We start from the raw sequence: 186,996 nt of genomic DNA on the forward strand, positions 1-186,996 counted from the left end.
GTGGCGGAAGCCCCTCGTGGTCCTCACGCCCAAGAGCCTCCTGCGGCACCCGGAGGCGACGAGCCCCCTCGAGGCCTTCACCCAGGGGCGGTTCCGCCGCGTGATCCCGGACGCCGCCGCGAACCCCGAGAAGGTCAAGAAGATCCTGCTCGTCTCGGGCAAGCTCTACTACGAGCTCGAGGCCAAGCGCCGCGCCGAGGGGATCGAGCACGTGGCGATCGTGCGCCTCGAGCAGCTCTACCCCTTCCCCGAGGCGGAGCTCGAGGCGGCCCTCGCGCCCTACAAGGACGGCACGCCGGTGGTGTGGGTGCAGGAGGAGCCGGTGAACATGGGGGCGTGGCCGTACCTGCGGATGCGGTTCTGCCAGGAGATCTTGGGGCGGTTCCCGCTCTCGGGCGTGAGCCGTCCGGAGTCCGCATCGCCCGCGACCGGCTCGAGCCGCATCCATAAGCTCGAGCAGGAGCGGTTGTTGACCGAGGCCCTGAAGGCGGAGTAAAACGAGTCGTTGGAGGATTTGGGATGGCTATCGAGATCCGGGTACCCGAAGCGGGTGAGTCGATCGTTGAGGTCGAGGTCGGCGAGTGGTTGAAGGCCGAGGGCGAGCGGGTGGAGAAGGACGAGCCGATCGTGGAGCTCGTCACGGACAAGGCCACGATGGAGCTGCCGGCTCCGGCCGCGGGGGTGCTGGGCAAGGTGCTCAAGCCCAGCGGCGCGCTGGTCAAGGTGGGCGAGGTGATCGCGTACCTGGAGACCGAGGGGGCGGCCGCGGCCCCGAAGGCGCCCGTTCAGGAGCCGGCCGCCGCGCAGCCGCAACCGGAGGCCGCGCGGGAGGAGGTGCCCGTCGCGCCGGCGGCGCGCCGCTTGATGGCCGAGCACGGCCTTTCGCCGCGGGACGTTAAGGGGAGCGGGCCTGGCGGGCGCATCCTGAAGGAGGACGTGCTGCGCGCCATCGAGGCGAAGAAGGCCCGGCCTTCGGCCCCTGAGCCGGCCCCGGCGCCCGCGCCGACCCCCCAGCCGGCCCCCGCGCCGCGCCAAGCCCCGCCCCCACCGCCCGCCCCGGCGGCCCCCGCGGGGTACGACGCGCCTTGGCGGTACGAGGAGGCCGTGCCGATGAGCCCGCTCCGCCGCCGCATCGCGCAGCGCCTCGTGGAGGCCCAGCAGACCATGGCGATGCTCACGACCTTCAACGAGGCGGACATGTCCGCGGTGCTGGCGCTCAGGCGCGAGCTCGGGGAGCGCTTCAAGGAGAAGTACGGCGTGAAGCTCGGGATCATGAGCTTCTTCGTGAAGGCCGTGATCCAGGCGCTCAAGGAGATCCCCGAGCTGAACGCGGAGATCCGCGACAACCACATCATCTACAAGCGCTACTACGATATCGGCATCGCGATCGGCGTGGGGGAGGCGCTCGTGGTGCCGGTATTGCGGGACGCGGACCGCATGAGCTTCGCGGACATCGAGCGAGCGATCGCGGACTTCGCGGAGCGCGCGCGGGCGAAGAAGCTCCGCCCGGAGGAGTTGCAGGGCGGCACCTTCTCCATCACGAACGGCGGGGTGTTCGGCTCGCTGAACTCCACCCCGATCATCAATCCCCCGCAGGTGGGGATCCTGGGCATGCACGCGATCCAGGAGCGGCCGGTCGGCCGGAACGGGGAGATCGTGCTGCGCCCCATGATGAACCTCGCGCTCTCCTACGACCACCGCATCGTGGACGGCCGCGAGGCGGTCACCTTCCTGCGGCGCGTGAAGGAGTGCATCGAGAACCCGGCGCGTCTCCTCATCGAGGTGTAACCCGAGCGTGCACGCGGGGCCCGGACGGGGCCCCGCGGTCCTTGTTTTAGGGTTTTAGATAGGGGGTACGTATGAAACGACACGATCTGGTCATCATCGGTGGCGGCCCCGGCGGGTACGTGGCCGCGATCCGCGCGGCGCAACTGGGGTTCGACGTGGCGGTCGTGGACGAGAACGACCGCCTGGGCGGCACCTGCCTGCGCGTGGGGTGCATCCCCTCCAAGGCGCTTTTGGAAGCGAGTTACCGGTACTACGAGGCCAAACACCACCTCAAAGCCTTCGGCGTCAAGCCCGGCCGCGTCACCCTGGACCTCGCGGCCATGATGAAGCACAAGGACGCGGTGGTCGAGGCCAACACCGCCGGGATCGCGTACCTGTTCAAGAAGAACAAGATCACCTGGTACCAGGGCCGGGGCCGCCTCCTCGAGCCGGGCCGCCTCGAGGTCCAGGGCCCCGAGGGCACCGAGACCCTCGCCGCGGACGATATCGTGATCGCTACCGGCTCGGTCCCCGCCCGCCTCAAGGGCGTCGAGTACGACGGGGAGGTGATCGGGACCAGCACCGAGGCCCTCGCGTACGAGAAGGTTCCGGAGCACCTCGTGGTGATCGGCGCGGGGTACATCGGCCTCGAGCTCGGCTCGGTCTGGGCGCGGCTCGGCGCGCGGGTCACGGTCCTGGAGTACCTGGACCGCGTGCTGCCCGGGATGGACAGCGAGCTCGGCCGGAAGGCCCAGCGCCTGTTTGAGAAGCAGGGTCTGGAGTTCCGGCTGGGCACGAAGGTGCTGGGCGCGCGGGTGGAGAAGGGCCGGGCCGTGGTGGAGGTCGAGGGGGCGGACCCCATCACCGCGGACCGGGTGCTGGTCGCGGTGGGCCGCGCCCCGAACACCCAGGGCCTGGGGCTGGAGGCGGTCGGCGTCGAGACGGACGCGCGCGGCTTTGTCGTGGTGGACGAGCACTTCCAGACGAGCGTGCCCGGCATCCACGCGATCGGGGACGTGATCGGCGGGGCGATGCTCGCGCACAAGGCCTCGGCCGAGGGCGTCGCGCTCGTGGAGTACCTCGCGAACGGGTACGGCGCGGTGAACTACGACGTGATCCCCGCCGCGGTCTTCACCCACCCGGAGATCGCCTCGGTGGGCCAGACGGAGGACGCGCTCAAGGAAGCCGGGGTGCCGTACACCAAGGGCGTCTTCCCCTTCCAGGCCTCGGGCCGCGCCCGCGCGATGAACGACACCGAAGGGTTCGTGAAGATCCTGGCGCACAAGGAGACCGACCGCATCCTGGGCGTGCACGCGATGGGGCCGGCGGCCGGCGAGCTGATCCACGAGGCGGCGGTCGCGATGGAGTTCGGCGCGTCCGCGGAGGACCTCGCGCGCATCATTCACGTGCACCCCACGCTCTCCGAGGCCGTCAAGGAAGCCGCGGAGGTCGCGGGGGGCCACCCGATCCACATCTAATCCCAGCCCGACTGGGCACCGCCGCGCCCCTTGGGGGCGCGGTTGGGTTTACTCGAGCCGCGCCCCAACCCGCAGGCCGTACCCGCGCGCCCAGTCGGCCGCGGGCATGCGGCGCTTGCCTTCGGGCTGCACCTCCACGAGGCGCACCGCGCCCTCCCCCACCGCGACGCGCACCCCCTCGGGCTCCACCGCCAGGACCTCCCCCGGCGCGCCCTGGCCTTCCGCGGGGAAGAGGGCGTGCACCTTGACGCGCACGCGGCCGCCCCCGTCCCGGGCGTGCATGAACCACGAGCCCGGCCACGGCTGCACCCCACGGTGCCGGTCGTAGACCGCCCGGGCGGGGTCCGTCCAGCGGATCCGGCCGTCCTCCTTGGTGAGGAGGGGCGCGTACGTGCCGTCCGCGGGTTGTGGGCGGGGCTCGAGGTCCTCGAGGCGCTCCAGGGCCTCCAGGAGGAGCTGAATGCCCTTGTCCCGGAGGCGCTCGGCGAGCTCCAGGGCGGTCTCGTCCGGGTGGATCGGGGTGCGCCACTGGAGGAGGATCGGGCCGGTGTCGAGCCCCGCGTCGGTCCGCATGATCGTCACGCCGGTCTCGCGCTCCCCGCGGATCAAGGCCCACTGCACGGGCGCCGCGCCGCGGTACTTGGGGAGGAGGGAGGGGTGCAGGTTCAAAAACCCGTGGCGGGGCACCTCGAGCAGCTCGGGGGGCAGGAGCTTCCCGTACGCCGCGGTGACCGCGGCGTCCAGGCCCAGGGTCTTGAAGCGCTCCAGGAAGGCCGCGTTGCCCTTTAAGCGCGCGGGTTTCTCCACGGGGAGGCCGAGCCGCGCCGCGGCCTCGGCGACCGGGGCGGGCGTGAGGGCCAGGCCGCGCCCGGCGGGCTTGTCCGGCTGGGTGACGACCAGGACGACCTCGTGGTGCGCGGCGAGGGCCTCGAGGACCGGCACGGCCCAGGCGGGGGAGCCGAAGAAGGCCAGGCGGCGGCGCACGCTAGGCCTCCTTGAGTTCCTTGATCAGGGCCCGCGCCCGCCGCTGCATCTCGGCGAGCTCGGCGCGGTGCTCGTTGATGAAGGCCCGGCGCGCCTCGGGCGGGAGCCGGTCGATGAAGAGCTTGCCCTCGAGGTGGTCCAGCTCGTGCTGGATCACCCGCGCGAGGTACCCTTCGGCCTCGAGGACCTTGGGCTCCCCGTACTCGTCCTGGTACTGGACCCGCACCCGGAGGTCGCGCGGCACCTCGTCGGAGTACAGGCCGGGCAGGGAGAGGCAGCCCTCGGTGCCGACCTGGTGCCCCTCGCGGTAGGTGATCACGGGGTTCACCATGACGTAGAGCTGCTTGACCCGGCTTTTCAAGGGGGTGTCCTCGGCCTCCTCCTCCTCGTCCAGGTACTCGGCCGCGACAAAAAGGCGCCGGGAGATCCCCACCTGGGGCGCGGCGAGGCCCACGCCGCCCGCCTCGAACATGGTCTCGAACAGGTTCTCCGCCAGTTCGGGGATGCCGTCAAACGCCTCCACGGGCAACGCGCGGCGGCGCAGGATGGGGTCCCCGTACAGCCGGATGGGGTAGATCGTCGCCATCGCGTTCATTCTACGGGCTCGGCCCGCTCCACGCGAAACCGTCCCCAAACCTCGCCGCCCGCGCGCACCCCGTCCGGCAGCTCCAGCGCCAACGGCGCGACGTAACTCCCCTCGCGCCACTCGGCCCGAGCCGGGATGAACTCGAGGCCGTCCAGGGCCTCGGGCGGCCCGACGACCGTGACCTCCGTGGGGACGCGCGCCTCCACCAGGCGCAGCCCCGCCGGGGGCGGCTCGAGGCGCAGGGGCACCGCGCGCTCGATGAGGAGGGGCGCGCGGGCCTCCACCCGGGCCGTGTTGGGCTCGAGGGCCAGGCCCGTCACCGGGCGGCCCGCGGCGTCCACCGCGTACAGCGCGACCTCGTCCTCCCCCTGGAGTTCCAGGCCGACGGCGGCCACGGCGCGCTGCACCTCGCGGTCGGGCCCGCGGGCGCGCACTTGGTTGGGGCTAAAGCGCAGGCCGACCCCGGGGCTGAAGACCTCGACCGGCAGCAGGGCCTCGCCCAGCGGTTCGATGCGCCCGATTAGGCGGTCGGGCACGATGTCCACGACCTGGATCCCGGGGGGCAGCTGGATCTGGATGCGTTGGTCGAAGGTCTCGCCTTCCACGCGGGAGAGGTCGACGAAGGGCACGACCGCGTTCGGGGAGAGGGTCTCCACGCGGCGGGCGGTGCCGCGCACCCGGACCTGGACGACCTCGGGCAGCCCCACCGCGACGCGGTCCTCCCCCAGGCCGATGACCTGCAGCTCGCGCACGAAGGTGCGGTCCACCACGGGCTCGTTCTCGCGCAGCTGGTACCAGAGCATGAAGGCGATGAGGAAGGTCAGGAGCTTCGCGGGCCAGTTGTGCATGAGGCGCGCCCACACCTCACGTGGACTCACGGAACACCTCCTCCAAGCGCCCGCGCAGCTCGGACGGGGTGAGGTTCGCGCTCAGCACCCCGCGCTCCGCCACGCGGATCGTGCCGCGTTCCTCGCTCACCACGATCACGATCGCGTCCGAGACCTCGCTGAGGCCCAGCGCCGCGCGGTGGCGCGTGCCGAGGTAGCGCAGGTCCTCGCGCTCCGACAAGGGGAAGACGCACCCCGCGGCCACCACCCGCGGGCCGCGGAGGATCGTGCCGCCGTCGTGCAGGGGCGTGCCGACCGTGAAGATCGTTTCCAACAGCCGCGCGGAGACCCGGGCGTCCACCACCTCGCCGGTCACCGCGTACTCCCCGAGCGGCGTGCGGCGCTCGATCGCGATCAGGGCCCCCAGCCGCCGGGCGGCCATGCGTTCCACGGCGCGTACCAGTTCGTGCACGCCCTTCTCGTCGATCCCATTCTCCCGGAGCCGGCCCCGACCCAAGCGCTCGAGGAAGCCCCGCAGCTCGGGCTGAAACACCACGATCAGCGCGAACACCCCGAGGGTCGCGGCGTTGCCCAAGAGCCACGCGAGGGCCCTAAACTCGAGCTGGTCCGCGAGGAACCAGACGCTGAGGTAGACCAAAAGCCCGCGCACCAGGTTCAGGGCGCGGGTCTCGGCGACGAGCCTGTACAGGTAGTACAGGACGGTGCTGACCGCCAGGATGTCGAGGACGTCACGCCACGTCATGGTTCGCGCCTAGGCTGTGCTCCTTCACACTACTGGCGTTCCCGGTCCTTCCCACGCCACCCCGAAGATCCGCGCCCAGCTCGCGCCCAGGTCCGCGAAGGTCGCGCGCGTGCCCAGGTCCCGCCCGGCGAGGCCCGGCCCGACCGCGAGGAGCAGGCCGTACTCGCGCGTGTGGTCGGTCCCGCGGTAGGTGGGGTCGTTCCCGTGGTCGCTCACGATAAACAGGTAATCCTCCGGCCCGAGCGCCGCTAAGAACTCGGGCAGCGCCGCGTCGAAGGCCTTAAGGGCCTCCGCGTACCCCTCGGGGTTCCGGCGGTGGCCGTACTTGGCGTCGAAATCCACCAGGTTCGTGAAGATCAGGCCTTCCACATCCTCCCGCATCAGCTCGAGGGTCTTCCGGATGCCGTCGGCGTTGTCCTTGGTCTTCACCTCGCGGGTGAACCCGCGGTGCGCGTAGATGTCCGGGATCTTCCCCACCCCCACCACGTCGAGCCCCGCGCCCACCAGCGCGTCCAGCACGTTCGCGGGCGGCTCGAGGGCGAAGTCCTTGCGCAGGTCGTTGCGCCGGTAAAACCCGCCGGGCTCGCCTTCGAAGGGCCGGGCGATGACCCGCGCGACCGCGTAGGGCCCTTGCAGGATCTCCCGCGCGGCCTGGCACCAGGCGTAGAGCGTCTCCAGGGGCACCACCTCGAGGTGCGCCGCGATCTGGAAGACCGAGTCCGCGGAGGTGTACACGATGGGCTGGCCGGTCCGGAGGTGCGCCGCCCCGTAGTCCCGGATGACCTCGGTCCCGGAGTAGGGGCGGTTCACGAGCCAGCCGCGCCCGATCCGCTGGGCGAAGGCCTCCATGACCTCCGGGGGAAACCCTTCGGGAAAGACGCGGAAGGGGTGCTCGAGGATGATCCCCACGAACTCCCAGTGCCCGGTGGAGGTGTCCTTCCCGGGGCTTTGCGCGCGCATGCGGCCGAACGCGCCTTGGGGCCGGTCCACGCGGGGCAGGGTGTGCACGCCCGGAACGTGCCCCAGCCCCAGCTCGGCTAAATGCGGGAGTTGAATGCCGGTGGCGAGCACCGTGTGGTCCAGGGTGTCCGCCCCCTCATCATTAAACTCGGCGGCGTCGGGAAGGTACCCGAGCCCCACCGAGTCGAGGACGACGGTCGTGACCTTCATACCCCCAGCATACCCCTAAACGCGGGGTTTACCGGTGCCGCCGCGCGTGCTCGAGGAGGGCCTCGGCCGTCCAGGTGTTCACCACGCGTTCGGGGGCGAGCCCGGCCTTGGCCGCCATCCACAGGCCGTAGGTCACGTCGTCCATCCCCTCGACCGCGTGCGCGTCCGGCCCCAGGGAGAACCAGAGCCGGTCCCGCCAGGCGAGGGCGACGCGCCAGTCCAGGTCGAGCCGCCAGGGGTTGGCGTTGATCTCGAGGATCACGCCGCGCATAGCGGCGCGCTCCAGCACGCGTTCCCAGTCGGCCACGGCCCCCTTGCGGCGCAGCAAGAGCCGCCCCGTGGCGTGCCCCAGGATGGTGAGGTAGGGGTTGTCCAGGGCGCGCAACAGCCGCGCGGTCTGCGCCTCGGGGTCCAGGCCCAGCTGGCTGTGGAGGCTCCCGATCACCACGTCGAAGCGCGCCAGGACCGCCTCGGGGTAGTCGAGCCGGCCGTCCGGGAGGATGTCGGCCTCGATCCCCTTGAGGATGCGGAAGGGGGCGAGCTCGGCGTTCAGGCGGTCGATCTCCGCCCACTGGGCCTCGAGGGCCTCGAGGTCCAGGCCGCCCGCGTACGCCGCGGCCTGGGAGTGGTCGCTGACCACCAGGTACCGGTACCCGCGCGCCCGGGCGGCCTCGGCCATCTCCCGCAGGGAGGCGGCCCCGTCGGAGTAGGTGGTGTGGGCGTGGATCAGGCCCACGAGGTCCGCGCGCGCCACCACGCGCGCGGGAGGAGGTAGGCCCAGGTGCTCCGGCTCGCGCCAGAACGGCGGCACGAACGTCCGCTCGAGCGCGGCGAAGACCGCGGCCTCCTCCGGCAGCTCCGGGAGCGGCCCCAAAGCCTCGACGAAGGCGCGGGACCCGGTGGCCTGGAGGAGGACGGTGCCGAACGCCTCCGGGCGGGCCGTGAAGACCTTGAGGGGCAGGCCCTCCACCCGGCCGTGCACCACCCGGCCCTCGACGCGCTGGGCGTGCACGCCCAAGGCCGCCGCGACCCGCTCCGGCGGGGCCAGCGCGACGAGGTCCACGCTCCCCACGGTCTCCAACCCCCGCCGGAGGCTGCCGGCCAGCTCGGCGCGAATCCCGGCCCCCTCGAGGTCCGCCAGTAACAGCCGCGCTGCCTCGAGGCCGGTGGGCAGGTGGACGCGCCGCGCGTTCGCGAGGGCGAACCGGGCGGCCTCGAGCAGCGCGGCCTCGCTCCGGGCTCCGAACCCGGGAAGGGCCCGGATGCGGCCGGCCTCCGCCCAGGCCACGAGCGCCCCGAGCGAGTCCACGCCCGCCTCCCACAGGGCGCGCACGCGCTTGGGGCCGAGCCCCTGCACCTCCAAAAGCTCCAGCACGCCCGGGGGGACGCGCGCGAGGAGCTCCTCCAGGTACGGAAACTCGCCCGTGCGGTACACCTCCTCGAGCAACGCGGCCAGGCTCCGCCCCACGCCGGGCACGCCCTGGAAGCCGCGCGCGGCCAGGGCCTCCAGGTCCTCCTCGTGGCGCTCGAGGGCCCGCGCGGCGCGGCGGTACGCCCAGGCGCGGGGCCCGCCCTCCCCCAGGACCTCCATCAGGTCGGCGGCGCGCGCGAGGAGGCGCGCGAGTTCCTTGCGGTTCATCAAGGGAATGATACCGCCTTACGAACCGCTCGGCGCGCCCTGCGGGGGTTTTTCGGAGGAGTGGCCGGGGTTGACCTTGAGCTCGGGGTGGGCGTAGACCGCGGCGTGGTTCGCGGCGATCGCGGCCTCCCCGAACCCCAAGGCGATCAAGGGGAGCTTCCCGGGGTAGGTCACGATATCCCCCGCGGCGAACACCCCCGGGCGGCTGGTCTCCATGCGCGAGTTCACCTTGATCTTGTTCCGCTCGAGCTCCAGCCCCCAGTTCGCCAAGGGGCCCAGCCGGGTCACGTACCCGGTCAGGACCAGGACCGCGTCCACCTCGAGGGTCCGTTCCTCCCCGGTCTGGTTGTGGAAGATCACCGCGCGGCGCACCTGGGTGTCCCCCGTGACCTCGCGAACCTCGTAGGGGGTGAGGACCTCGAGCTCCTGGGCCTCGGCCGCTCGGAGGAGTTGCTGGACGGTCGCAGCGTGGGCGCGGAACTGCGCGCGGCGGTGGATCAGGGTGACCTGAGCGACGTCCTTGAGGCCCAGCGCCCAGTCCACGGCGCTGTCCCCGCCGCCCACGATCAGCACCCGGCGGCCCGCGTACTCCTGGACGCGGCGCACCGCGTAGGCCACGCCGCGCCCCTCGAACTCCCGGATGCCCGGGGCCTCGAGGCCCCGGGGCTGGAAGGCCCCGACCCCCGCGGTGACGATGACCGCGCGGGCGCGGTAGGCGCGGCCCTGGGAGGTGGTGACCCTGAAGAGGCCGTCCGCTTCCTCCAGGGTCTCGGCGCGCTCGCCGAGGGCGTAGGCCGGCTGGAAGGGGGCGAGCTGCTCCACGAGCCGGTCCACGAGGTCCTTGGCGCGCACCTTGGGGAAACCGGCGACGTCGTAGATGTACTTCTCCGGGTAGAGGGCGCTGAGCTGCCCGCCGGGCTCGGGCAGGGGGTCGATGAGGCGCACGCTGAGGCCCCGCAGCCCCACGTAGAACCCCGCGAACAGCCCGCTCGGGCCCGCGCCGACGATGAGCACGTCGCTGTACGGTTCGGCGGCTTCCGTCGTCTTGGGGGGGATGGGTTCGGGTTGGCTCATACCGACTCCTTTCGTAGTAGTTTAAGGCCTTGGGTCCGGGGGCGGCACCCGCAGCACCTCGGCCACCTCGGGCCGCACGAGCTCCGGGGGTGGCCGCCGGCCCTCGCGGAGCAAACGCCTTACGGTGGTCATGCTAATCGGGGTGCGCGCCCGGGGATCGTGGCCGCAGGTACGCTCGGAAGCGATTCCGCCGCAGGCCGCGCAGTGAAACACCGCGCCGACCTTGAGGATCCGGATCCCCAAAGGCTCCGGGAGCTCATCGAAGATGCGGTGCGCCGCGAACGGGTCGTAGTAATCCCCGACCCCCGCGTGGTCGCGCCCCACGATGAAGTGCGTCGCCCCGAAGTTCTGCCGCACGATCGCGTGGAAGACCGCCTCGCGCGGCCCCGCGTACCGCATGGCCGTGGCCAGCCCCGCGAGCACCACCCGCCCCGGCGGGTAGACCCGCTCCACCAGGACCCGGTAGGCCTCGAGGATCGTCCGGGTGTCGAAATCCCCGGGTTTTTTCCGTCCCAGGATGGGGTGGATCAAAAGGCCGTCCGCGAGCTCCAGGCCGAGCCGGTGCAGGTACTCGTGCGCCCGGTGCGGCGCGTTCCGCGTCTGGAAGGCCACCACCGTAGCGAACCCGCGGCGGGCGAACTCGGCGCGCACCTCGGCCGGGGAGCGGCTCCAGGCCCGGTAGGCGTGCGGCACGGGCTCGAGCAGGGTCACGCGCCCCGCGACCGCCCAGGGCCCCTTCCGGTACAAGAGGGCCACGCCGGGGTGCCGGGGCGCATCCGTCCCCCAGACCCGCCGGGCGAGGCGCTCGAGGTCCAGCCGGTAGACCTCCGTGACCTCGAGGAGGCCCAGCACGCGCCCCGACGCATCCCGGATCGCGGCCGCCTCCCCCACCGCGACGCGCGGCCGCTGGCGGCGCTGGAACAGCACGGGGAGCGGCCAGACGGGCCCGCCGGGCAGCCGGAGGGTCTCGGCGACCGCCCAGAGGGCCTCCCGGTCCATGAACCCCTCGAGGGGGGAGAAGGCCCCGGTCGCGAGGTTCTCGAGGTCGAGCAGGGTGTCCAGGTCGGCCGTGAGGGCGGGGAGGGCCCGGGCCTCGGCCCGCAGCCGCTCCCGCTCGGCGCCCTCCGCCACGCGCTGCACCAGGGTGTTGCCGTGCGGGGGGATCAGCACGCGTTCACCTCCGTTTCCTCGCGCATCAGTTGATCCCGCAGGGCCACGACCGGCCCCACCACGAAGACGGCGGGGGGCGCGACCGCCACCCGGTGCGCGGCCACCGCGGCCAGCGTCGTGATCACCACGCGCGCCTCGGGGGTGCTGCCGCGCTCCACGAAGGCCACCGGTTCCGCGGGCGCGCGGCCCGCCGCGATCAAGGCCCGGGCGATCTCCGCGCGGCGGCGCACCCCCATCAGGATCACCAGGGTCTCCACCCCCGCGTACCGCCGCGCGTCGAAGGGCGCGCCGCCCGCGCCGTGCCCGGTCACCACCACGAACCCCCGGGACACCCCCCGGAAGGTCAGGGGAATCCCCGCAAGGCCCGGGACCGCGAGGGCCGAGGTCACCCCCGGCACGACCTCGACCGTCACGCCATGCGCGGCGAGGTAACGCCACTCCTCCCCCCCGCGCCCGAAGACGAAGGGGTCCCCGCCCTTGAGCCGCACCACCGCGCGCCCCGCCCGGGCGTGCTCGAGCATGAGCCGATAGATCTCGCGCTGCACGCGCTCCTGCTCGCCGTAGCGTTTACCCACGGGGACCCGCTCGGCCGTGGGGGGAGCCCACTCGAGGACCGCCGGCGCGACCAGCCGGTCGTAGAGGACCACGTCGGCCTGCTGCAGGACGCGCACCGCCTTGAGCGTGAGGAGCTCGGGGTCCCCGGGCCCCGCGCCCACGATGTACACCTTGCTCATCCCATCCCTCCCTTCGCGAGGGCCAACCCCCGGTACACGAGGGACGCCCCGACCAGCACCAGCCACGCCAACAGCCCCAGCCGCAAGGGTCGCGCGGGAATCCGGCCGGCGAGGAACGCCCCGGCCACAGCCCCCACGCTTCCCCCGAGGGCCAGCTCGGCGAGGAGGGGTAGGTTCACGTTGCCCATCCCGAGGTGGAGGCCCCCACCCACGGTGGCGGCGACCAAACCGAAGGCCAGGTCCGTCCCCACGACCCGCGCGGGCGCGAGGCGGGTCGTACCGAGGAGGAGCAGGGTGCCCAAAGCTCCCGCTCCCGCCGAGGCGAACCCCATCTCGAGCCCGATCCCAAACGCCCCTAAGGGGATCAGGTGGGGCCGCGCCTTGGGGACCGCTCGGCCGCTGAGGGCCCGCCCGAGCCCCCAAAGCGCGGAGAAGGCCACCGTCCCCCCGAGGACCGCCAGCACCACCCCGCCCTGGGCCTTCAGCCTATCCAGGAAAAGCGAGCCCAGCACCACCCCGGGCACCCCCCCGAGGAGCATCCGGCCGAGGACCCCGGCGTCCACCTGGCCCCGCGCCAGGTACACGCCCCCCGCGAGGAGCTTCGCCAAAGCGCCGTACACGAGCGCCGTCCCGACCGCCTCCGCCGGCGGCACCCCCAGGGCGAGGATCAGCAGCGGGGCGGTGAGCGTGCCCGCACCGACCCCGCTCAGGCCGACCCCCAGCGCGATCAACAGCCCCAGCCCCACCGCCATTCGCGCCCTCACCCCTCCCGGTCAAAGGTGTGGATGCCGCACTCGAGCTTTCGCCCTCCCCAACGCCCCGAGCGGGGGTTGGTGGGGTCAGTAGGCAGGCTGGTGCACGGCGCGCACCCGATGGAGCGGTACCCCTGGTCGTACAGGGGCAGGTGCGGGATCTCGTGGACCTCGAGGTAGGCCCACACCGTCTTCCAGTCCCAGTCCGCCAAGGGGCTCAGCTTCGCGATCCGCTTGCCGCTCGGCAGGGTGTGGGTCTCGAGCTTTTTCAGGCCCGCCCGTGTGGGCGACTGCTCCCGCCGGAGGCCGGTGAGCCAGAGGTCGTACGGCTCGAGGCCCGCCACGAGCGGCTCGACCTTGCGCAAGCGGCAGCACCGGTCGGGGTCGGTCCGGTAGAGCTGACCGAAGCGCGCCTCTTGCTCCGCCACGCTCAGGGGGGGCGTCAGGTTGATGAGGTTCAGGTTCCACGCCGCGGCGAGCCGGTCGCGGTAGGCGTAGGTCTCGGGGAAGTGGTACCCGGTGTCCAGGAACAAGACCGGAAGGTCCGGCCGGTGTTGGCGCGCCATGTGGAGGACCACGACGTCCTCGGCCTGGAAGCTGCAGGTCAGGCAGGCCGCGGGGTAGGCCTCGAGCGCCGCGCGCACCAGGGCCTCGGCCGACAAGCGTTCGGCGGTCTCGGGCGTTAAGCTCATGCGATCCCCTCCTTCGCGTACGCTTCGATCACGGCCCGAAGCTGCGCCTGGGCCCGCTGCGGCTGGCCCGTGCGCAGCCACTCCAAAGCCTTCGAGTCCACGAGGGCGTACCAGAGGCGGCGGCGCGCGGCAAACCCGGGCACGCGCCGGGCCACCTCCTCCCGGAGGCCGCCTAGTAGCTCGAGGAAGGCCGCGTACTCCGGGCCGAGCTCGCGGGCGAACCGTTCCTTGAGCCGCACCGCGAGGGCCGGGGCCTTGCCGCTCGTGGAGACCGCGACCACCAGATCCCCCTGGCGGTGGACGGCGGGCAGGATGAACGAGGCGTGCCGCGGGGCGTCCACCGCGTTGAGGAACACCCCCCGCCGCTCGGCCTCCGCGAAGACCCGCCCGGTCACGGCGGGGTCCTTGGGGTGCGCGAAGGCCAGCACGGCCCCCGCGAGGTCCCCCTCGCGGTAGGCGCGCCGCTCCCAGCGGATCCGGCCGGCGGCCGCGAGGGGCTCGAGGGCGGGGTGCGCCTCGGGGCTGATGAGGGTCACCCGCGCCCCGGCCTCCACGAGCCGCTGCACCTTGGCCTCGGTCTCCCCGCCGCCCCCGACGAAGACCACGGGACGGCCCTTAAGGTCGAGCATCACCGGGAAGTACCGCATGCGTGCACCTCCTCGTAGTACCGCGCCAGCGCCATGATCATCGCGCCCATGCGCTCCTCCTCGGGCATCACGACGCGCGTGACCCCCGCTTCGGTGAGGGCCTCGCGGGTCACGCGCCCGACGCTCACCGCGACCACGGGGCCGGAGAAGGCCTCGAGGACGGGGCCCAACCGCCCCAGCGCCCGGACGCCTTCGAAGAAGTGGTGCACCTGGACGGCGCTGGTGAAGGCCACCGCGTCCACCGCGCCTTCCAGGACCTCGCGGGCCAGGGTCTCCACCACCGCCGGGTCCGGGGGCAGGTGCCGGTAGGGCCACACCTCCACCACGCGCGCGCCGCGCGCCACGAGCCAGCCCGCGAGCCCCGGGGCCGGCACCCCAAACAGCTGCAGCGCGACGCGCCGGCCCTCGAAGGCCTGTGCGGCCAAAGCGCGCCGCAGCCCGGCGGTGGTGCCGTCCGCGGCCACGACCGCGGGCCAGAGGCCGAGCGCCTTGAGGGCCTTCACCGTCTTGTACCCCCGCGCGGCGAGGCGGGCCCGGGCCAACAGGTCGAGAAACGCCTCGCCCAGCCCCACCGCCGCTGCCGCGCGCGCCAGGGCCTCGGTGCCCATCCCGGTGGTGAGGAGGACCCAGTCCACCCCCTCGCGCACCAGGCGCGCGAGGAGGGGCTCGAGCCGGGCCGGGTCGAGGAAGGCGGTGCCCTGGGTGGGCCGCACGAGGGGGGTGCCGCCGAGCTTCTCCACGATCCGGGCGAGCTCCGCGGCGCGGCGGGGGCCGGTGAGGGCCACGCGTTTTCCCTTCAGACTCAGCATGCCCGTCCCCCCCGGCTAGACCCCGCACTCGCCCTCGCCGACCTGCACCCGGAACGCGCCCTCGCCCCCCAGGTCCGTGTAGAACTCGGGGGCTTCGGCGTAGGGGGGCACCTGGGTGAAGGGCTCCAAGAGGGGCTTGAAGGAGGCGGGGCCCACGCGGTCCACGAACGCGGTGAAACCCTCGCCCTCCTGGCGCTCGGCGAGGTAGCGCTCGAGCACGGCCCGCACCGCCTCGGGCACCCGCCGGGCGGGGATGCGGGCCACGGGCTTCCCGAACCGCGCGCCCTCGAGGGTGGTTCCGCCCCCGAGGAGCAGCACGTAGTGGGGCACCTCCCGCCCGTCCACGGTGCGCGCCGCGCCGTAAAACCCGATGTCGGCGATGTGGTGCTGGCCGCAGGAGTTGGGGCAGCCCGAGATCTTGAGGGTCAGGTCCTTGAGGGCCGGGTGGGCCCGAAGCTCGGTCTCGAGGAGGCCTTGGAGGGCCTGGGCGAGCCCGCGCGAGCGGGTGATCGCCAGGTTGCAGGTGTCCGCGCCCGGGCAGCGGGTCACGTCGGCCAGGGTGTGCCCTCCGGCCGCGGCGAGGCCCGCGGCGTGCAGCGCGGCGTACACCTGGGGCAGCGCGGCCTCGGGCACCCAGCGCAGCAGGAGGTTCTGGGTGATCGCGCTGCGCACCCGCCCCCCGTTGTACCGGCGGGCGATCCGCGCGAGGGCGCGGAGCTGGTCCGAGGTGACGTCCCCCAGCGGGCAGCGCACGATCACCGTCGCCCAGCCCGCCTGCCGCTGCGGCACCACGTTGGTCGCGGCCCACTCGGCGAACCCCGGGGGGACGGCCCCCACGGCGGGGAGCGGCTCGAGCTCAGGCGGCCCTTCCTCCTCGAGCGTGGGCTGCGCTGTGAGGGCGCGGCCGGAGCGCGTGGCCTTCACCACCCGGCGCTCGGCGAGGACCGCTTCGCGCAGGGCGTCCGCGCCCCATTGCTTCACCAGGAACTTGAGGCGGGCCTGGGTGCGCACCTTGCGGTTGCCGTGGCGGTCGAAGACCCGGAGGACCGCCTCGATCGTGGGGATCAGGTCCTCCGCGGGGGTGAAGGGCTCGAGGAGCACCGCGGCGCGGGGGGCCGCGCCGAGCCCGCCGCCGACGTGGATCCTGAACCCCGGCCGGCCCTCGGCGTCTCGGACCGCGACCGCGCCGATATCGTGGATGGCCACGCGGGCGTGGTCGGTCCGGCACCCTTCGAAGGCGATCTTGAACTTCCGCGGCAGGTTCTGCGCGACGGGGTGGCGTAGGAAGTAGCGGAAGGTGGCCTCGGCGTAGGGCGTGACGTCGAACGGCTCGTCGGGCGCGATCCCCGCGTAGGGGCAGGCCGTGACGTTCCGTACGGTGTTGCCGCAGGCCTCGCGGGTGGTGAGGCCCGCGCGCGCGAGGTGGCGCAGGAGTTCGGGCAGGTCGCGCCGCTGGACGTGGTGGAGCTGCACCGCCTGCCGGGTGGTGAGGTGCGCCTTACGGTGGGGGGTGAAGCGGTCCGCGGCCTCGGCGAGGGCCTCGAGCTGCTCGGGCGTCACGCGGCCGAAGGGCAGCTTGACGCGCACCATGTGCCGGTCCGAAGCGCCCCGGATCCCGTAGATCCCGTTTTCCAGTCGGTAGCGCTGGAAGTCCAGCGGGTCCTCCAGGCCGGCCTCGAGCCGGGCGATCATGCGCTCGAGGTGCGCGATCTCAGCGGCTTGGGCGGGGTCTTCAAGCAGGTTCACGTTCCTTCACCTCCTCGGGGTTGGTGGCCGGCGGGCCAGGCCCCCTATACCCCTGATACAAATAGGCTCAGGGGTAGGGTAACACAACAACCCGCGCGCGCCTCCTCGGGGGCGGGGTAGGGCAACCCCCCTTCTCCCGGGGGATCGGAGAAGGGGGGCGGTCTGGTTTGGCTGGCGTCTCCCCTCTCTTATCTCCCCCGCTTGCGCAGGCCGGAGTTGGCACCGGACGTGGGCACGCGCCCACCGGTTGCCGCGGCTTCACAGGGCCGGGTCCCTCCACCGCTCTGGATAAGAGACGGGCCGGGTTGTGGCCGCGCATCCCGCGCGGTTACCCGCGAGTGTATACCCTTAATACTAGCTTTGTCAAGGGTATCTCCGACCCGGTCCGCGGTAGATTAAGGATATGCGCCTCCTCCTGTTCTCCGACGTGCACGGAAACCTCACCGCCCTCGAAGCGGTCCTCGAGGCCGCCCGGGCGTACGGCCCCTACGACGGCGCGTACTGCCTCGGCGACCTCGCCCTGTTCGGCCCCCACCCCGAGGAGTGCCTCGACCGCCTCACCGAGGCCGGCGTCCAGGCCCTGGCGGGCAACACCGACGAGTGGCTCGCCCAGGACCTCGAGGCCCCCACCCCCACCGCCCAAGCCCACCTCGCCTGGTGCCGCGCCCGCCTCTCCCCCGAGGCCCTGGCCTTCCTCCGCGGCCTGCCGCGCGCCCTCCAGGCCGCGGACCTCCGGATGGTGCACGCCACGCCGCGCACCCCGCACGACGACCCCGAGCGGTGCGGCCCGGACCTCCCCCCGGACGAGGCCCGCGCGGTCTTCGGCGAGGGCCTCGTCGCCTTCGGGCACCGGCACGGCGCCTTCCTCGCCATCTCCCCGGGCCTGGTGCGGGTCAACGTCTCCTCGGTCTCGATCCCCCCCGAGCCGCGCCCCCTCGCGCGCTTCACCGTCGCCACCCGCCACGCCGGCCACTGGAGCTTCGCGCAGCACGAGGTGCCCTACGACCCCACCCCCGCCCTCCGCGCCGCCCGCGCGCGCGGCCTGCCCCCCTTCCCCTGGTGGCAGGCCCTGGTGGGCTAGAGCGGGTAACGCTGGGGCCGCCCCTCGCGGTACACCACCGCCTCGGCGTACCCCGCGGCCTTCAAGAGCCGCACCGCGTCCTCAAAGCGGTACCCCACCTCCTCCGGCCGGTGCGCGTCCGAACCCAGCACCACCGGGATCCCCAGCGCCCGCGCCCGCTCCAAAAGCGCCGGGGCCGGGTAGACCTCCCCCACCGGCTTGCGCCACCCCGCGGTGTTCACGTCCAAAGCCAGCCCCTCCCCCGCGATGACCTCGAGGGCCGGCTCCGCCAGCTCCAGGTACCCCTCCTCCGGCACGTGCCCGAACTTCTTGGGGAGGTCCAGGTGCCCGATCGCGTGGAACAACCCACTGCGAGCCGCCTCGACCACGAGCGCGAAATACGCCCGGTAGACCTCCTTCAGGTCGCGCCACGCGAACTCCTCCACGTAATCCGGGTGGTCGAAGGGCCACGCGCCGATAAAATGCACCGAACCGATCACGTAATCGAACGGGTACCGGCCCAACACGTGCCGCACGAACCCCTCGGTCCCCGGGTGGTAATCCGCCTCGAGGCCGATCCCCAGGTAAAACCCCGTCGCCTCCTCCCGCAAGGCCTCCAGGGCCCCGAGGTAAAACGGCAGCTCGTCGAGCTCCATGCGGCTTTGCGGGTCGAACCAGGGGGGCATGGGGCTGTGGTCCGTAAAGACCAGTCCCGCAAGCCCCGCCCGGCGCGCCGCGGCCACGTACTCCGCCGGCGCGCCTCGAGCGTGCTTGCACAAAGGGGTGTGCACGTGCGCGTCGTACATGCCCGCAGTCTACCCCCAACCCTCGGGTAGACTGGGGCCACCCCCAAGGAGGACCGCATGGAAACCCTACTGCGCCAGCACCTCACCGAGCTCCTGGTCGGCGAAAGCGCCCACGTGAACGCCCGAACCGCCTTCGCGCGCCTCCCCGCCGCCCTCCGGTACCAAGCCCCCCCGGGCTTCCCGCACACCGCGTGGGAACTCCTCGAGCACCTGCGCCTCGCCCAGCGGGACATCCTCGAGTACCTCCAGAACCCGCGCTACACCGCCCCGCCCTTCCCCGAAGGGTACTGGCCCCCCACCCCCGCCCCGCCCACGCCCGAAGCCTGGGACGCGAGCCTAACGGCCTTCCTGGAGGACCTCGAGACCCTCCAGCACCTCGTGAACGACCCCAGCGTCGACCTGTTCGCCCACCCGCCCCACGCCCCCGCCGCGCACACCCTGGTGCGCGAAGTCCTCGTGGTGGCCGACCACAACGCCTACCACCTGGGCCAGGTCGTGGCCCTCCGCCGCGCTCAGGGCGCGTGGCCCCCCTAGCGGACGTGCACCACCCGTCCCGCGCTCGCCCAGACCTCGACCGGCTCCCCCAGGACCTCCGCCGCCCGGCGGGAGAGGTCCGCATCCGGCCGCGGCAGGGCCTCCACCCGCTGCACCAGGCTCGGCCGGTCGGGCGGCGCGAGGCGCGGCGCGCGCGCCAGCACCGCGTCCACCTCCCAGACCGAGGCCCACAGCCGCTTCAGGTGCCACAGGACCTCCTGCCGCCCCGTCGCGATCCCCACCGGGGCCCCGCCCGCGTACCGCACCACGAACCGCCCCTCGCCCACCACGGCGCCCAGCGCGTCCGCCCGCTCGGGCAACAAATAACTCTCGCGCACCAAACGCTGCGCCTCGCGGCAGGCGGCCTCGAGGCGGTCCTCGTCGATCCGCACGCCGAACACCCCCTCGAAGGCCCGCCGCACCCGCTCCGGAAGGTTATTCAGAGCGTAGAACTCGGCCTCGAGCTCCACCACCCAGGTCGGCACGACCGGCACCCCCGCGGCCTCGAGGCGCGCCAGCCGCGCGACCTCGCCGCCCGCCTCCGCCTGATCCAAGGGACGTATCATGGCCCCAGTCTACTCAAGCCTTCCCGTCCGCCTCCGCCCACAGGTACCAGGCCGCCGCGCTGCGGTAGGGCTGGAACCGCTCCCCGAGCCGCACCAGGCCCGCGCGGTCCGCGACCCCGTACAGCGCCCGGGCCTGCCGCGCCAGACCCAGGTCCGCCACCGGCCAGACGTTCATGCGCCCCAACCCGAAGATCAACAGCATCTCCACCGTCCACGGCCCCACCCCCTTAAGCGCCCCAAGCTGGCGGGCCACCTCCGCGTCGGGCAAGGCCTCCAAGCCCTCGAGGCCGCCCTCGAGGGCGAAACGGGCCAGGCCCCGCAGGTACCCGATCTTCACGCGGGACAGCCCTACCGCCCGGAGCGAGGCCTCCGAAGCGGCGAGGAGCGCGGCGGGATCCAGGCCCACGCGCGCCTTGAGGCGCGCGTAGATCGTGCGCGCGGCGGCGTTGGAGAGCTGCTGCCCCACGATCGCGCGCACCAGCGTCGCGTACGGGGGGTGCAGCCCCCAGCGGTACGGGCCGTGCCGCGCGACGAGCGCGGCCATGACGGGGTCCGTTTGGAGCGCGGCGAGCACCTCGGGCCGGGCCGTGACCTCGGCGAGGTGCGCTTCGCTAGACAAACGCCACCCCTTCCGCGGTGGTGATCCGCCCCTGGTACAGGAAGGCCACCTGGCGCAGCGCGGCCGCGTGATCGAAGGGGGTGAGGGCGCTGGTCGCGTCCTCGGGCAAAACCACGCGGTACCAGCGGAGCGCGGCCGAGCCCGCGGTGTGCAGGACGCAGATGTTCGCGACGGTGCCGCACACCACCACGTGCCGCACCCCCCACAGCCGGAGCAGGTGGTCGAGGGCGGTGCCGTAGAACGCGTCGTACCGGAGCTTCTTCACCGTCACCTCCCCCTCCCGGGGCTGGAGGTCCTCGAGGATCTGGGCCCCCCAGGTGCCCGCGACCGCGTGCCGCGGCCAGATCGCGAACTCGGGGTCGTCCTCGGCGTGCCAGTCCTGGGTGAAGACCACGCGCGCCCCGGCGGTGCGCGCCTTCTCAAGGAGGCGCTGGATCCGGGGCACGGTCTTCGGCGCCTCCGGGACGAAGAGCGCCCCGTCCGGGTGCGCGAAGTCGTTCTGCATGTCCACCACGATCAAGGCGGTCTCCCGAGCAGGGAGCTCCACCACCGCCTCGCGGGGAATCTCCGGGACTTCCACAGGCATGGGGATCACCTCTCACCCCTCATTATGCGCCGAGTGCGGCATAACGCGCCAGAAAGGGCTCGAGCGTTCCGCCCGCGGCCACCGCAGCCGCGGCCTCCGCCGCGGAAACGATCCGGGATCGCCTCGGCACAAGGCCCAGCACCGGCACCCCGCACATCTCCTCGATCATTTGGGGATTGGTGCGCTCTGCGACCCCCGGGGCGGCGGGGTACCCCGAGACCACCACGCCCAAGACCCGAAGCCCCTTCGTCCGCGCGTAGTGCACGGTGAGGAAGGTGTGGTTAAGGGTCCCCAAGTTCGGCCGGGCCACAACGAGCACCGCCAAGCCCCAACGTTGGGCGAGCGCCGCGTAGTCCAGCCCCTCCGCGATGGGCACCGCAAGGCCACCGGCCCCCTCCACGAGCACCCAGTCCGCGCCCGCCCATCCCCGCCAGGCCGCCTCGACGGCCTCCCAGTCCACCGGCCGCCCCGCCCGGCGGGCCGCCACCAGCGGGGCCAACGGCTCGGCGTACACACAAGGCACCACCCGCGCCCGCGGCCCCGTTACCCCTGCGGCCTCGGCCAGCATCCGGCCATCGGGCGGCCACTCACCCCGACCATCCCACCCGGTCTCCACCGGCTTCAGCACGCCCACGCGGTACCCGGCCTCGCGCAAGAGCCGCGCGAGGCCAGCGGCCACCACGGTCTTCCCCACCCCGGTGTCCGTCCCGGTCACGAGCACGCCCCTCACCGCACCGCCCCCCGCGCCAAGGCCTCGAGCTCGGGCAGCGCGTCGGTGAACGCGGCCCTCAAAATGGCGGTCATCTCCTCGAGCTCCACCTCGCTAGCGGCGAGCGGCGGCATGAAGATCATCACCCCCCCGATCGGCCGGACCAACAACCCCCGCGCCCGGGCGTGCCGGGCCACGACGTACCCGACCTCCGCCCCGTACGGGAAGGACCGCTTCGTAGCCTTGTCCGCCACGATCTCGATGCCCACCATGAACCCGGCCTGGCGCACCTCCCCCACGAACGGGTGCTGCGCCAGGGGATCGAGCCACTCCTTAAGCCGTGCGGCCTTCGCCGGCAGCTTGGGGAGCAGCCGTTTCAACAGCTCGAGGCTCGCAAGCGCCGCGGCGCACCCCAAGGGGTTCCCGGTGTAGGAGTGGCCGTGGAAGAAGGTCTTGCGCTCCTCCACCTCCCCCAAAAAGGCCTCGAAGACCCGTTCGGTCGTGAGCGTCGCCGCGAGGGGCAGATACCCCCCGGTGATCCCCTTGCCGAGGCAGAGCAGGTCCGGGGTCACGCCCTCGGCCTCGCAGGCGAACATCCGGCCGGTGCGGCCGAACCCGGTGGCCACCTCATCCACGATCAAAAGAACCTCGTACCGGTCGCACAAGGCGCGCAACCCCCGGAGGAACCCCTCGGGCGCCGGGATGATCCCCCCCGCCCCCTCGACCGGCTCCACGATGACCGCGGCGATCTCGTGGCCGCGCTCCCGAAGCACCGCCTCCACCGCCTCGAGGCTCGCCTGCATGCAGCGTTCGGGATCGGAGTACGGGCTGCGGTACGGGTAAGGGTAGGGCACGCGGGGGTGCTCGGGCAGCAGGTCCAAAAAGGGCCAGTGAAAAAGCGGGTCGGGGGCCACGGAAACCGCGCCGAGCGTGTCCCCGTGGTAGTTATTGGTAAAGCCGAGGATGTACCGCTTCTCCCGCCGGCCCTGGTTGGCCCAGAACTGGATGGCCATCTTTAGGGCGATCTCCACCGCGGTCGCCCCACTATCCGAGTAGAAAACGCGGGACAACCCCTCCGGCGCGACCTCCACCAGCCGCCGCGCCAGCACGATGGAGGAAACGTTGGCCTGTCCTAAAAGCGTGGTGTGCGCCACCTGCTCGAGCTGCGCACGTACCGCAGCGTCGATCTCCGGCACGGCGTGGCCGTGCACGTTCAACCAGATGGAGGAGGTGCCGTCGTAGTACCAGTTGCCGTGGATATCCTCCAGCTTCACCCCCCGACCCCGCCGGATCACCACCGGCTCGGAGGCGATGTACTGCTTCATCGGAGTGAAGGGGTGCCAGACGTGCGCCTTGTCCCAAGCGATCAGCTCCTCGTGGGTTACGGTCTCCATCCTGAACCTCCCTACCAGCGCAGCACCGCCCCCGCGACGAGCACCCCCGCCCCCACCGCGGTCAGGAGCACCACATCACCGGGACGAAACCGATCGGCCACCGCCGCGAGTGCGATCGGGATCGTGGCTGCCGAGCTGTTCCCCATGCGCGCGATCACGTCCACCGTCCGTTCGGGGGGAATCCCGAGCAGCCGGCCGGCCTCGTGGACGAGGCGGCGGTTGGCCTGGTGGGGCACCCACCAGTCCACCGCGCCGGCCTCGAGGCCCGCGCGCGCCAGGGCTTTTCGTCCCGCCTCGGCCATGCCGCGGGCCGCCCGGCGGAAGAGGGTGGGGCCGCTCTTCATGCGCATGCGGTGCTCTCCACGGGCCAAAGCCTCCGGACTCAGGGGCACCCGGCTCCCCCCCGCAGGGATGTAGATCGTGTCCCAGCGGGAGCCGTCCGCCCCCAAATGCGACGCGAGCAGCCCCCGCCCCTCCCCGCCCGGCCCCAGAATCACCGCCCCCGCTCCGTCCGCGAACAGCGGCGCGGTGTTCGGGTCGCGCGGGTTCACCCGCCGGCTCAGGACGTTGGCCGCCACCACCAGCACGTACCCGCCCCAAGCGCGCACCTGCGCATCGGCCAGAGCCAGGGCGTACACGAACCCCGCGCACGCCCCCGCGAGATCCACCGCCCCGGCGTTCACGAGCCCCAGCCGGTGGGCCACCACCGGTGCGGTGGGGGGCAGCGGGTGGTCGGGGGTGCTCGTCGCGAGGAGCAACAGGTCCACCGCCTCCGACTCCAGCCCCGCGTCCACGAGCGCGGCCTGCGCAGCCCGCACCGCGAGGTCGCTGGTCGCCTCGTCTAAAGCCGCGACGGGGCGCTCGAGCACTCCGGTTCGCTGCACGATCCACCCCGGAGGCAGGCCCAGCGCACGCTCGGTCGCGGCGCTGGCCACGCGCCTCCGGGGCAGGGCCGCACCCACCCCCAATATGGCAGCGCCTGCCGTGCTCACACCCCCACCTCCTCTGCCGGGGGGAACGCCTGAATCACGCGCTCGATCTCCACCTCGGTGTGGGTGGCCATCGGGGCCAACCGCAACCGGCTCGTGCCCTCCGGTACGGTAGGGGGTCGGATCGCCGGGGCGAGGACCCCCCGGGCCTCGAGGTGCGCCGCGAGGCGGAGCGCAGGCCCCGGCGCCCCCACCCACACGAGAAGCATCGGGGCTGGGTCCTCGTGCAGCACCCGGTACCCCTTGGCCCTAAGCTCGGCCTTCAGCCGGGCCAGGTGCTGCCTGAGGCGCGCCCGGCGGGCCTCCCCCTCCGGACCACGAACGAGGCGCACCGCCTCGAGCGCAGCCGCAGCTAGGGCCGGGGCGATTCCCGTGCTGTAGATGAACGCCCGGGCCCGGTGCAACAGCACCTCCACCAACGCCCGTGCACCCGCCACCACCCCCCCTTGCCCCCCAAGGGCCTTGGAGAGGGTGGCCACCTGGACCGGGACCCGCCCGGCGAGGCCGAAGTGGTGCACCGTCCCGCGCCCCTCGGGGCCCACCACGCCACTCCCGTGCGCGTCGTCCACGACGAGGAGCGCTTCGTAGCGCTCCGCGAGCTCCACAAGCGCCGGCAAAGGGGCTAGGTCGGCGTCCATGCTGAAGACCGCGTCGGTCACGATGAAGCGCCGCCCTCCACGTCGGGGCCCCGGCCCCTTGAGCAAGTCCTCGAGGTGATCGAGGTCCCGGTGGCGGTAGTAGCGGAGCCGCGCCCGGCTGAGGCGCGCCCCGTCGTTCAGGCTCGCGTGGTTCAGCGCGTCGGCGAAGATCTGGTCGCGCGGCCCGGCGAGCGCGGCGAGCACCCCCACGTTGGCCGCGTACCCGCTGGTGAAGACCAGCGCGGCTTCCGTGCCTTTGAAGTCCGCGAGGGCCGCCTCGAGGGCTGCGTGTACCCTCCGGTCCCCCGAAACCAGCCGGGAGGCCCCGGCCCCCACCCCCCACCGCGCCAACGCCTCCTGGGCGGCCCGCACCAGCCGGGGATCGGTGGACAAGCCCAGGTAGTCGTTCGAGGCCAGGTTGATCAGGTACCGGCCTTCGCGTTCGACCCGCGGTCCCGCAGCTGCAAGGGGCCGTAAGGTGCGCCGCAGGCCGCGGGCCGCCCACAGCTCGAGCTGCCGCTCCCAGTCCGTCATGGCGTGCAACTCAGGAGGGGATCCCCGCCCCCTCCGGCACGAACCCCAGGTCCTCGATCATCCGCCAATCGGCCTCGGCCGCCTGGCCTTTTTCGGTGAGGTAGTCGCCGAGGAAGAGGCTGTTCGCGATCATCAGCGCCAGGGGCTGGAGGCTGCGCAGGTACAGTTCCCGTCCCGCCGAGGCCCGCAGCTCGGCCGTGGGGTTCACGAAGCGGAAGACGGCCAGGTAGCGCAAACACGCCCAGGGCGTGAGGTGGCGCACGGTCCGCCCGTCGCCGAGCGGGGTGCCCTCGATGGGGATCAGGAAGTTCACGGGGATCGAGGCCGCCCCCATCGCGCGCAGGGCGTAGGCCAGCTCGACGACCTCCTCGTCGGTCTCGCCCATCCCGAGGATCACCCCGCTGCACGGCGCGAGCCCCGCCGCCTGCGCGGCCTGGACGGTCCGCACCCGGTCCGCGTAGGTGTGGGTGGTGCAGATCTCGCCGTAGCGGGCGGCGCTGGTGTTGAGGTTGTGGTTGTACGCGTCCACCCCGGCCGCTTTAAGGGCCCGGGCCTTGGCCTCGTCGATGAGGCCCAAGCAGGCGCAGACCTCGAGGGGCAGCTCCGCCTTGATGCGGCGGGCGGCCTCGGCCACGGCCTCAACCTCGCGCCAGGAGGCCCCGCGCCCCGAGGTCACGATGCAAAACCGGTCCGCTCCGGCGGCGTGGGCCGCGCGGGCGCGGGCGACCATCTCCTCCACGCTCAGGAGGCGGTACCGGGGGATCGCGGCCTGGGAGGCGCGGGACTGCGAGCAATAGTGGCAGTCCTCGGGGCACAGCCCGCTCTGGGCGTTCAGGAGCACGTTGACCTTTACCCGGTTGCCGAAGAAGTGCCGGCGCACCCGCCAGGCTGCCTCCACCAGGCGCAGGGTCTCCGCGTCGGGCAGCCGCAATAGGGCCAGGGCCACCTCCCGGGGGGGAGGGTGGCCCTGGAGCGCGTCGGCCACAAGCCGGTCCCAGGGGATCTCCACGGCCGCACCTCCGCGCTAGCGCCGGCCTACGAACCGCCAGGCCGTGGGCAGCACGAGCGCGGCCAGCACAGCCTTCACGAGATCACCGGGGATGAAGGGGAGAAACCCCATCGCGAGCAGGGCCCCCAGCCCCCCGAACTTGCCCGCGCCGGCCAGCCACGCGCCGAGCCAGGCGAGGCCCAGAGCGTAGATGATCAGGTTGCCGAGGAGCATAGCCAGGAAGGTCAGGCCCCAGCCGCGGTCCGCGCCGAAGCGCTCCACCAAATACCCCACCACGAAAGCCGCGACGGGGAAGGCGATCAGGTACCCGCCGGTCGGGCCGAAGAGCTTCGCGACCCCCGCGCTGCCCCCCGCAAAGAAGGGCAGGCCCGCCGCGCCCTCCGCGAGGTAGGCGAGGAGGGCGAGGAGGCCCAAGCGGCTGCCGAGCGCCGCGCCGACGAGCAGCACGCCGAAGGTCTGGCCCGTCACGGGCACCGGCGTGAAGGGGAGCGGCACGCTGACCTGCGCGCTCAAGGCCACGAGCAGGCTGCCCGCGAGGACCAGCGCCACGTCCCGGGTAAGGCTGCGGGTCGGGAAGAACACCTTGGCCAACGGTAGGTACGGTAACGCCTGGGTCTGGTTCATCGGATACCTCCCACGAGTTCCACGTCCCCCGCCGAGATGCGGGTGCGTTTGCCGGATGCGACCTCCACCACCAGCGCGCCGTCCGCCTCGAGGTCCACGGCCACGCCCTCCACCACGCCGCCCACCCAGCGCACGCGCACCGGCCGCCCCAGGGTGTACGAGCGCGCCCGCCAGGCCGCCAGGATCGCCTCGGGCTCCCCGAGCCGCGCGTACCAGTGCTCGAGCCGCTCGAGGAGGTGGGCGAGCACCTCCACCCGGCGGGCCGGGCGGTAGGCTTCCAGGTACGCCGCGCCTTCCGGGAGGGGGCTTTGGTGCACGTTCAGGCCGATGCCGAGCAGGACGTAACGGACCTCCTCGCCCAGCAGGTCGGCCTCGAGGAGGACCCCCGCGAGCTTGTTGCCGTCCGGGGCGAGGAGGTCGTTGGGCCACTTGAGCCCCCCGACCCCCGCGGCCTCGGCGAGGGCGACGCCCGCGGCGAGGGTGAGGCGGGGCAGGGCGGTGAGGGGCAGGGCGGGGCGCAGCAGAAGCGAGAAGTACAGGCCCGCGCCGGCCGGGCTGGCCCAGCCGCGCCCCCGGCGCCCCCGGCCTTGGGTCTGCTGCTCCGCGAGGACCAGCGCCCCTTCCGGCGCGCCGGCCTCGGCCCACTTCCGGAGCGCGTCCTGGGTGCTGGCGACGCGCCCCAGGTACCGGTAGGGCCGGCCGAAACGGCCCTTGAGGCGGGGGGCGAGGCGGGCGGGGGTGGGGGTGCCGGGCGCGAGGCGGTAGCCCCGGCCCCGCGCGACCTCGATGGGGTAGCCGGCCTCCCGCAGGGCCTGGGCCTGCTTCCAGACCGCGACCCGGCTCACGCCCAGCCGCCGCGCGAGCGCCTCGCCGCTCTGGTAGGTCTCGCTCAGGTGGTCGAGGAGGGGGGGCGGCGCATCCAGCACGTTAACCAAGTTACGGGCCTGGGGTTAACGGCTCAAGCCCCAGCCGCGAGTCTGAACCCAGCCCAAAAAGCGTGGCGTTCCCCCTAACGTAGGCCAGCCTCCGCCGCCCCCCGCCGCACCGCCGTATGCTAAAGGCATGCGTGCTCTCCTGATCGCACTGGCCCTCGGCAGCCTGGCCCTGGCCCAGGGGCTCGTCCTGCCCTTCGAGGGGCCGCAGGGCGCCAGCACCGCCCGGGCGGTGGCCCAGAGCCTGGACGCCCCGCCACCCACCCTGGCGGGACTGTTGCTGCCCGAACCCCCGTGGCAAGGCGGGTGGCGCGTCCTCACCCCGAGCCTCGCGAGCCCCGCCGGCGCCCGGCTCATCTGGGAAGCCACCGGCGCGGACTGGGTCCTGACCGGCCGCCTCACGAACGGCCAGATCGAGGTGTTCCTGTTCGACGGCGAGAAAAGCGAAAGCGCCCGCTTCGCGAACGCCCTCCTCCTCGAGCGCTGGGCGGCCCAGCGGCTCGACCGCCCGGCGCAGGCCGTGCCGCCCGAACCGGACCTCGAGCCCGTCCTGCGAAGCCTCCTGCAAGGGCAGCGCCCCTCCTCCCTGCCCGAGGCCCTCGCGGGGGAGGCCGAGCAGCTCGAGGCCGCGCGCGCGCGGAACGTGGACGCTTTAGCCGGCGTGCTGCCCGAACCCATGCTCGCCTTCTGGCGGGGGCTCCGCGACCCTAGCGCATTCCCCGAGAACGGGGTCGGGCCCGTCTGGCGCGCCTTCCTGCCCCTGCAAAACGACGACCGCGCGACCGCCCTCGAGCGGGCCGCCCAGCTCGCCCAAAGCCCGCGGGCCCTGGACCAAGCCGCGGCCCTCATCCTGTTCCGGGGGTTGGAGGACGACCGGTGGCGCGAGGTGGCGCGCTCCCTCACCGAGGTCGCGCCGGAGCTGGTGTTCGGGTGGGAGATGCGGAGCTTCGCCGCGTTCGATGAGAACAACGGCGCGGAGGCCCGCGAAGCCCTGGAGCGCGCGGTTCAGCTGAACCCGGAGGAGGTCCTGTACTGGACGAACCTGGGCTGGGCCCGGTACCTGACGGGAGACGTGACCGGCGCGATCCGCGCCTCCGTGAAGGCGATGCGCCTCGAGCCGAACTCCACCGCGGCCTACAACCTGGGCCTCTTCCACGCCCTCGCTGGGAACCACCTGGACGCTCAGCGGTTCTACCTGCAGGCCCTGCGCCTCGACGACGAGAACGAGGTGGAAATCGCTCGGGAGGACCTGGAGAACACCGGACGCAGCGACCTCCTCTACTACCAAGGCTTCCTCCTCGAGCGGGCAGGGCGCGTCGCGGAGGCTCTCGAGGCGTACCGCGCCTTCCTGGAAGCGCACCCGGAGCACGTGCTCGCCCCCGAGGCCCGGCGCGCGGTCGCGCGCCTTGGGCAGGCCCGCCGCGAGGTACGCATCCAACGGCTGGCCCTCCAACCGGACGGGGTGGACGCGCGGCCGTTCGGCGCGGGGGAGCAGGTCTGGCCGGTGGTGGAGCTGGTGGGCGAACCGGCCCTGGCCCGCGGGGAGGTCCGGACCCTGCTCCTTAAGGACGGCCGGGTGGTGGATGAAGCGAGCTTCGAGCTGGACGTACCGCCCATCACCGCGGACTGGCGGGGGAACGCGTCGCCCGTCACGCCGCCCGAGCCGGGCCGGTACCAGCTCGTGGTGCGTTACCTCGACGCCGAGGCCCGGCTCACCCTCCAGGTGGGGCCGCCCAACCTCGCCCGGCGTTTGTTCGCGCTGGGGTTGGAGGTGCGCGGGCTCAACGGCACCCCCCTCCTCACCCCGGCGGTGGCCCTCTCCCCCAGCGGGGAGGCGCGGCTTTTGGCCGCGGTCGCGGAGGAGCTGCGCCAGGCCGCGCCGCGCGCGCGGGAGGTCGCGCGGTTCAACCAGATCCTCGAGAACGGGCCCTTCCCCGGGCGGACCGTGGCGGAGGTGATGGAGGCCGCCACCCCGGAGACCGCGCGGGTGTTCTTGGAAGCGGTGGTGCAGCGCCCCGAGCTCCTGGGGGGGCGGGACGTGGTGAACGCCTTCGCGGAGTGGGCGTCCGGGGCCGGGCGCTAGGTCCCGGACGCCCCTCGGATGCTATACTCCCTTAGATGGACCGTATCATCGTCAGAGGGGCCCGGGAGCACAACCTAAAGAACATCACCGTCGAACTGCCCCGCGGCAAGTTCATCGTGATCACTGGGGTTTCCGGCTCGGGGAAGTCCACCCTAGCCTTCGACACCATCTACGCCGAGGGGCAGCGGCGCTACGTGGAGAGCCTCTCCGCCTACGCCCGCCAGTTCCTGGGGGTGATGGACAAGCCGGACGTGGAGGCCATCGAGGGCCTCAGTCCGGCCATCTCCATCGACCAGAAGACCACCTCGCACAACCCCCGTTCCACGGTCGGGACCGTCACCGAGATCCACGATTACCTGCGCCTGCTCTTCGCGCGCGCGGGCGAGGCGCACTGCCCCGAGTGCGGCCGTAAGATCGAGAAGCAGTCCGCCTCGGAGATCACCGACCGGCTCCTCGCGCGCCCCGAAGGCACCCGCGCGATCCTGCTCGCCCCGATGGTGCGCGGCCGCAAGGGGGAGTACCGCAAGCTCTTCCAGCAGCTCATCAAGGAAGGGTACGCGCGCGTCCGCGTGGACGGCGTGATCTACCGCCTCGAGGAAGCCCTCGAGCTGAAGCTGGAGCGGTACGAACGGCACGACATCGACCTGGTGGTGGACCGGGTGGTCCTCAAGCCCGAGGAACGCACCCGCATCGCCGAGTCCGTCGAGCTCGCCCTGCTCCGCGGGGACGGGCTCGTGCGCGTCCTCTACCCCGACACGGGGGAGGAGGCGCTGTACTCGGAAAAGTTCGCCTGCCCCGAGCACGGCTCGGTCCTCGAGGAGCTCGAGCCGCGCATCTTCTCCTTCAACTCGCCGTACGGCGCGTGCCCCGAGTGCTCGGGCCTCGGGCACCGGCTCGAGTTCGACCCGTCCCTGGTCGTGAACCCCGAGCTTTCCCTCGCCGAGGGGGCGATCCTCCCCTGGTCCAAGGGGCGCGACACGGGCCGGAGCTACCTCTGGGACCGGCTGAAGGCCCTGGCGGAACACCTGGAGTTCGACCTCAAGACCCCCTTCCGGGACCTCACCCCCGAGCAGCAGCACGCGGTCCTGTACGGCCTTCCGGAGCCCTTCGAGGTCGTGTTCCGCCGTGGGGGCAAGGAGACGATGCGCTTCCCCGTGCACTACGAGGGGGTCATCCCCTGGCTCTCCAAGCGCTACCAGGAGACCGACTCGGACGCGTTGCGCGAGAGCCTCGAGGGGTACATGTCCCTCAAGGCCTGCCCCGCCTGCCAGGGCACGCGCTACAAGCGCGCGGTGCTCGCCGTCACGATCGGGGGGAAGAACATCGCCGAGGTCTCCGCGATGAGCGTGAAGGACGCGCTCGAGTTCTTCCAGGGCCTGGAGGCGCACCTCTCGAGCTTCCAGCGCTCCGTGGCTCGCCCGATCCTGCAGGAGGTCGTCACGCGGCTGGGCTTTTTGGTGGACGTGGGGCTGGATTATCTCTCGCTGGACCGCGCGGCGAACACCCTCTCGGGCGGCGAGGCCCAGCGCATCCGGCTCGCGACCCAGGTCGGCTCGGGCCTCACCGGCGTGCTGTACGTCCTGGACGAGCCCTCGATCGGGCTGCACCCCCGGGACAACCAGCGCCTGATCCGCACGCTCAAGAAGCTCCGCGACCTCGGAAACACCCTGATCGTCGTCGAGCACGATGAGGAGACGATGCGCGAGGCCGACTGGATCGTGGACATGGGGCCGGGCGCGGGCGTGCACGGCGGCGAGGTCGTGGCGGAAGGCCCCCCGGAGGCGGTCGCCGCGAACCCCAAGAGCCTGACCGGCGCGTACCTCCGGGGCGAACGCCGCATCCCGGTTCCCCAGGAGCGGCGGCGGGGCAACGGCAAGAAGCTCGTGGTGCGCGGCGCGCGGGAGCACAACCTTAAGAACCTCGACGTCACGATCCCCTTAGGGAAGTTCGTCTGCATCACCGGGCCCAGCGGCTCCGGCAAGTCCACGCTGATGCACGACGTGCTGTACGCCGCCCTCGCGCGCGAGCTGATGCGCGCCAAGACCCGGCCTGGCCGGTTCGACGCCCTCGAGGGCCTCGAGCACATCGACAAGGTCATCGAGATCGACCAGTCCCCCATCGGGCGCACCCCGCGCTCCAACCCCGCCACGTACGTCGGGGTCTTCGACGAGATCCGCGACCTCTTCGCGAAAAGCCCCGAGGCCCGCAAGCGGGGGTACGCCCCAGGCCGGTTCTCCTTCAACGTCAAGGGCGGACGGTGCGAAGCCTGCCGCGGCGACGGCACCGTCAAGATCGAGATGCTCTTCCTGCCCGACATCTACGTGCCGTGCGAGGTGTGCAAGGGCCGGCGCTACAACAAGGAGACCCTCGAGGTCAAGGTGCGGGGCAAGACGATCGCGGACGTGCTGGAGATGACGGTGGAGGAGGCGCTCGAGTTCTTCCAGAACGTCCCGGCGATCACCCGGAAGCTGCAGCTCATGGTGGACGTGGGCCTGGGGTACATGCGGCTCGGCCAGCCCTCCCCCACGCTCTCGGGCGGCGAGGCCCAGCGCATCAAGCTCGCGACCGAGCTGGGGCGCAAGTCCACCGGGAAGACGCTGTACATCCTGGACGAGCCCACCACCGGACTGCACTTCGAGGACGTCGCGAAACTCCTCCGGGTGCTGCACCGGTTGGTGGACGCGGGGAACACGGTCCTCGTGATCGAGCACAACCTGGACGTGATCAAGACCGCGGACTGGATCATCGACCTGGGGCCCGAGGGCGGCGCGCAGGGCGGCCGCATCGTGGCCGAAGGCACCCCGGAGGCGGTCGCGATGTGCGAGGAGAGCGCCACCGGCCGGTTCCTCGCGCGGATCCCGGAGATCGCCGAGCGGATCGGGGTGGCCGCGGACTGACCCGGGAGGAGCCATGGCGACCGCTCCGCTCGACCCTCAAGCCCGCCACGCCCTCTTCACCCAGGCCCGGCGCGTCGTGGTGAAGGTCGGCAGCGCCGCGCTGGCGGGGGAGGCGGGGCTGAACCCGGAACGCATCGACCGGCTCGCCGCCGAGCTCGCCGCCCTCGGCCAAGCCGGGCGCGAGGTGATCCTGGTCTCCTCCGGCGCGATCGCCGCCGGCACCCGGAAGATCGGCCTGCCCCGGCGGCCCGCCTCCATCCCCGAAAAGCAGGCCGCGGCCGCGGTGGGGCAAAGCGCTCTGGTCCAGGCCTGGGAGGACGCGTTCCGTAAGCACGGCCGCTCCGTGGCGCAACTCCTCCTCACCGCCGACGACCTCGCCCACCGCCACCGCTACCTGAACGCGCGCAACACGCTCAACACCCTCCTCGCCTGGGGGGTGGTGCCCCTCATCAACGAGAACGACACCGTGATGGTGGACGAGATCCAGTTCGGCGACAACGACCACCTCGCCACCCTCATCGCGGGCCTCGTGGGCGCGGACCTCCTCGTCATCCTCTCCGACGTGGACGCGCTCTACGACGCGGACCCGCGCCAAAACCCCGCGGCCCGCCCCATCCGCTGGGTGCCCCGGGTGGACGGCCGGCTGCTGCGCGCCGCGGGTGAGGCCCCGAGCGCGGTGGGGCGGGGCGGGATGCGCAGCAAGCTCCTCGCGGCCAAGAAGTGCCTCGACGCGGGGATCCCCCTCCTCCTGGCCTCCGGTCGCCAGCCGGGGGTCCTCGAGGCGGCCTTCGCCGGCCTCGAGGTCGGCACCCTGTTCTGGAGCGGCGAACGCCGGTACAGTGGGAAGAAGCTCTGGCTCGCCCAGCTCCCCCGCCCCCAAGGTGAGGTGGTGGTGGACGCGGGCGCGGCGCGGGCCCTGCGCACCGCGGGCACCTCCCTCCTGCCGGTGGGGGTGCGGGCGGTGCGCGGCGTGTTCGGGGTGGGCGCCCCGGTCCGGGTGGTGGACGAGGACGGCCGGCTCGTGGGGATCGGGCTCACCCAGTACGCCGCGGCCGACCTGGAGCGGATCAAGGGCCGCCGCACCCACGAGATCGCGGCGGTCCTCGGGCACAACCCCTCGGACGAGGTGATCCACCGCGACAACTTCGCCCTCGCCGAGGAGCTGGTGGACGCGGAGTAACGCTGGAGGCAAGCATGGCGACCCAGAACCTCACGCACGAGATGCGGGCCCTGGCCCAACGCGCCCGGGCCGCGGCCCAAGGCATGAGCCGCGCCGGAACCGCCGCGAAGAACCAGGCGCTCCTCCGCGCGGCGGAACTGTTGGAGCAGGAACGCGCCGCCCTTTTAGCGGCGAACGCCCAGGACCTCGAGGCCGCCCAAGCCGCGGGCACGACCGGGGCGAAGCTCGAGCGGCTGCGCCTCACCGACCGCGTCCTCGCCGACCTCGCCGCGGGACTGCGGCAGCTCGCGGCCCAACCGGACCCCGTCGGGGAGATCAGCGAGATGCGCCGCCTCGAGAACGGCCTTTTGGTGGGGCGTATGCGCGTCCCGCTCGGGGTGATCGGCATGATCTACGAGTCCCGCCCCAACGTGACGATCGAGGCGGGGGCCTTGACGCTCAAGGCCGGGAACGCCGTGATCCTAAGGGGCGGCTCGGAGGCCTTCCGCTCCAACACGGCGCTCGCTGGCCTGCTGCGCCAAGCCCTCCGCGAGGCCGGCCTGCCCGAGGACGCCGTGCAGCTCGTGCCCACCCCGGACCGCGCGGCGGTTCTCGAGCTCCTCAAGCTCGACGAGTGGATCGACCTGATGATCCCCCGGGGCGGGGAGGGCCTGATCCGGTTCGTGACCGAGCACGCCCGCATGCCGGTCCTCAAGCACTACAAGGGCGTGTGCCACGTGTACGTGGACCGCGACGCCGACCTCGAGATGGCCCGGCGGATCGTGCTGAACGCCAAGACCCAGCGCCCCGGCGTGTGCAACGCCCTCGAGACGCTTCTGGTGGACCAGGCGGTCGCCGCGGATTTCCTGCCCCAAGTGGCGCGGGACCTCGAGGCGGCCGGGGTGGAGCTTAGGGGGTGTCCCGAGACGCGGGCGGTCCTCCCCGAAGCGCGGCCGGCTACCGAGGCGGACTGGGCGGCGGAGTACCTGGACCTCATCCTCGCGGTGCGGGTCGTGCGGGACATGGAGGCGGCCCTCGAGCACATCGCGCGCTACGGCTCGAACCACACCGAGGCGATCGTGACCCAGAACCACGCGCGCGCCATGCGGTTCCTGCGCGAGGTGGACGCCTCGCTCGTCCTGGTGAACGCCTCCACCCGCTTCAACGACGGGTTCCAGCTGGGCCTGGGCGCGGAGATCGGGATCTCCACCTCCAAGCTGCACGCGTACGGCCCCATGGGGGTGCGCGAGCTCACCACGACGAAGTTCGTGGCGCTCGGGGACGGGCAGGTGCGCGGGTAGGATGCGCCTTCGGGTCCCCCGGTTTGTAAAGCGGTTCCTCCGGATCTACACCCGGGTGCACGTGCCGTTCTTCGCGGCGGCCTTGGCGTACTACGCGTTGTTCAGCCTGCTGCCCCTCCTCTTCTTCCTGGTAGGGTTGTTCGGGTTCGCGCTGCGGCGCAGCCCCGCGCTTTTGGCGGACTTCGAGGCGCAGCTCGTGGCCTTCACCCGCGCGGCCCTCCCGGCCTCCGCCGACCTCGCCCAGGAGGTGCTCGGCCTGCTCACCCAGGGCGCGCCCTCGTTCACGCTGGGGGCGCTCGCGCTCTTGGCGTGGCTCGCGAGCCACTTCTTCGCGGCCCTTTCCTACGCGCTCTCGGTGATCTTCGGGGGCCGAGCGTCCGGCGTGCGGGGCCGGCTCGTGGGGCTGTTCGCGCCCCTGGCGCTCGGCATGGGCCTCCTCCTGTTGATCCTCCTGAACCTGGGGCTGGGCCTCGCGCAGCGCTTTTTGCCCCAGGGCGCGCTGCAGGCGGTGGCGGGCGGCGTGCTGCCGTACGCGAGCACCGCCGGGGCGTTCTTCCTCATCTACCGCTTCCTGCCCCGCCGCCCTCCGCCCACCGGCCCCGCCCTCCTCGCGGCGCTCGGCGTGGCCCTCGCGTGGGAGGGACTGCGGCGGGGATTGCCCCTGCTCATCCCCCGCTCGCAGTACGAGGTGTGGTACGGGCCGCTCGCGGGGCTGGTGCTCGCTCTGTTCGGGTTTTACCTCGCGATGCTCCTCCTCCTCGCCGGCGCGGTGCTGTTACGCAGCCTGCTCCCAGATCAAGCGCAGCCCCTTGAGGGTTAGGTCGGGGTCCACCACGTCCACCGTACGGCACAAGGCCTTCAGGGTCTGCGCGAACCCGCCGGTCGCGATCACCAAGGCGTCCCCGCTCGCCTCCTTAAACCGCGCGACCATCCCGTCCACCAAGGCGGCGTACCCCAGCACCAGCCCCGACTGCAGGGCCTCCACGGTGTTCTTCCCGACGGGGCCGCGCGGCGGGGGCACCAGGTCCACGCGGGGTAGCTTCGCGGTCTTCAAGGCCAGCGCGTCCGCCGCGGTCTGCGGCCCCGGCGCGATCGCCCCGCCCAGGTACCGGTCGGGGGCCTCCACCAGATCGAAGGTCGTCGCGGTCCCGAAGTCCACCACCACGTACCGGCCCCGGGGATCCCCGTACCCCAGGGCCCCCACCGCGTTCACCAAACGGTCCGCCCCCACCTCGCTGGGGGTGTCGGTCTCCACCCGCAGCCGCGCCGAGTCCGCGGTCACCAGGTACGCCTCGACCCCGTAATACCGGCGCAGGGCCTCCTCGAGCTCGTGCTCCACGGGCGGCACCACGCTCGAGACCACCGCCGCGTCCGGCGGGGGCAGCCCCTCCAGCGCGAACAGGTCCCGCAGCAGCACCGCGTACTCCGAGACCATGCGGCGGCGCTCCGTGCCCACGCGCCAGCGCGCCCGCAGCACGTCCCCGTCCCAGACCCCGAGCACGGTAGAGGTGTTCCCCACGTCCACGGTCAGCAGCATACCTCCAGCATACCGACCTTGGATACACTAAGCGCATGGACCCCTGGACCGCCCTCCTCCACGAACCCCCCCTCACCCCGCACCGGGAGGTCGTGCCGCCGATCTACCAGAACTCCCTCTTCACCTTCGAGTCGGTCGAGGCCTTCGAAACCGCGATCCAGACGGGGGACCGGCACGTGTACACGCGCGGCACCAACCCCACGGTGCGCCTTTTTGAGGAGAAGATCGCCGCCCTCGAGGGCGCGGAGGACGCGGTGGCGTTTGCGAGCGGCATGGGCGCGATCGCCGCTGCGGTCCTCTCGGTCCTCGAGGCGGGGGACACCCTGGTGGTGGCGACCCCGGTGTACACGAACGCGCACAACTTCTTCACGCGCATCCTCTCCCGCTTCGGGGTGCGGGTCGTGTTCGTGCCCGGCCGCGACACCCCGGCCGTCCTCGAGGCCCTCAAGGGGGCGCGGGCGCTTTATATGGAGTCCCCGGCCTTCTTCACGCTGGAGGTGCTGGATTTGGAGCCGCTGGTGGCCGCGGCGCGCGAAGCCGGCGCGGTTACGCTGCTGGACTCCACCTGGAACGCGGGGTACGCCCTGAACCCGCACGCGTGGGGGGTGGACCTCGTGGTGCACTCGGCCACCAAGTACTTCTCGGGGCACGCCGACGTGGTGGCCGGCGTGGTGACGGGCGCGAAAGCCCCCATCGCGCGGATCCGGCGGCGGGAGTACGCCCTGCTCGGCGCGACCCTCTCCCCGATGCACGCCTGGCTGCTGCTGCGCGGGCTGCGCACGCTCCGGGTGCGCCTCAAGGCGCACGAGGAAGGCGCCCTAAAAGTAGCCCGGTTCCTCGAGGCCCACCCCAAGGTGCGGCGCGTCCACCACCCGCTCCTCCCCTCCCACCCGCAGCACGCCTTGGCCAAGAAGTACCTGAAGGGCGCGTCGGGCCTCTTCACGATCGAGCTCGAGAGCGAGGCTGCGGCGCGCGCGTTCTGCAACGCGCTGGAGCTGTTCAAGATCGGGGTGAGCTGGGGCGGGTTCGAAAGCCTGGTCTTCCCCGCGTGCTGCACCCCGCTCCTCACCCAGACGTACGGGATCTCCCCGGGCGCGGTGCGGCTACACGTGGGCCTGGAGCCCCCGGAAGCGCTGATCGCGGACCTGGAGCAGGCCCTGGCGCGCCTGTAACCCCTTACGCGCCGCTCGCTTTGGGGACGGGATCCGCCTCGAGAAACCCTTCCCGGTAGAGCCAACCGAGGAACTCCGCCACGTCCCGGCGCAACGCGTCCCGCGGCGCGTCGTACTCGCGCGCGAGCGCTTCCACGAGCGCCTCGAGGGTGCGGGGCGCCGCGAGGAGCTCCCACACGCGCGCGCCGACCTCGTTCAGGGCGTAGCACGCCCCTCGAGGGTGTTGGAGGAGGACCATCCCGTACAAGCGCTCGACCGTCACCCCGTCCGCGGCTCGAACGCTCCGGGCGGGGTCAAACCTCCGCACGGTCCTGCCCCCGAACGAACCCGATCCGGCAGACGACCCGCCGCGCCCGGGGTTTCTTGTAGGGTTTCTTCCGTTTCACGATCCACCTCATCCCACCAACCGCCACAAGAACTCGGACAGTCCCTCGAGGCTCGTGCCCACCTCGAATCGGTAGGCGGCGCTCGTCTCCACCAGCTCCGAGAGGATGTCGAGGTGCGCTTGCGTCGCGACGGGTTCGGTCACGAGGACGTTCGGCAACAGCTCGAGGAGGGCGTCGTCGCGGCTCATGGGGCGCACCCGGTTGCGGGGGCTCGAGCCGCGCGTGGGGAAGAGCAAAAAGGCCGGCTCCACCTCGAGCCGGGTGGGTTCCGGCGGGGCGTCCTCCGCCCAGGTGGAGGGGGGGGCTTCGCCAGCGGTGCGGGGGTGGCCTTGCAATAGCGCGCCTGGCGAGAAGGGCGTCACCTCGGAGATGTCGCGCTCCTTGGGGAAGGCCAGCACGCGCAGGCCTTCCGGGCGCCGCACCAGGAAGACGGGGCCGGGCCCTAGGACCTTGAACCCCGCCCGCTCCAAAGCCCGCATGATCCCGGCCTGCAGGACCTCCTCGACCGCGGGGAAGAGCACGCCGACCCCGTTCACCCGCACCCCCACCGCGTTGATGCCGAAGCGCCCCCAGCGCTTGAGGACCTCGAGGAAGGGCAGGGTGAAGAGGGGGTGGGTGGCCACCCAGATCGCGTCCGGGGCGTCCTCGGCGAGCGCGATCCGGACCCGGCCCCGCGCGGCTTCGCACAGGACGCGCACGCGTCCCGTGTGGTTGATGAAGAGCTCGTCGGAGGCCGTGTAGTACAGCACCTCCCCGAGGGGCGGCTCGTACATCCTGCGGGCCTCGCCTTCCGGCGGGGTGAGCCATCGCCGCCGGGGGTCCCCGTGCACCCGGTACTCGAAGGTGCACTGCGGGTGGCCGTACCCGCCGCCCGCGAAGCCCCCGATTCGGGCGTGGAGGGCCGCGAGCACCCGGGGATTGTCGGCACGGACCGCGATCTCCAATCCGTGCACCAGGTACCGGCTCGTCAAGCGTGTACGCCCCATCCCTCCAACGCCCCCCCTAACGCTCCCGTGCCGCCGTAGGCCCTTGCCTCACCTCGAGGCCCTGGGGGCACCGGTGGCTTGCTCTGCCTGTAGGGTTGTGCGTTTTTACGGTACCCAAGCCGACGTGACCCCCGCGTTATCGGGGGCCGGATAGCCCGGTACGGAACGGGATCTGGGGGCGTTACCCCCCCTGGGGTAACCGGCCGGAGCGGCAACGCGGGGGTAACAGGGGGGATAACGCCCCATAATCTTGACCAAAGCACTAGACTTTCTGCGGATCCCCCCGTATACTCTTAATGACAATCGGTCGCAATAAGCGGCCGGCTTAACGGAGGAAGACAGCATGGCGAACCAGCTCGAAATCCGCGACCTCTGGGTATCCATCGAAGGTCAACCCATTCTCAAAGGCGTGAACCTCACCGTCCCCAAAGGCGAAGTCCACGCGCTCATGGGGCCTAACGGCGCGGGCAAGTCCACCCTCGGCAAGGTCATCGCCGGAGACCCCGAGTACACCGTTGAACAAGGCGAGATCCTCCTCGACGGCGAAAACATCCTCGAGCTCGAACCCGACGAACGCGCCCGCAAAGGGCTCTTCCTCGCCTTCCAGTACCCCGTGGAGGTCCCCGGCGTCACCATCGCCAACTTCCTCCGCCTGGCCCTCTCCGCCCACAAAGGCGGCGACGTCTCCGTCACCGAGTTCTACAGCCGCCTGCAGCACGCCCTCGAGACCCTCGAGTGGGACGAGTCCGTCGTGAGCCGCTACCTGAACGAGGGCTTCTCCGGCGGGGAGAAGAAGCGCAACGAGATCCTCCAGCTCATGGTGCTCCAGCCCAAGTACGCCATCCTCGACGAGACCGACTCCGGGCTGGACATCGACGCCCTGAAGATCGTGGCGAAGGGCGTGAACGCCATGCGCGGCCCCGAGTTCGGCGCCCTGGTCATCACGCACTACCAGCGCCTCCTCAACTACATCGTGCCCGACGTGGTGCACGTCATGGTGGACGGGCGCGTCGTCAAGAGCGGCGACAAGAACCTCGCCCTCGAGCTCGAGCAAAAAGGGTACGACTGGATCAAGGAGCTCGCGGCCCAGTCCTAGGAAAGGGAGGAGCGCATGGAGTTCGACATCAACACGATCGGCAGCGAGTACAAGTGGGGGTTCGCCGACCCGGAGAAATACGTCTTCAAGGCGGAAAAGGGCCTGAACCGCCGCGTGGTGGAGGCCATCTCCTACCACAAGAACGAGCCCGAGTGGATGCTCAAGTACCGCCTGAAGGCCCTCGAGATCTTCCAGAAAAAACCCATGCCCACCTGGGGCGCGGACCTCTCCCAGCTCGACCTGGACAACATCTACTACTACGTCAAGCCCACCGACCAGCGCGACGCCCGCAGCTGGGACGACGTGCCCGAGGAGATCAAGCGCACCTTCGACCGGCTCGGCATCCCCGAGGCCGAGCGCAAGGTCCTCGCGGGGGTGGGCGCCCAGTACGACTCGGAGATGGTCTACCACCGGGTCAAGGAGGAGCTCGAGCGCCAGGGCGTGATCTTCGTCTCGATCGAGGACGGCCTCAAGAACTACGAGGACCTCTTCAAGGAGTACTTCGGCACGGTCGTGCCCCCGGAGGACAACAAGTTCGCCGCGCTGAACGCCGCGGTCTGGTCCGGCGGGTCGTTCGTGTACATCCCGCCGGGCGTGGAGGTCGAGCTGCCCCTCCAGGCTTACTTCCGCGTGAACACCGCGGAGCTCGGCCAGTTCGAGCGCACCCTGATCATCGTGGATGAGGGCGCGAAGGTGCACTACATCGAGGGCTGCACCGCCCCCACCTACTCCACGGACTCCTTCCACTCCGGCGTGATCGAGATCGTGGTCAAGAAAGGCGCGACGAGCCGCTACACCACGATCCAGAACTGGTCGCACAACATGTACAACCTGGTGACCCAGCGCGCGGTGGTGCACCAGGACGCGTACCACATGTGGCTGGACGGGAACCTGGGCTCCAAGGTCACCATGAAGTACCCGAGCAGCTACCTGATCGAGCCCGGCGCCCGCTCCGACATCCTCTCCATCGCTTTCGCCAGCACCGGGCAGCACCAGGACACCGGCGGCAAACTCATCTTCGCCGCGCCGCACACCTCCGGCTCGATCGTCTCCAAGTCCATCTCCCGCGGCAGCGGCCGGGCCTCCTACCGCGGCCTCATCAAGGTGCACGAGGGCGCCACCCACGCCAAGGTCAACGTCGAGTGCGACGCCCTCCTCATCAACGAGGAGTCCCGCACCGACACCTACCCCTACATGGAGATCGAGGAGGAGACCGCCTCCGTCGGGCACGAAGCGACCGTCAGCCGCCTCAACGACGAGCAGATCTTCTACCTCCAGTCCCGCGGCCTGGAGGAGGACGAGGCCGCCGCCCTGATCGTGCGCGGCTTCATCGAACCGGTCGCGAAGGAACTCCCCCTGGAGTACGCCGTCGAGCTGAACCGCCTGATCGAGCTCGAGATGGAGGGCTCGGTCGGGTAACCCCGGGCCCCGCCCCGTCAGGAGTCCCTCCCTTGGCTCCTGGCGTCTTGATGGAGGAAGCATGGAAGCCGTAACCGCACTCTCGCGCGAACGCGTCGAAACCCTCTCCCAAACGCTCGGCGAGCCCGCCTGGCTCACCCAGGCCCGCCTCGCCGCTTGGGAAGCCTACAAGGACCTGCCCTTCCCCACCCCGAAGACCGAGGAGTGGAAGTACACCGACATCCGCAACCTCCCCTTCGAGGACCTCCCCCTCGAGACCCCCACGGGCCGCACCCTCACCCGGGAGGCCCTCCCCCAAGCGGTCCAGGCGCGCCTCGAGCGGACCGACGCCGCCGCCATCGCGGTCTTCGTGGGGCCGGACCTCGCGTACGTCGAGCTGCCCGAGGAGCTCCGGGAAAAAGGCGTGATCGTCACGGACCTGCGCACCGCGCTCGCCGAGCACCCCGAAAAGGTCCGGCCGGCCCTCTACCGCGCGGTGCCCGCCACGAGCCCCACCCCCGGCGCGCCCGACAAGCTCACCGCGCTCAACGCGGCCTTCTGGACGTACGGGATCTTCATCTACCTCCCCAAAGGCGTCACCCTCGAGGCGCCCATCGGGATCTTCAAGTACCTCGAGACGGGCGGCGCCCTCTCCGTGGGCCGCACCCTGATCGTCGCGGAGGAGACCGCTCAAGGCGCGTACCTCGAGGAGTACCTCTCCCCCGCGCTCGACGCGCCCGCCATCCACGTCTCCGTCAGCGAGCTCCTCCTGCACCCCGGCGCGATCCTGCGCCACGCGAACGTGCAGAGCTGGGGGCGGGGCGTGCACCACTTCCACCGGCAGCGCGCCCTCCTCGAGAAAGACGCGCGCCTTAACGACCTCGTCGCCACCTTCGGCGGCACCCTCTCCCGCGCCGAGGTGCAGTCCGAACTCGTCGGGCCCGGCGCGGACTCGGAGATGCTCGGAATCTACTTCGCGCACGCCGACCAGCACTTCGACCACTACACCCTCCAGCACCACGTCGCGGACCACGCGCGCAGCGACGTGCTCTACAAAGGCGCGGCCAAGGACCGGGCGCGCACCGTGTACTCCGGCCTGATCCGGCTCGAGCCCGGCGCGCAGAAGACCGACGCGTACCAAACCAACCGCAACCTGCTCCTCTCTCCCGAGGCGCGCAGCGACTCCGTGCCGCAGCTCGAGATCGCCGCGAACGACGTGCGGTGCAGCCACGGCTCCTCCACCGCGCCGGTGGACGAGACCCAGGTCCTGTACCTGATGAGCCGCGGCCTGCCGCGCACCCTGGCCGAACAGCTTTTGGTGAAGGCCTTCCTGGCCGACGTTCTCACCCGCATCCCCCTCCCGGCCCTGCGCCAACACCTCGAGACGGTCATCGAGGAGAAGGTCACGCTGTAGGGGGTTGGCCATGAACTGGGTCCAGGTCACCACCCTCGAGGCCCTCAAGGCCCAAGGGCGCACGCGGCTCGAGCTCGACGGCCGCAGCGTGCTGGTCCTGTGGTACGAGGGCCAGGTCTACGCCATCGAGGACCGGTGCACGCACGACGACGGCCCCCTCGCCGAGGGCGAGGTCGAGGCCGGCAAGATCATCTGCCCGCGCCACGGCGCGCGCTTCGACCTCGCCACCGGGCGCGGCACCCTGCCCGCCCCGAAACCGGTGCGGGTGTACCAGACCAAGGTCGAGGACGGCCAGGTCTTCGTCGGTTACGAGGAGCGCACCCTGCGCTAACCGCGCCCGCCCCGGCGGGGCGGTAGACTGGTGAAGGAGGCTGTATGATCGCGCCGCTCGAACTGCGCAAGGACTTTCCACTCATCGCGGGGAAGCCCGACCTGGTCTACCTGGATTCCGCCGCCACCAGCCAGAAACCCCGCCGGGTCATCCAAGCCCTCACCCGGTACTACGAGGAACTCAACGCCAACGTGCACCGCGGCGCCTACGCGCTCTCGGTCCAGGCCACCGAGGCGTACGAGGAAGCCCGCCGGCGCATGGCCCGCTTCCTGAACGCCGCCCGGCCCGAGGAGATCATCTTCGTGCGGAACACCACCGAGGCCATGAACCTCGTGGCGCACGCCTGGGGCCTCAAGCACCTCCGGGAAGGCGACGAGATCCTCGTCACCGAGATGGAGCACCACGCGAACCTCGTGCCCTGGCACCTCGTCGGCCGGTACACCGGGGCTAAGGTCAAGGCCATCCCCATCACCCCGGACGGACGGCTGGACCTCGACGCCTTCGAAACCCTCCTCACCGACCGCGTCAAGGTCGTGAGCCTCACGCACATGTCCAACGTCCTCGGCACCGTGAACCCCGTCGCCGAGATCGCCCGTGCCGCCAAAGCAAAAGGCGCGCTGGTCGTGGTGGACGGCGCCCAGTCCGCCCCGCACCTTCCCGTCGACGTCCAAGCCCTCGGCGCGGACTTCTTCGCCCTGAGCGGCCACAAGATGATGGGCCCCACCGGCGCGGGCGTCCTCTGGGGCCGGTACGAGGTTCTCGAGGCGCTCGATCCCTTCCTCGGGGGCGGCGAGATGATCCTCGAGGTCCACATCGACCGCTCCACCTACGCCGCGCCCCCCCAGCGCTTCGAGGCCGGCACCCCCCCCATCGCCGAGGCCATCGCGCTCGGCGAGGCCGCCGAGTACCTGATGGGGCTCGGCATGGACGCGGTCTGGCGGCACGACCGCGAGCTCGTCACGTACTGCCTCGAGCGCATCCGCGAGATCCCCGACGTGCGCGTCCTGGGCCCCGAAGGCGAGGACCGCGGCGGCGTCGTGGCCTTCACCCTCGGCCGCGTGCACGCGCACGACGTGGCCACCGTCCTCGAGCAGCACGGGATCGCGGTGCGCGCCGGGCACCACTGCGCCCAGCCCCTGCACCGCAAGCTCGGCCTGGCCTCCACCACCCGCGCGAGCTTTTACGTGTACAACACCCGGGACGAGGTGGACCGCTTCATCGAAGCGCTCCAGAAAACCCGCGATTTCTTCAAGGACTGGCTGTAAAGCACGCGCCGCGCGGCGGGGGCCCCACCGCCCCCGCCTCCCATACAATGGAGGTGCCATGTCCCTGCTCGACGAACTCTACAAGGAGATCATCCTCACGCACTACAAGAACCCCAAGAACTACGGCCCGCTGCCCGACGCGACCCTCACCCTCTCCGGCCACAACCCCTCCTGCGGCGACCAGCTCGAGCTGCACCTCAAACTCGAGGACGGCCGCATCACCAACGTCACCTTCTCCGGCCAAGGCTGCGCGATCAGTCAGGCCAGCGCCTCCATGATGACCGAACTCATCAAGGGCAAACCCCTCGCCGAGGCCCTCGAGCTCTCCCGCAAATTCAAGGCCATGGTGGTGGAGGGCGCGCCGCCCGCCCCGGAGCTCGGGGACCTCAAGGCCCTCTCCGGGGTCTCCAAGCTCCACGCGCGCGTCAAGTGCGCCACCCTCGCCTGGACGACCCTCGAGGAAGCCGCGCGGCAGCTCGAGAAGTAACTACTCCGGCTTCAGCTCCCGCCCCATCAAGGCCGAAAGCGCCCGGATGGGGTCTTCCTTCTCGTACACCACGCGGTAGACCGCCTCCGTAATCGGCAGCTCCACCCCCCGCGCGCGGCTCCAGTCGTACAGGGCCCGCACCGTGTACACCCCCTCCACGACCTGGCGCTCCCGCTCGAGCGCCTCGAGGGTCAACCCCCGAACGAGCCGCTCGCCCGCGCTGCGGTTGCGGGAGTGCAGGCTCGTCGCGGTCGCGATCAGGTCCCCCACCCCCGAAAGGCCGTAAAAGGTCTGTTCGCGCGCGCCCTGCGTTACCCCGAACCGCACGATCTCCCGAAGCCCCCGCGTGATCAGGGCCGCGCGCGCGTTGTCCCCGAGGCGCAGCCCGTCCACCATGCCCGCCGCGAGCGCGATCACGTTCTTCAAGGCCCCCCCCAGCTCCACCCCTACGAGGTCCCGGCTGGTGTACACCCGGAACCACGGGGTGGTGAACGCGGCCTGCACCTCCCGCGCGAACCCCTCGTCGCTCGAGGCGACCACCGTCGCCGCGGGCAGGAAACGCGCCACCTCCTCCGCGTGGTTCGGCCCGGAAAGCACCGCGACCCGTCGCGCGCCCGTAACCTCCCGGATCACCTCGCTCACCCGGCGCAACGCCCCACCCTCCGCCACAAGGCCCTTCGTGGCGGAGACGTACGCGGGCGCCGCCGGCAGGTCCGCGAGCACCGCGCGTAGCGCCTTGGAGGGCACCGCCACCACCGCGAACGCCGCGCCCTCCAGGGCCTCCCCCGCGTCCGCGGTGGGCTGGATGTACGGCGGCAACGCCACGCCCGGCAGGTAGTCCCGGTTCTCGCGCGCGGCGAGCATCGCCTCCGCGAGTGCCTCCCGGCGCGCCCAAAGCCCGACCGGCACGCCCTTCGACGCGAGCACCACCGCCAACGCCGTGCCCCACGCGCCCGCGCCCAGCACCGCGACCTTCATCTCATCCCCCCAGAAGGTACAGGAGCTCGAACGCCTCGTACCACGCGCCCACGAGCAGGAAGACCGTCGCGAGGACCAGGCTCAACCCCAAGGCCCGCAGGCCCGCCCGTCCCCCCGCGCTCTGAACCACCCGGTTAAACACGTACACGAACACGCCCAGGAAGAGGACCAGCTGCAGCAGCGCGTTCGGCACGAACATCGCCAGGAACGTCCCCCCAAAGACCCAGGCGAGGAGCCGCACCCCCCGACCCACGCCCTCGCTTCGCATGAAGGACGCGAGCAAGGCCAACCCACCGAAGGTCACCAGGATGTACGCCTGCAGCTCGATCACCAGGGTCGGCACGTGCCACACGAACGTCCCCGCGGGGAACAACGCGGGGCTGAGCGCGAACCCGAAAAAGTAGTACCGCAGCGCGTTGATGAGAAAAGCCGGAACCCCCAACAGCAACGCCGGCGCGAAACTCGTGAGGAGCACCCCCTGCGTGAAGTTCCAGTAAAAAATCACCAGGGCGAGCTGCAGCACCCCCCGTCCCTCGGTACCCTCAAACCCGATCTGCGCCAGGGCCCCGCCCACCAGCTCCTGCACCGCGCGCGCCAGCTCCGGCGCAGCGTACGCCCCCAAGGCCCCCAGCACGAACAGGCCGTACAGGACCGCGTTCACCCAAAGGTACAACCGCCAGTGCCGCCGCACCACGCTCCAACCCTCGCGCCACCAGCGGCCCAACACCCCCCGCCGCAAGCCCGACACGAAGAGCAGCGAGGCCAGCGCGAACCCCCACGCCGCGGCGGGGCTCCACACCCAACCGGGCAAGAGCCCCCCCTCCGGCACCCACGCGACGCGGGTCACCTCACCATCCCGCACCAGCACGCGCACGTCCCCGCCGCGGCTCCCCACCACCGCGGGAAAACGCACCAGCGTCCCCACCGGCGTGGTCTCCACCTCCGGGGCCTCGAGGTTCACCTCCAGCCCCACGGGCGGCGGGGAGAACGCCGCGAGTTCCCGCACGACGCGCGCCCACTCCTCCGGGCCCGCCTCGAGGACCCGGGCGGGGTCCAGCTCCCGCGCGAGCTCCCCCGCCTGCCACGCCGCGACCGCCTCGCGGGCCAGCGCGACCGCGTCCCCGGCCTGCGCGAACCCCAAACCCAGCAGCACCCCTAAGCACACGAGTACGCCCCGCATCACACCTCCTCCAGCGGCACGCCCGCCGCGCACAAGGGACAGGCTTCCGGCGCGTACGTAGGGAACTCCAGCGTCGCCAGCGCCCTGAACGGCACCCCAAAGGCCGCCTGCCCCCCGCTCCGGTCGATGATCGCGCCGACCCCCACGAGCCGTGCGCCCTTCGCTTCGGCCGCGGCGATCGCGCGCCGCACCGAACCGCCGGTCGTCACCACGTCCTCCACTGCAAGAAACCGGTCCCCCGGCCGTACGGTCAAGCCCTCGCGGATGAACATGCCGCCCGCGCCGTCCTTCTCCGAGAACAGCGCCCGCGCGCCCAACGCCCGCGCGGTCACAAAAGCGAGGACCACACCCCCCATGGCCGGGCCCACCACGAAATCCACGCGTTCCCCCGCGAATAACCGCGCGATCGCCTCCCCGATCGCTTCCGCGTGCGCGGGGTGTTGCAGCACCGTCGTGGACTGCAAAAACCTCGGCGAATGCCGTCCGCTCCTCAGGAGGAAATGCCCCTCCAGCAAGGCTCCCGTTTCCCGGTACACCGCCAGTACGTCCACGGCCTTATGCTACACGACCGGCCCGCCCCCCCAGCACGTAACGCCGCTGACCGTCTCCCCCCCTCCCCCCGGCACCATGGACACATGGCCCGACTCACCCCAGGCGCCCCCGCCCCCACCTTCCACGCCCCCGACCTCACCGGTCGCCCCGTCCGCCTCGAGGCCTACCGCGGCCGGCCCCTCCTCCTCTCCTTCTATCGCGGAGCCTCCTGCCCCCTGTGTAACCTCCGGGTCCGCGAACTCATCCGGCACCACGCCGTCCTCGCCGCGCGCGGCCTCCAGCTCCTCGCCTTCTTCGAGTCCCCCCGGGAAGCCCTCCTCGAGCACGTCGCCCGGCAACACCCGCCCTTCCCCCTCGTCCCGGACCCCGAGCGCCGCGTGTACGCCCTCTTCGGGGTGGAGGCCTCCCTGTGGGGGCACGTGCGGAGCCTACTCTCCCCCGCCCCCTCCAGGCCCTGGCCGCCGGGTTCTACCCGCAGCGCGAGGACTGGGGAAGCCACACCCTCCCCGCGGACTTCCTCATCGGGCCCGACGGCCGCATCCAGATCGCCCACTACGGGCGGGACATCGCGGACCACCTGCCCCTACCCCGGCTGTACCAGGCCCTCGGCACCCCTAGCTCGAACCCTCCGCCATCGGTGCCCTGAGCGCCTCCAGGTACGCCCGCGCCTGGCGCAGGGCCACCCCCACGTCCGGCCGCCCCCCGGGGTAGTACAAGGCGCGCGAAGCCGAGAGCAGCAACCCCTCGCCCCGCAGCACCGCCCCGCCCTGGGCGCCCAGGCCCGGGACCAGGAACAAGCTCCGGGGCATCCCCTCCCGCAACTCCCGCACCCGCTCGGGGTACGTGCCCCCCACCACCGCGCCCACGCGGCTCCAGCGCCCCACCGCGTACCGTTCGCTCCACGCGGCGACCGCCTCCGCCACCACGCGGTAAAGGGGCCGTCCCGCCACCTCCAAATCCTGGAACATCCCCGACCCCGGGTTCGAGGTCTTCACCAACACGAACACCATCCCCCTCGAGCGCGCCGCGGCCTCGAGGAAAGGCGCGACCGCGTCCTCCCCCAAATACGGGTTCACCGTCACGGCCGAGCCCGGGTAGGCCTCGAGGTACGCCTGGGCGTACGCCTGGGCGGTACTCCCGATGTCCCCGCGCTTCACGTCCCAGATCACCGGGAGCGCCATCACCCGCGCTGCCGCGGCCAGCTCGTGCATCAGCGCGTACCCCTCCGGCCCCAGCGCCTCGAAAAACGCCGCTTGGAACTTCACGGCCGCGATCCGAGGCGCGAGGGCCTCCATGACCTCGAGGGAGTACCGGCGAATCTGCCCCAGCTTGTCCTTCCCCGGGTGCCACGCGGGGCGCGGGTCCACCCCCAGCACCAGGGGCGGGCGGCGCGTGACCTCCTCCACAAAATCCCACATGCCTCCAGCCTACCAAGCCCCCCACCCCGCCCCGCGCCGCAGGCTAAAGCCCCAACCGCTCCAGGGCCTGCTTCAGGGCCTCCCGGCCCTTGGCCCACCGCTTGAGGTCCCGGGGGTTGTTGAGGAACCCCTTCGCGTGCATGGCTTGGCGCAGGTCCTGCGCCTCCTCCGGGGACAACGCCTGGATCAGGGCCGCGTGGGCCTCCAGGAAAGCCCGCAACTCCCGGTACGAGGTGCCCCGCAACCGGATCTTTAAATCCTCGTACTCCGGGCTGAAGCGGGCCCCCGCTCCTTCCCGGGAGGGTGCGCGGGCGGCCCCTCCCCCCTCCAGCTCCATCCGGCCGTACCCCGCGGCGGTCTTCGCGCCCACCCCCTCCTCCTTCAAGGCCCACGCCAGGATCCGCCAGGCGGCCTCGAGCCAAGGCCGCGCCACCTCCGGAGAAAGCCCGGGAACGGGGGCCAAGGCCAGCAGGAAGGTGCCCGTGACGCTCAGGAAGGGGACGGGCACGGGGCTATCCCAGTCCGCGGGGGGCGCGCCCCCACCCCCGTAATACTCCGCGTGGTGCGGCGTCATGACGTCAGGATGGAGCGCATACGTTCCCGGCAGGGGCAGGGCGTCAAAGAAAACCAAGGCTCCTTGTTCCTCGAGGTCGCCGAAGAGGGCTTTTTGCGCCGCGCCTCGCTTGAACTCCTTCAGGTTCCGCCGCCAAGCCTCCCCCTCCAGGTACAGGTGGGCGTACCGGCTCGCCAAGCCCTTCAAGGCCGAGCCCGGGATGTACGGCACCCCGTAGGTGCGGTGGAGGGTGAGGCTGGTCTCCAGCACCCCCTCCCCCCCCAGCCCCACCACCAACCGGCCCAGGGTCCGGGCCTCACGCACCTCCGCCCCGAGTTCCTCGAGGGCCTTGCGGTAGCGGGTGAAGAAGGCCCGGTACTCCTTAGGCTCACCGCACCCAGCCACCTCCCGCACCAGGTCCCGCTTGGCGTCCGTGTCCTCCTCCCGCACGGTGCGGATGTACTTGTCCAGCCAGAGGCCCCGGTGGGGCTCCCGGTGAGATGGGAACCGGATTCCCCTCAAGGCATCCCGCCGACTCGAGTCCGCGTTGGGTTCCTTCCGGGCCATGGTTACTCCTCGATCAGGGCTTGCGCGAAGCGCTTGTACCAGTCCGCCGCCCCCAACACCTCCCGGGTCAGGCGGAGGTACTCCAGAAGGGGGGCTTTCCTCGCCTGGGCTGAGAGGTCCCGCAGCCCCTCGTACCCCAGGGTCCTGGCCAGGTCCTCGCCCAGGCTCTTGTGAGCCGCCTTGCCGCGGGACTCCACGAAGGCCAGGGCCTGGGCGAGCCCCGCCTGGCGGATGAGGACGGGGAGCTTTAGGGCCATGTCCTTGTACTCGCCGGCCTCCCCCGTCCTTGCCCGCGCCTGCACCCGCTCATAAGCGTCCTGGGCCCACCGTTGTGCCCGCGTGTGCATGGTTACCTCCCCACCTGCACCCGGCAAAGCCCCCGGCCCACCGTGGCCTTGCCGCCCAGCTGGAGAGCGCCTTTCAACAGCCCTTTGAACAGGGCCATGACCGCCTCGGGCAGCATCTCCTGCCCCTTGCGGAACGACCGCTCCGCCCGCACCAGGCTGTACAGGACGCTCTCCGCGGGCAGGCTCTCCTCGTACCAGAGGGCCCCCCTGGCTACGGTCTTGGTCTCGTCGTCCAAACGAATCCGGGCCACCACCTCCGTGACCGTCTCCAGGAGGAAGCCCATCAGATCATCGTGCACCAGCAGCAGCCGGCCCTTCACCGGGGCCTCGGTGCGCTCCGCCAGCCAGGCCTCCCACTCGGCCACGTGGGGGGCCTCCTTAACCTCGAGGTCCAGGTCCTCCAGGTAAGCGTTTGATCCCTCCACGACCTGGGCGCCGGAGGCCGCCAACGCCCAGGTCCGGCCCGGCACCGTAGGCGTCTGGGGGGGCGTTAACCCCACAAGCGCCGCCTCCCGCCGAAAGCGCTCCAGAAGGTAGGGGCTCGTCACGTAGGCGAACACCCCGTACAGGCTCCGCACGGGTAGGAGAAGGAGCTTCGCGTCCCCTACCTGGAGGGCCCCGGCGTGCTCATGAGCGTTCTCCGTATCCGGCCCAAACACCGCAAACAGCATGGCCTCATCCCACTGCCTCGCCCGCTCCCGAAGCACCCCTTTGAGGGAGCTGCCCGGGAGGTACGGGATGCCCGTGGCCTTCTCCCGAGCGATGGGCAGGTCAATAGCCCCAACGCCTTGCCCCGTCCCTGCGTGCAGGGGAGAAAGGGCATGGATGAAGAGCAACGCGGTCTCGGTCTGGTGCACAGCTTACCTCCTTGCCTCCAAGTGCATCACGAAGGCCCGCAAGGGGTCCGGCTCCCCCCCACGGGCCCTTAAGGGCTCGATCTTCTCGGCTTCCTCTGGGCTGAGCCGGGTCTCCACCCCGCACTCCCTGCCCTTCCACTCCAGGACCACTCCCCCGGGCGGGGTGCGGGGGGCCTCGAGCACCGCCACCACGCACGCCTTCTCCGCCAAGGGACGGAAGATCAGGGGGCTGGCCAGGCGGTCGGCCGCCTGGGGCTTCAGGGTCGCGTCGGGATGGACCTCGCGGTCCTTGAAATGAAAGATGATGGGCAGGCCGAACTGAGCTCGGGGGAACTTACGCACGGGGTGCTGGGGCTTGTGGTGGAAGGCGTACTGCTCGGTACGGCGGCGCACCTCGTCGGGCTCGGGCCAGTGGGAACGCCCCGGCCGGTTCCGCCCCTGGCCCTCCCGGCGGCTTTGGCGGAAGGCCTGGTACGCCTCCGCCACCTCCCGCCAGGACAAGGGCACCACCCGCACCAGGCTGGCGGGCGTCAGGTGGGGCACCCCCTCAGGCCAGCCCGCCTCCCGGGCATACGCCCTGAGCTTCTCCCGGATCTCCGCTTCCCCCAAAGGCCGGCTCCCTTCCCGCATCAACGCCCCGAACCCCCGCCGGGTCCGGGCCCCGATTCCCCCGAAGGTCTCCCAGGCCCAGAGGGCGGCCTCGAGCTCCTCCTTCACGTCCAGGTCCCCCACCCGCTCCGGGAAGCGCAGGCGGAGGCGGAAACGCACCCCTCGCCGTACGGGGTAGTTCTTGGAGTCTTGTTTCGTGCGCTGAAGCGGGAAGGCCAGGTAAGGGTGGGCCACATCCCGCCGGGCCCTCGGGAAGCCCCGTCCCGGTTGATCCTCGAAGGGATGGGCTTCCTTCCCTTTCTCTAGGGGCTCGACCTCCACTAAAAGCGGTGAGGCGCCCCCCTCCCCCGCGCTGCCGAACAGGCGGGACTCCAGCGCCAGAAGGCGCTTCAGGCTCCCCTGAGCCTGCCAGCCCCGCACCGCCCGCCACCAAAAACGCAGCTGCCCCCGCACCTCCGAGGCCCGCACCGCGGTCAAGGGATCCGCGTGGCGGGGCTCCACCCCACCCCCAAAGAGCGGGGTGAGGAGGCGGTAGGTGCGCTCCCAGGTGAGGATCCGCACCCCGTCGTGCCGCACCAGGCCACCCTCTACCTCCCGACGCCTGGGGGCAAAAGCGTCCGTGTACTCCTTCCTCATGCTTCCTCCCAGCGCATGAGCTGCCCGCTCCAAAGCCCCACAGCACCCAGGCCGTACCCGTCCTTGCGGTCCTGCTCCTCGTCGGAAAGGTTCTGGAACCAGACTTTCAACAGCCAGTCCCGCACCGCCGCCTCCCCCCACGCCTCGGGCAGGCGCACGAAGTACACGCTTCCCGCGGGCACTGCCCGGCGGCTCTTCTTCGGCTTCCCCTCCTTAAGATCCCAGCCCGAGACCGCCACCGGCCGCCCCGAAACCACGGCCACCACCTCAGCCCCGAAGAAGGTTCTACCCTCCGGGAGGAACGCCCCCCGGAAGAAGGCCGGGGTGAGAAGGACCACCCGGGCCGCCCGGCGAGCTAGGAGCCCCTCGAGCAACCCCTCCGGTACCCCCGGCACTTCGGGTCCGCCCCGCTGCCAGAGGGCCAGCCGCCGCTCCCCGCCTAAGGGGTGCACCCCCTCCACCTCCACCCCGTCCTCCGGCCACAAGGTGAGGGCCATGCGGCGAATCCCATGAAGAGAGGCCGAGTCCTCCTTTTGTTGCCGCGCGAACTCCAGGCCCGACGTCTGGAAGAGGAAACCTTCCCGAGCCGTTTGCGTACCGGGATCCAGACTCACGTGAGTGCGCACCTCCGGGGTGGGACCATCGTGCCCCTCAGGATGAAACCCCTCCGGGGCATCCCGCACCAGCCAGTCCAGGACGCAATCCCAGTAAAGGAAGCGGGGCAACACCTCCGGTTTCGTCTTAAGGTCCGGACGGGGCAGGCCCACGGGGCAAAGCCCCTCGGGCAAATTGGTGCCGCACCCTTCGGGCGGGTCTAAGGGCCGCAGGGCGTACACCGCCTTGCCCAGCTTCAGCATGTCCAAGGGCCGCGGCACGAGGAGGCGCCACGCCGCACCCCCCCACTCCGCGAGAAGCGGCCCCCGCACCCCCCAGGAAAGCACCCGGTGGGCGTCCTCAGGAAAGCGCAGCCCTTCCGAGAACCCCCGCCGGGCGCGGTACGCCCCAGCCAGAGTCTGGGGCAAGGGGAAGGGCAGGCTCCGGGCCCGAGCCCCGGGGCTGTTGGTGAAGGGCCGCCCATCCCGAACGATCAGAGGGTCCCGCGGTTCAATGAGCACCGTACACCTCCCGGTTCTCGAGGGGCACCCTCGCCTGCTCCAACGCCTCGGCGAACGGCCGGGCTAGGATAAGCTCGTCGGCAAGCCGTTTCACGTCCTTCCCCGTGCGAACCCAGCGGGAAAGCTCCTCCCGGTACGCGCCCTTCATCTCCTTCCTCCCCAGGATGCGCAAGGCCTCCGCCACCAAAGCCTCCTCCGAGAGAACCCCTTCGGCCTCGAGGCACAACCCCCTCAGCTCATAAGCCGCCCTGGAGGGGATCGCTCCCATGCGCAGGAGGTCCGCGTAACGGCACAGGCGTTGGGTGAGCCGGGGGTCCTCGTCCCAGCGTCCCCGCACCATGAGCTCCGTCCCGGAGCGGGGGCTGTACGCCACGACCAAGGCGTTACGCTTTTCCTCGCCCGTGCGCCCTTCCTTCGCGAGTTTCTCCGCCCGCCGCACCAGGTCCAACGCGTCCTGCAGAGGCTCCAAGTGGTGCACCACAGCCAGCCCCACGGAGAGGCTCGGTGGGGCTTCCGGCTTCCCGTACGGCTTCACGACATCCCGAAACCGCCGCGCCAGGGCCCAAGCGGCCCGAAGGGCGGTGTGGAGGGGCAGAAGGGCCAGCACGTCATCCCCCCCCGAGTAGACGAGCCCCCCCTGGTGGGCTTCCACAATCCGCTTGACCTTATCAGCGAACTCCAGGGCTTGGCGCCGGGAAAGCTCCCGGTGCGCCTTGGGATCCTGCTGGCGGTCGATCGTCTCCCCCATCCGGTCCCCGTCCGCGTGCAGCAGGGCGTAGTAAGCGCCGGGCGGCGCCTTCACCCCCTTCAGGCCCAGATCCCGCCAAAGCCGCTTGAGGCGCTCCTGAACACGCGCCTTGACCCCCTCGTCCTTTAAAGCGAGGAACTCCTCGAGGCGGCTTTCGTAGAGGAGGTGCACGTTCCAATGCGCGAAGGGGGTGTTTCGAAGGACCGGGTGCCAGGTGTCCGCCCGGGCCGCCTCCCCCACCCAGGCCGCCAGGTCCTTGAAGGCCTCCTCCAGCAGGCCCTGCGCCCCAGCCTGCCGCACCCCCTCCCAAAAGGGAAGGACCGCCGCGTGAGAGGTGCTCAGGAAGCTGCCCTCCGTCCGCCACCAGCGCTTGAGGAGGTCCGGCCCCGAAAGGTACTCTCCCCGCCTTAAGCCCAGGCTCAGCCGCGTCGCCTCCGCCTGCTCCCGGTCCTTGGGCAGGCGCAGGACGTGCTCTCGAGCCCCGTCCAAGGAGCTTTTGAACTCCGCCTTCCCCCAGGTCACGGGAGCGAAATCCCGGGTGTTTTTCCTCGCGGCGAGCAACGCCATGACCCGCGCTCGGGTCTTCGGGTACCCCTCCTGCAAGGGCGCGTAGGCGTAGTACCCCTCCAGCAGGTCCTCCACCTGGGCCAAGGCCGCTTCCATCTCCAGGTGGGCCTCCCGCGCACGGAAGACCTCCAAGGCCTTCCCTCGCAGGTACTCCCGAGCCGCGGCCAGGGCCTTCTCCCCCAAGACCCTGGGATCCTGCCCCTCCGGCACCCTGAGGAGGAGGACGTTAGGGATACCTGCCGCCCCAAGCTTCTCCAGATCGCCCTTGCCCTCCGGGGCCGGGAAGATCAGGCGCTCCACCCCCACCGCATCGGCCAGGACCTCCGCCGCTCGCTGCGCGGCCTCGGAGAGGAGACGGCTTCCCGCGAACAAGTCCCGGGTACGCCGGGCAGTTGCGATGAACTCCTGCACCGGGCCCAGGGACAAAACGAGCAACCAGTCCATACCCTTCCTCCATAACAACCCTGCGGACGGGAAAAGTATACCAAGCGCCGTGTCCCCAAAGAGTTCCTATTGGTCTTTCTTGATCTCTTGATACAACCTTAATCCTTCCTGGAACGTATCCTTGAGCAACCTCCAGTCACCGAGCACCTGCTGCACCTTTCCGTCACGGGGACGGGTGCCATGGGCCACCGCGTTCCTTAGGAGTCGCACCTTCTTATAGATCTGTACCCATGCCGAGTTAGGGTGATCCCTAAGCAGCTTCTCAAGCTTATCCTGAGCATCCCTTCGCATCTCGTAATTGAGGGGATCACCCAACCCAAAGCGTTTTACTCCGGCCACCACCAACCCCTCATAGAGGAGAAGCACCGCTTTAAATACCTGATCCCTTTCAAAGAAGAAGCGTGCCCGGTTGATCAACTTGTCTTCAAAACACTCACCCTCCAACTCCTTAAGGATCTGCTTGACCTCCTTGCTTACCACTCCCTTCGCTAAAGGTGGCCCTTCCACCTCGGCCAACTCCTTCAACCAGGACGCAACGTTCTCCTGTCGGTTAACCTCCAACGCAAGGTAAGCCCTTTGGGCTTTTTCCTCCTCGGAGGCCAGCGCGAAATAAGGCACAAAGTTTCCCGTCGTTTGGAGGATACTCAAGGCCTCGTCCAAACGAACCAAATCCTCTAACGCCTTTAGTTCGATAACCTGGGAATCACCTTCGATCTTAGGCAACTCCACTCCGCCGTAAAATATCCTTACCTGACACCTCCACACATGGCGCAAAGACAGCAAAATCGCGAACAATACATACCCCATGAATCTATACGCATGTGTTATATCCAGAATAATCTCGTCATAGGAACCTCTCGCACTTAAATCCTCAAACACCCGCTCCGTTAAGACTTCCCCAGAAGGAGGATCCTCAACCGGTAAAAGCGTAACGTCGACCCCCAAAAAGTCCGCCAGCAATCGCTCCCGCTCCTCAACCACCTTGGCCTCTTCATGCCAACGGTCAAGGAACGCTTGCGCCTCAGCAGTGAAACCAACATCTTCTAATAGAAAGAAGTCCTCCAAGGCTTGCCAGGTGGACCCCGAGGTTCCCACTATCAAAAGATCCGGAGTTTCCCCCCTCCTGTGGAAGTACTCAAACAAGGAAACCCCGAAAAACGCAGATGCATGACGCGTGCCATCGGGGAAACGGTAGGGCACCATCTTATACCGACCGCCGCCCTCCGCGGTACGGGCCTGACCAATCAAGGTGATCAGCAGCTTTCTAGGGCGTTCTCTCCCCATAAACCCCCTCCGCTAAACGCGCTCCAAAGGAATCGTCTTTAGATCTGTCCGATAAGCCAGTTCCTCCTGTAAGGCACCCAAGAGCACTCGAAGCGCGGTCTGCACCTGCTTCACCTGCTTCTCGCTCGGCACCTCCAACCCATGGATCAGCAGGGCCTGGTTCCTGGCCTTAAGCACTCCGGCCAGGCCCTGGAGCTCCTTAACGCCCTTCTTTTTGAGCACCGGGTCCCCCAAAACCCTTAGGAAGGCCAGGACCTCCAAAAGCCCGAGCTTGGGCCCCACCCGAATCTCGTCGGTGTCGGGGAGAAGCGCGGCGAGCTCGTCCCGCAAGGCCGCTTCCTCCTCCGGGGAAAGATTCGGGGTCTCCGCCCGGCGGCGATCAAAGCGGTACAGCCTTTCTTGAAGGAGGAGCTCCAAGGCCCGGTAGGCGTAGAGCGCAGCGAGCACCGGCTGTTTCTTCGCCGTGCGCTCGGAGAGGTGCAGGAGGGTGGCTGCCACCCCCAAGACCCCGCGCTGCTTGCCTAGGTCCTTCGTGGACAGGAACTCCGCCGCGGCTTCAAGAAGCTCCACCTGCCGCCTCAACCGGGACAGGTGCTGCCCCAGGGGGTGCTGGAGCCAGGTGTCCTTCTCCAAGGCGCGCTGGAGGGTCTGCCCTTTTCTCGCGGCCTCCTTGAAGTCCAGGGCCTGCCAGGCGGCGTACATCTCCGCCAGCATCGCGTACAGGGTGTAGGCCTGGTCGCCCGTCTTACCCACAAGCCCGCTAAAGTACCTCGCGGCTCCCCCGTAGTCCTCCTTCGCGTAGAGTTCCTTAGCGAACAGCGCATCCACCTCCCCCACCACCTCGTGGGGGTTGGGCAGCACGATGAGGCGCTCCGTTCCCGCCCGGGGGCGGCGCAACTTCACGTCGTACTCCCCGCTGTCCACGTACACCACCCGCACCCCGGGGAAGAAACGCTGGAAGAAGAACCCCGCCGCCGCGAGCCCCGCACTCATGGCCTTGGTCCCGCCCGTCACGTCCAGGGCCACGAGGGCCTCGGGGCGCTTCTCCAGCAGCTCTCGTACCTTGCGGTAGATCGCGGCGACATCGCTCTTTTGAATCTCCAGGGGGTAGACCTCCTTCCCCGTCTCTTCCCGCAAGCGGGGAAGGAAGCGGCGGGTTTCCTCCGTGTGAAAGACGTACACCTCCTCCGCCCCCGTACCCAGAATGGCCTGGATGGCGGCCTCCGGACTGGTACCCAGGGTGTGAATGGAAAGCGCGAAGGTCTGCCTGCCGGGGTGCACCGGGGGTTCCGCACGCCAAAGCGCAAGGAGCAACGGCCAGACCCGTTCCCTATAAAGGGTTTGCGGGTCGCCCCCCTCCTCCACCCGCGCCTTGTATTCCGCCCAGGCGGCCTCGAGGGCTTCCTTAAGTGCTTGCGGATCATTCAACGCTTTCTCGGGCATACCTTTTTTCTATCAAAGGGTCCCCCTGGGGCGTGTGCGGCATGCCCCTCACCCGATTCTGGAACCCCCGCCCTCGCGTATACGGTCGCGCACCCGGATACAGGGCCCATGGTTGACAAGCGCCACACGCCGTGATACCTTACGTCTTGCGCGTGGGCGGTTAGCTCAGCGGGAGAGCGCTCGCCTCACACGCGAGAGGTCGCTGGTTCGATCCCAGCACCGCCCACCACGAAGGGAACGTAGTCCCCGGCCCGTATGTCCAGGCCGGGGGTTTGTTGTTTAGGTTCGTGTGAAAGGCTCGTGTATTATAGTTTGAAAATTCGCGGGTGTCATGTAATATTTTGAAAGTAGGCGCGGGCTTCACCCCGCACGGACCTTGAAAACGCGGGTTTTGGCGTCAGGGACGGGATTAACGCGATGTTACATGCTCTACTAATTCCGAGTTATCCACAGGGAATTGCCTGTGGATAACTGGGGGGGTGTTCAAAACGCCCTCAAAAACCCCCTCCAGGACGGACCTCCGAAACGGCAGAGTTGCAAAAAGGTCAGCCTCGTAAGGGGATTGCAACCGGATATACAACTTGCGCCCGGGGATTTTATCGGCGTGTTGCAAAAAGGTCAGCCTCGTAAGGGGATTGCAACCCAAGAGGAACAACCACTCCTCAATCGCTTTGCTCCTCGTACCCGGAATTAAAGCCACAACAACCGTACTTCAATCCCCCAAAACGCCTCTGCTTCGCTCATTGCAAGCAGTGTCCCAAGCCCCCCACGACCCCCCAGAGCAACCCATCGCTTCGCCCAACCCCCCCGCACCCCCCGCAACGCACGCGTTTCGCGTGGTAAAATCACACAAAAGAACAAACCCAGGGGGTGAAAAGCATGCTGAAGCGGGTCTTGCGTCAAACGATCGGCGAAAACACCCAGCGTTCCCGCTGCCTCCCGATCCTAGCGGCCCTAAGCCTCACGCTCCTCGCAGCCTGCGCTCCCCAAACCACCCTCCCCCCAATCCCAGACGTCACACAAATCCCCATGCCGCTCCCCACCGGGATCCCCCAAGGAAAACCCGTGGTCCAAGCGCTGCCCGGAACCCCCATGCCGCTCGCGGACGAGTTCTCAAGCTACCCCACGGGCGCGGTACTGCCAGCCGTGGCCCCGGACCGGTACGGCCTGCTCCGGTTCAACCAGGGATGGGAAAAGATCTCCATCGTCGAAGCCTTCACCTCCGAAGGGAAGCTAGACAAAGCCGTGCGCCTCGAGGGCGGCCTCGGTGAAGGGTTCCTCACCGCCGGCGCTCCGGACTGGACCGATTACCGCGTTACGCTCCGCGTAAAGACCCACGAAGCCTGCTGCACGGAGTCCGCGATCCGCGCGCGGCTTTTCATGAACGAAACCGGCTCCAAGGCCCTGGAGTTCCGGATCGGTTTTTACGGGGTCCGGCTCATCAAGATCGCGGGGGACCAGAGCTTCACGCTGATCGACCGCCCCGAGCTCGAGACTCTAGGCCGCGCGGTGCTGCGGGACCAGAACTGGCACGACCTCTCCTTCGAGCTGCATAGCGACGGCACAGTAACGGTACGGGTGGACGATACCGAGGTGGTCACCTGGAAGGACGCGGACTACCGGCAGGGCGGGTTCGGCATCGGTCCGATCAACACCACCTTCTTCCTGGATGACCTGCGGATCGAGCCGTTAGCGTCACAACCCCAGCCGCCCGAAGCGACCGCCCCCCAACCCGGCGACTTCTGCGGTTACCGGGCGGGGGCGGAACTGCCCCACCAGCGCTTCGAGGCCACGGGGCCGGTGAGCCTCACGCTGCTCGGTGGGTACTCGGCAGCCCGCGACTACCGGGTCGGGTACTACGAGACCGCCCGCCCGGAGGTGAGCGTCGCGCTCCTGGAGTACGCGGGGGCGTTCGATCCAGCCGTTTGCTTGACCCCCCCGCCCACAGCCACGTTCACCCCCTCGGGGCCCTTCGGCCTCGCGCACACCTACGAGCACTACGGGGAAAAAACGATCTACACCGAGGACGCGCGCAATGGCGGCGAGCCGCGCTTCCGGGCGTATGAGGCGCTGAACCCGGAGGGTCGGGCCGTAGGGGTGTTGTTGCTCTTGGAGGACTGGGTGGACAACGACTACGACGACGTGGGGTTGCTCCTCGAGGGCGCACGGCCCGTTGGCTAGGCGCTCGAGTGAAGCGTGGCGCTCCGGGTTTTGTTGCTTCTCGCCAGCACGCACCTGCTGGACCTCGGCGCGGTCCTCGCGGGACCGGGCCTGGCTCCTTGGGGTTCAGGCATCGCGGGAGGACTGCTGGGCCTTGGGTTGCGCCGCCTGGCCTGGACGTACCCGCGGGGTCGGGTCCTGGGTTGGGCGCTGGGCCTGAACCCCACGTTCTGGCTAGGGGTGGCGATGCTCGTGAGCGGAGCCTGGACGGAACTCACCCAGGAGGCGGAAGGCTTCGGGATAGCAGCCGCTCAGACCGTCGCCGCGTTTCTGGTGCTGGGCGCGTCCAGCCTCGCCCTGTGCCTGGCTGGCCTGGGCACCCACGGCCCTGTGGGGGGCGCTGTTCCCCACCTTTGGGGACCTGGCGGGCGGCGCTCGCTCTCTTCCCGGGGCCCTCGCCGCTCTCGCACTAGGGGGGATGGGGTGCTGGGGGTTCTGGCGCACCCGGCCCGACCCCCGGCCCGAGGAGTAACGCCCAAATCCTGCCCTGTGGTTGGATCGAGTCGCGCAACCAAGATAAAATACGGTAGGATCCCTTTCGTTCCTCATGCACGCTCGCGTGGTAACTGGAGGATACGATGCCCGTTTACATCGCTACCGTGACCTCCTCCCCAGCCCTAAAGGGCGGGGCTTCCCCCTTCTACGTGGCGTGACTTAAGCGGATCCGGGGGTTGGGCCCCAGAATCCGCCCAGCGGCCTCCCACTCCAGGGGCGTGACTTCGGGCCGGTCCAGCCCTAGGGCCCTCGCGGCGGGCCAGGCCATCGTGAGGACGTTGAGAGCGGCGTTGAGGTCGCGATCGATCCGGAAGCCGCAAGCCTCGCAGGTGAAGACGCGCCGGTCCAAGGGGACCTTTGGGTTCAGGTGGCCACAGCTTGAGCAGGTCCGGGTGGTGGGGGCGTTCCGTTCCGTCGCGACCAGGGTCGGAAGCCTGGTCCTCAGCGCTTCCAGCAGTCCCCCCAAGGCCGCACCCTGAACCTTACCGCCCCACAGCGCCTGCCAGCCCTTGATACGATCGGGTTGGACGGCGACGAGGTCGTATTGGCGGAGCAAAGCGAGGACGCGGTTGCGGATGTCCTGCTTGATCCAGCGGAGCTTTTCGTGCTCGCGCCGGATGCGGTGGACTACGTGTTCGCGGTTCTTTGAGCCCTTTTTCTTCCGGCTCAGCTTGCGTTGGAGTTTTTTGAGGCGGTCGGTCTCCCGAACCCGCCACCGGAGGACGAAACCATTCGAGAGGGCGGCCTGGTTCTTGAGGCCGAGGTCCACGCCGACGGCCTTGAAGTCGGTGGCTTGGTTGGGGTTCCCGGGGTCCGGGAGGGGTTTCGGTTCGTCTTTGGGAACGTACACCGTGACGTGGAGGTAGTGGCCCGAGGGCTTCCGGACCAGGACGGCGTTGGCGACCTCGGCTTTTTGGGGGATCTGGTGCAGGCCGAGGGCCCGGAACTCCCCGAGCTTCTGAAGGTGGACGCGGTTCTCTTTCCCGCGAGACCGCAGGGTGAACGCCTGGTTGCTGAAGGGGATGGCGTCGACGCGCCGCTTGAATCCGAGCCGCCCGACCTTGTGGCCGTTTTGCTTGAGGGCGTGGAGGCCTCTGAGGTCCTCCTGGATCCGCCTGCCGATCCGTTGCTTGACCTGGGCGCCGAGGACCCGGAGTTTGCAGGGCTCGAGGGCATCCCCGGCCTTGGCCTCAACCTCGTGGACTTTGTTGAGGGGAAGCTGCAGCCTCTCGATGTCGGCAATGATCCAGTTGGTGAGCCATTTGGCTTCCAGGAAGGCGCGCTCGAGCGTTCTCTCTTTGTTTTTGCTGAGGTTCTGGAGCTTGAGCACGAAGGTTCGTGGGCGCTGGTTCTCGCGGCGCGCTCTGGTTTCGGCTAGCGAGGCCTTGATTTTTTCGTTCTTTGCGCCCATCGGACCTCCTCCATTATAGCGGTTCTTTTTGGAAAATCCGGGGGGTCCATGTGCCCCCACAGCTAAAGCCGGGGGCTCTATAGCCCCCCGGACCCCCCGGTTTGGTAGGTGCGGAGGGTTTGCGTGTACGCTAGGGCGTAGGTGAACCCTGCCCCTAAGGACACGGTTTCCGTCACGGCATACCCAAGCCCCACGCTCGTATGCAGACCGTAGGTGGTGAAGCGATCGGTGTACGGGCCCTGGGCCTCGTCTACGCCGAACGCAACGCGCGCGTCGGGCGCGTACCCTAGGGCAGCGTTCAGGGTGAAGCGCCCCGGCGTGGGGACGGCGCGCACGAGGGGGTCTACCGGCTCGAGGGCGGGCTGGGCCCACCCCACACCCCAAAGCCCTAGGAGGATCAGTAGGAGTCTTCGAAGCACGGCCGTTTTCTCCTTTCGCAGCGTCACGGCATCCATCCACGTAAAGCACGCAACCGATTAAGGGATTGCTGAGCCCAAGCGAGTTCCTGTACCTGAAGCGCCTGGACTTGCTCTAGCTGCGCTGAGTTTTTAGGGATCGCGAGGAGCACCACGCCGGAGAAGCCCTTGTCGTGCAGCAGGTCCTCCACCTCCAGGACACGCCGTCCCCAGGAGGGGTCCGCGAGGAGGAGGTGCGGGCGACGCGTCCGCGGATCGCGGAGCAGGCCCGCGATCACCAGGAAGTGCCGCTGGGGCTGGGTCACGTGCGCGATGAGGGGCAAACCGCCCGCTTCGAAGTACGCCACGAGCTGCTCGAGGTTCACGCGGTACGCCTTCACCGCGTACCCGCGCTGCTCTAATGCCCGCTTGAGGGCGAGGGCGGTGAGGCCCTTTAGGGGGTCCTTGCCCGCGGCTTGGGTTTCCTTGAAGGCGATCTCGAGGACCTCCCGCTCGGTCGCGGGGTCGGCGTAATAGTACGTGAGGAGTGTGGCTACCGCGGCCGCGCCGCAGGTGTACCAGTCGGTCTGACCGACGACGTGCGTGTAGCGCAGGGCGCAGTACGGGGTGGGGGCGGCGAGCCCTAGGCCCGCCGCGAGCAGCGCGAGGCACAGGAGGGCGTGTAAACGCATCGCGTCCTTCCTCAGGGGGGCTGGGGTTTAACGCTGCAGCGCTTCGAACAGGGGGCGCAGGAGGAGGAGGAGGGTGTAGGCGATCCCGGCCCCCACGAGGAGCCCTGTAATAAACGCTAGAATGCGGTTATTCAGGGTGCTTTTCATACGCGCTCCTTACTCCCCTCCCATCAGGGTCTCGAGGGCAGGCTCACCGACCTTCACCGCGACGTACCCCAGGCCCACCCCGAGCGCCGCGCCCGCGAGGAACGCGCCGACGAGGGGGAGGAAGGCGCCGCTGGCCTCCAGGAGTTCCGCGTCGCTCAGTTCCTGCCCGGCGGGAAGCGGTACCTCTGGCACGGGAGGCAGGGGGTTGCTCCGGGCCATCACGGGGAGGAAGGCGTTGGCCAAAAGCGCTGCGATCATCAGGGGAACGGCTTTTTTCATCCCGTGCACCTCCTAGCGGCTGGCGAGCCAGGCGCCGACGAGCAGGCCCACGCCGAGCCCCGCGCAAAAGGCCATGGCAGCAGGGCCGGCCGTGCAGGCCGCGACCAGGCTCCCGAGTTCGCCCTGGGTGGCCTCGAGTTCCGCATCCAGAAGCGGCGTGCCTTCTGGAAGCACGACCTGGACTTGAGGGGGGTGCGCTGGGGGAGGGGTGGCTTAAACGGCGAGCGCCGGGCTTGTGGTTGTGGAGAGGAGAAGTCCCGCTGTCGCGAACCATAAAAGAACTTTTCTCATATTCTCACCACCTATTTTACAACTACCTGGAATTATAATTAAATCTGGCAAAGCATGTCAATAACACGCGTAAGCTTACCTAGAACTCTATACTTCGCACCGATTGTGATTTTCTTACTAGAAATGCTGGCTACCCAATTTAGTATTATTTATCTTAAGGAGGTGAATAAATGAATAGTAAACGTCACTTTCCGCTTTTATCGCAAATTCTAGGAATTATAATAGCTGTTTCCTTCTCTTCCTGCGGAACCCTCGCTAGCGAAGCGGTGGATCCCTCCCCAGCGCTACCTTCGCCCGTAGCACCTGGCGTCTGGGCGCGCTGGGACGCCTACAGCGTGACGGTGCACCTGACCCCTCCCCTATTCACGGAGGAAAGCCTCCCCAAGTTCCGCGCCTTCGTCGCGCAAGCCGAGGCGGCGGGCGCTTCAAAGACCGTGCTGGGCCAACTGCGGGGGGCCCTGAGGAGCGCGGAGATCGAGTGGGAGACGCTCCAACAGCTCGACCCAGCCACGATTCAGGAGCTGCGCCGCCAGATCGCGCCGGCCGCCCAGCCCGGCCCGGCAGCCCCGCAGGGGCTTTTCAACTGCACCCGGGCCACCGCCGGGCCGACCACCGCCCGGCCCGGCGCCAAGGCGTACGCGAAGGGCTCGTGTGTGAACGCCACGAACCACGTGTACGCGCGCGCCGAGGCCGCAGGGGAGGTGCGCGCCGCGCGGGACGCCGGGTGGAACGGGGCCTTCGCCTCCGCCTTCCAGTACGGCAACTGGGCGTGCGCAAGTTACGGCGCGGCCTCCGCTTACCTCAGTATCGGCGGGTTTCGCATCACGGTGGACTCCAGCACCGCAGCCTACGACCGGTGCCGGTAAGAGCACAGCAACCCGTCCCGCCAGGGGATGGCCCCGGCGGGACGGTCTGCGGGGGTTCATCCTTCGATGACCCCGAGCTGCTGCATCAACCCCAAGAGGTCCGGGCTGCCCCAGTACTCGACCAACCGTCCGTCCGCGAAGCGCGCGATCACCGTCGAGTTGATCGCGAAGGACTTGTGGGTGGGCGCGATGCCCTTGAACTCCCCCTCGTGTGTGCCCCGCAGGATCAGGCGCGCCACGACCCGGTCGTCCGCCGCGAAGAGGTCCTCGATGACGTGCTCGTAGTTCCCGAAGGCGTTGTACAACCCCCGGATGAACTGCTTGAAGGTCGCGCAGTCCATCGGGTCGGGGAAACCCGGGATGTGCGCCACGCAGTTCTTCGCGAGGATCTCGTCCATGACGCGGAACTCACGCCGGTCCAGCGCCTCGTACAAGCGGCGCAACGCCGCCTTGTTCCGCCCGGCCGCTTCAGGACTCGAGAGCACGCCCAGCTGCTGTAGCATCCCGAGGGTGTCCCAGTGGGTCCAGCCTTCCTTAACCCTTCCCCCCTCCAGCCGATCGATCGTCAAGCCCGTAACCACGACCTTCTTTCCGGTAGGCGGGATGCCCATCAACTCGCCCTTGTGCGTGCCCTGCGCCTTCCAGCGGGTCACGACACGGTCCCCCACCGCGTGCATCTCCTCGATCGTGAACCGGGTGTCCGGAAACGCCTTCTGGTAGTACTCAACCAGCGCCCGAACGCTCTCCGGGCCGCGTCCCGCATCCGGCACGGCCGGGTCGTGATTCACGTAATCCGCCGTCACGATCTCCCGTAAGCCATCGAAACGCCCCTGGTTCCAGACCTCCTCGAAGTAGCGACGGACCACGGCCTGATTCCGCTCCGCCTGTGCAGGATCCCCCGCCGTCCCCAACCGTTCAGGAAGATCCGTGATGCCCCAGTGCTCCACCGCCTTACCGTTCTCGAAACGAATGACGTGCATTTCACGGAACGCTATCCGCTTCCCGGTGGGCGGCCGGCCGAAGAGCTCGCCCTTGTGCGTGCCCTGGAGGGTCTGGTGCAGCACGACCCGGTCCCCCGCGGCGATGGCGTCCTCGATGGTCGCCCGCAGGTCGGGAAAAGCCCGGCGCATCTGGGTGAAGAGCTGCTTCACCCCCTCGCGGCCCTGGGGCAGGCCTGGAGGCAGGTCGTGATCCACGAGCTGCTCCGCGATTACCTCGTCCAGCGCGGCGAGGTTGCCTTTGTTTAATCCCTCCTCGATGATGCGCCGCGCGGCGGCCTGGTTCCGCCCCTCCAGGGAGGCCGGGCGTTCGGGGGGCGCCTCGAGCTCCATGATGCTCGCCACGTCCGCCATCTCCCGCCCGATCAGGTACATCACGTCGTCCAGCGTGAAGATGCCGGAGAGCTCCCCCTTGTCGTTCACCACCAAGAAGCGTCGGATGGGCTTCCCGCGCACCGCCTCGAGCGCTTCCAAGAGCCCCATGTCCTCGTTCAGGGTAAGGACCTCCCGGGTCATGACCTGCTCCACCTTGGTCTTCTTAGGGTCCATACCCTGGCGCAGCACGCGTAGCGTCAAATCCCGATCCGTGACCAGACCGAGCGGCTTTCCGTTGTCCGAGACAACGACGCACCCGATGTTGTTCTCCTCCATCAAACGGCACGCCTCCGCGATCGGTGCTTCAGGCCGGACGCGCACGACCTCTTTCCGGGCAATGCTCCGCAAACCCATCTGCCTCACCTCCCCTGGTTTTAAAGCCCTTTATTCTACGCCCATGCCCGGCCGCCTCCCTAGAAGGGATGCACCGCCGCCGCTACGAACCCCCCGCGCCTTAACGTGGGAACGCGAAGGGGATGGTTCCGAAACGTTCGGTGAAACGGAATCCCGGAGGATCAGGAACGCGTCGCGTCGTCCAGCCCTTGGGATTCCTGATCCGCGTCCGTGCGCGCGAACTCCTCGAGCTCGGCGGAGAGGGCCTCGAGCTCCTCGCCGCCGGCCATCATGGTGAGGATCTCCTCGCGGGTCACCTCGCCTTTCTTGAAGGTGCCGTAACTCCGGCCGCGGTTGAGGAGGGTGAAGCGGTCCCCTACGGGGAAGGCGTGGTGCACGTTGTGCGTGATGAAGACCACGCCGACCCCCCGGGCGCGCGCTTGGGCGATGTAGCGGAGGACCACGCCGGCCTCCTTGACGCCGAGGGCGCTGGTGGGCTCGTCCAGGATCAGGACCTTCGCGCCGAAGTAGACCGCGCGCGCGATGGCCACGGACTGGCGCTCCCCGCCGGAGAGGGTGCCCACGGCCTGGTTGGGGTCGCGCACGTCGATCCCGATTTTATGCATCTCCTCGCGGGTGACGCGCTCCGCGAAGGCGAGATCGAAGCGGCGGAAGGGCCCCCACCCCCGGGTGGGCTCGCGCCCCAGGAAGAAGTTTCGGGTGATGCTCATGAGGGGGATCATGGCCAGGTCCTGGTACACGGTGGCGATCCCGTGGTCCAGGGCCTCGCGGGGGGAGCGGAACCGTACCGGCTTGCCCTCGACGAGCATCTCGCCCCTATCCGGCGGGTACACGCCCGCGAAGATCTTGATGAGGGTGGACTTCCCCGCGCCGTTATCCCCCAAAAGGCAGTGCACCTCCCCGGGGTAGACGGTCATGGAGATGTCCTTCAGGGCCACGACCGGCCCGAAGTACTTGTCCACGTGACGCACCTCGATCAGGGGGGTCACGGCGATCACCTCGCCTCCACGGCCCGCTTGCGCACGTAGTTGTTGAACATCACCGCGACGAGCAGCACCGCGCCCAGGAAGACCTGGAACCAGTCGGTGTCGATCCCGGTGAAGAAGAACCCCTGCCGGACCATGCCGAAGATCAACGCGCCCAGGCTCGCCCCGATCACCGAGCCGTACCCGCCGGTGAGGAGGTTCCCGCCGATGACCGAAGCGATGATCGCCTCGAACTCCTTCAGCTGGCCCCGGAGCACGTCGGCCGACCCCGCGTCAAGCACCTGGAGCGTCGCGAGTAAGGCCGCGGAGAAGGAGGTCCCCATGAAGAGGGTGATCTTGACGCGCGCGACCGGCACCCCGACGTTCCGCGCGGCTTGCGCGTCCCCCCCCGCGCCGAAGATCCAGTTGCCGAAGGCCGTGCGGAACAGCACCCAGGCCCCGATCGCGGTCAGGCCGAGCCACCAGAAGACCGCGGCGGGCACCCCGAAGGGCGCGGCGGTGAAGATCGGGGCGATGGGGTCCTCCTGGATAGCGGGGTGCAGCCCCGAGACGATCGTGCGGTGGGTGAGGAGGCGCGTGACCCCGATCGTGAGGCCGCGCAGTATGAAGAGCGCCGCCAGGGTCACGATGAAGGAAGGCAGCCCCGTGCGGATGACCAGCCACCCGTTGAAGTACCCCACCGCGAGGGCCAGGGCAAACGCGAGCAGCACCCCCGCCCAGACCGGCCAGCCGAACAGCTTGACGGGAATCGCGATCGCCATGCCCGCCACGCCGATCATCGAACCGATCGAGAGGTCGAACTCCCCCGCGATCATGAGGAGGGAGACCGCCACGGCCAGGATGCCGAGCTGCGCGGAGACCTCGAGGTAGTTCACGGTGCCGAGCCAGCTGAGGAAGCCGCGGTCCCCGGCGATCACGGCGAAGATGCTGAAGACCAGGACCACGCCCGCGGCTGAGCCGAGCTCCGGCCGTCCCAATAAGCGGCGCAGGAGGCTGGGCTTTCGCATCCGCTCGTCGGTGTTGCGGGCCACTGCAGCGGCTCCTTTTAGGGAAGCCGCGGGGAAGCCCCGCGGCTTGTAGGGTTAGCGGAAGCCTTCCTCGCTCAACTCGATCACCTGCGCTGCGTTCTCCGGCGTGACGAACCCGGGCCCGGTGAAGATCACGTCCTCGGCGGGCAGGACCCCGTACTTGATGTACTGGGTGAGCAGGACGATCGGCAGGTAGCCCTGGAGGTACTGCTGCTGGTCGATCGCGAAGCTCATCTTGCCCTCGGCGAGGGCCTCGAGGACGGTGGGGCCGAGGTCGAAGGTGCCGAAGACGACCTTGCCGATCAGGTCGAGTTCCTCGAGGGCCGCGAGGGTGGGTTCCGCGCCCACGGGGCCGAGGGTGAGGATGCCTTGGATGTCGGGGTTGTTGCGCAGGAAGATCGCGACCGAGTTCTTGATCTCGGTGAAGTCGCCCCGCACCCCGAGCACCTCGACGTCGCCGCCCAGGCCTTCCTCGAACCCTTGGCAACGCAGGTCCAGGGCGAGGTTGCCGACCTCCTGGTTGATGCAGACGGCCCTGGTCACGCCGGCGGCCTTCATGCGTTCCCCGGCGCCCTTGCCGGCGATGAACTCCTCCTGGCCGATGTGGAGGAGGACCCCGAGGTCCTTGAACACGTCGAACCCGGAGTTGATCGAGATCACGGGGATGCCGGCCTCCACCGCGGCGCGGATCGAGCTCCCGAGGGCGTCCGCGTCGGGAATGGAGACGACCAGCGCGTCGGGCTTGGAGGCTACGGCCGCGTCGATGAGCTGCGACATCTGCACCAGATCGAAGGTCGCGGGGGCCCGGTACTCTACCCGAACGCCCATGTCTCGCGCCGCCTGGTCCACGCCGTTCTTGACCACCGACCAGAAGGGGTCGGCGGCCGTGCCGTGGGTCACCACGACGATGCGTTGCGCGCTCCCGAAGCCGAGGCCCAAGAGGAGCAACGCCCCTACCGTCAGTACCCAGCGTTTCACACGCACCACCTCACTCCGGTGCGGCCCCTGGCCGCACCCGGCAACCGCGCTTATGGCCTAACCCAGCCGCTCTCGTTTTTCCGAGGCTTCCACCCCCGTACCGCGCTGATTTCCAGGGTTGCGAGATCCCATTTTAACCGCTGGTATTTCCTCAGGTCAAGGATAAAACCCGCGGTTCACGCCCCCTCCATCCGACCACGCCCCACGCCCCGCGGGCGTATCCCGGAAGACACGCGGTGATCTCCCCCACCCGCCCGCCCCCCCAAGGGGCGTATCATGCGAGCAACAACCCGGAAAGCCCAACCGCGAGAGGTGATACATGAAACGACACGTACGATCCCTGATCGCGCTCGGGTGCGCCCTCGTCCTCCCAGCCGCCGCGCAGGGCCTCGAGGCGCGCGTGCACGCGTTCACGCTGGACAACGGGCTGCGCGTGCTCATGGTGGTGGAGCCCAGCGCCCCGGTGATCCACTTCAACCTGATGTTCGACGTGGGCGGCGTGGACGAACCCCCCGGCCTGGGCGGCATCGCCCACATGGTCGAGCACATGGCGTTCAAAGGCACCGCCTCCATCGGCAGCCGCGACCCCGAGGCCGAAGCGGAAGCGCTCGCCGCGGTCGAGCGCGCCCTGGACGCCCTCGAGGCCGCCCGCGCGAGGGACGCGGACGCGGCAGAGGTGCGCCGGCTCGAGGCCACCTTCCAAGAGGCCCGCGAGCAGGCCCAGCGGCTCGCGATCCCGAACGCCTTGGACAACCTCTTCAGCGCGAACGGCGCGGCGGGATTGAACGCCGGCACCGGGTACGACTTCACCTCGTTCGTGGTCTCCCTCCCCAAAAACCGCCTCGAGCTGTACGCGCGCGTGTACGCGGACGTGCTGCTCAACCCGGTCTTTCGCAGCTTCTACGAGGAGCGGGACGTGGTGCGCGAGGAGCGCCGGCAGCGCAGCGAGGACGACCCCCAGGGCTTCCTGTTCGAGCGCTTCCTCGGCGCGGCGTTCGAACGGCACCCCTACGGAAGGCCCTTGATCGGCAGCGCCGAGGAGATCGAAGGTTACCGCACCGCCGAGGCCCAGGCGTTCTTCGAGCGGTTCTACCACCCCAACCGCGCGGTGCTCGTGATGGTGGGGGACCTCGAGCCGGAGCGCGACATCCAGGTCATCGAGCGGTTCTTCGGGGCGGTGCCCCAAGGCCCCGAGGCGCGCGTCCCGATCCCCGAGGAACCCCCGCAGTCCCGCGAGAAACGCATCACGGTGCGCTACGACGCCGAGCCGCAGCTCGCGATCGGGTACCACAAGCCCACCTACCCGGAGCGGGACGCGTTCGTGATGGACGTGATCGACGCGCTGCTGAGCTCGGGCCGCACCTCGAGGCTGTTCAAGCGCCTCGTCCTGGAGGAACGCCTCGCCCTCGATGTCAGCACGAGCTCGAGCTTCCCCGGGGCGCGCTTCCCGAACCTGTTCCTCATCTTCGCGCAGCCGCGCTTCCCCAACCCCCCCGAGGCGGTGGAGGCCGCGGTGTACGCCGAGCTCGAGCGCCTCAAGACCGAACCGGTTCCGGAGCGCGAGCTGGAGAAGGTCAAGAACCAGGTGCGGGCGGGGTTCGTGCGGGCCCTGGCCTCGGGCCCTGGCCTCGCGCAGCAGCTCGCGTTCTACGAGCTCTTCTTGGGCGGCTGGGAGAACCTCCTGACCTACGCGGACACGATCCAGACCGTGACCGCCGAGGAGGTTCAGGCCGCGGCGCGGCGGTACTTCGTCCCCGAGAACCGCACCGTCGCGATCCTCCTGCCCAAGGACGCGAGCGAAGGAGGTGAGGCCCCGTGACCGCCCGCACCCTAAAGGCCGCCGCGCTGGCCGTAGCCCTGGCCGTTCCCGCGCTCGCCGCGCCCCCCGGCGTGCCCCCGGACTGGCCGGACCCGTTCGCGATGCGCTTTGACCCGATCGCGTTCACCCCCCCCGAACCCCAGCGCTTCGAGCTCCCGAACGGCATCGTGGTGTATTTGCTCGAGGACCACACGCTGCCCCTGGTGGAGGGGGTGGCGTACGTGCGGGCCTCGAGCCTCCTGGACCCCCCCGACAAGGTCGGGCTCGCCGCGCTCACCGCGGACCAGATGCGCGCGGGCGGGGCCGGGGACCGCGCACCGGCCGCGCTCGACGAGGCCCTCGAGTTCCTGGCCGCGACCGTGGAGGCCTCGGCCAACCCCTTCTTCGCGGAGGTGCGGTTCAACACCCTGAGCGATCAGCTGCCCGAGGTTCTCGAGATCTTCGCGGACGTGCTGATGCGCCCCCGGTTCGACCCCGAACGGCTGGAGGTCGCGCGCGGGCGGATGCTGGAAGCGATCCGGCGGCAGAACGACGACCCGGTCCAGCTCGCCGTGCGGGAGTTCTTCAAGCGCCTCGCCTCCGGCCACCCCGCGGGCAACACCCCCACCGAAGCCACGGTGCAGGCCATCACCCGCGCGGACCTGGTGGCCTTCCACGAACGGTTCTACAAACCGAACGCGACGATCCTGGCCCTGAGCGGGGACTTCGACAGCGAGGCCGTGCTCGATGCGCTCGAGGCGACCTTCGCGGACTGGAAGCCCGCAGCGATCGAGTACCCGGAGATCCCCCCCTTCAACCCGCGCCCCCAGCCCAAGGTGTACCACGTGCCCAAGCAGCTCGCGCAGAGCGTCATCCTGATCGGGCACCCGAGCGTGTACGCCTACACGCCCGCGTACAACGTGCTGGACGTCGCGAACGGGATCCTGGGCGGCTCGGGGTTCTCGAGCCGCATCGTGACCGAGATCCGCACCAAGCGCGGCCTAGCGTACGCCACCGGCAGCTCGCTCACGCAGGGCTTCACCTTCCCCGGGTTCTTCTTCGCCTTCTCCATCTCCCGCGCCGACCGAACCGGCGAGGTGATCGAGCTCATGCTCCAGGAGATCCGCCGGATCCGAGAGGAAGGCGTGAGCGCGGAGGAGCTCGAGCGCCAGCGCAGCATCATCCTGAACCGCGCGGTCTTCCGCTTCACCTCCCCGCACGCCGTCGCGCAACGCACGGCGCGGGCGGAGCTTTTGGGGCTCGAGCCGGGGTACTACGAGCGGTACCTCGAGCGGGTGCAGACGGTCACGCCTGAGGAGGTGCAGGCCGTCGCGCAGGCGGAGCTGCGCCCCGAGGAGGTGATCATCCTGGTGGTGGGGGACGCGGCGTTGTTCGACCGGCCCCTGGAGGCGTTCGGGGAGGTGGAGGTCATCCAGCCCGACGAGTGAAACGGCTCGGAAAGGACACCGTATGCACGAGGAAAAGGAGTTGCGGGAGCGTTCCGCCCCGATTGAGCTGGCTCCGGACGCGTTCCGCGCATTAGGGCACCGGCTTGTGGACGAGATCGCGGACTTCCTGGTTTCGCTGGCGGACCGGCCCGTGACGCCCGCCGACCCGCCGCAGGCGGTGTGGGCGGCGGTGGGGGAACGGAACCTGCCCGAGACGGGCCAGCCGCCCGGCGTGCTCCTGGATCGGGCGGCCCGCCTGCTCTTCCAGCACTCGCTGCTGAACGGCCACCCCCGGTTCTGGGGGTACATCATCGGGGCTCCCGCACCCATCGGGGCCCTCGCGGACTGCCTGGCCGCCGCCGTGAACCCGAACTGCGGGGGGTGGGATCTCGCGCCCGTCGCGAGCGCGATCGAAGCCCAAACCGTGCGGTGGATCGCCCAGCTCGTGGGGTACCCCGAGGACACCGGGGGGCTCCTCGTGAGCGGGGGGAATATGGCGAACTTCATCGGGTTCCTCGCCGCGCGGCGCGCCAAGGCCCCCTGGGACGTGCGGCAGCAGGGCATGAACGCGCCGGGCGCGCCGCCGCTACGGGTGTACGCCTCCACGGAAACGCACACCTGGATCCAGAAAGCCGCGGACCTCTTCGGCTTGGGGACCGACGCGATCCGCCAGGTCCCCACGGACGCCGCGCACCGCATGGACCCCGCCGCGCTTAACCGCCGCATCCAGGAGGACCGCAAGGCCGGGGCCTGCCCGTTTCTGGTGGTGGGCACCGCCGGCACGGTCAGTACCGGCGCGGTGGATCCCCTCCCCGAGCTTGCCGCGGTCTGCCAGGAGCACAACCTGTGGTTCCACGTGGACGGCGCGTACGGGGCCCCCGCCGCGTGCGCGCCCGAGGCCCCAGCGGACCTTGCGGGTCTCGCCCTCGCGGATTCGGTCGCGATCGATCCGCACAAGTGGCTGTACGTCCCCGTAGAGGCCGGGTGCGTCCTGGTAAAGCACCCCGACGCCCTCCGGGACACCTTCAGTTACCGCCCCCCGTACTACCACCTCGACCCGGACGAGGCCGTGATCCACTACTATGAGCACGGCCCCCAGAACTCCCGCGGCTTCCGCGCCCTCAAGGTCTGGCTCGCCCTGCAGCAAGCGGGCCGGGAAGGGTACCGGCGCATGATCCAGGAGGACACGCGCCTCGCGCGCGCCCTGTACCGGCTCGCCGACGCCCACCCCGAGCTCGAGGCGGGCACGCACAACCTCAGCATCACCACCTTCCGCTTCGTGCCCGCGGACCTCGAGGTGGGCACGCCCCGCGTGGAGGCGTACCTGAACACGCTGAACGAGGCGATCTTGGACCGCGTGAAGCGAAGCGGTGCGGCGTACATCTCGAACGCGGTGCTCGCGGAACGGTTCGTGCTCCGGGCGTGCGTGGTAAACTTCCGCACGACGCTGGGGGACCTCGAGGCGCTCGTGGCGCTGGTGGTGCGGCTCGGGCGGGAGCTCGACGCCGCGCTGCGCCCCGCGGCGCTGTGACAGAATAACCCCATGACGCACCTGGTGTACGCGGCCTTGTGGGGCGTCGCGGGGGGGCTCCTCGCGATGCGGCTTCAGTTCCCGGGCGGCGCGGTGGTGGGCGCCATGCTCGGCAGCGGCCTATACAACCTCCTCGCGCCCGTGCGGGCCGTGGCCCCTCCCGCCCTGGAGACCGGCGTGCAGATCGCGGTGGGGATCGTGGTGGGCCTGTCCTTCAACCGCGAGCTCCTCGCCGTGGCGCGCGCCCTCCTGCCGTGGGCGCTCCTCGGCACCCTCGCTTTCTTAGGGCTCGGGGTGCTCCTGGCCTTCGCCGCGGCGCGTTTCGGCGGGATCACGCTCGTCACGGGGCTCTTCGGCTTCTCCCCGGGCGGGATCAGCGGCATGGCGGTCCTGGCGGGCACCGAGGGCGCGAACCCCGCGGCGGTCGCGCTGTTCCACTTCGTCCGCGTGGTCGCCCTCTTCATCCTGGTGCCGCTCCTGGCCCGGCTCATCGCGCGCCTCGGGGTATAATGGCCCCCACATGCGCGTAGCGTTGTTCGTGACCTGCTTGGGCGACCAGTTCTTCGCCGAGGCCGCGGCGGACGCGGTGCGGCTCCTCCGGGCGCTGGGGGTGGAGGTGGACTTCCCGCGGGACCAGACCTGCTGCGGCCAACCCGCCTACAACGCCGGGTACCGCCGCGAGGCCCTCCAGATGGCCCGCCACACGCTGCGGGTCTTTGAGCACGCGGAGTACGTGGTCCTGCCCTCCGGGAGCTGCACCGCCACGCTGCGGGCCTTCTACCCCGAGCTGCTCCGGGAGGACGCCTCCGCCTACCGCGCGGCCACGGACCTCGCCCAGCGCACCTACGAGCTCAGCGAGTTCATCGTGCGGGTCCTCGGCGTCACCGAGCTCGGGAAGGGCCTCGAGGGTCGCCGCGTCGCGTACCATCACGGGTGCCACGCCCTGAGGGAGCTCGGCCTGCGCGAGGAGCCCCTGACCCTGCTGCGCAACGCCGGGGCCGAGCTCGTGGACTGGGAGGCCGCGGAGGAGTGCTGCGGGTTCGGGGGGCTGTTCTCCGTGAAGCTCCCGGAGGTCTCCCTCGCGATGGCCGACCGCAAGCTGGATACCCTGCCCGCGCCCGACCTCCTCACCTCGGCGGACGGCGGTTGTTTGCTGCACCTCGCCGGTCGCCTCGAGCACCGCGGCCGGTCCGTTCCCGTCCAGCCCCTCGCGAGCGTCTTGTGGGAGGCCCACCGTGGAGGTTAAGAGCCAGCAGTACCCCGAACTCGCCCGGAAGATCCTCCGCCAAACCCCCCAGGTGCGCGAGGCCGTGACGCGGGCCGCGCTGCACTTCGACCACAACCGCCAAACCGCCTACGCCGAGATCGACGCGGCCTTCTGGCGGCAGTGGGCCGAGGCGGTGAAGAACCACGTCCTCACCCACCTCGACCACTACCTCGAGCTCGCCGAGCAGCGCCTCGCGGCCCGCGGGGTGCGCGTGCACTGGGCGGAGACCGCGGAGGACGCGCGCCGCGTGCTGCGCGAGCTCGTGCGCGCGCACGGGGTGAAGCGCGCCGTGAAGGCCAAGAGCATGCTCTCCGAGGAGCTCGGGGTGAACCCGGCCCTGGAGGCTCTGGGCGTGGAGGTGTTCGAGACCGACCTGGGGGAGTACATCATCCAGCTCGCGGGCGAACCCCCCAGCCACATCGTGGGCCCCGCGATCCACCGGAACCTCGAGGAGATCCGGCGGCTCTTCCACGAGCGGCTCGGCACGCCTTTGGACGCCGAACCGGACGCGCTCGCGCGCGAGGCGCGCCGGGTGCTGCGCGAGGCGTTCCTGTCGGCGGAGATGGGCGTCAGCGGGGCGAACTTCCTCGTGGCGGAGACGGGCACCATCGCCCTGATCGAGAACGAGGGGAATATCCGCCTCACCACCTCCCTCCCCAAGGTGCACGTGGCCCTGGTGGGGATCGAGAAGCTCCTCCCGAGCCTCGCGGACCTCGCGGTCTTCCTGCAGCTCACCGCGCGCGCCGCGACCGGCCAGCGGATCGGCACCTTCGTCTCCCTGATCCAAGGGCCGCGCACCGAGGCGGAACCCGACGGCCCCGAGGAGGTGCACGTCGTGCTCGTGGATAACGGCCGCAGCGCCCTCCTCGCGGACCCCGAGGCGTGGGAGGTGCTGCGTTGCGTGCGGTGCGGCGCGTGCCTGAACGCCTGCCCCGTCTACCGCCAGACGGGCGGGCACGCGTACGGCTGGGTGTACTCCGGACCGATCGGCGCGGTGCTCGACCCGGGCCTTTTGGGCCTCGAGGCTACCCTGCCGTTGCCGTTCGCGTCCAGCCTGTGCGGCGCGTGCTTTGAGGTTTGTCCGGTGCGCATCCCCATCCCGAAGCTGCTGGTGACCTGGCGGCAGCGCGCGGTCGCCGCGGGGCTCGCCTCCAGGCCGGAGGCCGGCGCGGTGCGCGCGTACGCCGAGGTCATGACCCGGCCCGAGCTGTACCGGTTGTTCAGCAAGGCTTTGCGGGTCTTCCCCGGGGCGCTGGAACACCCGGTGCTTCCGGTGGTCCGGGCCTGGCGGGCGGGACGCTCCGGGCTTAAACCGAGCCCTAAGAGCTTCCGGGAGCTTTGGGAAGAGGGAGCGGTGTAGCCCCACCCGTGCTATACTCGAGGGGTTCCGCAGGGTTTGGGCCGCCCTACCGCGTGCCGGCGTGCACGCTGCGGGAAGCCGTTGCCTTTCAGGGATTCCTTGAGACAGCGAAGCGCGTCCCGCCACGACGCCGGTCGGGGGGGCGGGAGCTTGCGCGGAACGGATTGGGAGCATGCGCAATGGAAAAGCACACATTGAACGAAACGGCATTCCAGGCGCTGGCAGCGGGGTTCCGTGGCCACCTCATCCGGCCGGAGGACCCGGCGTACGAGGAGGCCCACCGGGTCTATAACGCCATGATCGACAAGCACCCGGCCCTAATCGCCCGCGCCGCGGACGTGGCCGACGTGATCCGCACCGTGAACTTCGCTCGGGAGGAAGGGCTGCTCCTCGCGGTGCGGGGCGGCGGGCATAACGGCGGAGGGCTCGGCACGTGCGACGACGGGGTGGTGCTCGACCTCTCGGGGATGAAGGGCGTCCGCGTGGACCCCGAGGCGCGCACCGCCCGGGTCGCGGGCGGGTGCACGTGGGGGGAGGTGGACCACGCCACCCACGCCTTCGGGCTCGCGACCCCCGCAGGCATCATCTCCACCACTGGCGTGGGGGGGCTCACGCTGGGGGGCGGGCTGGGCCACTTGACGCGCCGCTACGGGCTCACCATCGACAACCTGCTCGAGGTGGACATGGTGCTGGCGGACGGGAGCTTCGTCACGGCGAACGAGGCCACGCACCCCGACCTGTTCTGGGCGGTGCGGGGCGGCGGGGGGAATTTCGGCGTGGTGACCTCCTTCTTGTTCCGCTTGCACCCGGTGGACACCGTCGTGGCGGGCCCTACCCTTTGGGAGATGGACCAGGCGGAGGCGGTGCTCCGCTGGTACCGCGAGTTCATTCCTCAAGCGCCGGAGGACCTGAACGGGTTCTTCGCCTTCCTCACGGTGCCTCCGGGACCGCCCTTCCCGGAGGCGCTGCACCACCGGAAGATGTGCGGCGTGGTCTGGTGCTACACGGGACCTAAGGAGGAGGCGGACGCGGTCTTCGCCCCGATCCGGGCCTTCGGCCCCCCGGCCCTGGACGGGACCCACGAAGTGCCGTACCCCGCCCTGCAAAGCGCCTTCGACGGGCTGTACCCGCCGGGATTGCAGTGGTACTGGCGCGCGGACTTCGTGCGGGAGCTTTCCGACGAGGCCGTCGCGCGGCACGCCCAGCACGGGGCCGCGATGCCCACCCCGCTCTCCACCATGCACCTCTACCCCATCGACGGCGCGGTGCACCGGGTGGCCCCGGACGCGACGGCGTTCAGCTACCGGGACGCGCGCTGGGCCGAGGTGATCGTGGGGGTGGACCCCGCTCCGGCGAACGCCGGGCGGATCAAGGACTGGACCGTGCGGTACTGGGAGGCGCTGCACCCGTACTCGGCCGGAGGAGCCTACGTGAACTTCATGATGGAGGAGGGCCAGGAGCGGGTCCAGGCCACCTACCGGGACAACTACGAGCGCTTGGTGCGGGTGAAGCAGCGGTACGACCCCCATAACCTCTTCCGGGTCAACCAGAACATCCGGCCTGTCTCGGCCTAGGGTGAGGGAACCCAGGCGCTCCGGTGCGGTGCCGGAACGCTTGGGGGAACCCGCCCCGGGTCCGCTTCGGGGCCCGGGCGCGCCGGCGAAGCGCGTTGGGGGTGCGGCCGGCGTATACTCGTAACCAAATGAAAGAACGCATCCTAAGCCGCATCCGCCGCGCCCTCCAGCACCGTCCCAAGGCCGCGCACCCCGGGGCGTTCACCCCACCCGTACCGGACTCAAGCTCCCTCGAGCGGTTCGCCGCGCACCTCGAGGCCGCGGGGGGGGAGGTCGTGCGCTTCGCCTCGCTGGAGGAAGCCCAGGCCTGGCTCGCCGAATTCGCGCGGGCCTTCGACGGCGCGGCCGTGAGCCCGTTGGTACCCGAGGCGCTCCGCCCGGAGTTGCCCGAGGTGCCGCCCGAACGCGCGCCGCTCGCGGTCTCGCTGGCGCGCGCCGCGGTCGCGGAGACCGGCACGCTCCTCCTGGATAGCCGCGAGGGCCGGCGCCTGCAGCTCCTGGCCCCGGTGCACCTGGTTTGGGTGCGGGCCCACGACGTGGTGGACACCCTCGGCGTGGCTCTCAAGGCCCTCGAGGGGGAGCTGCCCGCCGCGGTTGGGCTGCACTCCGGCCCCAGCAAGTCCGCGGACATCGGGCAGATCATGGTGCGCGGCGTGCACGGCCCCGGCCGGTTGATCGCGGGGGTCCTCGAGGCCGGGTAAATCCGCTTCGCTCCACAGACACGCCCCCCTTTGGCCGCTACACTAGAGGCAATGAAACCCCAAACCCTGGGCGAGCTGAAGCGCGCCTACCCCCTGGAGAAGCTGCGGCGGAGCGTGAAGGACGAGGCGCGGGAGAACCTGATCGCCAAGCTCCGGCGGGGCGACCCGCTCTTTCCCGGGATTCACGGGTACGAGGAGACCGTCGTCCCGCACCTGGTGAACGCGATCCTCGCGCGGCACAACTTCATCCTGCTCGGGCTTCGGGGCCAGGCGAAAAGCCGCCTCTTGCGCGCGCTGATCGACCTCCTGGACCCCGAGATCCCGGCGCTGCCCACCGAGATCCGCGACAACCCCCTCCACCCCCTCTCCGCCGAGGGCCGGCGCCTCCTGGCCGAAGCGGGGGACGACGCGCCGATCGTCTGGGTGCCCGCGGACGAGCGGTACGTGGAGAAGCTCGCCACGCCCGACACCACCGTCGCGGACCTGATCGGGGACGTGGACCCCATCAAGGCCGCGCGGCGCGGCACGGGCCTCGGCGACCTCGAGGCCGTGCACTACGGCCTGCTGCCCCGCGCGAACCGCGGGATCTTCGCGGTGAACGAGCTCGCGGACCTCGCCCCCAAGGTGCAGGTGGCCCTCTTCAACATCCTCCAGGAGGGGGACGTACAGATCAAAGGGTACCCCGTGCGCCTCCCGCTCGACGTGTGGCTGGTCTTCACCGCCAATCCCCAGGACTATACCGCGCGCGGCAAGATCGTCACGCCGCTCAAGGACCGGATCGGCTCCGAGATCCGCACGCACTACCCGCGCACCCTCGAGGAGGGGTTGAAGATCACGCTGCAGGAAGCCTGGACCGAGCGGGAGGAGAGCCTTCTCGTACCGCCGTTCGTTGCGGCCGGGGTGGAGGCCGTGGCCTTCGCGGCCCGCGAGGACAAACGCGTGGATCAAACCAGCGGGGTTTCGCAGCGCGTCAGCATCAGCCTGCTCGAGCTCGTGGCCTCGAACGCCGAGCGGCGCGCCATCCGGTACGGGGAGCGGCCCGTCGCTCGTCCGCTCGACGTGTACTTCGGCCTGCCCGCGGTGACGGGCAAGCTCGAGCTGGAGTACGAGGGGGAGCTGGTGGGCGCGGAACGCATCGCGCGGGAGCTGGTTCTGAAGGCGTTCGGGCAGGCTTTCGGCGCGTACGCGCGCAGCCTGCCAACGGACGAGGTGGTGGCGTGGTTCGAGGAGGGCAACCTCCTCCGGCTCCCGGAAGGCCCCGCGCGTGCGGTGGTGGAGGCGATGGGGCCGGTCCCGGGCCTTGTGGCCGCGGCGCGAAGCCTCGCGGGGTCCGACCAGCCGGAGCTGCTCGCCGCGGCGGGAGAGTTCGTGCTGGAGGGGCTCGCTGGCCGCAGGAAGATCGCGCGCGGCGAGGAAACCTACAGCGCCGCGCTGGGCGAACACCCCCAGTGGGGGAACTAGGAGGCCGCATGAAGGTCCGGTACAGCAAGTACGAGGGGGGGCTCGAGCAGCTGGACCTGACCGAGGTGATGGACTGGTTGAAGGACTTCCTCCTGGACTCGGGGTTCAACGACCCCTTCAACCGGTACCACCCGGACCCCGAACGCCAGGCCACCCTCGAGGACCTGTACGACGCGCTGCTTCGGGCGCTGGCGGAACGCGACCTCATCCCCGAGGCGTGGCTCGAGGAGGCCGCCGAGGCCACGCGGCGCGAGGACAGCCGGTTGCACCGGGAGCTCGAGCGGCTCGTGCAGCGGCTGGAGGACGAGGGGTTCCTCCGCCGCCCGGACGCGGACCCCTCCCGGCCCGCGCCGGGGGAGGGGTTCCGGGGCGAGGCAGGCGCGGCGCGGTTCGAGCTCACGCAGAAGTCCATTGATTTCCTGGGGTTGCGGAGCCTGCGCGAGCTGATGGGGGGGCTGGGCCGGAACGCGCCCGGAATGCACGCCACGCGGCACTACGCGACTGGGGTGGAGGCGAGCGGGGAGACCAAGGCCTACGAGTGGGGGGACCAGCTGAACCTGCACCTGCCCGAGACGCTCAAGCGCGTGCTGCCCAAGGGCCTCGAGCGCCTCAGCGAGGAGGACCTCGTGGTGGAGATGAGCGAGTACACCGCGGCGATGAGTACCGTGGTGCTGCTGGACTGCTCGCACTCGATGATCCTGTACGGCGAGGACCGCTTCACGCCCGCCAAACGGGTGGCGCTCGCGCTGGCGCACTTGATCCGCACCCAGTACCCGGGGGATCAGGTGCGGTTCGTGGTGTTTCACGACACGGCGGAGGAGGTCCCGCTCGCGAAGCTGCCGATGGTGCAGGTGGGGCCGTACCACACGAACACCGCGGAAGGGTTGCGGCTCGCCCGCAAGATCCTGCGGCGCATGGGGGGGGAGATGCGGCAGGTGATCATGATCACGGACGGGAAGCCCTCCGCGCTCACCCTGCCGTCCGGGCAGATCTATAAGAACGCCTGGGGGCTCGACCCCATGATCCTCGCGGAGACCTTGAAGGAAGTGAGCGCCGCGCGGCGCGAGGGGATCCCCATCCACACCTTCATGCTCGCGCGGGAGCCCGAGCTGGTCGCGTTCGTACGCAAGATCACGCGCATCACTCGGGGCAAGGCGTACTTCACCACGCCGCGCAACATCGGCCGGTACGTGCTGATGGACTTCCTGAACAAGAAGGTGCGCCGAGTGAACTAGGGGGTGGACGTGCGCAGGATCGGGTTGGTGCTCCGGTTATCCCTGGCGTTGGAGGGGTTGGCGGAACGCGTGCGCCCGCGGTTTAGGCCGGTCCTCCACCAGTTCCGGCGCTACGACGAGGTGCGCGCGCCGCTGGACCTCGAGACGCCGTACTACCCGGCCCAGGGCGAGCACGGGTACGTTCTGATCCCGAAGGACCGCTACATGGCGGAGGTCGAGAGCCTACTCTCGGAAACTATTTAAACTCAATCCACGCAGTCGCTATACTGTAGGGCGATGCGGAACCTCCTGGCGCTTCGGGACCGACACTGGCCCGCCTGGGCGCGACTCCTCGAGCACCCGTTCGTCCAGCGCTTGCAGGACGGGGAGGTGCCCTACACGGCGGGGCTGCGCTGGCTGGAGCAGCTCTACCCCCTCACTCAGGAGCTGCTCCGCCTCAAAGCAAAGCTCCTCCTCAACGCCCCGCGCCCGCACCAGTTGGTGCTGGCCTACGGCCTCGTCGCCGCCGTGGAGGAACTGGACTGGCTCGAGGTGCTGGGCGTCAACCCGGACGCGCCGCGGCACCCCACGATCCAGGCGCACCTTCAGCTCCTCAAGTCCCTGGCCGAACACCCGTACCCCGTGGCGATCGTGGGGCTTTGGGTGCTGCACCGCGCGTTTCTCGACGTGTGGATGAGCGCGTGTCCCGCGTGCGAGCCCCTCGGCCGCCTGACCGAGTACCTTTCCTCCTCCGAATCCCGCGCCTACATGCACGACGTGAGCGACCTCGCGGAGGAGGCCCTGATCCACGCCACGCCGGAGGAACGCGCCCGCATCGAGGAGGTCACGGAAGCGATCCTGCGCTACGAGCACGCCCTTTGGGACCTGGCGTTAAGCTACGCGCACAACGCCCGCTAAGCCCCGGCCCGCGCTACCCGCGCGGAACGGGCAGCCTGAGCCCCCACCAGCGGCTCCCAAACCGCAACAGCATCGTGGTCAACGCGCCCGCCACCAGGCTCAGCCCGGGGTCCAGGCCGTACAGCAGGTACACCACCAGCGCCCCCGCCGCCGCGGCCGAGGCGTACAGATCCCCCGCCCGGTACAGGATGCCGGGCACCTCGCCGGAGAGCACGTCGCGGAGCACCCCGCCCCCCACGCCGCTCACCGTACCCGCGAAGACCACCCCCCACACCCCCAGCCCGTAGGTCAGGCCGCGCTCCGCGCCGAGCGCGGCGAACAGCGCGAGCCCCAGCGTGTCCAGGGCGTACAAGGTGCGCTCGAGCCGCCCCAGGTACCGGTGCAGGTAGAAGGTGGCCACCCCGGTGAGCGCCACGCCCCAAAGCAACGCGTCGTCCCGGAGCGCGGCGGGCGGCAAAAACCCCACCACCACGTCCCGGATCGAGCCGCCCCCCACCGCCGTGACCGAGGCCAGGATCATCACGCCGATGAGGTCGAACCGCTTCCGGACCCCCACGAGCGCGCCGGTCGCGGCGAAGGTGAGGGTGCCCAGCCCGTTCAGGAAGGCGACGAGGTCCATGCGCCGCGTTACGCCGTCCACACCCCGCCCGGGCCTTGGGGGAGGGGCTCGAGGAGCACCACCGCCCGCACCTGCACGTGCGCGGGCGCGAGGCCTTCCGAGGTCTTAAAGGAAAGCCCTACGTCCCCCGCACTCAAGGCGAGGAGGTGGGCCAGGCGCTCCTGGATGCGTTCGCGGTGCGGGGTGAGTTTGGGGCGGTCCAGGGTCACCACGGCGTTCACCTGCCGGGGCCGGTACCCCTCGGCGCGTACCCGGCGCAGCGCTTCCGCGAGGATCACCGTGCTGTCCACCCCCCGCCAGCGGGGGTCCGTGTCGGGAAAGAGCTGGCCGATATCCCCGAGCGCGAGAGCGGACAGCAAAGCGTCCGCAACCGCGTGCAACAGCGCGTCCCCGTCCGAGTGCGCCACGGGCCCGTGCGGGCTTTCGATCCGCACGCCGCCCAGCCATAAGGGCCGGCCGGCCTCGAGGCGGTGGCTGTCCTCCCCGTAACCGATCCGCATACGGCCCATGCTAGCAGATTCCTCGAGGCAGGCGGTATAGTCGAAGCATGCCCAACTACGCGGAAGCCCTGGCCTTGATGCGGGAGTGGACGGCTTCGGAGAACCTGCGGCGGCACATGATGGCCGTGGAGGCCGCGATGCGCGCGTACGCGCGCAAGCTGGGCGAGGACGAGGAGCTTTGGGCCATCGCGGGGGTGCTGCACGACTTCGATTACGAGCGGTACCCCGAGGAGCACCCCTACCGGGGCGTGGCCTACCTGCGGGAGCACGGGTACCCGGAGGTGGTGTGCGAGGCCATCCTGGGGCACGCGAGCTTCACGGGCGTGCCGCGCCGGACGCGGATGGCCAAGGCCTTGTTCGCGTGCGATGAGATCACCGGCTTGATCACCGCCGCGGTGTACGTGCGCCCCGACCGCAGCATCCACGGCCTCGAGCTCAGGAGCTTGAAGAAGAAGTTCAAGGACAAGAGCTTCGCGCGGGGCGTGAACCGCGAGGAGGTGCGGCAGGCGGCGGAGGCGTTCGGCGTGGAGCTCTGGGAGCACATCGGGTTCGTGCTCGAGGCGATGAAGGCGGACGCCGAGCGGTTGGGGCTGGCGTGACGGCGGGGTAACCGCGCGATGCAAAGGGGTCCGGAAGCGACTCATGTAAAAAAGTCGGTTGACTCAAAACTTGCACCTCCCGCATATCCCGCATAAACCTTCACCCCCTCCCCCCGGCGGCCAGAGACCCAGGGCATAGAGCTCCCGCAGGGCGACCTGCACCACGAGCTCAGGCAAGAGAACCCGCGCCGCCCGCTCCCTGGCCTCCCGCCAGCTTCCTTCCCCCTCCATGCCCACCCAGTGGGCCAACAGGTAGGCCAGAAGGGAAAGCACCAGAAAACGGTGCACCCCCAAAGCCGTCCGCTGCCCAAACTGCCCCAGGGAGAACTCGCTTTTCGCGGCGCGGAAGAAGTGCTCTATGGCAAACCGCCTCTTTCCCCAAGTGAGCGCCGTCCGGGGCGTGGCGGGAAAGGTGGCCACCACGTACCGCCACTCCCAGCCCCCTTGGGGCAGGGGGTAGCGGTACCAGGCCACCCAGACCGGGAAGGAAAGCCCCCAAAGGTAGACCCGGCTCCCCTGCCGCCTGAGGTCCCCAAGCCTCCCCCCTTCCCGCAGCCTCCGGTCCCGCCGCATCCCCACCACCGCTTCAAAACCCAACCGCTTCACCCCGAAAAGGAACCAGGTGGTGCCAAAGGCCGCATCCGCGGCCACCCGTATCCGGAAGGCCCGGCGCATCCAGGGGGGCAGAGAGGCCAGGAGGCTTAGGGCCAGGCGGGAGAGGGCCTTCTCCCCCTTGCCCCGCCAGAGGCGGTAGGCCCAAGGGATGCGGAGGTCTCCGTAGACGAGGTAGAGGACCACCAGATGGAGTCCCCACTTGCCGTGAAAAAAGGAGAGGGGCAGGGCCTGGAAACGGCCCCGCTTCTCCAGAGTGACTAGGTCCAGGACCACCAGGAGACGGGGCTTGGGGCCTTTTTTCTTTCTGGCCCGGTCCAGGGCTTTCTCGGCCTCTTTTCTTGCCAGGCGGATGAGAGCGCGGGTGGGCCAGGGGTAGCGGTTGAGGAAGCGAGAGAGGGCGGAGGGGGACTTGACCTGGCTGTGCTGGGGTCTGGCCTTGCCGTGGCCGTGGAGGAGGAGCAAGAGCAGGGCCTTGAGGGATTCCTGGAGGTGGGGGCTTGGCAAAAGGGCCAGGAGGGTCCAAAGTAGGGACAGGGCCGCTTGGGTCATGGCACCCGTCATCAGACGGGAAACCAGCGGCCCCTTTCAAGTGGTCCTGGCGCATAGGTATCCCCAGGGTGCATAAGTGCAAGTTTTGAGTTGACCCTTTTATCCTCCCCACCAGGGGCCTCCACCAGCACTCTGGGGAAAGAGTTCCCGTAAGCCTTTCCCAGGGGCTCTTTTCCCCAATCCGCCGATGCCGCATCCGGTAAAGCCCCACCATCAACCAGGATTCCCCCACCTCCAGGCTCCGCAACACCCTCCGCCTGCGCCGCCGCCACAATCGCCCATGCCCTACCTCCGCCACGTTGTTTGTCCAAGGAGGCGGTACCTCGGCCCCCCAAGCCTCCTGCAACCCCTCCCAAGCCCGCACCCAGCCCTCCAAGGCCTTACCCCACCGGGGCAGAAGCTCCTTCCAAAAGAACGCCTCCCTCTCCCCAGGCCCAAGCCCCCGCAGCACCCTCAGACCCTCCCGTATCTCCCCCCACGCCTTCCGGTCCACCTTGGCCCGTACCTCCCGCATCAGGTGGAAAGCGCACCGGGCCCAAAGCAGCCTCCGCCCCAACCAGCCCAACGCCTCCCCTACCTCCTGCGCCCCGTCCGAAACCACCCCCAGCCTTGGAGGTAACCTCCAAAGGAGCTCCCGCACCCGCTCGTAACGCCGCCGATGGCCAAGGTCTCCCCACAGCGGGCAACCCGTCCAAGCCTCAAAGTAAAGGTACCCGTACCCCTTGGGGCCCCGGCCAAAGGCCCATTCATCCACACTCCCCCAGTACACCCGCCCTCGGAGAAGACGGTTCTCCCGCTGAAGGAGCCGTTTGGCCCTGGCCCCCGCGGACCTGAGCCAGCGGAGGCGGGTGGGACGGGTGAGGGGGAAGCCCAGGTTCTTGGCGAGATCGTTTTGGACGCTTTCAGGGGCGCGATGGCTTGCGAGGATGAGGAAGTGCTCCTGGATGGAGATCGCGTACCAGCGGCTTCTAGGGCAGTCCTCCGGGTAGAGAGCTCGTTTCTGGCGCTTGCATTGGGCGCAGCGGATCCGTTTGACTCTGACTTCCTGGATGCCCCGAAAGGTGCGCAGCTTGCGTCTGCGGTAGCCCCCGCTCTCCTCACGGGTGGCTCCGCAGTGGGGACAGGGTACGATGGAGCTCGGGGAGCCCTCAGTCGGCTTCATGGCAGAACCAGACTAAGGGCTCCCCTCTTACTCAACCGAGTTTTTTACATGACCCCCCGGAAGCATACCCCTTTGCATAACCGCAAACCGTGGTATAATTAGATTTGGATGGCCGGGGGAGTCGCCCCCGGCGGTTGTGTTTTCCCGGCCGCGTCTCCCTCCATACCCACCCCCGCACCGCCAGGCCCTAGCCTAAGGGCAACCATGCCCAGCGATTACAAGCCCTTAGAAGCGTACGGCCTCGTCGGGAACCTCGAGACCTGCGCCCTCGTCGCGCGCGACGGGGCGATCGACTGGCTGCCCCTCCCGCACCTGGAGTCCCCCAGCATCTTCGCGGCCCTTCTCGACCCCGAACGGGGCGGGCACTTCACCCTAAAACCGCGCGCCCCCTTCGAAACGACCCAGGCCTACGCGGAACCCACCAACGTGCTCCACACCCGCTTCCGCACCCCTACCGGCCAGGCCCGGCTCGTGGACTTCATGCCGGTGCGCGGCATGACCGGCCTCCCCCCCGCCGGCCACCGGGTCCTCTTGCGGAAGCTCGAGGGCCTCACCGGCACCCTCGAGTTCACGCTCGAGTTCGCCCCCCGCTTCGATTACGCCCGGGTCACCCCGCGCCTCGAGGCCACCCCGACCGGCGTCCAAGCCCGCTGGCGGGGGACGCACCTGGTGCTGGACAGCCCTGTGCCGCTCGAGGTGCGCGGCGCGACGGCCCGAGCGCGCTTCGTCCTCGAGGCGGGCACGACGCTGTGGTTCGGGCTGCGCTACGACGGGGCGCCCTTCCTGACCGAAGCGCAACGCGAAGCGCGGCTCGAGGCCACCCTCCGCTACTGGCGGGCGTGGGCCCACCGCTGCGAGCAGGAACCGTGCCTCTTCGAGGGGCCCTGGCACGACCTCGCGACGCGCAGCGGCCTGGCGCTGAAGCTCCTCACGCACCCCGAGACCGGCGCGATCGCCGCGGCCCCCACCACCTCCCTCCCCGAGGCCATCGGGGGGGTGCGCAACTGGGACTACCGGTACGCCTGGATACGCGACGCCTCCTTCACGGTCCAGGCCCTGCACCGCCTGGGGCACGTGCAGGAGGCGCTCGAGTACTTCCGCTGGATCTGTGCGGTCTGCGCGCAGGCGCGGGAACCAGCGGCGATCCGGGTCATGTACACCCTGCACGGCGATCCGGTCCCTCCCGAGGAAACCCTGGACCACCTGCGCGGGTACCGAGACTCCCGGCCCGTGCGCGTGGGGAACGCCGCCGCCACCCAGACCCAGCTGGACATCTACGGCGAGCTGGTGAACGCCGCGTACGAGGTGCACCGGCACCGAGAAGGCCTCGAGGGGGTGGACTGGAGGTTCATCCGCGGGCTCGTGAACCACGCCGCGCGCGTCTGGCGCTCGCCGGACGCGGGCATCTGGGAGGTGCGGAGCCCGCCCCAGCACTTCACGTACTCGAAGCTCATGTGCTGGGTGGCGCTCGACCGAGGCATCCGGCTCGCGGAGCGCTTCGGCCTCAAGGCCTCGCTCCGCACCTGGAAAGCACAGCGGAAAGCCGTGCGCGACGCGATCTTGACGCAGGGGTTCAGCCCCCGAAAGCAAAGCTTCGTGCGGGCGTTTGGCACCGAGGAGCTCGACGCGACCGGGCTGCTGATCCCCCTCGTGGGCTTCCTGCCCCCGGATGACCCGCGCGTGCGGGGCACGATCGCGGCTACGCAGCGCGAACTCGTGGTGGACGGCTGGGTCCGCCGCTACACCGGGGAGGACGGCCTGCCTGGCCAAGAAGGCGCGTTCCTCCTCGCGACCTTCTGGTTGGTGCACGCGCTCGCGCTCGGAGGGGAGACCGAGCCCGCCGCGGCCCTTCTGGAGCAGGCGGTGCGCCACGCGAGCCCCCTGGGCCTCCTCGCCGAGGAGATCGATCCCACCACCGGCGCGATGCTCGGGAACTACCCCCAGGCCTTCAGCCACATCGGCCTGATCCACAGCGCGCTCGCCCTCGGCGAGGCCCGCACCCCCGCTCCTTGAACCCTAACGTGCAAATAGGGGGTCCACCCCTTGCCGAACCCCCCCGGGTTCTGGCAGATTAGGGCACGTTCGGAGCGGTCCGGGCTCGCCGGATCAGGAGGACGACCGCATGACCGTGGGTGGCCGGCTCAAGCTGAAGGGAACCTCGCCCACCGCGCGAGCGCGCGCGCAAGCCATCATGGAGCGCCTCCAAAGCGCGGGGTGCACGGTCGTGTTGCGGGACGGCGAGGTGCACTACCGGCTCCCCGAAAGCGGCGTGCGTCGCGTTACGGCCCACGGCGTGCTGTACGCCGTGCTCCTGGAACACGCCGACTGGATCGAGGAACGCCAGCTCGAGTCCACCACCCTGTAACGCCCGGTGTTAACCCCGGCGGTCCATGCGCGGGGCCTTGCCCGCTGCCCCGGTAACACCGGCGCGTTTTGTGCGTGCCGGAGCGGGTTTGAACGGTAACGTTCGGGTCACAAGGATTCCGGTATCGTCGAAAGCAAGACCATACCCACCCCGATGGGAGGGGAGGAGCCTGTAATGACCCGACACCCGCCCCAACGGCCGCTAGGCGGACTCGTCCTTGCACTCATCGCCACCTACGGCCTACAATCCCTCGCCCAACCCGCATCCCCTGCCCCGGCGGCCTGGTCTTACCGGGACGGTGTCGCCGTCGAACTGATCGGAACCGGTATGGGCACCGCCATGGCGGACGATCCCGAGAACACGCACCGGCAGCGCGTGCGCATACCCAACCCCGAAAGCGTCGCCCGCATCGTGGCTCAGGTCACCCTGAAAGGCGGGCGCGACAACACCCCGCTTTTCGGGGTGCCGGAACAGGTGCGGATCACCCTAGCCTGCGGCGATCACGACCGGGCCGTCACGCTGACCGTACCGACGTACACCACCCCGTTCGGCTTCATCTACGAGCACGCCTTCGCCCCGATCGCCTGCCGCGCCTCCCTCTCGCTCCAGGCCGAGGTGGCCGGCGGCACGGACCGGACGGGAACCCGGTACGGGCCGCGCAGCCTGGTCGCGGCGGTCTTCCGGAAGGCCGGGCCGCACCGGCCGCCCAGCAGCGGCGCGACCCCCTACGCGGACCTCTGGTGGGGCCGCACGCCCACCGACCCGGTCGGCGACGTGTACGAGGTCACGCTGCCCCTCCCCACCGCGGACGCTCCCCGCACGGTACGGGTGGATTACGCGATTTCCGAACTGGACAAGGCCGGCACCCGCTCCGCCATCGTGGAGGCCAGCGCGGGCGGCGTCACGACGAGCCGCATCCACTTCGTCCCGAACCAAGGCGCGGAGCTCGTGCTGGCCCACCTCACCCTTCCCGACGTTCCCGGCGACGCCACGCGCGTCACGGTGCGCTTCCTCTCCCCCCACGGCGACCCCCAAGCGCTCACCACCACCGGAGGCGACTCCTTCTTCGTTAACGCCGTCATCGCCACCCCCCTCCCCCCGCCCCTCCAGCAGGGATGCGCCCCCTCGCCCCAACCCCACCTCACGCAGGTGGAAACCCTCGCGCTCCCCCCCACGCCCGGCGCGCGCTCCTGCACCGACTAGGCCGAATCGTGCTCCACGATCCGCGCCGCCAGGCTCGGCAGCACCACGGTGAACCGACTCCCCTTCCCCACCTCCGAAGCCACCCGGATCTCCCCCCCGTGCTGCCGGGCGATCCGCTGCGCCACGCTCAGCCCCAGCCCCGCCCCGCCCCGGCGGGTGTAGAAGCGCTCGAAGACCCGCGGCAACTCCTCCGGCGGGATCCCCGGCCCCTGGTCCCGCACCTCGAGGTACACCTCCTCCTCCGTGGCCCAAAGCGCGACCCGCACCCCGGCTGTCCCCCCCGAGGCCTGCACGGCGTTCCGCACCAGGTTACGCACCAGCTGCGTCATGCGCTCCGGGCTGCCGGCCACCTCCGCAGGCCCCTCCACCGCGAGGGCCACCCCCGGGTACTCCCGCGCGACCCGCGCCGCGACCTCCGCGAGGTCGAAGACCCGGAGCTCCAGGGGCCGCTCGAGCTCCCCCCGCGCGAGGGTCAAGAGGTCCTGGGAGGTGTAGAGCAGCTCCCGCGCCGCGTCCCGCGCGGCCAAAAGACGCGCGTCCCCCGCGTGGGTTTCCGCGAGGGACTCGAGGTGCCCCGCGACGAGGGAGAGCGGCGCGGCGAGCTCGTGCGCGACCTCGGCGAGCGCGGCCCGCTCGGCCTGCTGGCGTGCGCGGATGTTCTCGAGGGCCTGGTTCAACGCTTGGGCGAGCGTGGCCACCTCGTCCTTGGGGCCGCGGTAACGGGCGAGGCGCGGGTTCGCCGGGTCGATCCCCCGCGCCTGGCGGGCCAGCTCGGCCAACGGCCGAAGCGCCCGTTGCAGGCTGGCGAGCCCTACGGCAAGCGCGACCAGAGCGATCACCGCGCCGCTAGCGACCAGGCTCCGCAGGAGCGTCGCGCGCGCCGCGAGCGCCTCCGTGACGTCGAGCCCCACCCGGATCGTGCCCAGCACCGCCCCGCTGGGGGAGCGCCAGGGCGTCGCGGCCACCAAGAGGGGCCGGCCCCACGAGCGGTCCAGGGTCGGCTCGGCATAAAGCGGCAACGGCCGTGCCCCGGTCGGCAGGATTACGGTCCCGTCCCGCGAGACCAGCTGCTGCACCCATCCCTCCTGCCCCGTGTTCAGGAGCCGCGCGCCCACCACGGGGTTTTGCACCAGCGCGCCAAGCCGCTCCAGGTCACGCGCGACCAGGGCCTTGAGCTCTCGCTCTTGCTGCTCGACGAAGAGCAGGTACGCCAGTCCGCCGAAGAGCGCGAGCCCTCCGAGCAGAAGGAGGGCAGCGAGGAGGCTCAGGCGCAGGCGCAGCGTCATCGCACCACGTACCCCATGCCCCGCACGGTCGTGATCAGGCCCTGCACGCCCCGCGCCGCGAGCTTGCGGCGCAGGTTGGAGATGAAGACCTCGATCGTGTTCGAGGCGGGCAGGTCCATGCCGTAAAGCCGGTCCTCCAACTCCTCCTTGGAGAAGATGCGCCCCCGGTTCACCAAGAGCAGCTCGAGCAAGGCGTACTCCCGCGCGGTGAGCGGCACGACCGCTCCATCCACGCGGCACTGCCGCTTCACGCGGTCGAGCTCGAGCGTCCCGACGCGGATCACGTCCTCGTGACGCTTGCGCTCGCGCAGCCGGGCGTGCACCCGGGCCAGGAGTTCCTTGAGGCTAAAGGGCTTGGTGACGTAATCGCTCGCGCCCGCGTACAGCCCCTGCACGCGGCTCTCCACGTCGCCCCGCGCGGTAAGCATCAGGATGCTCGTGTCCTTCTGGCCCGCGACGCGGTGCGCGACCTCGAGGCCGTCCAGGTCCGGGAGGTTCAGGTCCAGGATGACCAACTCAAAGGCCTCCTCCTCGAGCTTCGCTAGGGCGTCCGATCCGGTGTGCACCGCGCTGGGGGCGTACCCGGCGGCCGCGAGCTCGTTCACGAGCAGCCGCGCCAGCCGCGGGTCGTCCTCCACGATCAAGAGGCGTTCTCCGGCCATCGCTCCTCCACACGCCCTGCTACCGGTCCTTCTCGTCGTTCTCGTCCCGGTCCTCGTCCTCGTCATCCCGAGACCCGGAGCCGGAGTTGTCCTTCCGGTCGTCGTCCTCCCGCACCCGGTCGTCCTGGGATCCGGGGCCAGAGTTGTCGGGGCCTTCCTCCACATCGCCGTCCCGGGACCCGGGACCGGAGTTGTCGTCCCGCACCGCGTCCTCATCGTCCTCCGGTGCACCGGGGCCGGAGGGGTCGTGGGCTTCCTCTTCCTCCCCCCAAAGGAGCGTTACCGCGACGCGAGCCTCCCTAAGGAAGCCCAGCAAGTCCACCGCTTCCCCGGACGCGTCCACAAAGAACAAACGGCCCGCCGCGTCCTTGTACCCCGGGAACACCAGGAACGAACCGTCCCTGCGGGTAACCAAAAGCACGAACTCCCGCACCTCCGGGTTCACCCGCAAGCGGAGCGTCCCGTCCTGCAGCACGCCGTACCCGAGGATGCGTTCGCCCAACGCGTCGGTGAACAGGAACTCCATCCCCTCCTCGGGCACGAACGCCAGGGCGAGGTAGCTCAACACCCAAAGGACCCAAACTCCGATCCGCTTCACGGCCTCCCACTCATCTTAAAACCTTGCCGTACCCGGCTTAACGCCAGCTGAACGCCCCCGCCTCTGCCGCAAAATAAAAGCATGGACGCCCATCGCCTTGAAGCCCTACGCCGCGAGTACACGCAACGCGGCCTGCACGAGCACGAGATGGATCCGGACCCCATCCGGCAGTTCGCGCGCTGGTTCCAGGAAGCCCTCGAGGCCGAGCTGATCGAGCCCAACGCCATGACGCTCGCCACCGCGACCCCCACAGGCCGCCCGTCCGCCCGCGTGGTCCTCCTCAAGGGGTTCGACGCGCGCGGGTTCGTCTTCTACACGAACTACGAGAGCCGCAAAGGCCAGGAGCTCGCCCAGAACCCCCAGGCCGCGCTGGTCTTCTGGTGGGCGCCGCTCGAGCGGCAGGTGCGGATCGAAGGCCGGGTGGAGCGCGTTCCGGAGGCGGAGGCGGACGCGTACTTCCAGACCCGGCCCCTCGAGGCGCGGCTGGGGGCCTGGGCCTCCCCGCAAAGCCAGGTCATCGCGAGCCGGGAGGCGCTCGAGCAGCGCGTCCGGGAGGTCCGGGCGCGTTTCGGTACGCGCGTGCCGCGCCCCCCGCACTGGGGCGGGTACCGGGTGGTGCCGGAGGCGATCGAGTTCTGGCAGGGCCGGCCGGGCCGGCTGCACGACCGATTGTGCTACACCCGCACCCCGGACGGGTGGCGGCTCGAGCGCCTCGCGCCGTAGCTAGGCCTTGCGTGGCGGCTGGCTGGGCCGCAGGTCGATCTGGCTGGGGATGATGCGGGGGTCGGTGCGGAGCACGAAGAGCACCGCCTGGGCCACGTCCTCCGGCTGGATCTTCCACGCCTGGCCGGTGGGGTGGTTGTTGAAGGTGGTGTCCACCGAGCCGGGCAGGATGCTCGTGACGCGGATGTTCTCGTACCTCAGGTCGAGCATCGCGGCCTCGCTCAACCCCAGCAGGCCGAACTTGCTCGCGTTGTACGCCGCGCCCCCGGGGAAGGTGTTCTTCGCGGCGAGGGAGCCGATGTTCACGATGTACCCCCCGCCGCGGCGCCGCATCGCGGGAACGGCGGCCTTGATCCCGTAGAAGACCCCGTCGAGGTTGGTGGCGAGCACCTGCCGCCACTCCTCGAGGCTTAGCTCGTGCACGGGCTTGAAGATCCCGATGCCGGCGTTGTTCACCAGGATGTCCAGCCCGCCGTAGGCCGCCTCGAGCCGCTGCACGGCGGCCTCGAGGTCCGCGTAGCGGGTCACGTCGCCCGGCAGGGGGAGGGCCTCCCCGCCGGCGGCCTGGAGTTCCTGGGCGACGGTCTCGAGCCGTTCGCGGCTGCGGGCGAACAGCCCGACCTTCACGCCGTGCTGCGCCAGGGCCTTGGCGATGGCGTACCCGATGCCTTTGGAAGCGCCGGTGACGAGTGCGACCTTGCCTTGCATCATACGTCCATAGTAGCGCGGGCGCGGGGAGCCGCACCAAAGCGACTGACCCGTCGGTCAGGTATACTCGAGCCATGAACCGCTCGCTGCCACGGTGGGACCTCACCCCGCTCTTTCCCTCGCTGGAATCGGAGAAGTTTCAGGAAGCCTGGAACGCGCTCGAGGCCGGCATTCAACGGCTCGAACAGCTCTTTGCGCGTTACGAGGTGGGCGCGCGCCCGGCGCGCCCCGAGGACCGGGAGGCCTTTTGGGCCGTCGTGGAGGAGCTCAACCGCTTCCTGGAGGGCCTCACGCCGGTGCGCGCCTACCTCTACGGCCGCGTGGCCACCGACGCCGAGGACCGCGCGGCCCAGGCGAAGCTGAGCGAGCTCGAGCGGCTCGTGCTGGACTTCCGTAAGCTCCGCCCCCGGCTCGTGGCCTGGCTGGCCGCGCTCGACGCCGAAGCGGTAGAGGCCGGCCCGTACCGCCTGTTGCTGGAGGAGGCCCGCCTCGAGGCCCAGCACCTCATGAGCGAGCCCGAGGAGACCCTGGCCGCGGAACTCAGCCTCACGGGCCGCACGGCCTGGGCCAAGCTGCACGGGAACGCCTCGAGCCTGATCACGGTCCGGCTCGAGGGGAAGGAACTCCCGATCACCGCGGTGCGGAACCTGGCGTACCACCCGGACGAGGCCACGCGCCGGGCCGCGTACGAGGCCGAACTCGCGGCGTGGAAGGCCCACGCGGTGCCGCTCGCCGCTGCGCTCAACGGGGTGAAGGGGGAGGCGAGCGTGCTGAACCGCCGCCGGGGCTGGCGGGACGACCTCGAGCCCACCCTCTTCCGTAACCGCATCAGCCGTAAGGCCCTGGAGGCGATGCAGGCAGCGGTGGTCGCGAGCTTCCCGGTCTGGCGCCGCTACTTCCGCGCCAAAGCCAAGGCGCTGGGGAAGGCGCGGCTGGACTGGTGGGACCTGTTCGCCCCGGTGGGGCGGCAGCAGCGGCGCTGGACATGGCAGGAAGCGGAACGGTTCATCGTGGAGCAGCTCGGGCGCTTCTCCCCCCGCGACGCGGACCTCGCCCGGCGGGCGTTTCGCGAACGCTGGATCGACGCCGAGCCCCGCAAGGGCAAGCGCGGCGGCGCGTTCTGCATGAGCGTGGGCAAAGGGGAAAGCCGCATCCTCGCCAACTTCGAGGAGAGCTTCGACTCGGTCTCGACCCTGGCGCATGAGCTCGGGCACGCCTACCACAACCTCAACCTGGCCCAGCACCCGCCGCTATTGCGCGACACCCCGATGACCCTGGCGGAGACCGCCTCCATCATGAACGAGACGGTCATCGTGCAGGCGGCCCTCCAGGCCCTTCCGCCGGAGGAGCAGCTTCCCATCCTCGAGACCGACCTCCAGGGGGCGGCCCAGGTGGTGGTGGACATCCACGCGCGCTTTTTGTTCGAGTCCTGGGTCTTCGAGCGCCGGGCGACGCGGGAGCTCTCCCCGGAGGAGTTCAACGAGCTGATGCTCGAGGCCCAGCGCGAGACCTACGGGGACGCGCTGGCCACCTACCACCCCTACATGTGGGCGGTCAAGCCCCACTACTACGGCACGGACTTCTACAACTACCCCTACACCTTCGGCCTGCTCTTCGGGCTGGGCCTCTACCGGCACTACCAGGAGGCCCCCGAGGGATTCCTCGAGCGCTACGACGCGCTTTTGGCCTCGACCGGGATGCACACGGCCCAGGAGCTCGCCGCCCGCTTCGGGATCGATATCGAGGACCGGCGGTTCTGGGAGGAGGGGCTCGAGGTGCTCGCGGAACGGGTGGCGCGGCTCGAGCAGCTCGTGGAGGAAGGGTAGGGCCTCGAGGCGCGAGGCGGCCGCGCCCTCCAAAAGGCGCGGCCGCTTAAGCGGTATGGCATGAGCCCGGGATGAGCCCCAACCGTAACGGTCACCGCTTGATCTTAAAGCGGGGGCGGGATAGGGTCAGGGGTCAGGGCTCGTATGGGGGGCATGGAGCCGACCGCGGCCTTTCAGAACCCTCGTCGGCGCCGGGGATCTGCGGGCATTTTCGGAGAACTCCAGATATTTATGATGAGAATAAAAATTGCCATTTTACAAAATCTATTTAATAAAATAGCACACCGATGATTATCGGTAAATAGCGCGTCAGCATACACACACCCCTCCCGCCGAGTCGTAGACTCCAGTAGATCAGTTTCCCGGGAAATTGACGAAAATTTCCAAAGGAAGGAAGTAATTCTCGTGAATTTTAACAAAAAATCTCGATTAGTTGGGGTGTTCGCCGCATTCACCCTTCTCGGCCTGGCTCTGGTCATCGCGTACGCTCCCCCAAGCCAAAGCAGCACCCCCTCCACCACCCTCTTATCCTCGACCGACCGCGCCCCCGACGTCACCCTCACCCTCAACAACCGCGGCAACAGCGCCTGGCGCGTGACCGTGGTGGACGGCATCAAGGACAGGGATATCGAGGATACGGTCGCGCTTAACGAGACCAACGCCGAGATCACCCTCGTGGTGGGCACGCGCTACCGCATCATCAACAAGGGCGGCCAGGGCTTCCACCCCTTCGAGTTCACCGATCAAAACGCCGTCGAGAACGACGACGAGGAGCTCGTGGACTTTGAGGAGGACGTCGTGCTGCTCTCGCAAAAACCCGGCGTTCAGGGCAGCTTCGAAGCCGACCCCGCGGTGGCCTGGGTCGAGGACGCGCGCGGCGTGACCTTCACCCTGACCCCCGAGCTCGCCCTGTCCCTCAAGGGGTACCGTTGCGGCAACCATACCGAGAACATGCGGGGAGACATCGAGCTGTAGCCACAGCCTCGAAACGAGGCCACCAACCCCAACCCAACCAAACCAAAAGGCGGGCCTGCACGGCCCGCTTCGTTTCTTATTTATACCACGCCTTGCGCTTATGCAATAGGGTATGCTTCCCAGCTCCTCCAGGACGGGGAAATCCCGCCCCTGTAAACCAGCACACGCCCCCCGTCCCCCCCCGGTACCCATAATCGGAAAGGAAAGGAGCCCCCATGCAAGCACGCAAGCGCTTATCCTCCCGGATAAGGGTACTGCTCGGCATGCTAGGCATTCTGGCTGTAGGGTTCGTCCTCGCCCGGTACCACTACGAAAGCCCGGGCGCCACCGCCCAAAACACCGCGCAAACCACGGACGCCGACGTGATCCTCACGATCGACAACCGCGGCAACAGCGACTACCTCGTCCTCGAGGTCGAAGGGGCCGACGGCGTGGCCGAACTCAACACCCCCGACCCCACCTGGACCCTCACCATCGGCACGCGCTACCGCATCATCAACAAGGGACGGCGCAACATCCACCCCTTCGAGCTGATCGACCAGCCCGCCTCCGGCCGCGCCAGCGACGACGGCATCCTCCTCTCGCAAAAAGCCCGGGTTAAGGGCCGCTTCGAGGATGACCCTGCGGTGGCCTGGGTCGAGGACGACGAAGGCGTGACCTTCACCCTGACCCCCGAGCTCGCCCAGGCCCTCAAGGGGTACCGCTGCGGCGTGCACACCCGCAGCATGCGCGGGGACATCGAGGTCATAGAGGGCCCGGGCGGGTAACCTAGCGCCACTCCCGGATCGGCACCAACTCCCCGCCCTCCACCACCTTCCGCACGGGCCGGTAACGCCGATCGAACCAGATCTCGAGCACCGCCCGATCCAGGCTCTGGGGCGCCACGATCACCTTACGCACGTAGTACCCGTCCCGCGTCTGGCTCACCTCGTTCGTGCGGGTAAAGCGCACCTCCACCACCTCGCGGTGCGCCGCGGTCCGCACCCGCACGAGGAAGGCCGCGCCTTCCTCCTTGACGTGCTCGTCCCTACGCCAAAACACCCCGCCTCCCTTCGCGCCCCTAGTCCAGCAGGCTCACCACCAGCTCAGCCAAAAGCGCGTTGCGCGCCGGCACCTGCGAAGCCACGATGTGCTCCGTCCGCTGGTGCGCGTCCGCCCCGAACGGCCCCAACCCGTCCAGCGTAGGCACCCCGAGCGCCGCGGTGAAGTTCCCGTCCGACCCGCCCCCCACCCGGCCGGCCTCGAGCACAAGCCCCAGCCGCGCCCCGATCGCTCGGGCGCGTTCGAACAGCGCGCGCGAGCCCTGCATGGGCGGGCGGTTGATCCCCCCCGCGACCTCGAGGCGCGCCCCGGGCAGGACCGGCTCCAACGCGCGGATCGCCCGGTCCACCCGCCCGGCCTCCTCCTCTGTCCAGGCCCGGACGTCGATCACGGCCTCAGCGTACTCCGCCACGACGTTCGAGGCGGTCCCGCCCCGCACCAGGTTCGGCCCGATGGTGGTGCCCTGCTCCAGGTCCTGGAGGGCCATGACGCGCGTGATCTGGTGCGCGAGCTCCACCACCGCGTTCACGCCCTTTTCCGGCTCGACCCCCTGGTGCGCGGCCTTTCCGTGCACCCGGATCGTGTAGATTCCCACCCCCTTGCGGGCTACCTTGAGCCCCCCCGTCCCGGTGGGGGCCTCCAGCACCAAGACCGCGTCCGCGCGGCGCGCGGACGCCTCGATCACGGGCCGGCTCTCGGGCGAGCCGATCTCCTCGTCCGGCGTGAGGAGGACCTCCAACGCCGGGTGCGGCGCGCCGCTCGCCTCAAGGTAGCGCAGGGCCCAAAGGATAAAGAGCAGCCCGCCCTTCATGTCGTACACGCCCGGCCCGTAGACCCGGTCGCCCTCCACGCGCCAAAGCTCCGGCCACGCCCCCACCGGGTGCACGGTGTCGTAGTGCGCGAGGAGCAGCACGCGCCGCCCCCCACCCGGCCGCTCCAGGCGCAGGATGGGGCCCATGGGCGTCTCCAAGCGCTCGAGGCGCCCCAACGGCGCGAAACGGGCCTCGAGCCAGTCCGCCGCGCGCGCGAGGCGCTCCAGGTCCCGGGAGGGGGTCTCCAGGCGCACGAAGGCCTCGAGCTCCTCGAGGTACGCGCTCAAGTGGGCCTTGAAGTACTCCAGGGTGTCCATACGCTTACTGTATCCCGATCCGGGCAGCCGCTCATCCGTTCGCATGGCGTAGAATACCCGTAAACAAAGGAGGGAGCATGCAACTGGTGCGGTTTTTGGGCCGGTTACTCCTCGGCCTCATCCTGCTAGGAGCGGTGATCGCGGCGGGCGGGTACCTCTACCTCAAGGGCACGACCCTCCCCCAAACCACGGGCCGGCTGGCCCTAAAGGGACTCCTCGAGCCCGTCGAGGTGGCGCGCGACGCCTACGGCGTGGTGCACATCCAGGCGCGGAACCTGCACGACCTGTTCTTCGCGCAGGGCGTGGTGCACGCCCAGGACCGGTTGTGGCAGATGGAGTTCCAGCGGCGCGTCGGCGCGGGCCGGCTCGCGGAGGTGCTCGGGGAGGCCGCCCTCAGCCAGGACAAGTTCCTGCGCACCTGGGGGTTCTACCGCGCTGCCCAAGCCGCGTACGACAACCTCTCCCCCGAAGCGAAGGCCGCGGTGGACGCGTACGTGGCGGGCATCAACGCCTACCTCGCCACGAACCCGCCCCTGCCCCTCGAGTTCCGCCTCCTGGGGTACCGGCCCGAGCCCTGGCAGGGCGCGGACGTGCTGGTCTGGGCGAAGATGATGAGCTTCGACCTCTCCGCGAACTACGAGGCGGAACTCCGGCGCTACCGCCTCCTGGCGCGGGGCCTCACCCCGGAGCGCATCGCCGAGCTCATGCCGCCCTACCCCGAGGACGCCCCCACCATCCTGCCCCCCGCCGGCCTGCCCCTCCCGCCCCCCGGCGCGGAACAGCAAGCCGCGGCGCTGCTCGAGCTCGGCCAGGCCCGGCCCCGCTTCCTCGAGGCCTCCAACAACTGGGTCGTGAGCGGCAGCCGCACCGCGAGCGGCAAGCCGCTCCTCGCGAACGACCCGCACCTGGGGCTGGGGGTGCCTTCGCTGTGGTACCTGATCCACTTGGAGGCCCCCGGGTACAACGCGATCGGCGCGAGCCTGCCCGGCACGCCGGGCGTGGTGATCGGGCGCAACGCGCGCATCGCGTGGGGCGTGACGAACGTCGGGGCGGACGTGCAGGACCTGTACGTCCTCGAGGAGAAGGACGGGGGGTACGTGTACCAAGGGGAGGTCCGGCCGTACACGACGCGCGAGGAGGTGATCCGCGTCAAGGGCGGGGGCGAGGTGCGGCTCGTCGTGCGGGAGACGGTCTACGGCCCGGTGATCTCCGACGTGGTGGACGCGCCCGGCGCCAGCCCCCTCGCGGTGCGCTGGGTCAGCCTGGAGCCGGTGGACCACACGATCGAGGCGTTCCTGAAGATCAACCAAGCCCGGAACTGGGGCGAGTTCCGCGAGGCCCTCAAGGGATACCTCGCCCCGAGCCAGAACTTCGTGTACGCGGACGTAAACGGCAACATCGGGTACATCGCCCCCGGGAAGATCCCCATCCGCCGGCCGGGCCACTCGGGCGCCTACCCCGTTCCCGGCACCGGCGCGTGGGACTGGGAAGGGTTCATCCCCTTCGATGAGCTGCCCCAGGCCCTCAACCCGCCCGAGGGGTTCATCGTCACCGCGAACAACAAGGTCACGCCCCCCACCTACCCCTACACCCTCACGGTGGACTGGGCCGAACCCTACCGCGCAACCCGCATCCGGGAGCTGCTCACCGCCAAGCCCCGCCTCACCCTGGAGGACATGGTGCGCATCCAACTGGACCAGTACACCCTCCTCTACCGCGCGTTCCGCCCGGTCCTCGAGCTGATCCAGCCCGAGGACGAGGCCGCGCGCCGCTGGCGGGCGCGGCTGCTCGCGTGGGACGGCGTGATGCGCCCGGACACTCCGGAAGCTACGGTCTTCGCGGCGTGGTACCGGGAGCTCGCGCGCCTGCCGGCCGCCGAGGTCGGCCAACCCTACTGGAACGAGCCCCGCTACCTCCTCAACGCCCTCAAGAATGGGGACCCGGCGTGCGCGGCGCGGGGCCTAGTCTGCCTGGACTACGCTGCGCTGGCCTTCGAACGCGCGGTGCAGGCCGTCGCGGAAGACGGGAGGGTGCCCGCGTGGGGGGCAGTGCACCGGGCGAGGTTCGCGCACCCGGTCCTCAGCCAAACGCCCCTGAAGCGGTTCACGGACCGCCAGGTGCCCTTCGGGGGGGACGCCTTCACGGTGAACGTGGGCCCGTACGACCTCGCCACCCTCCGCATGGACCACGGACCCAGCTACCGGCAGGTGGTGGACCTCGCGGATCCCGAAGGCTCGCGCTTCATCCACCCCATGGGCCAGTCGGGGAACCTCCTCAGCCCGCACTACGCGGACCTCCTGCCGCGGTGGGCCTCCGGCCAGTACCTCCCCATGCGCACCCGAGGGTACACGGTGCAGCAACGGCTGGTGCTCGAGCCGCGGTAACCCAACCAGCCACCGCGCCAAGGTGCAATGGCCGTATCCGGAACGGATGGAAAGGAGAAGGGGCACGGCGAAAGTACTTCGCTGCAAGGACTCGGCTTCGCGTGCGACCACGTGATCGAGGCGGACACCGTAGAGGAGGCGCTCGAGGCCGCCGTGAAGCATACCAGGTGGCGCGCGTCTCCCAGGAGATGCTCGAGCAACTGCGCCAAGCCATCCAGGAAGCGTAGCCTCGCCGCGACCAAGGCCCTTCCCGTGACTGCTAGCATAAAAGCATGCTCACGGTAGATTTCGCGAACGTGACGGAGGCCCGGATCGGGCCGGACCAGGGGCTGGACCTCGAGCGCGAGCTCCGGGCGCACACCCCCCCGCTGGAGCAGGCGCTCGAGGCGCTCTGGGCGCGCCACCGCGACCCCGATATGCCCCTCGGCTGGATCGCCGTGCCCGAGGACACCGAGACCGCCCGGGCCGCCTTACGCTACCGGGAGGCAAACCCTTGGGTCACGGACGTGGTCGTCCTGGGGATCGGCGGGTCCGCCCTCGGCGCGCAGGCGGTGCACGCGGCCCTCGGCGACCGGCGGGTGGCCCTGCACTTCGTGGACAACGTCGAGCCCGAACCGGTCCTGCACCTGCTCGGCAGCCTGAACCCCCGCACCACGCTGGTGAACGTCATCAGCAAGTCCGGCACCACCGCCGAGACCATGGCAGCGTTCCTGGTGTTCCGCAAGTGGCTCGAGGACGCGCTGGGGGCGGAGTGGCGGCGGCATGTAGCCGTCACCACGGACCCTAAGAAGGGCGTGCTGCGCCCGTACGCCGCGCGGCACGGCCTCACCGCGTTCAGCATCCCCCCCACCGTCGGGGGGCGCTTCTCCGTCCTGACGCCGGTGGGCCTGGTGCCGCTCGCGTTCGCGGGGGTGGACCTCGAGGGCCTCCTCGCCGGGGCGCGCAAGGCCAACGAGACCGCCGCGGCCCCGGTCGCGGAAAACCTACCGGCCCAGACCGCCCTGGTGCAGTACCTGTACTACCGGCGCGGCAAACCGATCAGCGTGCTGATGCCGTACTCGACGCGCATGCGGCTCGTGCCGGACTGGTTCGTGCAGCTGCACGCCGAGTCCCTCGGCAAGGCCGAGAGCAAGACCGGCAGTCGGGTGCACGTAGGCCCCACCCCCCTCAAGGCCGTCGGCACCACCGACCAGCACGCGCAGGTACAGCTGTACCGCGAAGGCCCGTTCGACAAGCTTGTGGTCTTCGTGCGCCTGGAACGTCCCACAACGGACCTCGAGCTGCCCGCCGTGGAGGGCCTCGAGGCGCTCGATTACCTCTTCGGCAAGCGCCTGTTCGAGCTACTCACCGCCGAGGCCAAGGCTACCGCGCACGCCCTCGCGAAGGCGCGGCGGCCTAACTACACGATCCAGCTTGAGCAGCTGGACGCGTACCACCTGGGCTGGCTCTTACAGCACCTGATGTGGCAGACCGCGATCCTGGGTGAACTGCTCGGGGTGAACGCCTTTGACCAGCCGGGCGTGGAGCTCGGCAAACAGTACACCTACGCCCTGATGGGCCGCGCGGGCTTCGAGGCCCTCGCGGAGGAGCTCAAGGCCGAAGGGGTGGTGTGATGCGCTGGGTCGTCCGCGCACTCATCTGGCTTACGCTCCTCGCGGTCACGTACCTCGGGGTGGGGTACGTGGTGGCCGTGCAGCTCTCCGTCCCCGATCGCGTTCCCGTGACGCGCACGCCGCAAAACTACGGCCTGCCCTTCCAGGAGGTGCGCCTCACGAGCACCGACGGGCTGGAGCTCTCCGGCTGGTGGGTGCCGGTGGAGGGGGCGGAGTGGGCCGCGGTGCTCGTGCACGGCAAGGACTCGAGTAAGGCCGCGGCGTACGTGCTGGACACCCTGCCCACCTACGTGCACGCGGGGTTCAGCGTGCTCTTGCTGGACTTGAGGGGGCACGGGGCCTCGGAAGGCACGCGCCTCACGCTGGGGTACCAGGAAGTGCGGGACGTGGCCGGGGCCGTGGCGTGGCTCGAGGCGCGGGGGTACCGCCGGGAGCGGGTGGTGTTGCATGGGTGGAGCATGGGCGCGGCCACGGTGCTGCTCGCCGCGCCTGAGCTGCAGGTAGGGGCGGTGGTGGAGGACTCGGGGTACGCGGACCTGCCCTACCTCCTGCGCAACGCGCTCCCCGAAGCCTCGGGCCTGCCGGCCCTGTTCAACCCCGGCATCTTCCTCGCGGCGCGGCTCTTCCTGGACTTCGATCCCTGGGCGGTGCGTCCGGTGCGTGCGGCGCGGGAGCTGTACGCGCGGGGCGTGCCCTTGTTCATCCTGCACGGCACCGCCGACGAGACCGTACCGTTCGTGCACGCCCAGATGCTGCAGCAAGCCTACCCGAACGCGGAGTTCTGGGCGCTCGAGGGGTACGCGCACGTCGAGGCGTACAAGCACCCGGAGTACCCCCGGCGCCTTCAGGCCTTCCTTCAAGGCGTGCAGAACGCGCAACTCGTTGCGGGAACCGTGCGTAACGGCGCAGGAAGGAGGTGAGGTATGCGCGTGCGCTTGCGTTTCCGGGAGAACGGTCCGTTCGTCCTCGACCTGCCCGAAGGCACCCGGTTCACGCTGAACGGGGAGGACCGGGTCCTCGAGCGGCCGAAGCTCGCGTTGTGCCGCTGCGGTCACTCGAGCACCAAGCCGCTTTGCGACGGTTCGCACAAGCGGGTGGGGTTCACCGCCGCCGCGGGCGCGATCGAGCTGGACCTGCCCTCCTAGATCGCCTCACGCGGGGGACACGGCGCGTCTTAACGCGGTATAACTGAGTGCGGGAAGAGGTGGTCTTGCATGCGGAATCTGGACCGACACGGCATCAAACCCAAGGGCGTTGTGTACTGGGATCTGCCAGCCCCGATCCTGTACGAGCACACCATCAAGCGCGACCTGGGGCAGATCGCCCAAAGCGGCGCCCTCGTGGTGGACACCACGCCGTACACAGGCCGCAGCCCGAAGGACAAGTTCATCGTGGAGGAACCCCCGTACGCGGAGGAGATCTGGTGGGGTGAGGTGAACCAGCCGTTCCCCCCGGAGGCCTTCGAGGCGCTGTACGCTCGGGTGGCCGAGTACCTCTCGGGCCGGGACCTGTACGTGCAGGACCTGTACGCCGGCGCGGACCCCGACCATCGCCTGCCGGTGCGGGTCATCACGGAAAGCCCCTGGCACGCGCTATTTGCGCGGAACATGTTCATCCGTCCCCCGCAGGGCGACGACGAGATCGAAAGCTTCGTGCCGGGCTTTACCGTGGTGCACGCGCCGTTCTTCCAGGCGATCCCCGAGCGGGACGGGACCCGCAGCGAAGCCTTTGTGATCATCAGTTTCGCCAAGCGGGTGGTGCTGATCGGCGGCACCCAGTACGCCGGGGAGATCAAGAAGTCCATCTTCTCGGTGATGAACTACCTCATGCCCCAGGAAGGGGTCTTCCCCATGCACTGCTCGGCGAACGTCGGGCCTCAAGGGGACACCGCGATCTTCTTCGGCCTCTCCGGGACCGGGAAGACCACGCTCTCCACCGACCCTGAACGCCCCCTGATCGGGGACGACGAGCACGGCTGGAGCGACACGGGGGTGTTCAACTTCGAGGGCGGGTGCTACGCCAAGGTCATCCGCCTCTCCCCCGAAGCCGAGCCCCTCATCTACCGGGCCTCGAACCAGTTCGGCGCGATCCTCGAGAACGTCGTGCTCAACCCGCAAAGCCGCCGGGTGAACTTCGACGACGGCTCCAAGACCGAGAACACCCGCGCCTCCTACCCCATCGACCTGCTCGAGGGCGTGGTGCCCTCCGGGCAAGGCCCGCACCCCCAAAACATCTTCTTCCTCTCCGCGGACGCGTTCGGCGTGCTGCCCCCCATCGCGCGGCTCACGCCCGAGCAGGCCATGTACTACTTCATCAGCGGGTACACCGCCAAGGTCGCGGGGACCGAGCGGGGCGTGACCGACCCCGTCGCGACCTTCTCCGCGTGCTTCGGCGCGCCGTTCCTGCCGCTCCACCCCGGCCGGTACGCGGAGATGCTGCGCGCAAAGATTCAGCAGCACCGGCCCCGAGTCTGGATGATCAACACCGGGTGGACCGGCGGCCCTTACGGGGTGGGGGAGCGCATCAAGCTCGCGTACACCCGCGCGATGCTGCGCGCCGCGCTCAGCGGGGCCCTGGACGAGGTGGAGTACGTAAAGGACCCGGTGTTCGGCCTGGCAATCCCCACCACCGTCCCCGGCGTGCCGCGCGAGATCCTCATCCCCAAGCAGACCTGGGCTGACCCTGCGGCTTTCGACGAGACCGCGGCGCGGCTCGCCCGCATGTTCCGCGAGAACTTCGAGAAGTACCGGGATGGGGTGGACGCCGCGGTGCTCGAGGCTGCTCCGAGCGCGTAGTCCCTCCGCTCACCTCCGCCGGGCCGCGCCGGGCCTGGCGGGGGTTTTGGCTTGGCGCTTCCTTAGGGGTGGGGTAAATTGGTAGGGATGCCCGTTGGGACAAACGTCCTGGGCAGGCACCGCAGAATGGGTGAAGAGACACCACCTGGGAGGGTGGCGCATCATCATGAAGCGAATTCGGTTTGAGTGGTACGCCTGGGGAGCGCTGGCCTACACGCTCGCCGTGATCGTGTGGGGGGCCTACGTACGCGCGACCGGCTCGGGCGCGGGGTGCGGCCGGCAGTGGCCCAGTTGTCAAGGCGAGATCCTCCCCCGCCCCGAGGCCCTCGAAACGCTCATCGAGTTCACGCACCGCGTCACGAGCGGCCTGGCCTGGTTCCTCGCGCTGGGCCTCCTCGTGTGGGCGTTGCGCGCCTTTCCGAAGGGCCACCCCGTCCGGTTCGGGGCCGGGCTTTCTTTGTTCTTCATGACCACGGAGTCCCTGGTGGGGGCGGGCCTCGTGCTGTTTGAGATGGTGGCCGACAACGTCTCCATCGCGCGCGCCTGGTGGATGAGCCTGCACCTGATCAACACCTTCCTCCTCATCGCGGCGCTCACGCTCACCGCCTGGTGGGCCTCGGGCGGCCCCCCGGTGCGCCTCAAAGGGCAGGGCGCGGTCGGCGTGGCCCTGGGCCTCGGGCTTCTCGGCACCCTTATCCTCGGCGCCAGCGGGGCGGTCACCGCGCTTGGGGATACCCTCTTCCCAGCGAATAACCTGGTGGAAGGCATCCGCCAGGACTTCTCCCCCACGGCCCACCTCTTCATCCGCTTGCGCCTCTTCCACCCGCTGATCGCGGTCTCGGTGGGGGTGTACCTCATCCTCACCGCGAGCCTCGTGAGTTACCTGCGCCCCACCCCCGCCGTGCGCCGCTTCGCGAAGCTCCTCACCGTCCTGTTCCTCGTGCAGCTCGGGGCGGGCCTCCTGAACCTCCTGCTCCTCGCGCCGGTCTGGATGCAGCTGGTGCACCTGCTGCTCGCAGACCTCGTCTGGATCGCGCTGGTCCTCCTCGCGGCGGCCGCGCTAAGCCAGGACGCGCTGCCCGCAGTCCCTACCCCTGCCCCGGCCTCCCCCCACGCGGGCACGGGCGGAGCCACCTGGCGGGACTACATGGCGCTCACCAAGCCCCGCGTGATCAGCCTCCTGCTCTTCACCACCCTCACCGCCATGATCATCGCCGCGGGCGGCTGGCCGGGCACGGGCCTCTTCCTCGCCGTCGCCCTCGGCGGGTACATGGCGGCCGGCGCCGCGAACGCCATCAACATGGTGATCGACCGGGACATCGACGGCCGCATGGCGCGCACCGCGCACCGCCCCACCGTCACGCACCGCATCCCCTCGAACCACGCCCTCCTCTTCGCCTTCGCGCTCACCGTAGGCTCCTTCCTGATCCTCTGGCTCGCCGCGAACCTCCTTACCGCTGCCCTGGCCCTCGCGGGACTTTTGTTCTACGTCCTCGTTTACACGATCTACCTGAAACGCCGTTTCTGGAACAACATCGTAGTAGGCGGCGCGGCGGGAGCCTTCCCCCCCCTCGTGGGCTGGGCCGCGGTCACGGGGGAGCTCTCCCTATTCGCCTGGTACCTCTTCACCATCATCTTCTTCTGGACCCCGGTGCACTTCTGGGCGCTGGCCCTCTTGATCAAGGAGGACTACGCCCGCGTCGGGGTGCCGATGCTGCCGGTCGTGCACGGCGAACGCATGACCGTGCTGCAGATCGCGCTGTACGCTGTCCTCACCGCGCTGATCTCGATCATGCCGCTCTTGCTCGGTGAGGTGGGCTGGTTCTACCTGAGCATGGCAGCCCTGCTGAACCTCGTGCTTCTCGTGCGCAGTCTCGAGCTTTACCGTCACCCCGACCGCCCGCACGCGGTCTCGTTGTATAAGTACTCCATGTTGTACCTCGCGCTCCTGTTCCTGGCGATGGCCGTGGATAGGGCGCTTTGGCTTTAGGTTCTTGAGGGAGGGATGATGCTGCGGATAGTTCTAAGTTCACTCGGCCTGTTGTTGTTGGGTCTCGCGCTCGCACAGAACGACGTGCAGAACGTCACCGTCTTCGACACCAGCTCCCCCATCAACCGGGAGGTCTCGCAGCTCTTCTGGATCACGATGGGGTTCGCGGCATTGATCTTCACGGTCGTGTTTGGCGCCTTGATCTACTCGATCGTGAAGTTCCGCGCCCGCGGTGACGAGAAAGGCGAACCCCCCCAGTTTCACGGGAACGACCGCCTCGAGATCCTCTGGACCCTGATCCCCCTCGGGATCGTCGCGGTGCTGTTCGCCCTCACCGCGAAAACCCTGTTCGCGATCGGCACCCCCCCGGAGGAAGGGATCGAGGTCCAGGTCACCGGCTACCAGTTCTGGTGGGACTTCTACTACCCCGAGTATGACGTACGCACCTCCAACGAGCTCATCATCCCCGTGGGGCGGGCGGTCAAGTTCGAGGTTACCTCGAAGGACGTGATCCACTCCTTCTGGGCTCCGAACCTCGGTGGGAAGATCGACGCAATCCCCGGCGTAACGACACGCACGTGGTTCCAGGCAGAGGAGCCCGGTATCTACTACGGCCAGTGCGCCGAGTTGTGCGGGGCTTCGCACGCCAACATGCGCTTCCGGGTAATCGCCGTTCCTGAGGAGGAGTTCGAGAACTTTATGCGGGCCGCCCGGGCTTATAAGGCGCCGGAACCGGTCTCGCCGCGGGAAGAGCGGGGGCAGCAGATCTTCGCCCAGAGCTGTGCGAGCTGCCACCGGGTGCAGGGCACCGCGGCACAGGGCACGCTGGGGCCGGACCTCTCCTACTTCGGCAACCGCACCACGCTCGGCGCGGGCGTCTGGCCGAACAAGCCGGAGTACCTCAAGCCGTGGATCATGAACTCGACCGACGTGAAGCCCGGTTCTGAGATGCCGGCCTTCCCGCAGCTCACGGAAGAGGATGTGGAGGCCCTCGTAGCGTACCTGGACAGCCTGCGGCTCGAGGGGTTCGATTTTAGCGAGCTTCCGAAGCGTTAAAGGAGGGATTTGAATGGCGGTTCAGACCGAGGTGGCACGGCAAGCGCGTCCCGGCCTTCTGGCCACGATCTGGGACCTATTAACCACCGTAGATCATAAAAAGATCGGTTTGATGTACCTGGTCGTTTCGATGCTTTCGTTCGGGCTGGCGGGCATCCTCGCCCTCTTGATCCGCTTGCAGCTCGCCGCGCCGAACAACGAACTGCTCGTCGGCCAGGCGTACAACCAAGTCCTGACCCTGCACGGGGCCACGATGCTCTTCTTCTTCATCATTCCCGCCGGAATCTCCGGGTTCGGGAACTTCTTCGTGCCCCTCATGCTCGGGGAGCGCGACGTGGCCCTGCCGCGCGTGAACGCCTTCGCCTTCTGGTTGTTCGTGGCCTCCGCGGTCCTGATCTACCTCTCGATCTTCTTCGGCGGCGCGCCGGACGTAGGGTGGACCTTCTACTACCCCTTCTCGGTGGACCCCAGCACCACCGGTGTGGACTTCTTCATGGTGGGCGTGCTGCTTCTCGGAATCTCCTCCCTTTTGGGAGCCGCGAACTTCGCCGCCACCATCTACAACCTGCGCACCAAAGGGCTCACGCTCTGGAAGATGCCGATCTTCGTCTGGTCGGTCTTCGCCACCTCGATCCTGACCCTCCTGGCGCTCGCCGGCATCACCGCGGCCTCGCTCCTCGTCTTCCTGGACCGCAAGATCGGCCTCACGCTGTTTAACCCCGCGATCGGCGGTGACCCGATCCTCTTCCAGCAGTTCTTCTGGTTCTACTCGCACCCCGCCGTGTACATCATGCTCCTCCCCTACCTGGGGATCCTGGCGGAGGTCGCCTCGGTCTTCGCGCGCAAACCGGTCTTCGGGTACCGCTTCATGGTCTTCGCCCAGATGGGCATCGTGCTGGTGGGTATGCTCGTGTGGGCCCACCACATGTTCACCGTGGGCGAGTCCCAGATCTTCCAGCTGGCCTTCGCCGCGGCCACCGCGCTCGTCGCGGTCCCGACTGGCGTGAAGATCTTCAGCGTGCTCGGCACCCTCTGGAAGGGGCACCTCGTCATGAAAACCCCCCTGTACTGGGTGCTGGGCTTCCTCTTCAACTTCCTCATGGGCGGGATCAGCGGCGTCACCCTCGCCCTCGTGCCCTTCGACTACCAGGCGCAAGACTCGTACTACGTGGTCGCCCACTTCCACAACGTCCTCATGGCCGGGTCGGGCTTCCTGGTCTTTGCCGGGCTGTACTACTGGTGGCCTAAAATGACCGGCCGCATGTACGACGAGCGCCTCGGGAAGACCCACTTCTGGCTCTTCCTCGTGGGGTACCTGCTCACCTTCATGCCGCAGTACGTCCTGGGCCTCCTCGGCATGCCCCGCCGCTACTACACCTACCCGGACGGCCTGTACCTCTGGAACGAGCTGAACCTCATCTCCACGATCGGCGCGCTCCTCCTGGGCTTGGGCGGCCTGGTCTGGCTCTGGGCCATGATCAAGAGCCTCCGCTACGGCGAAAAAGCCCCGGACAACCCCTGGGGCGGCTGGACCCTCGAGTGGGCCACCTCCTCCCCGCCCCCCGCGTACAACTTCGCGGTGGCCTTCCCCACCCGCTTCGCCTCCGAGCGCCCGCTGTATGACTGGCAGAAGGAAGGCCTCACGCCCAAACCGATCGACCCCGCCACCATCCACCTACCGAGCCCCACGATCTGGCCCTTCATGACCGCGCTCGGCCTCCTCATCCTGGGCGTCGGTCTGGCCCTCCCCTGGCCGAACGGCTGGCTCTGGGCCGGCGGGGTGTGGTTCCTCTTCAGCCTCTTCAAATGGGCCGTCACCCCCGAGTACGATCACCCCGTCGAGCACCACACCGTCACCGGGAAGTCCAACGCCTGGATGGGCATGGCCTGGTTCATCGTCTCGGAGGTCGGGCTCTTCGCGCTGCTCATCTCGGGATACCTGTACCTGCGCCTCACCGGCGCGGCCGTCCCGCCCCTCGAGCGTCCCGCCCTGTGGCTCGCCCTCCTGAACACCTTCTTCCTGGTCTCGAGCTCCTTCACGGTGCACTACGCGCACCACGACCTGCGCCACGGGAAACCCACCCCCTTCCGCTTCGGCCTCCTCGTCACGATCCTGCTGGGCGTGATCTTCACGCTGTTCCAGACCTATGAGTTCGTCACTGCGGCCAGCCACACGAGCTGGACGGAGAACCTCTGGATGGCCGCGTTCTTCCTGATCGTGGGGCTGCACGGTCTGCACGTGATCATCGGCGCGACCGGCCTGACGCTCGCGTACTACCAGGCCCTCAAAGGGCGGCTGGACCCGCACCACCACGGGACCCTCGAGGCCGCCGCGATGTACTGGCACCTGGTGGACGCGGTCTGGCTCTTCATCGTGACGATCTTCTACGTCTGGTAAGGCCTCATCCCCCCGCGCCCCGCGGGCTTGGCCCGCGGGGCGCGGCGTTTAATTTCCGAGGAAGAACTGGCGCACCGCGGCCACGTACGCCCCCTCGGGCATCAGGATGGCGACGAGCGCCAGCAGCAGCACGGGCGGCAATAGGATCGCGAAGACCAGGCTCTGCCGCTCGAAGCGCATGTGCATGAAGTACGCCACGATCAAACCCGCCTTCACCAACGCCAGCGCGGTGATCAAGAACCACTTGAGCCCCAGGGGGCGCACCTCCAGGTAGTCCATGAGGTACGAGAAGACGCTCAACACGAACAAAGCCCCCCAGACCATCAGGTACACCCGGATCGGTTGGTGCTGTTCTCCCGCGTTCGCCATACCCCCCCCTAGAACAGGTAGAAGAACGCGAAGATGAAGACCCACACCAGGTCCACGAAGTGCCAGTACAGCCCCGCGATCTCCACCCCCGCGTACCCGTGCCGGTCATACACGCCCTTCAACACGCGCACCGCCACCGCGGAGAGGTAGATCACTCCCGCGGTTACGTGCAGCCCGTGAAACCCCGTCAGCATGAAGAAGGAAGACCCGAACTGCGGCGCGCCCACCGGGTTCCCCCACGGCCGGAACCCCTCGAGGATCAGCTTGGTCCACTCGAAGGCCTGCATGCTCACGAAGGTGAGCCCCAACAACGCCGTGAGGACCAGGAACAGTGCGGTCCGCGTCCGGTCCTGGCGGTACCCGTACGCCACCCCGATCGCCATGGTGCCGCTCGAGCTGATCAGCACGAAGGTCATGATCGCGATCAAAAGGAGGGGCACCTCCGTCTGCCCGACGCGCAACGCGAACACCTCGCTGGGGTCCGGCCAGGCCTGGGTGGCCGCCACGCGGGCCGCCGCGTACCCCGAGAGGAAGGCCCCGAAGATGAAGGTGTCCGAGAGGAGGAACAACCACATCATGGCCTTGCCCCAGTTGACCTGGAAGGCCTGCCGGTCCGCGGACCAGTCCACCACAAGATCGCGAACAAACCGGGGCAAGCCGTGCACGTCCCTTTGCATCCTCACGCCTCCTACGTCACGAGCATCAAGCCGAACAAGACCAGCCACACCACGAGCAAGAAGTGCCAGTACAGGGCGGTGAGCTCCACGGCGAGGCGGACTCGAGCCGCTTCCTCCCGCCTCGCGCGGGCCGTTACCCTACCCCACGCCACGAGCCCGCCCACAAGGTGCAGCCCGTGCAGCGCCGTGATGAGGTAGAAGAAGCTGCTCGCAGGGCCTTGTGCGACGAAGTACCCTAGCGCGGCGAGTTCCCGCCACGCGGCGAGCTGCCCGAGGAGGAACAAGGCCCCAAGCCCCCCGCCCAGCGCAAGCCCTTGCCGCACCCCGCGCCCGTCCCCGCGCCGCGCGGCCCTCACCGCCCGCTGGAGCGCCCCGCTGGCGAAGAGCAGGAGGCCCGTGTTCACCCACAACAAGCCGGGTTCCGGCAGGGGCTGCCAGTCCGGGTACCCCATCCGGATGATGTACGCGCTCATGAGGGCGCTGAAGAGAACCGTGGCTACGGCGAGGAAGAGCCAAAGCCCTAGACGAGCCGTGGGGACGGGGAAGGCCTCGCTGCCCCCACCACCCCCCCCGCCGCCCCCGTCCCTGCCGGGCGGGTGTCCCTCACCACCGCGTCGTGCGGGCTCCTTGACCTGGGGCATCCCTTACCCCTTTCCTCCAGCCGCGCCGCCCGCGTGCTCGCCGCTTGGGGCCGCGACCGGCTCCACCGTCTGGGGCACGAAGTCCTCGCGCACGCCGGGAACGCTGTAATCGTACGCCCAGCGGTGCACCACCGGCAGCCGCTCCCCCCAGTTCAGGTGCGGCGGGGGCGTGGGCGCCTGCCACTCCAGCGTCGTGGCCCGCCAGGGGTTCTCCCCGGCCTTCCGGCCCTTAAAGAAGCTCCAAATCAGGTTGAACCCGAACACGAGCTGCGCCGCGCCCACCGCGAAGGCCGCGACCGTGATGAAGGCGTTCAGGCCCTGCACGGACGGCGGGAGGAAGTCCAGGCCCTCAAACGCGAAGTACCGGCGCGGCACCCCCAGGATGCCCATGTAGTGCATGGGGTAGAAGATCAGGTACACCCCGATGAAGGTCACCCAGAAGTGCAGCTTCCCCAGGGTTTCGTTCATCATGCGGCCCGTGACCTTGGGGAACCAGTGGTAGATTCCCCCGAAGATCGCCATGATCGTGGCGACCCCCATCACCATGTGGAAGTGCCCCACCACGAAGTACGTGTCCTGCAGGGGGAAGTCCACCACCACGTTCCCCAGGAACAACCCGGTCAACCCACCGATCACGAAGGTGCTCACGAACCCGATCGCGAACAGCATCGGGACCGTGAGGTGCAGGTTCCCCCGCCAGAGCGTGATCACCCAGTTGTAGGTCTTGATCGCGGAGGGAATCGCAACGATCAGGGTGGTGGTCGCGAAGAAGAACCCGAAGTACGGGTTCATCCCGCTGGTGTACATGTGGTGCGCCCACACCACGAAACTAATCGCCGCGATGCTCACGATGGACAGCACCATCATCCGGTACCCGAAGATGGGCTTCCGGGCATGCACCGCGATCAACTCGGACACCAGCCCCATCGCGGGCAGGATCACGATGTACACCTCGGGGTGCCCGAAGTACCAGAACAGGTGCTGCCACAAGAGGGGGCTGCCCCCTTCGTACGGGAGGCGTTGCCCGAACTGCACGATCGCGGGCATGAAGAAGCTCGAGCCCAGCGTCTTGTCCAAAAGCAGCATCACCGCGCCCACGAAGAGAGCGGGGAAGGCGAGGAGGGCCACGACCGCCGCGACGAAGATGCCCCAAACCGCGAGCGGCATCCGCATCAAGGTCATGCCTTTCGTCCTGAGCTGCAGGACCGTGGTGACGTAGTTCAGGCCGCCCATCGTGGCCGCCACGATGAACAAGGCCAGCGAGACGAGCATCAGCACGATCCCTAGGTCCGCGCCCGGCGTGCCCGGCAGGATCACCTGCGGGGGGTAGAGGGTCCACCCGCCCCCGGTCGGCCCGCCCGGCACGAAGAACGACGCGAGCAGCACCACCACCGAGAGGAAGTACACCCAGTAACTCAGCATGTTCACGAAGGGGAACGCCATGTCCCGCGCGCCGATCATCAAGGGGATCAGGTAGTTCCCGAACCCCCCCAGGAGCAAGGCCGTGAGGAGGTAGATCACCATGATCATGCCGTGCTGCGTCATCGCCTGGTAGTAGTTGTTGGGGCCGATGAAGTCGAACCGGCCGGGGAACCCCAGCTGCAGTCGCATCAACCAGGACAACCCCATGCCCACCGCTCCCACAAAGAGCGCGGTGAGCGTGTACTGAATGGCGATCACCTTGTGGTCCTGGCTGAACACGTACCGCGTCCAGAACCCCCCGCCGTACTGGTGTGCGTTACGCCCTTCCATCGCGCCCTCCTCCTACGGCCTCGAGCCGGCCAGGGTTGCTTGGCTGCGCAGCCACGCCTCGAATTCCGGAGCTTCCATCACTAGGACTTGGCCGAACATGTTGTAGTGCCCGATCCCGCAGAACTCCGCGCACACCACCTGGTACGTCCCCACGCGCGTGGGTGTGAACCACATCTGCGTCACCATGCCCGGCACCGCGTCCATCTTGACCCGGAACTCCGGGATGTAGAAGCTGTGCAGCACGTCGATCGCGCGCAAGCGCAGCAAGACCGGCTGGCCTACGGGCAGGCGGAGGGGCTGCGCGAAGGCCAGCACGTCGTCCTTCCCCGCGGGGTCCTCCGGGTCCAGCCCGAAGGGGTTGGTCGGGCTGACCCGGTTGATGTCGGTGCGCCCCAGCACCCCGTCCCGGCCAGGGTACCGGTAACTCCAAAGCCATTGCTGCGCCAGCACCTCCACCACCAGCGCGTCCCTTGGCGGGCTGATCACGCGCGCGTAGTACGCCAGCCCCGGCGCGAGCAGCACCACAATGCCGAGGGCGGTCACCCAGACCAGGGTCCACTCGAGGCGCGGGTTGTCCGCGAGGAAGAAGGCGCGGCGCCCTTCCCGCCGGCGGTACTTGTACACCGCGTACGCAATGAAGAGGTTCACGGCGATGAAGGCGATGCCCGTCACGATAACGGTGACGTTGATCATGGTGTCCAGCGCCCCCCAGTTCGAGGCAAGGGGCGGGAACCACCAGACCCGGGCCAAGGTCAGGAGGACCGCACCGGCCACGATGCCGGCCAAAGCAACGGCGAGCAGCACTCCCTGCATACCCTGTCCTTTCTCTAATGAGCCTTATCTTTCAGCGTACACGCTTGGCGGGTGTATGTCCAGCGCCCCCCGCCTTCCCCTCCCGAACGGGTATTGTGTAGCATGGGGTACGGTATGAAGATCGTCGCGCTAAAGAACGGACCCTTCGTGCTCGAGACCGGTGGACGGTACGTGATCCAAAAGGACGGAAAGGAAGAGGTCGTGGAGAAACCGCGCGTTTCCTTGTGCCGCTGCGGCGCCTCCAAGAACCAGCCCTTCTGCGACGGGGAGCATAAAAAAATCGGGTTCGAGGCCCCAGCGGCGGAGCTCGAGGTCGGTCCCGTTCCTGTGGAGCGGTAACGCTTCGCGTGATCCTGGCGCGGCCCTTGCGGGCCGCGCCGCGCTGCTTTGACCCGGTCCAAACTTATACCGGGGCGCCCCTCGCTTCCAGCGCGCGGGGGCGTTTCCCTCATCCATTACAATGACTGGCGTCATGAGCTGGGTTGCGTTCCTCATCCCGTGGGTGCCCCTGCTGTCCGCCGTGACGCTCGCTTTCGTGAGGGATGAGCGCACCTTCCCCAGGTTAAGCACCGGCCTGACGTTCCTCGCCTTCGCGCTGAACCTCCTCGCGCTGTTCACCACCGAAGGCGGTACGTACGCCGTCGGGGTGCTGGCGTTTTACACCGATAACCTCGGGCTTCTGCTCTCGGCCTACATCCTTCTCGTCAGCCTCGTGGTGCACAAGTACTCGGAGAAGTACATGGCGGACGAGGAAGGGTACCGGCGGTTTTACATCCTCCTCGACTTGATGACCGCCTCGCTGGTCCTGCTCGTGCTCACCGCGAACCTTTTGCTGCTCCTGTTGTGCTGGCACCTGACGGGACTTTTGCTTTACCTCCTCCTGAACCAAAACCACAAGCGAGCCGCCGCGCAACGGTACGCCAACCTCGCCTTCTTCACCCAAAGGCTCGCGGACCTTCCCCTGCTCCTCGCGGTTCTCCTTCTCTTCAAGGAGTTCGGGACGCTCAACCTTCCCGAGATCAGCGCCATCGCGCTCACCTCGAGCGCGCCGGTGTTCCCCACGGTCACGCTGCTGGTCACCCTAAGCGCCATCCTGAAATCCGCCCAGTTCTTGTTTCACCACTGGATCGTGTACACGATGGAGGGGCCGACCCCGCTATCCGCCCTGATGCACGCGGGCATCGTGAACGCGGGGGCGTTCCTCGTGAACCGGTTCGCGCCCCTTTACGTGCACGACACCCTCGGGTTAACCGTCGCGTTCATCGTGGGCTCTGTCACGGCGGTGATGGGCTCGGTGCTCATGCTCATGCAAAGCGACGTCAAGAAGTCCCTGGGCTACTCCACGGTAGGCCAGATGGGGTACATGGTGATGGAGCTCGGGGTGGGCGCCCTAGCGCTGGCGGTCTACCACATGATGACCCACGGCATATTCAAGGCCACCCTGTTCCTGTACTCGGGGAACGCGATCCACTCCGCGAGGCGAGACCCGAACCTACCCGAGGACGCGGTCTACAGCGCCCTCACCCAAAAGGGGTCGGCCGCGCGGAAGGTTCCCTGGATCGTGTACGGTTTCTTCACCGTAGCCATCCCCCTCCTCATCGTGCTCTTGACGCACTATCTCTTCGAGGAAAAAGTCTTGCAGCGCGAAACCTACCTCGTGATCCTCTTCTTCGGGTGGGTGACCGCCGCGCAGGCGCTGGTCAGCGTCTTCAAGCTGGGCCGGGACCGGCCCGTGCTCACCGCTCTGATCGCGACGCTTTCCCTCCTCGTCGTGATGACGGGGTACGTAGCGATGGGGCGCAGCCTCAAAACCTTCCTTTACCCCGAGGCCTTCCTCGTGGAGCGTATCTACGAGGCGGCCTTCACCTCCTGGGGGGTCTTTCTTCTAGAGGTCGCCTTCATGGTGCTCGTGATCGGGGTGGGGTGGATCTTCATCTACTACGCGAACCGGGAACGCCCCCTACCCTTGTACACACGCCTGTACACGCACTTCTCGCGAGAACTGTACGTGCACGACATCTACGAGTGGTTAAAAACCCACGCGCTGCGCCTCGTCGCGGCCTTCTCCCGACCGCATCTCATTGCGGCCAGCGCCCTTTTAGCCCTCGCGCTCCTTTGGAACCCCGATCCCTCCCTGCTCGCCCCGGCGGTCTTCCTGCCCCTATTCCCCCTCAGCGTGCTGAGCGTCGCGCTGCTGCACAAGCTCGGCGCCATCGCGTTTCTCGTCATGCCGGCCGCGGGCGCGCTCCTCCTCCCTTCCACGAGCATCCCGGACTGGGTGCCGCCCCTCGCGGCCCTCACCGCACTCTTCCACACGCTGCGCCTCTTCTCCACCCGAACCCTAAGCGCCGCGGCCTCGGAACTCTACGCGGCCCTCCTCCCCCTCGCCTGGCTGAACCCCCACCCCGCCTACCTCCTCGCGTTATCCGTACCCCCCTTCCTCTTCAAGCTCCTCGCGCTGCACGTCAAACACACCTTCCTCACCGAGGACCTCTCGTACGTCAAAGGACTCATCGCCCAAGCCCCCGGAGTTTCAGGCGCGTTCCTGGCGCTCTCCTTCCTAGCTTACACCCTGCCCATCCAACCCCTCCTCGCACAACCGAACCCCACCAACCTCGCCCTCCTGAGCGTTAGCTGGTTCCTGCTCGCCTTAGGCCTCCTCGCGCACACCGGGAAGATCCTATGGGGGCAGCCCAGGGAGGATATCGCGTGATGCAGCTAGGCAGAAAACTCTGGATACGGTCCCTCGTTCACGTCGCCGCCGAGGCCGTACCGTTCTTCTGGCCCATGCGCATCTTCGTGCACCACAACCCCTTGCACGAGCTCGAGGAACTGCCCTTTGAAGAGGCCGTGAAGGTCGGGGAGCGCCTTTTCGGCGGGAAGGGGTACCTCCGCCGAGCGCAGGCCCTTAAGCTCCTTCGAAACGGCCCCCTCAAGGAGCGCCACCTAAAAACGAAGGTGCGCGCGCTCGCGCAACGAATCCACCCCAGGCCGGCGGGAATCGACGTCGAGGCGCTCCTCTACACGCTCCTCACCTCGGAGCGACGCCCCTGGCAAAACCGGGTCCGGCCGGACCTGCCCCCCGAGGCCGTGCGTACCCTCGCGCAGGCCCTGCAAGAAGATCCTAAAGCAGCCTGCGACGCCTTCCTCCGCTCGATCGGGGAAGACCTCACCCTTTATGAAGCCATCGATCAAGTGACGGGCGCTGCCCTCGGGGAACTCATCGACGACCTCGTCGTCAAGGGCGTCATGGACTTCCTGGACGAGGGGCAGGCCGCCATCAGCATGCCCCACCGGGAGCAAGGCCTGTTCCAGGCCTGGAAGGCGCTCGCCCGGCACAACCTCCGCTTCCGCCTCAAGATAGGCCCGCACTTCCGCGCGCTCGTTCAGCGGTTCTCGAGCCCGGAAGAAGCCATCGAGTACGTCCTCACCACCCTCAAGATCCCCGAAGCGCTCTGGGAAAACTACATCCGCAGGGAACTCACCCGGCTCAAGGGCATCGTCGGTTTCATCCGGTGGCGGCAAGCGAACCGGGACTACTACTGGCAGCGCAGGTTCCCCGCCGACATCGTGGACTACACCGCCATCCGGCTCCTCATCTCCCTCGCCGTCCTGCAGTCGCGCACCCGACGCCTCCCCTTCCGTACGGACTACGCGGCCTTCACCGCCTTTGTGCGCCACGCCCCGGAACAAACCTACCTCCGACGCGAGTACTTCACGGGCCGCGCCGCCCTTCCCTACGCCGAAACGCTGCCCCCGCACTTTAACCGCCCCCACCCCTTCGTCCAGACGTACACCCAGCAAAAAGCCGCGTGGGAGGCCAAGGTCTTCCTAACCTTCCTCGCCGACTGGCTCGAGGCGGCCCACCTGTCCTTAAACGCCCTTTCCCCCGAAACGATCCTGGACCTGCACGCGCTCTACACGCGGGTCACGGAGGAAGAAGGGAAGGTGTGGCTCGAGGCCCTCGAGGACAGCCTGCTCGAGGACCTGCTCTCCCAGATCCGCCTCGAGGCGCGTCCTGAGCCCGCCTCCCCCAAGGCGCAGGTGTTGTTCTGCATCGACGTGCGGTCCGAGCGGTACCGGCGGAACCTGGAGCGCCTCGGACGCTACGAGACCTTCGGGGTGGCTGGGTTTTTCGGCGTGCCTATGGCGTTTGTGGAGCTGCACAAGGGGCACGAGGAGTTCCTCTGCCCGGCCTTGATCCGCCCGCGGAACGTGGTGCTCGACATGCCGCAAAGGCGCGAACCGCGGCGGGAAAACCTCTTCAAGCGCGTCCTGCACGACCTGAAGGAGAACATCCTCACCCCCTTCATCACGGTCGAGGCCCTGGGGTTCCTGTTCGGCCTGGACTTCGTGGGCAAGACCTTCCTGCCGGTGGGGTACACGCGGGCACGGGAAGCGTTCCTGGACGCGCGGGTGCACACGAAGCCGTTGCTGGACCGGCTGGCCCCCGAGGAGATCGAAGAGGTCACGCGCACGCTCTACGGGGAGGTGGTGCGGACCGCGCTCGAGAAGGAGCTCGGCCTGCGGAACGTGAGCTCCGCGCAGCTGCACGCCCTGTTTGAGGACGCGGTCGCCAACCGCGAGCGCTCGGACGTGCTGAGCGCCTTGGGCGTTCCCGAGGCGGCGCACCCCGCGTTGCTGCGCACGCTCAGGGAGACGTACCGGGTCGAGCGGGGGTACGTGGAGCTCGTGAAGGAGAAGCTGCGCGGGATCGGGTTCTCCCGGGAGGAGCAGGCCGCCCTCGTGGCGAACACCTTGCGGTCCATCGGCCTCACGCAAGGGTTCGCTCCCCTCGTGCTCGTGCTGGGGCACGGCAGTCGCTCCGAGAACAACCCGTACGAATCCGCGCTGGACTGCGGCGCCTGCGGGGGTGCCGCGGGCACGCACAACGCGCGGGTCTTCTGCTTCATGGCAAACCACCCCAAGGTCCGGGAGCTCCTAAAGCAAAAGCACGGGATCTCCATTCCCGAAACGACCCACTTCGTGCCCGGCCTGCACAACACGACCACCGACGCGGTGCAGCTTTACGACCTCGAGTACCTGCCCTCCAAGCTGTTGCCCGTGCTCGAGGGAGTGCGGGCGGACCTCGAGGCCGCGACCCTCCACACCGCGCAGGAGCGGGCCCTCGAGCTTGGCGTGAAGCCTGAGTACGCCGAGGTGTTGGAGCACGCTTACGACTGGTCTCAGGTACGGCCCGAGTGGGGGCTTTCGGGTAATTACGCGTTCGTGATCGGCCGGCGGGAGGTCACGCGAGCGCTTGACCTTAAAGGCAAGGTGTTCCTGCACTCCTACGATTACCGGGTGGACCCTAAAGGGCGGCTTCTCGAGAACATCCTCTCCGGTCCGTTGATCGTGGGGCACTGGATTAATATGGAGCACTACTTCTCCACCACGGACAACGAGGCGTACGGGAGTGGGAGTAAGGTGTACCACAACGTCGCGGGGCGGATCGGGGTGATGACGGGGAACGTGAGCGACCTTCGGACGGGCTTGCCCGCTCAGACCGTTCTGAAGCAAGGCGAGCCCTTCCACCTTCCCGTCCGGCTGATCGTGCTGCTCGAGGCGCCCTTCGCGTTCGCGAGAACCGCGATCGAGCGGGTGCACAAGGTTCGAGAGCTCATGCACAAGGGATGGCTGAACATGGTGGTCCTGGATCCGGAGGAGCGGGTGGTGCGTCGGTTCATGCAGGGCGCGTGGCGGGTGTTCGGTAGCGTGGAGGAGGTGCAACGATGAAAGGCCTAACGCTCTACCCCATGAAGAAAGTGGAGATCATCGTGCGGGGGGAGGACTTGAGCTTCGTGCTGGATCTCCTCGAGCGGGCGAACGTGAGTGGTTACACCATCGTACATAACCTCTCGGGCAAAGGCAGTCATGGGTTTCACGAGGGCCACCTCCTCTTTAACGAGGAGGACACGCTGGCGATGGTGGTCTCGGTGATGCCCGAGGAGAAAGCGCGTTCTATCCTGGAGGGGTTCGCACCCTTCTTGAACAAGCACTCCGGGGTGGTGTTCGTCTCGGACACGATGGTGAGCCGGATTGAAAAGTTCAAGCGGTAAGGCGGCCGGCCGCCTGCATGCCCTACGGAGCGCGTGCGTTCCCGCGCGGGTCAGGCTTCTTCCGTCGCGTCTTCCGGCTGCCTTTTGTGTTGAGCATGCACGTCGGTGACCCCGGCGAAGTTCGCGAGTTCCGGCCCGGCCTCTACGGTCTCCCCGCGCACGGCCTGGGCTAATTCGGTACGCTGCCTCACCGCCTCGACGAGCCCCTCGAGGCTCTTCCGGGCTCGCTCGTGCACGTCGGCCCTATCCTTCCCCCCCCCTTCCCTCCTTGACCGGCCTCACTTTCTTTGCGATCCCCTCACCACGACCACGCCGCGGGCCCGCGAACGCAGCGGGCTACAACGCAGGCCTCCGCGCGCAGGACCGCAACCTGGAGGAAGACGACCGTGACGATCTTGTTGTCGGTGCAGGTGGGAGCCTCCTGGGTTTCCGGAGGGGATTGGAGGGGTTCGGAGTAGATCATGGAGGCCTGCGCGCCCTGCTGCACCCCGTTTGGGGTGAGCAAGCGGCGCACCGTGTGGATGAGGGCGGTGTGGATGCTGTCGGGGTGGACCGTGCACTTGACACGGCGGGTTTCGACAGCGATGTCCACAGGAGGGATCTGGTCCGATCCCAAGACTTTTAGTTATAAAACTAAATTATAGAAGCTAGTATACACTTCATGGCTACCATCCCAATATCCATCCTTACCAAGGTCATGTGCGCTTGGTATACGCATTCCCTCCTCCCCCAGCGATACACTAAGAAGAGCAGCCTCCACAAACAGGAGGCTGCCTAAGCCTACCTTGACCTCAGAGGTTCTTTAGATACTCGAGCAGGGCCTCAAGGCGTTCCTCATCCAAGGGGATCGCAGGCATGGCTCCCATTCCTTGAGTAATGATCCCGCGCACCGCATCGGAAACCTCCACCACAGGGTTGCCTTTGAGGCGGGGTCCCGTACCTCCCTGACCGTCCGCACCGTGGCACGCGGCGCAGCTTACAGCGTAGACCCGCTGACCTAGGGGCGCATCCGCCAAGGAGCGGGCCTTTTCAATGAGCGGCGCCACCTGGTTCGCATCCCCGGCGTCCAGCGCCAGGTACCGTTCCCACGCCTGGACCGCCTCCTTCATCTGCGCTAGCTGGTAGTAGGCGCTCCCCAGAAAAAGCCATCCCTCCGGTTCGTTCGGATCAAGTTGTGTAGCCAGGACCAGAACGTTCGCCGCCAGGTCGAAGCGGCCGGAAATGAACAGGAGCTTGCCCATGCGCTCCAACGCTCTGGGCTCCCGGGGATTAAGGCGCAACACGGCGGCGTACCCTTCCGCCGCACGGGTGAAGTCCCCAACCTCCCAGGCAAAATCCGCGTAGCGGAGCCATGACTGTGCGGTGTTGGCTGATTCCGCTTCTTGCCGCAACTCCTGAAGGCGCAACGCGTCCTCCACCCGAATCGCTGTCGTGACCGTCTCGCCGGGAAGGCGCGGCAGGGTGTACCGCCACAACACCGCTCCCACAACCACTACACCGAGCACGGCTAGCCCGTACACCCAGGCGGCAGGACGCCGTGTCGTGGAAGGCGCGGGCGCAAACTCCTGTAGGGTCCGTTCGAGATGCGCAATGCGCGCCAACAAACGCCGACGCTCCGCTCCCACAAGCTCACGCGCTTCGTTTTTGAGTAGGTTCAGCTCCTCGCGCAGCTCCTCCGGGCGAGGGTCCTCGGGAAAGGGTTCAGAACGCCCCCGAACCGGGGCCAGCATGTACACGCCCCCCGCAAGAACCAGGATCGCTAGCAGAATCCACGCACCAACCGTCATGGCTCTCCTTCCTCGATCTCGCGTTCGACCCGCCGCAGCATCGCCTCATCCACCGCTTGGGCCAGCGCCTCCTCACGCCGACGCACCTCCGCTAAGTAGCGGAAAATTCCATAGCCTATCGCACCCAACCCCAGCACCGGCCCGATCCAGACCCACAGCGTGATGCCTTTACGGGGTGGGGAGTACAGGATCCACTCCCCGTAGCGGTCCACGAAAAACTGAAGGATCTCCTCCTTGGACTTTCCCTCCGCCAGCATCTCCGCGATCAGCCGACGGGACTCCTGGGAAAGCTCCGCGTTAGACTCTGCAATGCTCTCTCCTTGGCAGACGGGGCAACGCAACTCCTTCGCGATCTGGAACACCTCGGGCGAGAGATCCGGGGGCGGACCATCCTCCACCGCCCAAGCTCCACCCCACACCAGGAGCAACGCCATCCATAACCTTAACCTTCTCATGGCAGAATCTCCTGAATCCGCTTCTCGAGCTCCTCACTCGAGATCTCCCCCGCGAACCGGTAACGCACAATTCCGTCCTTGTCGATGAAGAAGGTTTCCGGTACGCCGTAGGTGCCGTAGTCCACGGCCACACGGCCGGGCGGATCGATGCCGTGCGGAAAGGTCAGCCCGAAACGGTCCAGAAACGCCTCAGCATCCGCGCGCTTATCCTGAATGTTGATGCCGATGAACTGCACCCCTTGCGGGCGGTACTTGCGCCACGCGGCCTCCAGACGAGGGGCCTCGTTCCAACACGCCGGGTAGCACCAGCTGGCCCAAAAGTTGACCACTACGGGCTGCCCTTTAAAACGCTCGAGGGTAATGGTCTCCCCGTACTCCTCCTGGTATCGGGGGAAGAGGGGCAGTTCAAAGTCCGGAGCGGGCTTGCCGATCAGTACGGACTTCAGCTCCCCCGGATCGCGGCCCAGTCCCCACCAGAAGATTCCGCCTAGTACCAGCACGGTACCCCAGATCAGCCACCGCTTCATACCCGCCCCCCCCCTGTCGCGGTTGGTATCGATGCAGTGAAGCGCTGTCCCGAGGGCCAGAGGATGTACATCGTTCCTAGTAGGATTAAGGCGCCCGCCACCCAAAGCCAGAGCACCATCGGGGTCACCACCAGTCGGAGCGTGGCCCACGCGCCATTCTCCTCATCAAAGGCCTGTAGCGTTAGATAGTAGTCCCGCCCCAGCGTGTACCCTACGTCCGGCGCAGCCAACGGCCCTCTGCGCGTCGGGTAGTAGTGCAGCCGCGGCTCGAGCCGCCCAATTCCCTCGAGCTCGAGTGGAGCTAGGACCGCGAAACGGTTACCCTCATCCTGGGCCCGCACCCCCAACAGGGTGATCCGGGTGTCCAGTACCTCCCAGGTCTCGCCTACCCGGAGCGTTTTCTGCGCGTCCACTCGGTAAGCCTGACTGAAGGCGATCGCAAGCGCGGCTAGGGCCACCCCAAAATGTACGACGTGGCTCCCGTAGCGACGACGAGCCTGGGTCGCCTGCCGTACCAGCGCAACCGCCCACGCCTCCCCGGTGCTCCGTGCGCGGGTGCGCACGCCCTCAGCCACCATGAGCACGATCGCGGCCACGTTGTACGCAAACAACCCTACCGCGAGGCTCACACCCACGGTCCATCCGACGGCGAGACCCCCTAGAAACCCCAAGACCAGGACCCCTAGGATCCAAGCGAGGTTGCGCAGCACCTCGCTCTGGGTGCGCTTCCACGGCAATACTGGACCTATACCCATGAGCAGCAGCATCATCGCCCCGAGGGGAATGAAGATCTGGTTGAAGAAAGGTGCACCCACTGAGACCTTAAGCCCCCGGGTAGCCTCCACCAGCAAGGGGAAGAGGGTCCCCAACACCACCACAAACGCCATGGTGGCGAAGACCACTGCGCTAGCAAACAACGCCCCTTCTCGGCTTACAAGCCGTACACTGCCCGCATCCCGCACCTCGCTCGAGATGCGCGAGAGCAGCATGAATCCTACGGCGAGGACCACAAGGAAAAAGCCTAGAAAGATGGGGCCGATGGGGCCGCTGGCAAACGCGTGCACCGACTGGATCACCCCGGAGCGGGTTAGGAAGGTGCCGAACACCGTACCCGCGAAGGTCAGCGTGATCAGCCCGAAGTTCCACCCCCTAAGCAACCCCCTGCGCTCCTGCACCATCGCGGTGTGCACGAATGCGGTGGCGAGCAGCCAAGGGATGAACGAGGCGTTCTCCACCGGGTCCCACGCCCAGTACCCGCCCCAGCCCAACACCTCGTAACTCCACCATCCCCCAGCGAAAATCGCTGCGGTGAGGAACCCCCAGGCGATCAAGGTCCACCACTTGGTCTCCCGCACCCAGCTCTGGTATCGGCGGCTCACCATCGCGGCCACCGCGTACGCAAAGGGCACGCTGAGCCCCACGAACCCCAGGTACATTAGGACCGGGTGTACCGCCATCATCCAGTGGTTCTGCAGCAAGGGGTTCGGACCAGGGCCGTCCGTGGGCGGGTTTGGCACTGGCGTGAAGGGGTTCTCCACGAACAACAGCACCCCAAAGAAGAAACCTTGGATCGCGAACAGCGTCCCCAGAGCGACCGGCGCCATCCAGTAATCCTTGAGCCGCCGCGCTGCGAGGAAGGTATATAGGGCCTGTAGCATCCCCCATAACAGCAGCGATCCTTCCAAAGCCGCCCACAGGGTCGCGATCTTTACCCAGGTAGGACTCTTCACGGAGTGCGTACGTGCCGTGTAGGTGATGGAAAAGTCATCGGTCAGCAGGGCCCACTCCAGAGCGAGGAACGCAGCCAACGCCCCTAGGAACACCAGGCCGGCCGCACGCCGCGCCATGCGCACGTACCGCACATCCCGCGTGTACCATCCCAACCCTGACAGGACCAGCCCCGCAACAGTAAAGAGCAGCGCCACCAGCAGCGCTAGGTTCCCCACCGCACCCGGGGTCATTCACTCACCTCCTCAACCGCATCTCCCAAGCCTTGGAGATGTCCTCCGCTATTCGAAGCGCATGCTGCCCATTGCGGACAGCCGCTGTACGCACATTAGCACCTCGTTTCCCAGAACGCATGAAACGAATCACTGTTCCATTGTCCTACGGCTATGATTAAGCTACTGTAAAGCCACCACAACGTCCTTACCCTCTACGCCGAGGAACTGACCCGTGGGTCACATTCTGGGAGAGGTCCCGTCGGTAAAGTGCCCAACGGAGGGTACACACTATGGAAATGCGGTATCGCAAGCTCGGCAAGTGGGGCCTTAAGGTCTCCGAGATCAGCCTCGGTGCCTGGGTCACCTACGGCAACACGGTCAAGGACAAGGACACGATCCGCGAAATCGTGAAGCTTGCTTACGATCACGGCGTGAACTTCTTCGACAACGCGGACGTGTACGCCCATGGCCTCGCCGAGGAGATCATGGGCGAGATCCTCCAGGAGTTCCCGCGCCACACCCTGGTCCTCTCCTCCAAGGTGTTCTGGCCCATGTCGGAGGACGTGAACGACCGGGGCCTCAGCCGCAAACACGTGCGGGAATCCATCGACAAAAGCCTCAAGCGCCTACGGGTGGACTACCTCGACCTGTACTTCGCGCACCGGTACGACCCCGAGGTGCCCATGGAGGAGATCGTCACCACCTTCAGCGGCCTGGTGGACGAAGGGAAGATCCTGTACTGGGGCACGAGCGAGTGGCCCGCCTCCCGCATCGCCGAGGCGGTGACCTTCGCCCGCGCCAACGGCCTGCACCCGCCCGTGGTGGAGCAACCCCAGTACTCGATGCTCTACCGGGAGCGCGTCGAGACCCGGATCCTTCCGGAGGCCGAACGGTTCGGCATGGGGCTCGTGGTGTGGAGCCCCCTCGCGATGGGCATGCTCACCGGGAAGTACGACCACGGCCTGCCCGAAGGTTCGCGCTTCGCGCAGTACGAGCAGTTCCGCGAGATGTTCCTCACCGAAGAAAACCGCGAGAAGGTCAAAGAGCTCAAGCGCGTAGCCGACGAGCTCGGCCTCACCCGCACCCAGCTCGCCCTCGCCTGGGTGCTGCGCCAAGGTCAGGTCTCGAGCGCGATCACGGGCGCGAGCCGCCCCGAACAGCTCAAGGAAAGCCTGGGCGCGGCCGGGGTGGACCTGCCCGAGGAGGCCCTCAAGGAGATCGACGCAATCCTGGGGAACGCCCCCCAGGAGTAAGCGGTCCCTCCACGCCACCCGCCCCGCCGCCCCGGGGCGGCGGGGTATTCTGGAATAAATGCTGGCCGGTACCCTGCGCCAAGTCCTAGGGGAGGCGAAGGTCTCCACCAGCCCGAGCGTCCTCGAGGCCCACGGGCGGGACGAAGGCTACCCGGAGGTGCGCCCCCCGCTCGCGGTGGTCTTCGCGGAGACGGTAGCGGACGTGCAGGCCGTGCTCGAGGTCGCCCGGCGCGAGGGCGTGCCGGTCATCCCGTTCGGGGCGGGCACCAGCTTAGAGGGGGCGCTCGTGCCGCAAGGACCCGCGATCAGCCTGGACCTCTCCCGCATGAACCAAATCCTCGAGGTGCGCCCCGAGGACTTCGTCGCGGTGGTGGAGCCGGGCGTGACGCGCAAGCGGCTGAACGAACGCCTGAGGCGCGAGGGGTTGTTCTTCCCGGTGGACCCCGGCGCGGACGCGAGCTTAGGCGGGATGGCCGCGACGAACGCCTCGGGCACCACGACCGTGCGGTACGGCGGGATGCGGGCCAACGTGCTCGCGCTTCAGGTGGTTCTCGCCAACGGGGAGGTGCTCGAGCTGGGCCGCGCGGTGCGCAAGACCAGCTCCGGGTACGACCTCAAGGACCTCTTCATCGGTTCGGAAGGCACGCTCGGCGTGATCACGCGCCTCACCCTCAAGCTGCACCCCCTACCCGAGCACGTGCACACCCTGCGGGTCTTCTTCCCAAGCGTGGAGCGCACCGCCGAGGCCGCGTACGCGATCCTGGCGAGCGGGCTTCCGGTGGCGCGGCTCGAGCTCGTGGACGACCTCGCGCTGCGGGCCGTGAACCGGTACCTGGACCGGAACTACCCCGAGCGGCCGGCGCTATTCCTGGAGTTCCACTCCGCGACCGCGGCCGCGATGCAGGAGGAGTCGCGCTTCGCCCTCGAGCTGGTCCGGGAAGCGGGGGCGCTGGAGGTGGAGGCCGCGATGACCGCGGAGGAACGCACCGCGCAGTGGGAGGCGCGGCACCAGGCGTACTGGGCGCTCGTGAACCTGTTCCCGCAGCGCAAGTACCTGATCACGGACACGGCCGTCCCCCTCTCGCGGATGCCGGAGCTCGTGGGGTACGCCCGGGCCTTGATGGACGAGATGCGGCTCGAGGGCAACATCCTAGGGCACGTGGGGGACGGGAACTTCCACACCCTGATCGCCGCGCGGGACGATGCGTACGCCCGGGCTGAGGCCTTCGCGGAACGGCTGGTGGCGCGGGCCCTCGAGCTGGGCGGCACCGCGACCGGCGAGCACGGGGTGGGCCTCCGGAAGAAGAAGTACATGCCCCTAGAGCACGGAAACGCCCTCGCCTGGATGGCGCGTCTCAAAACGCTCTTCGATCCCGAGGGCCTCCTGAACCCGGGGAAGGTCGTCTAGAAGACCCCCACCCCCCAAACGCATGCTGCACTGTTGGAGGATGAAGCCCCCACTGCACGCCCTGCTGCTGGGCGCGGCGCTGGCCCTCGCGGGAGGGTGGGGCGCCGCGCACCCGAACTGCGCGCGCCCTGAGGAGGCCGTGGTCTTCCCCGACCCGGCCCTCGAGGCCGCGGTGCGCGAGGCGCTCGAGCAGCCCGAAGGTCCCCTCACCTGTGCGCGCCTCGCAGACCTCACGCAGCTCGAGGCCTCCGGAGCGGGCGTGACCTCCCTCCAAGGGCTCGAGCACGCCCCGAACCTCACGCGGCTGGAGCTCGCGGTGAACCGGGTGCAGGACCTCACCCCCCTCGCCGCGCTCGAGGACCTCGAGTACCTCGAGCTGAGCTTCAACCGGGTGCAGGACCTCACTCCCCTCCAGCACCTCACGCGGCTGCGCGTCTTGTTCCTTAGGGGGAACCGGATCCAGGACCTCACCCCCCTCCAAGGCCTCACCCGGCTTCAGGAGCTCGACCTTAGGCGCAACCGGGTGGCGGACCTCACGCCCCTGGCGCGCCTCACGGAGCTGCGGTTTTTGGTGCTGAGCTTCAACCAGGTCCGGGACCTCACCCCCCTCCAGGGCCTCGCGCGGCTTCAGGGCCTCGTCGCGAATCACAACCAAATCCAAACCCTCGCTCCCCTCCAGCACCTTCGCGCGCTCAAGACCCTCCTCCTGAGCGGAAACCAGATCCAGGACCTCACCCCCCTCCGGCCTCTCTCCGCCCTGGAGGTGCTCGACCTGAGCGCGAACCACGTGACGGACCTCACCCCCCTCGCGGCGAACGCCGGGCTCGGCATGGGGGACGTGGTGCGGCTCGAGCACAACTGCCTGGACCCCGCCCGAAACGCCCGGGCCCTCGAGGCCCTCGCGGCGCGCGGCGCGAGGGTGATCCTCGAGCCGCAGCGAACAGCGTGCGGGGAGGAGTAGGCGTGCGGCTCTCGGGCAGGCTCGTGCTCGTGACGGGAGCCTCGAGCGGGATCGGGTGGGCCACGACGCGTCGCCTAGCCCATGCGGGCGCGCGGCTCGCCCTGGTCGCGCGGCGGCGGGAGGCGCTCGAGGCGCTCGCGCGGGAGATCCAGTCCGGCGGAGGCATGGCCCGCGCCTACCCCGCGGACCTCGGCGACCCCACGGCCGTACGGCGGATGGCGGAGGCCGTGCGCCGCGAGCTCGGGGTTCCGGACGCGCTCGTGCACGCGGCCGGGGCGGGGCGTTGGCTGTTCGTCGAGGAAACCCCGCCGGAGGAGGCGGTACGCATGATGCAGGCTCCGTACTTCGCGGCGTTCTTCGTCACGCAGGCGTTTTTGCCGGGGATGCTCGAGCGGGGGAGGGGCGTGGTGTGCGTGATCAACTCGCCAGCTGCGCTCCAGCCGTGGCCGGGCGCGACCGGGTACGTCGCGGCCCGGTGGGCGCTGCGGGGGTTTACGGAAGCGCTGCGGCTCGACCTGCGCGGCACCGGCATCGCGGTCTGCTCGGTGGTCGCGGGCCGGGTGCGCAGCGCGTACTGGCAGCACAACCCGGGGGCGATCGAACGCGTGCCGCGCCTTGCGCGCCTCATCCCGGACCTCACGCCGGAGGCGGTCGCGCGGGTCGTGGTGCGCGCTTTAGAGAAGGAATCACGGCTGGTCGTGGTGCCGTGGGCGCTCCGGGTGATGTACGCGCTGCACCCGTTCGCGCCGCGCTTGGCGGAGGCGCTCGTCTGGCGTACGGGGTACCGGCACCCCCGAGCAGGCCGGCGGGGGTAGACTGAAAGGATGAACCGCACGCCGTTCAAGGTCTACCGCCTCTCGGGTTTTTGGGCGTACCTGCTCCTGGCCCTTGCCGGGCTGGTGGGGCTTTTCCTCACCGTGTGGCTGCTCGCGACCGCCCTGGCTGTGAGCGCTTTGCTCCTCGTCGCGGGCGGCCTCGTGTACGCCTGGCGTCGTTTCGTGATGCGCCGGCGGATGCTGCCCCCCCGCTAGCGCGTGCTATCATGAAGCCATGATCTGGGCCGGGCTAGCGCGCACCTAGGGGAAGCCCCCTTATCGCGGCCTGGCTTCCCCTTCCCGAACGTTACGGGAAGGGGGTTTTTCCTGGAAGTGCTTTGAGGAGGCAGCATGGAGAAGTACAACCCGCACGCGATCGAGCCCAAGTGGCAAGCGTACTGGCAGGAGAAGGGCCTGATGAAGGCCAAGGAGGAGGGCGAGAAGCAGTACGTCCTCATGATGTTCCCCTACCCCTCCGGTGACCTGCACATGGGCCACCTGAAGAACTACACCATGGGGGACGTGCTGGCCCGCTTCAAGAAGCAGCAGGGCTACACCGTGCTGCACCCCATGGGCTGGGACGCGTTCGGCCTGCCCGCCGAGAACGCGGCCCTTAAGTTCGGCGTGCACCCCGCGGAGTGGACCTTCAAGAACATCGCCTCGGCCAAGGAGTCCCTCCGCCTGATGGGCATCCTCTACGACTGGGACCGCGAGGTCACCACCTGCACGCCCGAGTACTACCGCTGGAACCAGTGGATCTTCCTCAAGATGTACGAAAAGGGCCTCGTCTACCGCGCGAAGGGCCTGGTGAACTGGTGCCCCAAGTGCCAGACCGTCCTCGCGAACGAGCAGGTGGTGGACGGCCGCTGCTGGCGGCACGAGGACACCCTGGTCGAGAAAAAAGAGCTCGAGCAGTGGTACCTGCGGATCACCGCCTACGCCGACCGCCTCCTCCAGGACCTCGAGCAGCTCACGGGCTGGCCGGAGAAGGTCAAGGCCATGCAACGCGCCTGGATCGGCCGGAGTGAAGGCGCGGAGATCGCGTTCCCCGTCAAGGGCCGGGACGTGAAGATCCCCGTCTTCACCACCCGGCCCGACACCCTCTTCGGCGCGACCTTCCTGGTCCTCGCTCCTGAGCACCCGATGCTCCTCGAGCTTACCGCCCCCGAGCGGCGCGCGGAGGTCGAGGCGTACGTGGCGGCCGCCAAGCAAAAGACCGAGCTCGAGCGCGAGGCCCTGGGGCGCGAGAAGACCGGGGTGTTCACCGGGGCGTACGCGATCAACCCCGCGACCGGCGAGGAAATCCCCATCTGGACCGCGGATTACGTGCTGTACGGGTACGGGACCGGCGCGATCATGGCGGTGCCCGCGCACGACCAGCGGGACTTCGAGTTTGCGCGGCGGTTCAACCTGCCCGTCCGGGTGGTGATCCAGCCCGCTGAGGGCGGGCTCGCCGAGCCGCTCGAGGCCGCCTACGAGGAGCCGGGCGTCATGGTGAACTCCGGCCCCTTCGACGGCACGCCGAGCGTGGAGGGTAAGGGCCGGGTCATCCGCTGGCTCGAGGAAAAGGGCCTGGGGCGGGCCCGGGTCACGTACCGCATGCGGGACTGGTTGATCAGCCGGCAGCGGTACTGGGGCACGCCGATCCCCATGATTCACTGCGAGGCCTGCGGGATCGTGCCCGTGCCGTACGAGGACCTGCCCGTGGTGCTTCCGGAGATCCAGGACGTGGAGGAGATCCGCCCCAAGGGGAAGAGCCCCCTCGAGGCGCACCCCGAGTTCTACGAGACCACCTGCCCCCACTGCGGCCGGCCGGCGCGGCGGGACACCGACACCATGGACACCTTCTTCGACTCCTCGTGGTACTACCTGCGCTACGCCGACCCGCATAACGACCGGCTGCCCTTCGATCCCGAGAAGGCCGATTTCTGGCTGCCCGTGGACCAGTACATCGGGGGGATCGAGCACGCGGTGCTGCACCTGCTGTACTCCCGGTTCTTCACCAAGTTCCTGCACGACATCGGCATGGTGCGGGTGGAGGAGCCGTTCAAGGGGCTCTTCACGCAGGGCATGGTGATGGGCTGGACGGACTACGGTCCCGTCCAGGTGGAGGGCGAGACCGTACGGCTGAGCGAGGAGGCCCGCGTCCGGCTGGACCTCGAGTCGGGCACGCTCACCAAGGCCGAGCTCGCCAAGATGGGGGCGGAGCTGCGCGCGCACGAGGACGGCACGACGCACCTGTGGAAGCCCGCGGTGATGTCCAAGTCCCTGGGGAACGGCGTGATGGTGGGGCCTTTCGTGAAGGAGCAGGGCGCGGACATCGCGCGCATCACGATCCTCTTCGCCGCGCCGCCCGAGAACGACATGGTCTGGACGGAGGAGGGCGTTTCGGGCGCGTGGCGCTTTTTGAACCGCGTCTGGCGGCGGTTCGCGGAGGATAAGGACGCCCTAACCACCCTCGAGGACGCCTTCGATCCCGCTGCGCTTTCCGGGGCGGACCGGGCGCTGTACCGGGCGCTGCACCGCACCTTGAAGAAGGTCGGGGAGGACACGGAGAACCTGCGCTTCAACACCGCCATCGCCGCGCTGATGGAGCTGTTGAACGCCCTTTACGAGTACCGCCATAAGCACGCGCCGAGCCCCGTCTACAAGCGGGCGGTGCGGTACTACCTGCAGATGCTCGCGCCGTTCGCGCCGCACCTCGCGGAGGAGGTCTGGCACTGGCTCGATGCGCGTTCGGTCTTCGAGGTCCCGTGGCCTGAGGTGGACGAGGACGCGCTCGTGGAGGACACCTTCGAGCTGGTGGTTCAGGTGAACGGCCGGGTGCGCGGCCGCGCGGTGCTGCCCACGAACGTCGGTGAGGAGGAAGCCAAGCAGGCCGCGAAGGCCATCGAGAATGTGCGGCGGCACCTCGAGGGCCGCACGATCGTGAAGGAGATCTACGTGCCCGGGAAGCTGCTCAACATCGTGGTGAAGTAAGGGCGGGGGGCGCGGGGGCCGGGGGCACGCTCCCCGGCCCTTTCGCTTTCTCAACGGAGTCCCCAAGGTGCTCCGGGAGCCTCAGAGAAGTCTCGGATGTGTTGGCCGAGTACAGTCCCTATCGCGATGGTGAGGAGTTCGGTATAGGAGGCTGTATAACGTTGCCGGAACAGGCGTGGCCCTTGGGATGCCAGTGAGTTGGTCGTCCGCTCAAGTGAAGGTGGCGGCGATCAGGTTTTCAGACTCAAGATCATAGAGGGGCTGCTCGCGATCGGTGCGCATCGCAGCCCACTTTTTGCTCGCTTTGCTCCCCTTCAGCTAAGGCGGCGAAGTATTAGGGAAAGCAAGCATTGTTTCCAGAAACTCAGCCATGCGCAGAACCATTTTCTGCTTGTTTCTCCGAAACGACTATCGCGGTAATAACCGCAGCGCCAAGCAGAGCGCTTTGACGCAAAACGTCCATTAAGTCACCCTCCGGCCAGCCGACCAACCAATGGGCTATCAACCCGAGAGCCAGAGTAGCCAGAAACCAAAGTAAGTACCTCAAGGCCTTGACAGGCATGGTCCCATCGACGTAGGTAACGATTAACGACTCTTCCGCGTCGTGTGCCCTTCGATAGTACCCGCTAGCCCTCCTGCGATGAAGCCTGCTCCAATTCGACCAGTTGCGAACGCCTCAAGCACCGAGCCACCAAGCCCCCCCACAGCACCTGTAATTGCGCCGTAAGCTGCACTCCTTGCCACATCTCCCCAATCCCTAACACGATCACTTGATGTTATTTGTCTATAAATCTCGAACGCAGCTCCAGCTACAGCACCAATTACGACGTTTTCCCACTGCCCTCGAGCATCCTTCAGGTCCTCGTCGCTTAGAGGAAGCCCATTTGGCGTTACGACTTCGATAATCGCTTCACGCTGCTGGGGGAATACCTCTTCCACCCGCTCCCCCGCCGACAGCGCGGGGGTCACCCTCATGAGGAGAAGCCCGAAGACCAGGAGAACCGCAAGCCCTTTCTTCATACCCAACCCCTCCTGAAGCCAAGAAGAGATGGAAGAGTTTACGGGAAAAATTCCTAACATATGGAAGTTGGAAAAGTCAAGTGAAATCGCACCCCCCAGGCCGAAAGGCGGTAGGCCAGAAGCGCCCTCGGATTTCGCGTCCAGCCCTCCCGCAGGTCGGCCTCCACGCGCTCGACCTGCGCGACCAGGACCCCGGGCTTGCGTTCCAGGCGCGCCGCCCTCCAGAGCGGCTTGACGTAGAAGGCGCGGCTATGGCCGTCCTTTAACCGCATCGCGAGGTAGTCGGCGAGCTTCCTCAGTGCCTTTCTATTTACTGCTGCGCCGGTTGAGGAACGCCTCCAACGTGCCCAACGCTGGCAGCACAGGCTCAAGCAGGAGAAGGTTAAGGGCCTCGCGCCCCGGTCCCGGCGACCCCAGCGCCCGCGGCGAAAGGTGCACGGGTCCCCTGCGCTCCTCGTCCAGATCGAGGCCCTTAGGGAACAAAACCCCACCTGGGGGCGCTGGCCGATCTGGCTGAGCTTGAGGAGGCAAGGCTTTGAGGTCAGCGAGCGCACCGTGGGGCGGATCCTGGCCTACCTGGAGGCGCACGGCCGGGTGGAAAGGGTAGCCGCCTTTCTGGCGCGGGCCCGGCGGGGAAAGGTAAAGAGGAAGACCCGGCGCCCCTACGCCCAGAAAAAGCCCAAGGGGTACGAGGTCCACCACCCTGGGGACCTTATCCAGGTAGATACCCTGACCGTGACCTTGGGCCCTGGGGAGACGATCAAGCACTTCTCGGCCGTCGACCTCTTCACACGTTTCTCCCTTGCGGAACTCCACACCAAAGCCACGGCCAACCTGGCGGCCAGCTTCCTGGCTCACCGGGTTGCGCAAGCCCCCTTCCCCGTCAAAGCCATTCAGGTTGACGGCGGAAGTGAGTTCATGGCCGAGTTTGAAGAGACCTGCCAACGCCTGGGCCTGCAGCTTTTCGTGCTGCCGCCCAAAAGCCCCAAGCTGAACGGGCACGTGGAGCGGATGCAGCGGACCTTTAGGGATGAGTTCTACACCCGACCCCTGCCGTCGAAGATCCCCGAGCTTCAACAAAAACTCGACGCCTACCTGGACCACTACAACCGAAGGAGACCGCACCGGGCCCTAAACGGTCTGGCTCCCCTGGAGTTCCTGGCTATGATGCAAGAGGAGCCGGTCCCCAGGGAGTCTCAGATGTGTTGGCCGACTACACGCCCTTTACTTTTCGCTCCGGGCATGGTAGACTCCAGTAGCTCAGGGCAAAACTGAGGTGGCCCCACGGGCAGTCTAGCACCTCAGCCCTGCGCGGGCCTTTCGGGGCTGGAAGAAGGAGTAGTAATGGAAAAGGGTCGAGTAAAGTGGTTCAACGCGGAAAAAGGGTACGGGTTTATCGAGCGTGAAAGCGGTGGGGACGTGTTCGTGCACTTCAGCGCGATCAACGGCACCGGCTTCCGCACCCTGAACGAGGGCGATGTCGTGACCTTCGAGATCAAGCAGGCGGCCAAGGGGCCCGCGGCGGACAACGTGACCGTGGTGGAGCCCGCGAGCCAGTACTAGCTTGACCTCGTGACCACAAGGCCCCGGAACCCCGGGGCCTTTATCCTTTACGGGGACCAACCCGGCAGCAGCCGGTGCACGCCCGGCGCGTCCGTCGCGGCGAGCTCGGTCCGCTCGAGCCGCGCCACGCGCCCCCGCACCGGGGTGCGGATCAGGCCCAGCCCTCCGGCGTAGGCCTCCACGCGGCCGTACCCGAGCAACCACCCCTTCGCGTCCAGCAGGGCCCACAACCGGCGGGCGTCCGGTACAGGCAGCGGCAGCACGCGATGCGTCGCGCCGGCAAAGTGCGCGGCGAGCCGCGCGGCGCGGCGCTGGCGGCGCTCCTCCCGGGGCTTCTCGCGCACCCCCGGGGGCGGGGGGAGGACGCGCACCTTGAGGTCCTCCCGGCCCGCGAAGACCGAGGCCAGGCCCTCCGCGCCGATCACCCAAACCTCCCGCGCGGCCACGGCGTCCGCCTGGTGGTAGCGCAAGGCGCGGGCGAACGCGCCTTCGGTGAGGCCGTCGGTGTCCACCACCAAAAACGCGGGTTCGGGCACCAGCCGCGCGAGGCGCAGCGAGGCCGCGAGCAGCTCGAGCCCCGCCCCCATGGGGCTCACGCGCCCTACGAGGGCGCGGCGGAGGACGTGTGCGCCTTGGGGCGTGTGCCGGAAGAGGGTGCAGGCCCCGGGCAGGTCGCCCTGCCCCACGTCCAGGTCGAGGCGGTAGGCCGCCCCGTGCCGGCGGGCGGCGCGCCGGGCGAGCTCGAGGCTGAGCGTGGTCTTCCCGACGTCGGTGGGGCCTACGAGCAGGATCCGCATTACTCGTCGAACCGGTTCGTTTCGGGGAGGTCGCGGCCTTCGTGCAGGGCGCGGGCGACCTCGAGGGCGGCCGGGACCGTCACCCCGTGGTACCAGGCGCCGGCGGGGTAGGCGAGGAGGATGGGGCCGCAGCAGCAGGCCCCGAGGCAGCTGGACTCGGTGAGGCGGAGCGTGCCGCCCGTTTTGTAGTAGGCGAGGCCCTCCCGTTCCAGGGCGTCCCACAGGTAACGGAAGACCGTGTCCGCGCCGCGGGCGCGGCAGCGGGGCCCGGTGCACAAGAGCAGGTGCGCGCGGGTGGGGTAGTAGGTGGGCTTCATGCCTGTTTTTCTAGGGGCGGGACGGGGGTGGGGCGGCCGTTCTCGTCCACGGCGACGTACACGAGTTCTCCGGTGGTGGCGAGGGTGCGGGTGCGTTCCCCCCCGCCGAAGCGTTCCTTGTACACGTCGACCGCGACGGTGATCGAGGTGCGCCCCACCCGGGTGACCCGGGCGACGATCTCGAGGAGGTCCCCGCTGCGGATGGGGACCTTGAACTCGACGCGGCCGACCGCGACGGTAACCACGGGGTTTTCCGCGTGGCGGGCCGCGGCGTAGGAGCCGACCTTGTCCATGAGGCCGAGGACGAACCCCCCGAAGGCCGCGCCTAGGGGGTTGGTGTGTTCGGGAAAGACGACTTCGAGCGTGCGCGCTTCGGACACCCCACACCACCTCCGGTCTCGAGCCCGTGGCTCGGGCTCAGCATGCCTTAAGCTACCAGGTTTAGCCCGGCTAAGGGCAACCCATTCCCTAAAGCAATCACCCACAAAAACTTGACAATAGTAATATCAACCTATATGATTGGATTAGGCTAGATTTGGGAGGAGGAGAACCGTGAACCTAGAGAAATGGACCGAAGCTTCCCGCCAAGCCCTGGCCCAAGCCCAGGTGCTGGCGCGCGAGATGGGGCACCAGCAGATCGACCTGCCCCACCTCATCGCCGTGCTACTGCGCGAGCCCAACGGGCTGCCCTCCCGCGTCCTCGAGCGGGCGGGCCAGGACCCCAAGGCCGCCCTCGAGGCCGCCCAGGCGGCGCTCGCTCGAGCCCCGCGCGTGGAGGGCGCCCAACCCGGCCAGTACCTCTCGGGCCAGCTCGCAAAAGCCATTGAGCGGGCCGAAAAGCTCGCCGAGGAGTGGGGCGACCGGTTCGTCGCCGTGGACCTGCTGCTGCTCGCCGCGGCCGAGGCCGGCCACCCCGGCCTCCCGCCGGCGGACCAGCTCAAGCAAGCCATCCAAGCCATACGGGGGGGGAGAACCGTGGAAAGCGAACACACCGAAGGCACCTTCCAAGCCCTGGAACAGTACGGGGTTGACCTTACGCGCCTCGCGCAAGAAGGCAAGCTCGACCCGGTGATCGGGCGGGACGAGGAGATCCGCCGCACGGTCCAGATCCTCCTGCGCCGCACCAAGAACAACCCCGTCCTCATCGGGGAGCCCGGCGTGGGGAAGACCGCGATCGTCGAGGGCCTCGCCCAGCGCATCGTCAAAGGCGACGTGCCCGAAGGACTCAAGAACAAACGCATCGTCGCGCTGCAGATGGGCAGCCTCCTCGCCGGGGCCAAGTACCGCGGCGAGTTCGAGGAACGCCTCAAGGCCGTTATCCAGGAGACCATCCAGTCCCAAGGGGAGGTCATCCTCTTCATCGACGAGCTGCACACCATCGTCGGCGCGGGCAAAGCCGAAGGCGCGGTGGACGCGGGCAACATGCTCAAACCCGCCCTCGCCCGCGGCGAGCTCCGCCTGATCGGCGCCACCACCCTCGACGAGTACCGCGAGATCGAGAAGGACGCCGCCCTCGAGCGCCGCTTCCAACCGGTCCTCGTGGACGAGCCTAGCGTTGAGGACACGATCTCGATCCTGCGGGGGATCAAGGAGAAGTACGAGGTGCACCACGGCGTGCGCATCGCGGACCCCGCGATCGTCGCCGCGGCCGTCCTCTCCCACCGCTACATCACCGACCGACGGCTGCCGGACAAGGCCATCGACCTGGTGGACGAGGCCGCGAGCCGCCTCCGCATGCAGCTCGAGTCCAGCCCCGAAGCCATCGACACCCTCGAGCGCAAGAAGCTCCAGCTCGAGATCGAGCGGGAGGCCCTAAAGAAAGAGAAAGACCCCGACTCCCGCGCGCAGCTCGAGGCGATCGAGAACGAGCTCGAGCAGCTCAACGCCCAGATCGCCCAGATGCGCGCCGAGTGGGAGGCGGAACGCGAGGCCTTGCAGAAGCTCCGCGAAGCGCAGAAGAAGCTGGACGAAACCCGCACCGCGATCGAACAGGCCGAGCGCTCCTACGACCTGAACAAAGCCGCCGAGCTGCGCTACGGCGTGCTGCCTAAGCTCGAGCACGAGGTCGAGGCCCTCTCCGAAAAACTCAAGCACGCCCGCTTCGTGCGCCTCGAGGTCACCGAGGAGGACATCGCCGAGGTCGTCTCCCGCTGGACCGGGATCCCCGTCGCGAAGCTCTTGGAGGGCGAACGGGAGAAGCTCGTGCGCCTCGAGGACGAGCTGCGCAAGCGGGTGGTGGGGCAGGACGAGGCGATCGTCGCGGTGGCCGACGCGATCCGCCGCGCCCGCGCGGGCCTCAAGGACCCCAACCGCCCGATCGGGAGCTTCCTGTTCCTGGGCCCCACCGGGGTGGGTAAGACCGAGCTCGCCAAGACCCTGGCCGCCACGCTCTTCGACAGCGAGGAGGCCATGGTGCGCATCGACATGACCGAGTACATGGAGAAGCACGCCGTCGCCCGGTTGATCGGCGCGCCCCCCGGGTACGTGGGGTACGAGGAGGGCGGCCAGCTCACCGAGGTCGTTCGGCGCAAGCCGTACACGGTCATCCTCTTCGACGAGATCGAGAAAGCCCACCCCGACGTGTTCAACATCCTCCTGCAGATCCTCGACGACGGCCGGCTCACCGACTCGCACGGGCGGGTGGTGGACTTCCGGAACACGGTCATCATCCTGACCTCGAACCTCGGCAGCCCCCTCATCCTCGAGGGAATCCAGCAAGGCTCGAGCTACGAGGGCATCCGCGAACGGGTCTTCCGCGTGCTCCAGGAGCACTTCCGGCCCGAGTTCCTGAACCGCCTGGACGAGATCATCGTCTTCCGGCCGCTCACCAAGGAGCAGATCGTGCGGATCGTGGACCTGCAGCTCCAGCGCCTCCAGGCCCGGCTCCAGGAGAAGCGCGTCACCCTCGAGCTCACGCCCGAGGCCAAGACCTGGCTCGCCGAGCGGGGGTACGACCCGGCCTTCGGCGCGCGGCCCCTCAGGCGCGTGATCCAGCGCGAGGTGGAGACGCCCCTGGCGCGGATGATCCTGGAGGGCCGCATCCCCGAAGGCGCCCGCGTCGTGGCGCGCCCCGGCGAGGCCGGCCTCCGCTTCGAAGCCCAAACCCCCGCCCAGGCCTAACCGCCCCCCGCGCACCGCGCGCCGCGGGCATTCCGCGGCGCGCTACACGTTCCGGCGCGCCGCGAGGAGCACTTCGGGATCATCCCCGATCAGGGCGTCCACCCCCCAGCTCAAAAGCCGCCGGGCCTCCTCGAGGTCGTTGACCGTCCAGACCACCACCGCGAGCCCCTGGGCCTTGAGCGCGGCCACCTGGTCCACGTCCAACAGGTCCCGCCGGGGGTGCACCGCCTCGGCGTGCACGCAGGAGCGCAAGGCGAGCATCTCCTGCTGCTCGTACAACAGCCCCAGTGGGATCTCCTTCGTCTCCCGCCAAAGCCGCACCAGAGCGAGCGGGTCAAACGAGGAGACCCAGGCCCGCTCGCGGCCGGGCCAGGCGAGCAACGCGCGCGCCAACAGCGCCTCCCGCCCGTCCGATCGGGGGGGCTGGCTTTTCAGTTCCACGTTCGCGTACGCCTCGGGGTACGCGTCCAACAGCTCCAGGACCGCCTCGAGGCGCGGGATCCAAGGGGCGCGTCGGTTGAGGTCCGGCCAGTCCAGCTCCGCGATGGCCGCGCCTTCCACGTGGAAGTCGTGGTGCACCACGAGGATGCCGTCGCGCGTCTTCTGCACGTCGAACTCCACGCCGTCCAGGCCGGCCTCGAGCGCGGCTTGGAAGGCCTCGAGGGTGTTCTCCCGCGCGACGCGCGGCGCGCCGCGGTGTCCGAGGAGTACGGGGCGGGATGCCGAAGCGAAGGGCAGGGCGGGCATACCCTTATGGTATGCCGAACGCCCCGGGGGGAAACGGGGGTTACGCACCTCTTCCCTACTTCTCCTGACTGAGCGCGAACCCGCGACTGAACTGCTCCTGCAACAACAGGAAGACGACCAGCGCCGGCAAGAGCGCGAGGATCGCGCCGGCCATGACGATCCCCCAGTTGGTCGCGTCCTGCCCCACGTTCATCATGAGTCGGAGGCCCACCTGGACCACCTGCCGGTCCCCCTCGCGAATCACGATGAGCGGCCAGAGGTACTGGTTCCACATGTACACGAACTCGATCACCGCGAGGGCCGCGATCACGTTCATGGACATGGGGAGCAGGATGCTCCAAGCGAACCGAATCGGCCCCGCGCCGTCGATCTTGGCGGCGTCCACCAGGGAGAGCGGGATCTGCAAGAACTGCTGGCGGAAGAGGAAGGTGCCCGTGGCGGAAGCCAGAAACGGCACGATCAAGGCCGCGTAAGTGTTCGACCACCCCAGGTCCGAGACCAGGTCGAACAACGCGATGATCATGATCTCGGTGGGCATCATCAGGGTGAGGAGGATGAAGGTGAAGACCCAGTTCTTCAAGGGGAAGCGGAAGTACACGAGCGCCAGCGCGGCCATGAAGGAAAGCACGGTCTTCCCTACCGTCACCGCGATCGCGATGTAGAAGGAGTTCAGCATGTACCGCCCCAGGTTGAACTCGTACCAGGCCGTGCGGTAGTTCTCCAAAAGCGCGGTGCCCAGCGTGAACTTGGGCGGGTAACTAAAGATCTGCGCCGGGGTCTGGGTGGAGAAGATAAAGGCCAGGATCAGGGGCGCAGCCACCACGGCCACGCTGAGGGACAACGCTAGATGCACCAAGAGGTTCGCCGTTCGCTTGGACATCTCACCCTCCGTAATGCACCCGGCGGCCGCCGGTACGGAACTGCAGCACCGTCAAGAACACCACGATCGCGAACAGCACCACCGACTGCGCCGCGGCGAACCCGGTCTTGAAGAACTCGAACCCGTCCCGGTAGATGCTGAAGATCAAGACCGTCGTGGCTCCCGCGGGCCCCCCGCGCGTCAACAGATCCACGAAGGCGAACGCGTCGAAGAAGGCGTAGATCGTGTTGATGATGAGAAGGAAAAACGTCATGGGGGAAAGCAACGGGAAGGTCACGCGCCAAAACCGCTGCCACGGGGTGGCCCCGTCGATCAAAGCGGCCTCGAGCACGTCCCCCGGCAGGTTCTGCAGGGCGGCCAGGTAGAAGACCACGTTGTACCCGATGTTCTTCCAAACCGCGGCCAGGATCACCACCACCATGGCGAGCCGCTGGTCGGAAAGCCAGTCCGGTCGCACGCCGAACACCTGCCCGAGGAGGTAGTTGGCGATGCCCGACTGGGAGTTGAAGAGAAAGAGGAAGATCACCCCAGCCACCGCGGGCGAGAGGGCGTACGGCCAGATCAAGAGCAGCCGGTAGACCCGCCACCCGGAGACCTTCTGGTTCGCGAGGATCGAAAGGCCAAGCCCGACCGCCATGCTCAGTGCGACCGTGGAGACCGCGAACACCGCGGTGTTCACGAACATCCGGCGGTACAGGGGATCGGTGAAGAGGACCTGGTAGTTCTCCAGCCCCACGAACCGCTTGGTGAGCCCCAAAAACCCCACCTGGTACAGGGACAGCACGAAGGTCTGGATCGTGGGGTAGTACAAGAACACGGTGAGGATCACCAGACTGGGGAGCAGCAAAAGAAAGGCGAGCCAGGGTTTCTTGAATGCCGCGTGCGTATCCATGATGGGTGTTCCGCTCCTTTGGGGTGTTCCGCCCTTATGTTAGCGCGAATCGCGGTGCATCGCGGGACCCCACCCGCGCGCGGGTGGGGTCCACGCTCCGCCGCCCGATCGCCTACTCGACCGAACGGTTGTACTGCTCCAACGCGCGGTCCGCGCGCGCGTCCGCCTCGTTCAACGCCTGATCCACCGGCACGCCGTCGAAGATCCGCTGCACCGCCTCCTCGATGATCGTGCGGATCTCGGGGAACGGCCCGATCAACGCCCCTTGGGTCGCGCGGTTCACCTTGGTCTGCAGCAACTGGTCAAACGCCGCGCGGTACGCGGGGTTGCGCTCGAACCACTGCTGGAACTCGAGCACGTCCACCGCGCTCTTCCGCACGGGGAAGTACCCGGTGCCCTTGTGCCAACGCACCATGTTCTCGGTGTTGGTGAACCACAGGAGGAAGGTCTTCGCGGCCTCCATCTCCTCCTCGGGGTGGCCCCGGGTCATCCAGAGGGAGGCCCCGCCGACCACCACGCCGTTCCGCTCGATCCCGTCCGGCGCGGGCAGGAACCCGGTCCCGAGCTCGTACCCGTTCTCGAAGGCCGCCGTCTGGTGGAAGGTCACGTCCGAGGTGGAGGTGATCAGCATGGGGGCCTGCTGCGAGATGAAGATCTGGTTGCTGCCGTCCCAGTCCTCGGGCTTCCCGGTGTAGGCGTAGTACCCCTTGTCCCAAAGCTCCTTCCACCAGTTCATGATGCGCTGCATGGCCTCGCTGTTCACGAACACGTCCGTCGCGCGGTCCGCGCGGCCGTTCTCGTTGTTCGCGAGCAGCGCGCCCTGCATCGCCACCCACTGCTCCACGAACCAGGAGTGCAGCGGCCAGGTGATGCACTTGGGCGCGACGCCGGAGGAAATGATGCGCTCGCAGGCCGCGAGGACCTCGCCGTACGTCTTGGGCGGGTTCTCCGGGTCGAGTCCGGCCTTACGGAAGAGGTCCTTGTTGTAGTAGAGGATGGGGTTCGAGGAGTTCCAGGGCAGCGAGTTGAACTTCCCGCCGATCCGGTAGTAGTTGGCCACGGGCTCGATGAAGTCATCCAGCCGCGCGAAGTCCTCGTCTCGCACGAAGTCCTCGAAGGGCACGAAGATCCCCGAGTCCAGCGCGAGCTGGCTGCCGATCTCGAAGATCTGGATGATGTGCGGCGGGTTCCCCTGCCGCGCCGCGAGGATCGCCGCGTTCAGGGTGTCGCGGTACGAGCCTTTAAACTCTACCTTCACCTCGATGTTCGGGTGGGTGAAGTTGAAGTCCTCCACCATACGGTCGATAAACGCCTTCCGCCCACCCCCGAACGCGTGCCAGAAGGTGATCTGCACCTTCTCCTGGGCGAACGCCAAGCCGAGGAGCGCCACGAGCAACCAGACCAAGCCTCGCATACACAACCCTCCTTTGCTGTCCCTGATGGGATCGGCCCATACAGTATACCATCCCGTCAGGCTCGCGCCCAGGCTATCCACCGCGCGTCAAGCGCGCGTCAACCCCACCCACGCGAGCAGGCCCGCCACCTCCCCAAGCTCGATGAGCGCCCCGTACACGTCCCCGGAAAGCCCGCCCCCCAACCGCCGCGCCGCCCAGGCCGCCCCGAGCAGGACCACGCCCCCCACGACCAGCGCCAGCCCCGGAGCCCAAACGAAGGCCGGCAGCGTGAAAAGCGCCCCCACCCTCCATCCCGCCCCGCCCCGCGCTCGAGCCCCTAGCCCCTCCCCGCGCGCCGCGGGGTAGCGGTGCATGGGGAGCAGCACCCAGAACCGCGCGAGGGCCGGCAGCGCCACGAGCGCCGCGGAGGCCTCGAGGGCCGCAAGGGCCTGCCACTTGAGGAGGAGGTGCACGCTGCCCACCCCGAACGCGAAGCTGCCCAGGTGCACGTCGCGCAACACCCAAAGCCGCGCCTCCGGAGGACGAGGGGCGAGAAGCGCGTCCGCGCTGTCGAGGAGGCCGTCCAGGTGCAGCATGCCCGTCAGGGCCAGCCACGCCGCGAGCACGAGCGCCCCCCGCAGGCCCTCCACAAACCCTGAGGCCAGCTCAAACACCCCCACCAGGCCCGCGCCCACCACGTACCCCACGAGGGGATAGCAAGCCACGGCCCGGCGGAACTCCTCCGCCTCCACCCGCCCCAAGGGCGGCGTGGGCAGAATGGTGAGGAATCCCAGCGCGATCCAGAAGCCGCGCACCCCTACCCCCGGTCGCGCACCCCCGCCTCCTCAAAGGTCGCCATGCCCGCGAGCACCTCGGCCGCAGCGCGCAAAAGGGGGAACGCGAGGACCGCCCCGGTCCCCTCGCCCAGCCGGAGGTCCAGCTCCAGTAAGGGGCGGAGGCCCAAAGCCCGAAGCAGGTGCGCGTGCCCCGGCTCGAGGGACCGGTGCCCGGCGAACAGGTAGTCCCGCACCGCCGGCGCGAGCCGCACCGCGACGAGCGCTCCCGCGGTAGCGGGGAACCCGTCCACCACCAGGGGCCGCCCGGCCTCCGCCCCCGCCAGGAACACCCCCGCGATGGCCGCGATCTCGAGGCCGCCGAGGCCGGCGAGCACCTCGAGGGGATCGGCCCGCTCGAGGTCCCCAAGCCGGGCCTCGGCCCGCGCCACGGCCCGGCGCACCGCCAGGACCTTCCGGCGATAAGTCGCCGCGTCCACGCCGGTCCCCCGCCCGGTCACGGCCTCGGGAGGCAGGCCGAGCAGCCCCGCCGTGAGGGCGCTCGCGGCGGTGGTGTTCCCGATCCCCATCTCCCCCGCGGCGAGGAGCGCCGCCCCCTCGCGGATCGCGCGGCGGGCCGCGTGCATCCCGGCCTCGATCGCGGCCTCGGCCTCCCCGAGGCGCATGGCCGGTTCGTGCACGATGTTCCCGGTCCCTTCACGGACCTTAGCGCGGATGAGCCGCGGGTGCTCCGGCAACTCCCCCCGCACTCCCACGTCCAGCACGTACACCTCCGCCCCAGCCGCGCGGGCGATCTGGTTGATCGCCGCGCCGCCCGCCAGGAAGTTCCGCACCATCTGCCGCGTGACCTCCGGAGGGTAGGCCGAGACCCCCTCGGCGCTCACGCCGTGATCCGCGGCGCACACCACCACCGCGCCCTTTCCCAGCGCGGGGTAGAGCGTCTCCTGGATCGCCGCGAGGCGCACCCCCACCGCCTCCAGGTACCCGAGCGCTCCCGGCGGCTTGGTCAACCGGTTTTGACGCGCTTGTGCCCGCTCCACCCAAGCGGCCTCGATCGGAACGACCCGCACCCGCTCCATTCCCATCACCTCCACGTCCGGTTCTTGAGGGGCACCACGGCCCCAGCGACCATCAGGTACGCCTCGTCCGCGGCGGCCACGAGTTGCTGATTGACCCAACCCAGTAGGTCGCGGTAGCGCCGCGCGAGGGCGTTCGCCGGCACGACGCCCATCCCCACCTCGTTCGTCACCACGATCAAGGCCTTCTGGCCCCGCCGCCACGCCGCGAGCAAGGACGCCACCTCCCGCCGCACCGTAGCCTCCCCCGCCTCGAGGAGGTTCGCAACCCAAAGCGTCGCGCAGTCCAGCACCACCACCCCGTGCCGCGCGCGCTCCAAGGCCCCGGCCACGTCGCGCACCGCCTCGAGCACCTCCCAGTTCGGGTTGCGCTGGGCGCGGTGGCGCGCGATCCGCGCCTGCATCTCCGCGTCCCCCGCCTCGGCGGTCACGATCACGCTCACCGCGTCCCCTCCCAGCGCCCGCGCAATCTCCTCGGCCTTGCGGCTTTTCCCGCTCCGCGCGCCGCCCAGCAGCACGATCAAGCGCCGCCTTATCCTCACCCCTCTCGTCACGAGCTCCTCCAGAAAACGGGTGTCCAGATGCGCCGCCACCCAACGCGCGAGGGCGGCGAAGGTGGCCTCGAGGTCCGGCGCTACCCCCCCGAAAAGCGCTTGCGTCGCGCTGGGATTCTCGAACAGGCCGTGCAGGTACACCCCGAGCACGTTCCCCCGCGCGAACCCCCGCCCGCCTGGCAGGACCTCCGCGACCGGCCCGACGGAGCGGGTGCGCCCGTGGTGGATCTCGTACCCCACGACCTCCACCCCCTCCCACGCGGCCCAGGGGGCCTCGAGGCCCTCGAACCGCGCTTGGGTCCTCGCCAGGGTCTTCTCGGGATGCATCTCGGTCACGAGGGGCAGGAGGCCCAGGCCTTCTGCTGCCCCCTCCACGCCCCAGGGGTCCTGCACGCGCTCGCCCAGCATCTGCAACCCCCCGCACACTCCCAGGACGCGCACCCCCGCCCGGGCCTTGGCCCGCACCGCCGCATCAAGCCCGGTTTGGCGCAGCCACGCGAGGTCCTGAGCCACGTGTTTCGAGCCGGGCAGGATCACGAGCTCGGCCCCCTCGAGGTCCTCCGGCCGCCGCGCGAGCCTCAGGTCCGCCAGAGCCTCCAAGGGCTTGAACTCATCCACGTTCGAGACCCGCGGGTACACCACGAGCGCGACGCGCTGCCGTTCCGCCCGCCCCAGGCGCGCTGCGGCCTCGAACCGCACCGCGTCCTCGTCCGGCAGGGCGTGCTCGAGCCACGGCAACACCCCCACCACCGGCACCCCGGTGTGCGCCTCGAGGATCGCCGGGCCCGGCTCGAGCAAGGCAGGGTCGCCGCGGAACTTGTTCAGCACGAACCCCTTTAGCCGCGCGCGGTCCTCCGGGGGCAGGAGGGCCCAGGTGCCGTAGAGGTGCGCGAACGCCCCGCCCCGGTCGATGTCCGCGACGAGGAGGACCGGAGCTTGGGCCTCGTGCGCGACGCGCATGTTCACGATATCCGCGTCCTGGAGGTTGATCTCCGCGGGGCTGCCCGCTCCCTCGATCAGGACCAGGTCGTACGCGTCGAGGAGTTCGCGCAGCGCCCGGCGCACCACGGGCCAAAGCCGCGCCGCGCGCGCCCGCCAGGGGAGCCGGGAGAGCTCGAGGTCCGCCCGCCCGAGGACCACCACCTGGCTTCGGGTGTCGGCCTCGGGCTTGAGGAGGACGGGGTTCATCCGCACCTCGGGCACCGCGCGGGCCGCGAGGGCTTGGAGGTACTGCGCGCTGCCGATCTCCCCGCCTCGCACCACGCGCGCGTTGTTGGACATGTTCTGCGCTTTAAACGGCGCGACCCGCACCCCCCGGTCCGCGAAGTACCGGCACAGGGCGGTCACGAGGAGGCTTTTGCCCGCTGAGCTCGTGGTGCCCTGGATCATGAGGGCCCGGCTCATTCCGCCCCCTCCTCGCGCACGAAGCGCAGCGCGCGCCGCGTCCAGTCCACCCCCACGACCGCCGCGTTCGGCACGAAGCGGTCCGCGCCCACCGCGCGCAACAACCCGCGCACCACCCCCCCGTGCGTGAACACCAGGTGCCGGCCCGGCTCGAGCTCCGCCACGAACCCCCGCACCCGCCGCTCGAGGTCCTGCACGGACTCCCCGCCCGGCGCTTGGAAACCCTCAAAGGCTAAAAGGGCCGCCTTGTACCGCGGCTCGAGCGTCTCCCAAAAGGCGCCTTCGAGCTGCCCGAAGTGGATTTCCCTAAGCCGCGCGTCCCGGCGCGGCCGCCCGTAGGCGAGTTCCGCCGTGCGCACCGCGCGCTCGAGGTCCGAGGCCCACACCCCGGCGAAGGCCTGGCCCTCGAGGAAGGGCCTTAAGGCCCGGGCTTGCGCCTCGCCTCGGGGTGTGAGGGGCAGGTCGGTCCACCCGGTCAGGCGGCCCTCGCGGTTCCAGGGGGTCTCGCCGTGCCGCACGAGCCAGAGTTCAAGGGTTTGCATTCCCGCCTCCTCCTAACCCGGACGCGGCCTCCACGAACCGCTCGGCCGCCTCCGGCGCAGCGGGCAGGTAAAGGTGCACGTAGCTCGCCAGCACCCGCCCGTCGGTGTACCCTTCCACCACCGTGCCGCCCACCTGCCGCCAGGCCGGGCGGGGCGTGGGGGGGCGGGTGGAGTAGTGGAACTCGTGCCCCTTAAGACGCCAGCCCCGCCGGGCCAGGGGGGAGTCCGCTAGGGCCTCGACCGCGCGGTACCCCAGCACGGGCCGGGCCTGCATCGTCGCCGCGCCTGGGACCAGGCCCACCATGGGGAACGCGCCCTCCGGGGTCACGAGGGCTTCCGAGAGGTACATCAGCCCGCCGCACTCCGCGTAGATGGGGCCCTTGAAGTGACGAATCGCGGCGCGCATCCCGCGGTTCGCGCTGAGTTCGCGCGCGAAACGCTCGGGGTACCCCCCGCCCAACCAAAGCGCCCCCACGCCTGGGGGCGGTTCGGGGTCCGTCAAGGGACTGAACGGCACGAGTTCCGCGCCCAGCTGCTCCAAAACCTCGAGGACCTCCGGGTAGTAAAACCCAAACGCCGCGTCCCGCGCGATCCCGATGCGCGCCCGCGGCGCACGCCGCTGGGTGGGCAGGCGGTGGGGCGGCGCGGGCAAGGGCGAAGCGGCGCGGGCCAGGCGCAGCAGGCCCTCGAGGTCCAGCGTCCGGGCGGCCCGCACGAGCCGGTCCCGCTCGAGCCGCGCCTCTCCCGCGAGCACGAGGCCCAGGTGCCGCTCGGGCAGCTCGAGGCCCGCCCCTCGCGGCAGGTACCCGAGCCAGGGGATCCCCGCGGCCTCGAGGGCCTCGGCGAGGAGGGCCGCGTGCCGCTCGCCCCCCACGCGGTTCGCGATCACCCCGGCCAGCCAAACCTCCGGGTCGTGGTCGCGGAAGCCGCGGGCCAACGCGGCCACCGAACCGGCCATGGCCGCGGCGTCCACCACGAGCACCACCGGGGCCCGCAAGAGCTTCGCGACCTGCGCGGTGGAAGCGACGCGGCCCACGGCGTCCGCCCCGTCGAACAAGCCCATCACCCCCTCGATCAGGGCGAGGTCCGCGCCAAGCGCGCCGCGACGGAAGACCTCGAGCAGCTCGGGCTCCTCGAGGAAGAACCCGTCCAGGGTGCGCGCGGTGCGGCCCGCGGCGGCCGTGAGGTGCGTGGGGTCGATATAGTCCGGCCCGACCTTGTAGGGCTGGACCGCAAGGCCCATGGAAGTGAACGCCGCGGCGAGGACCGCGCTCACGGTGGTCTTTCCGGCCCCGGAGTGCGGCGCGGCGATCACAAGGCACGCTAGCGGCATCCCCCCTCCCTAGCCTTCGCCCCGAGCGTCCTCCACCCAGGCGTAGTACGGCGTGCTCACGTACTCCGGGGGGCCCTCGAGGTACAGGGCCACGCCCGGAAGCCAGACCGCGCCCTCGCGCCACTCGAACTCCAGGGGGTCCGCGGGTGTGGTGTACACCACGGCCTCCCGGGGCGGCAGGCCGTGGCGCATGAGGAGCGGGTGGTACCGGTTCCGCTGCATCCGGTGGCAGGCCCGCACGCCGCGAGCCTTCACGACCACCACGTACCGCGCGAGCCGCGGCCCGTCCTGCGTCACGAGCCGGCGCACCTCCCCGAGGTCCAGCACGAGCAGTTCCTTCGTCGCGCGCAAGCTCTCGCGCACCGTCACCTCCAGCGCGGCAGCACCACGGCCTCGCCCTCCGCGGTGCGGCGCACCCACACGTCCCGCCCGTAGATCGCCTCGAGCGCCCCTCCTGAAAGCACCGCGTCCGCCGGTCCCTCGGCCACCACCCGCCCCCCGGCGAGGAGGGCGGCGCGGTCCGCGGCCAGGGCGTGGTTCGGGTCGTGCAGCACCGTGAGCACCCCCACGCCTTCCGCTACGAGCCGTCGCAACAAGCGCAGCAAGGCCGCCTGGTGGTGCAGGTCCAGGTGGCTCGTGGGCTCGTCCAAGAGCAGGTAGCGGGGCCGGGCGGCGAGCGCCCGCGCGAGCAGGACCCGCTGCCGCTCCCCCCCGGAGAGCGTGCCGAGGGGCCGGTCCGCGAGGGGCAGGGCCTCGGTGACCTCGAGGGCCCACGCGACCGCCCGGCGGTCCTCCGGGGTTTCCCGGCCTAGGAGGCCCATGTGCGGGATCCGCCCGAGCCCCACGACCTCGCGCGCGCTCATGCCCGCGGGGTACGGGCCGTTCTGCGGTAGGTACGCGAGGCGCTGGCCCCGCGCGCGGGGTGGGTAGGCCGCGAGGGGCCGTCCGTCCAGCCGCACCCGGCCCGCCCTGGGGCGGAGCAACCCCGCCAGCAGGTTCAGCAGGGTGGACTTGCCCGAGCCGTTCGGCCCCAACAGCGCGAGCCACTCGCCGGGCCGGAGCTCGAGGTCCACCCCCAACAGGACCTCGGCGCGGCCGTACCCGAACCGCACTTGTTCCGCGCGGAGGCTAGGCCCGTCCACGCTGCCTCCTCAGCAGGTAAAGGAAGAACGGTCCGCCCAGTAGGGTCGTGACCACCCCGACCGGCAGCTCGGCGGGCCGCACGAGGGTGCGGGCGATAAGGTCCGCCAGGACGAGGAGGACCGCTCCACCCAGGGCGGAGGCCGGGAGGAGGTACCGGTGGTCCTCCCCCACCAGCCGCCGGAGGGTGTGGGGCACGACGAGGCCCACGAACCCGATGATGCCCGCCTGGGCGACCGCGGCGGCGGTGGCGAGGGTCGCCGCGGCGATCAGGAGGAGCTTGAGGACCTCCAGGGGCAGCCCTAGGGTCTTCGCGACCGCCTCACCGAGCTGCATCGCGTTCAGCGCCCGCCCGAGGAGGAACAAGGGCGGCAGCGCCACGAGGAGGTACGCCCCCACCTGGCGCACCCCGTCCCACCCGGCGAAGGCCAGGTTCCCCAGGGTGTAAGCGAAGACCGCGCGCACCCGGTCGGCGTCCCACATCATGAGGAAGGTGGTGAGCCCGATCAGGATCGAGCCCACCACCACCCCCGCGAGGATCAGGTCGTGCGTGCGGGCCACGCCGCCCGCGAGCACCAGGGCCGTACCGACCGCGCCAAGCGCCCCCACGAACGCCATGAGCGGCACCAGCTGCGGCCAGGCGGTGGCCACCTGGTGCGCGTACGCGGAGGCGAGGCTCCCGGAGAGCACCAGGGCTACCGTCGCCCCGAACGCCGCGCCGGAGGCCGCCCCCATCAAGAAGGGATCCGCAAGCGGGTTGCGGAACAACCCCTGGTACGCCGCGCCGCTCACCCCGAGGGCCGCGCCCACCAGCATCCCCAAGAGCACCCGCGGCAGGCGGATCTCCCACACGATGGGGTTCGGTTCCTGCCCCCGAACGCCCGCCCAGAGCGCGCCGAGCACCTCACCGGGTGTAAGGGGCACCGCGCCCACCCCCACGCCCAACACGAGGGCCAGGAGCAAAAGCCCCCCTAAGGCGAGGAAGACGAGCAGGCGCGGCATCCCGAATCCCGCCCGTTACTCCAGGTCCAGGTCGGGGTGCAGGCAGCCGATCAGGACCTTAAGCCCCTCCGCGACGCGCGGCCCCGGCCGGTGAATGAGGTCGGTCTGATCGCGCGTGAGCTCGCACACCCGGCCGTTCCGCAAGGCCTTGAGTTCCGCCCACCCGGGGCGCTCCGCGAGCGAAGCGCGCGTCACGCCGAACGGCGCGTCCCCCAGCACGATCACCTCCGGGTCCTTCGCCACCACGAGCTCCGGGCTGATCTTGGGGAAAAGCCCCAGCTCGGCGGGAATGATGTTCTCCCCGCCGGCCTTCTCGATCAGGGTGTGGATGAACGAGCCCGGCCCCACGGTGTACGGGGTCGCGTCGATCTCGTAGTAGACCGTGGGTTTCGCGCCGGCCTTCGCCGCCACGGACTCGAGCGCGAACACGTCCCGCTGGATCCGCGCGATGAGGGCTTCGGCCTGCGCCTCGCGGTTCACGAGCTGCCCGAGTTCGCGCGCGGTTTTGAAGATGTCCTCGAAGGTCTCGGTGTTCACCGCGTACGCGGTGATCCCGATTTGCTCGAGGGTTTCGGTGAGTTTACCGAAGCGGGAGGTGATCACCAGGTCGGGCTTTAGGGAGGCGATGAGTTCGATGTTAGGGTCGTACAAACCCCCGGCTTTGGGTTTGTCCTGGACTTCCTCCGGCCAGTTGGAGAAACTGTCGGTCGCGACGATCTTGTCGCACGCGCCGATCGCGCAGAGCGTCTCGGTGGCTGAGGGGAGCATCACCACGATGCGTTGGGGTTCCGCCTCGAGGGTGACCGTGCGCCCTAGCGCGTCGGTGGCGCGGAGCGGGTACTCCGTGGCCAGCGCGAAAGCCAGTACGAAGCCAACCAGTAGCGTGAGGATGCGTTTCATTCTCTCCACCTCCGTCTCGCCCCGGCCCTGCGTGCGGGAGGTGGGGCACATGGAATCCCCTGCCGGGAGGCAGGGGTAGTATGCATGCACTATCCCCAGTCTCCCCCTTCCGCGAGAGGCGCCCCCTTGGGGTCGGGGGGCTCCCCTGGCAGGTATTCGGGCTTCCAGGCAGTGACGCTAAGCTTCGACGGTTCGCCTGGTTACCGTTGCGGGACAGCGCCGGACTTTCACCGGACTTCCCCACTTTAAGCCTGGACTACGCGCCCAGGCACCAGGGGCCTCAAGGCCGGGTTGTGGCCCTGAAGCGGGCCTAGGCTCAGGCTAGCACCCCCTTAGGGAGAACGCAAGCTGCGCGGGGTCATGTAAAAAACTCGGTTGAGTAAGAGGGGAGCCCTTAGTCTGGTTCTGCCATGAAGCCGACTGAGGACTCCCCGAGCTCCATCGTACCCTGTCCCCACTGCGGAGCCACCCGTGAGGAGAGCGGGGGCTACCGCAGACGCAAGCTGCGCACCTTTCGGGGCATCCAGGAAGTCAGAGTCAAACGGATCCGCTGCGCCCAATGCAAGCGCCAGAAACGAGCTCTCTACCCGGAGGACTGCCCTAGAAGCCGCTGGTACGCGATCTCCATCCAGGAGCACTTCCTCATCCTCGCAAGCCATCGCGCCCCTGAAAGCGTCCAAAACGATCTCGCCAAGAACCTGGGCTTCCCCCTCACCCGTCCCACCCGCCTCCGCTGGCTCAGGTCCGCGGGGGCCAGGGCCAAACGGCTCCTTCAGCGGGAGAACCGTCTTCTCCGAGGGCGGGTGTACTGGGGGAGTGTGGATGAATGGGCCTTTGGCCGGGGCCCCAAGGGGTACGGGTACCTTTACTTTGAGGCTTGGACGGGTTGCCCGCTGTGGGGAGACCTTGGCCATCGGCGGCGTTACGAGCGGGTGCGGGAGCTCCTTTGGAGGTTACCTCCAAGGCTGGGGGTGGTTTCGGACGGGGCGCAGGAGGTAGGGGAGGCGTTGGGCTGGTTGGGGCGGAGGCTGCTTTGGGCCCGGTGCGCTTTCCACCTGATGCGGGAGGTACGGGCCAAGGTGGACCGGAAGGCGGTGGGGGGAGATACGGGAGGGTCTGAGGGTGCTGCGGGGGCTTGGGCCTGGGGAGAGGGAGGCGTTCTTTTGGAAGGAGCTTCTGCCCCGGTGGGGTAAGACCTTGGAGGGCTGGGTGCGGGCTTGGGAGGGGTTGCAGGAGGCTTGGGGGGCCGAGGTACCGCCTCCTTGGACAAACAACGTGGCGGAGGTAGGGCATGGGCGATTGTGGCGGCGGCGCAGGCGGAGGGTGTTGCGGAGCCTGGAGGTGGGGGAATCCTGGTTGATGGTGGGGCTTTACCGGATGCGGCATCGGCGGATTGGGGAAAAGAGCCCCTGGGAAAGGCTTACGGGAACTCTTTCCCCAGAGTGCTGGTGGAGGCCCCTGGTGGGGAGGATAAAAGGGTCAACTCAAAACTTGCACCTCCCGCATATCCCGCATAAACCTTCACCCCCTCCCCCCGGCGGCCAGAGACCCAGGGCATAGAGCTCCCGCAGGGCGACCTGCACCACGAGCTCAGGCAAGAGAACCCGCGCCGCCCGCTCCCTGGCCTCCCGCCAGCTTCCTTCCCCCTCCATGCCCACCCAGTGGGCCAACAGGTAGGCCAGAAGGGAAAGCACCAGAAAACGGTGCACCCCCAAAGCCGTCCGCTGCCCAAACTGCCCCAGGGAGAACTCGCTTTTCGCGGCGCGGAAGAAGTGCTCTATGGCAAACCGCCTCTTTCCCCAAGTGAGCGCCGTCCGGGGCGTGGCGGGAAAGGTGGCCACCACGTACCGCCACTCCCAGCCCCCTTGGGGCAGGGGGTAGCGGTACCAGGCCACCCAGACCGGGAAGGAAAGCCCCCAAAGGTAGACCCCGGCTCCCCTGCCGCCTGAGGTCCCCAAGCCTCCCCCCTTCCCGCAGCCTCCGGTCCCGCCGCATCCCCACCACCGCTTCAAAACCCAACCGCTTCACCCCGAAAAGGAACCAGGTGGTGCCAAAGGCCGCATCCGCGGCCACCCGTATCCGGAAGGCCCGGCGCATCCAGGGGGGCAGAGAGGCCAGGAGGCTTAGGGCCAGGCGGGAGAGGGCCTTCTCCCCCTTGCCCCGCCAGAGGCGGTAGGCCCAAGGGATGCGGAGGTCTCCGGTAGACGAGGTAGAGGACCACCAGATGGAGTCCCCACTTGCCGTGAAAAAAGGAGAGGGGCAGGGCCTGGAAACGGCCCCGCTTCTCCAGAGTGACTAGGTCCAGGACCACCAGGAGACGGGGCTTGGGGCCTTTTTTCTTTCTGGCCCGGTCCAGGGCTTTCTCGGCCTCTTTTCTTGCCAGGCGGATGAGAGCGCGGGTGGGCCAGGGGTAGCGGTTGAGGAAGCGAGAGAGGGCGGAGGGGGACTTGACCTGGCTGTGCTGGGGTCTGGCCTTGCCGTGGCCGTGGAGGAGGAGCAAGAGCAGGGCCTTGAGGGATTCCTGGAGGTGGGGGCTTGGCAAAAGGGCCAGGAGGGTCCAAAGTAGGGACAGGGCCGCTTGGGTCATGGCACCCGTCATCAGACGGGAAACCAGCGGCCCCTTTCAAGTGGTCCTGGCGCATAGGTATCCCCAGGGTGCATAAGTGCAAGTTTTGAGTCAACCGACTTTTTTACATGAGTCGCTGCGCGCCTAGACTTGCGCGTTTGGGGGGTGAGGGTTGTATGATTATGTGCAGCGAGGGGGAGGTTTTCCCGGTCGGACCTTGAAAACACGGGCTTTGGCGTCAGGGATGGGATTAACGCGATATTACACTCCCTGCTAATTCCGAGTTATCCACAGGGAATTGCCTGTGGATAACTGGGGGGTGTCCAAAACGCCCTCAAAAACCCCGTCCAGGACGGACCTCCGAAACGGCAGAGTTGCAAAAAGGTCAGCCTCGTAAGGGGATTGCAACTCGCCGGGGTTCGCCGCGGCGACGACGCGGCCCTCGTAGTGGAAGGTTGCAAAAAGGTCAGCCTCGTAAGGGGATTACCACCTACCCCACGAGAACCCCCCAGGCATTCCCCCCAAGCACTTGACAAGAAAAGCCCAAGTGCCTAATATAGCCTTGCGCGTCGGTACGCCGGGATGGCGGAATTGGTAGACGCGCTAGCTTGAGGGGCTAGTGGCCGCTAAGGCCGTAGGGGTTCAAGTCCCCTTCCCGGCACCAAAACACCCCCCCCAACCAGGGGGGGTTACGCATTTCAATTCCCGCCCAGACCACAATTCCCCGTGCTAGAATAAAAGTAGCTTTTTCATTTTTCCGCGATCATGATGACCTCCCTAGTCACACCCCACACCCTCTGGAAGCACCTCGAACCCAAGCTCGGCTACCTCACCCCCCAACAACGCAACCGGGTGCAGGAAGCCCTGGAGTTCGCCTTCACCGCGCACGACGGACAGCACCGCAAAAGCGGCGACCCCTTCATCACGCACCCCGTCGCCGTCGCGGGCATCCTAGCCGAACTCAAGATGGACGAAGACACCCTCATCGCCGGGCTCCTCCACGACACGGTCGAGGACACCGACGTCACCCTCGACGCGATCGAAGCCCGCTTCGGGCCCACCGTCCGGCGCATCGTCGAAGGCGAAACCAAAGTCAGTAAACTCCCCAAGATCGCGGAATCCATCGAGGACGAACAAGCCGAAAACCTCCGGCAGATGTTCATCGCCATGACCGAGGACGTGCGCATCATCATCGTCAAACTCGCCGACCGCCTACACAACATGCGCACCCTCGAGTTCATGCCCCCCGAAAAACAACAACGCATCTCCCGCGAAACCCTCGAGATCTTCGCACCGCTCGCGCACCGCCTCGGCATCGGGCAGATCAAATGGGAGCTCGAGGACCTCGCGTTCCGGTACCTGCACCCCGAAGAGTGCGCGGCCCTCGAGGTGCGCCTCAGCCACCACCGCGCCGAACACCAAGCGATCGTCGAACGCGCCAAAGCCGCGCTCGAAGAAGCGCTCGCCAAAGACTACGTGCTGAAACTCGCGGTGCAGGAGTACACCGTCACGGGGCGCACCAAGCACCTCTACAGCATCTGGAAAAAAATGGAGCGCGACGGGAAAACCCTCGAGCAAATCTACGACCTTCTCGCCCTGCGCGTCATCCTTGATCCGCGCCCCAGCAGCGACCCCGAGGAAGCCAAAGCCCGCGAAAAACAAGTGTGCTACCACGTGATCGGCCTCGTGCACGCGCTATGGCAACCCATCCCCGGCCGGGTCAAGGACTACATCGCGATGCCCAAACCCAACGGGTACCAGTCCCTGCACACCACGGTCATCACCTGGCAAGGCATGCCCCTCGAGGTGCAGATCCGCACGCGGGAGATGCACCGCATCGCCGAGTACGGGATCGCCGCGCACTGGCTGTACAAGGAAGGCCTGACGAACCCCGAGGAAGTCAAGCGCCGCGTGAGCTGGCTGCGCGCGATCCAGGAGTGGCAGCAGGAGTTCTCCAGCTCGCGGGAGTTCGTCGAGGCCGTCACGAAAGACCTTCTGGGCGGCCGGGTCTTCGTCTTCACGCCCAAAGGCCAGATCATCAACCTTCCCAAAGGCGCGACCCCGGTGGATTTCGCGTACCACATCCACACCGAGGTCGGGCACAGCATGATCGGGGCCAAGGTGAACGGGCGGATCGTGCCCCTCTCGTACGAGCTGCAAAACGCGGACATCGTGGAGATCATCACCTCCAAAGCCTCCACCGGCCCCTCCAAGGACTGGCTGAACTACGCCAAGACCCGCTCCGCGCGCAGCAAGATCCGGCACTTCTTCCGCGAGCAAGAGCGCGGTGAAACGCTCGTTAAAGGCCAACGCGCCCTGGAGAAGTACCTCAAGCGGCGCGGCCTGCCCCTCCCCAAAGAGGCGGAGCTCGAGGCCATCGCGCAGAAACTCCTGGGGCACGCCTCCCCCGAGGACCTGTACCTCGCGATCGTGCAAGGGCGCGTCACCACCGCGCAGGTCGCGCGCCTATTGGTCCCGGAGGAGGAACGCACGCCCCGCATCGCGCCGCCCCCCGACAAGAAACAACCCCTGAACCTGGGCGTGTACCTCGAAGGGGACCTCAAAGCGCCCATCAAGATGGCCTCGTGCTGCCGCCCCGTGCGGGACGACGCGATCCTAGGGTACGTGACGCGCGGTCGGGGCGTGACGGTGCACCGCACGGACTGCCCGAACATGAAGCGCCTGCTGCGCGAGCAGCCGGAGCGCTGCCTCGCCGCGCGGTGGGACTCGAGCACAAACGGCACGTACCTGGTGCAGCTCCACATCGAAGCGGACGACCGCGCGGGGTTGTTGCGGGACGTGCTGAACGTCTTCGCGTTGATGGGCAAGTCCGTTCTCAGTGCGGACACGCAGGTGAGCGGCACGACCGCCTCGATGCAGCTGCGTTTCGAGGTCAAGGACGCGCAAGAACTCGCGCGGATCAAGGAAGGCATCCGCAAGATCCCGGAGATCCGCCGGATCACCCGAATGTAACCCCATGCTCCTGGCGTGGTTCGCGCTCGCGTACGGCGTAGGGCTCGCGGCCGAACGGCTCGGCTGGCTCCGCGCGGGCAGCGCGTGGGCCGCAGGGCTCGTGGGCGGGCTTGTCCTGTACGGGGGTGGGCTTCCTGCTGCCTTCCTCCTCCTGGCGTTCGTGGCGGTGGGGCACTGGGCGAGCCGCCGAAACCCCAACAGCGAGGACCGGCGCGGGCGCACCGCGCCTCAGGTCCTCGCGAACGGGCTGCCCGCTGCGCTCGCCCTCGCGCTGGGTAGCCCCGCCTTCTTCCTGGGCGCGCTCGGAGCTGCCCTCGCGGACACGCTCGCCACGGAGGTAGGCCGCGCCGCCCCCTGGGCGTGGCGGCCGGACCGGGGACGAGTCCCGAGCGGCACGAACGCCGCCGTGAGCCTCCACGGGACCCTCGCGCTCCTCGCGGGCAGCGCCCTCCTCTCCCTGGCTGCGCCGTTCTTCGCGACACAATCCATGGCGGTGTTCCTGGGTGGTGTGGCTGGCGCGGTGCTGGACAGCCTCACCGGGTTTTACCTGGAGGAGCGCGTTCCCTGGTGGGGGAACAACCTCAACAACACGATCGCGACGGCCTTCGGTGGGCTCGTCGCGCTCGCGCTCGCCTAACCTCGGGGTATGCTAAAGCCCGTGAAGGTCAGCGAACTCCCGGAGGACACCCAGAAGCGGCTCGTGCACCGGCTGAGCCGCATCGAAGGGCACGTGCGTGCCGTGAAACGCATGCTCGAGGAAGGCCAGTCCTGCAACGACGTGCTCCTCCAACTCGCCGCGATCGCCTCCGCGGTCGGCAAGGTGGAGGCGGAACTCTTAAAAGCCCACCTCACCTCCTGCGTCCTGGGCGAAGGCCGCGAGCGCGACGTGGAGGAGCTCTTAAAAGCCATCGACCGGTTGTTCTAAGCGCCCGCCAGCCCCGCAGCTTCCAGGGCCAGCTCCGCCCGGCCCGGCGGGTACACCACCCCGCTCGCCGCCGTCACGTACGCGCGCACCGCTTCCCGCGCGCCCTCCGGGCAAGCCACGAGGCTTCCCGGCCACCCCGCCACAGCCCGCATGACCTCGAGGTCGTCCTCCCCGTCCCCCAGCACCACCGCCCGCGGTTGGTCCAGCCCCCAAGCGTGCAGGACGGCCTCGAGGCCGGTGACCTTGGTGAGCTGCCGGGCGGAGAGGCCCACGAGGTCCGCGGGGTAGTAAAAGAACTGCACCGCGAGCCAGTCCGGCACGCTCGGCGCGGCCCGGTTCGGTGGGGGCAGGAAGGAAAGCTTCGCCTCCCGCCGGGCCTCCAGGGCGAGGGCCGCCTCGAGGGCCGAGGCGTTCTGGCCGTCCTCGGCCGCGGCGCACTCGGCCAGCACGCGCAGCAGTAAAGCCGCGGCGGTGCGGCACACCTGGTCCGCCTCGCGGCTGCCCTCGGGCGCGTTGGGTTTGAGGGCGATGTTGAACTCGTTCCCTTGGAGGTGGAACTCCCGGCACCCCCACCCCAACGCGGTGCGGCACGCGTGGAAGATGCCCTCGCGCACGCGGTCGAACACGCGCAGCAGCCGGCGATCCAAAAGCGCGTAGAGCGGGATCTTACGCACCCCTAACGGCCCGGGGAGGTACACGCCCGCCCCGTGCTCGTACACGACGGCGAACCGCCCCGAATACACCACGCGCCGCCCGAAAACCTGCTGCACCAACCCCATCACGTGCTCGAGCGTCTGCCCGGTGTTCACCACCACGTGCAGCCGCGGACGCGCGTGGTGCGCGCGGCAGACCGCCTCGAGGGTCGCTTGAGGGATCTTACCGTCGGTCTGGACGAGGTCTCGAAGCGTGCCGTCGAGGTCAAGGACCAGCACTTCCGCCTGGGTACCGCGCATGCAACCCCCTTCCCGGCTTGTGCTCGGAGCGAACGGTGTCCTCGCGCCTTCCCCCTAAGGGTAGGGGGCGGCGGGGGACGGGGAGGTATCGCAGCGCACGGCCCTCGGGCGGTCTAGGATGAGGGGGATGCAGCCGCGACTCGGGACCCTGATCTACTGCTTGCGAGACAGGCAGGTGCTCCTGATGCACCGGGCCAAGGAGCCGAACCTAGGGCTTTGGGTGCCGCCCGGAGGGAAGCTCGAGCCGGGCGAGGACCCCAGGGCGGGCGCGTTGCGGGAGCTTCGGGAGGAGACGGGGCTCGCGGCGCACGACCTGCGGTTCCGCGCCGTGGTGACGATCGTGGAGCACGTACCGCACGGCCCGGACTGGTGGGTGCTTTTTTTGTACGCCGCCACCCAATGGGCGGGGACGCTCCGGGAGGAAAGCCCGGAAGGCCGGCTCGCCTGGTGGCCGGTGCGCGAGGTGCCGCGCCTGGCGTTACCGCCAGCGGACGCGCGGTTCTTCGCCCGAGCGGTGGACCTTGACGCGCCGCCGTTCCACGCGCGGTACGAGTTCGACGCGGCGTTTCGCTTGCGGAGCGCGGAGGTGCACGCCGTTTAAAAGGCGCGGTTCGTCTCGGGGTCGCGCCCGTACCCCATCTCGTACAGCAGGTCGCGCAGCGCACCCGCGAGCATCACCGCGGTGCGGGGGGTGAGGGTGTAGCGTTCAAGCCCCACCACGAGGAGCGGCGGCACCCAGGCAAGGCCGGGCTTGCCCCAGGGTTCGCTGTGCCGGATACGGAGGGTCAACCAGTACGCCTCGAACGCGGCCAGCTCCACCCCCCCCACGCCGCCCAGCCGCACCACCGCGTCCTGAGTCTCGGGGACCTGCAGGGGACGCCACTCCAGTACCAGCGCGCGTCCGTCCACCTCGAGCGACGCGTAGACGCGCCAGGAGGCGTCCGTGCTGGAGTCGGGGTGGGGACCTTCTCGCTCAATCACTTCTTTTTCAGCTTCGCACGAGACCGGCGCCACACGTGTGACGGGTGCCGCTCCGGTAGCATGAGGGTAGATGCCGTGTTGCCTAAGGTGGCTTCTGTGGCTCGTCGTCTGGGGGGGGAGCCTCGCGCTCGCGCAGCCAGCAGTCTGGTACGAAGTGCAGCCCGGGGACACCCTCTACCGCATCGCCCAGCGCTACGGCACCACAATCCCAGCGCTCGTCGCAGCCAACCGCCTCGAGGACCCCAACGTGCTCGCGGTCGGGCAGCGCCTCCGCATTCCCGGCGAACACCCCTGGCCTCAGACCTGGCCGGCCCCCATCCAAGGCGTACGGGTCACGCCCCACCCCGTGGTGCAGGGCCAGGCGTTCGGGGTGCGGGTCGCGCTGGAGCGGCCCGTTCCCCTCGAGGCTCGCTTCCAGGGGGTGCGCTACCCCCTGGCTCCCCGGGAAGGCGCGGCGGTCGGGGTGGTCGCGGTCGGCGCGCTCACGCCGCCGGGCGTGCACGACCTCGAGGTCACCGGTCCCGGGATCGCCTTGCGCTTGCCGCTCCGGGTGGTGGACGGGGGGTACGCGCGCGAGGTGATCCGCATTCCCCCAAGCCGGAGCGGGCTCCTCGAGGCCGGGCGGGTGCGCGCGGAGCTCGAGCGGGTGCGCGCGGTTTGCGCGGCGTTCGAGCTGGTGCAACGCTGGCGGGGGCCGTGGCGGTACCCGGTGCAGCCTCCGGTCCGGACCTCTCGCTTTGGGACGCGGCGCGCGTATAACGGCGGGCCGTACACGAGCTACCACGCGGGGACCGACCTCAAGGGGGCGGAGGGCGCCCCGGTGTACGCGCCGGCGGACGGGGTGGTGGCGCTCGCCGAGCCGCTCGAGGTGCGGGGCAACGCGGTGATCCTGCGGCACGGCCTTGGGGTGTGCAGCGGGTACGGGCACTTAAGCCGCCTCGCGGTGCGCGCCGGGCAGGTGGTGCGGCAAGGGGAGGTCCTGGGGTACGTGGGGCAGACGGGCCTCGTGACGGGCCCGCACCTGCACTGGGAGGTGCGGGTGCGGGGGGTGCCGGTGGACCCGGAGGCGTGGGTCGTGCCGGGAGTCCTCTCGGGGAGGGATTGACCCTGGAGCTTGCTCCAGGGTTTACACTATAACCCTGAATTCAGCGACATCCCGGAGGCCGCCCGGATAGGGCGGAAGGAGGCTTGCGGAATGAATAGGACCCTGAATCGGTTCGGCGCAGCCGCGTGCTTGCTGGGGATCGCCGTGGGAGCGTTCGGGGTAGCGCAGTCCGGGCCAACGGCAGCGGAACCGTTCGCGCCCCTCACGCTGGACCTCCGCGATATCGGGCCGAGCCACACCAAGTACCTGCCCGACCCGCCCAAGGGCCAGGTCACGGTCCAGTTCCTGGCACGCGCGATCAACGCGCGCATCCCGGGTGAGTTCCGGTTCTACCTGGCGGCCCCGGAGGTCCGCCGGCTCTGGACGACCCTTTCCCTGCCCCAGGGAGCGGCGGTGCCCAAGGGATCGCTCCTCGAAAACGGCATCGCCTTCGTCGAGCCCGGGAAGTTCTACAGCCTCGAGGTCGTGTACGAAAACCCCACCGATCGGGAGATCCGGTTCCTGGTGGTCGCGCCGGAGGTGGATCCGCAGGCGGCGTTGCCCTTCGCGCGCGCCCGCTGCTGGTGTGCCTCGATCCCATTCGAGGCACCGCCAGGAGGCGCGTTCCTCCGCACGATCCAGGTCGGCGTGGCCCCGAACACCCCGCCCGGCGCTAAGGTCATCGTGACCTGGCCGGTGGTGCTCCTCGAGGAAGGAGAGTGAGGAGGACGGCATGAAGCGCGCTTCGATCCTGGGTGTGACCGTACCCCTGCTGGCGGCGTGCACGATGCTGTTTCCAGGCACGATGCCGCAATCGGCCGGCCGCGTGCCCGTTCCGGAGGCGTACATCGTGAACGCCTCGAGCACCATCCCCGACCCGCCCCCGGGGAAGATCGCGATGCGGCTACGGGTCGCCTACCTGCCCGACCCTTTGCCTGGGGAGGGGCTCACCTTCCACACGCCCGACCCTGAGGTGAATAGCCTCTGGGCGATGGAGTCCCTTGAGTCGGGGCAGGCGGTGCCCGCGGGCGCAGGCATCGAGGGAGGAGTGCTCTTCCTCGAGCCAGGGGAGGCGCGGATGATCACCCTGTGTACCGCAACCCCACGGACCATGCGGTCACCTTCGTGGCGGAACCCTACCAGATCCACCCTGTGGACCAGGTGCCGCACGCTTGGTTGACCTGTTTCTGCATGGCGTTCGTGTACGAGGCGCCCGCGGGGGGTAGCTGGTACCGGGTCATTCGCGTCACGGCCGGGCCGGACATCCCAGTGGGCTCCAAGGTTGACGTCACCTGGACGGTCCTGACCAACCCCGACTGGTTCCCCATGGAGGAGGTCGCATCCCGCGCGCATGACCGGTCGCGCGCGGAAAGGGGTGGGCCATGAGGCGCAGCGTTTGGGTGCTGTTGTGGCTCGCTCTGGCTGGGTGCGCGCCCCTCTACCCGGCGGCCGAACCGGCCGCTCCGGAACCGGACCCAATCCTCCAGGGAAAGGCGCTGGCCGCGCGGTTCGGCTGCACCTCCTGCCACTCCGCCGACGGCCGGCCGGGCATCGGCCCCACATGGAAGGGGTTGTACGGCTCGAGGCGGCCTTTGGCGGGGGGTGGGGAGGCCGTGGCCGATGAGGCGTACCTGCGCGAGTCGATCCTGCGCCCCAACGCCAAGATCGTGCAGGGCTTCCCGCCGAACGTCATGCCGCAGGACTTCGCCCAGAAGCTTTCCACCGAACAGATCGAGGCCATCCTCGCGTATATCCGGAGCTTAAAATAGGTGGTAGCGCCATGTACCGAATCGGGGAACTGTCCGCCCACACCCGGGTCAGCCGGGATGCCCTGCGCTTCTACGAGCGCCAGGGCCTTTTGCAGCCCGCCCAGCGCACCCAGGGAGGGTACCGGCTTTACACGGAGGCGGCCGTGGAGCGGGTGCGCTTCATCAAGCAGGCCCAGGCCCTGGGGATCACCCTCGAGGAGATCCGGCGGATCCTCGAAGCGCAGGCGGGGGGCCGCCCCCCCTGCCGTCACGTGCGCCGCTTGCTCCAGGAGAAGGTGGCAGCGGTAGCGCGCCGGATCGCGGAGCTCGAGGCGCTCCGGCGTGCGCTCGAGGCGCGGCTCCGCTGGGCGGAGGCCCACCCCGATCCGGCGTGCGATGGGGAGGGGCGGTGTGTTTACCTAACTCCTCCAGGGGAAAACATATCCCCCGGATAGGGATATGAATCCCGAATGAAATCTGGATGAATTTTCCCGTAGTTGACAGGGAATTCCACAACAGAGTAACCTGAGTATACGGATATCCCCTACTAGGGGATATGGATCTCCGGAGGTGAGCCACGAATGACCCCTGTCAAACTCAAGATCACCGGGATGACCTGCGCGCACTGCGCCCGCACGGTCGAACGCGCCCTTAAAAACGTCCCCGGCGTTGAAAAAGTGCGCGTCAACTACCTCAAGAAGGAGGCCGAAGTCCACGGCGAGGCCACCCCCGAGGCCCTGGCCGCGGCCGTCGAGGCTGCCGGGTACGGCGCATCCCCCAGGGGGGCATGATGGCGTACGACCTGATCGTGATCGGCAGCGGCTCGGCGGGCATGGGCGCGGCCCTGGAGGCCAAGGAACGCGGCGCGCGCGTGCTGGTCGTCGAGGCCGGCACGATCGGCGGTACCTGCGTCAACGTGGGGTGCGTCCCCTCCAAAACCCTCCTGCGCGCCGCCGAGGCCTACCACAAGGCCACCCACTCCCCCTTCGCCGGGGTGCGCCCCAAAGGCGCCGCGCTCGACTTCGCCGAGGTCCTCCGCCAAAAAGACGCCCTGATCCAAACCCTCCGCCAGGAGAAGTACGCCGACGTCCTCGAGGCCGCCGGCGTCCCCCTCCTCCAGGGCACGGCCCGCTTCCTGGACGCCGAACGGCTCTCGGTGGGCGACCAGGTCCTCACGGCCGGCGCCTACGTCCTCGCCACCGGCGCCACCCCCACCCTCCCCCCCATCCCCGGCCTCGCGGAGGCCCGGCCCTGGACGTACATCGAAGCCCTCTCCCCCGAGGCCCTGCCCGAAAGCCTCGTCGTGATCGGCGGGGGACCCATCGGCCTCGAGCTCGCCCAGGCCTACGCCCGCTTCGGCACCCGCGTCACGGTCCTCGAGGCCCTGCCGTACCTGCTGCCCGCCGAGGACCCCGAGCTCACCACCGCCCTCCGCGGGTACCTGACGGCTGAAGGCCTCGAGATCCACACGAACGCCCAGGTGACCCGCGTCGAACGCGACGGAGCCTACCGCGTGCACACCCCAAACGGCGTGTACACCGCCGAGCGCCTCCTCGTCGCCACCGGCCGCCGCGCGCGCACCCAAGGCCTCGGCCTCGAGGCCGCCGGCGTGGAGGTGGGCCGGGCCGGTGAGGTGCGGGTGGACGCGCACCTCCGCTCCACCAACCCACGCATCTTCGCCGCGGGGGACGTGGCGGGCCTGCCGCAGTTCGTTTACGTGGGGGCCCAGTCCGGGCGCGTCGCCGCCCGGAACGCGCTGGGGGAGGAAACCCCCCTGGACCTCACCGCCGTACCCCGCGTCACCTTTACCGACCCCGCCCTGGCCGCGGTCGGCCTCACGGAGGAGGCCGCGCGGCAGGCCCACGGGGAGGTGCGGGCCGCCCGGCTGCCGCTCGAGGCCGTCCCCAAGGCCCTCGCCGCGGCGGACACTCGGGGCCTGATCAAACTCGTGGTGGACGCACAAGGCACCGTGCTCGGCGTGCACGTCCTCGCGCCCGAGGCCGGGGAGGTGCTGCAGGAAGGCATCCTCGCGGTGAAGCACGCCCTGCATTACCGCGACCTGATCGACACCTTCCACCCCTACCTCACCCTCGCGGAAGGGCTCCGGCTGGTCGCGCAAGCGCTGGACACCGACGTGCACAAGCTCTCCTGCTGCGCATGAGATGGAAGCGCCCGACCCCGTCCCCTGCGCCGTCTGCGGTCAAACACCCCCCCGTCCCCTTTGGGTGGTGGTGGACGGGGCGGCCTACCCCACGGACGACGCGACCTGCGCCGGGCTGCTGCGGGCATACCCCTTGGCGATCCTGGGGCCCCGCGTGGAGCTGCGCTACCGCCCCGGCTGCCCCAGGTGCGAGGACAGGCGGTCCCTTTGGCTCGAGGTCGCGGCGCGACGCCCCCTCCGGCTCCGGTTTTCCCCGACGGACAGGTCCCCGTGCCCTCGCCTGGTGGTGGAGGGTGTGGAGGACCCCCTCCGCCTGGTGGTGGAGGGTGTGGAGGACCCCCTCACCCTGGAAATGGAGGGGGTGGAATCACTCCTTAGCTGGCTCGCGATCCAGTACCCCGGTCTCACCGGGTGTTGCTGACGGAGGTGAACCGATGCGCTCCCTAACCCCACAAGACCTGCAAGGATACACCTATACGCTTCGGCCCGAACGCCTAATCCTCAACAAGATCCGTGGTCTTCTCTATGCCCTCCTGCTCCTGTCCGTGATCGGATGGTCGACCTCCGCCTTCGCTCAACAACCCACCATTCCAGGCATCGCAGGTGAAGCCGCGGATCTAGACCTCTCCCGCTATACGGGACAGATCGTGGTGGTCACGTTTATAGCCGGGATATGCCCCAGCTGCTGGGCGGAGATTCCAGGGTTCCTCGAGGTCTACCGTGACCTCAAAGAACGCGGCGTTGCGTTCGTGGGTATCGCAGTACAGACCCCTAAGGAGGACACCAAGCGCATGATCCAACGCCTGGGCATCACCTACCCGGTATACCTGGATGAAAGCGGCCGGGTCTCCATCGAACGGTTCGGGCTGCGCGGCATGCCTACCACTATGATCTTCGACGCCAACGGCCGCCTCGTCCAGCGCTTCGTCGGTAAGGTGTCCGCAAAGACGCTGCGGCGCCTTCTGGAGGAGATGCTGTGAATCTTGAGTTCCTCACCTACGCCTTCACCGCCGGGGCGTTCGCCACCCTGAACCCCTGTGGGTTCGCCCTCCTCCCGGCAATCCTCGGGCGCTTCCTCGCCCGGCACGGGAGCGCCCGCGGGCTCGGGGTCGGCGCGCTGCTCGCCCTCGGCACCCTGAGTGCCTTTACCGGGGTCGGGATTCTGGTAGCCCTGCTCGGCTTGACCCTGGCCAGCTGGCTCCCTTATGTGAACCTCGCGCTTGCCGTAGGGCTGCTCGTCTTCGGGGGGTTCACCCTCGCAGGGCGCGGCGTGGGACTCCACCTCGTACAGATGCGCGCCCCCACCGGCCACCGCATCAGCGAGTTCTACGGGTTCGGCGTGGCCTACGGCCTCGCGAGCCTGGGCTGCACCCTCCCCGTCTTCCTAGCCGTGACCGGCGTGGCTCTCGCCTCTGGACCGGGCGCGGGCCTCGCCGCGCTCCTCGCTTACGGCCTCGGGATGGGCGCGGTCCTCGCCGGTGCCGCCCTCGCGGCCGCTCTGGGCAAGGAGGCCTCCCTCAAACGCCTCCGCCGCGCCAGCGCGTACCTCGAGCCCCTCGGGGGCCTGCTCCTCATCGGCGCGGGCGCGTACCTCCTGGGGTACAACCTCAGCTTCCTCACCCTGAACTCCGCTCTGGGGCGCTGGCTCGGGGTGGCCGCCGCGGTGCTCGCCCTCGCGCTCGGCGCGGCGCTGCGCACCCCAGGACTTCGCTACAGAGAGGAGTAAAGGATGGAACACGTGGACGCCATCGTCATCGGCGCGGGCATGGCCGGCATCCCCCTCGCGATCCGGCTGGGCCGCAAGGGGCTTCACACCCTTCTGGTGGAGAAAGACACGCTCGGCGGCACCTGCCTGAACCGGGGGTGCATCCCCACCAAAACCCTGATCGCCTCGGCCAAGGTCGCGCACCAGGTGCGGCGGGCCCTCGAGTACGGCGTCGTGATCGAGGGGCCGGTGCGCTTCGACCTGGCCCGCGCCGTCGCCCGCAAGGACGCGCTCGTCCGCGCGATCCGGGAAGGAGCCGCGCGCAACCTCGAGCGCACCCCCAACGTAGAGCTCATCCAGGGCGAGGCGCGCTTCGTGGAGGAACGCACCGTCGCGGTGGGCGACCGGGTCTATAGGGCTGAGTGGGTCTTCATCAACACCGGCGCGCGGGGCCGCATCCCCCCCATCGAGGGCCTCGAAACGGTGGACTGGCTCGACTCCACCACCGCCCTCGACCTCACCGAGCTGCCCGCCTCGCTGGTGATCGTGGGGGGCGGGTACATCGGGTGCGAGTTCGCCCAGATGTTCCGCCGGTTCGGGAGCGAGGTCACGATCGTGCAGCGCGCGCCGCAGCTGTTGCCCCAGGAGGACCCGGATGTGGCCGCCGCTTTGCAGGCGGTCCTCGAGGCCGAAGGCATCCGGGTGCTGCTCGAGGCCGAGGCCGTGCGGGTGCGCCGGGACGGGTCCGGGATCGCGCTCACCGTGCAACAGCGCGACGCGGTGCGCGAGGTGCGCGCCGCGCGCCTTATGCTCGCGGCGGGGCGCGTACCCAATACGGACGGGCTGGGGCTGGAAGCCACGGGGGTGGCGCGGGACGAACGGGGCTTCATCCGGGTCAACCCGCACCTGGAGACGACCGCTCCCAAGGTGTTCGCGCTGGGGGACGTGCGGGGCGGCCCCATGTTCACGCACACCGCCCGTGACGACGCCCGCATCGTGTACCAGAACCTCACCAAGGGCGCAGCCCTTTCCATCGAAGGGCGGGTGGTGCCCTACGCGGTGTTCACCGACCCGCAGCTGGGCCGGGTTGGCCTGACCGAGACCGCCGCCCGCCAGGCGGGGTACCCCGTCGAGGTCGGCACCTACGCCATGAACAAGGTCGCCAAAGCCCGCGCGCTGGGCGAACCCGAGGGCCTCATCAAGATCGTCGCGGACGCACGCAACGGACGGATCCTGGGGGCCAGCGTGCTCGCCGCGGAAGGCGCCGAGCTGGTGCACGAGCTCGTCGTCGCGATCCAGGCCGGGGCCACCCACCAAGACCTGCGCGACGCGATCCACATTCACCCCACGCTGGCCGAGGGGATCTCGAGCGCGCTCGGCGGCGTGCACCGGGCCGCGTCGGATGCGGGTTAAGCGCGCCTTCTGGATCGTCGGAGGGCTCCTCACCCCCCTCGCCCTCGGAAGCCTCCCCTTGCCCACCCTCCCCGCCTGGCAACGCCCCGGAACCGTCGGCTTCGGGGACACCCTGGCCTTAAGCCCCGACGGCGCTCGCCTCGCCGCATCGAGCGCCGACCACGCCCTGGTGATCCTGGACGCGGCCACAGGCGCGGAACTCCAGCGCCTCACCGGGCACTTTGGACGGATCCTGGCCCTGGCCTGGAGTCCGGACGGCACGCGGCTCATCAGCTCGAGCCGCGACGCGACCGTGCGGGTGTGGGCGGTCGGCTCGAGCCGCGAGCTCCGGCGGGTTCCGGTCGGGAAGCGCCTCGTGCTTGCGCTCGCCTGGAACCCCACCGGCCTCGAGGTCGCGCTAGGTGGCGCGGACGGCGTGGTGCGGTTGTGGCGCTCGGGAACCGCGGAAGTGCGCGCCCTCTCCGGTCCCGGCCCCGGGATCGCGGCGCTCGCGTGGAGCCCGGACGGCGCGCACCTCGCGGCTGGGGGGTATGCCGGCGTCGTTCGGGTCTGGACCTCGGGAAGGCCCGTGCGGGACCTCCCCCTGGGCGGCGTGGTCCGCGCACTCGCCTGGAGCCCGGACGGGGCGTGGCTCGCGGCTGGAGGCGAGACAGGGCAGGTGCACCTCTGGGCGGTCGGCGGATGGCGGGCAGGCCCCGTCCTCTCCGGGCCCGAGGGGGAGGTCCTGGCCCTGGCCTGGAGCCCGGAAGGCAATCGCCTCGCGAGCGGCGGGGCGGACCTCACGGTCCGGATCTGGGAGGCGGGGAGCGGCCGGCCCCTCCAGGTCCTCGGGCCGCTCCCCGGCCCGGTGCACGCCGTGGCCTGGGGTCCCCAGGGGCTCGTGGCCGGAGGGGCGGGCGTCACCGCGTGGCCCGACTCCTCCCCACCCCCCGAGGAGTAAGGGTTGCGTGTTGGAGGAAGAAAGATGATGCACAAACCGCTGGACCCCGAGTTTGCGGCGCGCCTCCACAGGATCTACCGGCTCGCGCGCCCCCCCACGACCCCCGCGGATTTCGGCGCCCTGCTGCGGGAACGCAACCGCACGGACCCCGCCCGCCGCGCTTTCTTCGAGCAGGTGCAGGCGGGCCACGCCGTCATCGGGGCGTGCACCCAAGCGCGCGGCTACCGCCTAGACCTGCCCGACGGCGCCACGATCCAGGTGATGTGCGCGTACGACGCGCTCATGACCGCCTTGCTTCGGGGGCGGGGCGAGGTCCGCGCGGAATGCCCCCACTGCGGCGCGCCCACGCACCTCGTGATCGAAGCGCACGCCCTCACCCGGGCCACCCCGGACACCGCGGTGTTCTGGTGGGGCAGCGGCCCCCAGGACGCGCCCGGGAACCCCATCTGCGACCACCTGCACCTCTTCCCAAGTCCCGAACACCTCGAGGCCTGGCTCGAGTCCCGTCCGGACGAGCGGGGCGTGGCCCTCCCCATCCGGGAGGCCGTCGCGTGGTTGCGCGCCCTTTACTAGCTTCACGGGCGGCTCTGCCACTCCTGGTACAGGAAGTCGTTCAGGTACAGGCGGAAGGTGGCCGCGCCCCGCACCTCCAGGCTGCCCTCGAGAACGCTGCCCGGCTGCACGAAGGTGTTGAAGGCCTCGCGCCCGCCGTTCTCGTCCACCACAACGAGCCGCACGTGCACCGGGCTTTCGCCCAGGTCACGCGCGATCGGGATACGGACCGGGACCAGCCGCGCGCCGGGTGGCAGGCTCGGCGCCGGCTCGAGCGCTTGCGGTTCCGGTTCGAGCTCGGTCGGGGCAGGCCGCGAGCGGTCGGGTGCCGGTTCCTCCCCAGCCGGCGCGGGCGACGGCAGGGCCGGCCCTGGCTCGAGGGGCGCGGTGAACTCCTGCGGCAGTAGCGGCCCAGGGGGTTCGGCCGGCAGGAGGACCTCGGCCTGCGTGGAGACCTTCAACGTGACCGGGCTGCCCACCGCGAGGACCGTGCCCGGCGGGGGGGACTGGTCCAGCACCTCTCCCGGCGGGGCGGGGGACAGTTCCTCCTGGATCGCGCCGACGCGCAGGTCCGCGACCGAAAGCAGGTACTGCGCCTCCTCCAGGGAAAGCCCCCTGAGGTCCGGCAGCACGGTCCGCGCCTCCTCAGGGCCCTGGGAGACGAGCAGGTCCACCGACTGCCCTAGCGCGAGGGGCGTGCCCGCCGCGGGGCGCGTCGCAATCACCGTTTCCTGGGGCGCGTCCGCGTGCACGTAGATCACCCGGCCCACCGCGTACCCGCTGTCCTCGAGCGCTTGCTGGGCCTCACCCACCCCCATCTCCACGAGCTCGGGCACCCGGCCGGACTTGGGGCGGTTCAGGACCAGCTCGAGCCGTCGCCCCGGCTTGACGCGCGTGCCCGGGTCCGGGCTCTGCTCCAGAATCACGTCGCGGGGCTGGGTGAGGTCGCTCGCCTCGCGGAACTCGATGCGGAGCCCCATATCGTCCACCTGCTCGAGGGCCGCGCGGGGGGAAAGCCCCCTTAGGTCCGGCAGGGTGTACTCCGGAGGGTTCAGGTACCGGTACATCCCTTGCCCCAGGGCGACCGCGCCGAGCACGGCCATGAGCAGGCCGGGCACCCACCCCCACGCCGGGCGGCGGGCGCGGCGGGCGGGGCGGGGGCGCGTGTAGCGCGCGAACTGCCCGTTCAATCGGGGAATCTCCTCGGGGGCGTGCTGGGCGAGCGGCTTGAGGTCCGCGACGACCAGGCCGTTCTCCTCCAGGCGGAGGTCCAGGTCGGGCAAGGCGTAATGGAAGGGCGCGAGGGCCTCCAGGACCCGCCCCACCTCCTGCCGGACGCGTCGGCCCTTGGGGGGGAGGGCGGCGGGTGCCGCGACGCGGGGCCAGAACACGTAGTACCGTCCTGGCTTCGCGCTGATCGTCACGCCCCGCAGCACCCCGAGCGCCTCGAGGTGCTTCAGGGCCTTGCGGTAACGGTAGAAGGTCGCTCGAGCCTCGGGGGTGTGCACCTCGAACCAGTAGAGGGTGCCTTCCCCTTCGGGCCCGGCCACCTCGTAGACTTTGAGGAAGCCGTCCTGGTGTAGTTCCTTGCCGATCTCGTACTTCCCGTCCAACGCGGGCATCGTGCTGATTATACGCGAGCGGCTTACGATAAGATTAAGGAACGGGAGGTGTGATGATCCACGACGCGATCGTCGTTGGAGGTGGACCGGCTGGGCTTTCCGCGGCGTTGTTTTTGGCGCGGGCAGGCCTGAAGGTGCTCGTGATCGACGGGGAGCAAAGCGCGCTGCGGGAGGTGCCGCGGGTACCGAACTACCCGGGCCTTCCGGAAGCCCCTTCGGGAGAGGCGCTCCTCGAGCGGTTACGGGCGCACGCCCGATCCCAAGGCGTGGAGGTGGTCTCGGGCCGGGTGGAGGGCGTGCGGGACGAGGGGGGGGTGTTCGCCCTCACGCTACGGGACGGCCGGATCCACAAGGCCGAAGCGCTCCTCCTCGCGACGCGCGACGACCCTATCGTGGCGAACCTGCTGGGCCTGAAGCGCAACGGGTTGCACGTACACACGGACTTCCAGGGGCGGACGAGTTACCCGCGGGTGTACGCGTGCGGGGCGGTGCGCGGCCTGGTGCCGGACCACGCGATCACCGGCGCGGGGGACGGAGCTTGGGTCGCGGTGAACCTGGTCTCGGACCTCCGGGGGGAGCCGTACCGGGACTACCCCGAGTAACCCCGTCCCGCCAGCGGCACGAGCCACAGCTCGCGGGTGCGCGGCCCGTCGAACTCCGCGAGGAAAACCTGCTGCCAGCGCCCCAGCGCGAGCCGTCCTCCTACGACCGGCAGGAGTTGCGCGTTCCCGGTGAAGAGGGTCTTGAGGTGCGCGTCGGTGTTGCCTTCGGCGTGCCGGTCCGCGGGGTGGTGCTGGGGCACGAGCTCCTTAAGGCGCCGGAGTAGGTCCCGCGCTACGTCCGGGTCCGCCCCCTCCTGCACCACCACCCCGGCCGTGGTGTGGGGCGCGTACACCAAAAGCGCCCCCTCCCGAAGCCCCAGCTCGGCCAGGGCCGCCTCGAGGTCGCGCGTGACGTTGACCAGTGCTTCGCGGGCGGGCGTGCGCACCTGGATGCGTCTCATACCTCCAGGGTAGCCGCCTCAGCCAGGATCATCCAGGGCCGGTCCTGCACACGCGTGAAGAAGGCCGTGACCGGCCGCCCTCCGGGCGTGGTGCGAAGCCTCCGGCGGAACGCGTCCGGATCGATGGGCGACCCCCGCTTCTTGAGCACCACCGCCCCTGCCTCGAGCTCGGCGAGCCAGCGGTTCAGCGTCTTGAGGTGGAAGGGGCCGTGCCGCAGCACGCGCCAGGCCCGGGCGAACGGCGTGGCGTGGCGCGCCTCCCCGGTGAGGTACGCGATCCGGGGATCGAGCTGGGCGAGGCCCAGCCGGGTCGCGAGGTGCTGCACGAGCCCCGCGCGGATCACTGCAGCGTCCGGCTCGTACAGGTAGGCCCGGGGTTCCCCCACCGGCACGGCCTCCAGCGGATCCCGGCTCGTGAGCCGCGCCCCGACGGGCAGCACGGTCGCGACGCGTGATGCGCCCAGGCGCAGGTCCCCAAAGCGCAGCACGGCCTCCTTGCACTCCCCCCCCACGGAGATGAACTCCAGCTCCGCCCCCCGCGGCCGGGCCTCGTGCGGCACGCTCGGCGCGAGCTTCACCATCACGTGCCGCACGCGCTGCACAAGCTCGAGCACCGCCGCAAAAGGCGGGTTCATCGCCTCGAGCCCCCGCACGCGCCGCCCTTCTCGGCGCCGGGCAGGGTCCACGAAGGCCGCGTCCACCTCGAGGGATGCCTGGGTCCAGTCCGCCTCGAGGACCCGCACCCGCTCCGCCACCCCGCGCGCGGCGGCGTTCGCCCGGAGGAAGAGGGCGCGGAGCGGGTCCCGCTCCACCGCGATCACCTCTCGCACCACCTCGGCGAGGGCCAGGGTGTCCGCCCCGATGCCCGCCCCGAGGTCGGCCACGCGCGCGAACGGGGCGAAGCTGAGCGCGCGGTAGCGGGCCGCCTCGAGGCTGGAGGCCTGCTCGAGGGCCTCCGCCACGAAAAAAAGCCGTTCCGCGTCGGGGAACTTGCCTCGGGCCTTGCGCCTCAACCGGGCTTGTTCGAGGAGCAGGGCGGCTTGCTCGGCGGTGAAGCGGCGGCGGAGTTCGGTGATGCGGGGGAGGAGGGCCGCGTCGGAGAGGTCGGCCGTGGCGAGCCGGGCGAGGGCGGCATGGGCTTCGGGAGTGAAGAGGAACGCGGCGCGTTCAGGGGTGAGCCGGTCCATATGCCCGCCCTATGGTAGCACTAGGGCAGGCGGGTGGTGCGCAGCACGAAGCGCCAGCGGATCGGGAAGGGCGCGTCCAGGTCCTCGTAGGTCTCGAGCATCCAGCGTTCGAGCGCCTCGATCGAGGGGCGGAAGACCTCCTCGGGGACCTCCCAGGTGAAGGAGTACAGTTGCTCGGAGAGAATCTCCAGGCTCTGGCGGGGCGTGCGCTCCTCGGTCCACTCGGCGATCGTTTTGGTCTTGGGCTCGAGGCCGAGCTGCCGCAGGGCGCGTTCGACCTCGGCGAGGCGGCGGGTGTGTCGGCCGCGCACGAGGGTGTACCCCATCTCCGCGAGGATCTCGCGCCACTTCTCCTGGATGCGCCAGTCCTCGTTGTCCTTGACGCACTCGTCCCACCCCTCGAACAAGAACCCTCCCGGCCGCAGGATGCGGATCACCTCGAGCAGCGCGCGCTGCCACTCGCGGATCTGGTGCCACACGTGCACGCTGATCACGGCGTGAAAACTGCCCTTTTCGAAGGGCAGTTCGCGCACGTCGGCCTCCACAAGGCGGACCTTTCGCGCCACGCCGGCGATCTTGTAGCGCATGACCTCGAGCATGGCCGGGGAGAGGTCCACGCCGGTGAAGCGGTAGCCGCGCGCGATGATGGGCACCGCGATCCGGCCGGTCCCCACCCCCACCTCGAGGAAGTGCGGGTCCCGGAAGATCTTCTCGACGGGCGCGGTGATCGCGGTCGCGATCTTTCCGGACACCTCGGGGGGGTGGTAACGGGTCCGGTCGTACGCATAGGCCACGCGGCTAAAGTTCAGATCCATGATCCAGGTGTATAATATCAATTTTCTTGCATATGTCCAACAAACCGCCCCGGGGCGCGTGCATCCGCCCCGGGGTCCCGCCCTAGGTAAAGCCTAACGGTTCGGGGTTTGCAGCTGCCGCAGGTCCAACAGGAAGTTTCCGTCCGTGGGCAGCATGATCGTCTGGATGTTGGGCGCGAGCTTCTCCGCCACGGTGAGCTGGATAACCTCGGGGTACTTGCGGAGCGCCTCGCCGCGCAGCTCGAGGGCCCGGGCCTCCCCTTCGGCCTTGAGGATCGCGGCGTCGCGCTCCCCTTGCGCCTCGATCACGCGGCGCTGCGCCGCGATCTCCGCCTGGCGGCGGCGGTTCTCCTCGATCTGCACCTGCTGTTCCGCGGTCTGCTTCTCCTCGATGACCTGCGCGACGCGCTCGGGAATCCGGATCTCGCGCAGGAGGAGCGAGACCAGCTCGAGGTCGTGCTCGGCGAGCGCCGCGCGCAGCGCCTCGGTCACGCTGCGCTCGAGCTCGGTGCGCTTGGTGCTGATCAGGTCGGCGGCATTGAACTGGCCGACCGCGTCCCGCACCTTGCTGCGCACCTGGGGAATGATGAGGGTCTCCCGGTAGCGCGGTCCGATCTCCCGGTGGAGCTCGGGGGCTTTCGCCTTGAGGATGCGGTACTGTACGGTGACGTCCACGCCGATGTCCAACCCCTCCTGGCTGCGCGCCTGGATGGGGCCCAGCCCACCACGGCTTGCAGTCTTCGAGAGGGTGATTTCCTGTAGGCGGGCATCGTAGAGGATGACCTCCTGAATAAAGGGCAACACAAAGTGCAGCCCTTCATCCAGCGGCTCGTCCTGGACACCGCTCAGCACGTTGAACACCACCCCCACGTTGCCCGCGGGGACCACCACGAAGCTCTGCGACACGAGCGCAACCAGGAGGCCGCCCAGGACCAGGGCCGACCCCACCGCCCGGCGGCCCGGCTGAGTGAGGAGGGCCAAGCCGCCGATCACGATTAGGAGCGCGAGGATTAAGAGCAGTTCCATACTTCCTACTTTACACGCGAACCCACCCCAGGTCAGCTGCCTAACGCCCTACCGTCGCCGCGCGCACCACCGCCTCCACTACGGCCTCCTGCACCAGCGCAGCGAGGAGGGGCAGGGGGGCCTGAGGCCCTCGCCCGGTCGCGAGGACGAAGGCCGCATCCCCGTCCCACGGGGTGTGCGAGGGGCGGATCACCCGGCCCAATACCCCCTGCGCCGCGTCCGCGAGCTGCCGGGCCTCGGCCTTGGCGATGGGGGCCTCCACCCCCACCGCGAGGAGCGTGGTGTGCCCAAACCCGAGCGCGGCCTCGAGGAAAGCCTCCCGCCGCCCGTGCCCGGCGAGCAGCCGGCCGTCCGGACTGTACACGTCCCCCACCGGGTTGACCACCGCGAGCGCCCCCACCCGCACGCCACGGTGCTCTACGAGGGCGCTCCCGAGCCCGGTAGGTACGGGGGCGATGTACTTCCCGGCGCTCGCGCCCGCCCCCGCCCCCACGGCCCCCTCCGCAACCGGCGCGTCGGTCGCGCGGGCCGCGGCCTGGTACCCGGCCTCGGCGTCCGGGCGGGCCTTGGGGTCCCCAAGCATCAGGTCATAGATGACCGCCGCGGGCACGATCGGTACCGGCCCCGCCGGGGTGGGATGGCCGACGCCCTGCTCCTCCAGGAAGCGCACCACCCCATCGGCCGCGGCGAGGCCGAAGGCCGAACCTCCGGTCAAAAGCAGGGCGTGGATGCGCGCCACGCGTTTTTCCGGGGCGAGCAAGGCGGCCTCCCGCGTTCCGGGGGAAGGCCCCACGAAAGCGGCGGAGGCCACGCACCCCTCCGGAGGGCAGAGGATGACCGTGCACCCGGTCCGCCCCACGGGGTCCGTCCAGTGCCCGACCCGAAGCCCGCGAATCCCAGTGAGTGTACGGTTCATCGGTACCTCCGGCGCCCCGACGCGCGCCGCTTAAAGGCGTGGTCCGGGGCGATGCCGTCCGCGATCAGGTGCATCCACTGGGAGACGTAGTACCCCACGAGCGCCCCCCAAAGCACCCCAGGGGAGAGGCGCTCGAGTTCAGCGTTGAGGCTCCAGCGCACCCCCAGGGCCTCCGCGGCTCCGCCGGCGACCCAGCCGAGGAGGTAGAGGAGGAGGACGAGGTAGGCGAGGCGGCTCAGGGGCCCCACGATCCAGGTGTGGGACCAACCACGGTGGCGGAAGAGCAGGCCGTACGGCACCCAGAGCCAGCCGAGCACCCCCCAGTAGCGCTTTGCCGTGACCCGCCGCTCGGCGAGGTCCAGGTCCGGCGTGATGAGGAAGGTGCCGACCAGGTAACCGCCCACAAACGCGAAGGCCCACTCGTCCGGTGGACCGTACCCTTGCGTGCGTCCGTAGAGGTACCCGGCGCTCAACAGCCCGAGCGCGGTGAGGTTGATGGCTTCATGCGTACGTCCGCTCGGCACCTACGCATGATACACGGGAACCTTGAAGGTCTCACCCTCGCCTAGCACGTCCACCCTCAATCCCCGCACGCTCCGGCGGTAGATCTGGCTTTCCGCCGCATCGAGGACGGTAACTTGCCCGGCGATGACCCGAGCGTTCCCTTCGAAGTCCACCAGCACCGCGCTTTGGGCTTCGATGCCGAGGCCCAAGAGGTCCGGGTTGCCCACGACGAGCTGGGTCAGCAGGCCGAACCGTCCGGCTTGCTCGAACTCCGGGAGGATGGCCAGGCCCGGCAGGAGGCCGAGGCCGTAACGGGCCGTCAACCGCCCCTGCCGCACGAGCGGCGCGGCGGCGCCCAACACGCCCGCCACGCCCCCCAGCGCGGCCACGATCCCGCCCCGCAGGTAAGCGGTCGCCAGGGCCTCTACCAAGCGGGTCCCGGCCACCAGACTCAAAAAGCGGGCCGCGTCCTCCGCCGCGAGCAGGACCAGCGGGCTGCCCGCGATCGTCTCGGCGACGGCGACGTCCTGCGCCTGCTCCCGGCGCTTGAGGACCAGCACGCGCACCTCCCGTGCTCCCAGGCTTTTGTAGATCTCGCTCCAGGCGTCCGCTTCAGCTTGCAGGGCCTGCGGGACCACGAACAAAGCCTTGCCGCCGGAGAGGTGCAACAGATGCTCCTCCGTCTTCCGGGTCTCACCTCGGAGGGGATCGCCGCCTCCAAGGAGGGCGTAGGTTCCTAGACGCCGCATCCATTCACCCCCCTGTGCTTTTATTGTAGGGCACACGCCCGAGCGCAAAAGGTTTTTTCACGTACAGAACGCGGCTCACTCCCCACCGTGCGCGCTTCCCCCTCCACACGCCGACAGGACCCATCCAGCGCGCAAGCCACAAGGGACGCACCCACCCCCTTCAAGACCGTGGGGAAGATTATATACATACCGTTATTTATCCACGTTTTGATAAGCCTGCTTGCAGTCGGACCGTCCCGCCCGTTTCCCGTGAACGCGCCGCCCCACCACCCCCGGCATTCGAGCAGAATTTCTCATAAATTGACCGGACGGTCATGCTATAATTGCAGTCGTGGCTACCGAAGCCCGGAACGTCGTGGACAAGCGCACGCAAATCCTTGAGGCGACCATCCGGGTATTGCGTGAGCGCGGGATTTCCGGGCTGAAGGTGGAGGATGTAGCCCGTGAAGCGGAGGTAGGCAAGGGCACCGTCTACCTCTACTTCGAGGATAAGCAGGATCTGCTCAGGGCGCTGGTGGAACACCGCACCCTATCGTTTTACGAAGACGTGCGCCGGCTAACGCAGGAAGCCCGTCCGTTCCGGGAGCGTCTGGCCGCGCTTTTAGAGCGCCGGCTGGCCTTCGTGGACGAGTGGCGGGGGCTCTGGGCCGCGGTCGCGCGGGAAGCGCACCCCAGCGATCAGGCCGGGTGGCTTAAGGGCCTGCACGAGCGGTACCAGAGGATCCTGGAGAGCTTCGTGGAAAGCGGTGTGCGCTCCGGCGAACTACGCCCCGACTTGGATATTCCGTTAACCGCTGCCACGCTCGCCGCACTGGGTTGCAGCCCGCAACTCGACTTCCCGCGGGAAGCGTACATCGCGCACCTCGTCGAGGTGCTGATGAAAGGAGTGGGCACGTGAAACAGTACCGTCCGGGAGACAAGGTGGTGCTGCCCCCTTACGGGGTCGGCGTGGTGGCTGGCATCGCGAAACGCACGGTCGCTGGGGTTGGGCGCTCCTACTACCAGGTGGAGTTCCCCGGTACGCGCTCCAAAGCCTTTGTTCCCGTGGAGTCGCCCGGCCAGGTCGGCCTACGTCCCGCGCTGTCACGCGAGGAGGTCGGGGAGATCCTCGAGCGCCTGAAGAACGGCCGCGTGAGCCTGCCCAAACAATGGGCGGCCCGGCACCGGCGCGTCACCGAGATCCTGGCTGAGGGCGACCCGTACCGCATCGCGGTGCTCGCCGGCCAGCTGCGCCGTTGGGAGGTCGAGCGCGGCCTTCCGGACCTGGACCGCCAGGCCTTCCGGCGCGCGGTGAACCTCCTGGCCGAGGAGGTCTCGCAAGCCCTCGAGATCACCGTGGAGGAGGCCCGGCAGCTCTTCGAGGACGCCTGGGGCGAGGACCTGAACTAAACGGCACGGCGTAGGCTTCGGGGCGCGGCCCATACGGGCCGCGCCCCGCTTTGCAGCCTTCTGGAGCTGGTGTAGATTTATACGCGCATTACACTATGTTGACAATCCATATTACCAGATGTTATTCTCCTCTTCGACCACCTATTACATCGAGAAAAACCAGCTTTGGGAGGGAAAAGGATGCGCTATAAAACCATTGGTATAGCCCTAGGGTTCCTCGTCTTGATCCTCGCCGGGTGCCAGACCTCCCCCAACGCCACCGCAATCCCCCCAACCCTCGAGCCCACCCGCATCGCAACCGAAGCCCCCGTCTACGGGGAGGACCACCCCGACGCGATCCCCGGCCGGTACATCGTGGTCTTCAAGAAGGGCGCCAACGCGGTCCCCATCCTCCAGCGGCTCCAAAGCGGGGACGTGAGCACCCTGGGGGTCAGCCCGTCGGGCGTCACCGTCCACCGGGTCTACACCGCGGCCCTCAGCGGATTCGCCGCCACCCTCTCCGCGGAGGCCCTGGAAGCCCTCAAGAAGAACCCGGACGTGGCCTACATCGAGGCGGATCGCGTCGTGCGCCTCACCGCCACGCAGACCAGCGCCCCCTGGGGCCTCGATCGGATCGACCAGCGCGACCTGCCCCTGGATAACAGCTACACTTACACCTACACCGGAAGCGGCGTGCACGTCTACGTAATCGACACCGGGATCCGCACCACCCACGCCGAGTTCACCGGCCGCATCGGCAACGGATACACCGCGATCAACGACGGCAACGGGTACGCGGACTGCAACGGGCACGGCACGCACGTGGCCGGCACGATCGGCGGCAGCACCTACGGCGTCGCGAAGGGCGTCACGCTGCACCCGGTCCGGGTCCTGGACTGCAGCGGGTCCGGAACCAACTCCGGCGTGATCGCCGGCGTGGACTGGGTAACCCAGAACCACCAGAGCCCCGCCGTGGCCAACATGAGCCTCGGCGGCGGCGCCTCGCAAGCCCTGGACGACGCGGTCCGCAACTCGATCGCCGCGGGCGTCACCTACGTCGTCGCCGCGGGGAACGAGAACACCGACGCCTGCACCAAATCCCCCGCCCGCGTCAGCGAAGCGATCACCGTCGCCGCGACCGACAGCACCGACACCCGCGCCTCCTTCTCCAACTACGGCAGCTGCGTGGACCTCTTCGCACCCGGCGTGAACATCACCTCCGCCTGGCACACCAGCGACACCGCCACGAACACCATCAGCGGCACCTCCATGGCCACCCCTCACGTAGCCGGCGTGGCCGCCCTGTACCTCGAGCAAAACCCCACCGCCACCCCCGCCCAGGTCAAGGACGCGATCCTCAGCGGCGCGACCGCGGGCCGCGTCTCCGGAACGAACGGCTCCCCGAACCTGCTCCTCTACAGCCTGATCGACGGCTCCGGCGGTTCCGGCGCGCCGTGCACGAACTGCGAGTACTACACCGGGTACCTCTCCGGCGCGGGGGATTACGCGTACCAGCCGAACGGCACCTACTACTACGCGAGCACCTACGGGTACCACAACGGCTGGCTCGAGGGCGCGAGCGGTACGGACTTCGATCTGTACCTCTGGAAGTGGAACGGGTACCAGTGGGTCACCGTGGCCAGCTCGACGAGCTACACCTCCTCGGAAAGCATCAGCTACTACGGCTCGCCGGGCTATTACGTGTGGCGGATCTACGCGTATAGCGGCGCGGGCAGCTACGAGTTCTGGATGGAACGCCCGTAACCCCGCCCCAAGCGACGCGCCCCACCGTACGGTGGGGCGCTTATTCTGGCTCCGCGGGCAGGACTCGAACCTGCGACCAGTCGGTTAACAGCCGACCGCTCTACCAGCTGAGCTACCGCGGACCGCGGTGCCAGGCGAGAGTCAATATATCAGACGGCGGGCGCTTTGGCAAGCCTCGCCCGCGCCCCGCCTACACCCGCATCTCATCCCGCCCCGGGGTAGCATGAGGAAGATGCGCGCCTGGATCTACCTCATCGCGCTTCTCACGCTGGCCGCCTGCGGCAGCGAGGCCGGCCCCACCGAGCCCCTGCGCCTCACCTCGACCCAGGTCCCCCCCGCGTACATCGGGGAAGCCTACCAGGCGGAGTTCCCCGCCGCGGGCGGTGTGCGGCCGTACCGGTACACCCTGGACGGCCAACTGCCCAAAGGCCTCGAGTTCCGCGACGGCCGCCTCACCGGCACCCCCCAGGAAAAAGGCACCTTCGCCTTCACCCTCCTCCTGGAGGACGCGGCCCTCTCCAGCCGCGCCTTCCGGCTCGAGCTCACCGTCACCGACCCCCCACCCCCGCGCTTCGAGCTCGTCCTGCCCAGCGCCCCGGTCGAAGGCCCGTTCGTCTGGGTGGTGCGCGTCAAGGACCGGCCCACCACCGCGTTCCGCGCGCGCTTCACGCTCAAGGGCCTCACCCCGGTCCTCGAGACGCTCGCGGCGCACCCGGACCTCCTCTACGTCCTCCGGTGGGACGCAACGCAGCAGGTCCTCGACCTGGACGCGGCCTTCGTGCGCCCCCAACAGGACGTGGAGGCCTTCCGCCTCACGCTCGAGGCCCCCACCCCCCTCCGCCCCAACGTCACGCACCAAACGCAGTTCTTCGACGCCAAGCGCGCCCCCTACACCCCCCAGCCCCCCGAACGCCCCCCCTCGGAAGGCGCCTACACCTTCGAAACCCTCCTCACGCTCGCCCAGCACTGGGGCCAGTCCCGCGCGGCCGACGCCGAGCCCAACGCCCCCCTCGCGGGGGACCTGAACGGGGACGGGAAGGTCAACGCCCTCGACCTCGAGCGCCTGCGCTCGAGCTACGCCTGGGCCCCCGAACCCGAGGCCCCTTAAGGCTCGAGCCCCACCGCCCGGTACAGCCGCGCGACCCCCGCCGCCCCCAAAGCCCGCGCCTCTCCGGGTTTGAGCTTTGGGTCCAGCTCGAGCGGCCCCACCGCCAGGCGCTTCAGGTACGTCACGCGGTTCCCCCGAGCGGCAAACATGCGCTTCACCTGGTGGTACCGGCCCTCCCACAAGACAAGCCGCACCCGGCGCGGGTCCTCCAGGAGTTCGAGCTCCGCCGGCAGGCACCGCCCCTCCGAGAGCACCAGGCCTTCCGCGAAGGCCTGGGCGTCCTCGGGCCGGGCGGGCTGCTCGAGCTCGGCGTAGTACACCTTGGGCACCTTCCAGCGCGGGTGGGTCAGGCGGTGCAGCAACGCCCCGTCCGTGGTGAGGAGGAGCAGCCCCTCCGTGTCCCGGTCAAGCCGCCCCACGGGAAGGAGGTCCTTCCGCGCGAGGCTTGCCGGCAAGCAGTCCAGCACCGTCGCGTGCCGCGCGTCGCGCGTCGCGGTCACCACCCCGGCGGGTTTATAGAGCATCACGTGATGGTGCCGCTGCCAGACCACCACCTCCCCCGCGACCTCGAGCCGCGCCCGGGCCGGGTCGAGCTTCATCCCCGGGTCCCGCACCACGCGGCCGTCCACCCGCACCCCGCCCGCGCGCAGCAACCGCTTGACCTCCTTGCGGGTCCCGAACCCCAGGTGCGCCAAGATCTTGTCGATCCGTTCGAGACCAGCCGCCATGCCCCCCAGCCTACAACACAACGCGCCGCGCTCCTTAACCCCTGCACGAGGGTCTGACGCACGCCTCCACGACTGAAGTCGCGGGCAGCTGACCTAGAATGAGGGCGTGCGGCTGTACTGGGAGGACCCCTACCAAACCCGTTTCACCGCCCGCGTCACGCAAGCTTGGAGCGAAGGCGCGACGCACTACGCGGTGCTCGACCAGACCCTGTTCTACCCTACCTCGGGCGGACAGCCCCACGACACGGGCGTGCTCGGCGGCGTTCGGGTCACGAAGGTGCTCGAGCGCGAGAAGGGCGGGGAGATCCTGCACGTCCTCGAGGCCCCCCTCGAAGCGGGCCAGGTGGTGGAGGGTGAGATCCACTGGAACCGGCGGTACCGGCACATGCAGCGCCACACCGCGCAGCACATCCTCTCCCAAGCCTTCGTCCGCGCCGCGGGGTGGCCCACCGTCTCCGTCAGCCTCGCTCGCCCCACCTGCGTGATCGACCTCGAAGCGGACCCCGACGAGGGGGTCATCCGTAAGGCCGAAGCGCTCGCGAACTGGGCCGTGTACGCGAACCTCCCCATCCGCGCGTTCTTCGCGAGCGAGGCCGAGGCCGCCCAGCTCCCCTTGCGGCGCGCCCCCAAGGTCACGGGACGCATCCGGGTGGTGGAGATCGAGGGCTGGGACCTCGCCGCCTGCGGCGGCACCCACCTGCGCAGCAGCGCCGAGGCTGGTCCCATCAAGATCCTCAAGTACGAGAAGCATCGGCGCGGCACGACCCGCGTGTACTTCACCGCGGGGTGGGAGGCGCTCGAGGACTACGCGGCCAAACACACCGCCCTCAAGACGGTCGCGGAGCACTTCTCCGCCCAACCCCTCGAGGTGCCCGCGCGCGTCGCGAAGCTCGAAGCGCTCCTTCAGGAGGTCCGGGGCGCGCTTCAAGAAACCCAACGGCTCCTGGCTGAACGGATCGTTCGGGAATTGCTCGAAACGCACCCCGACCGCACGATCGCTGCCCTAGTTCCAGCAGTCGTGCTGGACGAGGTGGGCGCACGCCTCGCGGAATGGCCGGGCGTGCTGGCCCTGCTGGTCGCGCCTGAGGGCGAACGGGCGCGCGTGCTCCTCACGCAGCACCCCGAGCGCGGCGCGGACCTCAGGGCCTTGTGGAACGCAGCGCTACGCCCCCTGGGCGCAAAGGGCGGCGGCCGGGAGGTGCTCCTCGGCGCCCTGCCCGCCGCGCGCGCCGCGGCAGCGCTCGAGGCGTTCCGCAAGGCGGTGCGGTGATTACGGAGTACGTCCCAATCGACCCAGGTGCGTGTCCCGAAAACCGCTCGCCCGTTTTAACCCGTACCCTAGCGCCCGGTCAAGGCCGATGTGCGCTGCCCAGATGACCCCAAGCCCCACCCAAAGGGAGTCGCGCAGCCAAAACCCCGCCCCCAGCATCAGCAAGGGAAGCGCGTACGTGTGAAAGAGGTTGTAGGCGATCGCTCCCACTCGCGCACCCCACAGGTACCCCAGCATGGACAGGTCTGGAAGCAGCAGCGCAAGCCACCACCCCCAGCTCACCTCGAGGCCCGCGTACAGCCACAGGGCCACTACCAGTACAAAGAGGCCCTCGAGGCGCTGCAGAGCTTCCGGTTGGGTCCAGCGATCGAAGCTGTTCATGCTTCAGCTTATCGGAGTCGACCGGAGCTTGCGTGAGTAAGCCTAAAAAACACGCCCCCGGCGTGCGCCGGGGGCGTTTTGTCTGGAGCGGGAGACGGGACTCGAACCCGCGACCCCAACCTTGGCAAGGTTGTGCTCTACCAACTGAGCTACTCCCGCGCTCAGCCTCGAAAATATTACTACGCTTCGGGGGATGGGTTCAACACCCCAATAAAAGCACGCCCTCCCCAAGGGGTGGGCGTTTCGCAAAAAAGAAAACCCCCCCGCACCGCCCTACTCTCCCAGGACCCTCCGGTCCAAGTACCATCGGCGCAGGCGCGTTTCACGACCGTGTTCGGAATGGGAACGGGTGGAACCACGCCGCTATGGGCACGGGGGGAATCTCCTCTTATCCCTCTTAAACCTGTCA

General features: G+C 69.1%; 181 protein-coding genes, 4 tRNA genes, 1 rRNA gene, 3 pseudogenes and 2 riboswitches (1 of these 191 only partly in view). Of the genes and pseudogenes, 87 read left to right on the forward strand and 102 right to left on the reverse strand.

Annotated elements, in window-relative coordinates; translation table 11 throughout:
- The 3 genes from MARKY_RS09315 to lpdA (MARKY_RS09325) all read left to right on the forward strand — a co-directional run.
- Positions 1-496: the end of a 2-oxoglutarate dehydrogenase E1 component gene (locus tag MARKY_RS09315; RefSeq protein ID WP_013704632.1), read on the forward strand. 2,297 nt of this gene lie to the left of the window's left edge; the window shows 496 of its 2,793 coding nt (coding positions 2,298-2,793); its start codon lies off the left edge, out of view; the stop codon is at positions 494-496.
- A 23-nt stretch (positions 497-519) separates the two neighbouring features.
- Positions 520-1,788: a 2-oxoglutarate dehydrogenase complex dihydrolipoyllysine-residue succinyltransferase gene (gene odhB, locus MARKY_RS09320; RefSeq protein ID WP_013704633.1), complete on the forward strand. Its 1,269-nt coding sequence runs from the start codon at positions 520-522 to the stop codon at positions 1,786-1,788.
- 71 nt (positions 1,789-1,859) lie between these two features.
- Entirely contained in the window at positions 1,860-3,245 is a 1,386-nt protein-coding gene (gene lpdA / locus MARKY_RS09325) for a dihydrolipoyl dehydrogenase (protein WP_013704634.1), read from the forward strand.
- A 48-nt stretch (positions 3,246-3,293) separates the two neighbouring features.
- Here the strand turns inward: lpdA (MARKY_RS09325) and fmt are convergent, their stop codons facing one another.
- From fmt to MARKY_RS09395, 14 genes are read right to left on the reverse strand one after another with little or no spacing between them, the layout of a single operon-like run.
- Positions 3,294-4,229 (reverse strand): methionyl-tRNA formyltransferase, encoded by a 936-nt coding sequence (gene fmt, locus MARKY_RS09330; RefSeq protein ID WP_013704635.1) that lies wholly within the window; start codon positions 4,227-4,229, stop codon positions 3,294-3,296.
- Between the two features lies 1 nt (position 4,230).
- A complete protein-coding gene (gene def / locus MARKY_RS09335) occupies positions 4,231-4,815 on the reverse strand; it encodes a peptide deformylase (protein WP_041658023.1) in 585 nt (194 codons plus the stop codon).
- Between the two features lie 5 nt (positions 4,816-4,820).
- Positions 4,821-5,693 (reverse strand): CdaR family protein, encoded by an 873-nt coding sequence (locus tag MARKY_RS09340; RefSeq protein ID WP_013704637.1) that lies wholly within the window; start codon positions 5,691-5,693, stop codon positions 4,821-4,823.
- Positions 5,680-6,405 carry a diadenylate cyclase CdaA gene (gene cdaA / locus MARKY_RS09345; RefSeq protein ID WP_013704638.1) on the reverse strand — a complete coding sequence of 242 codons (726 nt, stop codon included), beginning with the start codon at positions 6,403-6,405 and terminating at the stop codon, positions 5,680-5,682. The genes MARKY_RS09340 and cdaA overlap by 14 nt, the downstream gene beginning before the upstream one ends.
- 24 nt (positions 6,406-6,429) lie before the next feature.
- Positions 6,430-7,575 carry a phosphopentomutase gene (locus MARKY_RS09350; RefSeq protein WP_013704639.1) on the reverse strand — a complete coding sequence of 382 codons (1,146 nt, stop codon included), beginning with the start codon at positions 7,573-7,575 and terminating at the stop codon, positions 6,430-6,432.
- 28 nt (positions 7,576-7,603) lie between these two features.
- Positions 7,604-9,214, reverse strand: coding sequence for a DNA polymerase/3'-5' exonuclease PolX (locus MARKY_RS09355; protein WP_013704640.1), 1,611 nt, complete (start codon positions 9,212-9,214; stop codon positions 7,604-7,606).
- Between the two features lie 18 nt (positions 9,215-9,232).
- Positions 9,233-10,288, reverse strand: a complete 1,056-nt coding sequence (locus MARKY_RS09360; RefSeq protein WP_013704641.1) for an NAD(P)/FAD-dependent oxidoreductase — start codon at positions 10,286-10,288, stop codon at positions 9,233-9,235.
- A gap of 21 nt (positions 10,289-10,309) precedes the next feature.
- Positions 10,310-11,458 carry a sulfate adenylyltransferase gene (gene sat, locus MARKY_RS09365; protein WP_013704642.1) on the reverse strand — a complete coding sequence of 383 codons (1,149 nt, stop codon included), beginning with the start codon at positions 11,456-11,458 and terminating at the stop codon, positions 10,310-10,312.
- A complete protein-coding gene (cobA, locus tag MARKY_RS09370) occupies positions 11,452-12,192 on the reverse strand; it encodes a uroporphyrinogen-III C-methyltransferase (RefSeq protein WP_013704643.1) in 741 nt (246 codons plus the stop codon). The genes sat and cobA overlap by 7 nt, the downstream gene beginning before the upstream one ends.
- Positions 12,189-12,944, reverse strand: a complete 756-nt coding sequence (locus tag MARKY_RS09375; protein WP_013704644.1) for a sulfite exporter TauE/SafE family protein — start codon at positions 12,942-12,944, stop codon at positions 12,189-12,191. The genes cobA and MARKY_RS09375 overlap by 4 nt, the downstream gene beginning before the upstream one ends.
- An 8-nt stretch (positions 12,945-12,952) precedes the next feature.
- Positions 12,953-13,636, reverse strand: coding sequence for a phosphoadenylyl-sulfate reductase (locus MARKY_RS09380; protein ID WP_013704645.1), 684 nt, complete (start codon positions 13,634-13,636; stop codon positions 12,953-12,955).
- Positions 13,633-14,283: a precorrin-2 dehydrogenase/sirohydrochlorin ferrochelatase family protein gene (locus tag MARKY_RS09385; protein WP_013704646.1), complete on the reverse strand. Its 651-nt coding sequence runs from the start codon at positions 14,281-14,283 to the stop codon at positions 13,633-13,635. Before MARKY_RS09385 ends, MARKY_RS09380 begins: the two co-directional genes overlap by 4 nt.
- The gene (locus MARKY_RS09390; protein WP_013704647.1) at positions 14,265-15,092 is read right to left on the reverse strand and encodes a uroporphyrinogen-III synthase; all 828 of its coding nucleotides are present in this window, start codon (positions 15,090-15,092) and stop codon (positions 14,265-14,267) included. Before MARKY_RS09390 ends, MARKY_RS09385 begins: the two co-directional genes overlap by 19 nt.
- 15 nt (positions 15,093-15,107) lie before the next feature.
- Complete coding sequence (locus MARKY_RS09395) at positions 15,108-16,784, reverse strand: nitrite/sulfite reductase (protein ID WP_052297217.1); 1,677 nt, start codon at positions 16,782-16,784, stop codon at positions 15,108-15,110.
- Positions 16,785-17,023: 239 nt separating this feature from the next.
- A riboswitch (SAM riboswitch) is annotated at positions 17,024-17,133 on the reverse strand.
- A gap of 108 nt (positions 17,134-17,241) precedes the next feature.
- Between MARKY_RS09395 and MARKY_RS11475 the strand changes: the two genes are divergently transcribed.
- Positions 17,242-17,919: a metallophosphoesterase family protein gene (locus tag MARKY_RS11475; protein WP_013704649.1), complete on the forward strand. Its 678-nt coding sequence runs from the start codon at positions 17,242-17,244 to the stop codon at positions 17,917-17,919.
- Here the strand turns inward: MARKY_RS11475 and MARKY_RS09405 are convergent.
- Positions 17,916-18,704: a histidinol-phosphatase HisJ family protein gene (locus tag MARKY_RS09405; protein WP_013704650.1), complete on the reverse strand. Its 789-nt coding sequence runs from the start codon at positions 18,702-18,704 to the stop codon at positions 17,916-17,918. The genes MARKY_RS11475 and MARKY_RS09405 overlap by 4 nt on opposite strands.
- 57 nt (positions 18,705-18,761) lie before the next feature.
- On the opposite strand from MARKY_RS09405, the gene MARKY_RS09410 reads away from it, so the two are divergent.
- The gene (locus tag MARKY_RS09410) at positions 18,762-19,238 is read left to right on the forward strand and encodes a DinB family protein (RefSeq protein ID WP_013704651.1); all 477 of its coding nucleotides are present in this window, start codon (positions 18,762-18,764) and stop codon (positions 19,236-19,238) included.
- Here MARKY_RS09410 and MARKY_RS09415 read toward each other — a convergent pair.
- Genes MARKY_RS09415 through MARKY_RS09460 form a run of 10 tightly spaced genes read right to left on the reverse strand, consistent with a single transcriptional unit; the run spans position 19,235 to position 27,832 of the window.
- Positions 19,235-19,804, reverse strand: a complete 570-nt coding sequence (locus MARKY_RS09415; protein WP_013704652.1) for a hypothetical protein — start codon at positions 19,802-19,804, stop codon at positions 19,235-19,237. The two genes, MARKY_RS09410 and MARKY_RS09415, sit on opposite strands and share 4 nt — an antisense overlap.
- Before the next feature lie 13 nt (positions 19,805-19,817).
- Positions 19,818-20,423 (reverse strand): DNA-3-methyladenine glycosylase family protein, encoded by a 606-nt coding sequence (locus MARKY_RS09420; RefSeq protein ID WP_013704653.1) that lies wholly within the window; start codon positions 20,421-20,423, stop codon positions 19,818-19,820.
- Positions 20,416-21,009 carry a cysteine hydrolase family protein gene (locus MARKY_RS09425; protein WP_013704654.1) on the reverse strand — a complete coding sequence of 198 codons (594 nt, stop codon included), beginning with the start codon at positions 21,007-21,009 and terminating at the stop codon, positions 20,416-20,418. The genes MARKY_RS09420 and MARKY_RS09425 overlap by 8 nt, the downstream gene beginning before the upstream one ends.
- 22 nt (positions 21,010-21,031) lie before the next feature.
- Positions 21,032-21,739, reverse strand: coding sequence for a dethiobiotin synthase (gene bioD, locus MARKY_RS09430; RefSeq protein ID WP_013704655.1), 708 nt, complete (start codon positions 21,737-21,739; stop codon positions 21,032-21,034).
- Positions 21,736-23,112 carry an adenosylmethionine--8-amino-7-oxononanoate transaminase gene (bioA, locus tag MARKY_RS09435; protein ID WP_013704656.1) on the reverse strand — a complete coding sequence of 459 codons (1,377 nt, stop codon included), beginning with the start codon at positions 23,110-23,112 and terminating at the stop codon, positions 21,736-21,738. The genes bioD and bioA overlap by 4 nt, the downstream gene beginning before the upstream one ends.
- A gap of 11 nt (positions 23,113-23,123) precedes the next feature.
- Positions 23,124-24,104, reverse strand: a complete 981-nt coding sequence (locus MARKY_RS09440; protein ID WP_013704657.1) for a 3-oxoacyl-ACP synthase III family protein — start codon at positions 24,102-24,104, stop codon at positions 23,124-23,126.
- The gene (gene bioF / locus MARKY_RS09445) at positions 24,101-25,273 is read right to left on the reverse strand and encodes an 8-amino-7-oxononanoate synthase (protein WP_013704658.1); all 1,173 of its coding nucleotides are present in this window, start codon (positions 25,271-25,273) and stop codon (positions 24,101-24,103) included. Before bioF ends, MARKY_RS09440 begins: the two co-directional genes overlap by 4 nt.
- Before the next feature lie 10 nt (positions 25,274-25,283).
- Positions 25,284-26,282, reverse strand: a complete 999-nt coding sequence (bioB, locus tag MARKY_RS09450; RefSeq protein ID WP_013704659.1) for a biotin synthase BioB — start codon at positions 26,280-26,282, stop codon at positions 25,284-25,286.
- Positions 26,283-26,297: 15 nt separating this feature from the next.
- Positions 26,298-26,906, reverse strand: a complete 609-nt coding sequence (locus tag MARKY_RS09455) for a biotin transporter BioY (RefSeq protein ID WP_013704660.1) — start codon at positions 26,904-26,906, stop codon at positions 26,298-26,300.
- The gene (locus MARKY_RS09460) at positions 26,903-27,832 is read right to left on the reverse strand and encodes a biotin--[acetyl-CoA-carboxylase] ligase (RefSeq protein WP_013704661.1); all 930 of its coding nucleotides are present in this window, start codon (positions 27,830-27,832) and stop codon (positions 26,903-26,905) included. Before MARKY_RS09460 ends, MARKY_RS09455 begins: the two co-directional genes overlap by 4 nt.
- Before the next feature lie 136 nt (positions 27,833-27,968).
- On the opposite strand from MARKY_RS09460, the gene MARKY_RS09465 reads away from it, so the two are divergent.
- From MARKY_RS09465 to MARKY_RS09485, 5 genes are read left to right on the forward strand one after another with little or no spacing between them, the layout of a single operon-like run.
- On the forward strand, positions 27,969-29,921 hold the full coding sequence (locus MARKY_RS09465; protein WP_013704662.1) for a tetratricopeptide repeat protein: 1,953 nt from the start codon (positions 27,969-27,971) through the stop codon (positions 29,919-29,921).
- Positions 29,922-29,956: 35 nt separating this feature from the next.
- Complete coding sequence (gene uvrA, locus MARKY_RS09470; RefSeq protein ID WP_013704663.1) at positions 29,957-32,818, forward strand: excinuclease ABC subunit UvrA; 2,862 nt, start codon at positions 29,957-29,959, stop codon at positions 32,816-32,818.
- Positions 32,819-32,831: 13 nt separating this feature from the next.
- Complete coding sequence (gene proB / locus MARKY_RS09475; RefSeq protein WP_013704664.1) at positions 32,832-33,998, forward strand: glutamate 5-kinase; 1,167 nt, start codon at positions 32,832-32,834, stop codon at positions 33,996-33,998.
- Between the two features lie 14 nt (positions 33,999-34,012).
- Positions 34,013-35,278, forward strand: coding sequence for a glutamate-5-semialdehyde dehydrogenase (locus tag MARKY_RS09480; RefSeq protein ID WP_013704665.1), 1,266 nt, complete (start codon positions 34,013-34,015; stop codon positions 35,276-35,278).
- Position 35,279: 1 nt separating this feature from the next.
- Positions 35,280-36,098 carry a YhjD/YihY/BrkB family envelope integrity protein gene (locus tag MARKY_RS09485; RefSeq protein ID WP_013704666.1) on the forward strand — a complete coding sequence of 273 codons (819 nt, stop codon included), beginning with the start codon at positions 35,280-35,282 and terminating at the stop codon, positions 36,096-36,098.
- On the opposite strand, the gene MARKY_RS09490 is transcribed toward MARKY_RS09485, so the two are convergent.
- Positions 36,054-36,815 carry a type III pantothenate kinase gene (locus tag MARKY_RS09490; protein WP_013704667.1) on the reverse strand — a complete coding sequence of 254 codons (762 nt, stop codon included), beginning with the start codon at positions 36,813-36,815 and terminating at the stop codon, positions 36,054-36,056. The two genes, MARKY_RS09485 and MARKY_RS09490, sit on opposite strands and share 45 nt — an antisense overlap.
- Positions 36,816-36,850: 35 nt before the next feature.
- Between MARKY_RS09490 and MARKY_RS09495 the strand changes: the two genes are divergently transcribed.
- Positions 36,851-37,987, forward strand: coding sequence for a trans-sulfuration enzyme family protein (locus MARKY_RS09495; protein ID WP_013704668.1), 1,137 nt, complete (start codon positions 36,851-36,853; stop codon positions 37,985-37,987).
- 4 nt (positions 37,988-37,991) lie between these two features.
- On the opposite strand, the gene MARKY_RS09500 is transcribed toward MARKY_RS09495, so the two are convergent.
- Both MARKY_RS09500 and MARKY_RS09505 read right to left on the reverse strand, forming a co-directional pair.
- Positions 37,992-38,294 carry a PqqD family protein gene (locus MARKY_RS09500; protein WP_013704669.1) on the reverse strand — a complete coding sequence of 101 codons (303 nt, stop codon included), beginning with the start codon at positions 38,292-38,294 and terminating at the stop codon, positions 37,992-37,994.
- Between the two features lie 87 nt (positions 38,295-38,381).
- Entirely contained in the window at positions 38,382-39,359 is a 978-nt protein-coding gene (locus tag MARKY_RS09505; protein WP_013704671.1) for a hypothetical protein, read from the reverse strand.
- Between the two features lie 343 nt (positions 39,360-39,702).
- Here MARKY_RS09505 and sufC point away from each other — a divergent pair, with 343 nt between their 5' ends.
- From sufC to sufU, 6 genes are all read left to right on the forward strand, one after another.
- Positions 39,703-40,455 (forward strand): Fe-S cluster assembly ATPase SufC, encoded by a 753-nt coding sequence (gene sufC, locus MARKY_RS09510; RefSeq protein WP_013704672.1) that lies wholly within the window; start codon positions 39,703-39,705, stop codon positions 40,453-40,455.
- 15 nt (positions 40,456-40,470) lie between these two features.
- Complete coding sequence (sufB, locus tag MARKY_RS09515; RefSeq protein ID WP_013704673.1) at positions 40,471-41,874, forward strand: Fe-S cluster assembly protein SufB; 1,404 nt, start codon at positions 40,471-40,473, stop codon at positions 41,872-41,874.
- A gap of 61 nt (positions 41,875-41,935) precedes the next feature.
- Positions 41,936-43,267, forward strand: coding sequence for a Fe-S cluster assembly protein SufD (sufD, locus tag MARKY_RS09520; RefSeq protein ID WP_013704674.1), 1,332 nt, complete (start codon positions 41,936-41,938; stop codon positions 43,265-43,267).
- Between the two features lie 10 nt (positions 43,268-43,277).
- Positions 43,278-43,598, forward strand: coding sequence for a Rieske (2Fe-2S) protein (locus MARKY_RS09525; protein WP_013704675.1), 321 nt, complete (start codon positions 43,278-43,280; stop codon positions 43,596-43,598).
- Between the two features lie 44 nt (positions 43,599-43,642).
- The gene (locus tag MARKY_RS09530; protein WP_013704676.1) at positions 43,643-44,863 is read left to right on the forward strand and encodes an aminotransferase class V-fold PLP-dependent enzyme; all 1,221 of its coding nucleotides are present in this window, start codon (positions 43,643-43,645) and stop codon (positions 44,861-44,863) included.
- A 58-nt stretch (positions 44,864-44,921) separates the two neighbouring features.
- Positions 44,922-45,350 (forward strand): Fe-S cluster assembly sulfur transfer protein SufU, encoded by a 429-nt coding sequence (gene sufU, locus MARKY_RS09535; protein ID WP_013704677.1) that lies wholly within the window; start codon positions 44,922-44,924, stop codon positions 45,348-45,350.
- On the opposite strand, the gene MARKY_RS09540 is transcribed toward sufU, so the two are convergent.
- From MARKY_RS09540 to pyrE, 3 genes are read right to left on the reverse strand one after another with little or no spacing between them, the layout of a single operon-like run.
- Positions 45,351-46,328, reverse strand: a complete 978-nt coding sequence (locus tag MARKY_RS09540; RefSeq protein WP_013704678.1) for an NAD(P)H-dependent glycerol-3-phosphate dehydrogenase — start codon at positions 46,326-46,328, stop codon at positions 45,351-45,353.
- Position 46,329: 1 nt separating this feature from the next.
- Positions 46,330-47,508: a stage II sporulation protein M gene (locus MARKY_RS09545; protein ID WP_013704679.1), complete on the reverse strand. Its 1,179-nt coding sequence runs from the start codon at positions 47,506-47,508 to the stop codon at positions 46,330-46,332.
- Positions 47,508-48,059 carry an orotate phosphoribosyltransferase gene (gene pyrE, locus MARKY_RS09550; protein WP_013704680.1) on the reverse strand — a complete coding sequence of 184 codons (552 nt, stop codon included), beginning with the start codon at positions 48,057-48,059 and terminating at the stop codon, positions 47,508-47,510. The genes MARKY_RS09545 and pyrE overlap by 1 nt, the downstream gene beginning before the upstream one ends.
- Before the next feature lie 84 nt (positions 48,060-48,143).
- Between pyrE and MARKY_RS12295 the strand changes: the two are divergent.
- Positions 48,144-48,407 (forward strand): annotated as a pseudogene (locus tag MARKY_RS12295) (peroxiredoxin family protein); the annotation flags it as partial.
- A gap of 62 nt (positions 48,408-48,469) precedes the next feature.
- A complete protein-coding gene (locus MARKY_RS11820; protein ID WP_148230423.1) occupies positions 48,470-48,706 on the forward strand; it encodes a hypothetical protein in 237 nt (78 codons plus the stop codon).
- Here MARKY_RS11820 and pyrF read toward each other — a convergent pair.
- From pyrF to MARKY_RS09600, 9 genes are all read right to left on the reverse strand, one after another.
- Positions 48,675-49,478, reverse strand: a complete 804-nt coding sequence (pyrF, locus tag MARKY_RS09560; RefSeq protein ID WP_013704681.1) for an orotidine-5'-phosphate decarboxylase — start codon at positions 49,476-49,478, stop codon at positions 48,675-48,677. The genes MARKY_RS11820 and pyrF overlap by 32 nt on opposite strands.
- A 43-nt stretch (positions 49,479-49,521) precedes the next feature.
- On the reverse strand, positions 49,522-50,598 hold the full coding sequence (cmr6, locus tag MARKY_RS09565) for a type III-B CRISPR module RAMP protein Cmr6 (protein WP_013704682.1): 1,077 nt from the start codon (positions 50,596-50,598) through the stop codon (positions 49,522-49,524).
- Positions 50,599-50,600: 2 nt separating this feature from the next.
- Positions 50,601-50,945, reverse strand: a complete 345-nt coding sequence (locus tag MARKY_RS09570; RefSeq protein ID WP_013704683.1) for a type III-B CRISPR module-associated protein Cmr5 — start codon at positions 50,943-50,945, stop codon at positions 50,601-50,603.
- A gap of 2 nt (positions 50,946-50,947) precedes the next feature.
- Positions 50,948-51,802, reverse strand: coding sequence for a type III-B CRISPR module RAMP protein Cmr4 (gene cmr4 / locus MARKY_RS09575; RefSeq protein ID WP_013704684.1), 855 nt, complete (start codon positions 51,800-51,802; stop codon positions 50,948-50,950).
- 3 nt (positions 51,803-51,805) lie between these two features.
- Positions 51,806-53,047 (reverse strand): type III-B CRISPR module RAMP protein Cmr1, encoded by a 1,242-nt coding sequence (cmr1, locus tag MARKY_RS09580; protein WP_013704685.1) that lies wholly within the window; start codon positions 53,045-53,047, stop codon positions 51,806-51,808.
- Positions 53,044-54,162, reverse strand: a complete 1,119-nt coding sequence (locus MARKY_RS09585; protein WP_013704686.1) for a type III-B CRISPR module-associated protein Cmr3 — start codon at positions 54,160-54,162, stop codon at positions 53,044-53,046. The genes cmr1 and MARKY_RS09585 overlap by 4 nt, the downstream gene beginning before the upstream one ends.
- Positions 54,152-55,921 (reverse strand): type III-B CRISPR-associated protein Cas10/Cmr2, encoded by a 1,770-nt coding sequence (gene cas10, locus MARKY_RS09590; RefSeq protein ID WP_013704687.1) that lies wholly within the window; start codon positions 55,919-55,921, stop codon positions 54,152-54,154. The genes MARKY_RS09585 and cas10 overlap by 11 nt, the downstream gene beginning before the upstream one ends.
- A gap of 66 nt (positions 55,922-55,987) precedes the next feature.
- Positions 55,988-57,124, reverse strand: a complete 1,137-nt coding sequence (locus MARKY_RS09595) for a CRISPR-associated DxTHG motif protein (protein WP_041658031.1) — start codon at positions 57,122-57,124, stop codon at positions 55,988-55,990.
- Positions 57,125-57,217: 93 nt separating this feature from the next.
- Positions 57,218-58,648, reverse strand: coding sequence for a TIGR02710 family CRISPR-associated CARF protein (locus tag MARKY_RS09600; RefSeq protein ID WP_013704689.1), 1,431 nt, complete (start codon positions 58,646-58,648; stop codon positions 57,218-57,220).
- 154 nt (positions 58,649-58,802) lie between these two features.
- Here MARKY_RS09600 and MARKY_RS09605 point away from each other — a divergent pair.
- Positions 58,803-58,877 (forward strand) — tRNA-Val (locus MARKY_RS09605).
- Between the two features lie 650 nt (positions 58,878-59,527).
- Positions 59,528-60,829 (forward strand): hypothetical protein, encoded by a 1,302-nt coding sequence (locus MARKY_RS09610; protein WP_013704690.1) that lies wholly within the window; start codon positions 59,528-59,530, stop codon positions 60,827-60,829.
- Between the two features lie 679 nt (positions 60,830-61,508).
- Here the strand turns inward: MARKY_RS09610 and MARKY_RS09615 are convergent.
- The 5 genes from MARKY_RS09615 to MARKY_RS11930 all read right to left on the reverse strand — a co-directional run bounded on the left by MARKY_RS09615 (position 61,509) and on the right by MARKY_RS11930 (position 64,461).
- A complete protein-coding gene (locus tag MARKY_RS09615) occupies positions 61,509-62,774 on the reverse strand; it encodes an RNA-guided endonuclease InsQ/TnpB family protein (protein ID WP_013704691.1) in 1,266 nt (421 codons plus the stop codon).
- Positions 62,775-62,851: 77 nt separating this feature from the next.
- On the reverse strand, positions 62,852-63,220 hold the full coding sequence (locus MARKY_RS09620; RefSeq protein ID WP_148230424.1) for a hypothetical protein: 369 nt from the start codon (positions 63,218-63,220) through the stop codon (positions 62,852-62,854).
- Complete coding sequence (locus MARKY_RS09625) at positions 63,217-63,861, reverse strand: C39 family peptidase (protein WP_013704693.1); 645 nt, start codon at positions 63,859-63,861, stop codon at positions 63,217-63,219. The genes MARKY_RS09620 and MARKY_RS09625 overlap by 4 nt, the downstream gene beginning before the upstream one ends.
- A gap of 156 nt (positions 63,862-64,017) precedes the next feature.
- A complete protein-coding gene (locus tag MARKY_RS09630) occupies positions 64,018-64,287 on the reverse strand; it encodes a hypothetical protein (protein WP_013704695.1) in 270 nt (89 codons plus the stop codon).
- A 12-nt stretch (positions 64,288-64,299) separates the two neighbouring features.
- The gene (locus MARKY_RS11930) at positions 64,300-64,461 is read right to left on the reverse strand and encodes a hypothetical protein (RefSeq protein WP_169311737.1); all 162 of its coding nucleotides are present in this window, start codon (positions 64,459-64,461) and stop codon (positions 64,300-64,302) included.
- 452 nt (positions 64,462-64,913) lie between these two features.
- On the opposite strand from MARKY_RS11930, the gene MARKY_RS09635 reads away from it, so the two are divergent.
- Positions 64,914-65,444 carry a hypothetical protein gene (locus tag MARKY_RS09635; protein ID WP_041658036.1) on the forward strand — a complete coding sequence of 177 codons (531 nt, stop codon included), beginning with the start codon at positions 64,914-64,916 and terminating at the stop codon, positions 65,442-65,444.
- Positions 65,445-65,500: 56 nt separating this feature from the next.
- Here MARKY_RS09635 and MARKY_RS11725 read toward each other — a convergent pair whose 3' ends face one another.
- The 4 genes from MARKY_RS11725 to MARKY_RS09660 form a co-directional block, all read right to left on the reverse strand.
- Positions 65,501-67,165 (reverse strand): ester cyclase, encoded by a 1,665-nt coding sequence (locus MARKY_RS11725; RefSeq protein ID WP_169311738.1) that lies wholly within the window; start codon positions 67,163-67,165, stop codon positions 65,501-65,503.
- 167 nt (positions 67,166-67,332) lie between these two features.
- Positions 67,333-68,169, reverse strand: a complete 837-nt coding sequence (locus MARKY_RS09650) for an ATP-binding cassette domain-containing protein (RefSeq protein WP_013704698.1) — start codon at positions 68,167-68,169, stop codon at positions 67,333-67,335.
- Positions 68,166-69,188, reverse strand: a complete 1,023-nt coding sequence (locus MARKY_RS09655) for an ABC transporter permease (protein WP_013704699.1) — start codon at positions 69,186-69,188, stop codon at positions 68,166-68,168. The genes MARKY_RS09650 and MARKY_RS09655 overlap by 4 nt, the downstream gene beginning before the upstream one ends.
- Positions 69,189-69,239: 51 nt before the next feature.
- Positions 69,240-70,163 carry a sugar ABC transporter substrate-binding protein gene (locus MARKY_RS09660; protein ID WP_013704700.1) on the reverse strand — a complete coding sequence of 308 codons (924 nt, stop codon included), beginning with the start codon at positions 70,161-70,163 and terminating at the stop codon, positions 69,240-69,242.
- A 319-nt stretch (positions 70,164-70,482) separates the two neighbouring features.
- On the opposite strand from MARKY_RS09660, the gene MARKY_RS09665 reads away from it, so the two are divergent.
- From MARKY_RS09665 to MARKY_RS11480, 12 genes are all read left to right on the forward strand, one after another.
- Positions 70,483-71,982, forward strand: coding sequence for a M16 family metallopeptidase (locus tag MARKY_RS09665; protein WP_013704701.1), 1,500 nt, complete (start codon positions 70,483-70,485; stop codon positions 71,980-71,982).
- On the forward strand, positions 71,979-73,409 hold the full coding sequence (locus MARKY_RS09670; RefSeq protein WP_013704702.1) for a M16 family metallopeptidase: 1,431 nt from the start codon (positions 71,979-71,981) through the stop codon (positions 73,407-73,409). The genes MARKY_RS09665 and MARKY_RS09670 overlap by 4 nt, the downstream gene beginning before the upstream one ends.
- Positions 73,410-73,431: 22 nt before the next feature.
- Positions 73,432-74,940, forward strand: coding sequence for a pyridoxal phosphate-dependent decarboxylase family protein (locus MARKY_RS09675; RefSeq protein WP_013704703.1), 1,509 nt, complete (start codon positions 73,432-73,434; stop codon positions 74,938-74,940).
- A gap of 12 nt (positions 74,941-74,952) precedes the next feature.
- Positions 74,953-75,450 (forward strand): AbrB family transcriptional regulator, encoded by a 498-nt coding sequence (locus MARKY_RS09680; RefSeq protein WP_013704704.1) that lies wholly within the window; start codon positions 74,953-74,955, stop codon positions 75,448-75,450.
- A 10-nt stretch (positions 75,451-75,460) separates the two neighbouring features.
- Complete coding sequence (locus MARKY_RS09685) at positions 75,461-76,186, forward strand: (Fe-S)-binding protein (protein ID WP_013704705.1); 726 nt, start codon at positions 75,461-75,463, stop codon at positions 76,184-76,186.
- Positions 76,176-77,567, forward strand: coding sequence for a LutB/LldF family L-lactate oxidation iron-sulfur protein (locus MARKY_RS09690; protein WP_013704706.1), 1,392 nt, complete (start codon positions 76,176-76,178; stop codon positions 77,565-77,567). The genes MARKY_RS09685 and MARKY_RS09690 overlap by 11 nt, the downstream gene beginning before the upstream one ends.
- Positions 77,568-77,746: 179 nt before the next feature.
- Positions 77,747-79,141 carry an FAD-binding oxidoreductase gene (locus tag MARKY_RS09695; RefSeq protein WP_013704707.1) on the forward strand — a complete coding sequence of 465 codons (1,395 nt, stop codon included), beginning with the start codon at positions 77,747-77,749 and terminating at the stop codon, positions 79,139-79,141.
- Positions 79,142-79,269: 128 nt separating this feature from the next.
- Complete coding sequence (locus tag MARKY_RS09700; protein ID WP_013704708.1) at positions 79,270-79,842, forward strand: LutC/YkgG family protein; 573 nt, start codon at positions 79,270-79,272, stop codon at positions 79,840-79,842.
- A 51-nt stretch (positions 79,843-79,893) separates the two neighbouring features.
- The gene (locus MARKY_RS09705; RefSeq protein WP_013704709.1) at positions 79,894-81,303 is read left to right on the forward strand and encodes a sigma 54-interacting transcriptional regulator; all 1,410 of its coding nucleotides are present in this window, start codon (positions 79,894-79,896) and stop codon (positions 81,301-81,303) included.
- Between the two features lie 8 nt (positions 81,304-81,311).
- Entirely contained in the window at positions 81,312-82,538 is a 1,227-nt protein-coding gene (locus MARKY_RS09710; RefSeq protein ID WP_013704710.1) for a vWA domain-containing protein, read from the forward strand.
- Positions 82,539-82,547: 9 nt separating this feature from the next.
- Positions 82,548-82,781 (forward strand): hypothetical protein, encoded by a 234-nt coding sequence (locus MARKY_RS09715; protein ID WP_013704711.1) that lies wholly within the window; start codon positions 82,548-82,550, stop codon positions 82,779-82,781.
- Between the two features lie 33 nt (positions 82,782-82,814).
- Entirely contained in the window at positions 82,815-83,435 is a 621-nt protein-coding gene (locus MARKY_RS11480) for a TenA family protein (protein ID WP_013704712.1), read from the forward strand.
- 13 nt (positions 83,436-83,448) lie between these two features.
- Here the strand turns inward: MARKY_RS11480 and MARKY_RS09725 are convergent, their stop codons facing one another.
- Together MARKY_RS09725 and ispF are read right to left on the reverse strand one after the other, a co-directional pair.
- A complete protein-coding gene (locus tag MARKY_RS09725; protein WP_013704713.1) occupies positions 83,449-84,054 on the reverse strand; it encodes a trimeric intracellular cation channel family protein in 606 nt (201 codons plus the stop codon).
- A gap of 8 nt (positions 84,055-84,062) precedes the next feature.
- A complete protein-coding gene (gene ispF / locus MARKY_RS09730; RefSeq protein ID WP_041658046.1) occupies positions 84,063-84,554 on the reverse strand; it encodes a 2-C-methyl-D-erythritol 2,4-cyclodiphosphate synthase in 492 nt (163 codons plus the stop codon).
- A 47-nt stretch (positions 84,555-84,601) separates the two neighbouring features.
- On the opposite strand from ispF, the gene MARKY_RS09735 reads away from it, so the two are divergent.
- Positions 84,602-85,153 (forward strand): HD domain-containing protein, encoded by a 552-nt coding sequence (locus MARKY_RS09735; protein ID WP_013704715.1) that lies wholly within the window; start codon positions 84,602-84,604, stop codon positions 85,151-85,153.
- Positions 85,154-85,216: 63 nt separating this feature from the next.
- On the opposite strand, the gene MARKY_RS09740 is transcribed toward MARKY_RS09735, so the two are convergent.
- Entirely contained in the window at positions 85,217-86,317 is a 1,101-nt protein-coding gene (locus MARKY_RS09740) for a transposase (RefSeq protein WP_013702865.1), read from the reverse strand.
- Positions 86,318-87,683: 1,366 nt separating this feature from the next.
- Here MARKY_RS09740 and MARKY_RS09745 point away from each other — a divergent pair.
- The 3 genes from MARKY_RS09745 (at position 87,684) to MARKY_RS09755 (ending at position 91,047) form a co-directional block, all read left to right on the forward strand.
- Positions 87,684-89,492, forward strand: a complete 1,809-nt coding sequence (locus MARKY_RS09745) for a glycoside hydrolase family 15 protein (RefSeq protein ID WP_013704716.1) — start codon at positions 87,684-87,686, stop codon at positions 89,490-89,492.
- A 109-nt stretch (positions 89,493-89,601) separates the two neighbouring features.
- Entirely contained in the window at positions 89,602-89,844 is a 243-nt protein-coding gene (locus MARKY_RS09750; RefSeq protein ID WP_013704717.1) for a hypothetical protein, read from the forward strand.
- A gap of 174 nt (positions 89,845-90,018) precedes the next feature.
- Positions 90,019-91,047: a hypothetical protein gene (locus tag MARKY_RS09755; protein WP_013704718.1), complete on the forward strand. Its 1,029-nt coding sequence runs from the start codon at positions 90,019-90,021 to the stop codon at positions 91,045-91,047.
- On the opposite strand, the gene MARKY_RS09760 is transcribed toward MARKY_RS09755, so the two are convergent.
- Genes MARKY_RS09760 through MARKY_RS09770 form a run of 3 tightly spaced genes read right to left on the reverse strand, consistent with a single transcriptional unit; the run spans position 91,044 to position 93,593 of the window.
- Entirely contained in the window at positions 91,044-92,333 is a 1,290-nt protein-coding gene (locus MARKY_RS09760; RefSeq protein ID WP_013704719.1) for a sensor histidine kinase, read from the reverse strand. The two genes, MARKY_RS09755 and MARKY_RS09760, sit on opposite strands and share 4 nt — an antisense overlap.
- Positions 92,330-92,995 (reverse strand): response regulator transcription factor, encoded by a 666-nt coding sequence (locus MARKY_RS09765; protein WP_013704720.1) that lies wholly within the window; start codon positions 92,993-92,995, stop codon positions 92,330-92,332. The genes MARKY_RS09760 and MARKY_RS09765 overlap by 4 nt, the downstream gene beginning before the upstream one ends.
- Positions 92,996-93,014: 19 nt before the next feature.
- A complete protein-coding gene (locus tag MARKY_RS09770; protein ID WP_013704721.1) occupies positions 93,015-93,593 on the reverse strand; it encodes a hypothetical protein in 579 nt (192 codons plus the stop codon).
- An 81-nt stretch (positions 93,594-93,674) separates the two neighbouring features.
- Here MARKY_RS09770 and pdxH point away from each other — a divergent pair, with 81 nt between their 5' ends.
- Positions 93,675-94,316, forward strand: coding sequence for a pyridoxamine 5'-phosphate oxidase (gene pdxH / locus MARKY_RS09775; RefSeq protein WP_013704722.1), 642 nt, complete (start codon positions 93,675-93,677; stop codon positions 94,314-94,316).
- Here the strand turns inward: pdxH and MARKY_RS09780 are convergent, their stop codons facing one another.
- A complete protein-coding gene (locus tag MARKY_RS09780) occupies positions 94,317-95,024 on the reverse strand; it encodes an SDR family oxidoreductase (RefSeq protein WP_013704723.1) in 708 nt (235 codons plus the stop codon). It abuts the gene before it with no gap.
- 74 nt (positions 95,025-95,098) lie between these two features.
- On the opposite strand from MARKY_RS09780, the gene MARKY_RS09785 reads away from it, so the two are divergent.
- The 3 genes from MARKY_RS09785 to MARKY_RS09795 all read left to right on the forward strand — a co-directional run bounded on the left by MARKY_RS09785 (position 95,099) and on the right by MARKY_RS09795 (position 98,592).
- Positions 95,099-96,850: a M3 family oligoendopeptidase gene (locus MARKY_RS09785; protein ID WP_013704724.1), complete on the forward strand. Its 1,752-nt coding sequence runs from the start codon at positions 95,099-95,101 to the stop codon at positions 96,848-96,850.
- A gap of 438 nt (positions 96,851-97,288) precedes the next feature.
- Positions 97,289-97,825, forward strand: coding sequence for a hypothetical protein (locus tag MARKY_RS09790; RefSeq protein ID WP_013704725.1), 537 nt, complete (start codon positions 97,289-97,291; stop codon positions 97,823-97,825).
- 263 nt (positions 97,826-98,088) lie between these two features.
- Positions 98,089-98,592, forward strand: a complete 504-nt coding sequence (locus MARKY_RS09795) for a hypothetical protein (RefSeq protein ID WP_041658051.1) — start codon at positions 98,089-98,091, stop codon at positions 98,590-98,592.
- A 1-nt stretch (position 98,593) separates the two neighbouring features.
- Here the strand turns inward: MARKY_RS09795 and MARKY_RS09800 are convergent, their stop codons facing one another.
- Positions 98,594-98,866 carry a hypothetical protein gene (locus tag MARKY_RS09800; protein WP_013704727.1) on the reverse strand — a complete coding sequence of 91 codons (273 nt, stop codon included), beginning with the start codon at positions 98,864-98,866 and terminating at the stop codon, positions 98,594-98,596.
- 19 nt (positions 98,867-98,885) lie between these two features.
- A complete protein-coding gene (locus tag MARKY_RS09805; protein ID WP_013704728.1) occupies positions 98,886-99,995 on the reverse strand; it encodes a M20 family metallopeptidase in 1,110 nt (369 codons plus the stop codon).
- A 77-nt stretch (positions 99,996-100,072) separates the two neighbouring features.
- Between MARKY_RS09805 and MARKY_RS09810 the strand changes: the two genes are divergently transcribed.
- The 8 genes from MARKY_RS09810 to ctaD (MARKY_RS09845) all read left to right on the forward strand — a co-directional run bounded on the left by MARKY_RS09810 (position 100,073) and on the right by ctaD (MARKY_RS09845) (position 112,231).
- Entirely contained in the window at positions 100,073-102,379 is a 2,307-nt protein-coding gene (locus MARKY_RS09810) for a penicillin acylase family protein (RefSeq protein ID WP_013704729.1), read from the forward strand.
- Positions 102,380-102,651: 272 nt separating this feature from the next.
- Positions 102,652-103,992 carry a hypothetical protein gene (locus MARKY_RS09815; protein WP_013704730.1) on the forward strand — a complete coding sequence of 447 codons (1,341 nt, stop codon included), beginning with the start codon at positions 102,652-102,654 and terminating at the stop codon, positions 103,990-103,992.
- Positions 103,992-104,912 carry an alpha/beta hydrolase gene (locus MARKY_RS09820; RefSeq protein WP_013704731.1) on the forward strand — a complete coding sequence of 307 codons (921 nt, stop codon included), beginning with the start codon at positions 103,992-103,994 and terminating at the stop codon, positions 104,910-104,912. Before MARKY_RS09815 ends, MARKY_RS09820 begins: the two co-directional genes overlap by 1 nt.
- A gap of 9 nt (positions 104,913-104,921) precedes the next feature.
- Complete coding sequence (locus tag MARKY_RS09825) at positions 104,922-105,137, forward strand: CDGSH iron-sulfur domain-containing protein (RefSeq protein ID WP_041658458.1); 216 nt, start codon at positions 104,922-104,924, stop codon at positions 105,135-105,137.
- A gap of 69 nt (positions 105,138-105,206) precedes the next feature.
- The gene (pckA, locus tag MARKY_RS09830; RefSeq protein WP_013704733.1) at positions 105,207-106,787 is read left to right on the forward strand and encodes a phosphoenolpyruvate carboxykinase (ATP); all 1,581 of its coding nucleotides are present in this window, start codon (positions 105,207-105,209) and stop codon (positions 106,785-106,787) included.
- 166 nt (positions 106,788-106,953) lie between these two features.
- Entirely contained in the window at positions 106,954-108,777 is a 1,824-nt protein-coding gene (locus tag MARKY_RS09835; RefSeq protein ID WP_013704734.1) for a heme o synthase, read from the forward strand.
- 18 nt (positions 108,778-108,795) lie between these two features.
- A complete protein-coding gene (gene coxB / locus MARKY_RS09840; protein ID WP_013704735.1) occupies positions 108,796-109,833 on the forward strand; it encodes a cytochrome c oxidase subunit II in 1,038 nt (345 codons plus the stop codon).
- A 31-nt stretch (positions 109,834-109,864) separates the two neighbouring features.
- Positions 109,865-112,231: a cytochrome c oxidase subunit I gene (gene ctaD, locus MARKY_RS09845; protein ID WP_041658460.1), complete on the forward strand. Its 2,367-nt coding sequence runs from the start codon at positions 109,865-109,867 to the stop codon at positions 112,229-112,231.
- Between the two features lie 48 nt (positions 112,232-112,279).
- Here ctaD (MARKY_RS09845) and MARKY_RS09850 read toward each other — a convergent pair whose 3' ends face one another.
- Genes MARKY_RS09850 through coxB (MARKY_RS09870) form a run of 5 tightly spaced genes read right to left on the reverse strand, consistent with a single transcriptional unit; the run spans position 112,280 to position 116,483 of the window.
- On the reverse strand, positions 112,280-112,600 hold the full coding sequence (locus MARKY_RS09850; RefSeq protein ID WP_013704737.1) for a cytochrome C oxidase subunit IV family protein: 321 nt from the start codon (positions 112,598-112,600) through the stop codon (positions 112,280-112,282).
- A gap of 8 nt (positions 112,601-112,608) precedes the next feature.
- Positions 112,609-113,277 carry a cytochrome c oxidase subunit 3 gene (locus MARKY_RS09855; protein WP_013704738.1) on the reverse strand — a complete coding sequence of 223 codons (669 nt, stop codon included), beginning with the start codon at positions 113,275-113,277 and terminating at the stop codon, positions 112,609-112,611.
- Positions 113,278-113,288: 11 nt separating this feature from the next.
- Positions 113,289-113,918, reverse strand: coding sequence for a cytochrome c oxidase subunit 3 (locus MARKY_RS09860; protein ID WP_013704739.1), 630 nt, complete (start codon positions 113,916-113,918; stop codon positions 113,289-113,291).
- Between the two features lie 3 nt (positions 113,919-113,921).
- A complete protein-coding gene (ctaD, locus tag MARKY_RS09865; protein ID WP_013704740.1) occupies positions 113,922-115,670 on the reverse strand; it encodes a cytochrome c oxidase subunit I in 1,749 nt (582 codons plus the stop codon).
- A 12-nt stretch (positions 115,671-115,682) separates the two neighbouring features.
- The gene (gene coxB / locus MARKY_RS09870) at positions 115,683-116,483 is read right to left on the reverse strand and encodes a cytochrome c oxidase subunit II (RefSeq protein ID WP_013704741.1); all 801 of its coding nucleotides are present in this window, start codon (positions 116,481-116,483) and stop codon (positions 115,683-115,685) included.
- Between the two features lie 114 nt (positions 116,484-116,597).
- Here coxB (MARKY_RS09870) and MARKY_RS09875 point away from each other — a divergent pair, with 114 nt between their 5' ends.
- The 4 genes from MARKY_RS09875 to MARKY_RS09890 all read left to right on the forward strand — a co-directional run bounded on the left by MARKY_RS09875 (position 116,598) and on the right by MARKY_RS09890 (position 122,542).
- Entirely contained in the window at positions 116,598-116,822 is a 225-nt protein-coding gene (locus MARKY_RS09875) for a CDGSH iron-sulfur domain-containing protein (protein WP_041658054.1), read from the forward strand.
- Positions 116,823-116,955: 133 nt separating this feature from the next.
- On the forward strand, positions 116,956-119,196 hold the full coding sequence (locus MARKY_RS09880) for a proton-conducting transporter transmembrane domain-containing protein (protein WP_013704743.1): 2,241 nt from the start codon (positions 116,956-116,958) through the stop codon (positions 119,194-119,196).
- Entirely contained in the window at positions 119,196-122,219 is a 3,024-nt protein-coding gene (locus MARKY_RS09885; protein ID WP_013704744.1) for a DUF2309 domain-containing protein, read from the forward strand. The genes MARKY_RS09880 and MARKY_RS09885 overlap by 1 nt, the downstream gene beginning before the upstream one ends.
- A complete protein-coding gene (locus MARKY_RS09890; protein WP_013704745.1) occupies positions 122,216-122,542 on the forward strand; it encodes a P-II family nitrogen regulator in 327 nt (108 codons plus the stop codon). Before MARKY_RS09885 ends, MARKY_RS09890 begins: the two co-directional genes overlap by 4 nt.
- A 50-nt stretch (positions 122,543-122,592) precedes the next feature.
- Here MARKY_RS09890 and MARKY_RS09895 read toward each other — a convergent pair whose 3' ends face one another.
- The 6 genes from MARKY_RS09895 to MARKY_RS09920 form a co-directional block, all read right to left on the reverse strand.
- The gene (locus MARKY_RS09895; protein ID WP_041658055.1) at positions 122,593-122,778 is read right to left on the reverse strand and encodes a hypothetical protein; all 186 of its coding nucleotides are present in this window, start codon (positions 122,776-122,778) and stop codon (positions 122,593-122,595) included.
- Positions 122,779-122,840: 62 nt separating this feature from the next.
- Positions 122,841-123,134 carry a hypothetical protein gene (locus tag MARKY_RS09900; protein ID WP_148230425.1) on the reverse strand — a complete coding sequence of 98 codons (294 nt, stop codon included), beginning with the start codon at positions 123,132-123,134 and terminating at the stop codon, positions 122,841-122,843.
- Between the two features lie 199 nt (positions 123,135-123,333).
- Positions 123,334-124,329: a c-type cytochrome gene (locus MARKY_RS09905; RefSeq protein WP_013704746.1), complete on the reverse strand. Its 996-nt coding sequence runs from the start codon at positions 124,327-124,329 to the stop codon at positions 123,334-123,336.
- Positions 124,326-124,763 carry a cytochrome c-type biogenesis protein gene (locus MARKY_RS09910; RefSeq protein WP_245526777.1) on the reverse strand — a complete coding sequence of 146 codons (438 nt, stop codon included), beginning with the start codon at positions 124,761-124,763 and terminating at the stop codon, positions 124,326-124,328. The genes MARKY_RS09905 and MARKY_RS09910 overlap by 4 nt, the downstream gene beginning before the upstream one ends.
- A gap of 17 nt (positions 124,764-124,780) precedes the next feature.
- Complete coding sequence (locus tag MARKY_RS09915) at positions 124,781-125,311, reverse strand: TlpA family protein disulfide reductase (RefSeq protein ID WP_013704748.1); 531 nt, start codon at positions 125,309-125,311, stop codon at positions 124,781-124,783.
- Positions 125,308-127,272, reverse strand: a complete 1,965-nt coding sequence (locus MARKY_RS09920; protein ID WP_013704749.1) for a heme lyase CcmF/NrfE family subunit — start codon at positions 127,270-127,272, stop codon at positions 125,308-125,310. Before MARKY_RS09920 ends, MARKY_RS09915 begins: the two co-directional genes overlap by 4 nt.
- Before the next feature lie 278 nt (positions 127,273-127,550).
- Here MARKY_RS09920 and MARKY_RS09925 point away from each other — a divergent pair, with 278 nt between their 5' ends.
- The 6 genes from MARKY_RS09925 to leuS all read left to right on the forward strand — a co-directional run bounded on the left by MARKY_RS09925 (position 127,551) and on the right by leuS (position 134,670).
- Positions 127,551-128,507 carry an aldo/keto reductase family protein gene (locus MARKY_RS09925; protein WP_041658059.1) on the forward strand — a complete coding sequence of 319 codons (957 nt, stop codon included), beginning with the start codon at positions 127,551-127,553 and terminating at the stop codon, positions 128,505-128,507.
- Between the two features lie 58 nt (positions 128,508-128,565).
- Complete coding sequence (locus MARKY_RS09930) at positions 128,566-129,915, forward strand: FAD-binding oxidoreductase (protein WP_013704751.1); 1,350 nt, start codon at positions 128,566-128,568, stop codon at positions 129,913-129,915.
- Between the two features lie 40 nt (positions 129,916-129,955).
- Positions 129,956-130,876 (forward strand): leucine-rich repeat domain-containing protein, encoded by a 921-nt coding sequence (locus MARKY_RS09935; protein WP_013704752.1) that lies wholly within the window; start codon positions 129,956-129,958, stop codon positions 130,874-130,876.
- Positions 130,861-131,691, forward strand: coding sequence for an SDR family NAD(P)-dependent oxidoreductase (locus tag MARKY_RS09940; RefSeq protein WP_218916174.1), 831 nt, complete (start codon positions 130,861-130,863; stop codon positions 131,689-131,691). Before MARKY_RS09935 ends, MARKY_RS09940 begins: the two co-directional genes overlap by 16 nt.
- A 9-nt stretch (positions 131,692-131,700) precedes the next feature.
- Positions 131,701-131,907: a hypothetical protein gene (locus MARKY_RS09945; protein WP_013704754.1), complete on the forward strand. Its 207-nt coding sequence runs from the start codon at positions 131,701-131,703 to the stop codon at positions 131,905-131,907.
- Positions 131,908-132,042: 135 nt separating this feature from the next.
- A complete protein-coding gene (gene leuS / locus MARKY_RS09950) occupies positions 132,043-134,670 on the forward strand; it encodes a leucine--tRNA ligase (RefSeq protein ID WP_013704755.1) in 2,628 nt (875 codons plus the stop codon).
- Between the two features lie 585 nt (positions 134,671-135,255).
- On the opposite strand, the gene MARKY_RS11825 is transcribed toward leuS, so the two are convergent.
- Complete coding sequence (locus MARKY_RS11825) at positions 135,256-135,690, reverse strand: hypothetical protein (RefSeq protein ID WP_148230426.1); 435 nt, start codon at positions 135,688-135,690, stop codon at positions 135,256-135,258.
- A gap of 351 nt (positions 135,691-136,041) precedes the next feature.
- On the opposite strand from MARKY_RS11825, the pseudogene MARKY_RS12300 reads away from it, so the two are divergent.
- Both MARKY_RS12300 and MARKY_RS09965 read left to right on the forward strand, forming a co-directional pair.
- A pseudogene (locus MARKY_RS12300) lies at positions 136,042-136,949 on the forward strand (integrase core domain-containing protein); the annotation flags it as partial.
- 85 nt (positions 136,950-137,034) lie between these two features.
- Positions 137,035-137,253 (forward strand): cold-shock protein, encoded by a 219-nt coding sequence (locus MARKY_RS09965; RefSeq protein ID WP_013704757.1) that lies wholly within the window; start codon positions 137,035-137,037, stop codon positions 137,251-137,253.
- A 47-nt stretch (positions 137,254-137,300) separates the two neighbouring features.
- Here MARKY_RS09965 and MARKY_RS09970 read toward each other — a convergent pair whose 3' ends face one another.
- From MARKY_RS09970 to MARKY_RS09980, 3 genes are read right to left on the reverse strand one after another with little or no spacing between them, the layout of a single operon-like run.
- The gene (locus MARKY_RS09970) at positions 137,301-138,050 is read right to left on the reverse strand and encodes a Clp1/GlmU family protein (protein WP_013704758.1); all 750 of its coding nucleotides are present in this window, start codon (positions 138,048-138,050) and stop codon (positions 137,301-137,303) included.
- Positions 138,050-138,367: a (2Fe-2S) ferredoxin domain-containing protein gene (locus MARKY_RS09975; protein WP_013704759.1), complete on the reverse strand. Its 318-nt coding sequence runs from the start codon at positions 138,365-138,367 to the stop codon at positions 138,050-138,052. Before MARKY_RS09975 ends, MARKY_RS09970 begins: the two co-directional genes overlap by 1 nt.
- A complete protein-coding gene (locus MARKY_RS09980; protein WP_013704760.1) occupies positions 138,364-138,747 on the reverse strand; it encodes an acyl-CoA thioesterase in 384 nt (127 codons plus the stop codon). Before MARKY_RS09980 ends, MARKY_RS09975 begins: the two co-directional genes overlap by 4 nt.
- Before the next feature lie 172 nt (positions 138,748-138,919).
- Here MARKY_RS09980 and clpB point away from each other — a divergent pair, with 172 nt between their 5' ends.
- Positions 138,920-141,487 carry an ATP-dependent chaperone ClpB gene (clpB, locus tag MARKY_RS09985; protein WP_013704761.1) on the forward strand — a complete coding sequence of 856 codons (2,568 nt, stop codon included), beginning with the start codon at positions 138,920-138,922 and terminating at the stop codon, positions 141,485-141,487.
- A 42-nt stretch (positions 141,488-141,529) separates the two neighbouring features.
- On the opposite strand, the gene MARKY_RS09990 is transcribed toward clpB, so the two are convergent.
- From MARKY_RS09990 to MARKY_RS10060, 14 genes and pseudogenes are all read right to left on the reverse strand, one after another.
- Entirely contained in the window at positions 141,530-142,234 is a 705-nt protein-coding gene (locus MARKY_RS09990) for a glycerophosphodiester phosphodiesterase (protein ID WP_013704762.1), read from the reverse strand.
- 55 nt (positions 142,235-142,289) lie between these two features.
- Positions 142,290-143,114, reverse strand: coding sequence for a carbohydrate ABC transporter permease (locus tag MARKY_RS09995; protein WP_013704763.1), 825 nt, complete (start codon positions 143,112-143,114; stop codon positions 142,290-142,292).
- A 1-nt stretch (position 143,115) separates the two neighbouring features.
- On the reverse strand, positions 143,116-144,006 hold the full coding sequence (locus MARKY_RS10000) for a carbohydrate ABC transporter permease (RefSeq protein ID WP_013704764.1): 891 nt from the start codon (positions 144,004-144,006) through the stop codon (positions 143,116-143,118).
- 112 nt (positions 144,007-144,118) lie between these two features.
- On the reverse strand, positions 144,119-145,420 hold the full coding sequence (locus MARKY_RS10005) for an ABC transporter substrate-binding protein (RefSeq protein WP_013704765.1): 1,302 nt from the start codon (positions 145,418-145,420) through the stop codon (positions 144,119-144,121).
- 87 nt (positions 145,421-145,507) lie between these two features.
- Positions 145,508-146,215, reverse strand: coding sequence for an adenosylcobinamide-GDP ribazoletransferase (locus tag MARKY_RS10010; protein WP_013704766.1), 708 nt, complete (start codon positions 146,213-146,215; stop codon positions 145,508-145,510).
- A gap of 2 nt (positions 146,216-146,217) precedes the next feature.
- The gene (cobT, locus tag MARKY_RS10015) at positions 146,218-147,273 is read right to left on the reverse strand and encodes a nicotinate-nucleotide--dimethylbenzimidazole phosphoribosyltransferase (protein ID WP_013704767.1); all 1,056 of its coding nucleotides are present in this window, start codon (positions 147,271-147,273) and stop codon (positions 146,218-146,220) included.
- Positions 147,274-147,278: 5 nt separating this feature from the next.
- Positions 147,279-149,228, reverse strand: a complete 1,950-nt coding sequence (locus MARKY_RS10020; RefSeq protein ID WP_013704768.1) for a cobyric acid synthase — start codon at positions 149,226-149,228, stop codon at positions 147,279-147,281.
- The gene (locus MARKY_RS10025; RefSeq protein ID WP_013704769.1) at positions 149,225-149,770 is read right to left on the reverse strand and encodes a histidine phosphatase family protein; all 546 of its coding nucleotides are present in this window, start codon (positions 149,768-149,770) and stop codon (positions 149,225-149,227) included. The genes MARKY_RS10020 and MARKY_RS10025 overlap by 4 nt, the downstream gene beginning before the upstream one ends.
- Entirely contained in the window at positions 149,757-151,103 is a 1,347-nt protein-coding gene (locus MARKY_RS10030; protein ID WP_013704770.1) for a cobyrinic acid a,c-diamide synthase CobB, read from the reverse strand. Before MARKY_RS10030 ends, MARKY_RS10025 begins: the two co-directional genes overlap by 14 nt.
- A gap of 9 nt (positions 151,104-151,112) precedes the next feature.
- Positions 151,113-151,466, reverse strand: coding sequence for a hypothetical protein (locus MARKY_RS10035; protein WP_013704771.1), 354 nt, complete (start codon positions 151,464-151,466; stop codon positions 151,113-151,115).
- 2 nt (positions 151,467-151,468) lie between these two features.
- A complete protein-coding gene (locus MARKY_RS10040) occupies positions 151,469-152,245 on the reverse strand; it encodes an ABC transporter ATP-binding protein (RefSeq protein ID WP_013704772.1) in 777 nt (258 codons plus the stop codon).
- On the reverse strand, positions 152,232-153,245 hold the full coding sequence (locus MARKY_RS10045) for a FecCD family ABC transporter permease (RefSeq protein WP_013704773.1): 1,014 nt from the start codon (positions 153,243-153,245) through the stop codon (positions 152,232-152,234). The genes MARKY_RS10040 and MARKY_RS10045 overlap by 14 nt, the downstream gene beginning before the upstream one ends.
- 15 nt (positions 153,246-153,260) lie before the next feature.
- Positions 153,261-154,145 (reverse strand): ABC transporter substrate-binding protein, encoded by an 885-nt coding sequence (locus MARKY_RS10050; RefSeq protein WP_013704774.1) that lies wholly within the window; start codon positions 154,143-154,145, stop codon positions 153,261-153,263.
- A gap of 130 nt (positions 154,146-154,275) precedes the next feature.
- A riboswitch (cobalamin riboswitch) is annotated at positions 154,276-154,436 on the reverse strand.
- Between the two features lie 1,193 nt (positions 154,437-155,629).
- Positions 155,630-156,732 (reverse strand): annotated as a pseudogene (locus tag MARKY_RS10060) (transposase).
- 555 nt (positions 156,733-157,287) lie between these two features.
- Here MARKY_RS10060 and MARKY_RS10065 point away from each other — a divergent pair.
- The 4 genes from MARKY_RS10065 (at position 157,288) to MARKY_RS10080 (ending at position 160,609) form a co-directional block, all read left to right on the forward strand.
- Positions 157,288-157,375, forward strand: a tRNA-Leu gene (locus tag MARKY_RS10065).
- Positions 157,376-157,476: 101 nt separating this feature from the next.
- On the forward strand, positions 157,477-159,684 hold the full coding sequence (locus MARKY_RS10070) for a RelA/SpoT family protein (protein WP_013704776.1): 2,208 nt from the start codon (positions 157,477-157,479) through the stop codon (positions 159,682-159,684).
- Positions 159,685-159,688: 4 nt separating this feature from the next.
- Positions 159,689-160,321, forward strand: a complete 633-nt coding sequence (locus tag MARKY_RS10075; RefSeq protein WP_013704777.1) for a DUF92 domain-containing protein — start codon at positions 159,689-159,691, stop codon at positions 160,319-160,321.
- Positions 160,322-160,330: 9 nt separating this feature from the next.
- Positions 160,331-160,609: a metal-sensitive transcriptional regulator gene (locus tag MARKY_RS10080; RefSeq protein WP_013704778.1), complete on the forward strand. Its 279-nt coding sequence runs from the start codon at positions 160,331-160,333 to the stop codon at positions 160,607-160,609.
- On the opposite strand, the gene MARKY_RS10085 is transcribed toward MARKY_RS10080, so the two are convergent.
- Positions 160,606-161,562, reverse strand: coding sequence for an HAD family hydrolase (locus MARKY_RS10085; protein WP_013704779.1), 957 nt, complete (start codon positions 161,560-161,562; stop codon positions 160,606-160,608). The genes MARKY_RS10080 and MARKY_RS10085 overlap by 4 nt on opposite strands.
- Positions 161,563-161,689: 127 nt before the next feature.
- Here MARKY_RS10085 and MARKY_RS10090 point away from each other — a divergent pair, with 127 nt between their 5' ends.
- A complete protein-coding gene (locus MARKY_RS10090) occupies positions 161,690-162,163 on the forward strand; it encodes an NUDIX hydrolase (RefSeq protein WP_013704780.1) in 474 nt (157 codons plus the stop codon).
- Here the strand turns inward: MARKY_RS10090 and MARKY_RS10095 are convergent.
- Positions 162,160-162,543: a hypothetical protein gene (locus MARKY_RS10095; protein WP_148230427.1), complete on the reverse strand. Its 384-nt coding sequence runs from the start codon at positions 162,541-162,543 to the stop codon at positions 162,160-162,162. The genes MARKY_RS10090 and MARKY_RS10095 overlap by 4 nt on opposite strands.
- A gap of 70 nt (positions 162,544-162,613) precedes the next feature.
- Here MARKY_RS10095 and MARKY_RS10100 point away from each other — a divergent pair, with 70 nt between their 5' ends.
- The 13 genes from MARKY_RS10100 to merB all read left to right on the forward strand — a co-directional run bounded on the left by MARKY_RS10100 (position 162,614) and on the right by merB (position 172,167).
- Positions 162,614-163,648 carry a LysM peptidoglycan-binding domain-containing M23 family metallopeptidase gene (locus MARKY_RS10100; protein ID WP_013704782.1) on the forward strand — a complete coding sequence of 345 codons (1,035 nt, stop codon included), beginning with the start codon at positions 162,614-162,616 and terminating at the stop codon, positions 163,646-163,648.
- 90 nt (positions 163,649-163,738) lie between these two features.
- A complete protein-coding gene (locus MARKY_RS10105; protein ID WP_013704783.1) occupies positions 163,739-164,350 on the forward strand; it encodes a hypothetical protein in 612 nt (203 codons plus the stop codon).
- 10 nt (positions 164,351-164,360) lie between these two features.
- The gene (locus MARKY_RS10110) at positions 164,361-164,807 is read left to right on the forward strand and encodes a hypothetical protein (RefSeq protein WP_013704784.1); all 447 of its coding nucleotides are present in this window, start codon (positions 164,361-164,363) and stop codon (positions 164,805-164,807) included.
- A 202-nt stretch (positions 164,808-165,009) separates the two neighbouring features.
- Positions 165,010-165,396 carry a c-type cytochrome gene (locus MARKY_RS10120; protein WP_013704785.1) on the forward strand — a complete coding sequence of 129 codons (387 nt, stop codon included), beginning with the start codon at positions 165,010-165,012 and terminating at the stop codon, positions 165,394-165,396.
- Between the two features lie 11 nt (positions 165,397-165,407).
- A complete protein-coding gene (locus MARKY_RS10125; RefSeq protein WP_013704786.1) occupies positions 165,408-165,830 on the forward strand; it encodes a heavy metal-responsive transcriptional regulator in 423 nt (140 codons plus the stop codon).
- A 126-nt stretch (positions 165,831-165,956) separates the two neighbouring features.
- Positions 165,957-166,166, forward strand: a complete 210-nt coding sequence (locus MARKY_RS10130) for a CopZ family metallochaperone (RefSeq protein WP_013704787.1) — start codon at positions 165,957-165,959, stop codon at positions 166,164-166,166.
- Positions 166,166-167,536, forward strand: a complete 1,371-nt coding sequence (merA, locus tag MARKY_RS10135; protein WP_013704788.1) for a mercury(II) reductase — start codon at positions 166,166-166,168, stop codon at positions 167,534-167,536. The genes MARKY_RS10130 and merA overlap by 1 nt, the downstream gene beginning before the upstream one ends.
- 1 nt (position 167,537) lies before the next feature.
- A complete protein-coding gene (locus tag MARKY_RS11935; RefSeq protein ID WP_013704789.1) occupies positions 167,538-167,957 on the forward strand; it encodes a hypothetical protein in 420 nt (139 codons plus the stop codon).
- A gap of 13 nt (positions 167,958-167,970) precedes the next feature.
- The gene (locus tag MARKY_RS10145) at positions 167,971-168,516 is read left to right on the forward strand and encodes a peroxiredoxin family protein (protein WP_013704790.1); all 546 of its coding nucleotides are present in this window, start codon (positions 167,971-167,973) and stop codon (positions 168,514-168,516) included.
- Positions 168,513-169,262 (forward strand): cytochrome c biogenesis CcdA family protein, encoded by a 750-nt coding sequence (locus MARKY_RS10150; RefSeq protein ID WP_013704791.1) that lies wholly within the window; start codon positions 168,513-168,515, stop codon positions 169,260-169,262. The genes MARKY_RS10145 and MARKY_RS10150 overlap by 4 nt, the downstream gene beginning before the upstream one ends.
- A gap of 3 nt (positions 169,263-169,265) precedes the next feature.
- Positions 169,266-170,654: a dihydrolipoyl dehydrogenase gene (lpdA, locus tag MARKY_RS10155; RefSeq protein ID WP_013704792.1), complete on the forward strand. Its 1,389-nt coding sequence runs from the start codon at positions 169,266-169,268 to the stop codon at positions 170,652-170,654.
- Positions 170,644-171,594 (forward strand): WD40 repeat domain-containing protein, encoded by a 951-nt coding sequence (locus tag MARKY_RS10160; RefSeq protein WP_013704793.1) that lies wholly within the window; start codon positions 170,644-170,646, stop codon positions 171,592-171,594. Before lpdA (MARKY_RS10155) ends, MARKY_RS10160 begins: the two co-directional genes overlap by 11 nt.
- Positions 171,595-171,618: 24 nt before the next feature.
- On the forward strand, positions 171,619-172,167 hold the full coding sequence (merB, locus tag MARKY_RS10165) for an organomercurial lyase (RefSeq protein ID WP_013704794.1): 549 nt from the start codon (positions 171,619-171,621) through the stop codon (positions 172,165-172,167).
- A 2-nt stretch (positions 172,168-172,169) separates the two neighbouring features.
- On the opposite strand, the gene MARKY_RS10170 is transcribed toward merB, so the two are convergent.
- A complete protein-coding gene (locus MARKY_RS10170) occupies positions 172,170-173,768 on the reverse strand; it encodes a PASTA domain-containing protein (protein ID WP_013704795.1) in 1,599 nt (532 codons plus the stop codon).
- Between the two features lie 53 nt (positions 173,769-173,821).
- On the opposite strand from MARKY_RS10170, the gene MARKY_RS10175 reads away from it, so the two are divergent.
- Entirely contained in the window at positions 173,822-174,370 is a 549-nt protein-coding gene (locus MARKY_RS10175; RefSeq protein WP_013704796.1) for an NAD(P)/FAD-dependent oxidoreductase, read from the forward strand.
- Here MARKY_RS10175 and MARKY_RS10180 read toward each other — a convergent pair.
- From MARKY_RS10180 to MARKY_RS10210, 7 genes are all read right to left on the reverse strand, one after another.
- Positions 174,358-174,771 (reverse strand): secondary thiamine-phosphate synthase enzyme YjbQ, encoded by a 414-nt coding sequence (locus tag MARKY_RS10180; protein ID WP_013704797.1) that lies wholly within the window; start codon positions 174,769-174,771, stop codon positions 174,358-174,360. The two genes, MARKY_RS10175 and MARKY_RS10180, sit on opposite strands and share 13 nt — an antisense overlap.
- Positions 174,768-175,958: a class I SAM-dependent methyltransferase gene (locus MARKY_RS10185; RefSeq protein WP_013704798.1), complete on the reverse strand. Its 1,191-nt coding sequence runs from the start codon at positions 175,956-175,958 to the stop codon at positions 174,768-174,770. Before MARKY_RS10185 ends, MARKY_RS10180 begins: the two co-directional genes overlap by 4 nt.
- 20 nt (positions 175,959-175,978) lie before the next feature.
- On the reverse strand, positions 175,979-176,773 hold the full coding sequence (locus MARKY_RS10190; RefSeq protein ID WP_013704799.1) for a class I SAM-dependent methyltransferase: 795 nt from the start codon (positions 176,771-176,773) through the stop codon (positions 175,979-175,981).
- Positions 176,774-176,866: 93 nt separating this feature from the next.
- Positions 176,867-177,799 carry a prohibitin family protein gene (locus tag MARKY_RS10195; protein ID WP_013704800.1) on the reverse strand — a complete coding sequence of 311 codons (933 nt, stop codon included), beginning with the start codon at positions 177,797-177,799 and terminating at the stop codon, positions 176,867-176,869.
- A gap of 40 nt (positions 177,800-177,839) precedes the next feature.
- Positions 177,840-178,715 (reverse strand): P1 family peptidase, encoded by an 876-nt coding sequence (locus tag MARKY_RS10200; protein WP_013704801.1) that lies wholly within the window; start codon positions 178,713-178,715, stop codon positions 177,840-177,842.
- Positions 178,712-179,239, reverse strand: coding sequence for a metal-binding protein (locus tag MARKY_RS10205; RefSeq protein WP_013704802.1), 528 nt, complete (start codon positions 179,237-179,239; stop codon positions 178,712-178,714). Before MARKY_RS10205 ends, MARKY_RS10200 begins: the two co-directional genes overlap by 4 nt.
- Positions 179,240-179,968 (reverse strand): cyanophycinase, encoded by a 729-nt coding sequence (locus tag MARKY_RS10210; RefSeq protein WP_013704803.1) that lies wholly within the window; start codon positions 179,966-179,968, stop codon positions 179,240-179,242.
- Between the two features lie 331 nt (positions 179,969-180,299).
- On the opposite strand from MARKY_RS10210, the gene MARKY_RS10215 reads away from it, so the two are divergent.
- The 3 genes from MARKY_RS10215 (at position 180,300) to MARKY_RS10225 (ending at position 183,100) form a co-directional block, all read left to right on the forward strand.
- Complete coding sequence (locus MARKY_RS10215; protein WP_013704804.1) at positions 180,300-180,866, forward strand: TetR/AcrR family transcriptional regulator; 567 nt, start codon at positions 180,300-180,302, stop codon at positions 180,864-180,866.
- Complete coding sequence (locus tag MARKY_RS12235) at positions 180,863-181,357, forward strand: CarD family transcriptional regulator (RefSeq protein ID WP_013704805.1); 495 nt, start codon at positions 180,863-180,865, stop codon at positions 181,355-181,357. Before MARKY_RS10215 ends, MARKY_RS12235 begins: the two co-directional genes overlap by 4 nt.
- 180 nt (positions 181,358-181,537) lie before the next feature.
- Positions 181,538-183,100, forward strand: coding sequence for a S8 family peptidase (locus MARKY_RS10225; RefSeq protein WP_013704806.1), 1,563 nt, complete (start codon positions 181,538-181,540; stop codon positions 183,098-183,100).
- 46 nt (positions 183,101-183,146) lie between these two features.
- On the opposite strand, the gene MARKY_RS10230 is transcribed toward MARKY_RS10225, so the two are convergent.
- Positions 183,147-183,222: transfer RNA gene (locus MARKY_RS10230), tRNA-Asn, on the reverse strand.
- Positions 183,223-183,332: 110 nt separating this feature from the next.
- On the opposite strand from MARKY_RS10230, the gene MARKY_RS10235 reads away from it, so the two are divergent.
- Entirely contained in the window at positions 183,333-184,208 is an 876-nt protein-coding gene (locus MARKY_RS10235; protein ID WP_013704807.1) for a putative Ig domain-containing protein, read from the forward strand.
- Here MARKY_RS10235 and MARKY_RS10240 read toward each other — a convergent pair.
- Positions 184,205-184,936, reverse strand: a complete 732-nt coding sequence (locus MARKY_RS10240; protein ID WP_013704808.1) for a pseudouridine synthase — start codon at positions 184,934-184,936, stop codon at positions 184,205-184,207. The two genes, MARKY_RS10235 and MARKY_RS10240, sit on opposite strands and share 4 nt — an antisense overlap.
- Positions 184,937-185,042: 106 nt before the next feature.
- Between MARKY_RS10240 and MARKY_RS10245 the strand changes: the two genes are divergently transcribed.
- Complete coding sequence (locus tag MARKY_RS10245; RefSeq protein WP_013704809.1) at positions 185,043-186,206, forward strand: alanyl-tRNA editing protein; 1,164 nt, start codon at positions 185,043-185,045, stop codon at positions 186,204-186,206.
- Here MARKY_RS10245 and MARKY_RS10250 read toward each other — a convergent pair whose 3' ends face one another.
- From MARKY_RS10250 to rrf, 3 genes are all read right to left on the reverse strand, one after another.
- Positions 186,207-186,587, reverse strand: coding sequence for a DUF4260 domain-containing protein (locus MARKY_RS10250; RefSeq protein WP_013704810.1), 381 nt, complete (start codon positions 186,585-186,587; stop codon positions 186,207-186,209). It lies immediately after the preceding gene.
- 83 nt (positions 186,588-186,670) lie between these two features.
- Positions 186,671-186,746: transfer RNA gene (locus MARKY_RS10255), tRNA-Gly, on the reverse strand.
- A 101-nt stretch (positions 186,747-186,847) separates the two neighbouring features.
- Positions 186,848-186,964: ribosomal RNA gene (gene rrf / locus MARKY_RS10260) — 5S ribosomal RNA — on the reverse strand.
- Between the last annotated feature and the right edge of the window lie 32 nt (positions 186,965-186,996).

Origin of the sequence: Marinithermus hydrothermalis DSM 14884 (assembly GCF_000195335.1) — a bacterium.
Classification (GTDB): Bacteria; Deinococcota; Deinococci; order Deinococcales; family Marinithermaceae; genus Marinithermus; species Marinithermus hydrothermalis.

Excerpts from the sequence above, each read along its gene's own strand:
- odhB (WP_013704633.1), top strand. The coding sequence starts at position 520 with ATGGCTATCGAGATCCGGGTACCCGAAGCGGGTGAGTCGATCGTTGAG.
- lpdA (WP_013704634.1), top strand. The coding sequence starts at position 1,860 with ATGAAACGACACGATCTGGTCATCATCGGTGGCGGCCCCGGCGGGTAC.
- def (WP_041658023.1), bottom strand. The coding sequence starts at position 4,815 with ATGGCGACGATCTACCCCATCCGGCTGTACGGGGACCCCATCCTGCGC.
- cdaA (WP_013704638.1), bottom strand. The coding sequence starts at position 6,405 with ATGACGTGGCGTGACGTCCTCGACATCCTGGCGGTCAGCACCGTCCTG.
- MARKY_RS09350 (WP_013704639.1), bottom strand. The coding sequence starts at position 7,575 with ATGAAGGTCACGACCGTCGTCCTCGACTCGGTGGGGCTCGGGTACCTT.
- MARKY_RS09355 (WP_013704640.1), bottom strand. The coding sequence starts at position 9,214 with ATGAACCGCAAGGAACTCGCGCGCCTCCTCGCGCGCGCCGCCGACCTG.
- MARKY_RS09360 (WP_013704641.1), bottom strand. The coding sequence starts at position 10,288 with ATGAGCCAACCCGAACCCATCCCCCCCAAGACGACGGAAGCCGCCGAA.
- cobA (WP_013704643.1), bottom strand. The coding sequence starts at position 12,192 with ATGAGCAAGGTGTACATCGTGGGCGCGGGGCCCGGGGACCCCGAGCTC.
- MARKY_RS09375 (WP_013704644.1), bottom strand. The coding sequence starts at position 12,944 with ATGGCGGTGGGGCTGGGGCTGTTGATCGCGCTGGGGGTCGGCCTGAGC.
- MARKY_RS09380 (WP_013704645.1), bottom strand. The coding sequence starts at position 13,636 with ATGAGCTTAACGCCCGAGACCGCCGAACGCTTGTCGGCCGAGGCCCTG.
- MARKY_RS09385 (WP_013704646.1), bottom strand. The coding sequence starts at position 14,283 with ATGCGGTACTTCCCGGTGATGCTCGACCTTAAGGGCCGTCCCGTGGTC.
- MARKY_RS09390 (WP_013704647.1), bottom strand. The coding sequence starts at position 15,092 with ATGCTGAGTCTGAAGGGAAAACGCGTGGCCCTCACCGGCCCCCGCCGC.
- MARKY_RS09395 (WP_052297217.1), bottom strand. The coding sequence starts at position 16,784 with ATGATCGCCCGGCTCGAGGCCGGCCTGGAGGACCCGCTGGACTTCCAG.
- MARKY_RS11475 (WP_013704649.1), top strand. The coding sequence starts at position 17,242 with ATGCGCCTCCTCCTGTTCTCCGACGTGCACGGAAACCTCACCGCCCTC.
- MARKY_RS09405 (WP_013704650.1), bottom strand. The coding sequence starts at position 18,704 with ATGTACGACGCGCACGTGCACACCCCTTTGTGCAAGCACGCTCGAGGC.
- MARKY_RS09410 (WP_013704651.1), top strand. The coding sequence starts at position 18,762 with ATGGAAACCCTACTGCGCCAGCACCTCACCGAGCTCCTGGTCGGCGAA.
- MARKY_RS09415 (WP_013704652.1), bottom strand. The coding sequence starts at position 19,804 with ATGATACGTCCCTTGGATCAGGCGGAGGCGGGCGGCGAGGTCGCGCGG.
- MARKY_RS09425 (WP_013704654.1), bottom strand. The coding sequence starts at position 21,009 with ATGCCTGTGGAAGTCCCGGAGATTCCCCGCGAGGCGGTGGTGGAGCTC.
- bioA (WP_013704656.1), bottom strand. The coding sequence starts at position 23,112 with ATGGAGACCGTAACCCACGAGGAGCTGATCGCTTGGGACAAGGCGCAC.
- bioF (WP_013704658.1), bottom strand. The coding sequence starts at position 25,273 with ATGACGGACTGGGAGCGGCAGCTCGAGCTGTGGGCGGCCCGCGGCCTG.
- MARKY_RS09455 (WP_013704660.1), bottom strand. The coding sequence starts at position 26,906 with ATGAACCAGACCCAGGCGTTACCGTACCTACCGTTGGCCAAGGTGTTC.
- MARKY_RS09465 (WP_013704662.1), top strand. The coding sequence starts at position 27,969 with ATGCGTGCTCTCCTGATCGCACTGGCCCTCGGCAGCCTGGCCCTGGCC.
- uvrA (WP_013704663.1), top strand. The coding sequence starts at position 29,957 with ATGGACCGTATCATCGTCAGAGGGGCCCGGGAGCACAACCTAAAGAAC.
- proB (WP_013704664.1), top strand. The coding sequence starts at position 32,832 with ATGGCGACCGCTCCGCTCGACCCTCAAGCCCGCCACGCCCTCTTCACC.
- MARKY_RS09480 (WP_013704665.1), top strand. The coding sequence starts at position 34,013 with ATGGCGACCCAGAACCTCACGCACGAGATGCGGGCCCTGGCCCAACGC.
- MARKY_RS09485 (WP_013704666.1), top strand. The coding sequence starts at position 35,280 with ATGCGCCTTCGGGTCCCCCGGTTTGTAAAGCGGTTCCTCCGGATCTAC.
- MARKY_RS09490 (WP_013704667.1), bottom strand. The coding sequence starts at position 36,815 with ATGCTGCTGACCGTGGACGTGGGGAACACCTCTACCGTGCTCGGGGTC.
- MARKY_RS09495 (WP_013704668.1), top strand. The coding sequence starts at position 36,851 with ATGGACCCCTGGACCGCCCTCCTCCACGAACCCCCCCTCACCCCGCAC.
- MARKY_RS09505 (WP_013704671.1), bottom strand. The coding sequence starts at position 39,359 with ATGGGGCGTACACGCTTGACGAGCCGGTACCTGGTGCACGGATTGGAG.
- sufC (WP_013704672.1), top strand. The coding sequence starts at position 39,703 with ATGGCGAACCAGCTCGAAATCCGCGACCTCTGGGTATCCATCGAAGGT.
- sufB (WP_013704673.1), top strand. The coding sequence starts at position 40,471 with ATGGAGTTCGACATCAACACGATCGGCAGCGAGTACAAGTGGGGGTTC.
- sufD (WP_013704674.1), top strand. The coding sequence starts at position 41,936 with ATGGAAGCCGTAACCGCACTCTCGCGCGAACGCGTCGAAACCCTCTCC.
- MARKY_RS09525 (WP_013704675.1), top strand. The coding sequence starts at position 43,278 with ATGAACTGGGTCCAGGTCACCACCCTCGAGGCCCTCAAGGCCCAAGGG.
- MARKY_RS09530 (WP_013704676.1), top strand. The coding sequence starts at position 43,643 with ATGATCGCGCCGCTCGAACTGCGCAAGGACTTTCCACTCATCGCGGGG.
- sufU (WP_013704677.1), top strand. The coding sequence starts at position 44,922 with ATGTCCCTGCTCGACGAACTCTACAAGGAGATCATCCTCACGCACTAC.
- MARKY_RS09540 (WP_013704678.1), bottom strand. The coding sequence starts at position 46,328 with ATGAAGGTCGCGGTGCTGGGCGCGGGCGCGTGGGGCACGGCGTTGGCG.
- MARKY_RS09545 (WP_013704679.1), bottom strand. The coding sequence starts at position 47,508 with ATGCGGGGCGTACTCGTGTGCTTAGGGGTGCTGCTGGGTTTGGGGTTC.
- pyrF (WP_013704681.1), bottom strand. The coding sequence starts at position 49,478 with ATGTGGGATTTTGTGGAGGAGGTCACGCGCCGCCCGCCCCTGGTGCTG.
- cmr6 (WP_013704682.1), bottom strand. The coding sequence starts at position 50,598 with ATGGCCCGGAAGGAACCCAACGCGGACTCGAGTCGGCGGGATGCCTTG.
- MARKY_RS09570 (WP_013704683.1), bottom strand. The coding sequence starts at position 50,945 with ATGCACACGCGGGCACAACGGTGGGCCCAGGACGCTTATGAGCGGGTG.
- cmr1 (WP_013704685.1), bottom strand. The coding sequence starts at position 53,047 with ATGAGGAAGGAGTACACGGACGCTTTTGCCCCCAGGCGTCGGGAGGTA.
- cas10 (WP_013704687.1), bottom strand. The coding sequence starts at position 55,921 with ATGGACTGGTTGCTCGTTTTGTCCCTGGGCCCGGTGCAGGAGTTCATC.
- MARKY_RS09595 (WP_041658031.1), bottom strand. The coding sequence starts at position 57,124 with ATGGTGCCCTACCGTTTCCCCGATGGCACGCGTCATGCATCTGCGTTT.
- MARKY_RS09600 (WP_013704689.1), bottom strand. The coding sequence starts at position 58,648 with ATGCCCGAGAAAGCGTTGAATGATCCGCAAGCACTTAAGGAAGCCCTC.
- MARKY_RS09610 (WP_013704690.1), top strand. The coding sequence starts at position 59,528 with ATGCTGAAGCGGGTCTTGCGTCAAACGATCGGCGAAAACACCCAGCGT.
- MARKY_RS09615 (WP_013704691.1), bottom strand. The coding sequence starts at position 62,774 with ATGGGCGCAAAGAACGAAAAAATCAAGGCCTCGCTAGCCGAAACCAGA.
- MARKY_RS09625 (WP_013704693.1), bottom strand. The coding sequence starts at position 63,861 with ATGCGTTTACACGCCCTCCTGTGCCTCGCGCTGCTCGCGGCGGGCCTA.
- MARKY_RS09630 (WP_013704695.1), bottom strand. The coding sequence starts at position 64,287 with ATGAAAAAAGCCGTTCCCCTGATGATCGCAGCGCTTTTGGCCAACGCC.
- MARKY_RS09665 (WP_013704701.1), top strand. The coding sequence starts at position 70,483 with ATGAAACGACACGTACGATCCCTGATCGCGCTCGGGTGCGCCCTCGTC.
- MARKY_RS09675 (WP_013704703.1), top strand. The coding sequence starts at position 73,432 with ATGCACGAGGAAAAGGAGTTGCGGGAGCGTTCCGCCCCGATTGAGCTG.
- MARKY_RS09680 (WP_013704704.1), top strand. The coding sequence starts at position 74,953 with ATGACGCACCTGGTGTACGCGGCCTTGTGGGGCGTCGCGGGGGGGCTC.
- MARKY_RS09685 (WP_013704705.1), top strand. The coding sequence starts at position 75,461 with ATGCGCGTAGCGTTGTTCGTGACCTGCTTGGGCGACCAGTTCTTCGCC.
- MARKY_RS09695 (WP_013704707.1), top strand. The coding sequence starts at position 77,747 with ATGGAAAAGCACACATTGAACGAAACGGCATTCCAGGCGCTGGCAGCG.
- MARKY_RS09700 (WP_013704708.1), top strand. The coding sequence starts at position 79,270 with ATGAAAGAACGCATCCTAAGCCGCATCCGCCGCGCCCTCCAGCACCGT.
- MARKY_RS09705 (WP_013704709.1), top strand. The coding sequence starts at position 79,894 with ATGAAACCCCAAACCCTGGGCGAGCTGAAGCGCGCCTACCCCCTGGAG.
- MARKY_RS09710 (WP_013704710.1), top strand. The coding sequence starts at position 81,312 with ATGAAGGTCCGGTACAGCAAGTACGAGGGGGGGCTCGAGCAGCTGGAC.
- MARKY_RS11480 (WP_013704712.1), top strand. The coding sequence starts at position 82,815 with ATGCGGAACCTCCTGGCGCTTCGGGACCGACACTGGCCCGCCTGGGCG.
- MARKY_RS09725 (WP_013704713.1), bottom strand. The coding sequence starts at position 84,054 with ATGGACCTCGTCGCCTTCCTGAACGGGCTGGGCACCCTCACCTTCGCC.
- ispF (WP_041658046.1), bottom strand. The coding sequence starts at position 84,554 with ATGCGGATCGGTTACGGGGAGGACAGCCACCGCCTCGAGGCCGGCCGG.
- MARKY_RS09735 (WP_013704715.1), top strand. The coding sequence starts at position 84,602 with ATGCCCAACTACGCGGAAGCCCTGGCCTTGATGCGGGAGTGGACGGCT.
- MARKY_RS09740 (WP_013702865.1), bottom strand. The coding sequence starts at position 86,317 with ATGACCCAAGCGGCCCTGTCCCTACTTTGGACCCTCCTGGCCCTTTTG.
- MARKY_RS09745 (WP_013704716.1), top strand. The coding sequence starts at position 87,684 with ATGCCCAGCGATTACAAGCCCTTAGAAGCGTACGGCCTCGTCGGGAAC.
- MARKY_RS09750 (WP_013704717.1), top strand. The coding sequence starts at position 89,602 with ATGACCGTGGGTGGCCGGCTCAAGCTGAAGGGAACCTCGCCCACCGCG.
- MARKY_RS09755 (WP_013704718.1), top strand. The coding sequence starts at position 90,019 with ATGACCCGACACCCGCCCCAACGGCCGCTAGGCGGACTCGTCCTTGCA.
- MARKY_RS09760 (WP_013704719.1), bottom strand. The coding sequence starts at position 92,333 with ATGACGCTGCGCCTGCGCCTGAGCCTCCTCGCTGCCCTCCTTCTGCTC.
- MARKY_RS09765 (WP_013704720.1), bottom strand. The coding sequence starts at position 92,995 with ATGGCCGGAGAACGCCTCTTGATCGTGGAGGACGACCCGCGGCTGGCG.
- pdxH (WP_013704722.1), top strand. The coding sequence starts at position 93,675 with ATGGACGCCCATCGCCTTGAAGCCCTACGCCGCGAGTACACGCAACGC.
- MARKY_RS09780 (WP_013704723.1), bottom strand. The coding sequence starts at position 95,024 with ATGCAAGGCAAGGTCGCACTCGTCACCGGCGCTTCCAAAGGCATCGGG.
- MARKY_RS09785 (WP_013704724.1), top strand. The coding sequence starts at position 95,099 with ATGAACCGCTCGCTGCCACGGTGGGACCTCACCCCGCTCTTTCCCTCG.
- MARKY_RS09795 (WP_041658051.1), top strand. The coding sequence starts at position 98,089 with ATGCTAGGCATTCTGGCTGTAGGGTTCGTCCTCGCCCGGTACCACTAC.
- MARKY_RS09805 (WP_013704728.1), bottom strand. The coding sequence starts at position 99,995 with ATGGACACCCTGGAGTACTTCAAGGCCCACTTGAGCGCGTACCTCGAG.
- MARKY_RS09810 (WP_013704729.1), top strand. The coding sequence starts at position 100,073 with ATGCAACTGGTGCGGTTTTTGGGCCGGTTACTCCTCGGCCTCATCCTG.
- MARKY_RS09815 (WP_013704730.1), top strand. The coding sequence starts at position 102,652 with ATGCTCACGGTAGATTTCGCGAACGTGACGGAGGCCCGGATCGGGCCG.
- MARKY_RS09820 (WP_013704731.1), top strand. The coding sequence starts at position 103,992 with ATGCGCTGGGTCGTCCGCGCACTCATCTGGCTTACGCTCCTCGCGGTC.
- pckA (WP_013704733.1), top strand. The coding sequence starts at position 105,207 with ATGCGGAATCTGGACCGACACGGCATCAAACCCAAGGGCGTTGTGTAC.
- MARKY_RS09835 (WP_013704734.1), top strand. The coding sequence starts at position 106,954 with ATGAAGCGAATTCGGTTTGAGTGGTACGCCTGGGGAGCGCTGGCCTAC.
- coxB (WP_013704735.1), top strand. The coding sequence starts at position 108,796 with ATGCTGCGGATAGTTCTAAGTTCACTCGGCCTGTTGTTGTTGGGTCTC.
- MARKY_RS09850 (WP_013704737.1), bottom strand. The coding sequence starts at position 112,600 with ATGGCGAACGCGGGAGAACAGCACCAACCGATCCGGGTGTACCTGATG.
- MARKY_RS09855 (WP_013704738.1), bottom strand. The coding sequence starts at position 113,277 with ATGCAAAGGGACGTGCACGGCTTGCCCCGGTTTGTTCGCGATCTTGTG.
- MARKY_RS09860 (WP_013704739.1), bottom strand. The coding sequence starts at position 113,918 with ATGCCCCAGGTCAAGGAGCCCGCACGACGCGGTGGTGAGGGACACCCG.
- ctaD (WP_013704740.1), bottom strand. The coding sequence starts at position 115,670 with ATGGAAGGGCGTAACGCACACCAGTACGGCGGGGGGTTCTGGACGCGG.
- coxB (WP_013704741.1), bottom strand. The coding sequence starts at position 116,483 with ATGCAGGGAGTGCTGCTCGCCGTTGCTTTGGCCGGCATCGTGGCCGGT.
- MARKY_RS09875 (WP_041658054.1), top strand. The coding sequence starts at position 116,598 with ATGAAGATCGTCGCGCTAAAGAACGGACCCTTCGTGCTCGAGACCGGT.
- MARKY_RS09880 (WP_013704743.1), top strand. The coding sequence starts at position 116,956 with ATGAGCTGGGTTGCGTTCCTCATCCCGTGGGTGCCCCTGCTGTCCGCC.
- MARKY_RS09885 (WP_013704744.1), top strand. The coding sequence starts at position 119,196 with ATGCAGCTAGGCAGAAAACTCTGGATACGGTCCCTCGTTCACGTCGCC.
- MARKY_RS09890 (WP_013704745.1), top strand. The coding sequence starts at position 122,216 with ATGAAAGGCCTAACGCTCTACCCCATGAAGAAAGTGGAGATCATCGTG.
- MARKY_RS09905 (WP_013704746.1), bottom strand. The coding sequence starts at position 124,329 with ATGACGGTTGGTGCGTGGATTCTGCTAGCGATCCTGGTTCTTGCGGGG.
- MARKY_RS09910 (WP_245526777.1), bottom strand. The coding sequence starts at position 124,763 with ATGGCGTTGCTCCTGGTGTGGGGTGGAGCTTGGGCGGTGGAGGATGGT.
- MARKY_RS09915 (WP_013704748.1), bottom strand. The coding sequence starts at position 125,311 with ATGAAGCGGTGGCTGATCTGGGGTACCGTGCTGGTACTAGGCGGAATC.
- MARKY_RS09920 (WP_013704749.1), bottom strand. The coding sequence starts at position 127,272 with ATGACCCCGGGTGCGGTGGGGAACCTAGCGCTGCTGGTGGCGCTGCTC.
- MARKY_RS09925 (WP_041658059.1), top strand. The coding sequence starts at position 127,551 with ATGCGGTATCGCAAGCTCGGCAAGTGGGGCCTTAAGGTCTCCGAGATC.
- MARKY_RS09930 (WP_013704751.1), top strand. The coding sequence starts at position 128,566 with ATGCTGGCCGGTACCCTGCGCCAAGTCCTAGGGGAGGCGAAGGTCTCC.
- MARKY_RS09935 (WP_013704752.1), top strand. The coding sequence starts at position 129,956 with ATGAAGCCCCCACTGCACGCCCTGCTGCTGGGCGCGGCGCTGGCCCTC.
- MARKY_RS09945 (WP_013704754.1), top strand. The coding sequence starts at position 131,701 with ATGAACCGCACGCCGTTCAAGGTCTACCGCCTCTCGGGTTTTTGGGCG.
- leuS (WP_013704755.1), top strand. The coding sequence starts at position 132,043 with ATGGAGAAGTACAACCCGCACGCGATCGAGCCCAAGTGGCAAGCGTAC.
- MARKY_RS11825 (WP_148230426.1), bottom strand. The coding sequence starts at position 135,690 with ATGAAGAAAGGGCTTGCGGTTCTCCTGGTCTTCGGGCTTCTCCTCATG.
- MARKY_RS09965 (WP_013704757.1), top strand. The coding sequence starts at position 137,035 with ATGGAAAAGGGTCGAGTAAAGTGGTTCAACGCGGAAAAAGGGTACGGG.
- MARKY_RS09970 (WP_013704758.1), bottom strand. The coding sequence starts at position 138,050 with ATGCGGATCCTGCTCGTAGGCCCCACCGACGTCGGGAAGACCACGCTC.
- MARKY_RS09975 (WP_013704759.1), bottom strand. The coding sequence starts at position 138,367 with ATGAAGCCCACCTACTACCCCACCCGCGCGCACCTGCTCTTGTGCACC.
- MARKY_RS09990 (WP_013704762.1), bottom strand. The coding sequence starts at position 142,234 with ATGCCCGCCCTGCCCTTCGCTTCGGCATCCCGCCCCGTACTCCTCGGA.
- MARKY_RS09995 (WP_013704763.1), bottom strand. The coding sequence starts at position 143,114 with ATGTCCAAGCGAACGGCGAACCTCTTGGTGCATCTAGCGTTGTCCCTC.
- MARKY_RS10000 (WP_013704764.1), bottom strand. The coding sequence starts at position 144,006 with ATGGATACGCACGCGGCATTCAAGAAACCCTGGCTCGCCTTTCTTTTG.
- MARKY_RS10005 (WP_013704765.1), bottom strand. The coding sequence starts at position 145,420 with ATGCGAGGCTTGGTCTGGTTGCTCGTGGCGCTCCTCGGCTTGGCGTTC.
- cobT (WP_013704767.1), bottom strand. The coding sequence starts at position 147,273 with ATGGAGCGGGTGCGGGTCGTTCCGATCGAGGCCGCTTGGGTGGAGCGG.
- MARKY_RS10020 (WP_013704768.1), bottom strand. The coding sequence starts at position 149,228 with ATGAGCCGGGCCCTCATGATCCAGGGCACCACGAGCTCAGCGGGCAAA.
- MARKY_RS10025 (WP_013704769.1), bottom strand. The coding sequence starts at position 149,770 with ATGCAAACCCTTGAACTCTGGCTCGTGCGGCACGGCGAGACCCCCTGG.
- MARKY_RS10030 (WP_013704770.1), bottom strand. The coding sequence starts at position 151,103 with ATGCCGCTAGCGTGCCTTGTGATCGCCGCGCCGCACTCCGGGGCCGGA.
- MARKY_RS10045 (WP_013704773.1), bottom strand. The coding sequence starts at position 153,245 with ATGCCGCGCCTGCTCGTCTTCCTCGCCTTAGGGGGGCTTTTGCTCCTG.
- MARKY_RS10050 (WP_013704774.1), bottom strand. The coding sequence starts at position 154,145 with ATGAAACGCATCCTCACGCTACTGGTTGGCTTCGTACTGGCTTTCGCG.
- MARKY_RS10070 (WP_013704776.1), top strand. The coding sequence starts at position 157,477 with ATGATGACCTCCCTAGTCACACCCCACACCCTCTGGAAGCACCTCGAA.
- MARKY_RS10075 (WP_013704777.1), top strand. The coding sequence starts at position 159,689 with ATGCTCCTGGCGTGGTTCGCGCTCGCGTACGGCGTAGGGCTCGCGGCC.
- MARKY_RS10080 (WP_013704778.1), top strand. The coding sequence starts at position 160,331 with ATGCTAAAGCCCGTGAAGGTCAGCGAACTCCCGGAGGACACCCAGAAG.
- MARKY_RS10085 (WP_013704779.1), bottom strand. The coding sequence starts at position 161,562 with ATGCGCGGTACCCAGGCGGAAGTGCTGGTCCTTGACCTCGACGGCACG.
- MARKY_RS10090 (WP_013704780.1), top strand. The coding sequence starts at position 161,690 with ATGCAGCCGCGACTCGGGACCCTGATCTACTGCTTGCGAGACAGGCAG.
- MARKY_RS10100 (WP_013704782.1), top strand. The coding sequence starts at position 162,614 with ATGCCGTGTTGCCTAAGGTGGCTTCTGTGGCTCGTCGTCTGGGGGGGG.
- MARKY_RS10105 (WP_013704783.1), top strand. The coding sequence starts at position 163,739 with ATGAATAGGACCCTGAATCGGTTCGGCGCAGCCGCGTGCTTGCTGGGG.
- MARKY_RS10110 (WP_013704784.1), top strand. The coding sequence starts at position 164,361 with ATGAAGCGCGCTTCGATCCTGGGTGTGACCGTACCCCTGCTGGCGGCG.
- MARKY_RS10120 (WP_013704785.1), top strand. The coding sequence starts at position 165,010 with ATGAGGCGCAGCGTTTGGGTGCTGTTGTGGCTCGCTCTGGCTGGGTGC.
- MARKY_RS10125 (WP_013704786.1), top strand. The coding sequence starts at position 165,408 with ATGTACCGAATCGGGGAACTGTCCGCCCACACCCGGGTCAGCCGGGAT.
- MARKY_RS10130 (WP_013704787.1), top strand. The coding sequence starts at position 165,957 with ATGACCCCTGTCAAACTCAAGATCACCGGGATGACCTGCGCGCACTGC.
- merA (WP_013704788.1), top strand. The coding sequence starts at position 166,166 with ATGGCGTACGACCTGATCGTGATCGGCAGCGGCTCGGCGGGCATGGGC.
- MARKY_RS11935 (WP_013704789.1), top strand. The coding sequence starts at position 167,538 with ATGGAAGCGCCCGACCCCGTCCCCTGCGCCGTCTGCGGTCAAACACCC.
- MARKY_RS10145 (WP_013704790.1), top strand. The coding sequence starts at position 167,971 with ATGCGCTCCCTAACCCCACAAGACCTGCAAGGATACACCTATACGCTT.
- lpdA (WP_013704792.1), top strand. The coding sequence starts at position 169,266 with ATGGAACACGTGGACGCCATCGTCATCGGCGCGGGCATGGCCGGCATC.
- MARKY_RS10160 (WP_013704793.1), top strand. The coding sequence starts at position 170,644 with ATGCGGGTTAAGCGCGCCTTCTGGATCGTCGGAGGGCTCCTCACCCCC.
- merB (WP_013704794.1), top strand. The coding sequence starts at position 171,619 with ATGATGCACAAACCGCTGGACCCCGAGTTTGCGGCGCGCCTCCACAGG.
- MARKY_RS10170 (WP_013704795.1), bottom strand. The coding sequence starts at position 173,768 with ATGCCCGCGTTGGACGGGAAGTACGAGATCGGCAAGGAACTACACCAG.
- MARKY_RS10175 (WP_013704796.1), top strand. The coding sequence starts at position 173,822 with ATGATCCACGACGCGATCGTCGTTGGAGGTGGACCGGCTGGGCTTTCC.
- MARKY_RS10180 (WP_013704797.1), bottom strand. The coding sequence starts at position 174,771 with ATGAGACGCATCCAGGTGCGCACGCCCGCCCGCGAAGCACTGGTCAAC.
- MARKY_RS10185 (WP_013704798.1), bottom strand. The coding sequence starts at position 175,958 with ATGGACCGGCTCACCCCTGAACGCGCCGCGTTCCTCTTCACTCCCGAA.
- MARKY_RS10190 (WP_013704799.1), bottom strand. The coding sequence starts at position 176,773 with ATGGATCTGAACTTTAGCCGCGTGGCCTATGCGTACGACCGGACCCGT.
- MARKY_RS10195 (WP_013704800.1), bottom strand. The coding sequence starts at position 177,799 with ATGGAACTGCTCTTAATCCTCGCGCTCCTAATCGTGATCGGCGGCTTG.
- MARKY_RS10200 (WP_013704801.1), bottom strand. The coding sequence starts at position 178,715 with ATGAACCGTACACTCACTGGGATTCGCGGGCTTCGGGTCGGGCACTGG.
- MARKY_RS10210 (WP_013704803.1), bottom strand. The coding sequence starts at position 179,968 with ATGCGGCGTCTAGGAACCTACGCCCTCCTTGGAGGCGGCGATCCCCTC.
- MARKY_RS10225 (WP_013704806.1), top strand. The coding sequence starts at position 181,538 with ATGCGCTATAAAACCATTGGTATAGCCCTAGGGTTCCTCGTCTTGATC.
- MARKY_RS10235 (WP_013704807.1), top strand. The coding sequence starts at position 183,333 with ATGCGCGCCTGGATCTACCTCATCGCGCTTCTCACGCTGGCCGCCTGC.
- MARKY_RS10240 (WP_013704808.1), bottom strand. The coding sequence starts at position 184,936 with ATGGCGGCTGGTCTCGAACGGATCGACAAGATCTTGGCGCACCTGGGG.
- MARKY_RS10250 (WP_013704810.1), bottom strand. The coding sequence starts at position 186,587 with ATGAACAGCTTCGATCGCTGGACCCAACCGGAAGCTCTGCAGCGCCTC.